This is a genomic window from Streptosporangium sp. NPDC002721 (genome assembly GCF_042888905.1).
Lineage (GTDB): Bacteria > Actinomycetota > Actinomycetes > Streptosporangiales > Streptosporangiaceae > Streptosporangium.
Map to the genome: position 1 here is coordinate 1 of NZ_JBIAQI010000009.1, position 229,837 is coordinate 229,837.

195 protein-coding genes, 2 tRNA genes, 3 pseudogenes and 1 riboswitch (1 of these 201 cut by a window edge) are annotated in these 229,837 nt (G+C 71.3%); of the genes and pseudogenes, 128 read left to right on the forward strand and 72 right to left on the reverse strand.

The window, feature by feature from the left end:
- The 5 genes and pseudogenes from ACFYWM_RS13865 to ACFYWM_RS13885 all read left to right on the forward strand — a co-directional run.
- Positions 1-204: pseudogene (locus tag ACFYWM_RS13865) on the forward strand (hypothetical protein); the annotation flags it as partial.
- Entirely contained in the window at positions 201-986 is a 786-nt protein-coding gene (locus ACFYWM_RS13870) for a hydroxypyruvate isomerase family protein (RefSeq protein ID WP_389913640.1), read from the forward strand. The pseudogene ACFYWM_RS13865 and the gene ACFYWM_RS13870, both read left to right, overlap by 4 nt.
- Positions 987-1,127: 141 nt before the next feature.
- The gene (locus ACFYWM_RS13875; RefSeq protein WP_389913643.1) at positions 1,128-1,997 is read left to right on the forward strand and encodes a 2-hydroxy-3-oxopropionate reductase; all 870 of its coding nucleotides are present in this window, start codon (positions 1,128-1,130) and stop codon (positions 1,995-1,997) included.
- Positions 1,994-3,724, forward strand: a complete 1,731-nt coding sequence (gene gcl, locus ACFYWM_RS13880; RefSeq protein ID WP_389913646.1) for a glyoxylate carboligase — start codon at positions 1,994-1,996, stop codon at positions 3,722-3,724. The genes ACFYWM_RS13875 and gcl overlap by 4 nt, the downstream gene beginning before the upstream one ends.
- An 11-nt stretch (positions 3,725-3,735) precedes the next feature.
- Positions 3,736-5,280, forward strand: a complete 1,545-nt coding sequence (locus ACFYWM_RS13885; RefSeq protein WP_389913649.1) for an aldehyde dehydrogenase family protein — start codon at positions 3,736-3,738, stop codon at positions 5,278-5,280.
- Between the two features lie 18 nt (positions 5,281-5,298).
- On the opposite strand, the gene ACFYWM_RS13890 is transcribed toward ACFYWM_RS13885, so the two are convergent.
- Entirely contained in the window at positions 5,299-5,688 is a 390-nt protein-coding gene (locus ACFYWM_RS13890) for a DUF6703 family protein (protein WP_389913652.1), read from the reverse strand.
- A 113-nt stretch (positions 5,689-5,801) separates the two neighbouring features.
- Between ACFYWM_RS13890 and ACFYWM_RS13895 the strand changes: the two genes are divergently transcribed.
- From ACFYWM_RS13895 to ACFYWM_RS13920, 6 genes are all read left to right on the forward strand, one after another.
- Positions 5,802-6,080: an antibiotic biosynthesis monooxygenase family protein gene (locus tag ACFYWM_RS13895; protein ID WP_362871361.1), complete on the forward strand. Its 279-nt coding sequence runs from the start codon at positions 5,802-5,804 to the stop codon at positions 6,078-6,080.
- A gap of 143 nt (positions 6,081-6,223) precedes the next feature.
- Positions 6,224-7,609 (forward strand): glycine--tRNA ligase, encoded by a 1,386-nt coding sequence (locus tag ACFYWM_RS13900; protein ID WP_389913656.1) that lies wholly within the window; start codon positions 6,224-6,226, stop codon positions 7,607-7,609.
- Between the two features lie 321 nt (positions 7,610-7,930).
- Complete coding sequence (locus ACFYWM_RS13905) at positions 7,931-8,104, forward strand: hypothetical protein (RefSeq protein WP_389913659.1); 174 nt, start codon at positions 7,931-7,933, stop codon at positions 8,102-8,104.
- Positions 8,105-8,145: 41 nt separating this feature from the next.
- On the forward strand, positions 8,146-9,147 hold the full coding sequence (locus ACFYWM_RS13910; RefSeq protein ID WP_389914424.1) for an AAA family ATPase: 1,002 nt from the start codon (positions 8,146-8,148) through the stop codon (positions 9,145-9,147).
- The gene (locus ACFYWM_RS13915) at positions 9,147-10,076 is read left to right on the forward strand and encodes a DUF58 domain-containing protein (RefSeq protein ID WP_389913661.1); all 930 of its coding nucleotides are present in this window, start codon (positions 9,147-9,149) and stop codon (positions 10,074-10,076) included. The genes ACFYWM_RS13910 and ACFYWM_RS13915 overlap by 1 nt, the downstream gene beginning before the upstream one ends.
- Entirely contained in the window at positions 10,073-11,020 is a 948-nt protein-coding gene (locus ACFYWM_RS13920) for a VWA domain-containing protein (RefSeq protein ID WP_389913662.1), read from the forward strand. The genes ACFYWM_RS13915 and ACFYWM_RS13920 overlap by 4 nt, the downstream gene beginning before the upstream one ends.
- 39 nt (positions 11,021-11,059) lie before the next feature.
- Here ACFYWM_RS13920 and ACFYWM_RS13925 read toward each other — a convergent pair whose 3' ends face one another.
- Both ACFYWM_RS13925 and ACFYWM_RS13930 read right to left on the reverse strand, forming a co-directional pair.
- Positions 11,060-11,779, reverse strand: coding sequence for an RNA-guided endonuclease InsQ/TnpB family protein (locus ACFYWM_RS13925; protein ID WP_389913665.1), 720 nt, complete (start codon positions 11,777-11,779; stop codon positions 11,060-11,062).
- Positions 11,676-12,464, reverse strand: a complete 789-nt coding sequence (locus ACFYWM_RS13930; RefSeq protein ID WP_389913668.1) for an RNA-guided endonuclease InsQ/TnpB family protein — start codon at positions 12,462-12,464, stop codon at positions 11,676-11,678. Before ACFYWM_RS13930 ends, ACFYWM_RS13925 begins: the two co-directional genes overlap by 104 nt.
- 16 nt (positions 12,465-12,480) lie before the next feature.
- On the opposite strand from ACFYWM_RS13930, the gene ACFYWM_RS13935 reads away from it, so the two are divergent.
- The 5 genes and pseudogenes from ACFYWM_RS13935 (at position 12,481) to ACFYWM_RS13955 (ending at position 18,622) form a co-directional block, all read left to right on the forward strand.
- On the forward strand, positions 12,481-13,152 hold the full coding sequence (locus tag ACFYWM_RS13935; RefSeq protein ID WP_389913671.1) for a response regulator transcription factor: 672 nt from the start codon (positions 12,481-12,483) through the stop codon (positions 13,150-13,152).
- Positions 13,149-14,150: pseudogene (locus ACFYWM_RS13940) on the forward strand (sensor histidine kinase); the annotation flags it as partial. The gene ACFYWM_RS13935 and the pseudogene ACFYWM_RS13940, both read left to right, overlap by 4 nt.
- Before the next feature lie 61 nt (positions 14,151-14,211).
- Positions 14,212-14,361, forward strand: a complete 150-nt coding sequence (locus ACFYWM_RS13945) for a hypothetical protein (RefSeq protein WP_389914427.1) — start codon at positions 14,212-14,214, stop codon at positions 14,359-14,361.
- A 245-nt stretch (positions 14,362-14,606) separates the two neighbouring features.
- Positions 14,607-17,249: a pyruvate, phosphate dikinase gene (gene ppdK / locus ACFYWM_RS13950; protein WP_389913674.1), complete on the forward strand. Its 2,643-nt coding sequence runs from the start codon at positions 14,607-14,609 to the stop codon at positions 17,247-17,249.
- A gap of 140 nt (positions 17,250-17,389) precedes the next feature.
- Positions 17,390-18,622 carry a deoxyguanosinetriphosphate triphosphohydrolase gene (locus ACFYWM_RS13955; RefSeq protein ID WP_389913677.1) on the forward strand — a complete coding sequence of 411 codons (1,233 nt, stop codon included), beginning with the start codon at positions 17,390-17,392 and terminating at the stop codon, positions 18,620-18,622.
- Positions 18,623-18,811: 189 nt separating this feature from the next.
- On the opposite strand, the gene ACFYWM_RS13960 is transcribed toward ACFYWM_RS13955, so the two are convergent.
- On the reverse strand, positions 18,812-19,690 hold the full coding sequence (locus ACFYWM_RS13960; RefSeq protein ID WP_389913679.1) for a M23 family metallopeptidase: 879 nt from the start codon (positions 19,688-19,690) through the stop codon (positions 18,812-18,814).
- A gap of 228 nt (positions 19,691-19,918) precedes the next feature.
- Here ACFYWM_RS13960 and dnaG point away from each other — a divergent pair, with 228 nt between their 5' ends.
- The 4 genes from dnaG to ACFYWM_RS13980 all read left to right on the forward strand — a co-directional run bounded on the left by dnaG (position 19,919) and on the right by ACFYWM_RS13980 (position 25,120).
- Positions 19,919-21,772, forward strand: a complete 1,854-nt coding sequence (gene dnaG, locus ACFYWM_RS13965) for a DNA primase (RefSeq protein WP_389913682.1) — start codon at positions 19,919-19,921, stop codon at positions 21,770-21,772.
- 206 nt (positions 21,773-21,978) lie between these two features.
- Positions 21,979-23,115, forward strand: coding sequence for an RNA polymerase sigma factor RpoD (gene rpoD, locus ACFYWM_RS13970; RefSeq protein ID WP_362872467.1), 1,137 nt, complete (start codon positions 21,979-21,981; stop codon positions 23,113-23,115).
- Between the two features lie 245 nt (positions 23,116-23,360).
- Positions 23,361-24,662, forward strand: a complete 1,302-nt coding sequence (locus ACFYWM_RS13975; protein WP_389913685.1) for a hypothetical protein — start codon at positions 23,361-23,363, stop codon at positions 24,660-24,662.
- On the forward strand, positions 24,659-25,120 hold the full coding sequence (locus ACFYWM_RS13980) for a hypothetical protein (protein WP_389913687.1): 462 nt from the start codon (positions 24,659-24,661) through the stop codon (positions 25,118-25,120). The genes ACFYWM_RS13975 and ACFYWM_RS13980 overlap by 4 nt, the downstream gene beginning before the upstream one ends.
- Before the next feature lie 321 nt (positions 25,121-25,441).
- Here ACFYWM_RS13980 and ACFYWM_RS13985 read toward each other — a convergent pair whose 3' ends face one another.
- Positions 25,442-25,753: a YtxH domain-containing protein gene (locus tag ACFYWM_RS13985; protein ID WP_389913690.1), complete on the reverse strand. Its 312-nt coding sequence runs from the start codon at positions 25,751-25,753 to the stop codon at positions 25,442-25,444.
- Between the two features lie 170 nt (positions 25,754-25,923).
- Here ACFYWM_RS13985 and ACFYWM_RS13990 point away from each other — a divergent pair.
- From ACFYWM_RS13990 to ACFYWM_RS14000, 3 genes are all read left to right on the forward strand, one after another.
- Positions 25,924-25,999, forward strand: a tRNA-Asn gene (locus tag ACFYWM_RS13990).
- Between the two features lie 270 nt (positions 26,000-26,269).
- Entirely contained in the window at positions 26,270-27,541 is a 1,272-nt protein-coding gene (locus ACFYWM_RS13995) for a nitric oxide synthase oxygenase (RefSeq protein ID WP_389913693.1), read from the forward strand.
- 156 nt (positions 27,542-27,697) lie between these two features.
- Positions 27,698-28,471 carry an enoyl-CoA hydratase-related protein gene (locus tag ACFYWM_RS14000; protein ID WP_389913696.1) on the forward strand — a complete coding sequence of 258 codons (774 nt, stop codon included), beginning with the start codon at positions 27,698-27,700 and terminating at the stop codon, positions 28,469-28,471.
- Positions 28,472-28,608: 137 nt separating this feature from the next.
- Here ACFYWM_RS14000 and ACFYWM_RS14005 read toward each other — a convergent pair whose 3' ends face one another.
- Entirely contained in the window at positions 28,609-29,346 is a 738-nt protein-coding gene (locus ACFYWM_RS14005) for a TetR/AcrR family transcriptional regulator (protein WP_389913699.1), read from the reverse strand.
- A 100-nt stretch (positions 29,347-29,446) separates the two neighbouring features.
- Between ACFYWM_RS14005 and ACFYWM_RS14010 the strand changes: the two genes are divergently transcribed.
- Positions 29,447-30,439: an ATP-binding cassette domain-containing protein gene (locus tag ACFYWM_RS14010; protein WP_389913701.1), complete on the forward strand. Its 993-nt coding sequence runs from the start codon at positions 29,447-29,449 to the stop codon at positions 30,437-30,439.
- A complete protein-coding gene (locus ACFYWM_RS14015; protein ID WP_389913704.1) occupies positions 30,432-31,184 on the forward strand; it encodes an ABC transporter permease in 753 nt (250 codons plus the stop codon). The genes ACFYWM_RS14010 and ACFYWM_RS14015 overlap by 8 nt, the downstream gene beginning before the upstream one ends.
- Before the next feature lie 116 nt (positions 31,185-31,300).
- On the opposite strand, the gene ACFYWM_RS14020 is transcribed toward ACFYWM_RS14015, so the two are convergent.
- Positions 31,301-31,822, reverse strand: coding sequence for a DUF402 domain-containing protein (locus ACFYWM_RS14020; RefSeq protein WP_389913707.1), 522 nt, complete (start codon positions 31,820-31,822; stop codon positions 31,301-31,303).
- A gap of 52 nt (positions 31,823-31,874) precedes the next feature.
- Positions 31,875-31,987, forward strand: a riboswitch (SAM riboswitch).
- 38 nt (positions 31,988-32,025) lie between these two features.
- On the opposite strand from ACFYWM_RS14020, the gene ACFYWM_RS14025 reads away from it, so the two are divergent.
- From ACFYWM_RS14025 to ACFYWM_RS14050, 6 genes are all read left to right on the forward strand, one after another.
- Positions 32,026-32,970 (forward strand): glutathione S-transferase C-terminal domain-containing protein, encoded by a 945-nt coding sequence (locus ACFYWM_RS14025; protein WP_389913710.1) that lies wholly within the window; start codon positions 32,026-32,028, stop codon positions 32,968-32,970.
- Positions 32,967-34,736: an FAD/NAD(P)-binding protein gene (locus ACFYWM_RS14030; RefSeq protein WP_389913713.1), complete on the forward strand. Its 1,770-nt coding sequence runs from the start codon at positions 32,967-32,969 to the stop codon at positions 34,734-34,736. The genes ACFYWM_RS14025 and ACFYWM_RS14030 overlap by 4 nt, the downstream gene beginning before the upstream one ends.
- Before the next feature lie 80 nt (positions 34,737-34,816).
- The gene (locus ACFYWM_RS14035) at positions 34,817-36,457 is read left to right on the forward strand and encodes an ABC transporter substrate-binding protein (RefSeq protein WP_389913715.1); all 1,641 of its coding nucleotides are present in this window, start codon (positions 34,817-34,819) and stop codon (positions 36,455-36,457) included.
- A 4-nt stretch (positions 36,458-36,461) separates the two neighbouring features.
- Positions 36,462-37,433 (forward strand): ABC transporter permease, encoded by a 972-nt coding sequence (locus ACFYWM_RS14040; RefSeq protein WP_389913718.1) that lies wholly within the window; start codon positions 36,462-36,464, stop codon positions 37,431-37,433.
- 10 nt (positions 37,434-37,443) lie between these two features.
- The gene (locus tag ACFYWM_RS14045; RefSeq protein WP_389913721.1) at positions 37,444-38,454 is read left to right on the forward strand and encodes an ABC transporter permease; all 1,011 of its coding nucleotides are present in this window, start codon (positions 37,444-37,446) and stop codon (positions 38,452-38,454) included.
- Positions 38,451-40,295 carry a dipeptide ABC transporter ATP-binding protein gene (locus tag ACFYWM_RS14050; protein ID WP_389913725.1) on the forward strand — a complete coding sequence of 615 codons (1,845 nt, stop codon included), beginning with the start codon at positions 38,451-38,453 and terminating at the stop codon, positions 40,293-40,295. Before ACFYWM_RS14045 ends, ACFYWM_RS14050 begins: the two co-directional genes overlap by 4 nt.
- Here the strand turns inward: ACFYWM_RS14050 and ACFYWM_RS14055 are convergent.
- Positions 40,241-41,497 carry an MFS transporter gene (locus tag ACFYWM_RS14055; RefSeq protein WP_389913728.1) on the reverse strand — a complete coding sequence of 419 codons (1,257 nt, stop codon included), beginning with the start codon at positions 41,495-41,497 and terminating at the stop codon, positions 40,241-40,243. The two genes, ACFYWM_RS14050 and ACFYWM_RS14055, sit on opposite strands and share 55 nt — an antisense overlap.
- A gap of 81 nt (positions 41,498-41,578) precedes the next feature.
- Here ACFYWM_RS14055 and ACFYWM_RS14060 point away from each other — a divergent pair, with 81 nt between their 5' ends.
- Positions 41,579-42,139: a MarR family winged helix-turn-helix transcriptional regulator gene (locus tag ACFYWM_RS14060; protein WP_389913731.1), complete on the forward strand. Its 561-nt coding sequence runs from the start codon at positions 41,579-41,581 to the stop codon at positions 42,137-42,139.
- 78 nt (positions 42,140-42,217) lie between these two features.
- On the opposite strand, the gene galK is transcribed toward ACFYWM_RS14060, so the two are convergent.
- A complete protein-coding gene (galK, locus tag ACFYWM_RS14065) occupies positions 42,218-43,336 on the reverse strand; it encodes a galactokinase (protein ID WP_389913734.1) in 1,119 nt (372 codons plus the stop codon).
- 162 nt (positions 43,337-43,498) lie between these two features.
- On the opposite strand from galK, the gene ACFYWM_RS14070 reads away from it, so the two are divergent.
- Positions 43,499-43,572, forward strand: a tRNA-Ile gene (locus tag ACFYWM_RS14070).
- A 180-nt stretch (positions 43,573-43,752) separates the two neighbouring features.
- The gene (locus ACFYWM_RS14075) at positions 43,753-44,394 is read left to right on the forward strand and encodes a dihydrofolate reductase family protein (RefSeq protein ID WP_389913738.1); all 642 of its coding nucleotides are present in this window, start codon (positions 43,753-43,755) and stop codon (positions 44,392-44,394) included.
- Positions 44,395-44,517: 123 nt separating this feature from the next.
- Here ACFYWM_RS14075 and ACFYWM_RS14080 read toward each other — a convergent pair whose 3' ends face one another.
- Positions 44,518-45,060 (reverse strand): DUF308 domain-containing protein, encoded by a 543-nt coding sequence (locus ACFYWM_RS14080; RefSeq protein WP_389913741.1) that lies wholly within the window; start codon positions 45,058-45,060, stop codon positions 44,518-44,520.
- Between the two features lie 241 nt (positions 45,061-45,301).
- Here ACFYWM_RS14080 and ACFYWM_RS14085 point away from each other — a divergent pair, with 241 nt between their 5' ends.
- From ACFYWM_RS14085 to ACFYWM_RS14095, 3 genes are all read left to right on the forward strand, one after another.
- Positions 45,302-46,834, forward strand: coding sequence for a dihydrolipoyl dehydrogenase family protein (locus ACFYWM_RS14085; protein ID WP_389913744.1), 1,533 nt, complete (start codon positions 45,302-45,304; stop codon positions 46,832-46,834).
- A 154-nt stretch (positions 46,835-46,988) separates the two neighbouring features.
- Positions 46,989-49,721, forward strand: coding sequence for a helix-turn-helix transcriptional regulator (locus ACFYWM_RS14090; RefSeq protein ID WP_389913747.1), 2,733 nt, complete (start codon positions 46,989-46,991; stop codon positions 49,719-49,721).
- Between the two features lie 217 nt (positions 49,722-49,938).
- The gene (locus ACFYWM_RS14095) at positions 49,939-50,385 is read left to right on the forward strand and encodes a VOC family protein (protein ID WP_389913750.1); all 447 of its coding nucleotides are present in this window, start codon (positions 49,939-49,941) and stop codon (positions 50,383-50,385) included.
- A 265-nt stretch (positions 50,386-50,650) separates the two neighbouring features.
- Here ACFYWM_RS14095 and ACFYWM_RS14100 read toward each other — a convergent pair whose 3' ends face one another.
- A complete protein-coding gene (locus ACFYWM_RS14100) occupies positions 50,651-52,264 on the reverse strand; it encodes a tannase/feruloyl esterase family alpha/beta hydrolase (RefSeq protein WP_389913753.1) in 1,614 nt (537 codons plus the stop codon).
- 181 nt (positions 52,265-52,445) lie between these two features.
- A complete protein-coding gene (locus ACFYWM_RS14105) occupies positions 52,446-53,018 on the reverse strand; it encodes an NADAR family protein (protein WP_389913756.1) in 573 nt (190 codons plus the stop codon).
- 169 nt (positions 53,019-53,187) lie between these two features.
- Between ACFYWM_RS14105 and ACFYWM_RS14110 the strand changes: the two genes are divergently transcribed.
- From ACFYWM_RS14110 to ACFYWM_RS14120, 3 genes are all read left to right on the forward strand, one after another.
- On the forward strand, positions 53,188-53,961 hold the full coding sequence (locus ACFYWM_RS14110) for a DUF4184 family protein (RefSeq protein WP_389913759.1): 774 nt from the start codon (positions 53,188-53,190) through the stop codon (positions 53,959-53,961).
- Between the two features lie 52 nt (positions 53,962-54,013).
- Entirely contained in the window at positions 54,014-55,444 is a 1,431-nt protein-coding gene (locus ACFYWM_RS14115) for a glutamate decarboxylase (protein ID WP_389913762.1), read from the forward strand.
- Positions 55,445-55,528: 84 nt separating this feature from the next.
- Complete coding sequence (locus tag ACFYWM_RS14120) at positions 55,529-56,398, forward strand: class II glutamine amidotransferase (protein WP_389913764.1); 870 nt, start codon at positions 55,529-55,531, stop codon at positions 56,396-56,398.
- Positions 56,399-56,788: 390 nt separating this feature from the next.
- Here ACFYWM_RS14120 and ACFYWM_RS14125 read toward each other — a convergent pair whose 3' ends face one another.
- Positions 56,789-57,052 (reverse strand): SAV_915 family protein, encoded by a 264-nt coding sequence (locus ACFYWM_RS14125; RefSeq protein ID WP_389913767.1) that lies wholly within the window; start codon positions 57,050-57,052, stop codon positions 56,789-56,791.
- Between the two features lie 979 nt (positions 57,053-58,031).
- Here ACFYWM_RS14125 and ACFYWM_RS14130 point away from each other — a divergent pair.
- The 4 genes from ACFYWM_RS14130 (at position 58,032) to ACFYWM_RS14145 (ending at position 64,190) form a co-directional block, all read left to right on the forward strand.
- Positions 58,032-58,907, forward strand: a complete 876-nt coding sequence (locus ACFYWM_RS14130) for an SAM-dependent methyltransferase (RefSeq protein WP_389913770.1) — start codon at positions 58,032-58,034, stop codon at positions 58,905-58,907.
- Between the two features lies 1 nt (position 58,908).
- The gene (locus ACFYWM_RS14135; RefSeq protein ID WP_389913773.1) at positions 58,909-59,793 is read left to right on the forward strand and encodes an NAD(P)-dependent oxidoreductase; all 885 of its coding nucleotides are present in this window, start codon (positions 58,909-58,911) and stop codon (positions 59,791-59,793) included.
- 747 nt (positions 59,794-60,540) lie between these two features.
- Positions 60,541-63,270, forward strand: coding sequence for an SDR family NAD(P)-dependent oxidoreductase (locus ACFYWM_RS14140; protein WP_389914430.1), 2,730 nt, complete (start codon positions 60,541-60,543; stop codon positions 63,268-63,270).
- A 161-nt stretch (positions 63,271-63,431) separates the two neighbouring features.
- Positions 63,432-64,190, forward strand: coding sequence for a restriction endonuclease (locus ACFYWM_RS14145; protein ID WP_389913775.1), 759 nt, complete (start codon positions 63,432-63,434; stop codon positions 64,188-64,190).
- Between the two features lie 185 nt (positions 64,191-64,375).
- Here the strand turns inward: ACFYWM_RS14145 and ACFYWM_RS14150 are convergent, their stop codons facing one another.
- The 5 genes from ACFYWM_RS14150 to ACFYWM_RS14170 form a co-directional block, all read right to left on the reverse strand.
- Entirely contained in the window at positions 64,376-64,894 is a 519-nt protein-coding gene (locus tag ACFYWM_RS14150) for an O-acetyl-ADP-ribose deacetylase (RefSeq protein ID WP_389913778.1), read from the reverse strand.
- 263 nt (positions 64,895-65,157) lie between these two features.
- Positions 65,158-65,940, reverse strand: a complete 783-nt coding sequence (locus ACFYWM_RS14155; RefSeq protein WP_389913781.1) for an SAM-dependent methyltransferase — start codon at positions 65,938-65,940, stop codon at positions 65,158-65,160.
- Between the two features lie 447 nt (positions 65,941-66,387).
- The gene (locus tag ACFYWM_RS14160; protein ID WP_389913784.1) at positions 66,388-68,916 is read right to left on the reverse strand and encodes a PEP/pyruvate-binding domain-containing protein; all 2,529 of its coding nucleotides are present in this window, start codon (positions 68,914-68,916) and stop codon (positions 66,388-66,390) included.
- 53 nt (positions 68,917-68,969) lie between these two features.
- On the reverse strand, positions 68,970-69,734 hold the full coding sequence (locus ACFYWM_RS14165) for a TetR/AcrR family transcriptional regulator (RefSeq protein ID WP_389913787.1): 765 nt from the start codon (positions 69,732-69,734) through the stop codon (positions 68,970-68,972).
- A 107-nt stretch (positions 69,735-69,841) separates the two neighbouring features.
- Positions 69,842-70,342 (reverse strand): ATP-binding protein, encoded by a 501-nt coding sequence (locus ACFYWM_RS14170; protein ID WP_389913790.1) that lies wholly within the window; start codon positions 70,340-70,342, stop codon positions 69,842-69,844.
- Positions 70,343-70,652: 310 nt separating this feature from the next.
- Between ACFYWM_RS14170 and ACFYWM_RS14175 the strand changes: the two genes are divergently transcribed.
- The 4 genes from ACFYWM_RS14175 to ACFYWM_RS14190 all read left to right on the forward strand — a co-directional run bounded on the left by ACFYWM_RS14175 (position 70,653) and on the right by ACFYWM_RS14190 (position 74,271).
- Positions 70,653-72,023 carry a helix-turn-helix domain-containing protein gene (locus tag ACFYWM_RS14175; RefSeq protein ID WP_389913793.1) on the forward strand — a complete coding sequence of 457 codons (1,371 nt, stop codon included), beginning with the start codon at positions 70,653-70,655 and terminating at the stop codon, positions 72,021-72,023.
- Entirely contained in the window at positions 72,020-72,928 is a 909-nt protein-coding gene (locus tag ACFYWM_RS14180; RefSeq protein WP_389913796.1) for a phosphotransferase enzyme family protein, read from the forward strand. The genes ACFYWM_RS14175 and ACFYWM_RS14180 overlap by 4 nt, the downstream gene beginning before the upstream one ends.
- A gap of 222 nt (positions 72,929-73,150) precedes the next feature.
- Positions 73,151-73,600 (forward strand): GNAT family N-acetyltransferase, encoded by a 450-nt coding sequence (locus tag ACFYWM_RS14185; RefSeq protein WP_389913799.1) that lies wholly within the window; start codon positions 73,151-73,153, stop codon positions 73,598-73,600.
- 182 nt (positions 73,601-73,782) lie between these two features.
- A complete protein-coding gene (locus ACFYWM_RS14190) occupies positions 73,783-74,271 on the forward strand; it encodes a GNAT family N-acetyltransferase (protein ID WP_389913802.1) in 489 nt (162 codons plus the stop codon).
- A 60-nt stretch (positions 74,272-74,331) separates the two neighbouring features.
- Here ACFYWM_RS14190 and ACFYWM_RS14195 read toward each other — a convergent pair whose 3' ends face one another.
- Positions 74,332-74,643, reverse strand: coding sequence for a hypothetical protein (locus ACFYWM_RS14195; RefSeq protein WP_389913804.1), 312 nt, complete (start codon positions 74,641-74,643; stop codon positions 74,332-74,334).
- 200 nt (positions 74,644-74,843) lie between these two features.
- Positions 74,844-75,638, reverse strand: coding sequence for a neutral zinc metallopeptidase (locus ACFYWM_RS14200; protein ID WP_389913808.1), 795 nt, complete (start codon positions 75,636-75,638; stop codon positions 74,844-74,846).
- 254 nt (positions 75,639-75,892) lie between these two features.
- Here ACFYWM_RS14200 and ACFYWM_RS14205 point away from each other — a divergent pair, with 254 nt between their 5' ends.
- On the forward strand, positions 75,893-76,369 hold the full coding sequence (locus ACFYWM_RS14205) for a GNAT family N-acetyltransferase (protein WP_389913811.1): 477 nt from the start codon (positions 75,893-75,895) through the stop codon (positions 76,367-76,369).
- 217 nt (positions 76,370-76,586) lie between these two features.
- On the opposite strand, the gene ACFYWM_RS14210 is transcribed toward ACFYWM_RS14205, so the two are convergent.
- Positions 76,587-77,513 (reverse strand): AraC family transcriptional regulator, encoded by a 927-nt coding sequence (locus ACFYWM_RS14210; RefSeq protein ID WP_389913814.1) that lies wholly within the window; start codon positions 77,511-77,513, stop codon positions 76,587-76,589.
- Positions 77,514-77,613: 100 nt separating this feature from the next.
- On the opposite strand from ACFYWM_RS14210, the gene ACFYWM_RS14215 reads away from it, so the two are divergent.
- Complete coding sequence (locus ACFYWM_RS14215; RefSeq protein WP_389914433.1) at positions 77,614-78,519, forward strand: NADP-dependent oxidoreductase; 906 nt, start codon at positions 77,614-77,616, stop codon at positions 78,517-78,519.
- Positions 78,520-78,603: 84 nt separating this feature from the next.
- Here ACFYWM_RS14215 and ACFYWM_RS14220 read toward each other — a convergent pair whose 3' ends face one another.
- Complete coding sequence (locus ACFYWM_RS14220; RefSeq protein ID WP_389913817.1) at positions 78,604-78,858, reverse strand: hypothetical protein; 255 nt, start codon at positions 78,856-78,858, stop codon at positions 78,604-78,606.
- Between the two features lie 52 nt (positions 78,859-78,910).
- On the opposite strand from ACFYWM_RS14220, the gene ACFYWM_RS14225 reads away from it, so the two are divergent.
- Together ACFYWM_RS14225 and ACFYWM_RS14230 are read left to right on the forward strand one after the other, a co-directional pair.
- Positions 78,911-81,364, forward strand: a complete 2,454-nt coding sequence (locus ACFYWM_RS14225; protein ID WP_389913820.1) for a lamin tail domain-containing protein — start codon at positions 78,911-78,913, stop codon at positions 81,362-81,364.
- 99 nt (positions 81,365-81,463) lie between these two features.
- On the forward strand, positions 81,464-81,748 hold the full coding sequence (locus ACFYWM_RS14230) for a putative quinol monooxygenase (RefSeq protein ID WP_389913823.1): 285 nt from the start codon (positions 81,464-81,466) through the stop codon (positions 81,746-81,748).
- Between the two features lie 40 nt (positions 81,749-81,788).
- Here ACFYWM_RS14230 and ACFYWM_RS14235 read toward each other — a convergent pair whose 3' ends face one another.
- On the reverse strand, positions 81,789-82,304 hold the full coding sequence (locus ACFYWM_RS14235) for a DUF4240 domain-containing protein (protein ID WP_389913826.1): 516 nt from the start codon (positions 82,302-82,304) through the stop codon (positions 81,789-81,791).
- 176 nt (positions 82,305-82,480) lie between these two features.
- On the opposite strand from ACFYWM_RS14235, the gene ACFYWM_RS14240 reads away from it, so the two are divergent.
- Positions 82,481-83,632: an HNH endonuclease gene (locus ACFYWM_RS14240; RefSeq protein WP_389913829.1), complete on the forward strand. Its 1,152-nt coding sequence runs from the start codon at positions 82,481-82,483 to the stop codon at positions 83,630-83,632.
- Between the two features lie 133 nt (positions 83,633-83,765).
- Here the strand turns inward: ACFYWM_RS14240 and ACFYWM_RS14245 are convergent, their stop codons facing one another.
- Together ACFYWM_RS14245 and ACFYWM_RS14250 are read right to left on the reverse strand one after the other, a co-directional pair.
- Positions 83,766-84,353, reverse strand: coding sequence for a hypothetical protein (locus tag ACFYWM_RS14245; protein ID WP_389913831.1), 588 nt, complete (start codon positions 84,351-84,353; stop codon positions 83,766-83,768).
- A gap of 317 nt (positions 84,354-84,670) precedes the next feature.
- Positions 84,671-85,207, reverse strand: a complete 537-nt coding sequence (locus ACFYWM_RS14250) for an ATP-binding protein (RefSeq protein WP_389913833.1) — start codon at positions 85,205-85,207, stop codon at positions 84,671-84,673.
- Between the two features lie 207 nt (positions 85,208-85,414).
- On the opposite strand from ACFYWM_RS14250, the gene ACFYWM_RS14255 reads away from it, so the two are divergent.
- The gene (locus ACFYWM_RS14255; protein WP_389913836.1) at positions 85,415-86,794 is read left to right on the forward strand and encodes a hypothetical protein; all 1,380 of its coding nucleotides are present in this window, start codon (positions 85,415-85,417) and stop codon (positions 86,792-86,794) included.
- Here the strand turns inward: ACFYWM_RS14255 and ACFYWM_RS14260 are convergent.
- A complete protein-coding gene (locus ACFYWM_RS14260) occupies positions 86,788-87,717 on the reverse strand; it encodes a phosphotransferase enzyme family protein (protein ID WP_389913839.1) in 930 nt (309 codons plus the stop codon). The two genes, ACFYWM_RS14255 and ACFYWM_RS14260, sit on opposite strands and share 7 nt — an antisense overlap.
- A gap of 48 nt (positions 87,718-87,765) precedes the next feature.
- Here ACFYWM_RS14260 and ACFYWM_RS14265 point away from each other — a divergent pair, with 48 nt between their 5' ends.
- From ACFYWM_RS14265 to ACFYWM_RS14280, 4 genes are all read left to right on the forward strand, one after another.
- Complete coding sequence (locus ACFYWM_RS14265) at positions 87,766-87,939, forward strand: hypothetical protein (protein ID WP_389913841.1); 174 nt, start codon at positions 87,766-87,768, stop codon at positions 87,937-87,939.
- A 13-nt stretch (positions 87,940-87,952) separates the two neighbouring features.
- Positions 87,953-88,435, forward strand: coding sequence for a DUF6879 family protein (locus ACFYWM_RS14270; RefSeq protein ID WP_389913844.1), 483 nt, complete (start codon positions 87,953-87,955; stop codon positions 88,433-88,435).
- A 13-nt stretch (positions 88,436-88,448) separates the two neighbouring features.
- Positions 88,449-89,300, forward strand: coding sequence for a helix-turn-helix domain-containing protein (locus ACFYWM_RS14275; RefSeq protein ID WP_389913846.1), 852 nt, complete (start codon positions 88,449-88,451; stop codon positions 89,298-89,300).
- Positions 89,301-89,370: 70 nt separating this feature from the next.
- Positions 89,371-89,673, forward strand: coding sequence for a nucleoside triphosphate pyrophosphohydrolase (locus ACFYWM_RS14280; protein WP_389913849.1), 303 nt, complete (start codon positions 89,371-89,373; stop codon positions 89,671-89,673).
- 55 nt (positions 89,674-89,728) lie between these two features.
- Here ACFYWM_RS14280 and ACFYWM_RS14285 read toward each other — a convergent pair whose 3' ends face one another.
- The 4 genes and pseudogenes from ACFYWM_RS14285 to ACFYWM_RS14300 form a co-directional block, all read right to left on the reverse strand.
- Positions 89,729-90,277: a hypothetical protein gene (locus ACFYWM_RS14285; RefSeq protein WP_389914456.1), complete on the reverse strand. Its 549-nt coding sequence runs from the start codon at positions 90,275-90,277 to the stop codon at positions 89,729-89,731.
- A 56-nt stretch (positions 90,278-90,333) separates the two neighbouring features.
- A pseudogene (locus ACFYWM_RS14290) lies at positions 90,334-90,693 on the reverse strand (SMI1/KNR4 family protein); the annotation flags it as partial.
- A gap of 127 nt (positions 90,694-90,820) precedes the next feature.
- On the reverse strand, positions 90,821-91,909 hold the full coding sequence (locus ACFYWM_RS14295) for a winged helix DNA-binding domain-containing protein (RefSeq protein WP_389913852.1): 1,089 nt from the start codon (positions 91,907-91,909) through the stop codon (positions 90,821-90,823).
- Complete coding sequence (locus tag ACFYWM_RS14300) at positions 91,906-92,082, reverse strand: hypothetical protein (protein WP_389913855.1); 177 nt, start codon at positions 92,080-92,082, stop codon at positions 91,906-91,908. Before ACFYWM_RS14300 ends, ACFYWM_RS14295 begins: the two co-directional genes overlap by 4 nt.
- A 188-nt stretch (positions 92,083-92,270) precedes the next feature.
- Between ACFYWM_RS14300 and ACFYWM_RS14305 the strand changes: the two genes are divergently transcribed.
- The 3 genes from ACFYWM_RS14305 to ACFYWM_RS14315 all read left to right on the forward strand — a co-directional run bounded on the left by ACFYWM_RS14305 (position 92,271) and on the right by ACFYWM_RS14315 (position 94,795).
- Positions 92,271-93,107: an alpha/beta fold hydrolase gene (locus tag ACFYWM_RS14305; protein WP_389913858.1), complete on the forward strand. Its 837-nt coding sequence runs from the start codon at positions 92,271-92,273 to the stop codon at positions 93,105-93,107.
- The gene (locus ACFYWM_RS14310; protein WP_389913861.1) at positions 93,100-93,663 is read left to right on the forward strand and encodes a TetR/AcrR family transcriptional regulator; all 564 of its coding nucleotides are present in this window, start codon (positions 93,100-93,102) and stop codon (positions 93,661-93,663) included. The genes ACFYWM_RS14305 and ACFYWM_RS14310 overlap by 8 nt, the downstream gene beginning before the upstream one ends.
- Before the next feature lie 157 nt (positions 93,664-93,820).
- The gene (locus ACFYWM_RS14315) at positions 93,821-94,795 is read left to right on the forward strand and encodes a GNAT family N-acetyltransferase (protein WP_389913865.1); all 975 of its coding nucleotides are present in this window, start codon (positions 93,821-93,823) and stop codon (positions 94,793-94,795) included.
- 51 nt (positions 94,796-94,846) lie between these two features.
- On the opposite strand, the gene ACFYWM_RS14320 is transcribed toward ACFYWM_RS14315, so the two are convergent.
- The gene (locus ACFYWM_RS14320) at positions 94,847-97,153 is read right to left on the reverse strand and encodes a M64 family metallopeptidase (RefSeq protein WP_389913868.1); all 2,307 of its coding nucleotides are present in this window, start codon (positions 97,151-97,153) and stop codon (positions 94,847-94,849) included.
- Positions 97,154-97,322: 169 nt separating this feature from the next.
- Between ACFYWM_RS14320 and ACFYWM_RS14325 the strand changes: the two genes are divergently transcribed.
- The 6 genes from ACFYWM_RS14325 to ACFYWM_RS14350 all read left to right on the forward strand — a co-directional run bounded on the left by ACFYWM_RS14325 (position 97,323) and on the right by ACFYWM_RS14350 (position 105,562).
- Positions 97,323-97,811 carry a cupin domain-containing protein gene (locus ACFYWM_RS14325; RefSeq protein WP_389913871.1) on the forward strand — a complete coding sequence of 163 codons (489 nt, stop codon included), beginning with the start codon at positions 97,323-97,325 and terminating at the stop codon, positions 97,809-97,811.
- Between the two features lie 5 nt (positions 97,812-97,816).
- Positions 97,817-98,500 carry an ArsR/SmtB family transcription factor gene (locus ACFYWM_RS14330; protein WP_389913873.1) on the forward strand — a complete coding sequence of 228 codons (684 nt, stop codon included), beginning with the start codon at positions 97,817-97,819 and terminating at the stop codon, positions 98,498-98,500.
- Positions 98,501-98,891: 391 nt separating this feature from the next.
- The gene (locus tag ACFYWM_RS14335) at positions 98,892-100,370 is read left to right on the forward strand and encodes an ice-binding family protein (RefSeq protein ID WP_389913876.1); all 1,479 of its coding nucleotides are present in this window, start codon (positions 98,892-98,894) and stop codon (positions 100,368-100,370) included.
- 127 nt (positions 100,371-100,497) lie between these two features.
- Positions 100,498-103,203: a DUF6493 family protein gene (locus tag ACFYWM_RS14340; RefSeq protein ID WP_389913879.1), complete on the forward strand. Its 2,706-nt coding sequence runs from the start codon at positions 100,498-100,500 to the stop codon at positions 103,201-103,203.
- The gene (locus tag ACFYWM_RS14345; protein WP_389913882.1) at positions 103,200-104,087 is read left to right on the forward strand and encodes a hypothetical protein; all 888 of its coding nucleotides are present in this window, start codon (positions 103,200-103,202) and stop codon (positions 104,085-104,087) included. The genes ACFYWM_RS14340 and ACFYWM_RS14345 overlap by 4 nt, the downstream gene beginning before the upstream one ends.
- A gap of 275 nt (positions 104,088-104,362) precedes the next feature.
- Complete coding sequence (locus ACFYWM_RS14350) at positions 104,363-105,562, forward strand: MFS transporter (protein WP_389913885.1); 1,200 nt, start codon at positions 104,363-104,365, stop codon at positions 105,560-105,562.
- On the opposite strand, the gene ACFYWM_RS14355 is transcribed toward ACFYWM_RS14350, so the two are convergent.
- From ACFYWM_RS14355 to ACFYWM_RS14365, 3 genes are read right to left on the reverse strand one after another with little or no spacing between them, the layout of a single operon-like run.
- Positions 105,557-107,788 carry an SDR family NAD(P)-dependent oxidoreductase gene (locus tag ACFYWM_RS14355; RefSeq protein WP_389913888.1) on the reverse strand — a complete coding sequence of 744 codons (2,232 nt, stop codon included), beginning with the start codon at positions 107,786-107,788 and terminating at the stop codon, positions 105,557-105,559. The two genes, ACFYWM_RS14350 and ACFYWM_RS14355, sit on opposite strands and share 6 nt — an antisense overlap.
- A gap of 34 nt (positions 107,789-107,822) precedes the next feature.
- Positions 107,823-108,554, reverse strand: a complete 732-nt coding sequence (locus ACFYWM_RS14360; protein WP_389913892.1) for a TetR/AcrR family transcriptional regulator — start codon at positions 108,552-108,554, stop codon at positions 107,823-107,825.
- Between the two features lie 39 nt (positions 108,555-108,593).
- Positions 108,594-112,145, reverse strand: a complete 3,552-nt coding sequence (locus tag ACFYWM_RS14365) for a BTAD domain-containing putative transcriptional regulator (RefSeq protein ID WP_389913895.1) — start codon at positions 112,143-112,145, stop codon at positions 108,594-108,596.
- Between the two features lie 150 nt (positions 112,146-112,295).
- Between ACFYWM_RS14365 and ACFYWM_RS14370 the strand changes: the two genes are divergently transcribed.
- Together ACFYWM_RS14370 and ACFYWM_RS14375 are read left to right on the forward strand one after the other, a co-directional pair.
- Positions 112,296-112,883 (forward strand): NADPH-dependent FMN reductase, encoded by a 588-nt coding sequence (locus ACFYWM_RS14370; RefSeq protein WP_389913898.1) that lies wholly within the window; start codon positions 112,296-112,298, stop codon positions 112,881-112,883.
- A gap of 47 nt (positions 112,884-112,930) precedes the next feature.
- Positions 112,931-113,500 carry a dihydrofolate reductase family protein gene (locus tag ACFYWM_RS14375; protein ID WP_389913901.1) on the forward strand — a complete coding sequence of 190 codons (570 nt, stop codon included), beginning with the start codon at positions 112,931-112,933 and terminating at the stop codon, positions 113,498-113,500.
- A gap of 159 nt (positions 113,501-113,659) precedes the next feature.
- On the opposite strand, the gene ACFYWM_RS14380 is transcribed toward ACFYWM_RS14375, so the two are convergent.
- On the reverse strand, positions 113,660-114,268 hold the full coding sequence (locus ACFYWM_RS14380) for a flavin reductase family protein (RefSeq protein WP_389913903.1): 609 nt from the start codon (positions 114,266-114,268) through the stop codon (positions 113,660-113,662).
- A 251-nt stretch (positions 114,269-114,519) separates the two neighbouring features.
- Between ACFYWM_RS14380 and ACFYWM_RS14385 the strand changes: the two genes are divergently transcribed.
- Entirely contained in the window at positions 114,520-116,064 is a 1,545-nt protein-coding gene (locus tag ACFYWM_RS14385; protein ID WP_389913906.1) for a protein kinase, read from the forward strand.
- A 232-nt stretch (positions 116,065-116,296) separates the two neighbouring features.
- A complete protein-coding gene (locus ACFYWM_RS14390) occupies positions 116,297-117,013 on the forward strand; it encodes a maleylpyruvate isomerase family mycothiol-dependent enzyme (protein WP_389913909.1) in 717 nt (238 codons plus the stop codon).
- 103 nt (positions 117,014-117,116) lie between these two features.
- Here the strand turns inward: ACFYWM_RS14390 and ACFYWM_RS14395 are convergent, their stop codons facing one another.
- The 4 genes from ACFYWM_RS14395 to chvE form a co-directional block, all read right to left on the reverse strand.
- The gene (locus ACFYWM_RS14395) at positions 117,117-118,214 is read right to left on the reverse strand and encodes a TerC family protein (protein ID WP_389913912.1); all 1,098 of its coding nucleotides are present in this window, start codon (positions 118,212-118,214) and stop codon (positions 117,117-117,119) included.
- A gap of 194 nt (positions 118,215-118,408) precedes the next feature.
- Positions 118,409-119,695, reverse strand: coding sequence for a multiple monosaccharide ABC transporter permease (gene mmsB, locus ACFYWM_RS14400; RefSeq protein WP_389913915.1), 1,287 nt, complete (start codon positions 119,693-119,695; stop codon positions 118,409-118,411).
- A gap of 8 nt (positions 119,696-119,703) precedes the next feature.
- A complete protein-coding gene (gene mmsA / locus ACFYWM_RS14405; protein ID WP_389913918.1) occupies positions 119,704-121,233 on the reverse strand; it encodes a multiple monosaccharide ABC transporter ATP-binding protein in 1,530 nt (509 codons plus the stop codon).
- A 104-nt stretch (positions 121,234-121,337) separates the two neighbouring features.
- Positions 121,338-122,474, reverse strand: coding sequence for a multiple monosaccharide ABC transporter substrate-binding protein (gene chvE, locus ACFYWM_RS14410; RefSeq protein ID WP_389913921.1), 1,137 nt, complete (start codon positions 122,472-122,474; stop codon positions 121,338-121,340).
- Positions 122,475-123,085: 611 nt separating this feature from the next.
- Between chvE and ACFYWM_RS14415 the strand changes: the two genes are divergently transcribed.
- From ACFYWM_RS14415 to araA, 4 genes are all read left to right on the forward strand, one after another.
- A complete protein-coding gene (locus tag ACFYWM_RS14415; protein WP_389914435.1) occupies positions 123,086-124,075 on the forward strand; it encodes a LacI family DNA-binding transcriptional regulator in 990 nt (329 codons plus the stop codon).
- A 301-nt stretch (positions 124,076-124,376) separates the two neighbouring features.
- Positions 124,377-126,080 carry a ribulokinase gene (gene araB / locus ACFYWM_RS14420; protein ID WP_389913925.1) on the forward strand — a complete coding sequence of 568 codons (1,704 nt, stop codon included), beginning with the start codon at positions 124,377-124,379 and terminating at the stop codon, positions 126,078-126,080.
- A gap of 91 nt (positions 126,081-126,171) precedes the next feature.
- The gene (locus ACFYWM_RS14425; RefSeq protein WP_389913927.1) at positions 126,172-126,840 is read left to right on the forward strand and encodes an L-ribulose-5-phosphate 4-epimerase; all 669 of its coding nucleotides are present in this window, start codon (positions 126,172-126,174) and stop codon (positions 126,838-126,840) included.
- Positions 126,837-128,333, forward strand: a complete 1,497-nt coding sequence (gene araA, locus ACFYWM_RS14430) for an L-arabinose isomerase (RefSeq protein WP_389913930.1) — start codon at positions 126,837-126,839, stop codon at positions 128,331-128,333. The genes ACFYWM_RS14425 and araA overlap by 4 nt, the downstream gene beginning before the upstream one ends.
- A gap of 138 nt (positions 128,334-128,471) precedes the next feature.
- On the opposite strand, the gene ACFYWM_RS14435 is transcribed toward araA, so the two are convergent.
- Entirely contained in the window at positions 128,472-128,657 is a 186-nt protein-coding gene (locus ACFYWM_RS14435; RefSeq protein ID WP_389913933.1) for a hypothetical protein, read from the reverse strand.
- Positions 128,658-129,121: 464 nt separating this feature from the next.
- On the opposite strand from ACFYWM_RS14435, the gene ACFYWM_RS14440 reads away from it, so the two are divergent.
- From ACFYWM_RS14440 to ACFYWM_RS14505, 14 genes are all read left to right on the forward strand, one after another.
- Entirely contained in the window at positions 129,122-130,801 is a 1,680-nt protein-coding gene (locus ACFYWM_RS14440; RefSeq protein WP_389913936.1) for an ABC transporter substrate-binding protein, read from the forward strand.
- Positions 130,802-130,804: 3 nt separating this feature from the next.
- Positions 130,805-131,815, forward strand: coding sequence for an ABC transporter permease (locus ACFYWM_RS14445; RefSeq protein ID WP_389913939.1), 1,011 nt, complete (start codon positions 130,805-130,807; stop codon positions 131,813-131,815).
- Positions 131,815-132,864, forward strand: a complete 1,050-nt coding sequence (locus ACFYWM_RS14450; protein ID WP_389913942.1) for an ABC transporter permease — start codon at positions 131,815-131,817, stop codon at positions 132,862-132,864. Before ACFYWM_RS14445 ends, ACFYWM_RS14450 begins: the two co-directional genes overlap by 1 nt.
- Positions 132,865-132,870: 6 nt before the next feature.
- The gene (locus tag ACFYWM_RS14455) at positions 132,871-135,012 is read left to right on the forward strand and encodes a dipeptide ABC transporter ATP-binding protein (RefSeq protein WP_389913945.1); all 2,142 of its coding nucleotides are present in this window, start codon (positions 132,871-132,873) and stop codon (positions 135,010-135,012) included.
- A gap of 8 nt (positions 135,013-135,020) precedes the next feature.
- Positions 135,021-137,078: a hydantoinase/oxoprolinase family protein gene (locus ACFYWM_RS14460; RefSeq protein ID WP_389913948.1), complete on the forward strand. Its 2,058-nt coding sequence runs from the start codon at positions 135,021-135,023 to the stop codon at positions 137,076-137,078.
- Complete coding sequence (locus ACFYWM_RS14465) at positions 137,075-138,784, forward strand: hydantoinase B/oxoprolinase family protein (RefSeq protein WP_389913951.1); 1,710 nt, start codon at positions 137,075-137,077, stop codon at positions 138,782-138,784. The genes ACFYWM_RS14460 and ACFYWM_RS14465 overlap by 4 nt, the downstream gene beginning before the upstream one ends.
- The gene (locus ACFYWM_RS14470) at positions 138,777-140,456 is read left to right on the forward strand and encodes a hydantoinase B/oxoprolinase family protein (RefSeq protein WP_389913954.1); all 1,680 of its coding nucleotides are present in this window, start codon (positions 138,777-138,779) and stop codon (positions 140,454-140,456) included. The genes ACFYWM_RS14465 and ACFYWM_RS14470 overlap by 8 nt, the downstream gene beginning before the upstream one ends.
- Before the next feature lie 5 nt (positions 140,457-140,461).
- Positions 140,462-141,739, forward strand: coding sequence for an amidohydrolase family protein (locus ACFYWM_RS14475; RefSeq protein WP_389913957.1), 1,278 nt, complete (start codon positions 140,462-140,464; stop codon positions 141,737-141,739).
- The gene (locus ACFYWM_RS14480) at positions 141,736-142,299 is read left to right on the forward strand and encodes a DUF4440 domain-containing protein (protein WP_389913960.1); all 564 of its coding nucleotides are present in this window, start codon (positions 141,736-141,738) and stop codon (positions 142,297-142,299) included. Before ACFYWM_RS14475 ends, ACFYWM_RS14480 begins: the two co-directional genes overlap by 4 nt.
- Positions 142,296-143,285 (forward strand): zinc-binding dehydrogenase, encoded by a 990-nt coding sequence (locus ACFYWM_RS14485; protein ID WP_389913962.1) that lies wholly within the window; start codon positions 142,296-142,298, stop codon positions 143,283-143,285. The genes ACFYWM_RS14480 and ACFYWM_RS14485 overlap by 4 nt, the downstream gene beginning before the upstream one ends.
- A 30-nt stretch (positions 143,286-143,315) precedes the next feature.
- Entirely contained in the window at positions 143,316-143,663 is a 348-nt protein-coding gene (locus tag ACFYWM_RS14490; RefSeq protein WP_389913965.1) for a TIGR04076 family protein, read from the forward strand.
- Positions 143,664-143,756: 93 nt separating this feature from the next.
- Positions 143,757-144,785: an LLM class flavin-dependent oxidoreductase gene (locus ACFYWM_RS14495; RefSeq protein ID WP_389913967.1), complete on the forward strand. Its 1,029-nt coding sequence runs from the start codon at positions 143,757-143,759 to the stop codon at positions 144,783-144,785.
- A gap of 199 nt (positions 144,786-144,984) precedes the next feature.
- The gene (kynU, locus tag ACFYWM_RS14500; RefSeq protein WP_389913970.1) at positions 144,985-146,493 is read left to right on the forward strand and encodes a kynureninase; all 1,509 of its coding nucleotides are present in this window, start codon (positions 144,985-144,987) and stop codon (positions 146,491-146,493) included.
- A complete protein-coding gene (locus ACFYWM_RS14505; protein ID WP_389914438.1) occupies positions 146,448-147,821 on the forward strand; it encodes an FAD-dependent oxidoreductase in 1,374 nt (457 codons plus the stop codon). Before kynU ends, ACFYWM_RS14505 begins: the two co-directional genes overlap by 46 nt.
- Positions 147,822-147,836: 15 nt before the next feature.
- Here the strand turns inward: ACFYWM_RS14505 and ACFYWM_RS14510 are convergent, their stop codons facing one another.
- Positions 147,837-148,466, reverse strand: coding sequence for a helix-turn-helix domain-containing protein (locus tag ACFYWM_RS14510; RefSeq protein WP_389913973.1), 630 nt, complete (start codon positions 148,464-148,466; stop codon positions 147,837-147,839).
- 96 nt (positions 148,467-148,562) lie between these two features.
- On the opposite strand from ACFYWM_RS14510, the gene ACFYWM_RS14515 reads away from it, so the two are divergent.
- A complete protein-coding gene (locus ACFYWM_RS14515) occupies positions 148,563-149,873 on the forward strand; it encodes a damage-control phosphatase ARMT1 family protein (protein WP_389913976.1) in 1,311 nt (436 codons plus the stop codon).
- 9 nt (positions 149,874-149,882) lie between these two features.
- Here the strand turns inward: ACFYWM_RS14515 and ACFYWM_RS14520 are convergent, their stop codons facing one another.
- The 3 genes from ACFYWM_RS14520 to ACFYWM_RS14530 all read right to left on the reverse strand — a co-directional run bounded on the left by ACFYWM_RS14520 (position 149,883) and on the right by ACFYWM_RS14530 (position 152,337).
- Positions 149,883-150,551, reverse strand: a complete 669-nt coding sequence (locus tag ACFYWM_RS14520) for an AIM24 family protein (RefSeq protein WP_389913979.1) — start codon at positions 150,549-150,551, stop codon at positions 149,883-149,885.
- Between the two features lie 149 nt (positions 150,552-150,700).
- Positions 150,701-151,360: a DUF47 domain-containing protein gene (locus ACFYWM_RS14525; protein ID WP_389913982.1), complete on the reverse strand. Its 660-nt coding sequence runs from the start codon at positions 151,358-151,360 to the stop codon at positions 150,701-150,703.
- Positions 151,357-152,337: an anion permease gene (locus ACFYWM_RS14530; RefSeq protein WP_389913984.1), complete on the reverse strand. Its 981-nt coding sequence runs from the start codon at positions 152,335-152,337 to the stop codon at positions 151,357-151,359. Before ACFYWM_RS14530 ends, ACFYWM_RS14525 begins: the two co-directional genes overlap by 4 nt.
- A 266-nt stretch (positions 152,338-152,603) precedes the next feature.
- Here ACFYWM_RS14530 and ACFYWM_RS14535 point away from each other — a divergent pair, with 266 nt between their 5' ends.
- From ACFYWM_RS14535 to ACFYWM_RS14555, 5 genes are all read left to right on the forward strand, one after another.
- Positions 152,604-153,293, forward strand: a complete 690-nt coding sequence (locus ACFYWM_RS14535) for a RibD family protein (protein ID WP_389913987.1) — start codon at positions 152,604-152,606, stop codon at positions 153,291-153,293.
- Between the two features lie 10 nt (positions 153,294-153,303).
- Positions 153,304-153,747 (forward strand): dCMP deaminase, encoded by a 444-nt coding sequence (locus ACFYWM_RS14540; RefSeq protein WP_389913990.1) that lies wholly within the window; start codon positions 153,304-153,306, stop codon positions 153,745-153,747.
- 359 nt (positions 153,748-154,106) lie between these two features.
- Positions 154,107-155,345 (forward strand): glycosyltransferase family 9 protein, encoded by a 1,239-nt coding sequence (locus ACFYWM_RS14545; RefSeq protein ID WP_389913993.1) that lies wholly within the window; start codon positions 154,107-154,109, stop codon positions 155,343-155,345.
- Positions 155,346-155,388: 43 nt separating this feature from the next.
- Positions 155,389-156,393, forward strand: a complete 1,005-nt coding sequence (locus ACFYWM_RS14550) for a glycosyltransferase family 9 protein (protein ID WP_389913996.1) — start codon at positions 155,389-155,391, stop codon at positions 156,391-156,393.
- Positions 156,390-157,355 (forward strand): UDP-glucuronic acid decarboxylase family protein, encoded by a 966-nt coding sequence (locus tag ACFYWM_RS14555; RefSeq protein WP_389913999.1) that lies wholly within the window; start codon positions 156,390-156,392, stop codon positions 157,353-157,355. The genes ACFYWM_RS14550 and ACFYWM_RS14555 overlap by 4 nt, the downstream gene beginning before the upstream one ends.
- 109 nt (positions 157,356-157,464) lie before the next feature.
- Here the strand turns inward: ACFYWM_RS14555 and ACFYWM_RS14560 are convergent, their stop codons facing one another.
- From ACFYWM_RS14560 to ACFYWM_RS14570, 3 genes are all read right to left on the reverse strand, one after another.
- On the reverse strand, positions 157,465-158,214 hold the full coding sequence (locus tag ACFYWM_RS14560) for a hypothetical protein (protein ID WP_389914002.1): 750 nt from the start codon (positions 158,212-158,214) through the stop codon (positions 157,465-157,467).
- Positions 158,215-158,329: 115 nt separating this feature from the next.
- The gene (locus tag ACFYWM_RS14565; protein ID WP_389914005.1) at positions 158,330-158,869 is read right to left on the reverse strand and encodes a GNAT family N-acetyltransferase; all 540 of its coding nucleotides are present in this window, start codon (positions 158,867-158,869) and stop codon (positions 158,330-158,332) included.
- Between the two features lie 70 nt (positions 158,870-158,939).
- A complete protein-coding gene (locus ACFYWM_RS14570; RefSeq protein ID WP_389914008.1) occupies positions 158,940-160,127 on the reverse strand; it encodes an ROK family protein in 1,188 nt (395 codons plus the stop codon).
- Positions 160,128-160,524: 397 nt separating this feature from the next.
- On the opposite strand from ACFYWM_RS14570, the gene ACFYWM_RS14575 reads away from it, so the two are divergent.
- The 5 genes from ACFYWM_RS14575 to ACFYWM_RS14595 all read left to right on the forward strand — a co-directional run bounded on the left by ACFYWM_RS14575 (position 160,525) and on the right by ACFYWM_RS14595 (position 166,214).
- Positions 160,525-161,985, forward strand: a complete 1,461-nt coding sequence (locus ACFYWM_RS14575) for a sugar ABC transporter ATP-binding protein (RefSeq protein WP_389914011.1) — start codon at positions 160,525-160,527, stop codon at positions 161,983-161,985.
- Positions 161,982-163,025 carry an ABC transporter permease gene (locus tag ACFYWM_RS14580; protein ID WP_389914014.1) on the forward strand — a complete coding sequence of 348 codons (1,044 nt, stop codon included), beginning with the start codon at positions 161,982-161,984 and terminating at the stop codon, positions 163,023-163,025. Before ACFYWM_RS14575 ends, ACFYWM_RS14580 begins: the two co-directional genes overlap by 4 nt.
- A gap of 37 nt (positions 163,026-163,062) precedes the next feature.
- On the forward strand, positions 163,063-164,001 hold the full coding sequence (locus tag ACFYWM_RS14585; RefSeq protein WP_389914016.1) for an ABC transporter permease: 939 nt from the start codon (positions 163,063-163,065) through the stop codon (positions 163,999-164,001).
- Between the two features lie 31 nt (positions 164,002-164,032).
- Positions 164,033-165,238, forward strand: coding sequence for a substrate-binding domain-containing protein (locus ACFYWM_RS14590; protein ID WP_389914019.1), 1,206 nt, complete (start codon positions 164,033-164,035; stop codon positions 165,236-165,238).
- 136 nt (positions 165,239-165,374) lie between these two features.
- Complete coding sequence (locus ACFYWM_RS14595) at positions 165,375-166,214, forward strand: sugar phosphate isomerase/epimerase family protein (RefSeq protein WP_389914022.1); 840 nt, start codon at positions 165,375-165,377, stop codon at positions 166,212-166,214.
- Positions 166,215-166,313: 99 nt separating this feature from the next.
- Here ACFYWM_RS14595 and ACFYWM_RS14600 read toward each other — a convergent pair whose 3' ends face one another.
- The 3 genes from ACFYWM_RS14600 to ACFYWM_RS14610 all read right to left on the reverse strand — a co-directional run bounded on the left by ACFYWM_RS14600 (position 166,314) and on the right by ACFYWM_RS14610 (position 170,782).
- Positions 166,314-167,810 (reverse strand): hypothetical protein, encoded by a 1,497-nt coding sequence (locus tag ACFYWM_RS14600; protein ID WP_389914025.1) that lies wholly within the window; start codon positions 167,808-167,810, stop codon positions 166,314-166,316.
- A 421-nt stretch (positions 167,811-168,231) separates the two neighbouring features.
- Positions 168,232-169,737 carry a S1 family peptidase gene (locus ACFYWM_RS14605; protein WP_389914028.1) on the reverse strand — a complete coding sequence of 502 codons (1,506 nt, stop codon included), beginning with the start codon at positions 169,735-169,737 and terminating at the stop codon, positions 168,232-168,234.
- An 85-nt stretch (positions 169,738-169,822) separates the two neighbouring features.
- On the reverse strand, positions 169,823-170,782 hold the full coding sequence (locus tag ACFYWM_RS14610) for a LysR substrate-binding domain-containing protein (protein ID WP_389914030.1): 960 nt from the start codon (positions 170,780-170,782) through the stop codon (positions 169,823-169,825).
- 327 nt (positions 170,783-171,109) lie between these two features.
- On the opposite strand from ACFYWM_RS14610, the gene ACFYWM_RS14615 reads away from it, so the two are divergent.
- Entirely contained in the window at positions 171,110-171,889 is a 780-nt protein-coding gene (locus ACFYWM_RS14615; RefSeq protein WP_389914032.1) for a putative hydro-lyase, read from the forward strand.
- A gap of 58 nt (positions 171,890-171,947) precedes the next feature.
- Here the strand turns inward: ACFYWM_RS14615 and ACFYWM_RS14620 are convergent, their stop codons facing one another.
- The 3 genes from ACFYWM_RS14620 to ACFYWM_RS14630 form a co-directional block, all read right to left on the reverse strand.
- The gene (locus tag ACFYWM_RS14620; RefSeq protein WP_389914034.1) at positions 171,948-172,571 is read right to left on the reverse strand and encodes an AAA family ATPase; all 624 of its coding nucleotides are present in this window, start codon (positions 172,569-172,571) and stop codon (positions 171,948-171,950) included.
- 6 nt (positions 172,572-172,577) lie between these two features.
- The gene (locus ACFYWM_RS14625; RefSeq protein ID WP_389914036.1) at positions 172,578-173,399 is read right to left on the reverse strand and encodes a patatin-like phospholipase family protein; all 822 of its coding nucleotides are present in this window, start codon (positions 173,397-173,399) and stop codon (positions 172,578-172,580) included.
- A gap of 62 nt (positions 173,400-173,461) precedes the next feature.
- Positions 173,462-173,860 carry a PPOX class F420-dependent oxidoreductase gene (locus ACFYWM_RS14630; protein ID WP_389914038.1) on the reverse strand — a complete coding sequence of 133 codons (399 nt, stop codon included), beginning with the start codon at positions 173,858-173,860 and terminating at the stop codon, positions 173,462-173,464.
- A gap of 82 nt (positions 173,861-173,942) precedes the next feature.
- Between ACFYWM_RS14630 and soxR the strand changes: the two genes are divergently transcribed.
- The 4 genes from soxR (at position 173,943) to ACFYWM_RS14650 (ending at position 179,200) form a co-directional block, all read left to right on the forward strand.
- Positions 173,943-174,416, forward strand: coding sequence for a redox-sensitive transcriptional activator SoxR (soxR, locus tag ACFYWM_RS14635; RefSeq protein WP_389914039.1), 474 nt, complete (start codon positions 173,943-173,945; stop codon positions 174,414-174,416).
- A gap of 301 nt (positions 174,417-174,717) precedes the next feature.
- Positions 174,718-177,717 (forward strand): cellulose binding domain-containing protein, encoded by a 3,000-nt coding sequence (locus ACFYWM_RS14640; RefSeq protein WP_389914041.1) that lies wholly within the window; start codon positions 174,718-174,720, stop codon positions 177,715-177,717.
- A gap of 226 nt (positions 177,718-177,943) precedes the next feature.
- On the forward strand, positions 177,944-178,582 hold the full coding sequence (locus tag ACFYWM_RS14645; protein WP_389914042.1) for a TIGR02611 family protein: 639 nt from the start codon (positions 177,944-177,946) through the stop codon (positions 178,580-178,582).
- 243 nt (positions 178,583-178,825) lie between these two features.
- Positions 178,826-179,200 carry a hypothetical protein gene (locus ACFYWM_RS14650; RefSeq protein WP_389914044.1) on the forward strand — a complete coding sequence of 125 codons (375 nt, stop codon included), beginning with the start codon at positions 178,826-178,828 and terminating at the stop codon, positions 179,198-179,200.
- 101 nt (positions 179,201-179,301) lie between these two features.
- On the opposite strand, the gene ACFYWM_RS14655 is transcribed toward ACFYWM_RS14650, so the two are convergent.
- From ACFYWM_RS14655 to ACFYWM_RS14685, 7 genes are all read right to left on the reverse strand, one after another.
- Positions 179,302-180,009 carry a M48 family metallopeptidase gene (locus ACFYWM_RS14655; protein WP_389914046.1) on the reverse strand — a complete coding sequence of 236 codons (708 nt, stop codon included), beginning with the start codon at positions 180,007-180,009 and terminating at the stop codon, positions 179,302-179,304.
- A 13-nt stretch (positions 180,010-180,022) separates the two neighbouring features.
- Positions 180,023-183,286: a type I restriction endonuclease subunit R gene (locus tag ACFYWM_RS14660; RefSeq protein WP_389914048.1), complete on the reverse strand. Its 3,264-nt coding sequence runs from the start codon at positions 183,284-183,286 to the stop codon at positions 180,023-180,025.
- Between the two features lie 72 nt (positions 183,287-183,358).
- Positions 183,359-183,763, reverse strand: a complete 405-nt coding sequence (locus ACFYWM_RS14665; RefSeq protein ID WP_389914050.1) for a hypothetical protein — start codon at positions 183,761-183,763, stop codon at positions 183,359-183,361.
- A 111-nt stretch (positions 183,764-183,874) separates the two neighbouring features.
- Positions 183,875-186,118 (reverse strand): tetratricopeptide repeat protein, encoded by a 2,244-nt coding sequence (locus ACFYWM_RS14670; protein ID WP_389914051.1) that lies wholly within the window; start codon positions 186,116-186,118, stop codon positions 183,875-183,877.
- Positions 186,119-186,129: 11 nt separating this feature from the next.
- Entirely contained in the window at positions 186,130-186,558 is a 429-nt protein-coding gene (locus tag ACFYWM_RS14675; RefSeq protein ID WP_389914053.1) for a hypothetical protein, read from the reverse strand.
- 93 nt (positions 186,559-186,651) lie between these two features.
- Entirely contained in the window at positions 186,652-187,245 is a 594-nt protein-coding gene (locus tag ACFYWM_RS14680) for a DUF6879 family protein (protein WP_389914055.1), read from the reverse strand.
- A 112-nt stretch (positions 187,246-187,357) separates the two neighbouring features.
- Entirely contained in the window at positions 187,358-187,603 is a 246-nt protein-coding gene (locus ACFYWM_RS14685) for a hypothetical protein (RefSeq protein ID WP_389914057.1), read from the reverse strand.
- 430 nt (positions 187,604-188,033) lie between these two features.
- On the opposite strand from ACFYWM_RS14685, the gene ACFYWM_RS14690 reads away from it, so the two are divergent.
- Together ACFYWM_RS14690 and ACFYWM_RS14695 are read left to right on the forward strand one after the other, a co-directional pair.
- Positions 188,034-188,849 (forward strand): Scr1 family TA system antitoxin-like transcriptional regulator, encoded by an 816-nt coding sequence (locus ACFYWM_RS14690; protein ID WP_389914059.1) that lies wholly within the window; start codon positions 188,034-188,036, stop codon positions 188,847-188,849.
- Positions 188,846-189,046, forward strand: coding sequence for a DUF397 domain-containing protein (locus ACFYWM_RS14695; RefSeq protein WP_389914061.1), 201 nt, complete (start codon positions 188,846-188,848; stop codon positions 189,044-189,046). Before ACFYWM_RS14690 ends, ACFYWM_RS14695 begins: the two co-directional genes overlap by 4 nt.
- Positions 189,047-189,048: 2 nt before the next feature.
- Here ACFYWM_RS14695 and ACFYWM_RS14700 read toward each other — a convergent pair whose 3' ends face one another.
- Positions 189,049-190,311 (reverse strand): restriction endonuclease subunit S, encoded by a 1,263-nt coding sequence (locus ACFYWM_RS14700; RefSeq protein WP_389914063.1) that lies wholly within the window; start codon positions 190,309-190,311, stop codon positions 189,049-189,051.
- Positions 190,304-192,745, reverse strand: a complete 2,442-nt coding sequence (locus ACFYWM_RS14705) for an N-6 DNA methylase (protein ID WP_389914065.1) — start codon at positions 192,743-192,745, stop codon at positions 190,304-190,306. The genes ACFYWM_RS14700 and ACFYWM_RS14705 overlap by 8 nt, the downstream gene beginning before the upstream one ends.
- A gap of 256 nt (positions 192,746-193,001) precedes the next feature.
- Between ACFYWM_RS14705 and ACFYWM_RS14710 the strand changes: the two genes are divergently transcribed.
- The 4 genes from ACFYWM_RS14710 (at position 193,002) to ACFYWM_RS14725 (ending at position 200,744) form a co-directional block, all read left to right on the forward strand.
- Positions 193,002-194,297: an ATP/GTP-binding protein gene (locus tag ACFYWM_RS14710; RefSeq protein WP_389914067.1), complete on the forward strand. Its 1,296-nt coding sequence runs from the start codon at positions 193,002-193,004 to the stop codon at positions 194,295-194,297.
- Between the two features lie 83 nt (positions 194,298-194,380).
- Entirely contained in the window at positions 194,381-195,010 is a 630-nt protein-coding gene (locus tag ACFYWM_RS14715) for an RloB family protein (RefSeq protein ID WP_389914069.1), read from the forward strand.
- A gap of 19 nt (positions 195,011-195,029) precedes the next feature.
- The gene (locus tag ACFYWM_RS14720) at positions 195,030-197,435 is read left to right on the forward strand and encodes an N-6 DNA methylase (protein WP_389914072.1); all 2,406 of its coding nucleotides are present in this window, start codon (positions 195,030-195,032) and stop codon (positions 197,433-197,435) included.
- Positions 197,436-197,489: 54 nt separating this feature from the next.
- On the forward strand, positions 197,490-200,744 hold the full coding sequence (locus ACFYWM_RS14725; protein ID WP_389914075.1) for a type I restriction endonuclease subunit R: 3,255 nt from the start codon (positions 197,490-197,492) through the stop codon (positions 200,742-200,744).
- Positions 200,745-200,828: 84 nt separating this feature from the next.
- On the opposite strand, the gene ACFYWM_RS14730 is transcribed toward ACFYWM_RS14725, so the two are convergent.
- Complete coding sequence (locus ACFYWM_RS14730) at positions 200,829-201,599, reverse strand: TetR/AcrR family transcriptional regulator (RefSeq protein ID WP_389914078.1); 771 nt, start codon at positions 201,597-201,599, stop codon at positions 200,829-200,831.
- A 155-nt stretch (positions 201,600-201,754) separates the two neighbouring features.
- Between ACFYWM_RS14730 and ACFYWM_RS14735 the strand changes: the two genes are divergently transcribed.
- The 3 genes from ACFYWM_RS14735 (at position 201,755) to ACFYWM_RS14745 (ending at position 203,967) form a co-directional block, all read left to right on the forward strand.
- Positions 201,755-202,762, forward strand: a complete 1,008-nt coding sequence (locus tag ACFYWM_RS14735) for an ATP-binding cassette domain-containing protein (protein WP_389914441.1) — start codon at positions 201,755-201,757, stop codon at positions 202,760-202,762.
- Positions 202,759-203,577, forward strand: coding sequence for an ABC transporter permease (locus tag ACFYWM_RS14740; RefSeq protein WP_389914081.1), 819 nt, complete (start codon positions 202,759-202,761; stop codon positions 203,575-203,577). Before ACFYWM_RS14735 ends, ACFYWM_RS14740 begins: the two co-directional genes overlap by 4 nt.
- 117 nt (positions 203,578-203,694) lie before the next feature.
- Positions 203,695-203,967, forward strand: a complete 273-nt coding sequence (locus tag ACFYWM_RS14745) for a hypothetical protein (RefSeq protein ID WP_389914084.1) — start codon at positions 203,695-203,697, stop codon at positions 203,965-203,967.
- Here ACFYWM_RS14745 and ACFYWM_RS14750 read toward each other — a convergent pair.
- A complete protein-coding gene (locus ACFYWM_RS14750; RefSeq protein ID WP_389914087.1) occupies positions 203,921-205,804 on the reverse strand; it encodes a phosphatidylglycerol lysyltransferase domain-containing protein in 1,884 nt (627 codons plus the stop codon). The two genes, ACFYWM_RS14745 and ACFYWM_RS14750, sit on opposite strands and share 47 nt — an antisense overlap.
- Before the next feature lie 489 nt (positions 205,805-206,293).
- Here ACFYWM_RS14750 and ACFYWM_RS14755 point away from each other — a divergent pair, with 489 nt between their 5' ends.
- Complete coding sequence (locus tag ACFYWM_RS14755; RefSeq protein ID WP_389914090.1) at positions 206,294-207,274, forward strand: hypothetical protein; 981 nt, start codon at positions 206,294-206,296, stop codon at positions 207,272-207,274.
- A 36-nt stretch (positions 207,275-207,310) separates the two neighbouring features.
- Here the strand turns inward: ACFYWM_RS14755 and ACFYWM_RS14760 are convergent, their stop codons facing one another.
- The gene (locus tag ACFYWM_RS14760; protein ID WP_344748144.1) at positions 207,311-207,631 is read right to left on the reverse strand and encodes a co-chaperone GroES; all 321 of its coding nucleotides are present in this window, start codon (positions 207,629-207,631) and stop codon (positions 207,311-207,313) included.
- 182 nt (positions 207,632-207,813) lie between these two features.
- On the opposite strand from ACFYWM_RS14760, the gene ACFYWM_RS14765 reads away from it, so the two are divergent.
- The gene (locus ACFYWM_RS14765; protein WP_389914094.1) at positions 207,814-209,457 is read left to right on the forward strand and encodes a DUF885 domain-containing protein; all 1,644 of its coding nucleotides are present in this window, start codon (positions 207,814-207,816) and stop codon (positions 209,455-209,457) included.
- 182 nt (positions 209,458-209,639) lie between these two features.
- On the opposite strand, the gene ACFYWM_RS14770 is transcribed toward ACFYWM_RS14765, so the two are convergent.
- From ACFYWM_RS14770 to ACFYWM_RS14780, 3 genes are all read right to left on the reverse strand, one after another.
- The gene (locus ACFYWM_RS14770) at positions 209,640-210,434 is read right to left on the reverse strand and encodes an ABC transporter ATP-binding protein (protein WP_389914097.1); all 795 of its coding nucleotides are present in this window, start codon (positions 210,432-210,434) and stop codon (positions 209,640-209,642) included.
- Positions 210,431-211,525, reverse strand: coding sequence for a FecCD family ABC transporter permease (locus tag ACFYWM_RS14775; RefSeq protein ID WP_389914100.1), 1,095 nt, complete (start codon positions 211,523-211,525; stop codon positions 210,431-210,433). Before ACFYWM_RS14775 ends, ACFYWM_RS14770 begins: the two co-directional genes overlap by 4 nt.
- A 76-nt stretch (positions 211,526-211,601) precedes the next feature.
- The gene (locus ACFYWM_RS14780) at positions 211,602-212,687 is read right to left on the reverse strand and encodes a FecCD family ABC transporter permease (protein WP_389914103.1); all 1,086 of its coding nucleotides are present in this window, start codon (positions 212,685-212,687) and stop codon (positions 211,602-211,604) included.
- Positions 212,688-212,773: 86 nt separating this feature from the next.
- Here ACFYWM_RS14780 and ACFYWM_RS14785 point away from each other — a divergent pair, with 86 nt between their 5' ends.
- A complete protein-coding gene (locus tag ACFYWM_RS14785; protein ID WP_389914106.1) occupies positions 212,774-213,799 on the forward strand; it encodes an ABC transporter substrate-binding protein in 1,026 nt (341 codons plus the stop codon).
- Between the two features lie 102 nt (positions 213,800-213,901).
- On the opposite strand, the gene ACFYWM_RS14790 is transcribed toward ACFYWM_RS14785, so the two are convergent.
- Positions 213,902-216,298 carry a helicase-associated domain-containing protein gene (locus ACFYWM_RS14790; RefSeq protein ID WP_389914109.1) on the reverse strand — a complete coding sequence of 799 codons (2,397 nt, stop codon included), beginning with the start codon at positions 216,296-216,298 and terminating at the stop codon, positions 213,902-213,904.
- Between the two features lie 445 nt (positions 216,299-216,743).
- Positions 216,744-217,175, reverse strand: coding sequence for an ATP-binding protein (locus ACFYWM_RS14795; protein ID WP_389914112.1), 432 nt, complete (start codon positions 217,173-217,175; stop codon positions 216,744-216,746).
- Positions 217,176-217,485: 310 nt separating this feature from the next.
- Here ACFYWM_RS14795 and ACFYWM_RS14800 point away from each other — a divergent pair, with 310 nt between their 5' ends.
- The 3 genes from ACFYWM_RS14800 to ACFYWM_RS14810 all read left to right on the forward strand — a co-directional run bounded on the left by ACFYWM_RS14800 (position 217,486) and on the right by ACFYWM_RS14810 (position 218,967).
- Positions 217,486-218,352, forward strand: coding sequence for a helix-turn-helix domain-containing protein (locus tag ACFYWM_RS14800; protein ID WP_389914115.1), 867 nt, complete (start codon positions 217,486-217,488; stop codon positions 218,350-218,352).
- Positions 218,353-218,589, forward strand: a complete 237-nt coding sequence (locus tag ACFYWM_RS14805; RefSeq protein ID WP_344749145.1) for a DUF397 domain-containing protein — start codon at positions 218,353-218,355, stop codon at positions 218,587-218,589. It abuts the gene before it with no gap.
- A gap of 177 nt (positions 218,590-218,766) precedes the next feature.
- Positions 218,767-218,967 carry a hypothetical protein gene (locus tag ACFYWM_RS14810; RefSeq protein WP_389914119.1) on the forward strand — a complete coding sequence of 67 codons (201 nt, stop codon included), beginning with the start codon at positions 218,767-218,769 and terminating at the stop codon, positions 218,965-218,967.
- 96 nt (positions 218,968-219,063) lie between these two features.
- On the opposite strand, the gene ACFYWM_RS14815 is transcribed toward ACFYWM_RS14810, so the two are convergent.
- Positions 219,064-219,645, reverse strand: coding sequence for a histidine phosphatase family protein (locus tag ACFYWM_RS14815; protein WP_389914122.1), 582 nt, complete (start codon positions 219,643-219,645; stop codon positions 219,064-219,066).
- A 218-nt stretch (positions 219,646-219,863) separates the two neighbouring features.
- Between ACFYWM_RS14815 and ACFYWM_RS14820 the strand changes: the two genes are divergently transcribed.
- The 8 genes from ACFYWM_RS14820 to ACFYWM_RS14855 all read left to right on the forward strand — a co-directional run bounded on the left by ACFYWM_RS14820 (position 219,864) and on the right by ACFYWM_RS14855 (position 229,374).
- Complete coding sequence (locus tag ACFYWM_RS14820) at positions 219,864-220,718, forward strand: Gfo/Idh/MocA family protein (RefSeq protein WP_389914125.1); 855 nt, start codon at positions 219,864-219,866, stop codon at positions 220,716-220,718.
- 376 nt (positions 220,719-221,094) lie between these two features.
- Positions 221,095-222,054 carry an ABC transporter substrate-binding protein gene (locus ACFYWM_RS14825; protein WP_389914128.1) on the forward strand — a complete coding sequence of 320 codons (960 nt, stop codon included), beginning with the start codon at positions 221,095-221,097 and terminating at the stop codon, positions 222,052-222,054.
- A 323-nt stretch (positions 222,055-222,377) separates the two neighbouring features.
- Positions 222,378-223,364, forward strand: a complete 987-nt coding sequence (locus ACFYWM_RS14830) for a FecCD family ABC transporter permease (protein ID WP_389914131.1) — start codon at positions 222,378-222,380, stop codon at positions 223,362-223,364.
- 67 nt (positions 223,365-223,431) lie between these two features.
- Positions 223,432-224,205, forward strand: a complete 774-nt coding sequence (locus ACFYWM_RS14835) for an ABC transporter ATP-binding protein (RefSeq protein ID WP_389914133.1) — start codon at positions 223,432-223,434, stop codon at positions 224,203-224,205.
- A 115-nt stretch (positions 224,206-224,320) separates the two neighbouring features.
- Positions 224,321-224,977: an adenosylcobinamide amidohydrolase gene (locus ACFYWM_RS14840; protein WP_389914444.1), complete on the forward strand. Its 657-nt coding sequence runs from the start codon at positions 224,321-224,323 to the stop codon at positions 224,975-224,977.
- Positions 224,978-225,278: 301 nt separating this feature from the next.
- Positions 225,279-226,940 carry a hypothetical protein gene (locus tag ACFYWM_RS14845; protein ID WP_389914135.1) on the forward strand — a complete coding sequence of 554 codons (1,662 nt, stop codon included), beginning with the start codon at positions 225,279-225,281 and terminating at the stop codon, positions 226,938-226,940.
- Positions 226,940-228,523 carry a serine/threonine-protein kinase gene (locus tag ACFYWM_RS14850; protein ID WP_389914138.1) on the forward strand — a complete coding sequence of 528 codons (1,584 nt, stop codon included), beginning with the start codon at positions 226,940-226,942 and terminating at the stop codon, positions 228,521-228,523. Before ACFYWM_RS14845 ends, ACFYWM_RS14850 begins: the two co-directional genes overlap by 1 nt.
- A gap of 188 nt (positions 228,524-228,711) precedes the next feature.
- A complete protein-coding gene (locus ACFYWM_RS14855; RefSeq protein ID WP_389914140.1) occupies positions 228,712-229,374 on the forward strand; it encodes a response regulator in 663 nt (220 codons plus the stop codon).
- On the opposite strand, the gene ACFYWM_RS14860 is transcribed toward ACFYWM_RS14855, so the two are convergent.
- A protein-coding gene (locus ACFYWM_RS14860) for a hypothetical protein (RefSeq protein WP_389914143.1) crosses the window boundary here: on the reverse strand, positions 229,314-229,837 show its 3' portion. The gene runs 181 nt beyond the window's last position; 524 of the gene's 705 nt are visible here — the last part of the coding sequence; the start codon falls outside the window, past its right edge — the gene reads right to left on this strand; the stop codon is at positions 229,314-229,316. The two genes, ACFYWM_RS14855 and ACFYWM_RS14860, sit on opposite strands and share 61 nt — an antisense overlap.

Genomic DNA, 229,837 nt, shown 5'->3' on the forward strand with positions numbered 1-229,837 from the left:
GGACACGCGGGCGCGATCGTCTCCGGTTCCGCGGGCACCGCCCAGGCCAAGAAGGACGCCCTGGAGAAGGTCGGCGTCCGCGTCGGCCGGACCCCTAGCGAGACCGCCCGCCTGATGCGGTCGGTGCTCGCCGAGCTGGGCACGCCGGCGGTGTCGTCGGCGCCGCCCCCGAAGGTCTCCCTGGGCGTGGGGGAGGCGCCGTGAGGTTCGACGTCAACCTCTCCATCCTCTTCACCGAACTGCCGCTGCCGGAGCGTTTCGAGGCGGCGGCCAGGGCGGGCTTCGACGCGGTCGAGCTCTGGTGGCCCTTCGCCGCCCCCTGCCCGGCCGACCGCGAGATCGACGCCCTGCGGCGATCGATCGAGGAGGCCGGGGTGCGCCTGGTCGGCCTCAACTTCGACGCCGGAGACATGGCGGCGGGGGAGCGGGGCCTGCTGTCGCGGCCCGACGGCTCGGCGAGGTTCCAGGCCAACGTCGAGGTCGCGGCGGGCCTGGCCGGAGCGCTCGGCTGCCGGGTGCTCAACGCCCTCTACGGCAACACCGTGGCGGGGCTGCCCCCGGAGGCCCAGCGCGAGCTGGCATTGTCCAACCTCTCCCTCGCGGCGAAGGCGGCGGCCGGGGTCGGCGCCACGGTCGTGGTCGAGGCGCTCAACTCCTACGAGAGCCCCGACTACCCGATCACCTCCTCCGCCGCGGCCTTCGAGGTGATCGACCAGGTGGGCGCGGACAACGTGGCCTTCCTCGCCGACCTGTACCACCTGCACCGGATGGGCGAGGACGTGCTCGCCCTCATCGACACGAGCGCCCACCGGTTCGGCCACGTCCAGATCGCCGACGCCCCCGGCCGGGGGCAGCCGGGCTCCGGCGCCATGCCGTACGACCAGATCTTCGAGCGCCTGGAGACCTCGGGATACCGGGGCCACGTCGGGCTCGAGTACCGCCCCGTCGGTCCCAGCGCCGAGAGCTTCGGCTGGAGGAGCGCTTGACCTCCCGCACAGGCCGCCCGGGGCACACCACCGGATCGCGCGCGGTGACCGGCCGCGCCCCCCGACCCCGGGCCGGAGCCCGGGGTCCCCACCTCGGAGGTATCGATGAACGCTGAGCGAGGGAGGAGCGGTGAGCCGCTCATGAACATCGGATTCATCGGCCTGGGGATCATGGGCAGCCCGATGGCCGCCAACCTGGTCAGGGCCGGGCACACCGTCGTCGGCTACGACACGAGCGCCGAGCGGATGGACGCCCTCGCCGTGGCCGGCGGCAAGTCCGCGGGCAGCGTGGCCGAGGCCGTCGCGCAGGCGGAGGTCGTGATCACCATGCTGCCCGACTCGCCCCAGGTGGAGGAGGTGACCTTCGGCGACGACGGGCTGCTCCAGCAGGGCAGGCGCGGGCTGATCCACATCGACATGAGCACCGTGCGGCCCGAGACCTCCCGCCGGGTCGCGCAGGCCGCGGCCGTCAAGGGCATCAGGGCGCTGGACGCCCCGGTGAGCGGCGGGGAGCGCGGCGCGGTCGACGGCACCCTCTCGATCATGGTCGGCGGGGCCGCCGCCGACTTCGCGGCCGTACGCCCGCTGCTCGCGGTCGTCGGCACGACGATCGTGCACGTGGGGCCCGCCGGGGCCGGGCAGACGGTGAAGGCCGCCAACCAGCTCGTCGTCGGGGGCATCTACGGCCTGGTCGCCGAGGCGATCGTGCTGCTCGAAGCCTCGGGGGTCGACCCCGCGGGCGGGCTCGACGTCCTGGCCGGCGGGCTGGCGGGCTCCCGCATCCTCGACCTCAAGCGGCACTCCATGGTCAGACGCGAGTTCGCGCCCGGCTTCCGGATCGACCTGCACCACAAGGACATGGGCATCGCCGTCGCCGCGGCGCGGGAGGCGGGCGTCTCGCTCCCGCTCACCGGGCTGGTCGCCCAGCTCGTCGCCGCGGCCCGCGCCCAGGGGCACGGCTCCCTCGACCACTCCGCCCTGCTCAAGGTGATCGAAAGGATCAACCAGTGAAGCGGATCCCCTGTATGGAGGCCGTGGTGGCCGTCCTGGAGTCCGAAGGCGTCGACACCGTCTTCGGCATCCCGGGCGCGGCGATCCTCCCGCTCTACGCGGCGCTCCAGCACAGCGACATACGCAACGTCACCGTCCGCCACGAGGAGGGCGGCACGCACGCCGCCGACGGCTGGGCCCGGGTCACGGGCAACGTCGGCGTCTGCATCGGCACCTCGGGACCGGCCGGCACCAACATGATCACCGGCCTCTACACCGCCCTCGCCGACTCCATCCCCATGATCTGCATCACCGGGCAGGCGGCGCGCGACAAGCTCCACCAGGAGGCGTTCCAGGCGGTCGACATCGTGGAGATCGCCAAGCCCGTCACCAAGTGGGCGGTCCAGCTCAAGGAGCCGGCCCAGGCCCCCTGGGTGTTCAGGGAGGCCTTCAGGATCGCCAGGTCCGGCCGGCCGGGCCCCGTCCTGATCGACCTGCCGATCGACGTGCAGCGCGGCACCTGCCTGTACGACCCGGAGATCGACGTCCCGCTCCCCGTCGACGTCCCGCGGCCCACGGCTCCGGCGGTCCGGGCGGCGATCGACATGCTCCTCGCCGCCCGGCGGCCCCTCATCCTGGCCGGCGGCGGGGTGGTCATCGCCGACGCCGACGCCGAGCTGCGCGCGCTCGCCGAGCACCTGCAGGTTCCCGTCCAGGTGACGCTGATGGGCAAGGGGGCCTTCCCCGAGGACCACCCCCTGTTCGCCGGGATGGCGGGCATCCAGACCCAGACGCGCTGGGGCAACGCGGCGCTGCTGGAGAGCGACCTGGTGCTCGCGGTGGGCGCCAGGTTCGGCGACCGGCACACCGGCGACCTCGACACCTACCGCCGGGGGCGCAAGTTCATCCACGTCGACATCGAGCCCACCCAGATCGGCAAGGTCTTCGAGCCCGACCTGGGCGTGGTCGGCCACGCCCGGCCCACGCTGGCGGCCCTGGCCCAGGAGGCGGGCGACCGTACCGAGGCCCGCCGTCCCGGGAAGTGGCCCGCGCGGGTCGCCGAGCTGCGCGAAACGCTGCTGCGGCGCGACGACTTCGACGACGTGCCGATCAAGCCGCCGAGGGTCTTCAAGGAGCTGAACGACTTCTACGGCCCCGACACGACGTTCGTCACCGCGATCGGCCTCTACCAGATCTGGTCGGGGCAGTTCCAGAAGACCTACCTCCCGCGCCGCTACCTCGTCTGCGGGCAGGCCGGGCCGCTGGGCTGGGAGGTGCCGGCCGCGATGGGCGTCAAGTGCGCCTACCCGGAGCGGCAGGTGGTCGCCGTGGCGGGCGACTACTCCTTCCAGTTCCTGATGGAGGAGATCGCCGTCGCCGCCCAGTACCACATCCCGTTCGTCATCGTGATGATCAACAACGAGTATCTCGGGCTGATCCGCCAGGCCGAGATCCCCTACGACATGAACTACGCCGTCGACCTCCACTACGGCGAGGGCGGTGTCGACCACGTGAAGCTCATGGAGGCGTTCGGCTGTCCTGCCCGGCGCGTCGAGCTGCCCGGCGAGATCGGCGACGCGCTGGCCTGGGCGAGCGCCGAGTCCGACCGGCAGCGGCTCCCGGTGCTGGTCGAGGTCATGGTCGAGAGAGAGGCCAACGCGGCCATGGGCCCCTCGCTCGACGCGATCAAGGAGTTCGAGCCGCTGCCCGAGCAGGAGCTCGCCCTGGCCATCGACTGGTCCGACTGAGGAGACCGCTCATGTCACTCATGCTCAAGCCCGGGACGGCCTGGTCCGACGCCTACGACCGGTGCGTGGCGGCGGCGCCACAGGCCTTCCACGACGACCGGGTGCTCAACCACTGGGGCGGCTTCTGGCAGCGCGACGGCCGCCCGGAGCCCGCGGCCTCGCCGGTGGACGGCACCGCCATCGCCGGCCCGCCCCGCCTCGACAGGGCCACCGCCCTGCGCGCGGTGCGGGCCGGGCTCGACGAGCACCGCCTCTGGCGCCACGTGCCGCTCGCCGAGCGCAAGGCCCGCGTCACGGCGGCGCTGGACGCGATGACCGCCCACCGCGACCTGCTCACCCTGCTGCTGGTCTGGGAGATCGGCAAGCCGTGGAAGCTCGCCGCGGCCGACGTCGACCGGTGCATCGAGGGGGTGCGCTGGTACGTCGGGGAGATCGACCGGATGGTCGCCGGCCGCGTCCCCCTGGCCGGCCCCGTCAGCAACATCGCCAGCTGGAACTACCCGATGAGCGTGCTGATGCACGCCATGCTCGTGCAGGCCCTCGCGGGCAACGCGGTCATCGCCAAGGCGCCCACCGACGGCGGGCTCGCCTGCCTCACCCTCGCGACCGCGCTCGCCGCCCAGGAGGGGCTGCCGTTCACCCTCGTCAGCGGCGGGGGAGCCGAGCTCTCCCCGGCGCTGGTGCGCGGCAAGGAGCTGGGCTGCGTCTCCTTCGTCGGCGGGCGCGACGCGGGCGGGCAGGTGGCCACCTCGCTCGCCGACCTCGGCCACCGGCACGTCCTGGAGCAGGAGGGGCTCAACTGCTGGGGGGTGTGGGAGTACGGCGACTGGGAGCTGCTCACCGGGCAGATCCGCAAGAGCTTCGACTACGCCAAGCAGCGCTGCACGGCCTACCCGCGCTTCGTGGTGCAGCGCTCGCTGTTCCACGAGTTCCTCACCGCCTACCTGCCCGCGGTCCGGTCGGTGCGGTTCGGCCACCCGCTCGCCGTGGAGGGGGCCGGCGACCCGCCGCCCGAGCTCGACTTCGGCCCGCTGATCACCGGCGCCAAGGTCAAGGAGCTCACCGACCAGGTGGACGAGGCGGTGGCCAAGGGCGGGATCCCCCTCTACCGGGGCTCCCTCGACGACGGGCTGTTCCTGCCCGGCCAGGACACCTCGGGCTACCTGGCGCCCGTCGCCATCCTCGCCCCGCCCCGCTCGTCCCCGCTCTTCCACGCCGAGCCCTTCGGGCCGGTCGACACCGTCGTGCTGGTCGACACCGAGGCCGAGCTGCTGGCCGCGATGAACGCCAGCAACGGCGCGCTGGTCGCCACGATCTCCTGCGACGACGAGGAGACCGTGAGGCGGCTCGCCCCGGAGGTGCGGGCGTTCAAGGTGGGCATCAACGCGCCCCGCTCGCGCGGTGACCGGGAGGAGCTGTTCGGCGGCCTCGGCGCCTCCTGGCGGGGGGCCTTCGTCGGCGGCGAGCTGCTCGTCCGGGCCGTCACCCAGGGGCCCGAGAGCGAGCGCCTGCCGGGAAACTTCCCCGGCTACACCCTCCTGCCCGCGTCCCGCTGACGTCCGGAGAGGGAGGCCTCAGAAGGCGCCGAAGCGGTCGGCGGCGAGCAGGACCAGGAAGGTGAGCAGCGCGACGCGCAGCAGGCGCCCCCCTGTCCCCAGGGACGGCCACGACATGTAGGCGAGCCAGCAGACGAACCCGATCACCGGAAGCACGGCGACGCCGCCCCAGAAGGACGGCACCGCGAATCCGGCCAGGAGGAGGACGACCAGCACCACCGGGGCGATCCACCGGGGAAGCTGGAACAGGAAGACGAGCGGGGCCGCACTGCGCCGCTCGACCTTCCGCCGCAGGCCGGTCGCCCCCGGCGTGAAGAACTGTTCACCCGGGGGCAGCGGGCGCCTGCCCTGCCTGGGGCGGGGCTGTGCCAGCGGGTGCGCGGGGCGTTCTGGACGCTTGTCGGCCACGGGTCGAGCCTAACGCCACCGCGCCCGCCGCGACATGCCCGGAGCCCGCGAAGCCCGGAGGTCGGGGGCATGGCGTCGCGAGGCCCGGAGGCCGGCTCTGGCATGCTGGGCGGATGCTTGCTCTCATCCGCTATTCGGTGCCGCCGGGCCAGACCGAGGAGTTCACGCTCCGGGCCCACGAGATCGTCGACACCCTGGCCGGGCAGCCGGGCTACCTGCGCGGCCGGGTGTCCAGGTCGGTCGACGAGCCGGAGCTGTGGGCGCTGGTCAGCGAGTGGGAGGGCGCGGGGTTCTACCGCAGGGCGCTGGGCGCGGCGCGGATGGCGATGTATCCGCTGATGACACTCATGATCAACGAGCCGAGCGCGTTCGAGGACGTCGAGCGCCCCTGACGGCCCGCCCTCCGTACCGGCGAAGCTTTGCCGGGGAGCAGGGGGCGGCATGGTTTAACCGCACGTCCCGAGGGTCGGTCTCCCCTAAGCTGGAGGCTCAATCAATTCCTCGCCGACCTCCAGCCGGATGGAGATTTTCCCTTATGGCACGCCGTACGGACATCATGGACACCATCGTCAGCCTCGCCAAGCGGCGTGGTCTTGTGTACCCCTCCAGCGAGATCTACGGCGGCCTGCGCGCGTCGTGGGACTACGGTCCGCTGGGCGTGGAGCTCAAGAACAACGTGAAGCGGCAGTGGTGGAAGACCGTGGTGCAGGGGCGTGACGACGTGGTCGGCCTCGACTCCTCGGTGATCCTGGCCCGCGAGGTGTGGCAGGCCAGCGGCCACGTGGAGACCTTCACGGACCCGTTGACCGAGTGCCAGTCGTGCCACAAGCGCTACCGGGCCGACCACCTCGAAGAGGCTTACCAGGAAAAGCACGGCAAGCCCGCGGCGGGCGGCCTAGCCGACATCACCTGCCCCAACTGCGGCACCAAGGGCGCCTTCACCTCGCCGAAGCAGTTCAGCGGTCTGCTGAAGACCTACCTCGGCGCGGTCGAGGACGAGTCGGGCCTCGCCTACCTGCGTCCCGAGACCGCCCAGGGCATCTTCATCAACTACCTCAACGTGCAGCAGTCGGCGCGCAGGAAGGTCCCGTTCGGCATCGGCCAGATCGGCAAGTCGTTCCGCAACGAGATCACCCCGGGCAACTTCATCTTCCGCACCCGCGAGTTCGAGCAGATGGAGATGGAGTTCTTCGTCAAGCCGGGCAGCGACGAGGAGTGGCACCAGTACTGGATCGACGAGCGCTTCCGCTGGTACACCGACCTGGGCATCAACAAGGACAATCTGCGCATCTACGAGCACCCGCAGGAGAAGCTCTCCCACTACTCCAAGCGGACCGTCGACATCGAGTACCGCTTCAACTTCACCGGCACCGAGTGGGGTGAGCTGGAGGGCATCGCCAACCGCACCGACTTCGACCTGACCGCGCACGGCAAGGCCTCCGGCACCGACCTGAGCTTCTTCGAGCAGGACACCGGCGAGCGCTACGTCCCGTATGTCATCGAGCCGGCCGCCGGTGTCGACCGGGCCACGCTCACCTTCCTGATCGACGCCTACACCGAGGACGAGGCGCCCAACGCCAAGGGCGTCATGGAGAAGCGCACGGTCATGCGCCTCGACCACCGGCTCGCGCCGGTCAAGGTCGCGGTGCTCCCGCTGTCGCGCAACGCCGACCTGTCGCCCAAGGCCAAGGACCTGGCCGCCGAGCTCCGCCGCCGCTGGAACGTGGAGTTCGACGACGCGGGCGCGATCGGCCGCCGCTACCGCCGCCAGGACGAGATCGGCACGCCGTTCTGCATCACCGTCGACTTCGACACGCTCGACGACCAGGCGGTGACCATCCGCGAGCGCGACTCGATGGCCCAGGAGCGCGTGGCTCTCGACCAGGTCGACTCCTACCTCCGTCAGCACCTCAACGACTGAGGTCGGCTTCGCTCCACCTGCCACGGCCGGCGACCCCCACACCAGGGGGCCGCCGGCCGTCGCCTTTCCCGGCCCCGACTCCCGGCCCTGGCCCCGACTCCCGGCCCCGGCCCCGGCCCGACTCCCGGCCCCGGCCCCGGCCCCGGCCTTCCCCCGGCCCCCCGCCATGGGCCCGGCTCTTAAGCGCGCCCCCGAACCCCTCCCGCCCTCTCCCCACCTGGTGGACCGGGGCGAAAGACGAGATAAAAAGCAGGCTTACAGCGGTTTTCGGAGGCATTTGATGACATCAGGGTGATCGTTCGTTCGACGAAAGGAAGAACGATGGCGCGCGTATCACCTTGGAAGGCCGTTCCGGGGGTGGTCGCCCTCGGCGGGGTCGTCTTCCTGCTCACCGGGAGTGCCGCTCACGCCGACCCGCGACCCGCCCACGGCGCGATCGAGCTGCGGCTGCTCGCCGACGACTGCCCGGCCCCGACCTCCGCGACCGCCCCGTGAACGAGCACGCCGAGCGCACCGACCACATGAAAACCGGCCACATGAAAGAGGTCATGGGCGACGCGCCGGAGAGCGCCGTGCTCGGGCGGGCGCTGTTCGAGGTCAAGCGGGTGATCGTCGGTCAGGACCGCATGGTCGAGCGCCTGCTCGTCGCCGTCCTCGCCCGGGGACACTGCCTCCTGGAGGGGGTTCCGGGCATCGCCAAGACGCTGGCGGCCGAGACGCTCGCCGGTGTCGTGGGCGGCTCGTTCGCCCGGATCCAGTTCACCCCCGACCTGGTGCCCGCCGACATCGTCGGCACCCGCATCTACCGGCCGTCCACGGAGAGCTTCGACATCGAGCTGGGCCCGGTGATGGCCAACTTCGTGCTCGCCGACGAGATCAACAGGGCTCCGGCGAAGGTCCAGTCGGCGCTGCTGGAGGTGATGGCCGAGCGCCAGGTGAGCATCGGCGGGCGTACCCACCCGGTGCCCGCCCCGTTCCTCGTCCTGGCGACCCAGAACCCGATCGAGTCGGAGGGCGTCTACCACCTGCCCGAGGCCCAGCGGGACCGCTTCCTGATGAAGATCGACGTGGGGTACCCGAGCGAGTCGGAGGAGCTCGCGATCCTCTACCGGATGAGCGTCGGCCGCCCGGTCACCCGGCGGGTGCTCGACCCGCGGCGGCTGCTGGCCCTCCAGGCGGCCGTGGACGACGTCTTCGTCCACCACGCCGTCGCCGAGTACGCGGTCCGGCTGGTGTACGCGACCCGGGAGCCCGCGCGGTTCGGGCTGGCGGACGTCGCCCCGCTGCTCGCCTTCGGCGCGAGCCCGCGGGCGACGCTCGGCCTGGTCGCCGCGGCCCGCGCGCTGGCGCTGCTGCGCGGGCGCGACTACGTGCTGCCCGAGGACGTCGCGGACCTGGCCGGCGACGTCATCGCGCACCGGCTGGTGCCGTCGTTCGACGCGCTCGCCGACGACGTCTCCCCCCGGCACATCGTGGACCGGGTGGCCGCGGCGATCCCGATGCCCAGGATCGCCCCCGGTCAGGGAGAGGCGGCCTGATGCGGCACCTGCTGTCCGAGCGGGTGCTCCGGCGGCTGGAGCTGACGGTCGTCAGGCGCCTCGACGGGCTGCTCCAGGGCGACCACCGGGGCCTGACCCCGGGACCCGGCGGCGAGCCCGCCGAGGCGAGGCCGTACGCGCCGGGTGACGACGTGCGCCGGATGGACTGGAACGTCACCGCGCGCACGACGGAGCCGCACGTGCGGGACATGATCGCCGACCGGGAGCTGGAGACCTGGGTGCTGCTCGACGCCAGCGCCAGCATGGACTTCGGCACCGCGCTGATGGAGAAGCGGGAACTCGCGCTCGCCGCCGTCGCGGCGGTCGGGTTCCTCACCGAGCGGACGGGCAACCGGGTCGGGGCGCACCTGCTGCACGGCGGCGAGGTCCGGCGCTTCCCCGCCAGGAGCGGGCGCCCGCACCTCATGGCGCTGCTGAACGCGGTGTTCTCGCTGCCGCGCACCGAGCCGGGCGTCCCGACGCCACGGATCGGCCCGGCCGCCGACGACCTGCGCCGGGCCGTGCGCCGCCGCGGGCTCGTGGTCGTCGTCTCGGACTTCCTCGACCCCCCGGAGACCTGGGAGAGGCCGCTGCGCCACCTCGCGCTACGCCACCAGCTCCTCGCGGTGGAGGTCGTCGACCCCAGGGAGCTGACCCTGCCCGACGTGGGCGTGCTCACCCTCGTCGACCCGGAGACCGGCCGCCGCAGGGAGGTCTCCACGGCCGGTGCCCGCCTCCGCGAGCGCTACGCCGAGGCGGCGGCGGGCCAGCGGGCGGCCATCGCGAACGCCCTGCGCCGGTGCGGGGCCGCCCACCTGCGCCTGGACACCGACCGCGACTGGGTCCGCGACCTGGTCCGTCACGTCGTGCTGCAGCGCCGCCTGGCACGGGCCCGTGGTGCGCAGGGTGCGAGAGGGGGAGTGGCATGACGTTCCTGTCTCCCGTCTGGTTGTGGCTGCTGGTTCCCGCCCTGATGATCGCGGTTCTGTACGTCGTCATGTACCTGCGGCGCAGCCGGTACGCCCTGCGGTTCACCAACCTGGACCTGCTGGACAAGCTCGCGCCCAGGGGGCCCGGGTGGCGCAGGCACGTGCCCGCCGCGGCGTTCATGGGGATGCTGGTGCCCCTCGTCGTCGGGTTCGCGCGGCCGACGGCCGAGGTGCGGGTCCCGAGGGAGCGGGCGACGATCGTCGTGGCGTTCGACGTCTCGGCGTCGATGCAGGCCACGGACGTGGCGCCGAACCGGTTCGCGGCGGCGCGGGAGGCCGCGCGGCGCTTCGCCGGGGAGCTGCCCGGCCGGTTCAACCTGGGCCTGGTCACGTTCTCGTCCTCGGCCTCGGTGAGCGTGCCGCCCACCGCCGACAGGGCGGCGGTGCTGTCCGCGATCGACCGGCTCACCACGGACTCCGGTACGGCCATCGGCGAGGCGGTGTTCTCCTCCCTCGACGCGATCGACGCCCTGGAGAGCGGCGAGGGCGGGGAGAGGCCGCCCGCCCACATCGTGCTGATGTCCGACGGGTCCAGCACCATGGGCCGGACGCCGGAGCTGGCCGCGCGGGAGGCGGCCTCCCGGCGCGTGCCGGTCTCGACCATCGCGTACGGCACCTCCGACGGCACGATCCAGATGGGTGGCCGGGAGACGCGGGTACCGGTGGACGGCCCGGCGCTGCGCGAGCTGGCGGAGAGCACCGGCGGAGGGTTCTACGAGGCGGCCTCCGGCGGCGAGCTGCGGGCGGTCTACGACGACATCGGCAGCTCGGTGGGCTACCGGACCGAGCGGCAGGAGGTCTGGCCGTGGTTCGTGGGGGTGGCTCTGCTCGGCGCGGTCGTGGCGGCCGGGACCTCCCTGTTCTGGTTCTCGAAGATCCTTTGACATCCTCCCCCGCCTGAAGGCGGGGGATTCCAACGGCACCTACCCCACGAAGAGGAGGTCGCGTTGAGGTTCGCGGTTCACCGGCCTGCCCAACGGCAAGCCTCCCCGCGCGGCCACCGCGTGCCCCGCGGCGGTATCTCGGATGTTTCTCGCCGCGTTGACGTCGGCGTTGACCTGATGCCCGCAGGCCACGCACCGGAAGAGCGCTTGGCTCTCGCGACTCTCCCCGGCACGGTGCCCACAGGCGTTGCAGGTCTGCGACGTGAAACACGGATCGATCTTCTGAACCCGGCCCGGAGCCTTGTGCTCCAGCCGGGTCACGAGCCGACCCCATCCGGCGGCGAGGATGCCCCGGTTCAGGCCCGCCTTCTGCCGGACGTTACGACCCGGCACCTCGATCGTGCCGCGAGCGGAACGGGTCATCGCGGAGACCTTCAACTCCTCGACCGCGATCACCTCGAAACGGCGCGCCAGATCGGTGCTGATCTTCTCCACCCAGTCCTTACGCCGATCGGCCTCACGAGCCCTCAGGCGAGCGACGGCGAGCTTCACCTTCGTGCGCCGGTTCGACCCGCGCCTGGCCCTGGCGAGCTTTCGCCGCAGCCTGAGCAGCCGTTTCCTCTCGGTGTCGCGCAGGGCGGGCACGCTCAGCAGCTCACCCGTGGACAGTGCCGCCGACACGACCACGCCTCGGTCCACCCCGACGATCCCACCCGCATCCGGTGCGGGAATCGGCTCGGGAATCGCGGCGAACGCCACATGCCAACGCCCCGCCGCATCTCGGGTGACCCGGTAGGACCTCGCCGTCGGTGACGGGGCGCGACCAGCGAAACCGCACCCACCCCACCTTCTGGATCTTCACCTCGCCCACGTTACGCGACACCCGCCGCACATCACCGGGTGTGACCGCGACGATCCGAAAGCCCTCGCCGCGTCCCCGGCTGCGCCATGTCGGCTTGCGGTGAGTTCTACCGAAAAAGTTCGCCATCGCCTGCGCGAAGTCCTTGAGCGCCTGCTGCTGAACGATCACCGATCCGGCGCCCAACCACGCGAACGCGGCCCGCGCCTCGGTGAGCTGACGGCACTGCTCGGCGAACCCCGGCGCAGACCCCCTGCCCGGCCTCCAATGAGCGTGCTGCTCTACCGCGAGATTCCATACAAACCGGGCATGCCCGCAGTGCTCCAGCAACGCCCGCTCCTGAGCGGGCGAGGGCTGAAGCCGAAACCGCGACACGCCGACCAACCTACCGACACCTCCCGACAAAACCGGGAGACCACCATGCCCGCTCCTGAAGGACAGGGCATCCACGCTGCAAGGTTTCGGTGAACGGAGGCGCACGGGCCATCCGGGAGTGATTGGAGAAATGAACGGAAGCGGAGGGAAGGGAATGCGAGGGAAGAGAAGCGCGGCATGGCGGTGGCATCCGCGTTTCCGGCCGCGCACGACCTAGGTTCGTACCATGCGACTGCTCGTTGTCGAAGATGAGGAAGACCTGGTCGACGCCCTGCGCGTGGGGCTCGTCCGGGCCGGATACGCGGTCGACGTCGCCCACGACGTGGCCCAGGCGCGGGAGAAGCTGCGGGTCAACTCGTACGACCTGGTCCTTCTCGACCTCAACCTGCCCGGAGGGGACGGTTTCGAGGTGTGCCGGGCGCTGCGCGGGACCGACCAGGGCCAGGCCGTGCGGATCATCATGGTGACCGCGCGGGACCGGCTGGACGACCGGGTCAGGGGGCTGGACGAGGGCGCCGACGACTACCTGGTCAAACCGTTCGCCTTCCCCGAGCTCCTGGCCCGCGTCCGCGCGCTGCTCCGCAGGGAGCCGGGCGGCGGTACCGCGATCCTGCAGGTGGGGGCGCTGCGGCTGGACACCTCCCGGGTGGAGGCCCACTCGACCGGGCGCGAGCTGGGCCTCACCCCGAAGGAGTTCGGGGTCCTGCACTACCTGATGACCCGCCCCGGGCACGTCGTCTCCGCCGAGGAGCTCCTGGAGCACGTCTGGGACGAGCACACCGACCCGTTCACCAACACCGTGCGGGTGACGGTCGGGAACCTGCGGCGCAAGCTCGGCGCCGACGCCGTGATCGAGACCGTGGTCAGCAAGGGCTACCGGTTACGGGAGGACACATGAGGCTCTCCTTCGTGCAGACGATCCGCTTCCGGCTGACCGTCCTGTACTCCAGCCTGCTGTTCCTGCTCACCGCGCTGGTCATCGGCCTGCTGTACGTCGCCGTGGCCAGGAGCGCCGAGGAGCGGCCCTACACCGTCCAGCAGGCCAAGCTCTACAGCGTCGACACCGAGCGCTACGTCGGCAAGGCCCCCGTCGTCGAGCTCGCCGAGGTCGAGAACGCGGTCAACCTGCTCACCCTGCGGACCCTGCGCGACTACTCGTTCCTCACCCTGGGCGGGCTCTTCCTGGCGAGCTTCGGCATCGGGTGGGTCCTGTCGGGCCGGGTGCTGCGCCCGGTGCGCTCGATCACCAGGGCGGCCGCCGAGATCCAGGGCAGCGACCTGTCGCGGCGGATCCTGCTCACCGGCCCGAAGGACGAGCTCCGCGACCTCGCCGACACCGTCGACACCATGCTCGGCCGCCTTGAGGGCGCCTTCCTGGCGCAGCGGCAGCTGATCGGCGACGCCTCGCACGAGCTGCGCAGCCCGCTGGCCATCATCCGGGCCAACGTGGACGCCGTCCTCGCCTCGCCCGACAGCACCGAGGAGGAGCGGATGCGCGCGGTGGCCATCGTGGACCGGGCCACCACCCGGATGACCCGCCTGGTCGAGGACCTGCTGGCGACCGCGCGCCGGTCCGCGCCCGCGCTGGCCGACGCCGAGGCGGACGTGGGGACGCTGGCCGCCGAGGCGGCCGAGGAGTTCACCACGCTCGCGGCCGGGCGCGGCCTGTCGATCCGCAGGACGCTGCCCGCCGGGCTGCGCGGGGTGGGGGACCACGACGCCCTGCGCCGGGCCGTGGGCAACCTGCTCTCCAACGCGGTACGGCTCGCGCCCGGCGGGAGCGAGGTCGTCGTGGCGGCCGGACGTGCCGGGGGCTGGATCTGGGTGGCGGTGCGCGACGCCGGGCCCGGGGTGCCCGAGGACGACCACGCGCGGGTGTTCGACCGGTTCTGGCGCGGCCAGACCAGCCGCCGCGACCGGCACAGCGGGCCTGGGCCTGGCGATCGTCCGCCAGATCGTGGAGTCGCACGGCGGGCATGTGCGCCTGTTCTCCCGGCTGGGCGAGGGGAGCGTGTTCGTGCTGTGGCTGCCGCCCGGCGAGGGCCCCGCCGAGGGGGAGGTTCCCGACCTGAACCCCCTCGCCGAGGCGGGCCCGGCGGGCCGCTGAACCGGCCGTGAACGGGTTTGAATGCGCACGGAATTGGTTTATACCAATTGGTGTAAACCAATTTTCCGGACGATCGATATCGTCCGATATTCGGGCTTGATTTGAATTGGATTAGACCGGTTTACCTGTCCTGACCTGCGAAGATGTCCCTTCAAGAGGTGGGTGCCGTTTCATCGCCTTGTTGGTCGGTAGAGTCCGGAGAGAGGCGGAACCAGACGGCGTTTGAAGTCGCAGAAGGAGCAACCGTGCCGAAGTACGTTTACGACTTCACCGAGGGCAACAAAGATCTCAGGGACCTGCTCGGCGGCAAGGGCGCGAACCTCGCCGAGATGACCAACCTCGGGCTGCCGGTGCCGCCCGGTTTCACCATCACCACCGAGGCGTGCCGGAGCTTCCTCGCGGACGGGGTCGTTCCCGAGGGGATGCAGGAGGAGGTCTCCGGGCACCTGGCCGCCCTGGAGGCCACGATGGGCCGCCGGCTGGGCCAGGCCGACGACCCGCTCCTGGTGAGCGTGCGCTCCGGGGCCGCGTTCTCCATGCCCGGCATGATGGAGACCGTCCTCAACATCGGGCTCAACGACGACTCGGTGCACGGGCTGGCCAAGCAGGCCGGCGGCAACGAGCGCTTCGCCTGGGACTCCTACCGGCGCCTCATCCAGATGTTCGGCAAGACCGTCCAGGACATCGACGGTGAGCTCTTCGACCACGCCCTGGAGGAGCTCAAGGGCGGCCGCGACGACCTGGAGCTGGAGGCGGACGACTTCAAACGCCTGGTCGCGACGTACAAGGAGATCGTGCGCGACAGGACCGGCGAGGACTTCCCCGCCGACCCGCACCTGCAGATGCGCATGGCGGTGGAGGCGGTGTTCGCGTCGTGGAACGCCCCGCGCGCGGTCCTGTACCGCCGCCAGGAGCGCATCCCGGCCGACCTGGGCACCGCGGTCAGCGTCTGCTCGATGGTCTTCGGCAACTGCGGCATGGACTCCGGCACCGGGGTGGCCTTCACCCGCGACCCCGGCAGCGGCCAGCAGGGCGTGTACGGCGACTACCTGCAGAACGCCCAGGGCGAGGACGTGGTCGCGGGCATCCGCAACACCATGCGGCTGCAGGAGCTGGAGAGCATCGACAAGACCGTCTACGACGAGCTCATGCGGACGATGAAGACGCTGGAGGACCACTACCGCGACCTGTGCGACATCGAGTTCACGGTCGAGCGCGGCAAGCTCTGGATGCTCCAGACCCGGGTGGGCAAGCGGACCCCGGGCGCCGCGTTCCGTATCGCCGTGCAGCTCGTCGACCAGGGGATGATCGACCTCGACGAGGCCGTGACCCGGGTGAACGGCGACCAGCTCGCCCAGCTCATGTTCCCCAGGTTCGCCGACGACGCCGGCAGCAAGGTGATCGCCAAGGGGATGAACGCCTCGCCGGGCGCGGCCGTCGGCAAGGCCGTCTTCTCCACGGACCGGGCCGTCGAGCTCGCCGGGCGGGGGGAGGCCGTCATCCTGGTCCGCCGGGAGACCAACCCCGACGACCTGGCCGGGATGATCGCCGCCCAGGGCGTGCTGACGAGCCGCGGGGGCAAGACCTCGCACGCCGCCGTGGTCGCCAGGGGCATGGGCAAGACCTGCGTCTGCGGCGCCGAGGAGCTGGACGTCTCCGCCGCGGACCGCACGTTCACCACGGCCTCCGGCCTCGTGGTCTCCGAGGGTGACGTCATCTCCATCGACGGCACCAGCGGGGCCGTCTACCTCGGCGAGGTGCCGGTGGTCCCCTCCCCGGTCGTGGAGTACTTCGAGGGCTCGGGCGACCGGGACGACGAGCTCGTCCGCGCCGTGCACCGGATCATGTCCCACGCCGACGAGGTACGCCGGATGGACGTGCGCGCCAACGCCGACACCGGCGAGGACTCCGCCAGGGCGCGCCGGTTCGGCGCCCAGGGCATCGGGCTCTGCCGCACCGAGCACATGTTCCTCGGCGAACGCCGGGCCCTGGTCGAGGACCTGGTGCTGGCCACCTCCACGGAGGAGCGCGAGCGGGCGCTGGCCGCGCTGGAGCCGCTGCAGCGGGCGGACTTCACGAAGATCTTCCAGGCGATGGAGGGCCTGCCCGTCACGATCCGCCTGATCGACCCGCCGCTGCACGAGTTCCTGCCCGACTACACCGAGCTGTCGGTGAAGGTCGCCCTCGCCGGTGACGCGGCGCAGGAGAAGGACCGCAAACTCCTGGTCGCGCTCAAGCGGCTCCGGGAGGAGAACCCGATGCTGGGCCTGCGCGGCGTCCGGCTCGGCCTGGTCATCCCCGGCGTGTTCGCCATGCAGGTCCGGGCGATCGCGGAGGCGGCCAGGGCCGTGCCCGGCAGCCGCCCGGAGATCATGATTCCGCTGGTGGCCGCCGTACAGGAGCTGGAGCACGTCAAGGACGAGGCGCGGCGGATCCTGGAGGAGGCCGGCGTCGACGCGCTGATCGGCACGATGATCGAGGTGCCCCGCGCGGCGCTGACCGCCGGCCAGATCGCCGAGGCCGCCCAGTTCTTCTCCTTCGGCACCAACGACCTGACCCAGATGACCTGGGGCTTCTCCCGGGACGACGTCGAGGCCGCCTTCTTCGCCAAGTATCTGGAGCTGGGCGTCTTCGGTGTCTCCCCGTTCGAGACCCTGGACCGCGACGGTGTCGGCGGGCTCGTCGAGATCGCCGTCGAGCGGGGCCGCGCGACCCGTCCCGACCTGAAGCTGGGCATCTGCGGCGAGCACGGCGGCGATCCGGACTCGATCCACTTCTGCCACCAGGCCGGTCTCGACTACGTGTCCTGCTCGCCGTTCCGCATCCCGGTCGCCCGCCTGGAGGCCGCCCGCGCCACCCTGACGTGCGGCGGCTCCGACACCCGCTGACCCCCGGCCCCTTCGCGGAGCGCACCGCCTCCTTCGGTGCGCTCCGCGGAGGCGGGGAACGGCGGCGCATGCCCGGTAACCAGGTGTTTTCTCGCCGTTCGGCATAGGAGGGCCCTTTCGCGGATAAAATCAGGGCACTTATGCATGGCTACGACGAACACGATCAGGCCAGGTGGGTGCCGGAACCTCCCGGCAACCCCGAACGAAGCTCGTTCGAGCGAGACCGGGCGCGGGTGCTGCACAGCGCCGGGCTCCGCAGGCTCGCCGCCAAGACCCAGGTCGTCGGCCCCGGAGAGACCTTCGGCAGTGGCCAGCACATCCCCCGCACCCGCCTGACCCACTCCCTGGAGTGCGCGCAGATCGGCCGCGAGATGGGGGAGACCCTCGGCCGCGACCCCGATCTGGTGGAGACCGCCTGCCTGGCCCACGACCTCGGCCACCCGCCGTTCGGGCACAACGGCGAGACTGCGCTCAACGAGGTCGCCGCCGGGTGCGGGGGCTTCGAGGGCAACGCGCAGAGCCTGCGCCTGCTGACCCGGCTGGAGGCCAAGGTCGTCACCGAGGACGGCCGCAGCGCCGGGCTCAACCTCACCCGCGCCTCCCTGGACGCCGCCGTCAAATACCCGTGGACCCGCGAGACGAGTGCCAAGTACTGCGTCTACGACGACGACATGCCGGTCTTCGCGTGGATCAGGGAGGGCGCGCCCGAGGGGCAGGTCAGCTTCGAGGCCCAGATCATGGACTGGGCCGACGACGTCGCCTACTCCGTACACGACCTGGAGGACGCCCTGCACTCCGGCGGCGTGGTGCTGGAGGCGATGCGCGACCCGTCGGAGCGCCGCGAGGTCTGCGCGACCACCCGCGAGTGGTACGCCCCCGACGCCGAGCCCGGCGAGCTGGAGGACCTCTTCGGACGCCTGATCACCCAGCCGCTCTGGCCGCGCCACTTCGACCGCTCACTCGCCGACCTCGCCGCGATCAAGGGGCTGACCAGCTCGCTCATCGGCCACTTCTGCAGGTCCGCGGAGGTCGCCACCCGCGAGGCGTACGGACCGGCGGCCGGGCGCTACAGCGCGGACCTGATCGTGCCCAGGGCCACCCGGCTGCAGTGCGCGCTGCTCAAGGGGGTCACGGCCCACTACGTGATGACCAGCGACGCGCACAACGCCAACCAGGCCAGGCAGCGCGAGCTGATCCACGACCTGGCCCACCACATCATGCTGGGCGCCCCCGGCACCCTGGAGCCCGCGTTCAAGCCCGCCTTCACCAGGGCCGGCGGTGACGCCGGACGGCTCCGCGTGGTCATCGACCAGATCGCCTCGCTCACCGACACCTCCGCGGTCGCCTGGCACCGCGCCCTGGCGGGCCGCTGACCGGGCCGTGCTGGCCGGGGCGTGTCACGTTCCCGGCGCCCGGCCCGGGGTTCAGCGTCTCCCGCGGTCTACCACGGTCTCCCGCGGTCTTCCACGTCCCCGGAGGGCGGCGTGAAGGTCCAGGTCGAGACGCGGCGGCCCCGGCGGTGACGCGGACGAGCCCGCCGGAGGCCGGCGGAGATTACCGTGTCACGTTCCGTACATCAGGGTGCCGGTACCGGTGCCGCCCAGCGGGATCTGCTCCGGCTCCTGGGGCTTCGGCTTCCTGGTGGGCTTCTTCGTCGGCTGCGGCTTCGACGCGCACAGGGTGAAGCACCGGGGGGCCACGCCCGTCTGGTTCATCACGGCCTGCATCTCCTCGCGGGGGGAGAGCGTGGGATTGCCCTTCAGCCAGGCGTCCAGGTAGTCCCAGGGCTTGACCATGCCCCGGCGCACCCACCACATCGAGGACGGGGTCTTCCAGGAGATCGCGAAGTAGAGGTTGCTGGCGGTCGAGCGGGCGTTGCCCGAGTTGCCGACCTGGCCCAGGACCTGACCGGCGCTGACGCGCACTCCCGGCCTGATCCCCAGGGCGATCTTGTCCAGGTGGCCGCCGAGGTAGCGCACGCCGTCGTCGCCGACGACCGTGACGAACCGGCCCTCACGGTCGGCGCCGCGGTCGGTGGAGGGCGTCCACCGGTTCTTGGCGTTGACCTCGTCGACCACGCCGTTCACCGGCGAGACGAACGCGCAGCCCTTGCCCGCCCAGATCGTGGTCTTGGGCAGCACCAGGAGCCTGCTCTCGTAGGTGACCGAGCAGCCCTTCACCGGGAAGGCGTAGGTGTGCTTGGAAACCTTCGGCGGCGGGACGCGCACCGGGGGGTCGGCCTTGGGACGGTCGACCGCCGTCTGCCGGGGCGGGGTCGGGGTCGCCGCGGGCATGGTCGCGGTGACCGACGAGGCCGGTGACCCGGCCGCGGACTCCGTTCCGGGGGTCGGGGCCACCGTGCCGATGCCCGCGACCCCGCCCTGCGACGCGCAGGCCCCGGTGACGAGCACCGCGCCGGTCACGGCGGCCAATCGTGCCATATGCCCCGATCGCATGATCTCCACCCGCGTACATTATCGAGAATCCGCCTTTACCTTTGTAACCGACGTCCTGGTTGGTCACGACCACTTCGGGAAAGTCGTCGTTCCTCCTGTCCCTCCCCGTCCCTCCCGTCCCGGTGGTGGTGTCCCGGCCTGCCGGAAGATCGGAGCGGGGGGCGGGGCGGCTCGCCGCCCCGACCTGTCGGAGGGCCGGACTAGACTCGCGGCGTGGCAGGCCGGATCAGTGATGAGGACATCGCGCTCGTACGGGAGCGCTCACCGATCGCCGACATCGTGGGCGAGCACATCCAGCTCCGCAACGCGGGCGGCGGCAACCTGAAAGGGCTCTGCCCCTTCCACGAGGAGAAGAGCCCGTCCTTCAACGTGACCCCCACCCGGGGATACTGGTACTGCTTCGGTTGCGCCGAGGGCGGTGACGTCATCACCTTCGTCCGGCGCCTGGAGCACCTGTCGTTCGGCGAGGCGGTCGAGCGGCTGGCCAACCGGGCGGGCGTCCAGCTCCGCTACGAGCAGGGCGGCTACGTCCCCGGGCGCGAGCAGGGCGAGCGCATCCGCCTGATCGAGGCACACAAGGCGGCGGCGGAGTTCTACGTCTCGAAACTGTCCGCCCCCGACGCCGCGATCGGGCGCAGGTTCCTGTCGGAGCGCGGGTTCGAGCGGGTCGACGCCGAGCGCTTCGGCGTCGGATACGCCCCCGCCGAGTGGGAGGCCCTCTCACGGCACCTGATGGCCCGGGGCTTCACCACCGCGGAGCTGATCAAGGGCGGGCTGGCCAAGGAGGGGCGGCGCGGCCCGATCGACCGTTTCAGGGGACGGCTGGTCTGGCCGATCCGCGATATAACCGGCGATGTCATCGGTTTCGGCGCACGGAAATTGAACGACGCCGAAGACGGGCCGAAATACCTGAACACCCCGGAAAGCCCGCTCTACAAGAAGAGCGAGGTTCTCTACGGCGTCGACCTCGCCAAGCGCGAGATCTCCAAGCGTTCCCAGGCCGTGATCGTCGAGGGCTACACCGACGTGATGGCCTGCCACCTGTCGGGCGTGCCGACGGCGGTGGCCACCTGCGGCACCGCGTTCGGCGAGGAGCACATCAAGGTGCTCCGGCGGCTGCTGCTCGACCAGTCGGGGTCGCACGGCGAGGTGGTCTTCACCTTCGACGGCGACGCGGCGGGCCAGAAGGCGGCCCTGCGCGCCTTCGCCGACGAGCAGAAGTTCGTCACCCAGACCTTCGTCGCCGTGCAGGCCGACGGCCTCGACCCGTGCGACCTGCGCGTCAGGCACGGCGAGGCGGCCGTGCGCGACCTGATCGCCGGGCGCGAGCCGCTGTTCGCGTTCGCCATCCGCAGCGTGATCTCCCGCTACGACGTGAGCACCAACGAGGGACGGCTCTCCGCCCTCGACGCCGCCGCCCCGATCGTGGCGGGCATCAAGGACAGGTCCCTGCGCCAGCTGTACGCCGTCGACCTCGACCGGTGGCTGGGCTTCAACAACGAGCGCTTCGTCCTCGACCGGATCACCGAGGTCTCCTCGGCGGCGGCCCAGCCGCGCGCCCAGCGCCCCGCGGGGCCCCGCAAGGTCGCCGACCTCACCGATCCCAGTGTCCGGACCGAGGCGGAGGTGCTGCGATTGGCCGTGCAGCGTCCCGCGCTGCTCGGGCCGGGCTTCGAGGCGCTGGGCGCGGAGGCGTTCACGCTCGCCGAGCACGCGGCCCTCTACCGGCTGATCGTCGACTCCGGCGGCACCGCCACGGCGGGGCAGGGCGGGCGCGAGTGGGTCGACCTGCTGCTCGGCGGGGCCGAGGACTCCCTGCGCGGGGTCGTCACCCGGTTCGCCGTGGAGGAGCTGCGGGCCGACCTGGCGAGCGAGGAGCGCTACGCCTCGGCCATGCTGGCGGCCTTGGAGCTCGTCTCGGTGGCGCGGGCCATCGAGCAGCTCAAGTCGAGGATGCAGCGGACGAACCCGGTCGACGAGCAGCAGGAGTACAACCGGTTGTTCGGGGAGCTGGTCGCGCTGGAACAGCAGCGGCGGGTGCTCAAGGACCGCGCCGCCGGGAGCTGACGGCGCGCCGGAACGGTGGCGGCGGTTCGCGTGGATCGCGCCGCCGGGAGCTGACGGCGTAATTGGCATTAATATCCGCGGGCTGATTACACCAAACCCGAATAAGGTCTCGATCCGATAATGATCGCGGCCTTACCTCCGGTGACAAAAATAGGTCTGCCATTTAGGGGACCCAATACAGCAGACTGTCTCCCGTGGGTGCATCGGTGCTGCCAAGTGGGCCGCCATCGGTAGACCAGGTGGCCGACCTCGTCACGAAGGGAAGGGAGCGCGGAAGCGTCACGGTCGATGACGTGGCCGCCGCTCTCGACAAGTCCGAGCTGCCGTCCGACGCGCTCGAACGCGTCGTCCGCATGCTCGCCGAGCACGGAGTGGAGGTCCTCGAGCCCCAGGGCGACGAGGAGCCCGTCCGGGCCGATGAGGAGGATGTCGGAAAGAGGGCCCCGACCAGCGATCTTGTCCGCATCTACCTGCGGGAGATCGGTCGCGTGCCCCTGCTCACGGCCGAGGAGGAGGTGGAGCTCGCCAAGTCCATCGAGGCGGGCCTGTTCGCCGAGGACAAGCTGACCAGCGTCGTCTCGCGCCTGGTCTTCCCGGAGTTCAAGGAGCTCGCCTGGCAGGGCACGCGCGCCAAGCAGCGGCTGATCGAGGCCAATCTGCGGCTGGTCGTGTCAATCGCCAAAAGATATGTGGGACGCGGGATGCTGTTCCTGGATCTCATCCAGGAGGGCAACCTCGGGCTCATCCGGGCGGTCGAGAAATTCGACTACACCAAGGGCTACAAGTTCTCCACATATGCCACCTGGTGGATTCGCCAGGCGATCACCCGGGCCATCGCGGACCAGGCGCGCACCATTCGGATTCCGGTGCACATGGTCGAGACGATCAACAAGCTGGTACGGGTCCAGCGCCAGCTCCACCAGGATCTCGGCCGCGAGCCCGCGCCCGAGGAGATCGCCATGGAGATGGACCTGCCGATCGACCGGGTGATCGAGATTCAGCGGATCGCCCAGGAGCCGGTGTCGCTGCAGTCGCCGATCGGCGAGGAGGACTCCGACCTCGGAGACTTCATCGAGGACGCGGACGCGGTGGTGCCGATGGAGGCGGCGGCCTTCATCATGCTGCAGGACCAGCTCGACGACATCCTCGCGACCCTCTCCGACCGTGAGCAGCGCATCATCCAGCTGCGCTTCGGGCTCGCGGACGGACATCCCCGGACCCTGGAGGAGGTCGGCAGGGAGTTCGGCGTGACGCGCGAGCGCATCCGGCAGATCGAGTCGAAGACCCTGGCCAAGCTCAGGCACCCGACGCGGGCGCAGATGCTTCGCGACTACCTCGACTGAGGAGCCACACGGCGCGGGCCCCGGGAACAGAAGTTCCCGGGGCCCGCGCCGTTGCGCGGGGCCTGTTGGTGGTCGTGGAACAGAAGTTCCCGGGGCCCGCGCCGTTGTGCGGGGTCTGTTGTGGTGGTCGTGGAACAGAAGTTCCCGGGGCCCGCGCCGTTGCGCGGGGCCCGCGTCATCTCTCTTCGGCGCATTCGGGGCGGGCCGGGCTGTTCTCCCGGCCGATACAGGCGCAGACTGGGCGGATGGAGTCGCGAGCGGCGGTTGACGACGCCGCGCTCGGGCGCGAGGCGTGGTCCGTGCTCGACGCGAACTGGACGGGGTCCGCGACCGTCCCCGCGCCCGGCCTCTACCCGCACCAGTGGAACTGGGACTCCACCTTCGTCGCGATCGGCCTGGCCCGCTGGGACACCCGCAGGGCCGGAACCGAGCTGATCAGCCTGCTGGCGGGACAGTGGGGCACCGGGATGGTGCCGCACATCGTCTTCCACCCCGTCGACGCGGAGGGCTACTTCCCCGGCCCCTCGGTCTGGCGCTCCCCTGAGCACCCGGCCTCTCCCAACGCCGTGTGCACCTCCGGGCTGACGCAGCCGCCGCTGCACGCGCTGGCCCTGTGGTGGATATGGCGGCACGCGGCCGACCGCGACACGGCCGTGGCACTCGTACGGCGGATCTATCCGATGCTGGCCGCCCAGCACGACTACCTCGCCACCTCCAGGGACCTCGGCGGGGGAGGGCTGGCCGCGATCGTGCACCCGTGGGAGTCCGGGATGGACGACAGCCCCGCCTGGGACGCGCCGCTGGAGGCGCTGCCCTCGGTGCGCCACGCCTACCACCGGCGCGAGGAGCCCTCCGAACGGCGTCCCGACAGCCGCCACGACCGCTACATGGCCCTCGCCCTGGGCTACCGGGACTCCGGCTACGACCCGGCCTACCTGCGGGACGAGCATCCGTTCGCGGTCGAGGACCCGATGTTCAACGGGATCTGGCTCGCCTCCTGCCAGGCGCTCGCCGAGCTGGCCCCGGTGGCGGGCGTGGACGCGGGCCCGTACCGGGAGGCGGCGGAGCGGATCCGCGCGGCGCTGCTGGACCGTCTCTGGGACGACGGCGTCTTCCGTGCCCGCGACCTGCGCGGCGGGCGGCTCAGCCCCGTCTGCACGGTCGGCTGCTTCGGGCCGATGCTCGACCAGGAGATGCCCGCCGACCGGGTCGCGGAGCTGGTGAGGGTGCTGGAGTCGGCCCGTTTCATGGGGGCCGCCGGATACCCGGTGCCGAGCTGCGAGATCCGCGCCCAGCAGTTCGACCGGTCCTGCTACTGGCGGGGGCCGTCCTGGGTGAACACCAACTGGCTGCTGCGGCGGGCGGCGGGCACGCACGACCTGCCGGGACTGGCGCGGCTGCTCGGCTCGGGCACCCTGCGTCTCGTACGGCAGGCGGGTTTCCGCGAGTGCTTCGACCCCTTCGACGGCAGCGGGCGGGGCAGCCGGGACTTCTCCTGGTCGGCCGCGCTCACCCTCGACCTGCTGGCGGATACCGTGGAGCGGTGAAGCTCTTCAATCGCATGCCCTCAGCGGTCCGCGCGGCCGTCGTTCCCGGCGACCGGGTGCTCGCCTACGCCGAGGGGCCCGACGGCTACGTGATCGCCGCGGACAAGGCCCTCTATCTGGGCGGTGAACGCCTGCCCTGGTTCCGGGTGGACCGCGGGGTGTGGGACGAGGAGGGGCTGACGGTCGGCACCACCGACGGGCGCTCGCACCGGGCGCTGCTGCCCGAACCCGGCCGGATCCCCGAGGCCGTGCGGGAGCGGGTGACCGCCTCCATCGTGGTCAACCAGTACGTCCCGCTGGACGCGCGAGGGGGAGTACGGCTGGTGGCGAGGAGAGCCGACGCCGACCAGTTGATCTGGGAGTTCGTCTTCGACTCCGGCCTCGATCCGGAGGACCCCGGCCTGCGCGCCCTCGCGGAGCAGGCGCTTGAGGAGACACGCCGGAGCTTCGGCGTCTGAGAGTCGCCCGGGTGACACGCGCCGGAGCCTTGGCGTCAGAGAAGGCGCCTGGGGGGTGACACGCCGGAGTTTCGGCGTCCGAGAGGCGCCTTGAGATGGAACGCCGGAGCCTCGGTGTCCGAGAGGCGCCTTGGGGCGACATATCGGAGTTTCGGTGTCCGAGAAGGCGCCTGGGGGTGGCACGCCGGAGCCTCGGTGTCCGAGAGGCGCCTGAGAAGGTGCCTGGGAATCGGGCCCGGACACGCGAAAGGCCCCTGGCGGGGCCTTTCGCATCCGGCGGGCCGTTCCCGGCCCGTGAGCGCCGAGGGGGCGGCGGTGAGATCAGTAGGGCGCGTTGGTCCTCTGGTTCTCCGGCCAGCCGGTGCCCGTGTCGTCGTGCTCCTCACCGTGCCAGCCGTTGGCCGAACGCAGGAACGGCAGCCGGTTCCTCGCCACGTCGCTGACCTTGGTCCTGGCCACGCCCGTCGCCTTGGAGACCTTGGCGCCCATCAGGCCGGCCGTCTCCTGCACGGTGGGATTGTCGGAAAACCGCTGGGCCAGCTGCTTGATCTGCTCGTAACGTTCCCGGCCGGCGCGGCTCCCCAGGATGTAGCCGACCGCGAACCCCACCCCGAGCATCAATCGATAACGCATGTCCACCTCCACAAGCATGTTCCGCGGACCCTGTCCTGTGATCACTCGCGGATCGCCTCGTCTCGCACCTACCCCGGAGTATCGATGCGACACACACCCATGGAGTGCGCTAATCTATTCCTGCGCCGCAAGGAACGGGGAACACCCGGTCCGACCAGCGCAAAGCGCAATCCCGTGTAGCTCAATCGGCAGAGCAGCCGGCTGTTAACCGGCAGGTTATAGGTTCGAGTCCTATCGCGGGAGCCAGTGAAAGGCCCCGGAAGCCCCGCTTCCGGGGCCTTCGTCGTATCCCGTTTCGATTCGGCGGGCTCCTCACCTCGCGATTCGCCGGACAAACCACGGTGAATCACAGAAAATGAGGAACGCTGCGCCCGGTGCCGCCCTGATCGCGGTGAGTGATCCGTGCGCGGCTGCCGCGGACAACAGCGATCGCAGCGGGGAAGGGCCGCCGCGTTCAGGGCACCGCACCGCCCGGAACGGTCGTCGTGCCCGTGAGCCACAATTGGCGGTCTTTCTGTGCTGACCTGGCGAAGGTCCCGGCGGCGTGCGCCGGATCCGGTCCGCGACGTCCCCGGTGTCCCGGACGTCTCCGGTGTCCCCGGCGTCCCCGGCGTCCCGGACGTCTCCGGTGTCCCCGGCGTCCCCGGTTTTCTCCGTGCCCCCGAGGTGCCCCCGGTCGACGTGGCGGCGGCCGAGGACTATCTCCGGCTCTTCCACGCGGAGAATCCCGGGGCGGGAGTCCTGCGGGAACGCCTGCGCGAGGTCCGTCAGGAGATCGCCAGGAGCGGGACGTACACCCACACTCCCGGTGAGCTGATCTTCGGCGCCCGGGTGGCCTGGCGCAACAGCGGCAGGTGCATCGGGCGCCTGTACTGGCGCTCGCTGCGGGTACGCGACCGGCGGCACGTCACCACGGCCGAGGGGGTCGCCGTCGAGTGCGTGAACCACCTGCGGGACGCGGCGCCGAGCCGCCGGATCCGCCCGACGATCACCGTGTTCCCCCAGGACCGTCCGGGGGCCCCGGGGCCGCGGATCTGGAACGAGCAGCTCATCCGGTACGCGGGGTACGCGATGGAGGACGGCTCGGTCGTCGGCGACCCCCGCTACACCGGTTTCACCTCGATGCTGCGCGAGCTGGGCTGGCCCGGTGGTCCGGGCAGCCCCTTCGACGTCCTCCCGCTGGCGGTCTCGATGGGGGACGGGCGGCCGCTGCTGTCCACGATCCCCGGCGACGCCGTGCTGGAGGTCCCGCTCTCACACCCCACCCACCCGTGGTTCGAGCAGCTGGGGCTGCGCTGGCACGCGGTGCCGGTCATCTCGAACATGTGCCTGGAGATCGGCGGGATCTGCTACCGGGCGGCCCCGTTCAACGGCTGGTACATGGGCACCGAGATCGGCGCCCGCAACCTGGCCGACACCGACCGCTACGACCTGATGCCGCTCATCGCCCGGCGCATGGGACTGGACACCGAGAGTGACCGGTCGCTCTGGCGGGACTACGCGCTGGTGGAGCTGAACAGGGCGGTGCTGCACTCCTTCGAGCGGGCGGGGGTGACGATGACCGACCACCACACCGAGTCCAGGCACTTCCTGATGCACCTGGAACGCGAGGAGAAGGAGGGGCGGGTCTGCCCGGCCGACTGGACCTGGATCGTGCCCCCCATGTCGGCCTCGGCCACGCCGGTCTTCCACCGCTACTACGAGGACCGGCTGCTGTCGCCGAACTTCGTCCACCATCCGGACTCGCTGGGGCGCGCGCTCGGCCGCTGGGCCGCTACGGAAAGCTGATCAAGGGCTTCCGGCTCTCCTGCCCTCCCCGGTCCGCGCCACGGGTGAGGATCCGGTCCACCCGCACATGCTGACGCCGGGGAGGGAAAAGGTGTAGAACGATATTCTGTGGCTCTCCGGGTGAGAGCCCCGGTGGGCTTCCGGAGGGGATGCGGGATGGTCGATCTGGTGCTGTCGTCGATCGAGCGGGGCGTGCTGACGCTGACGTTCAACCGCCCGGACCGGCTCAACGCCTGGACCGACGAGATGGGCCGCCGCTACTTCGACCAGCTGGCCGAGGCCGAGAAGGACCCCGAGGTCCGGGTGATCGTGGTGACCGGCGCGGGACGGGGCTTCTGCGCCGGGGCGGACTTCCAGACGCTCACCTCCCTGCAGGACGGCTCCTACGCGGGGCAGCCCGACCCGCGTCCCACCACCTTCCCGACCACGGTCCGCAAGCCGATCATCGCCGCCGTCAACGGCGCCTGCGCCGGGCTCGGCATGGTCCACGCCCTACTCTGCGACCTGGTCTTCACCGCCGCCGAGGCCAAGTGGACCACCGCCTTCGCCCGGCGCGGCCTGATCGCCGAGTACGGCATGTCGTGGGTCCTGCCCCGCCTGGCCGGTCAGGCCAGGGCCATGGACCTGCTGCTGTCGGGACGCACCTTCACCGGTGCCGAGGCGTACGAGCTGGGCCTGGCCGGCCGGTCGGTGCCCGGGGAGAGGCTGATGGAGGAGACGCTGGCCTACGCCCACGAGCTGGCGACGCACAGCTCCCCGGCCTCGATGGCGGTGATCAAGCGCCAGGTCTGGGGTGACTGGCAGCAGAGCCTGGAGGTGTCGGAGAAGACCGCGACGCGCCTGATGGCCGAGTCCTTCACCCGGCCGGACTTCGTCGAGGGCGTCGCCAGCTTCGTCGAGCGCCGCGCCCCGGGGTTCCCGCCCCTGTAGGTCCCCGCAGGTCCCCTCGCGGGCGGGAGCGGCGGCCTTTCCCGCGAGGCGGCCGGGGTTCCCGTCCCCGTAGCCCCGGCCGGTTCCTTCCCCGGCGGTGGTGAACGCGGGCCCGGGTGGCGCGAAGGTGTTCCGGGTCAGGGAGGTGGTTCTCCGGTCACGAGCGCCGCGAGGCCGTCGAGGATGCGGTCCATGCCGAAGGCGAACTCGTCGTCGGGGCCGCTGGACATGTCGAAGACCCGGGCCCGGAGAAGCTCGTGGATCTCGGGGAAGCGCTCGGCGTCGGTCAGTTTGGCGAGTGTCCGGCCGTAGCCGGACAGCGCCTCCTCGTCGGTGACCCGGGAGGCGTCGAAGGAGTCCTGGAGATCGGCCAGGAGCCCGACCTCGGTCCTAACGAAGCCGTTGACCAGCAGCAGCGACGCCATCTTCGTGCCTGAGTCCAGGCCGGTGCCGCGCAGGCAGCGCAGCCCGGCCTCCAGCCAGGCGACGTGGTTGGGCATGATCCCCGGGCCCGTGATGGGGATGCGCAGCGACCAGGGGTGCCGCTGCAGGGCGGCGCGCATGGCGGCGGCCCACCGGTGGACGCCGTGCCGCCAGTCGTCGCCGGGCTCCGGGAGCGGGGGAGGCGGGCCGAGCACCGCGTCCGTGATGAGCATGAGCAGGTCGCCCTTGGAGGAGACGTAGCGGTAGAGCGCCATCGTCGAGACGTCGAGCTCGGTGGCGATCTTGCTCATCGAGACCGCGGCGAGTCCCTCCGCCGAGCCCACCCGCAGGGCGGCCTCCACGATGTGCTCCAGGCTCAGGGTGCGCTTGGGCCCCTTGCCCGGCCGCTCGCGCAGGCCCCAGGCGATCTCCACGCTCTCCGGCACTTCCATCGCGCTCCCGGGCTTGACCGTCCTTTCCTGCGAGTGTATACCTTACGCAATACCGCGTATGCCATAAACAGTAGAGCGTACGCCATACACAGGAGGGGTAGTGGAGCCAGCGATAGAGGTGAGCGGCCTCACCAAGTCCTACGGCCGGGTCGCCGTCCTGACCGGCGTCGACCTGCGCGTCGCGAGCGGCAGCGTGTACGCGCTGCTCGGTTCCAACGGCGCGGGCAAGACGACGACCGTGCGTACCCTGGCGACGCTGGTCACGCCGGACGCGGGCCGGGCCACGGTCGCCGGGTTCGACGTCGTGCGCGACCGCCGCCGCGTCCGCCGCGCCATCAGCCTGACCGGCCAGCACGCGGCGGTCGACGAGTTGCTCACCGGGGAGGAGAACCTGCGGATGATGGGCCGCCTGTCCGGCCTGTCACGCGGAGGGGCCCGCCGCAGGGCGGCCGAGCTGCTGGAGCGGTTCGACCTGGTCGAGGCGGGGAGGCGGCGGGTCGGCACGTACTCGGGGGGAATGTGGCGGCGCCTGGACCTGGCCGCGGGGCTGGTCGGCGCGCCGTCGGTGATCTTTCTCGACGAGCCGACCACGGGACTCGACGTGCGGAGCAGGCAGGCGATGTGGGAGGTGATCACCCGCCTCACCGGCTCGGGCACCACGGTCTTCCTGACCACCCAGTACCTGGAGGAGGCCGACAGCCTGGCCGACAGGATCGCGCTGCTCGACGGCGGGCGGGTGGTGGCGGAGGGCACCGCCGACGAGCTCAAGGCGAGGGTCGCCGCCTGGCGGCTGGACCTCGTCCTGGCCGACACCCGGTCGTTCGCCGAGGTGACGCGCCTGCTCGGGGCGCGTGCCGTCCACGCCGATCCCGGCAGGCTGACGGTCGGGGCGGCCACCGACGGGAGCGCCGCGGGGATCCGCGCGCTGCTGGACGAGGTGGACCCGGGGCGTTCGGCGGTCGAGAGGTTCACCGTGCGGGGCGCCACGCTCGACGACGCGTTCCTCGCGCTGACGAGCAAGGAGCACAGGGAGTCGGCGGACGGGGAAGCGGCGGGCAGGAAGACGATGAACGGGGAGCGGGCCGGTGTCTGATCTCGTCGCCTGGCCGGTCATGACCGGCCGCGCCGTCCGCCTGTCGCTGCGCAACCTCGACGCGCTGCTCACCTCGTTCCTGATGCCCGTCCTGGTCATGCTGCTGTTCGTCTACCTGTTCGGCGGCGCGATCCAGACCGGCGTCGACTACGTCACCTACGCCGTCCCCGGCATCCTCGTCATGTGCGCCTCCTACGGCGCCTCCCTGACCGCGGTCGCCGTCAGCCATGACATGAGCCGGGGGATCGTCGACAGGTTCAGGTCGATGGACGTCGGCGGCGGGGCGTTCCTGGGCGGGCACGTGGCCGCCAGCACCGTGCGCAACCTCGCCTCGCTCGTCATCGTGTTCGCGGTCGCGTTCCTGCTCGGCTTCCGGGCGGAGGCGGGCCTGTCCGGCTGGGCCGCGGCGGTGGGCGTACTGGTGGTGTTCGTCCTGGCCGTCTCCGCGGTCTCGGCCGTGGTCGGCCTGCTGTCCAGGACGCCGGAGGCGGCGGGCGGCTTCACCTTCGTGGTGATGTTCCTGCCCTATCCGAGCAGCGCCTTCGTCCCGGTGCACACCATGCCCGAGTGGCTGCACGGGTTCGCGGAGAACCAGCCGGCCACGCCGATCATCGAGTCCGTGCGCGGGCTGCTGCTCGGTCAGCCGGTGGGGAGCGACCCGTGGAAGGCACTGGCCTGGTGCGGCGGCTTCCTGCTGGTCTCGGCGATCCTCTCCGGCAGGCTGTTCCGCAACCGCACCCGTTAAGACCGCCGGGAGCCGTGCTGGGGGCCGTTCCGGAGGGCGCCGCCCCCGGCACGGCCGTCCGTGCGGGACGCGTCACGCCGGACGATCGGACAGGCGGGGAGCCGGAGGGCCGGGGCTCAGGTGACCAGGGCGAGCCAGCGCGGCGCGTCGCCGAAGGGGGCGGTGCCGGAGGTGACGGCCTCCATCAGCCAGGCGGCCGAGGCGCGGGCGTTCTCCACCACGCCGGACGGGTAGTCGTACTTCACCCGGTGCTCCTCGAACTCGTCCTCGTCGTCCAGGAAGACCCTGCTCGGACGGCCCTTCAGCAGGTTGCGGCGGGTCCGGATCACGTCGAGGTCCAGGTCGACCATGGTGACCTCACCGTCTCTCCACTCCGGCACCGTGGAGATGTCGCAGTAGATCTCGTGTTTGTGCGGGGCGGCGTTGAAGGCGGCCGTCCACCAGGCGTCGCGGGGGAAGAGCATCACGAACGGATGCGGCCAGGCGACCGCGGGACCGTCGCCCTTGTGGCCGCTGGAGCCGGCCACGCAGCCCGTCCACACCCCGTGCTCGTCCTCGCCGAGCAACAGGCCGCGGTGGTGCCAGTGCAGTGACCCGTCGTACTTGCGATAGACCACATTCACGCTCTCATAGGACATTCCCCGACACTAAGGCTTGACAGAGATCTATGTATTTCCTACCTTCTAAATAGGTTAAGAGTGTCAGTGAGAAGCCCCGGCTGGCTGACCGGCAACCCTCGCACCGCGGCGGGGTGCCCCCGGGGGAGACCTGGCGGCACGGTGGGCGTGCCGCAAGCGCGGACCCCTCACCAGGGTCACCGAGACATGCCCGGGAGTGCCACATGTCGAAGACCAGCACACTGAACCACGCGAGCCCCGTCGACCTCGACACCCACGGCCACTACCGGCCCGGTGCCAGGCCCGGCCCGCGCTACCCCTTCCAGGGGCGCATCGGCACACCCGCCTTCCCCGCCGAGCCGGGCCGCTACCACCTCTACGTCGCGGCCGTCTGTCCGTACGCGCAGCGCGCGGCCATCGTGCGCTCCCTCAAGGGGCTCCAGGACGTGGTCTCGCTGTCCTACGTCGACGACGAGCGCGACGGTCGCGGATGGGCGTTCCGCGAGCGGCGCGGGGCCGACCCGGTGAACGGGTTCACCGTCCTGCGGCAGGCGTACGAGGCGACCGAGCCGGGATTCGACGGGCACGTCTCGGTGCCGGTGCTGTGGGACAGGACGACCGGCCGCATCGTCAGCAACGACTTCCCCGACATCACGATCGACCTCGCCACCCGGTTCGGCGGCGACCCCGAGGCCGACCTCTACCCCGAGGAGCTCAGGCCGGAGATCGACGAGCTCAACGCGAGGATCTACGAGTACGTCAACACGGCGGCGGGCCGCGTGGCGGCGGCCACTACCGAGACCGCGTACACCGAGGCGCGCGCGGCCGTGGTCGCCTTCCTCGACGAGCTGGACGACCGCCTGGCCGACCGCAGGTTCCTGTTCGGCTCGGGGATCACCGAGGCGGACGTGCGGCTCTGGCCGTCCCTGCTCCGCTTCGACCTGAGCGACAACCCGGCGGCCAGGATCAGCGAGCGCCCGCTCACCGCCTTCCCCAACCTGTGGGACTACGCCAGGGACCTGTACGCCCACCCCGCCTTCCGTGAGAACACCGACCTCACCGCGATCTCCTCCGGTTTCTCCGGGAAGGGCGAGACCGACGCCTGGCGGGTCCCGGTCGAGCCACTGCACGCCGACTGGGACCAGCCGCACCGCAGAGCCGCCGTATGAGTGCCTCGATCGCCGTCGTCGGCGCGGGGCCGACGGGCACCTGCCTGGTGGAGCGCATCTGCGCCAACGCCGCCGACCTGCTCGGCTGGCCGTCGCTGGACGTCCACGTGATCGACCCCCACCCGCCGGGCGGCGGGCGCGTCTGGCGCCGCGACCAGCCGGACCTGCTCTGGATGAACTCCGCCGCGGGCGACGTGACGCTCTTCACCGACGAGTCGGTGCGCTGCGAGGGGCCGATCCACCCCGGGCCCACGCTGGCCGAGTGGCTCGGCGGCGACCCGGGCCGGTTCGCCTCCCGCCCGGCGCAGAACGGCTACCTCTCCCACGTCTTCCGGCAGGCGGTGGCGAACGCCCCGCGCGGCGTCCGGGTGCACGTGCACGACGCCCGAGCCGTCGACCTCGCCAACGTTCCCGGCGGCCAGGTGGTGCGGCTGGAGGACGGCCGGACGGTCGAGGCCGACGCGGTGATCCTGGCCCAGGGGCACGGCGACGTTACCCCGACCAGGGAGGAGGGCGCGCTCGCCGGCCTGGCCTCGCGCTCGGGGCTGCGCTACCTGCCCACCGGCTACGCGGCGGACCTCGACCTGGACGGCATCCCCGCCGGGGAACCGGTGGTCATGCGGGGGATGGGGCTCGCCTTCGTCGACCTGATGGTGCTGCTCACCTCGGGCCGGGGCGGCCGGTTCGTCCGCGAGTACGACGGGGAGCTGGTCTACCTGCCCAGCGGGCGCGAGCCGCTCCTGCACGTGGGGTCGCGGCGCGGGGTGCCGTACCACTCCAAGACCGGCTACCCCTTCACGGGCGTCCGGCCGCCGGTGCCGCGCTTCCTCACCCGCGAGACACTGGGCGAGGCGCTGGGCGAGGGGCCGTGGAACTTCCGCCGGGACGTGTGGCCGCTGGTCGCCAAGGAGCTGGCCTTCGCGTACTACCACGAGCTCGTCACCGCCCACCCCAAGCGCGTCAAGCGGGGATGGGCGGAGTTCGAGGAGGTCTTCGCGGCCGAGGAGTGGCGCAGCCTCGGGATGCGCAAGCTGATCCGCGAGACCGTGCCCCGGCACCCGGACCGGCTCGACTTCGACCGGCTCGACCGGCCGCTGACCGGCATCCGGTTCGGCGACCAGGCGGGCCTGCGGAAGTGGATGCACGGCTATCTCGCCGTCGACCTGGAGCGGCGCTCGGACCCCGCGCACAGCGCCGACCACGCGATGATCCTCGGGTTGCTCTCCGTCTACGGAGTCCTCGCCGAGGCGGGCGTCTTCGACCCGTGGTTCGGCGGGTTCTTCAGCTACGTCGCCAGCGGCCCGCCGGGACCCCGGCTGGAGGAGCTGCGCGCCCTGGCCAGGGCCGGGGTGGTCACCTTCCTCGGCGCGGACCTCAAGGTCGACCACCACGACGGGCGCTGGCGGGCGCAGAGCCCCACCGTGCCCGGCGGCGTGGCCGCCACGACCCTCGTCGAGGCCAGGCTGCCCGCGCCCAGCGTGAGCCGGGCCGTCGACCCGCTCGTCACCGCGCTCCGCGACCGGGGCGAGCTCGACGAGGAGTCGGGCCTGGTGAACGTACGGCCCGCCGACCGGCGCCTGCTCGACAGGTCGGGCACCCCGCACCCCCGCAGGTTCGCCTTCGGCCCCTGGGTCGTCGGCGGCCGGGCCACCGCCGGCTTCGCCAGGCCCCGCCTCGACGCCCCGCTCTTCCGCCACGCCGACGCCCTCGCCCGGATCGTGCTGTCCGAGGCCGCCGGAACCCAGATCAGACGGCACGTCGCATGAAGCGCCCCGAGTCGACCAGACACGTCGTAACAGAGCACGTCGTACGGAACCAGGCAGTGAGAAAGCGCGAGGAGAAGAACGTGAAGTTGCGATGGGGCGCCCTGGCGCTCGCCGGGGTGCTGGCGCTCGCGGCGTGCGGGACCGAGAGCGGGGCCCCGAGCGCGGCGGCCGGCGGCGAGGGCGGCGGTGGCGACGGCGGGTCGCTCGTGTGGGCGGTGGAGACGCAGCCCATCACCTTCAACCCGCACCAGTGGGGCCAGAACAAGGCCCGCCTGCTGGTCCACAACCAGTTCGACGCCCTGATCGCCCGGGGGAGGAACGGAGAGTTCCTGCCGTGGCTGGCCAAGTCCTGGAAGGTCTCCGAGGACGGGCTGACCTACACCTTCGAGCTCCGCGACGACGTCACCTTCCACGACGGCGAGAAGTTCGACGCCGCCTCGGTGAAGGCGAACCTCGACCAGCTCGTCTCGCCCGGCTACAACGCCGCGGTCAGCGCCATCCAGCTGCGCAACTTCGGCAAGGCCGAGGTGACCGCGCCGCACACCCTGAAGGTCACGCTGAAGGCCCCCGACGGACTGTTCCTCGACTTCCTCTCCGCCCCGTACGCCGGCCAGGTCTCCCCGAAGTCGCTGAAGAACGCGAAGGACCTCAAGGCGGGCGGCGTCGACGTGGTCGGCACCGGTCCGTTCATCCTCGACCGGTTCACCCCCGGCCAGGAGGTCCACTACAGGCGCAACCCGAACTACAACTGGCCCCCCACCGGCTCCGCCCACCAGGGCCCCGCGCACCTGGCCGAGATCACCTACCGCTTCCTGCCCGAGGCCGCGGTACGGGTCGGCGCGCTCACCTCCGGGCAGGTGCAGGTGATCGAGGGCGTGCCCGCCACCGAGATCGGCCTCATCAGGAGCGACCCGCGGCTGAAGCTGGAGACCAGCCTCAACTCGGGCAGCGCGTTCTCGTACTACTTCAACACCTCCCGCCCCCCGTTCGACGACAAGCGGGTCCGCGAGGCCTTCCGCGACGCCGTCGACGTGGACGCGGTGCTCAACTCCGTCTACCAGGGCACCGCCAAGCGGGCCTGGAGCGTCATCGGCCAGGGCAGCCCGCAGTTCTACGACCCCTCGCTGGAGAAGACCTTCGGCAACAATCCCACGCGGGCCAACCAGCTGCTCGACGAGGCGGGCTGGAGGGAGCGCGACGCCGAGGGCTTCCGGGTGAAGGACGGCAAGAGGCTCACCGTGCGTACCGTCAACGCCGCGCCGTTCGTCCGCGACCGCCGAGACATCCTCGCCCAGGCCGTCCAGGCGGCCGTCAAGCAGAGCGCCGGGATCGACTTCCAGGTCAAGATCGTGGACCAGGGCACCGCGCAGAAGGCCATCGACGACAACGAGTACGAGATCTTCGAGAACTCGCGCGGCGACACCGACGCCGGGGCGGCGCTCAACCTGATCCTGGCGAAGGGCGCCGCGATCAACCGTACGAAGTTCGAGAGCGCCGAGCTGGACAAGCTGCTCGCCGACGCGTCGGCCGCCGCCGACCTCGCCGAGCGCAAGGAGCTCTACGCGAAGGTGCAGAAGATCGTCGTCACCGACGAGGCGATCCTGCTCCCGGTCTACGTGCCCGCCGACCAGATCGCCTATGGCGCCGGGGTCACCGGGATCACCTTCGAGCCGGTCTCCGGCACTCCCAACAGTGCTTACGACGTCCGGACAGGGACGTGAACACGTGAGCACCCTCACACTCACCCGGCGGCGGGGGCTGGCCGCCGCCGGGTGGCTCGGCCCGGTGGTCCGGCGGCTCGGAGCGGGCGTCGCCGTGCTCTGGGCCGCCGCCACCGCGGCCTACCTCGCGCTGATGCTCGTGCCCGGCGAGACGGTCGACGTGCTCATCGGCGACGGCCTCGACACCCCCGAGCGGCGGGCGCAGATCATCGCCGAGTGGGGGCTGGACCGCTCCCCGATCCAGCAGTACGGCGACTATCTGCTCCGGCTGCTCCAGGGGGACCTGGGCCACTCCTACATCCTGCAGCGCGGCGTCGGCGAGATCCTGTCCTCCCAGATCCTGCCGACGGTCCAGCTCGCGCTCGCCGCCGCGCTCTTCGGGGTCGTCCTGGCCCTGGCGCTCGCCCTGAGCACCGCCGGGCGCCGCTCCTGGCTCGGCGGCCTGGTCGGGCTGTCGGAGCTGGTCGTCGTCTCGGTCCCGCCGTTCCTCGTCGGCATCCTGCTGCTCGCCGTCTTCTCCTTCACGCTCGGCTGGTTCCCCGTCTCCGGGGACAGGGGGCTCGTCTCCCTCGTACTGCCGGGGCTCGCGCTCGGGCTGCAGGTCGCCGGGGTGCTCGGCCAGGTGCTGCGCGAGGGCCTGGAACGGGCGCTGGAGGAGCCGTTCGCGGTGACCGCCCGCTCGCGCGGCATCACCGAGTGGCGGCTCGTCGCCCGGCACGCCCTGCGCCACGCGCTGCTCCCGGCCGTCACCCTCACCGGCTGGTTCACCGGCTACCTGCTCGGCGGCGCGATCATCGTGGAGGCCGTGTTCGGCCGCCCCGGGCTCGGCCAGGTCACCGTCAACGCGGTGACCGGCAAGGACATGCCCCTGGTGATGGCGGTCGTGCTGATCTCCGCCCTCGCCTACGTGACGGTCAGCACGATCGTCGACCTCGCCTACCTCGCGATCGACCCCCGCCTGAGGAGGAGCCGATGACGGTCCCGTCGTGCTCATCGCGTTCGTCGAGCTCATCGTGTTCGTTGCGCTCGTCGTGCTTATCGCGTTCGTCGTGCTCGTTGCGTTCGTCGTGCTCGTCGTGGGAGGAGCCGGTGGTGTCACGGTCGCCGTACCGCCAGGGGAGGAGCCGATGACGACGATCACGGAGGTTCCCGGTGTCGCGGCCGTCGCCCCCGCTCGGGCCGGGCGCCGGTACGGTTTCAGGGCGCCGCTGGTCGTGCCGCTGTTGTTCCTGGCGGTCGCCGCGGTCGCCGCCGTGGCGCCCGGCCTGCTGACCGGGGTCGACCCGCTGGCCGCCGACCCGCTGCACGCGCTCGCCGGGCCGAGCGCCCAGCACTGGTTCGGCACCGACCACCTCGGCCGCGACGTGCTGTCGCGCGTCGTCCACGGCGCCGGGCACTCGCTGAGCATCGGCGCCGCCGCCGTCCTGCTCGCCGCCGGGGCCGGCACCCTGCTGGGCATCCTGGCCGGACTGTCCCCCCGCTACGTCGACGAGCTGCTCAGCCGTCTGTTCGACGTCGTGGCGACCTTCCCCGAACTGCTGCTCGCCCTGCTGGTCATCGCCGTCACCGGTCCCGGCACCGGCAACGTCATCCTCGCGATCGGCATCGCGCAGATCCCCAACTACGCCCGGGTGATCCGAGCCCAGACGTTCGTGGTGCGCCGCTCGGGCTACGTCGAGCAGGCGGTCACCTTCGGCCTGGCCAGGCCGGTGCTGGTCGCCCGGCACGTGCTGCCCAACGTGCTGGGCCCGCTGCCGGTGCTCGCCACGATCGGCATGGGCACCGCCATCATCGCCACCTCCGGGCTCAGCTTCCTCGGCATGGGCCCGCAGCCGCCCAGCCCGGAGTGGGGCTCGATGCTGTCGGAGGCCCGCAACTACCTGCGCGTCGCCTGGTGGACCGTGCTCTTCCCCGGGCTCTCCGTCACCCTGACCGTCATCAGCCTGACGCTCGTCGGGCGCCGCCTGCAGCGCCGCTTCGAGGGGAGAAACCGATGAGCCTCATCGACGTCGAGGACCTGCGGGTCGGCTTTCCCAAGGCGGGGGTGCTGGCCGTACGGGGAGTGAGCCTGTCGATCGAGGCGGGCGAGTGCGTGGCGATCGTCGGGGAGTCCGGTTCCGGCAAGAGCGTCACGGCCAGGACGCTGGTCGGGCTGGCCGGTCCCGGCGCCGAGGTCACGGCCTCCCGGTTCGAGGTGAACGGCCGGGACGCGCTCGGGTTCGGCGCCCGCGACTGGAGGCGGCTGCGCGGCCGGTTCGCCGGGCTGGTGCTCCAGGACGCGCTGACCTCGCTCGACCCGCTCCGTACCGTCGGCGACGAGATCGCCGAGGTGCTCACCACCCACGACGTCGTACCCCGCGCCGCCCGGAGGGAGCGGGTGATCGAGCTGCTGGAGGCGGTCGGGGTGCCGGAACCGGAGGTGCGGGCCCGGCAGTACGCCCACCAGCTGTCCGGCGGGCTGCGCCAGCGCGCCCTGATCGCCTCCGCCATCGCCGCGGCCCCGCCCCTGATCATCGCGGACGAGCCGACGACCGCCCTCGACGTCACCGTGCAGGCCCAGATCCTGCGCCTGCTCGCCGCCCGCAAGGCCGAGGGCACCGCGCTTCTCATGATCAGCCACGACCTGGCCGTGGTCTCCGCTGTCGCCGACCGCGTACTGGTCATGAAGGACGGGGTGGTCGTCGAGGAGGGGCCGACGGGGCGCGTGCTGTCCGAGCCCCGGCACGACTACACCAAGCTGCTGCTCGCGGCCGTCCCCTCCGCGGCCTCGCGCGGCACCCGTCTGTCGGCCATCGCCTCCGGGGGGATCGCGCTGCGCACCCCGCTGCCGGAGCGGGCCGTCGACCACAGCGCGCCGGTCCTGGAGGTCTCGGGGCTGTCGGCCGCGTACGGCGCGCGCACGGTGGTCGACGACGTGTCCTTCGAGCTCTACCCGGGGGAGACGCTCGGCATCGTGGGGGAGTCGGGGTCGGGCAAGACCACGGTCGCCCGGCTCGTCCTCGGGCTTCTCGAACCCGCCGCGGGGGAGGTCCGGCTGGGCGGCGAGCCCTGGTCGGGGATCCGCGAGCGCAGGCGGCGGTCCCGCAGGTCCCGCATCCAGGTGATCTCCCAGAATCCGCTCGACTCCTTCGACCCCCGCTACACGGTGGGCCGCCTGGTCGCCGAACCCCTCCGCGGCAGGTCCCCCGAGGGCGGCTCCTCGCGCGGCCTCCCGTCCGGAAGCGGCGTCTCGTCCGGAAGTGGCGTCTCGTCCGGAAGTGGCGTCCCGTCCGGAACCTCCGGGAGCGGCCTCTCACGAGGGCCTTCCGCCGAGAACGGCTTCTCACGAGGGCCTTCCGCCGAGAACGGCTTCTCACGCGGGCTTTCCGCCGAGAACGGCTTCTCACGCGGCGTCCCCTTCGGGCGCGGCTCCTCGCGGGGGGCCCTCTCCGGACGGGTGGCCGAGCTGCTGGAGCGGGTCGGTCTCCCCGCGGACGTCGCCGGCCGGCACCCCCGGCGCCTGTCCGGCGGCCAGCGCCAGCGGGTGGCCATCGCCAGGGCCCTCGCCACCCGTCCCGACGTGCTCGTCTGCGACGAGCCGGTCTCCGCGCTGGACGTGTCGATCCAGGCCCAGGTGCTCGACCTGCTCGCGGAGATCCAGGCCGCCTACGGGACCGCGCTGATCTTCATCTCCCACGACCTCGGGGTGGTCCACCACGTGGCCGACCGGGTGCTGGTCATGCGCGGGGGACAGGTCGTGGAGGAGGGGCACGTGGACGAGGTGTTCTTCCTGCCCCGGCACGACTACACCCGCGAGCTGCTCGGCGCGGTGCCCAAACTGGTGTCGGCCGGCCCCTGACGGAGGCCGCGGATGTCGGGCAGGAGCAGCACCCCCAGGCAGGAGACCGCGAGCAGCGCCGCCGCCCCGTACAAGGTGGGGGCCGTGCCCACCGCGCCGGCCAGCGGCCCGGCCAGGGCCATGCCGAGGGGGTTGAGCCCGAGGGAGAGCAGCCAGTCGTACGCGGACACCCGGGAGATCGCCTCGGCCGGGATGTGCTCCTGCACGGCGGTCTCCCACAGCGGGGCCATGAACGCCAGGCCGCCGGTCATCAGCCCGTAGGCCGCCGCGACGGTCAGCGCGGGCGCCCCGGCGGCGAGCAGGACCAGGGGCAGGGCGCCGAGCGAGAGCGCGAGGTTGGCCACCACCAGGGGCTTTCGCGGTCTCACCCGCAGCGCCAGCAGCGCGCCGCACAGGGCGCCGACCGTGCCGCCCTGCACGATCGTGCCCCAGGCGAGCTCGCCGCCGAGGCTCGTGACGGCGATCACGGGCCCGATCGTGATCAGGGCGCAGCGGCTGAGGTTCCACATGGAGTGGCCGACGAGGTTCGTCCAGTACCACCGGTGGCGGCGCAGCTGCGCCCAGCCCTCGGCCAGCTGCCTGACGAACCGCTCGCGCGGCGCGGGCGGGATCGGCGCGAGCCGGAGCCGTCCCAGCAGCACCGCGCTGGCCGCGAACGTCAGGGCGTCCAGGAGCAGCGCCCACCCGGGGCCGGCGGTCAGGGCGAGGGCGGTGGCGATCCCCGGGCCGAGCAGCATCGACCCGCGCTGGGCGATCGCCATGAGCGCGTTGGCCCCGGGGAGGTGCTCCGCCGCCACGGTGGCGGGCACCAGACCGGTCGTGGCGGGCAGGAAGAACGCGGACCCGGCCCCCGAGACCGCGGCCAGCACGGCCAGGTGGACGATGTCGACCGTGCCGGTGACCAGCTCGAAGCCCATGGCGGCGTGGGCGAGCCCGCGCACCACGTCCGCGCCCATCATCACGCGACGGCGCGGGAGGCGGTCGGCCCAGACACCGCCGGGCAGCATCAGCGCCACCATGGCGATCGACTGGGCGGCCAGGACCACGCCGAGGTCGGTGGCCGAACCCGTCGCGGTGACGATCGCCAGCGCGAGGGCCACGACGGTGATGGAGTCGCCGACGTGCGAGAGGGTCTGGCCGGTCCACAGAAGGCGGAAGCGAGGGTCTCGCAGGGGGGCCCAGAGGCCGGATGAAGGGGGCATGGATGAGAAAGTACTACGAAATCATAATATATGCATCCGTATTAAATGGGGCTGGGTGGAGGGCGGCGCTACCCTTTGGGCATGCCAGAGCCTGACTCCATCGACCGGCACATCGCGCACTGGTCCCGGGAGCTGTCCGACCTCGACCCGCAGCTCGAGGGGATCGTCACGCGCATGCAGGGGCTCGTGCGGCTGCTCAAACGCAACAGGGACGCCTGGCTGACCGCCGGAGGGCTCAAGGCCTGGGAGTTCGACGTCCTCCACTACCTGGTCGCGGCCGGGCCGCCCTACCGGGTGACCCCCTCGCTGCTGGCCGGGTGGCTCGACACCCACCCGGCCACGCTGACCAACCGGCTCGACCGGCTGGAGCAGGCCGGATACGTCGACCGGATGCACGACCCCGGCGACCGCCGCCGCCTGCTCGTCGCGCTGACCCCCGCCGGGCGCGCCGTCTGGCAGGAGCGCATGGACCAGGGCGACCTCTCGGAGCGGGCACTGCTCGGCCCGCTCGACCCCGGGGAGCGCGAGGTCCTCGACAACCTCCTGCGCCGGATGGTCGGCGCCGTGGAACGGGACGGACCACCACTGATGCCGGACTGGCCGTCGGCCTCCGGTTCGGGTTCGGGTGCCGGGGAGGGGTGATCGGATTAGCAGGTGGGCTCATGTGTGGGGGAGGGCCGGTCGAAGTGGCCGGTGGGCCCGTTTGTCAGGTAGGGCCGGTCAGAGCAGCCGGCGGGCTCCCGCGGCCGGGGTCGCCGGGTAGATCTCCGGTTCGGCCCAGCCGCGCTCGGCGTAGGCCCCGGTCACCGACTCCCGTACGGAGTCCACCCGCTCGTCGGCGACCAGCGCGATCGCCGACCCGCCGAACCCGCCGCCGGTCATCCGCGCCCCTCGCGCCCCGCCCCTGACCGCCGACTCCACGGCCACGTCCAGCTCGGCGCAGGACACCTCGAACTGGTCGCGCAGCGACAGGTGCGAGGCGTTCAGCAGCGGCCCGATCTCCCGTACCGCCCCGGCCCGCAGCAGCCCGATCACCGCCTCGACCCGGTGGTTCTCCGTCACCACGTGCTGGGTGCGCCTGCGCTCGTCGCCGCTCAGCTTCGCGAGGGCGCCCGCCAGGTCCGTGACGTCGCGCAGCGCGTCGACGCCCAGGCGCTCGGCTGCGTTCTCGCAGTCCTGGCGGCGGCGGGCGTACTGCCCGTCGGCGAGCTCGTGGTGCACCCCGGTGTTGATGATCAGCAGCTGCAGGCCGTGACTCGCCAGGTCGAAGGGTATGTTCCTGGTCCCGAGACTCCGGCAGTCCATGAACAGGGCCTTGCCCTCCTCGCCGAGGGCGGAGGCGGCCTGGTCCATGATCCCGCACGGCATGCCCACGAAGTCGTTCTCGGCCTTCTGCGCGGCGAGGGCGATCTCCATTTTGGTCAGGCCGAGCCCGTACAGCTCGTTCAGCGCCGTGCCGACGGCCACCTCCAGTGCCGCGCTCGACGACAGCCCCGCCCCTCGGGGCACGTCCCCGTCGATCACCACGTCCGCGCCGCCGATCCGCCGTCCTCCCTGGCGGAGGGCCCAGAACACCCCGACCACGTACCGGGCCCAGCCCTCGGCCTCGTCCGGGGTCTCCATCGTGACCGGCTCGCCCGCCTGCAGCGACCGGAGCCTGATCACCCCGTCCTCGCGCGGCGACACCGCCGCGGTCACCCCCCAGGGCAGCGCGAACGGCAGAACGAACCCGTCGTTGTAGTCGGTGTGCTCCCCGATCAGGTTGACCCGCCCCGGCGCGTGCCACACCCCGGCGGGCTCCATGCCGTACGAGTCCCTGAAAGCTCCAACAACGCGCATGATCCAACACTCCTCAACAAGGTTCACCAGTAGGGTAGCGAGTCCGCCGAGGCCCAGGTCCCGCGCTTGATCACACCGAAGGTCACATCTTGAACCCGGCCCGCCCGGCAGGTGTGCGAACAGCGTCTACGTTTGGTTGAATGCCGCGTACGGCGTGCGCGAGGGGCGGTAGCTCAGCCGGTTAGAGCAGGGGACTCATAATCCCTGGGTCGCGGGTTCGAGTCCCGCCCGCCCTACCCCTTCCGACCACACGAAAAGCGCCCCTGACATGCGTGTTCGCGGTCACGGGCGCTTTCGTCGCATCGTCCTTTCGCCATTTCGCGGTCCTCGCGACCGATGAGTTCGCGGCCGGGCGCCGGTCTGTGTTCGTACCGGCACGTCAGCCGGGACACAAGCCGGAACGCGAGGAGAACACCATGGGCATGATCCACATCGACCTGTTCGCGACGCTCGATCTCGTCGGCCAGGCGCCGGGTGATTCCGAGGAGGACCCCGAGGGCTTTCCGTTCGGGGGGTGGCAGGCGCCGCTGTTCGACGAGACGGTCGGCCGGCACGTCGGTGCCGGGATGGAGGGCATGGACGCCCTGCTTCTCGGCCGCAGGACCTACGACATCTTCGCCGCGTTCTGGCCGAACCAGGTCGACGGCGTCGACGGCGGGATCGCCACGCTGTTCAACGGCATCCCGAAGTACGTCGCCTCGCGGGGCAACCCGGACCTGGGCTGGGCGGGCTCGACGCGGCTGGGGCCCGACCTGGTGGGCGCCGTACGCGAGCTGCGGGACAAGCACGAGCACGTCCACGTGATCGGAAGCCTGAACCTGGTGCAGACGCTCCTGCGCGAGCGCCTCTTCGACCGGCTCGACCTGTGGCTCTTCCCCATCGTGCTCGGCGTCGGCAAGAAGGTGTTCGACGGCGGCGCGGTGCCCGCCAACCTGGAGCTCCTGGAGCCGCCCGTCGCCTCGTCCAAGGGCGCCGTGCTCCTGCGTTACGGCCTCGGCGCGGGGATCCCCGGCACCGGGGACATGCGGCACGAGGACCGGGGCACCGGTTCGAGCTGAACGGTGGCCCGTTTCCCGCCCAGGTTTCCTGCCCCGGCCGGACGGGCCGTGAACGAGGGCTGTGAACGAAGACGCGGTGGTGGCCGGGTGAACCGGCCGCCACCGCGTCGGGGGGACGCCACGTCAGAGGGCGACCCGCGCCAGGCGGCGCCGTTTCCACGCCAGGGTCGCGGCCTGGATGACGAAGAAGGCGCCACCGGCCGCCGTGTACATGATCAGCGCGGTCAGGCTGGGGGCGTCGCCGACGGCGGCGGGCAGGTAGGTGAGACCGGCGATGACCGAGAGGGCGCCGGCGACGAGCATCGGCCACTGGCGGCCGAGTTCGGGGCTCCGGCGGCGGACGGCCACGGTCAGCTGGGCGACACCGGAGACGATGGCCCAGAGGCCGAACACGAACAGCACCGCGCCGATACCGCCGATGGCGGCCAGGCCGAGACCGACGGCGGCCAGGGCGCTGAGCGCCGTGTTGAACACCTGCAGCCCGCGGGCCGGGGTCCCGGGGTCCTCGCGGACGTCGAACAGCGAGGCGACGACGTCGATGATCGGGTACGCGATGAGCAGGATCACCGAGACGGCCGTCAACGAGGTGTGGACGGCGGCGAAACCGGCTGACCAGGCGATCGCGACGAGGCCACGGACGAGGTAGACGCGAAGGAGGGACGACATCAGGAAATTTCAGCTTTCTTTCCGGGTTTTCCGGCTTACGGGCTCTCTGGAACGCGGAAGCCGGAAGCCGCTCCGACCACCGCTTTCCGGGGTACGGAACCCACCCTGACCGCCCGTGCCGGCCGGCCGCCCCCGGGAGAGGCCCTGGGCGGGACACTGGCGCTCGCCGGGCACTCCCCAGGGAGAGGGCCAGGGACTCGCCCGGGGGCGATCGGGCCCCCGCCGGAACGAGCATTCGGGCATGCGGAGTTTCGACGTGGTGGTGATCGGCGCCGGTCCGGGTGGCGAGGTGGCGGCCGGGAGGCTCGCCGAGGCCGGCCTGGACGTGGCGATCGTGGAGGGCGACAAGGTCGGCGGGGAGTGTTCCTACTACGCGTGCATGCCGTCGAAGGCGCTGCTGCGCCCCGGTGAGCTGCTCGCCGAGGCGCGCCGGGTGCCGGGGGTCGCAGAGGCGGTGACCGGCCCGCTCGACGTAGCGGCGGTGCTGCGCCGCAGGGACGAGCTGGTCGGCGGCCTGGACGACAGCGGCCAGGTGCCGTGGCTCGAGGAGCGCGGGATCACGCTGGTCCGGGGCTGGGGCAGGCTGGCGGGGGAGAGGCTGGTCGCGGTGGGCGACGAGATCCTCCGGGCGCGCCGCGCGGTGATCCTGGCCGGGGGTACCCGCGCCGCGCTGCCCGACATCGACGGGCTGGCCGACGCGAAGCCGTGGACCAACCGGGAGGTGACGACGTCCCGGGAGATCCCCGGGTCGTTGATCGTGATCGGCGGCGGGGTGGTCGGCGTCGAGATGAGCCAGGCGTACGCGTCGCTCGGGTCCCACGTCACCCTGGTCGAGGGCGACCGGGGACTGCTGCCGCGCGAGGAGGACTTCGTCCGCGCCGAGGTCGGCGCGTCGCTCGCCGAGCAGGGCGTGGACATCCGCACCGGGCAGCGGGCGACGGCCGTACGGCGTGACGGCGGCGACAGAGAGAGCGGCGACAGCGGCGTCGGTGGGGGCGGAGGCGGAGACAAAGGTGGCGGCGGCAAGGTGACGGTGACCCTCGGCGACGGCGACACGGTGATCGGCGACGAGGTGCTGGTCGCCGCGGGCCGGGCGCCGCAGATCACCGGCCTGGGCCTGGAGACCGTCGGCGCCGTGACGGTCGGTGCCGTAACGGCCGGTGCCGGGACCGTCACTGCCGGGACCGTCGGTGCTGGGACCGGTGGCGTCGGGAGGATCGGCGTCGGGACCGTCGGTGCCGGGAACGGCGGCTTCGTCGCGGTCGACGAGCACATGCGGGTGCCCGGCCTGGACTGGCTCTACGTGGTCGGCGACCTCAACGGGCGGGCGCTGTTCACGCACATGGCGAAGTACCAGGCGGCCATCGCGGCCGGGGGGATCCTGGGCCGGGACATGACGGCCGAGCACGTCGCCGACGGCGCCAACTCGCCCAGGGTGATCTTCACCGAGCCCCAGGTCGCGGCCGTCGGGCACACCACGGCCAGTGCCGCCGCGGCGGGCCTGAGGGTCCGGGTGGTCGACGTGCCCACCGACGGCAACGCCGGTGGCGCCTTCTCCGGCGGTGCCCGCGGTACCAGCCGGTTCCTGGTCGACGAGGACAGGGACGTGCTGGTCGGCGTGACCATCACCGGAACCGCCGTCGCCGACTTCCTGCAGGCGGCCACCATCGCGATCGTCGGCGAGGTGCCGGTCCGCCGGCTGCGGCACGCCGTCCCGGCGTTCCCCACCCGCAGCGAGATCTGGCTCCATCTGTTCGACGCGCTCGGCATCTGAGGCGCCGCTACCTCACCCGTCCGGCCGTCGCCGGAGAGCGCCGATCACCCCCTTCCCCGGCACGCCGGCACGAGGTTCCGGCACGTCACGACGGTCGGCCCGTGTGCCCGCCGGGAGGCGGGAGTGTTGTAACCTCCCCGGCGAGAGGGGTGACGTGCCGATCAACACCAAGATCTCCGTGTTGCAGGGGCGGCGACGCGAGCAGGAGGCGCTCGACCGGCTGCTGCGTGACGTCCGCGCCGGGCAGAGCCGGGTGCTGGTGTTGCGCGGCGAGGCCGGGGTGGGCAAGACCGCCCTGCTCGACCACCTGGCCGAGGCGGCGTCGTCCGGCCGGGTGGCCCGCGCGGCCGGGGTGGAGCCGGAGAGCGAGATCGCCTACTCCACGCTCCAGCAACTCTGCGCGCCGCTGATGGGCCACCTCGACCGGCTGCCCGAACCGCAACGGGACGCGCTCGCCACCGGGTTCGGCCTCAGCGCCGGCAACCCGCCGGACGCGCTGCTCGTCGGGCTCGCCGTGCTCGGGTTGTTCGCCGAGGCCGCGTCGGAGCGGCCACTGGTCTGCACGGTGGACGACGTGCAGTGGATGGACCGGATGTCGGAGGTGGTCCTGACCTTCGTCGCCCGGCGGCTGGACTCCGAGTCGGTCGCCCTGGTCTTCGCGGCGCGCAGCCCCGGAGACGAACGCATCCTCGAAAGGCTGCCGGACCTGCGCGTCGAGGGGCTGCCGGACGCGGACGCGCGGGCGCTGCTGGACTCCGTGCTGCCGGGGCCGGTGGACGCTCGCGTACGCGACCGGATCGTCGCCGAGACGCGCGGCAACCCGCTCGCCCTGCTCGAACTGCCGCGCGACCTCACCCCGGCGGAGCTGGCGTTCGGGTTCGGCGGGCACAGCGCGGCGCCGCCGGCGAGCCGGGTCGAGGAGGGCTTCCAGCGGCGCATCGCCGCGTTGCCGGTGGACACCCGCACGTTGCTGCTCACCGCCGCCGTCGAGCCGGTCGGCGACGTGCCGCTGCTGTGGCGCGCGCTGGAGCGGCTGGGGGTCGGGACGGACGCCGCGGCCCCCGCGGCGGTCGCGGGCCTGATCGAGTTCGGCACCCGGGCCCGGTTCCGCCATCCGCTGGTCCGCTCGGCCAGCCGGCGCTCCGCCGAGCCCACCGAGCTGCGCGCGGTGCACCGGGCGCTCGCCGAGGTGACCGACCCCGAGCGGGAGCCCGACCGTCGCGCCTGGCACCGGGCGCACGCCGCCCTGGGACCGGACGAGGAGGTCGCCGCCGAGCTGGAGTGCTCGGCCGACCGGGCGATGGCCCGTGGCGGCCGGGCGGCGGCCGCGGCCTTCCTGGAACGCGCGGCGGAGCTCACCCCCGATCCGGCGAGGCGCGCCGGGCGCACCCTGGCCGCCGCGGTGGCCCGATTCGCCTCCGGAGCCCTCGCCGAGGTGCCGGACCTGCTGGCCGCCGCCGAACTCGGCCCGCTCGACCCGGTGCAGCGGGCCGGGGTGGAACGGCTGCGCGCCCAGGTCGCCTTCGCGCTCAACGCGGGACGGGCCGCCGGGCCGCCGCTGCTCGCGGCCGCGCGCCGCCTGGAGGCGCTGGATCCCGCCGCGGCCCGGAGGACCTACCTGGCGGCGATCGGCGCGGCCGTGAACGCGGGGTGGTTCGGCGGCGACGACCTGCGCCGGGCGGCCGAGGCCGCGCGCGGCGTTCCCGAGGGCGAGGACCCGGCCGGTCTGCTCCTCTCAGGTCTGACGGCGTGGATCCTGGAGGGGCACGCGGCGGCGGTGCCGCTGTTCACCCGCGCCCTGGTCGCGGTCGCCCCGGACAACGACCTGGAGCTGATCTGGCTGGGCGGGATGGTCGTCAACGAGGTCTGGGACGACGTGGCGTTCCTCACCATGACCGGACGGGCCGTCGGCCACGCCCGCGAGACCGGCGCGCTGTCCCTCCTGCCGAGCGCCCTGACCTTCCGCGCCACCGCGTTGATCTACGCCGGCCGCTTCGCCGACGCGTCGGACCTGCTCGACGAGGCCGAGGCCATCGGGAACGCCACCGGCTCGTCCCCGCATCCGGCCACCGCCGTCATCCTGGCCGCGTACCGAGGGGACAAGGAGCCGGCGCTGGAGCTCAACAGGGCTCTGGCCGGGAACGCCGAGGCGGACGGCCTGGGGTGGCTGCTCGCCGTCGCCGGGTACAGCAGGGCGGTGCTGTTCAACGGGCTCGGCCAGTACCGGTCCGCGCTGGAGGCGGCCCTCGAGGCGGCCGGGCACGAGGATCTCGCCGTCCTGCAGTGGACGCTCGGGGAGCTGGTCGAGGCCGCCGCGCGCAGCGGGGAGGACTCCGTCGCGGCCGAGGCGCGTGACCGCCTCGCCGCCCGGACGAGCGCCGTCGACACGAACTGGGCGCGCGGGGCCCAGGCGCTCGCGGACGCGCTCACGAGCCCGGCCGGGTCGGCCGCGTCGGTCGAGGAGCACTACCGGGAGGCGATCGACCGGCTCGCCGCGACCCGGCTCGGCCTGCAGACCGCCCGGGCCCGCCTGCTCTACGGCGAGTGGCTGCGGCGCGAGAACCGCCGGGTCGACGCCCGGACGCAGCTGCGGATCGCGCACGAGGCGTTCACCACGATCGGCGCGGACGGCTTCGCCGAGCGGGCCGGCCGGGAACTGGCCGCCACCGGCGAGACGGTGCGCAAGCGGACTCTCGGCGTACGGGAGGAGCTCACCCCGCAGGAGGCGCAGATCGTGCGCCTGGCCGTGGCGGGACGCACCAATCCGGAGATCGGCGCCGTGCTGTTCCTCAGCCCGCGTACGGTCGAGTGGCACCTGCGCAAGGTCTTCACCAAGCTCGGCGTCAGCTCCCGCCGCGAGCTGGCCTCCGCCCTGCGCGACCGGTGACACCGGGGCGCTCTGTCCCGGGGCGCTCTGTCACGGGGCGCTCTGTCCTGGGGCGCTCGTCCCAGGGCGCGACCCCGGAGGTCACCCAGGGGGCACTCCAGGGGGTCACCCAGGGCCTCCTCCAGGGGGTCACCCTGGGGCGGCCGTCCCCTTCCACGCGCGATCGTGAATGCCGGATGCCGGACGGCATCACCGAGATCGTGGAGGAGTGGGGACAATGGTGGACTACCAGCTTGAGGTGATCGTGCTGCCGGTGGCCGACGTCGACCGGGCCAAGGAGTTCTACAAGCGGATCGGTTTCCGCGAGGACCTCGACTACGTCGGCGGTCCGGACTTCCGGGTCGTGCACTTCACCCCGCCGGGCTCCCACTGCTCGATCGTCGTGGGTACGGGCATCGGCACCGCCGCGCCCGGATCGACGGAGAACGTTCACCTGATCGTGCGTGACATCGAGGAGGCCCGCGCCGACCTGGTCGGCCGTGGCGTCGAGGTCAGCGAGATCTTCCACGACGAGGACGGTGTCTTCCACCACGCGGGCAACGAGAAGCGGGTTCCCGGTTTCTATCCCGGCCGCCCCTCGTACGGCTCGTTCGCCTCGTTCAGCGACCCCGACGGCAACGGCTTCCTGCTGCAGGAGGTCACCGAGCGCTTCCCCGGCCGCTGAGAGCAGGCCGGCCGAAGCCAGGCCAGCCGCAACCGGGTCGAACGAGACCGGGGCGGCTGGAGCCGGGCCGTGGGCGCGCCGACCGGATGACGGCGGCGACGACAGGCGATGCGCCGGGCCCCCGACAGGGCCCGGCGCGTCGTCGTCGCCGGAGGCGGCGGTCCGGATGACCGGAGGCGGCCCCGGTGGGAGTCCGGGGCCGCCGTGCCGTGCGGACAGCGTCAGAGGTCAGAGGCCGGGCGTCGGGCCGGACACCGCATGGGGGTCAGACGGTGACGCAGCGGTAGTTCGCGGCCGAGTTCGTGTCTCCGTGGCCGGTGTAGCGGGCCACCATCGGGTAGCGGCAGACGTCGCGCGTGACGGTCCTGCCGTCGGCGCCGGGGGCCGAGGCGGCGAGGGTGGCCGGGGCCCTGCCCTTCTCCACCCAGTCGACCAGCGCGCCCAGGTCGTCGGTCGGGTACGGGCCGGTGCCGCCGGCGCAGTGGTTCACGCCGGGCAGCAGGAACAGGCGGTAGAAGTCGTCGACCCGCCTGTCGCCGCCGAGGACCTGGTTGACCCGCTCGCGGTAGGCGATCGTGCCCTCGGTGGGCACCAGCTCGTCGTTCTGGCCGTGCCAGCTCAGCAGCTTGCCCCCGGCCTTCGCGAACGCGGACAGGTCCGGGTCGTCGCTGCCGATGACGTCGTTGAACCGCAGCTGCGAGGCGCGGAAGATCTGCGCGAACGACGTGTAGGTGAGCTTCGTGGTGTCGAACGCGGGGTCCCGCTTCACGAAGTACCTGACCCAGCTGTCGGCGACGAAGAACGGCGTGCCGGGGGTGGCCAGGGCGTCGAGGCTCGCGCCCTTGTTCGGTCCGTACCAGAGCCTCCGGCCGGAGGAGGAGACCGGTCCGGCCCAGATCTTGCGCACCGCTTCGGCGGTGGCGCGGGAGATCGTGATCTCGCGGCCCTCACAGACGATCTTCGTGCCGACCAGCCGCCGGGCGTCCCAGTGACACTTGCGCGGGTTGTCGATGATGCCGTCCTCGACCCCGTCGAGGGAGTCACAGGCCTTGACCGCGGCGGTGTTGAACGCCGCCAGCTCGCACGAGGTGGGCGCGACCCTCTCCTCGTTGAAGACGGCCTGCGACCAGAGCGTGGCGACCGCGAACCGGTCCCAGCCGACCGCCGGGGCCTTGGCCAGGATCCCGTCGAAGTCCGTCGGGTGGTCCTGGGCCTCCGCGTACCCCTGGCGGCCGCCGGTCGAGCAGCCGTTCCAGTACGAGTAACTCACGGGCCGGTCGTAGAACCTCTTCGCCACGTCCTTGCCGATGACGGCCATGTCGTGCAGCGAGCGGGAGGCGAAGTTCTTCAGCAGCGGGGTGTCGACCTTGCCGGCCGGGGTGAGCGCCCAGCCGCTGACGTCGAGCGGGTTCGTGCCGACACCGGCGTCGGTGGCCGCGGCGACGTAACCGGCCTTCACCGCGCCGGCCAGCGGAGCGCCGCTGAGGTCACCGGCGAGGTAGGCGCTGCCGCCGGTGGCCTGGAACCGCCCGGTCCACTTCTTCCTGTCCTGGGGCAGCGAGATCCTGATGTTGACATGGTCCCTCGCGCCCGGATGGCTCACCGTGACGGTGATGTCACACCAGGCGGGCACGTCGGTGAGCGTCTCCTCCTGAGGGTGCAGCGGGGGAGCGGCGGGGAACGTGACGGTTCCGCCGGCATTGGCGACCGCCTTCACCGACTCCACCTTGGTGCCGGAGGGCGGGGAGACGGGAACCGCGGCACAGGTCGTGGCGGCCACGGGGCCACTGTCGCGGGCGACGGCGCCGGCGGCCGTCGGCACCAGCACCGCCAGCGCCGGTACTGCCGCCGCCATCAGGGCGATCAAGCGTCGTTTCATGCCCGACATGCTCACCTGGGACCCGCGGGTCTCACCCCAGGGCACCACCCTGGGGTGCACCCTGGCCGGGGGCCCGCGGGGAGGGCCTGCCGGCGCCCCCGCGGGTGAGGGGTGTGGGGTTCAAGGTGTCTTCACGGTGTGGTGTCAGGGGGCAGGGCACCCGGTACGGCGTCCAGGGTGTTCAGGGTGCGGTGTCCAGGGCGTCGCGGGCGTCCATGAGGGCGAAGCCGAGCAGGTTCAGGCCCCGCCACGTGGCGGGGGAGGCGGCGCGCTCGTCGTCGGCGGTGAGCCCGATGCCCCAGATCCGGTCGACGGGGCTGGCCTCGACCAGGACGCGGGAGCGGGTGCCGAGCAGGAAATCCCTCAGCTCGGGGTGCTCGCCGAACTTGGCGACGTTGCCGCGCACCACGATCTCGTAGCGGTGCTCGTCCCACACGGCCCCGTCGAAGCCGAGGACCTCGCGGCCGAGCCTCTTGGCCTCGCCGGGGTGCTCGGCGGCGAGGATCCGCCCGGCGGTCTCGTCGTCGCCGAACAGCCACGCCTTGTGCGCCATCATGTAGTGCTCGGCCGACCGGAAGGCGTGCCCCTCCGTGGTGAAGGCGGCCTCCCACCACTGGCTGAGGCATCCGGCGCCGACCCCGCCGTCGCGCGGCGGCCGGTGGCCCCAGAAGAACAGGTAACGCGGCCGCTCGCCGTCGCGCTCGGCGGCGACGGCCTCGGCGACCGAACGTGGGGCTCTGATGGGATCGGACACCCGTACACCGTGCCATGGGCGACCACCGGACGGCCACCGGGTTACCGGTTCGACGAGGACGGTGCTCCCCCCTCTTCCCGTCGCGCGCCGGCACGCGGCCGTCGTCGCGTGTGGGTGACCGGAGGTCCGGCGTGATCATCGCTCGCGTCGATCATGCCGATAATGGGGCGTGCCCTTCACCCTGAGCCACACCGTCGCGATCCTGCCGCTGGGGCGGTGGCTGCCCCCTTCGGCGCTGGCGGTCGGCGCGATGGTGCCCGACCTGCCGTACTACCTGCCGCTGCCCTTCTCCTCGAGGATCACCCACGGCTGGCTGGGAGCGCTGCTGGTGGACCTGCCCCTGGGGGTGGCGGTGCTCGTCGTCTTCCACCTGGTGCTGCGCGCGCCGCTGACGGCGCTCGCCCCGGACGGGTTGCGCGCGAGACTGCCCGACCGGGCGCGGCCCGTGCGCGGGGTCGCGGCGGTGGCCGCGCTGCTGGCCGGTGTCGCCACGCACCTGGTGTGGGACGGGTTCACCCAGGTGGGGGGCTTCGCCGTGGCGCACTGGCCGGCGATGCGCGTCTCGGTCGTCGGGGCGCACCGGGTGTTCAACGTGGCGATGTACGTCAGCTCGCTGGGCGGGCTCGTGGTCCTGGCCTGCTGGTTCGCCCTGTGGTACCGGCGCGCCGCCGTACGGCCGGAGCGCCGGCCCGGTGTGACGGGGCGGTGGCGCGGCCTGGTCCTCGCCGCCGGGGCGTGCGCCGCGGCTGCCGGCGCGGCCGTGCTGGGGACGAGCGACCGTGCCGCGGTGAGCCTGTACGACCTGGTGCGCTGCGTGATCCTGGGCGGGATCACCGGGGCCGGCGCCGTCCTGTTCTGCCACGTGGTCGCGTGGCACGTGTGGTCGGTGACGCGCTCCCGGCGGGAGGTGGTGTCGCGGGGCGGTGGCGGGGTACCCCGTTGAAGGGGAAAACCCCAGCTCAGGGTGCTTGATCGGCCCGGGAAGGACATGGACGATGCCGCTGAGGCGGCCCGGTCGCACCGGGCACGGAAGCCGGGACCTGGAGATCAACCCGATCTTCAGCCGGGAGCCCCTCCGGGTCCCGCGCCACGCCATGCCGGACGGGGAGATGGAGCCGGACACGGCGTACCAGCTGGTGCACGACGAGCTGATGCTCGACGGCAACGCGCGGCTGAACCTCGCGACGTTCGTCAGCACCTGGGCGGAGCCGCAGGCGCTGAGGCTGATGGCCGAGTGCGTCGAGAAGAACATGATCGACAAGGACGAGTACCCGCAGACCGCGGAGCTGGAGACGCGGTGCGTGGACATCCTCGCCCGGCTCTGGCACGCCGGTGACCCCCACCGCGCGACAGGCTGCTCGACGACCGGGTCGAGCGAGGCGGCGATGCTGGGCGGTCTGGCGCTCAAGCGGCGCTGGCGGCGGCGACGCGGCTCGGAGGGCCGCCCCGCCGACCGGCCCAACCTGGTGATGGGCGTCAACGTGCAGATCTGCTGGGAGAAGTTCGCCGACTACTTCGACGTCGAACCCCGCTACGTGCCCATGGAGGGCGATCGATACCACCTGACCCCAGAGACGGCGGCCGAGGCGTGCGACGAGAACACCATCGGCGTCGTCGCCGTCCTGGGTTCCACGTTCGACGGGAGCTACGAGCCCGTCGCCGACATCGCCGCGGCCCTGGACGACCTGCGGGACCGCACCGGCCTCGACGTGCCGATCCACGTGGACGGCGCCTCCGGTGCCATGATCGCCCCCTTCCTCGACCCCGGCCTGCGCTGGGACTTCCGGGTGCCGAGGGTGGCGTCGATCAACACCTCCGGGCACAAGTACGGCCTGGTGATGCCCGGGGTGGGCTGGGTGCTGTGGCGTGACTCCCAGGCCCTCCCCGAGGACCTGGTCTTCCACGTCAACTACCTCGGCGGGGACATGCCGACCTTCGCGCTGAACTTCTCCCGGCCGGGCGCCCAGGTGGTCGCGCAGTACTACAACTTCCTGAGGCTGGGCTTCGACGGCTACCGCCGGGTGCAGCGGACGTGCCGGGAGGTGGCGACCCGCCTGGCCGGGGAGATCGCCGGCCTGGGCCCGTTCGAGCTGATCACCGACGGCGGCCAGACCCCGGTGTTCGCCTTCCGGGTGCGGGAGGACGTCGGCGCCTTCACGGTCTTCGACGTCTCCGCCGCGCTGCGTGAGCGCGGCTGGCTGGTGCCCGCCTACACCTTCCCCGCGAACCGTACGGACCTGGCGGTGCTGCGCGTCGTCGTCCGCAACGGTTTCAGCCACGACCTGGCCGACCTGCTGCTGGAGGACCTGCGCAGGGTCCTGCCCCGGCTGGAGGCCCAGGGCGGACCGCGCCGCACCGCCGGCGACGCCGGGGGCTTCGCGCACGGCACCGAGAGCAAGGGTCCCCGGCGCCACGGTCACGACTGAGGGCGTACGGCGGAGTTCGAGGACGTCCGCGCCGGTCGGGGGAGCACCGGCGCGGCCGGAGGAGAAGGAAGAAGGAGACTCGGGATGTGCCGTTTGTTTGGCATGAGCAACGCGCCTCGGCGTACGTGCGCCACCTTCTGGCTCCTGGAGGCGCCGGACAGCCTCAGCGAGCAGAGCCGCCGCTATCCCGACGGCATCGGTCTGGGGTACTTCGACGCCGACGGCACCCCGAAGGTGCACAAGGCACCCGTCGCCGCCTTCGAGGACCGGTGCTTCGCGGAGGAGGCCAAGGAGACCGAATCCACCACCTTCCTGGCCCACGTCCGCTTCGCCTCCACCGGCGGCCTGGACGAACGCAACACGCATCCCTTCCTGCAGGACGGGCGGCTCTTCGCCCACAACGGGGTGGTCGAGGGCCTGGACGAGCTAGACGCGGAGCTGGGCGAGTACCGCAGGCTGGTCGAGGGAGAGACCGACTCCGAGCGCTTCTTCGCGCTGATCACCCGTGAGACCAGGGCGCGCGGCGGCGACGTCGCCGCCGGTATCGAGGCCGCCGCCCGCTGGATCGCGGAGAACCTGCCCGTCTACGCCCTCAACATCGTCCTCACCACCCCGCAGGAGCTGTGGGCGCTGCGCTACCCCGACACCCACGAGCTGTACATGCTCCAGCGTGCCGCCGGAGGGTGCCACGGCGGCCGGCACCTCGACCAGAGCGGTAGCGACGGCCGCATGCGCGTCCGCTCCCGCGACCTGACCGAGATCCCCGCGTTCGTGGTCGCCAGCGAACGCATGGACGACCATCCCGAGTGGTGCCCGATGGAGCCCGGCGAGCTGCTCCACGTCGGGCCGGGTCTCGTCCCCACCCGCCGGATCGTGCTGCCCGACGAGCCCGCGCACCGGCTGAGCCTCGCCGACCTGCGCCCCGAGGCCGCCGCCTCGCAGCAGGTCACCTGACACCGCGTCTCGCGCTGTGTGGGGGGCGGGTGCGGGGGCGGGGCGGGGTCGCGCGGTGTCAGGTTCGGGACCGCGAGGCGTCAGGCTCAGGGCCGCGAGGCGTCAGGCCCGGGACCGCGCGATGTCAGGCCCGGGGGTGCCGTGGATGACCGGACGGACGTGCCAGAAGGAACCCGCGCCAGGCCGACGGGCTCGCCGCGCGGGCGGATCGTTCTCCCGATGCCGATGCCGATGCCGATGCCGATACCGATCCCGGTGTCGGCGCCGAGGCCGGTGCCGGTGCCGGGTAGCGGGCGGGGGTGTCGGCGGTCTCGGTCGCCGGTCGGTGTTCGCGCGCCTCTCCCGTCGCGGAGGAGGTCTGGTATTCCAGGTCCTGGGTGAGAAGGCACATCACGCGGCCTGCGAGGATGTCCGGCGGGTGGCCGTCCCGGTGGGGTCGATCACGATGCCGGTGACGTCCAGGTCTTCGATCATGCGTCGGAGCGCGGGCTCGGTGAGCCGGATCCAGCGCTGGCCGGCGCCGAGCACCTTGGTCAGGCGCATCGGCGAGGAGAAGGCGGCTGCCGTCCTCCTGCCCGAATCGGTCCTGAACAGGCGCAGCGACATGCTGAAGGCGCCTTCACGGACCGGTACGTATAACGGGACTTCCGACATTGCTTCCTCCTGGTGAGAATTCGTACAAAAAAGACGTTATCTCCCTTCTGGTGGGCTTTGGGGTGATCTCTACGGGATCCAGACGGGGAGGGCGAAGGCGTTGACGCCACGTTGACGCGTGCCGCGCCGCCGCCCGAGGGCGGTTCGGGAAGGCGTCGCCTCCGGCCGGGACCCCGCAGGGGAGGCGGCCTGTCGTCCCGCTCGCTCTTCTCCCGCGGTTTTGTCGCCCTGTTCGAGGGGGCCCGGGGTGGGGCGCATCGCGTACCGGTTCGTGGCGGGGCGGGGGAGGTGGCCTGTTGTTCAAATACGGATAAATGCGATTTTTCATGAACGATCTGGCGATGCCCATTGCCGGGTCGTCGGCATTTTCCCGTTGCCGTGCCATGGATGCTCCTGCTGTCGGAGCCAGACGTAATGCGAATGGAGCAAAGTATGGACATCGCCGCCGAGTGTTTTCGTCCTGCCTCGCGCATTCCGAGGGTGAGGATGGCCTTGGCCGACCGGCTCGCGAGTGAAGGGAGCCGCGTCGGGTTTCCGGCAGGGATGCCCGGACGCTCAGCGTGTCCTGGCAGGTCGCCGTGCTCAGGATGCGCGTGGGACGGGAAAGGGGAAACGGAAGAAAGAGGGATTTGTTTTAAGTGACCTTTGCTCAAGAAGGGCTTTGTGGTGAAAGGGTGGGACGTCGACGATGATATCGGAGGAAACGTCGACCTTGTCTGGCGAGAAACCAATATTCGGGGTCATCGACTGAGGTGGCGCCCGCTGCTAGTGTTTTGCTCGGCTGGCGGATTCGTTCAACCGGCGATTTACCCCTAATAGGGTAGCTCGCGTTTCTCTGGTCATGTTTGGTTGAAGGGGGTCTCTCATTTCTGGTCTGAATGGTGATGCTCCCGGGGTCCGGACGGACGCGGGAAACGTCAGGACCGGCCCCCCGCCGTCCTCGAAGATCGAGTCGACCTACAACGAGCTCGCGGCACTGATGGGTGAGATCGCGAGATCCGACCGGCACCACGGCTTCTGGGCGGGTTCTCCCGATCTCGCGCCTCTCCTGGAGGCCACGGAGCGGATGACCGACTTCGTGCTCGCCAGGTTGGGGGTGGGCCACGGCTCCCGGGTGCTGGACGTGGGCTGCGGCGACGGCCGTCCGGCGGTGCGCCTGGCCCGGACCCTGGGCGCGCGGGTCGTGGCGATCGACATCGACCGGCAGGCACTGCGCGAGGGAGCCGAGCACGCCGCGGCGCACGGCGTGGAGGAGATGGTGCGGTTCCGGCGCGTCGACGCGACGGACCTGCCGTTCGCCGACGCCTCGTTCGACGCGGTGCTGGCCTTCGAGGTCACCCCGCACCTCGACATCGCGACCCTGTACGGGCGCCTCGCCAGGGTCCTGCGCCCGGAGGGCCGCCTGGTGGTCGAGACACCTTACCCGCGGGTTCCGATGACCGAGGAGATCCGCGAGCGCGTCGGCTCCCGCCTGGCCATGCCGAACGCCGCGTCGCTCGAAACGCCGGAAGATCACCTGTCGGCCGCGCGGCGGGCCGGGATGGCCGTCACGGAGCTCGTCGACGTCACCGAGGACGTACGCGACTCCTTCTCCCCGCTCACGCGCGGGCCACGGGAGCACGGGACGCGGCCGGACACCGGGCGCGGGACGTCCGGCACCGTACGGGCGCCCGGCACCGCGCAGATACCCGGCACCGTACAGACACCCGGCACCGCGCAGATACCCGGCACCGCGCAGATACCCGGCACCGCGCAGATACCCGGCACCGCGCGGACGCTCGGCGCCTTCGCCGCGTGGGCGGACATCGCCGAGGTCGGCGGGGTGGTCATGACCTTCACCAGGATGGAGCACTGACATGACGGATGTGACGGTCATCGGGGCCGGGGTGGTCGGTTCCGCGATCGTACGGGCCTGCGTCGACTCGGGCCTGGAGGTCTCGGTCTGGAACCGTACGCCGGAACGCTCGGAGAGGCTCGCGGGACGGGACGTCTACCTCCACGCGACGGCCGCCGAGGCGATCGAGTCCTCCCCGATCGTGCTGCTGTGCCTCCTCAACTACGAGATCACCCACGCGGTCCTCGACGAGACCGGGGCCGGTCTCTCCGGCAGGCTCGTCGTCCAGCACGCCAGCGGCATTCCCGACGACGTCGTCCCCCTGCGGAAACGGGTGGAGGGCGCGGGAGGCAGATACCTGGAGGCCGCGATCCTCAACTACCCGGACGCCATCGGCACCGAAGACTGCTTCACCGTCTACGGCGGGGCGGTCGAGGACTTCAAGGAGCTGGCGGGCGTGACCGAGGCGCTCTCCGGCAAGCAGGTGCGCCTGGGGCCCGACCCCTGCTACGCCAAGGCCTACCACATCGTCTCCAGCGCCTTCTACTACGCCTTCGTCAACGGCTTCCTCGAATGCTCGGCCATCGCCGAGAGCATGGGCGTCCCCCTCAACGACTTCGCGGAGTCCGTCCCCCTCTACGCCCCCGGTTTCCAGAACACGATCGGCGTCGGGCTCGGCCTCATCGCGCGTCGTGACTACACCTTCGAGCAGGCCCCGCTCACCTCGCACCTGGACGTCCTCAACAACCTGGCGGGCATCGCGGAACGGGCGGGGATCGACCAGTCCTACCTCGGCGTGATGCGCGAGCGCGTGCTGAGGGCGATGGAGCAGGGCTACCGGCGTGAGCACGTGGCGGTGCTCACCGAACAGTTCCGCAGCCGCCGAGCGGCCCTCCACGACCGCTGAGGGGAAGCGCGAGAGGCCGGGGTCGGCCGCCGTGAGCGGGAGGCGTCCGCTCGGCGGTGGCCGGTCGCCGGAGGAACGTCGCTGGAAAGGACGACAGAGGTGAACGCGACGCACACGGACGGCCTCGACGGGTTCGACGGCCCTGCTGGTTTCGACGGTCCTGGTGGCTTGGACGTTTTCGGCGGTCCTGAGGGACTGCACGGTCTTGACGGCCCTGGTGGTCTTGATGGTCCCGGCGGTTTCGACGGCCTGGACGTTTTCGACGGTCCCGGTGTCCTGGACGGTCCTGAGGAACTTCACGGCCTCGACGGCCTCGACGGCACGGGTGGCCTGGGCGGCATCGGCGAGCATGGCGGCACCGGTGGTGTCGCGAGGCCCGGGGGCCCGAGGCCGGGCAGCCCCGGTCCCGGCCTTCCCGACCCGGCCGTCCCCGGCCCCGGGATCCCCGGTCCCGGCAGCCCCGGCAGCCCCGGCCCCGGTATCCCCGGCCCAGGAACTCCCGTTCCCGGCACCCCTTGCCCCGGCACTCCCAACCCTCCTGGCTCCGGGGGCCCTGATCTCGACACTCGGAGGCCCGGCACACCCGGACCGGGTGCTCCCGATCCCGGCGCCCCCGGCCTCGGTATCCCGGGTGCCGACGTTTCGGGTGCCGAGGTCACAGGTGCGGACATCGCGGCCGTGGGTATCACCTGCCGCTTTCCCGGCGCACCCGTCCCCGCGGCTCGTACGGGTGGTGACGTGGTGTTCATGTTCCCCGGCGGGGGGACGCGGTATCCCGGGATGGGTCGCGGGCTCTACCGGGACGAGCCGGTCTTCCGTGCGGCCGTGGACGAATGCCTGGACCTGCTGCCCGACTCCTCCGTCGCCGAGCGACTGCACACCCTGTGGGCGGACGCCGCACCGGCCCTTTCGGACGAACCCGCCCGGCCTGGCGAACCCGGCGGGCCCGGTGTGCTCCTGAAGCGCGCGACGGAGGAGGAACCTGGGAAGGCCGATCCCTCGCACGCGCCACCGGCCGTGTTCGTGATGGAGATCGCGCTCGCCCGGCTCCTGATGGCGCGGCGGGTGAGCCCTTCCCTGCTGATGGGGAACGGCCTCGGCGAGTACGCCGCGGCCTGTGTCGCGGGCGTCATGTCGCTGCGCGACGCCCTCGCCGTCGTGACCAGGCGCGGGGAACTCCTGGCCACCCTGCGCGACGGGGCGATGCTGGCGGTTCCCGCCTCCGAGCGGGAGGTCGAGCCCTTCCTCGGGGAGGGGGTGTGCCTGTCGGCGGTCAACGGCCCGGCGTCCTGCGTGCTCACCGGTCCGGCCGCCCACGTCGCCGAGGTCAGGGAACTCCTGGACCGGCGCGGGATCGCCTGCCGCCTCCTGCCGCTCGGCACCGCCGCGCACTCGGCCCTGGTCGACCCCGTGATCGGCGAGTTCCGCGAGTTCCTCGCCGGTGTCCCGCTGCGTCGTCCCTCGGTGCGCCTCGTCTCCTGCGTGACGGGGACCGGCGACGCCGACTTCGCCGACCCCGAGTACTGGGTCACCCAGCTGCGGGCGACGGTCCGCTTCGACGCCGGGCTCGGCCGGGTCCTGGCCGGAGGTCCGAAGATCCTCGTCGAGGTGGGACCGGGCACGACCCTGACCACGCTGGCCCGGACACGAGCGGGTACGGGCTCCGTCGTCGTCAACGTCACCCGCCATCCGGCGGAGGAGCGAGCCGAGGGGGAGGTCCTGCTCGGCGCGCTGGCCCGGCTGCGGGAGGCGGGTGTCGAGGCCGATCTGCCCTCCCCGCGGCCGGAGTGGCGCCTCAAGTCGCCCGGGGTGCCCCATCCCTCCGTACCGACAGTGCCGACAGTGCCGACAGTGCCGACAGCGTCGACCGCCGTTCACCCGCCTGACCGGCCGCGCGTCACGGAGCCCGCCACCACGGTACGGGAACTTCCGGCCGGCGGTCTGTACGGGATCACCTGGAAACGGGCCGTGGAGGTGCCCCCGGCCGATCTCGGCCCCGTCGTGCGGGAACACAGCTGGATCCTGCTCTCCGACTCGTCGCCCCTCGCCGAGGCGATCGTCGCGAGGCTGGAGGGCTACGGGGCCACGACCGTCGTCGTCACCCCGGGCCGCGCGTTCCACCACGTGACCCGGGACCGGATCACGATCGACCCCCGGCGCGGGGAGGACTACGAGCGGCTCCTGAAGACGGTGGAGAACGACGCGGACGGGCCGTCGCGGATCGTCTGCCTCTGGGGAGCGTCGCTGCCCGCCCAGGTCTGCCCGCCGCTGGGCCACGTCGTCGGTCTGGCCCGTGCCCTGAGCGGCCGTCCGGAGACCGATCTCTGCCTGGTCACCAGGGGAGCGCTGGAGATCACCGGAGGTGAGCGGCTCGACCCGAGGGCGGCCCTTACGGTCGGAGCCGCCGGGCCGCTCCGCCGCGAGCTGGCCGGTGCGCGTGTCCGGCTCGTGGACCTGGACCCCGGCGACGACGGAGACCACGGGATCCGAGCCGCGGAACTCCTGGCCGAGCTCTGCCGCCCGCCGTACGAGGACCCGGTCGGCCTGAGGGCGGGGCATCGCTGGCTGCGCGGGTTCGAACCGCTGGACGTGGCGCCCGGCACGTACGGGAGCCCCTCGGTGCGCCGGGGCGGGACCTACGTGATCACCGGGGGGACGAGCGGGGTCGGGCTGCGACTGGCCGGGCACCTCGTGGCCGCGCACTCGGCGCGGCTCGTCCTGATCGGGCGCGAGGTGCCCGGCACGTTCCCGCCGTACGGCCCCGGCAGGCAAGGGGATCCAGCGGGCCCGGGCGGTTCCGGGGGGTTCGGCGGTCCCGAGGTCCGGGAGGGCACGGCGCTGACGGCTCCTCTCGCGGAGCGGGGAGGCGACGTGCTGGTGCGCGGCGCCGATGTCGCCGACGCCCGGCGTCTCAGGGAGGTCCTCGAAGAGGCGCGGTCGCGATTCGGCGAGATCCACGGGGTGATCCACGCCGCGGGCGTGCCGGGGGGCGGGGCGGCGGAGTTCCTGACCGAGGACGACATCGCCGCGGCCCTGCGGGCCAAGACCGAGGGGACCGCCACCCTGGTCTCGGTGCTGCGGGAGGTGGGCGCGCTCCCCGATTTCGTGGTGCTGTTCTCCTCGCTGGCGGCGTTCTCCGGGGCTCCCGGGCTCACCTGCTACGGGGCCGCCAACGCCTTCCTCGACACGTTCGCCCTCGGCGCCCGGCGCGACGGCGGAGGCGTACCGGTGCTGTCGATCAACTGGGACCGCTGGAACGGCGTGGGGATGGCCCGCGACACGGAACGCCGCCACCGCGAGCTCACCGGAAAGAGCCTGACCGGAGGGCTGAGTCCCGAGGAGGGGGTGGCGGCCTTCGAAAGGTGCCTCGCGGCCCTTCCGCTGGGACAGGTCGTCGTCTCCTCCCACCCGCCGGGGGCCACGACCCCCGACCGGCGGCGGTTCTCGCGCGATCTGGAGGCGACCGTGTCGGGCTGAGGCCGGACTGGGGGTCAAGGTAGGGCGGATCGGATGCGGCCGGTACGAATCCGCGTTCGCCGGTCGTCCCAAAGCACGTCGCCCTGGAAATTGTCGGTACCCGTCGTCACAGTCGACAGGGTCAGCGGCAACGTTCCAACCTCGTCCCCCGGAGGTGCGCGATGGCACGGCGACGGACACCCGCCAGGACGGTGCGACGGAGGGCGTCCGGTGGGCGAAGACCACGCCGGCGCAAGGGCGACGACAGCTGGTTTCTGTACGCGGTCGCGGCCGTGGCCTTCGTCGTGGTCGCCATGTGGCTCGTCGACGTCGTCGTCGCCAACTGGCCGCTGGTGATCGGCGGCACGATCGCGCTGATCGCGGCCCTGGCCGGAGTGCTCCTGCTCCGCCATCGGGTGATCGAGACCCGGGAGCGGGAATGGCTGCGCGACAACGCGCGCCTCGAACGCGTCGACCACATGACCGGCGACCGGTTCGAGACCCTCGTCGAGGCCCTGCTGCGGCGCGAGGGCTTCCACGGGGTGCGCAGGATCGGCGGCAGCGGTGACGGCGGCGTCGACGTCGTCGCGACCGCGCCCGGCGGCGACCGCTTCGTCATCCAGTGCAAGCGCTGGGGCACCTCGGTGGGCTCCCCCCAGATCCGCGACCTTCTCGGCGCGCTCCACGCCTACCCCGGCCACCGTGGCGTGCTCGTCACCTCGGCGACCTTCACGGCTCCGGCCAGGGAGTACGCGGCGGGCACCGGCCTGACACTGATCGACCGCGCGCTGCTCGCCGCCTGGTTCACCGGGGCCTTCACCCTCGCCCCGCGGGCACGTCGCGGAGCCGGTCGGCGCTTCCTGCCGGGACGCCGTCCCGCGCCGCCCTACCCGGACGGAGAGCTGGGGCTGGAGGGAGCGCTCGGCGACGAGCCCGCTTGACGAGCGTGTCGTCCATCGGTGCCTGCCGGTGCACGACGGTGACGGTTACCGGAGAGGCTCCCGAGTGAGCCGGTTCCGGGGTTCGGGCCGCTCGCCAGAGGGTGGAAGGATGCCCGGACGGTGGTGACCGAGGAGCCTCCCGGGTGAACAAGCGTCGGTTGTGGGGCCGCCCAGCCGGGGCCGGTTCACGACGCGGTGGCGTCGAGGGCCTTCTCGAAGGCGGCGTAGGCCTCCGGGGTGAACAGGACGAACCGCAGGTCCGTCACCTGTGTCGGGGTGGCCCGCACGGTGTCGACGGCGGTACGGGCGGCGTCGTCCATCGGCCAGCCGTAGACGCCCGCGGACACGGCGGGAAAGGCGACGCTGGTGGCGCCGAGCTCGTCGGCGACGCGGAGGGACTCGCGGTAGCAGGAGGCCAGGAGGTGCGTGCGGTCCTCGGTGAGGGAGTGGACGGGACCGACGGTGTGGATGACCCAGCGAGCCGGGAGCTCTCCGGCGGTGGTGGCCACGGCCTGGCCGGTGGGGAGCCCCTTGCCGTAGTGGGAGGCGCGCAGGTCCCGGCACGCGGCGAGGATGGCGGGGCCACCGCGCCGGTGGATGGCTCCGTCGACCCCGCCGCCGCCCATGAGCGAGGAGTTGGCGGCGTTGACGACGGCGTCGACGTCCTGCGTGGTGATGTCCCCCTGGACCAGCGTGATCCTCATGAGCCGTGGCCTTCCTCGATGGTTCGTCTTCTCCTACGGGGTCCTTCCCCGGTTTCCCGCGTCGTGACGTGTTCCCGTAGGTCCCCTGTGCTTCCCGTACTCCACGTGACAAGCCGCCACGCCGGACGGGGCCGTAGGCCGGGAGCACATCAGCGGGGCCTGAAACGTGATCACCGCACCGCCCGCCCCCGAGAACCGGTTCTTCCGGTCTTCCGGAGGCGGGCGGTGAGGCGTCGGCTCAGGCTCGGGTCAGGGCGCGGTGCTCACGTTCCCGCCGGGGGCGGGTCTTCCGCCCGGCGTGCGGTGAGCAGCAACCGTCCGGAACCGATCTCGAAGGGCGAGCCGTCGGGCCCGCCGAACCGTTCGACGCCGGTGAACCCGCCCTCGGTGAGGATCTGGCCCAGGTGGGCGCTGGTGTAGACGTGGTGGATCGCGGTGACCTCAAGCTCCTCCGCGCCCCGGGTGAAGCGATACCCGCTGATCAGGCGGCTGCGAGCGACGTCGTACCCCGTCGTCGCCGTGACGGTGATGTCGCCCGTCCGCATCTCGCGTGGTTCGCCCAGGTAGCCGGGCAGGACCGACTCGGCCGTCGCGTTGAAGTCGACCACCAGCCCTCCGCCCGGCCGGACCGCGTCCGCCAGCGCGGCGACGAACTCGCGGGTCTCCCCGGGTTCGAGGTAGCCGAAGCTGTTGCCCATGCAGACGGCGGCGTCGAACGAGCCGTCACGCGGGATGTCCCGCATGTCGGCGACGCCGAGCTCGACGTCGAGCCCGGCGTCGGCCGCGGCCCGCCGGGCGTGCCCGATGGCCTCGGCCGAGATGTCCACGCCGGTCAGGCGGTGACCACGTGCGGCGAGCGCGAGGGTGTGCCTGCCGCTGCCGCAGGGCGCGTCGAGGACACGGGCGCCGGGGCGCAGGCCGAGACGGCGTTCGATGAAGTCGACGTCCGCCTCGGTGGATTCCGGCGTCGCCGCGCGCCGCCAGAACTCGTTGGGAAGTTCGGTGAAGAAGTTCGCGTACCAGGTGGATGGGATGTCGTGTGACAAGGGAAAGCTCCAATGGTGTCGTGCGTGAAAATGATCGCGACATCACCGGGGCACACGGGAAAGGCCGATCAACCCTCGAACGCCTCTCGGGCGTCTCGGACGTGGCGTCTCAGACGTCCTTGAACGCCTAAGGCCAACGTCCCAGGCCTGAACGTCCCAGGCCTGAACGTCCCAGGCCTGAACGTCTCAAGCCCTGAACGTCTCAAGCCCTGAACGTCTCAGGCGTCGACCTCGATCGTCACCGCGCCGGAACGGCCGGTGCGATGCGGTGGCCCGGTGTCAGATTCCGGGCAGCCATGGCTTCCTCCACACTCGTCGCCGGACCTCGCCCGGCGGAACCCCATCGACGCTAACAGAACGGGCCCGTCCCGCACCGCTTGTTTTTCCGCCACGCCCGGCTGGCACCGCGCGGGCCGGGGGAGTACGGCTCCGGCGGCGGGCCGGGGATCACGGCTCCAGCAGCTCGACCGTGCCGCGCTCGCCGTCCACCCTGATCCGGTCGCCGTCGCGCAGGCGCATGGTCGCGTTGCCGGTACCGACCACGGCCGGGATGCCGAGCTCGCGGGCGACGATCGAGGCGTGGGACAGCGGGGCGCCCATGTCGGTCACCACGGCGGCGGCGCGGGGGAACATCGGGGTCCAGCCGATGTTGGTCAGCGTCGTCACGAGGATCTCGCCTGGGGCGAGCCTGTCGCCGTCCTCGGGTCCGGCGATGACGCGGACCACGCCCTCGACGACGCCCGGCGCCCCGGGGAAGCCCGTCACGGTGTCGCTCACCGGGGCACCGCCGCCCCTGGCGTCGAAGATGTCCCCGCGCCGGTCGGGGTCGGCGGCCCAGCGCTCCGGGTCGAAGCGGCCGACGATCAGCGTGGGATAGGCGGGCAGGGCCGCGTACCGCTCGTACGTCGCCCGCCGGACCGCCACCCGCCCCGTCGGGGCGTCGTCGCCGCGCAGGACGGTGAGGATCTCCTGGATCGACAGGAAGAACAGGTCGTCGCCGTGGCCGGTGAGCTCCCCGGCCCGCAGGACGAAGGCGCGCAACGCCCAGAAGGCGCGGACCACCTCGGAGCGGGCGTTCTCCCGGTCCCGGACGATCGCGTTCCACCGCGCCACCCGCAGGCGCGTCTCCGCCACCTTGCGCGGGTGACGCTCCGCGAAGCGCTTCCAGGCCGCCTCGCGCGCCTCCCGCTGGTGGCCGAGCAGCGCCCCGGCGTGCCCGCTGCTCGCGGGAACGGCCGCGAGCTGTGAGTCGATCCACCGCGGGTCCTCGCCGGGCCGGGGGACGGAGACCTCGAACTCGTGCGCGCCCCGGTGCCCGTAGAGGCGGGCGAACGTCTCCCTGTCGATCTCCCTTGCGGCGAGCCTCTCCAGGCCGACGATCGTCCCGAGGCTGGCCAGCTCCCCGTCGGCGTTGGCGCCGGTGAGCATCGCCTCGGCGTCCTGCTCGCCGGCCAGCTCGCGCAGCCTGGCACGGGTCATGACCAGGATGTTGCCGCCCTGCCGCCCGGCGGCCTCCAGGGTCCGGCAGGCCTCGACGAAGTACGGGAGCAGCTCGGCCTCCCACAGCCCGGCCAGCTCGCCCGTGGTCGCGGTGACGGCGATCCGCTCGCGCAGGTCCTCGCATCGCTGCCGTGCCGTGGCGAGGAAGCCGGGCATCCTCGTGGTGTTGGCCGCGATCCGTTTGCGCAGGGTGAAGGCGAGCGGCAGCACGCTCTTGACGATCTGCCAGCGCGAGGCGGGCAGCAGCGGCACGTCCAGGCCCTGCGGCAGCCTGCCGAAGACCTGCTCGACCGCGCCGAGCCGCTTCCGCATGCCCAGGGCGTGCCCCACCGAGAACACGACGCTCAGGTTCATGTAGAAGCGGCCGCCGATGTTGCCGACCATGGTGAAGCCCGGCAACGCCGACGTCGACATCGCCTCCCCGATGAAGATCTGGACGAGTGACCACGTGCACGGCGTCATCACGTCGGGGATGGCCTCGCCGAGGTTGGCGCCGGTCCACAGGTAGTCGCCGGTCAGGCTGTCGTTCCACTCCTCGACCCGCTGTCTGAGCCGGGTGATCGGGCGGGCCTGCACGACGAGGAACGTCTCACCGCGCCTGACCCACTCCACGTCCATGGGCGTCCCGTACAGGACCTCGATCTCCGTCGCGAGCCGCGCGAGCCGGGTGACCTGGGCCGGGTCGAGCACGGGCCGGTGGCGCAGGTCCTCGGGCACGGGTTCCTCGCGGGTGCCGCCGGGGACGCGGACCGTCATGACGGTCTTGTCGCCGACGCGCTCCTCGACGATCTCGCCGCTCTCCTCGCCACCAATCCTGGAGACGACGACGGTGTCGGGCGTCACCTGCCCGCCGACGACGGCCTCGCCCAGGCCCCACGAGGCGTTGATCACGATCTGGTCGCGCGCGCCGGTGACCGGGTTCGCGGTGAACAGCACGCCCGCCGCGTCGGCGGGCACCAGCTCCTGGACCACCACGGCCAGCGCCACGTCCTCCTGCGGTACGCCGTTGGTGGCCCGGTAGGCGATGGCGCGCGCGGTCCACAGCGAGGCCCAGCAGCGCCGGACCGCGTCCAGCAGGCCGTCGCCCCGGACGTTGAGGTAGGTGTCCTGCTGCCCGGCGAACGACATGTCGGGAAGGTCCTCGGCGGTGGCCGACGAGCGTACGGCGACCGGCACGTCCTCGCCGAGCCTCGCGTGGGCCGCGCGGATCTCGGCGGCGGTCTCCGCCGGTACCTCCCGCTCGGCGAACAGCGCCGCGATCCGCCGCGACGCCTCCTCCGGGGGCATGCCGGAGACGGCCTCCATGATCTGGTCGTTCAGGCCGTCGCGCGAGACGAAGTCGCGGTAGGCGTCCGTGGTGACGTGGAAGCCGCCGGGCACCGGCAGGCCCGCGCGGGCCAGCCGGGCCAGCGAGGACCCCTTGCCGCCCGCCAGCGCGAGGTCGGCCGCTTCGTCGTCCAGGGGGAGGGTCTTCACCGCGTGTTCTCCTCGAACCTCTCGAACCTCTTGAGCTTCTTGAGCTTCTTGAACTACCCGGACGCCTCGGGCGCCTCGATGCCGAGGGAGGCGCGCAGTTTCCGCCGCGCGGCCTCCGTGGCGGCGTCGACGTACTCCAGGGTCGCCGCCGTCACCGCCCGGGTGACGTCGGCCGGGACCGGGGCCGCGGCCTCCGTCGCGCTGCCGCCGGCGTCGGCGATCAGCTCCGCCAGCCGCTCGTCGGCGGGCCGGTACCCGGACGGCATCATCGGCGAGACGAGCAGGAACCCGTACAGGACGGAGACGAGCACCGTCACGTGCTCGGCGGGCGACAGGTCGCTCCGCAGCGCGCCGTGTCCCCGCAGCGTGCCGAGGTAGGTCTGGAAGTCGCCGCCCAGCTCGGCACCGGCCGCGCCGTCCCGCTTCTGGCGCGTGAGCCTGCCCAGCACCTCCGAGTCGCCCAGGATGCTCGCCCGCATCAGGGGCCTGCCGAGCACCTCCGAGGCGAGTGCCCCGAGCAGGTCGCGGAGGGTGGCCCGGCCGTCCCCGAGCCGCCGCCGCACCTCGGTGAGCATCTCGACCCGCTCGCGGCGCAGCAGCGCGGCGAACAGCTCCTCGCGCGTCTTCCAGTGCAGGTAGATGGTGCCCTTGGCGACCCCGGCCCGCCGGGCGATGTCCTCGACGGTGGTCTTGTCGTATCCCCAGCGCAGGACGAGGTCGGCGGCGGTGTCCAGGATGCGGTGCGCCCGCGCGAGCCGGTGCGAGGCGTCCTGCGGCGGTCGTCCCGCCTTCCTGCTCTCCCTGCTCTCCGGCTTCACGGCCCCACCGTTTCCCGTAAATTTGACCAAATGTCCTTATCTGGTCATTCAATTGATACCACATCGCCGGTGGGGGTGGCGGTGCGGGGACGGGCAGGCGTGCGGGGCTACGTCCGGGGGCGGTGGGCGGGCAGGTCGAACCAGACGCCGGTCCCGATCTGCCCGGTGCCGCACAGCCGCGTCCAGCGGGCCCCGCAGCGCCCCGCGGTGAACTCGTGGACGATCCGCAGGCCCCGCCCGCCGAGCTCCAGCTCGTCCACCTGGCCGGGGGTGGTGAACGGGCGGTGCAGCAGGCGTTCGATCAGCGGGACCCCGCTGCCCGCGTCGGCCACCTCGGCCCTGATCGGCAGGTCGTGGTCGTGCAGGACGCGCAGCTCGTACGGGCCCGGGGCGTAGCTGCCGGCGTTGGTGGCCAGCTCGGTGACCACGACCTCCAGCTCGGCCACCTCGTGGGCGGCGAAGGGCGGCCGGGACAGCAGGTCGCGGAGCAGCCTGCGGGCGCGGCGGGCGGCATTGTCCCGGGAGAGGCACCAGGCGGTCATCCGGAAGCGGCTCTGGATCCCGCCGTGCACGCCGACGTCCAGAGCCTGAGCGTGCTCGGTGAGCATCGTCGCTCCTAACACGTAGGACACCAGGGGTACGGCGTCGCCGGGGCGGCCGCTCGCTGGTCTGAATTACCCAGGGTGCGGGACAAGACCGATATACGGAGAGTCGCTGGACCAATACTCCCCGCAGATCGGTTCGGTGATAGGCGGGGCCGATCAGCTTGCATGATCGGTCGCACCGATACGGCTCCGGCGGTGCCGGGTCGCCGGTTACCTTGGCGTCAAGCGAAACGTCAAGGCGAAGCATCAAGGTGAATCAGCAACGCAACACGTCAAGGCGACGCGTCAAGGGGACTCGGCCGGGAAGGTCGGCATGAACGTCAACAGTGGAAACGCGCAGGAGATCGATCCGGCGCTCTGGGAGCGCCCGCAGATGCGCCAGGCGCTGGCCGCCCGCGACATGGCCACCGTGTACCGGTTACTCCAGCGGATCGGGGTCTCCCAGCGCCACATCGCCGCCCTCACGGCCCAGTCGCAGTCGGAGATCTCCGAGATCCTCAAGGGCCGCCAGGTGATGGCGTACGAGGTGCTCGGCCGGATCGCCGACGGGCTGGGGATCCCGCGCGGCTACATGGGGCTGGCCTACGACGCCTCCTGCGCGGCGGCGGCCGGGACGGCGGCGGCCGACCACCGCGACGACCAGTGCGAGGACGAGCAGGTGCGCCGCCTCCTCGCGCACGCCGCGCAGGTGACCATCGGCGCGACCGTCGGGGACACCGAGGACTGGGCCGAGCCGCTGGCGCCCACGGAGACCCCCGTCCCGTACCGCATCGGCATGGCCGACGTCGAGCAGATCGAGGCGGTGACCCGCACGCTGCGCGCCCTGGACTACCGGCACGGGGGCGGCGTCTGCCGCGACGCGGTGGTGGCGCAGCTGAACTGGTCGCAGCGGCTGCTGCGGGCCACGTGCCCGGAGTCGGTCACCCTGCGGCTGCACCAGGCGCTGGCCGACCAGCACAACCTCGCGGGCTGGACCTCCTTCGACGTCGGCCTGTACGGGGCGGCCAGAAATCACCTGGCCCGCGCGCTGGAGCAGGCCAAGCACGCGAGGAACCCCTCGCTCGCGGCCAACGTCCTGTACCGGATGGGACGCGTCCACCTGCACTGCGACCGCATCCTGGACGCGCTGCGCTTCTTCCAGCTCGGGCAGATCTGCGCGCAGGACGCCAGCTGCGAGCGGACCGTGGCGATGCTCTTCGCCAACGAGGCGTGGGCGTACGCGCTGCTGGGCGACAGCGACCTCGCCCTCAAGTCGGTCAACAGGGCGAGCGACGAGCTGGCCCGCGCCCGCGACCACGAGCCGCCCGCCTGGGTGAGCTTCTTCGGCACCGCCGACCTCGACGCCACGAGCGGCATGGTCCACGCCGACCTCGCCGAGGCCCACCTCGACAGCCACCTCGGCATCGCCGAGCGGTTCCTCACCGACGCGCTCGGGCAACGCGACCCGAGCATGGCCAGGAGCAGGGCCTTCGAGCTGACGGCCCTCGCGACGGTGCAGCTCAGGGCCGGTGACATGACCTCGGGACTCGCCAACGGCGACGAGGCCGTCACCCTGGCGACCGAGATCCGGTCGATGAGGATCATCGACCGGCTCGCGCCTTTGCAGGCCGTCGCCATGATGCGGGCGCACAGCGGCGACGCGCAGGACCTCGCCCGGCGGATCTCGGTGGTGCGCGCCGCATGACGATGACCACCGATCACGCCGGCGGGCTCACCCGCGACCGGCTCCGCTCGCTGCTGGCGTCGGTCTGCGCCCGGGCGGGGCTCGCGTCCGACGACGCCGAGCTGATCAAGTTCACCAACAACGCCGTCTTCCGCCTGCGGAGGGCGCCCGTCGTGGTGCGGGTCGCCGGATCCTCGGCCGCCCGCTCCCGTGTGCCGACGGTGGTACGGGTCGCCCGCTGGCTGGCCGAGCACGACTTCCCCGCGGTGCGGCTGCTGCCCGGCTGCGAGCAGCCGCTCCGGGTGGAGGGCCACCTGGTCACCCTCTGGGAGGAGACCCCCGAGGTGGGGCCGCGTCCCGGCGGCGGCGACCTGGCCGCCATGCTCAGGCGGCTCCACACGCTCGCGGACCCGCCGGCGGACCTGCCGGGGTGGACCCCGATGACCGAGGTCCGCCAGCGGCTCGACGAGCCGGAGGACCTGCCCCCGGGCGACCACGCCTTCCTGCTGGAGGAGTGCGACGAGATCGAGGAGCGGCTCGCCGCGCTCGAGTACGTGCTCCCCAGGGGGGTCATCCACGGCGACGTGTTCATGGGCAACGTCATCGCCGGTCCCGGCGGGCCGGTGCTGTGCGACTTCGACAGCGCGGCGATCGGCCCGCGCGAGTGGGACCTGGCCCCCGTCGCGGTCGGGCGCCTGCGGATGGACTACGCCTGGGACGAGCACACGCCGCTCGCCGAGGGCTACGGCTTCGACGTCACCCGCTGGCCGGGCTTCCCCGTGCTGCGCCGCCTCCGCGAGTTGAAGCTGGTCACCAGCGTGGTGCCCGTCCTGCGCAGCAACCCGGGCATCCGGCCGCAGTGGGAGCACCGCATGCGCAGCTTCAGGTCCCGCGACCAGACGGTCAGGTGGCAGCCGTACCGGTGACCGGTTCTCGAAAAGGTCTGGCAGGTCTGGCAGGTCCGGGAGGCGGGGTCGTCGCCGGGGAGCCCCGACCGGCTGTCGGAAAGCGACAGCCGGTCGGCGTTCGGGACGGTTCCCACGGGGGACATAGGGGCTGAACCTCCGGCTCCCGCTCGAAGAACCTCGAACGACCTCGAAGGACCTCAAGGACAGCGAAGAACCTCGAAGAACCTCGAAGGACATCGCATGCTCAGCATCGGCAAGCTCAGGTCCGCGGACCGCGCCCACTGGGAAGCCCTGTTCCACGGCTACAACGACTTCTACGAGCGCGAGCTCACCCCCCAGCTGTACGACAGGGCCTGGAACGAGTTCCGGGAGGGCGTACGGATGCACGCCCTCGGCGCGCGGCTCGGCGGCGAGCTGGTCGGCATCGCGCACTTCCTCATCCACTCCAGCACCACGGCGCCGGACGTGTGCTACCTGCAGGACCTGTTCACCGCGCCGCACGCCAGGGGCAAGGGCGTGGGGCGGGCGCTGATCGAGGAGGTGACCAGGTGGGCCCGCGCCCGTGACTGCAGCCGGGTCTACTGGTCCACCCAGGAGACCAACACCGCCGCCCGGCGGCTCTACGACGGGGTGGCCGTGAACCGGGGGTTCATCCTCTACCAGATCGACCTCTCGACGAAGAAGCCCTGACCGGGGGGCGTCCTCCACCGGATCGACCTCTCGACGGGGAGGCCCTGACCGGGACCGACTGTCACGGGCGACCGTTCGCCGTGTCCGCGTACTCGCCAGGTGAACGTCGCCGGTCTCCCTCAGTCCTCCTCTCCCGCTGAAACGGTTTGCGGTCCCTCGTTCCGATCAGCATGCTGGACGTCATGCTGATCAGGGACGCGACCTCCGACGACTGGCCGATGATCTGGGCCTTCCTCCGCCCGATCGTGGCCGCCGGTGAGACCTTCACCTGGGATCGCGACGTCAGCGAGGAGCGGGCCAGGGAGATGTGGCTGCTGGAGCCTCCGGGGCGCACGGTCGTCGCCGTCGGCGACGGCGGGACCGTCCTCGGCACCGCCAAGATGAACCCCAACCACATGGGGCCCGCCTCGCACATCTCCAGCGCGAGCTTCATGGTCCATCCCGATCACGCCGGGCGCGGCGTCGGGCGGGCCCTGGGCGAGCACACCCTGGACTGGGCGCGTGCCGAGGGCTACCGGGCGATGCAGTTCAACGCCGTGGTGGAGAGCAACGTCCGGGCGGTGGGCCTGTGGCGCTCGCTCGGTTTCGAGGTGCTGGCGACCCTGCCGGAGGGCTTCGAACACCCGGTCAAGGGCTACGTCGGGCTGCACATCATGTACAGACCCCTCTGATCGTTCGGGGCGTCATCCCCCGGGCCTCCATGTACAGGCCCTCCGATCGTCCGCGGCCGGTCAGCCGTCCCCCGCGCCCGGGGTCCCCTCGGGCGCGGCGGCTCGACCGCGCCGCCGGTCACCCGGGACGACGCCGAGGCGCGGCGCCTCGACGTCCTCGATCGTCTCGGCGCGCCTGCCCGCTCCGGGAGGGAGCGGCCGCTCGGACGCCAGCTGGGCGAGCGCGAACAGCAGGAGCTCGCCGCTGGACCAGTCGGCGCGGTCGCCGCGCCCCAGCTCCACGAAGCGCCGCATGACCTCGTCGGGGGTGAGGCCCAGCGCGATGGCGACGCGTTTAGCGGCCTGCAGCAGCTCGTGGTCCCGGGCCCCCATCAGACACCACCGAGAGGGCCGCCCGGAGGCGGCGGGATCGGGAGCGGTGGGGCCGCCGGGGCCCGGTCGTACGGTGACCCGCGCATCTCGCTGTCTCCTCGGCTTCGCGTTCGGGGCTGACGACATGTTCTCCGATTCCGCGGTTCCACGGCCGGAGGCGGCGGAGGTCGCGAGCCCGCGATCGTATCTCCCCTCGCGGGTCAGGACACCCGGGACGCGGGAGCGGTCCACGTGTCGCAGGCGGCGGGGGAGACCGCCCGGAGGCCGCGTTCGAACCAGCGGAGCCGGTTGGCGCCGGTGCCGTGGGTGCGGTGGTCACCCTCGTCGCCGCCGGCGCGGAGCGCGCCGGACAGCGCCTCCCAGTCCTGTCCGGTACGGGGCAGCGAGGCCCGTACGCTCCCCAGGAACACGCCCGCCAGGCAGTCGGCCTGGAGCTCGTAGCGGCGGCCGAGCTCGGCCCGGTGGGCGCGGTCGGAGCGGGCGCGGGCCTCGTAGCCGGCCCTGACGCCGGTGAGGCTCTGCAGGTGGTGGCCGTACTCGTGGGCCGCCACCTTCAGGGGATACAGGTCGGTCCGGCCCTCGATCCAGTAGCCGGTGAGCGGGAAGACCAGCGTGGCCCGTTCGGTGCAGTAGAAGGCGTCCGCGTTGGCGGGCCAGCGGACCCCGCACACGCGCCGGTCCGGTTCCTCGTAGAAGCGGACCGTGGGCTTGCGGAACTTCAGCTTCGCGCGGGCGAAGTGGGCGGACCACGACGTGTTCAGGCATCCCAGGGCGGCCGTCAGATACTCGCGCATCAGCGGCACGCCCCTGTCGACGATCGGTGGTTCGTGGCAGGAGGTGACCGCCAGCCTCCCGCTGCTCAGCAGCGGGTTCTTCGGCGCGGCGGCCCGCGCGACCCCGGACGGCAGGACGGTGAGGCACACGGTCACCAGGAGGACCCACCGGGTGAGGGCGGCGGAGCGCCGGGAGGCGACGCCGGACGGGAGGAGGCGCATGGTCGGACAGCATAGGACTCCCGGCGCGCCGGGCCGAGACGGCACCGGAAACGGGCCGGGGCGGCGCTGGGAAACGGGCCGAGACGGCACCGGAAACGGGCCGGGGCGGCGCTGGGAAACGGGTCGGGGCGGTGCCGGAAAACAAGCCGGGGCGGCGCTGGGAAACGGGTCGGGGCTTTACCCGGAAAACGGGCCGGGGCGGCGCCGGAAAATGGGCAGGCGGGCGGGAAGGGCGGATCTGTAGGGTGTCCGGCATGTCCTCATCGCCGCGCCTGGAGAAGGTCACGCCGGACAACGTCGAAGCCGCCTGCCGGCTCCAGGTGCGCCCCGACCAGGAAGGGCTGGTGGCCCCGGTCGCGTGGTCACTGGCCGAGGCGTACGCGCAACCCGAGACCGCCTGGCCACGGCTGGTCTACGACGGCGAGCGGCTCGTGGGCTTCGTGATGGCCTTCTTCGACGTCCGCTTCAACCCGGACGACCCGGACGACAGGCTCCGCTCGGGGCTCTGGCGGCTGAACATCGCCGCCGACGAGCAGGGCCGGGGATACGGCCGCTTCGCCGTGGAGTCGGTGTGCGCGGAGATCGCGAGGCGCGGGCAGTCACGCGTGACGGTGACGTGGGTCCCGGGAGAGCACGGGCCCGAGCGCTTCTACCTGCGGCTCGGGTTCCGCCTGACCGGGGAGACGAGCGGCGAGGAGATCGTCGGCGAGCTGGACCTGCCCGGGGCCTGAGAGGGCCGCGGGGCGTCACCGGGCGGACCTTCCCGGCCGTCGTGCACGACCGCGCGCGGGGCCGTCGAGCCGCCGGGCCGCCGGGCCGTCGAGCCGCCGGGCCGCCGGGCCGCCGGGTCATCGAGCCGCCGGGCCGTCGAGCCGCCGGGCCGCCGAGTCATCGGGCCGCCGAGCCACCAGGCCACGCGATGCTTCCGGACACCGCGGCGGACCGGCGTCATCCGGCGCGGCGGTATCTGCCCGGGGCGATGCCGTACCGGCGTTTGAACGCGCCCGCGAAGGCGAACTCCGAGGTGTAGCCGACCCTGGCCGCGACGGCGTGCAGCGGGGCGTCGGACTCCTGGAGGAGCCGGGCGGCGGTGGCCATCCGCCACCAGGTGAGGTAGGTCAGCGGCGGCCGGCCCAGCAGGGCGGTGAAGCGGCGGGCGAACGGCGCCCGCGACAGCCCCGCCTCGGCGGCGAGCGCCGCGACGGTCCACGGCCGCGCCGGGTCGCGGTGCATGGCCTGCAACGCGGCGGTGGTGGCCGGGTCGTTGAGCGCCGCCGCCCAGCCCGTGGCCCCGGGGAGCGGACGCCGGTCGAGCCAGGCGCGCAGGATGTGCAGCAGCAGCGTGTCGAGCAACGCCGGGACGATGGCGTCCGTGCCGAGACGGGGACGTTCGAGCTCGGTGGCGAGCAGGTCCACGGTCGAGCGCAGCTCGGGGTGCCGCCCGAGGTGCGCGGGGAGGTGGACGAGCTCGGGCAGGTCTTCCAGCAGCGGATGGGAGAGGGCCCGGTCGAGCTCGTACCCGCCGCAGAGCGTCACGGTGGCCGGAGGGCCGGCGTCCTCGGGGACGCTGGCGTGAAACCGCGGGACGTCTGGCAACTCGTCCGGGGCGCAGGCGGGCGCGACCGCCGGGGGCGAGGGGCTGTCGGCCAGTGTGTGCCCGTCCCCGTGGGGCCGGAACACCACGTCCCCGGCGGCGAGCGGCACCGGGGCCTCGCCCGGCCGGATGAGCCAGCACGATCCCCGCAGGATTATCTGCAGACCGGCGGCCCCGGGCACGGCCCCGAACTCCTGCGCCCACGGGGCGTGCCAGGCCACCAGCGCCGAGCGCGGCCGCCCGGTCCGCATGAACGCGACCACGTCGCTGAGTACGTCCATCCGGTCAGAGTATCCGTAGAGAGACGATCGAATATGAATCAAGGCTCTTGAAGCATGGTTCATCTTCCGGCGTCGCCCATAGGTTCGATCTGTGAAATCCATGCGAATCCACCGGTACGGTGACGCGTCCGTCATCCGCCACGACGACATCCCCCGGCCGGCGCCCGGTCCGGAGGAGGTGCTGATCGACGTCGCCGCGACCTCGTTCAACCCGTCCGACATCGGCCTGCGCCGGGGGCTGCTGCGTTCCGTCCTCCCGATCGACCTGCCGTACACGCTCGGCTGGGACGTCGCCGGCACGGTCGCCGAGGTCGGTGACGGCGTGCGCACCCTCGCCCCCGGCGACCGGGTCGTCGGCCTGCTCGACGGCGGGGGAGCCGCGGCCGAGTACGTCGTCGCCCCGGCAGAAACCCTCGTCGCGGCACCCGCCGCCGTCCCGCTCGCCCACGCCGCCGCCATCCCCATCGCCGGCCTCACCGCCTGGCAGGCGGTGTTCGAGCACGCGAACGTCACGTCCGGGCAGCGGGTGCTCGTCAACGGCGCGGGCGGCGGCGTCGGCGGGTTCGCCGTCCAGCTCGCCAAGCACGCCGGGGCGCACGTCATCGCCACGGCCGGCGCGCGCAGTGCCGAGACGATCCGCCGGCTCGGCGCCGACCGGATCGTCGACTACACGACCACGCCCGTCGCCGACGCGCTGGACGAACCGGTCGACGCGATCCTCAACATCGTCGCGGTCAGCGCCGACACGCTGGTACCGCTGGTCCGGCCGGGCGGCGTCGTCGTGTCCATCACCTTCCCGGTCGAGGCACCGGCCGGCTCCCCGGTGACCGCGACGCACTTCGTGGCCCGCAACGACACGAGCCACCTCGCCGCCCTGGTCGAGCTCGTCGACACCGGCGCCGTCCGCCTCGACATCTCCGCGTCCCGCCCGCTCACCGACCTGGCCGAGGTCCACCGCGACGCCGAGGCCGGCCGCAACCGCGGCAAGATCATCCTCGTTCCATAAGGGAGTTTTCGCCGGAGACGCACGCCGGTCCTGTACGCCTGGCACGTGACCTGTCACCGTGCTCCATGGCCTCTGCTTCAGCCGTCACGGGTACAGGTTGACCTGTGTCGCATGACGCGTGTCGGTGACTCCGGAGAGCTGCCATTCCGTCATCGACATCAACCGGACAGGAGAGCCGAAGTCGGGCTCTTCGGTGGCGGCCAACCCGCGCCCGAGCGCTACCGGCAGGTCGGCAAGGTGCTCCTCCGGGGCCGGGTGGCGCTGGCGTCTCACGGAAGACTCAATGAACATTTTCGTCGAATAGGTAAATAGACGATAAAGACTCTTTTGGCTGATCATACGTAGCATCATGCTCCTGGGTAGAACTCAATCGATCTAGGAGTAACCTCCTGTGGCACCTCCCCGAGTGCGTCGGCTGATCACGGCCGCGAGTCTGTCGCTGGTGGTCGCGGCGACCATGACAGCACTGCCCCCCAGCACCGCGAACGCCCTCTCGTCCGACGTTGTCATCTCCGCCGTGTACGGCGGCGGCGGCAACTCCGGAGCGGTCTTCAAGAACGACTACATCGAGCTGGCCAACCTCACCGGCAGCCCCGTCGACGTCTCGGGCTGGAGCGTCCAGTACGCCTCCGCCGCGGGCACCGTCTTCCAGGTCACCGGGCTGACCGGCAGCATCCCCGCGAACGGCAGGTACCTCGTCCAGGAGGCCGCGGGCGCGGGCGGCTCCGTCTCGCTGCCCACCCCCGACGCCACCGGCTCGATCCCCATGTCGGGCACCTCCGGCGTCGTCGCCCTGGTCACCAACCAGACGCCGCTGGTGGGCTGCGGCATCTCGTGTTGGACCGCTCCGAACGTCAAGGACCTGGTCGGTTACGGCGCGACCGCGAACGTCGAGACCCTCGCCGCCCCCGCGCTCACCAACACCACGGCCGACGCCCGCACCGGGGCGATGACCGACACCGACAACAACGCCGTCGACTTCGTCTCCGGCGTGCCGAAGGCCACCAACTCCGCGGGCACCACGGTCACCGCGGGCGACCCGGGCGGTCCCGAGGACCCGACCCCCGGCAACACTCGCATCCACGACATCCAGGGCTCGGGCCGGATCTCCCCGATCGTCGGGCAGAACGTCACGAACGTCCCGGGCATCGTCACCGCCGTCCGGGTGACGGGCAACTCGCGCGGCTTCTGGTTCCAGGACCCGTCCGCCGACGCCGACCCCCTGACCAGCGAGGGCCTCTTCGTCTTCACCGGCTCCACGTCGCCGACGGTCGTCATCGGGGACTCGGTCCTGGTCTCCGGCCGCGTCACCGAGTACCGCCCGGCCACCGGCGCGCAGACCCTCACCGAGCTCGGTGGCGCGATCAGCACCGTCAGGCTCGGCGGCGGCAACGCGCTGCCCGCGCCCGTCCCCGTCGCCTTCCCCGACGCGTACACCAAGAGCGGCAGCCTGGAGGCCCAGCCCCTGGAGCCGTCCTCGTACGTGCTGGACTGGCTGGAGATCCACGAGGGCATGCGGATCACCGTCGCCCAGGAGACCCGCCTGGTCAGCCCGGTCAACACGGCGTTCTCCGAGCTCTGGGTGACGCTCAAGCCGGGCCAGAACCCGACCCCGCGCGGCGGTGTCGTCTACAAGGGGTACGACGACCCGAACAGCGGGCGGCTGCTGATCCTCTCGCTGAACGGCGGCGTGCCCGCCGCCAACGTCGGCTCCACGCTGGCGGCCGGGACCACCGGCCCGCTCGACTACCAGTCGTTCGGCGGCTACGTCCTGCTCGCCACCCAGCTCGGCACGATCACCGAGGGCGGGCTCAAGCGCCAGAAGGTGCTCCCGCCGAAGAAGCAGGGCGACCTGTCCGTCGCGACGTACAACGTCGAGAACCTCGCCGCCACCAACCCGGCCGCCAAGTTCGCACGGCTCGCCGAGGCGGTCGTCGACAACCTCGGCAAGCCCGACATCCTCGCCCTGGAGGAGATCCAGGACAACAACGGCGCCGTCAACAACGGCGTCGTCGCGGCCGACGAGACCGTCGCCAAGTTCATCGCGGCGATCCAGGCCGCGGGCGGACCCACGTACGACTGGCGCTCCGTCGACCCGAACAACGGGACCGACGGCGGCGAGCCGGGCGGCAACATCCGCCAGGTGTTCCTGTTCAACCCCGCGCGCGTGACGTTCGTCGACCGCCCCGGCGGCGACGCCGACACGGCCGTCTCCGTCGTCCGCGAGCGGCCGACCAGCAACCAGGTCTCCCTGTCGGTCTCACCCGGCCGCATCGACCCGGCCAGCGACGCCTGGACCTCCAGCCGCAAGCCGCTCGTCGGCGAGTTCCTCTACGACGGCGACAAGCAGCTGTTCGTCGTCGCCAACCACTTCAACTCCAAGGGCGGCGACGCCCCGCTGAGCGCGGCCGTGCAGCCTCCCGTCCGGAGCACCGAGGTCCAGCGGATCAAGCAGGCCGCCGAGGTCCGCGACTTCGTCAAGGACCTCTCCGTCAAGAGCGCCGGGCGCGCCGCCGTCGTCGTGCTGGGCGACATCAACGACTACCAGTTCAGCCCCGTCCTCGACACCCTCACCGAGAACGGCACCCTCCTCAAGACGCTGATCGACACCCTCCCCGCCGACCAGCGCTACAGCTACATCTTCGACGGAAACTCCCAGGTCCTCGACCACATCCTCATCAGCCCGGCCATCAAGGGCTACTCCTACGGCGTCGTCCACATCAACGCCGAGTTCTCCGACCAGGCCAGCGACCACGACCCCCAGATCGTCCGCATCCTCACCGGCTGCAACGTCGACCCCCTCCCCACCCGCTGCCGCCCCGGCAGCCCGGTGGTGGACGAGTAGTGACCCCCTGAAAGCGCCCGCCCCTCCGGGAGCGGGCGCTTTCCCCATTCCATTTCGTACGACGGTGATTCTGTCGGTGACGGACCGTACAGTGACGGCGTGATCATCATCTCCGGTTGGATCAGTGTCGACCCGGACGCCCGTGACGCCTACCTGCGAGGCTGTGTCAGCGTGGTCGAGCAGGCCCGCGCCTCGTCCGGCTGCCTCGACTTCGCACTCGGCGCAGACCTCGTCGAAGCCGGCCGGATCAACGTCCACGAGCGCTGGGAGTCGGAGGAGAGCCTCGACGCCTTCCGATCCTCCGGACCGAGCGACGACCAGACGTCGATGGTCCGCGACGCCGAGGTGCTCCGCTACCAGATCTCCGGCGTCGGTCCCGCCTGATCAGGCGGGCGACGGCGGTGGCCAGGGCAGGCGGCGGGTCTCAGCCAGGCCAGCCGGCCGGGTTCGAGCACGACTCGCGGGAGATCTTCGATCCGGTGTCCGGGAACGTTCCGTAGCGCTCGTGGTGCAGGTGGGCGAAGAAGTAACACATCTCCTCGCACTCGGCATCCGGCACGGCCTTCTTCGGGTCTTCGGCCACCGCGGCGTAGAAGTCGCGGCCCAGCGCGACGACGAAGCCACGTGCGTAGAGGAAGCCGTCGTCGGAACCGTCGGTGACCGCCTGGATGTCCGCGCGGTCGATGTCATAGAGCTTACGCTCGACCACCCGGTCAAGATCTGTCAGCTCGTCCCCGGACAACCCCTCGGCGAGGGAGCCGAGGTTACCCAGGAACTCCTCCAGAGCGGCTTCGACCACGGCGAGCGGTGGCTCGCCGTGAAGGTCCTCGTCAAGGCCGGGCGTCCGATGTGTCAGCGCCTGCCGGGCCTGGTCGACGTCCACCCCGAGCGGTGCCCAGGCCGCCTCCACCAGGCCCCAGAAACCTTCTTCGTCCTTCATCGGCTTCATGCTCGCCGCCACCTCTCATGACCAATCCCGCAATCTGTACGGCCTACAGAACCAGGAGCCACTGACAGTTAGCGTGAAGGTCTCTCTGCCGGCCGCTATGAGACAGGGACGTACGAGCCTTCTGAAATCGCATCGGTTCGCGCTAAGTCGACATATAGGCTCGCGGGGTGGCGCTTTCCGATCTTCGGCGTGAGATGGTGCTCGCCGCCATCGACGAATTCGACCGGCTGGGCCGTGACGCCTTTCTCGAGCTGTACGGCTACCGCCCCGCCATCGGCTATTTCCTCGTCCACGACGGCAAACGGTACGACTCCAAGGCGATCGCCGGGGTCGCCCACCGGGAAGTCGACGGCAGGCCCCTGCGTCCCGACGAGTTCTCCGGGGGGAACGCCACCGTAGCCCGGGTGCTAGGAGATCTGGGCTTTGAGATGACGAAACCGGGGCAAATTGTCGAGGTGTCCTCCATCGAAGACCTCATGCGGAAGGTCGAGTCGCTCAAGCCCGCCGTGTCTCCCGCGACCGGTGCGCAGAAACGGCACCAGCCGTTGACCCTGCTCTGGGCGATCGGCCGCGCGGCCCAGGGTAAGCCACGCCTGCGGCGGTGGGAGAGCACCTACCGCGAGCTCGGGCGGCTCATCGAGGAGTTCGGTCTCGAAGAGGACCGGCCCAACCCGGAGTTCCCCGTGCTGTGGCTCCACCACCACGGCCTCTGGGACCTGCCCGGCCACGCCGACGTACCGGCTGCCAGTGGTCGGCACGCGCAGAAGTGGATGAAAGAGCGTGAGCCGGACAGTGGCCTGCGGCCGTGGGCGTATGAGATCGTCACCGACCACGAGGACATCCGGGCCCGGATCGTCGTGAGGCTGCTCAGCGCGTACTTTCACGGCGTCGACCACAACAGGCTTCTCACCAGGGTCGGGCTGGACGCGATGTCCCCTCCGACCAGCCGTCGCGAGGCCGTCGTGGAGCGCGTCGTCCGCGACTCCCTGCTCGCCGACCAGATCAAGCGCGCGCACGACTTCCACTGCCAGATCTGCGGCGACCGTCTCGCCCTCCACCGGGGCTTCTACGCCGAGGGAGCCCACATCCGCCCGCTCGGAAAGCCGCACAACGGCCCCGACGAGCCCGGCAACCTGCTCTGCCTCTGCCCCAACCATCACGTCCTGTTCGACCGGGGGATGATCGCCATCCAGGCGGACCTCACGATGACGGACACGGGATCCGGCGTCTCGCTCGGCCGGCTCCGGGTCACCGAGAACCACGAGATCGGCCAAGAGCATCTGGACTACCACCGGAAGATCATCGCCGAGCGGAACTGAACCGGGATCCTTCCTCTCCACACCGAGCCGGAGGTGACGAACACCTGCGACTCGCCGGTCCGCGTCGCCGAGGAAGCCGACAAGGCTCTGTCATGCGCGAACGACTGACCGAGGGCCGGCCGCTCAGCCGTCGCTAGTCGCACGAGTCGCAAGTACCGGTCGAAGGAAGCTGTACGGAGCAGCGGGGACAGATGCGGGGAGGACTCTCCGCGCGTACGCGTCGGCGCTCGATGGCCGCCTGATACAGCGGGGCGAGCGCGGGAACGCCGCCATCGGCGGGCAGAGCGGCACCGAAGCGCCGGTAGCACTCCAGCCGGGCGCGGGCGGCGTGCTGCTCGCGATCTGGAACGCTGTCCGCCGGTGGCTCCCCGGCAACCTCAAGAACTTCCTTGTAGCCCTCGCCCACCATGCCGTCATCGGTGTGCACCACCAGAGCGGTGAGTTGCGGGTCGCCGCGGCGATGAGCCTCCCGGACCACCTTGCTCAGAACGGTTCCGATCCAGTTGTGGAGCAGAGTCCTGGTCCGGATACCCGTGCTCTCCTGGATTCTCTCGGCGAGTTCCTTGTAGGTGATGACCGCGTGATAGGTGCGCGCCACATCGACGAGCAAGGGGTAGGCCTCACGGGCCCAGATCTCCCGGGCCTCCGCCGCCGCCACGGGAGTGCCGTCAGATACGCGCCAATAGCCGTGTTGCGACATGCGTGGCTCTCCGAAGTTCACCGTGCGTACAGTCGTCCGGCGTCATCCTTCCGCGCGCTGCGCGAGTGCGTCATGAACTTGCTCGAGCTGTCATCGGCCGGTTACGTGACGCAGGCCGTCGAAGCCCTGACCTCGTTTTCCAGGTGCGGGTCAGGTGCCGCCGCTTCGTCGTGAGCGCTGGACTTCGTGGTCGTCGGTCGGAGTCAGCAGGTCTCGGACGTATCCGGTGTGGAGGAGGCCGGCGTCCCGGACGAGGGGGAACCAGGTCCGCGGACGCCGGCCTTCTGCACGGTCCACGCTCGGCACGGGGGAGCCGTCGGCGTGGACCGGCTCCGGGCTCAGCGGGGATCGGGGGACGATCCCGGCTGCCCGGAGGTTGGAAAGTCTTGCCCGGCCGGCAGGTCGAACCAGACCCCGGTGCCGAGCTGACCGGTCCCGCACAGGCGGGTCCATTGGGTGCCGCAGTGGCCGTGGGTGAGCTCGGCGACGATGCGCAGGCCCCGGCCGCCGAGTTCGAGGTCGTCGACGCGCTCGGGAATGTCCGGGGGGCGGTTCAGCAGGTGCTCGATGAGAGTGGTCCCGGCTCCGGCGTCGACAACCTCGGTGCGAACAGGTAGGCCGTGGTCGTACAGGAAACGAAGTTCGTAGGGGCCGGGGGCGTAGCGGGCGGCGTTGGTGACCAGCTCGGAGACCACGATCTCCAGCTCGTCGAGTACGTCCAGGTCCAGGGACGGTTTGGACAACTGCTCGCGGAACACTTCCCGCGCCCGCCGGGCCGGACTACCGGGAGGCAGGCACCAGGCGGTCATCCGGAAGCGTCCCAACGGTTTGCCGCGTTCATCGAAGGGCTGGGCGAGATTGTCGCCGTGTCTCATCGAGGTAAGAGGATCTTTGTTTGGAGATCCATCCATGGACGGCCGGGAATTAGAGAAATTCACTGGTTCATGCCATCCCTTCTTTTCGCGTTGCCGTAGACCGGGCCGGTAATCCCCGCTTGACTGGACGACACAAGGGTGCGTCCTTCTGAGGGCTTTCCCCAGTGCGCGCAAGGGGGCGCAGATGTGCACTCGGAAGGAGAGGGAGTGGCGGAGCAAGTGTCAAATGACCGATTGGCCCGACTTATTAAAGAAGCCGGGTTTTCTCGTAAATCGTTTGCTCGAACGATCCGAGACTCCTCGGAGAGCGCCGGGACTCCCATCAACTGCGATCACACGTCGGTGAGTCGATGGCTGAACGGTATGCAGCCTCGCGCTGACACCGCCGGGCTGATCATCGCGACGTTGAGCCGAACTTTGGGACGTACGATCGCCCTCTCCGACGCCGGTCTGACATCCTCGGCCAAGCTACCTGTGGATCTGGGGTTGTCCTATCCCGAAGCGTCGGCCGAAGGGATGGAGACGGTCATGCAATTGTGGCAGGCCGACCTCGACGAGGCATCGGTTGCACTCAACGGACAGATTCACGCACGAGCATGGAGTGACGCTTCCCTGGCCTGGCTCCTTGCGATGCCGCTGTCCGTCGATGAGAAAGGAAATCGAATAGGTGAGGCCGAAATCGCGCGATTCCGTGTCACGGTTGACCTGTTCGCACAGATGGACAACCGGTTCGGGGGTGAGCATGCGCGACGCTCTTTCGTTCACTACCTGAATACGGACGCCACCCGTCTCCTGGGTAGCCGGACCTCGGAGAGGAAAAGCCCTCACCTCATCTCCGCAGTGGCCGAAGCCACCCTCCTGGCGGCCTGGATGTCATATGACAGTGGCTTGCACGCTCTGGCCCAGCGCTACTTCATTCAAGCTCTCGGACTGGCCCAGGCAGCAGGCGACCGACTGCTGGCCGCCGGCGTTCTCGATGCCATGAGCCACCAGGCCACCTTCGTCGGCCGATACCGCGAAGCCGTCAACCTGGCCCGAGCAGCACGCCAGGGAACAGCAGGAGTGGCCACCCCGACGATGACCGCGCACTTCCACACGATGGAGGCCCGAGCGCTGGCAGGTCTGGGCGACGCCCCTGCCTGTGATCGCGCTCTGACCCAGGCCACACGGGAATTCGAGCGGCGGAATCCCGACGATGACCCGGCCTGGATCGGCTACTTCGACGAGACCGAACTCGCCGCCGAGTTCGGCCACTGCTTTCGTGACCTGGGACGCTCGGCAGCGGCCAACCAATACGTGACCCCGTGCGTCAGGAACGGCCGGGACGGCGAATATCTGCGTAGCGACTTCTTCGCAACGATGGTTCTCGCGGACGCGCACCTTGGCGCGGGGGAGGCAGAGCAGGCATGCACGATCGCGCTGGACGCGCTGAGATGCGGCGAGCAGCTACGCTCGGCCCGCTGTACGAGCTATCTTCGCAACTTCTCGGTACGGCTCGCCCCAGCGGTCACCTCCGCGCAGCTCGGAGACTTCTACGAACAAGCTGCGAATTTCTCCCTGTGGCAGCAGATGACGATGGCTCAGTAAGGCTCCCAATCGTCTCGTCCGGCGCCGGTCCTCAACGCTCGAATCCGCTTGCCTACCTCCAAAGCGGCTCGCTCGTCCTGACCGGCCTTCTGGCCGAGCCAGGTGACCATGAGAAACTCCCGGACATCGCCCAGGACCCGGTATCCGGGCCAGCGCATCACGTCGAAGCCGTAAGCCCGCGTGTAGGCGTCGTACTCCTGAGCGGTGTGCCAGCCGAAGCGGTCGTAGTAGATCGCGGTGAGGGTGAGATCCCACTCGCGAGGGCCCAACGCGAAACCGTCCAGGTCAAGTAACACCGGGCGGCCCGCACGGTCGCGGATGACGTTGCCCACGCTCGCGTCCCCATGGATCACACCATGGGGAAGCTCGAAGCTCAGGGCCGCGTAGTCATCGCGCAGTTGCGCGAGCCGCCCGCGCAGGAACGAGGCGTCCTCGGGGCTGAACCAGTCGTTGCCCGCGATCCGGTGCTCCACTCGCGAGAAAGGATCCAGCCGGGGAAGCCGTAATTTTGCCGGTGCTCCCATCTTGTGGAGCATGGCGAGCAGGGTGCCCAACTCGGCGGGCGAGGCGTAGTCCTCTACCTCGGAGACGGACTCCCAGAATGTGACGACGCGTCCATCCACGACGAGAGGCTGATCGGAAGGGAGTACACGAACGGCAGGGAAGCTCTCGACGGCCAGCCAGCGGGCTACCGCGACTTCCTTTCGAGCATCATCCATGTACGCCGCCGTCCGGCCGATGCGCGCGACCACGGGTGAAACCAGGCGATAGACCGCGTTCTCCCCGATCCGGATCAACCGGGCGTTCGACGGATCAAGTCCAACTCGTGCGCATGCTCGTAGGAGTGTGGTCTTGGTGCTCTCAGGAGTGAAGGGAGATCCGGGGTGATCAGCGGGCGATACGGCCGTTTGACTCTCGGTCATGAACCGAACGCTATCTCCTGCGTCGGGGACTGACTCCAGTACCCACAGATGGAATGGAAGGACACCGAGACCAGCGAGTATGTCCTTCAGGGGTATGTGGTGGCCGATCCGGCCGCTCTCGGTGTCGGTCCCATCCCCGACGGGGAGACGCTGATCCGGTTCCCCAAGCGCATGATGCGGTTCTTCCCGGAGGTGAACGGTGGCGGTCGGGCGGACGCTTGAGCAGTGGCTACGCGTGTGCGCACATTCCGCCCTGCATCTGGAGATGCGTGACGGCTACATGCTCGACGATCCCGACTACCGTGCCTGGCAGGCCGGTCACCGGATCGACCCGGACGATCGGGCTTCCTGGTGGCGGCCGTGGCTGCGGAACGTCGTCGACGCGACCGCTCGCGGTGTGGAGATGCGGCGCGCCCGGATCGTGTCCGAACCTCTCAGCCAGTACATCCGGTACGAATACGATGTCACCTTTCCCAACGTGCGTGCGGGGGAGCAGGTGCGCTGGTTGCCCCGGCACAGCACCACCGGTCTGGCGTTGCCCGGTAACGACTTCTGGCTGTTCGACGAGGAGACGTTGCTGGTCAGCCACTTCAGTGGCGACGGTGACAAGGTGGGGGCGGAGACCTTCACCGATCCGGATCTCGTGAGGTTCTGCGTCAAGGCGTTCGAGGCGGTGTGGGAGCGGGCCGTTCCCCATGGCGACTACCGGCCCGTCTGACCAGTAACGGATCATGCGTTCCTCGTCCTCCAGCGCGCACAAAGCGCTCGAAGCCCTCGGTGTGAAGTTGCGAGGCATCCGTCTTGATGCGGGACTTTCGGGGCGCGCTCTTGGGCATCTGACCGGTTGGCATTCCTCCAAGGTCAGCAAGATAGAACACGGCAGGCAGGCTCCCACGGCCGGTGACATCCGCGCGTGGTGCGAGCAGTGCGACGCCGGCGACCAGATCGCTGACCTGGTCGCCTCGCTACGGGCCGTCGAGGGCATGTTCGTGGAGTGGCGGCAGATGGAACGCACCGGTCTGCGACTCGCCCAGGAGGCCGTGTTACCCCTGTGGGAACGAACGCAGCGTTTCCGCATCTACTCTCCCCGGGTGGTCCCGGGGCCCTTGCAGACTCGCTCCTACATCGCGGCCGTGTTGACCGCGATCATGCGACGGCGATCTCTTCCGGATGACGTGGAAGCGGCCGTGCAGGTCCGCGTGGACAAGCAGAACGTCGTCCGTGAAGGAGCCCGTCGCTTCGCCGTTCTTCTGGAGGAGAACGTCCTGCGCCATCCCATCGGCGGGTCGGAGGTCATGGCGGGCCAGCTGGGACACCTGCTCACGGTGGGTGCGCTTCCCACGGTCTCGCTGGGCATCATTCCGCTCGGCGCTGACCGTTCGAACATCTGGCCTGTGGAGGGGTTCTGGATGTTCGACGACGCGGAGGTGACGGTCGAGCTCGTGTCCGGGCACTTGACGATCACCCAGCCGCGAGAGATCGCCATGTACGGTGACGTGTTCGCCGCGCTCGCCGAACTGGCGGTCTACGGTTCCGGCGCTCGCGCGCTGATCACATCGGCTATCGCGGCGTTGGATGAATGAGTGACACTTCTGGGTGCGGTCCATTTACGGGGATGTCAGTTGCGATGTATGCGCGAAGGAGTGGTCTGACGTGGGAAAACTCGTGCGGGACAGGATTCCGGAGATCATTCGTGCCGGTGGCGGGGAGCCGGTGGTGACCGTTCTCGGGGAGGCGGACTATCGCGAGGCGTTGCTGGAGAAGTTGTTCGAGGAGGCGGCGGAGCTTCGCGAGGCCCCGGCGGCCGGGGTGGCGGAGGAGATCGCCGACGTGCTCGAAGTGCTGCGGGCCGTCGCCACGGTGCACGGGTACGAGTGGGCGGACATCGAGAAGGTCGCGGAGGCCAAGCGGGCCGAGCGGGGGGCGTTCTCCGGGCGGATCCACCTCAAAGGGTGACCTGCTGAGGACGACACCGCGGAGCGTACGGCCAGGGACTGTCGTCGCAGCCAGGTCAGCCTGTGGTGATCGCGTCGAAGCGGGGCGCGTCGGTGGGGTGTCCCCAGTGGCGGCACTCCCAGGCCAGGCGCCCGGCGCGGAGTCGTAGCGCGACGGGGGTGCGGTCGGCCGGGCGTGGGTGGCCCGCCGATCGGAGTCCTCTTCCGAGCGGGGCGTCGGCGATCAGGCCCTCCTCGCGCAGGAACACGGCCTCCGCGAGCGCGAGGCGTACGGCCTCGTGGTCCCCGCCGGCGCCGACCGCGTGGGCCCGGGAGAGGAGGTCGCGGGCGTCGCCGTCGCGGCGTTCGTAGAGGGCGAGGTGGATCCGGCGGGCCAGCCGCAGGACCTTCACGGTTGGCTGCTCGTCACCGTCGGCGAGCGGAGGCGGAAGGAGGCCGAGCAGCCGCCGGTCGACGCTCCAGCCGGTCTCGTCGCGCACGGTGGCCTCGATCCGCTCGCCCAGCACCTCGCGCAGCGAGACCTCCAGCCAGTCGTGGTACCACGCGCCGAACGACTCGGCCTGCGGGGCGAGCGCCTCGCCGACGCATGTCCAGTCGCCCCACACCTGGCCCGAGGCCGGGGGCCGTTGACGACCAGGTGGGAGCGGTAGCCGCAGCCGTGCTCGGAGACCGGCAGCAGCCCCTCGAAGGCGGCTTCCATCGCGTTGTCGTAACCCTCGTCGTCCGCGGGCGGCTCCCACTCCTCCGTGAAGGGGAACGGGCCGAACCGCGTCCAGGAGCCGTCCGGCCGCACCCCGTGCACCCCGTAGTACGGGCCGGCGCCGCCGTTGCCGAGCCGGGTCAGGAACGTGCGGTAGTCGGCGGGAAGGCGCACCCCGATCCGCGTCTCGACGTCCTCCAGCGTGGCCTCGTCGAGCGGGGGCCGGAACCGGTAGCGGTGCTCGCGGGCGCCGAAGAGGCCGAGGTCCGTGTCGTATTCGCGGAGCGCGTCGATACCGCGCCGGATGACGTCAAGATCCACAGCGGCACCCTAACCCGGAGGCGGCCTGAACGCGGCGGGGCCCCGGTGACGGCCGTTCTTGGGCGCGGTTCTCGAAGGCGGGTCACGGCGGGCGCCCGTGCGGCGGTCGACGCCGGAGAAGGGAGGCTCAGGACGTCGGGTCGCCGCAGGACACCTTCTCGCCTCCCACGAACGGCAGCAGGCGCTCCGCCTCCTCCTCCAGGGCCGCCCGGTCGGTCGCGGACAGCGGGCGGAACGGGGTGAGGCGCAGGGTGCCGCCTTCGAGGGACCAGCTTCCGTGCACGAGGCCGTTCACGAGGAAGGTGGGCAGTACCCGTGCGTGGCCGGGCATCACGCGCTTTCGGTCCTCGTGGCCGATGACGCGGGTCCGGTCGGCGTGGCCGAGCAGGGCGTTGTCGAAGGCGGGCAGCAGGCGTACGGGCGCGGGCGTGTCGGGGTCGGGGAGTTCCGCGTCGGCCAGGTCGAACAGTTCCCTGCCGTCGGGGTCGCGGTAGTGGCGCAGTTCGGCGCGCATGCCGGAGACGATCTCGCCGAGGCGGGTCAGGCCGGACCAGGCCTGTACGTCCATGGTCGAGGCCGGGCCGAACGCCGCCAGGTAGCGGCGGATCAGGTCCTTGACGGTCGCCGGGGCCATGGGCCGGCCGAGCCAGGTCTCGGCGGGCGTGACGGAGACGGCCGGCCGGGTGCCCCAGGAGCCCCACGCGCCGGTGGCCGGGTTGTGGACGAGGGGGGCTCTGAGCTCGACCTCTCCGGCGAGTACGCGCCCGTCGCGGCCCGGATGGCGTTCGGCCAGCCCTCGGGCCAGCTCCTTTCGCGGGGTCGTACCGCCCGCCAGCAGTCCAAGGCCGGTGGCGACCAGCGAGGCGGTGTCCAGGCCCGCGCTGTTGCGGGCGAAGTACGCCGAGCGGGCGGCGCGGTCGAGCACGGGCTGCAGCGGCGGCCGCAGCCGGAGGTAGTCGTCGGCCGTGGCGAGGTGCTGGGTGCTACGGAGCAGGCCGGAGCGGACCACCTTGCGCTCCTGCAGCGGTGTGGTGAGCCGGGAGTGGGTGAAGTCGTGGATCCTGCTCCACAGCCCGACGTAGGGCCAGTTGGGCTCCTGCGCCTGCAGCGCGACCAGGCGCCCGATCACCTCCAGCGGGGTGCGGCCGGTGCGGGCCAGCAGGAACTGGCGATCCAGCAGGGCCCGGTTCAGGGTCCTGCGCGAGAGGGCCGTCATGACAGCCCCGCCGAGGACATCTGGAACAGGGACAGGGACGCCCGCGGCACGTCCTCGATCCCGCCCTTGACGACCGTCGGCGGGTGGACGAGGCGGCCGTCGCCCGGCCGGGTGCCGAGGTGTTCCCGCCGGGCGGCGACCCGCGCGGCCGGCCGGATCTCACGAGTGATCATTCCTGGGTCCTTAGGTCGTGTACGGCCTTCGAGATCGACCCTAAGGAGAATTCCGGTCACTTTCCGGCCGGAATTCCGGCTGAGGATGTTTGTTGGTTCCTCTGGCTGCGCCGGGGTCCCGTTGTTGACAGGGTTGGCTAATTGCTTTAGCTTTTGGCTAACAGCGTTAGCCAAACTTGGAGGATGTCATGACCGAGTACCTCGCCGTCGACGGCGGCACGATCGCCTACGAGGTGACGGGTTCCGGCCCGCTGGTGGTTCTCGCGCACGGGATGGGCGACAGCCGCGCCGCGTACCGTTTCACGGTCCCGTCGCTGGTGGCGGCGGGGTACCGGGTCGCGGCGGTCGATCTGCGCGGCTGCGGGGAGTCCAGCGTCGACTGGCCGGAGTGGAGTCGCACCGCCATCGCCGGCGACCTGCTCGCCGTGATCCGCCACCTGGGCGGCCCGGCCGTGATCGTCGGTCACTCGATCTCCGGCGGCGCCGCCACCATCGCCGCGGCGCGGGAGCCCTCGCTGGTCACCGCGGTCGTCGAGCTGGGGCCGTTCACCCGCAAGCAGTCGATCCGCCTCGGCGACCTGCGGGTGAGGCGCTTCCGGCGGGGCATCCTGCGGCTGCTCGGCGCGGGCGTGCTCGGCAGCGTGCCGCTCTGGCGCTCCTACCTCGACGTGGCCTACCCGGGCGTGAAGCCGGCCGACTGGACCGAGCGGCTCGGCCGCGTCGACTCCCTGATGCGCGAGCCGGGCCGGATGAAGGCCATGCAGGCCATGGGCCGCAGCGCCCCGGTCGACGCCGGCGCGCAGCTCGGCAACGTCCGCTGCCCGGTGCTGGTCGTGATGGGCACGCTCGACCCCGACTGGGCCGACCCGCACGCCGAGGGTTCGGCGATCGTCGACGCCCTGCCGTCCGGCCTCGGCCGCCTGGAGATGATCGAGGGCGCCGGGCACTACCCGCACGACCAGTACCCTGACCAGGTGGTCTCGCTCATTCTCGGCTTCCTCCGATCGGACGCCGCCCGTGCCTAGGGTCGGCCTCGACCCGGCGGCCGTGGTCGCGGCCGGTGCCGCCCTCGCCGACGAGGTGGGCCTCGCCAACCTGACGATGGGGTCGCTGGCCGAGCGGCTGGGCGTGCGCACCCCGTCCCTGTACAAGCACGTGGACGGACAGGAGGACCTCAACCGGCGCATCGCGGTCCTGGCGCTGAACGAGGCAGCCGACGCCGTCGGCGGCGCGGTCCAGGGGTACGCGGGCCGCGACGCCCTGGCGGCCGCGGCGCGAGCCTTCCGCGCCTTCGTCCTGGAGCACCCCGGCCGGTACGCCGCGACGATCGGCATGGAACCGTCCGGCCCCGACGATCCGGTGGCCGTGGCGAGCGGGCGGCTGCTCGGCGCGTTCACGGCGGTCCTGCGCGGCTACGAGATCAGGGAGCCCGACGTGACCCCCGCCCTGCGCACGCTCCGCAGCCTCTGCCACGGTTTCGCCACGTTGCAGTCGGCCAACGGCTTCCAGTGGAGCGCCGACGTCGACGAGAGCTTCGAGTGGCTGATCGCCTTCGCCGACCGGGGCCTGCGCGCCCTCTGAGGACGCCGCCGAGGAGGTCGTCCGAACTGCCTTCGCCGACCGTGCCTGCGCGCTCTTTGAGGACGCCGCCCCGACCGGCCGGGCACGTCCCGGCGGGCGGGGAGCGCGCCGGAAAACCGGTCGCCGCGTGGAGAGGCCCGCTTCTACGCTCGACACCATGACGTTCGAGTGGGCTCCGCTGACCGAGGACGACGTCGGGGCGTGGGCGGAGTTGCTGGCGGCGATCGACGAGGTGGACCAGGTCGGGGGGAGACAGACTCCCGACGACCTCGCCGAGGATCTCGCCAACCCGCTGCTCGACCCCGTCGAGGGCACGCTGGGGGCGTGGGAGTCCGGCCGGCTGGTCGCGTACGGGATGACCATGAGCCGGGCCGCGGCCGAGCCGGTCCACCGGATGAGCCTGTGGGGCGGGGTGCGTCCCGGCCACCGGCGCAGGGGACTGGGAGGCCACCTGCTGGAGTGGGCGATCGCCAACACCCCGGTGCTGCACGAGCGCCGCTTTTCCGGGCATCCGCTCGAACTCCACGTCGAGGTGGACAGCCGCAACGAGGGGTTGCTCGCGCTGGTCACCGGGGCGGGGATGAAGCCGGTCAGGTGGTTCTACGGGATGACCCTCGATCTGGGTGGCGAGCTGCCGGAGGTCTCGCCCCCTGAGGGGGTGGAGATCGTCACCTATCGCGACGACCTGGAGGACGCCGCCCGGGAGGTGCGCAACCGCTCGTTCGCCGACCACTGGGGGAGTGTCCAGCACACCCCGGAGTCCTGGCGGAGCAACATCGTCGGGGTGCGGGTGTTCCGGCCGGAGGGCTCCTTCGTCGCGCTGGACGCGTCGGGGGAGAGCGTGGGCGTCCTGCTCACCCACTACTTCGAGGCCGACACCGAGGCGACCGGGGTCCGCGAGGCGTGGATCCAGATCATCGGCACCTCGCGCGAGTGGCGCGGGCGCGGGGTGGCGAGCGCGCTGCTCGCGCACGCGCTGGGCGAGTTCCGCGCGCAGGGGTACGACACGGCGGGGCTGGGGGTGGACGCGGACAACCCGACCGGAGCCCTCGGCATCTACACCCGCGCGGGGTTCGAGATCGCGCGCCGTACGGCCGACCACGGGCTCACGCTGGTTCCCGCGGTGGGGTGACGGCCGCCGTCGCGGGACGCCCCCTGAGGAGGCGTCCCGTCGTCACGTGCGTCAGTGGTGGTGCTGGTCCCGGCCCTTCTCGGGGACGTCACTGGAGACCACGGCCTCGTAGGGCTCGACCCGGGTCCTGGAGCGCGGGTCGTCGACGAGACCGGCGCACTGGCCGCTGCCGGTGACGTGGTTGGACACCCCGGCGTCGGACGGCGCGGGCGTGTTGCCGGAGCAGGAGAGCGCGCCGCGGATCCTGCTGCCCGTCACCACGAGGGCGTCGGCGGTGGTGTTGCCGGTGAGCACCGCCGCGCCCCTGAACTCGGAGCCCGCGACGACCAGCCGGCCGGTGGTGCCGGAGACGACGACCGCGCCGTTGACCTGGGTCTTGAGCAGGTGCACCTCGGCGGCGGCGGACGAGGCGATCGCCCCGTTGACGCTGCCGCCGTTCACCACCAGGGACGCGCCGGGGCCGACGGTCACCCCGCCGTTGATCCGGGCGCCGTTCAGGCAGGTGACGCCGGAGCGGACCGCGAGCGTCCCGTTTCTCGTACCGGTGACCGTGGTGGTGCAGGCGGGTGGCGGCGCGAGGGTGGTGACCGTGAAGCTTTTGGCCGCGCCGTGGTTGCCGCTGGGGTCGATCGAACGGTACTCGACGGTGTGCCTGCCTCGGGGCAGCCTGCCGAAGGTGAGGCTGTCGATGACGGTGCCGCTCTCGCTGAACGTCCACGGCAGGTCGGCGGAGGTCGGCCAGCCGAAGTAGTTGAACCAGCCGTCGCCGTCCACCCGGGACTCGTGCACGACGTACCCGTCCTGGTCGTCGCCGCCGGTGAGCCTCATGGTGAAGGGGCCGTTGTAGACGTGGGCGTCGGCGGAGGCGACCAGCGGCGCGGAGAGCTCGTAGCCGGTCGTGGGCAGGGTGTTGTCGACGGTCCAGGACCGGGTGTCGTCGCCGTGGGAGGCGGTGAGGGTGTGGTTGCCGAGGGTGAGGGTGAGTCCTCCCAGGTCCAGGTCACCGTCGGTGTCGCCGAGCCGCGTGCCGTCCAGCGTCCAGGTGACGGCGGGGACGCCGTCGTCGGGGTGGGTGGTCTCGACGTGGACGACCTCGTCGTGGCCGACGGCCTGGTTGGTGGGCGTGGAGGAGAGCAGGCCCGCCTCGACCGGGGCGGGGACGGTGGTCACGGTCGTGTCCACCGTCCAGGTACGGGTCGCGGTGAGGGCGCCGGAACGGATGGCGGGGTCCCGTACGAAGTCGCCCGGGTCGACGACGGTCGCCTTCACCGTGTGCGTACCGGGAGGCAGGTCCAGCGTGCGCAGGTCGAGCGCGGTGCGGTCGCCCGGCAGGTCGGCGCCGTCGACGCTCCAGGTGGTGGTGAGCGAGTGGCTGTTGGGGTGCAGCGGCTCGACCCAGAGCACCCGGTCGGCGCCGACGGGAGAGGTGGCAGGGGTGCCGTCCTGGATGAGGCCGACCTTGGCGGAGATCTTCTGGGTCATCACCTCGCGGCTGACCTGGTCGTAGTAGTAGCCCAGCGTCCTCATGATGGAGTGCTCGCTGGGCCGCCAGACTCCCTTGCCGAAGTACAGGCCGCCCTCGTGGCGGCCGATGACGCCGCCGGCCTCGCTCGGCTCGCCCAGCCAGCGCCACCACTTCTTGCGCTGGTCCTTCATCTCCTGCTCGGTCAGCAGGGTGTGGTGTACGGAGCCGGGCTCGCCTCCGGTGTAGGTGCCGCCCTCCACGCCGCGCGTGTAGTAGGTGTACTCGTCCTGCAGCCCGCCCAGCGAGTGGCCGATCTCGTGCGGCGCGATGAGGGCCGACATCGAGTTGTGGCCCGAGGAGGTGGCGTAGGCGCCGCCCGCCCCGCCGTAGGTCCCGCTGTTGGCCAGGGCGAGGACCTGCCGGTTCGCGCCGCTGGTCCCGGGCACCAGGTTGGCGTACGAGTTGGCCGCCGAGTTGCTCATCGTGATGAGCCGCTGGACGCTGGCGGGGTTGCAGCCGCCCCAGAACCCCATGCTCAGCGGGGTGTTCTTCCTCCCCGAGGCCAGGCCGGGGTCGCAGCTGATGCCGGACTCGCCGGAGACGATGTCCACCCGGTAGACGTTGAAGTAGTTGCGGTAGGACCTGTACGGCTCGATGGACCACATCACGTTGAGCTGCCGGTCGGTGTCGGCGGCGAACGCGGCCTGCTCGCCCGCGGTGTAGCCGTCGCCCATGATGATCAGGTTGAACCGCTTGTCCGGGGTTCCGGTGACCTGGAGCGGCACCACGGTGGCGCCGCCGACATCGGCGGTGGCGGGTGCCGTGGGAACGGTTGTCGTCAGAACGGCTATCGAGACGGCCGCCAGGGCGGTGAGCGGCCTGGTGATACGCATGGCGGGGGGAACCTCCGTGGGCCAGTCGAGACTCCCTGCACTATCGTGCGTCGGCACTCCGGACGTCCATCACAAATGGCAACAAATGCGGCACGAGTCGGATCTTCCCTTTTTTGTCCCCATATTCTATGGTTCTTTGGAATATTGGATCACAGGGATGGAGAGCGCGATGTCGTACCCCAAGGCTCGTTACCTGGGTGAGTCGGGCGAGAGCAGCGGGACCTTCCGGCCGGCGAGCGCGGGGCCGGACCTGATGGTCGGCGGGACGGCGGTGCACTACCTGGGCACCGGCGCCTCGACGGACGGGCAGTTCGGCCTGTACCGCTGGGAGATGGGGCCGAAGCCGTCCGGCCCGGAGCCCCACTTCCACCGGACCATCTCCGAGTCCTTCTTCGTCCTGTCCGGGGCGGTGCGGCTGTTCGACGGGAAGGGCTGGATCGACGCGACGGAGGGGGACTTCCTGCACGTCCCGGCGGGCGGGATTCACAGTTTCCGCAACGAGTCCGGCGAACCGGCGTCGATGCTCCTGCTCTTCACCCCCGGGGCGCCGCGCGAGGCGTACTTCGAGGAACTCGGCGCGATCGTGGCGGAGGGACGTCAGCTCGGTGACGCGGAGTGGACCGACCTGTACCTCCGCCACGACCAGTACATGGTCTGACGGCCATGGCGGAGTTTCGCGAGGAACCGATCTACCGGCAGCTGGCGCGGATCGGCAAGACGCTGGCCAGTCCCGTGAGGCTCAGGCTGCTCGACGTGCTCGACCAGCGGGAACGCACCGTAGAGGAGCTGTCGGAGGCGGCCGACGTCCCGCTGAAGAACACCTCGGCCCAGCTGCAGCAGCTCCGCGCCGCCCACCTGGTGACGAGCCGCAGGGAGGGTACGCGGGTCTACTACCGGCTGGCCGACGAGCGGGTCTCCCGGTTCCTGGGCGAGCTGCAGGACTTCGCCGGGGAGAGGCTCGCCGACCTGCGGGAGGCGGTGTCCGAGCACCTTGGCGACCCCGCGGTGCTGGAGCCGGTGACCGCCGGTGAGCTCGCCGCGCGCCTCGCCGACCCCGGGTCCGGCGTCGTGATCGTCGACGTGCGCTCCGCGGCCGACCACGCCCGCGGCCACGTGCCGGGGGCGTTGTCGGTGCCCCTGGCCGAACTGAACGACCGTCTCGGCGAGCTTCCCCGGGACGCCGAGATCGTGGCCTACTGCGGCGGACCCTACTGTGCGGTCTCCCCGGAGGCCGTGCGGTTGCTGCGCGAGCGGGGTTTCCACGCGCGCCCGCTGGACGGCGGGCTCGCCCGCTGGCGGCGCACGGGCAACCGGCTGCAGGCCGGTTCCACCCCCACGGTCCCGTGACGGGTCGTCCCGCCAGGTGACACGAGAACGGGCGCCGGTTCCGATGGATCGGGACCGGCGCCCGTTCTCGCGGCAGTCGCCATGTTTCCCTGGAAGCGGCAGTCGACACGTTCCCCTGGAAGGCGAACGTGGTCACTATCCTCTCTGACCTGCGCCGAGACGGCCGTACGGCTTTTTCGAAAGCATAAAAAATAACTTTATTTTCTTTATGTCTGGAAATGGTCGTGCAATAAAATATCCCGCATGTCGCATAACGAATACGACTTCGCCGATCAGTAGGATCGGATGAAATGGCGCATCATCGGCAATGCGTCTGAACGGAGTAATACCAAAAGAAAAGGTCGTTATTATGATAGGCATTGGTCATTCGCGAAGTGTCGAGCGAAGTGTCGTGCGCCGGTGGCTCACCGGGGGCCTGGCGGCCGTCCTCGCGTTGGGGTGCGTCACCGCGACCCCGCACACGGCGAGGGCGGCGACGCCGGTGCCGCTCGGCACGGCCGGCAGTTTCGCGGTCCTGGGCGGTTCCGCCGTCACCAACACCGGTCCCACCATCCTCACCGGAGACCTCGGTGTGAGCCCGGGGTCGGCCATCACCGGTTTCCCGCCCGGCCTCGTGGTCGGCGCCGTCAACGCGGCCAACGCCGTCGCCGCCCAGGCCCAGGCCGACCTGACCACCGCCTACAACAACGCGGCCGGTCAGGTCGCCGACGCCACCCTCGCCACCGAGCTCGGCGGGGCGACCCTGACGCCGGGAACCTACACCTCCGCCCTGGGCCCCTTCCAGATCACCGGAGAACTGACCCTGGACGGGCGGGGAGACCCCAACGCCGTCTTCATCTTCCAGGCGGCCTCCACCCTCATCACCGCGTCCGCGAGCACGGTGAACCTCATCAACGGCGCCCAGGCCTGCAACGTCTTCTGGCAGGTCGGCAGCTCGGCCACGCTGGGGACCGGCTCCAGCTTCGTCGGCAACATCCTGGCGCTGACCTCGATCACCGCGACCACCGGCGCGGTGGTCGACGGCCGCCTCCTGGCCCGCAACGCCGCCGTCACCCTGGACACCAACACCGTCACGCGCTCGCTCTGCGCCGCGCCGGTGTCACGGGAGACCTCGACCACACTGGCCGTGGCGCCCACCCCCGGGGTGGCGGGCGGGTACACCCTCACCGCGACCGTCACCTCTCCCGGGCCGAACGCGCCGACGGGGCCGGTCAGGTTCTTCGACGACGGGGTGAGCCTGGGGACCGCCGTGCTCGACGCGAACGGCCGCGCCGTCCTGGCCGTGGTCCTCGCACCGGGGACTCACCGGCTCACGGCCGCCTTCCCCGGCACCGCCCTGCTGGACGCCAGCGTCTCACCGGTGGTGCCCCTGGTCGTCCCGCCGGTGTCGCGGCAGAGCGCGACCACACTGGCCGTGGCGCCCACCCCCGGGGTGGCGGGCGGGTACACCCTCACCGCGACCGTCACCTCTCCCGGGCCGAACGCGCCGACGGGGCCGGTCAGGTTCTTCGACGACGGGGTGAGCCTGGGGACCGCCGTGCTCGACGCGAACGGCCGCGCCGTCCTGGCCGTGGTCCTCGCACCGGGGACTCACCGGCTCACGGCCGCCTTCCCCGGCACCGCCCTGCTGGACGCCAGCGTCTCACAGGTGGTGCCCCTGGTCGTCGCGCCCGATGACCTCCCGGTGACACCCGCCGGCACGTCATCCACCGGCCGTGAACCCGGCACGAGCATCAGGAACCACCAGCGCAACGACAACGTGATCAGGATCAAGGACCGTGAGCGCCACCGCCGCCACTGCTGCCGCTCGGGGGCCAGGTGCTGCCGCGCGCACGCCAGGGTGGACGAGAAGCCCGTTCTCCGTCGCTGACCACGCGCTCAAGGGGTGAGCGAAGGACGTGGTCGCCGGTCGCACGTCCGTTGGATCCGTCGCGGGACCGTGGTCTCGTGACGGATCCGCGGCCGAATTGTCGGAGTGGATCACTACTGTTCGCGGCATGTCCACCCCCCATCAACACGTTGCCCCGCCGACCGGGACGAAGCTCCCGGCCTCCGGCGAACCCTCCCGGACCTCCCGCCGCGAGGAGGTCGTCGCACCGGTGAGCGCCTGGGAGGAGATCCGCGGGCTCATCGACCGCAAGGACGCCTATGCCGTCGCGATCCGGGTCACCGGGCTGGACGAGGAGGCGCGCGGGGAGGTCGCCGCCAACCTTCCCGGATACCTGAAGACACTGCGCGGCAGGCAGGAGTCCTGGGAGAGGCTCGACGAGCACGCCGAGGTGCTCCGCGCCGCCGGGGCGGGGGTCCTTCCCGGGGCGGCCGCCGTGGCGACCTGGCTGAACCGCCGGGATTTCAGCTCCCGCTGGAGCCCGCCGTACGGGGACACCAGGCGGATCATGACGATTCTCGCGGCCCGGCCGGCGGAGTGGCGGGCCGACCTGGCGAGGCGGCTCGTGCTGAGGCTCCGGACGGCGGAGGACCGCGGCATGGAACTGGCGCTCGCCCTGCTCCGCGAGACCGGGACCGAGGTTCCGGCGCACGATCCGGTGGTCGTCGGATGGGCGGGCGCGGTCGCCGGTCTGCCCGCCCCGCACAGGGATCCGCTCTTCGACGTCATGCTTCCCCGCCTCTTCGAGGCCCAGGGGGTCGGGCGGGCCCTGCAGTGGGAGAGCGACCCGGACAGGTCGTTGCTGCGCGCGCTGCGCACCCTGGCCGCGACGGACGGGGCGAGACGGTCGGAGCTGCTCCAGGGATGCGTCAGGCGGTTCCTGCTGGGGGGCTCGGTGACGGAGCTGCGGTTCTTCGTCCGCCTGCACGAGGCGCTCGATCCCACGCCGCACGAGATCGAGCCGCTGGCCCGTGACTACCTGCGGCTGCTGCCCGCGGCCCCCGGGCCGGTCGCCGAGCTGGCGCTGCGGCACCTGCGCGGGCTCGACGCGCTTGACGTGCTCGACCCCCTCGACCTGCTGGAGGGATGGGAGGCGGTGCTCTTCCGGCCCGAGCGCAAGCTCGTCCGCGCCGGGCTCACCTGGCTGGACCAGCGGGTACGGCTCTCGCCCGGCCTGGCGGCCTCGGTCGCGGGACCGCTGGCGACGGTGCTCGCCGCCGACTCCGTCGAACTGCAGGAGAGGGCGCTGACACTCGCGATCAAGTACGCGGGCCTGATGGACGACGAGGGCCGCGGCGTCGTCCGCGACGCCCTCGGCGCGCTCCCGCCCGACCTCGGGCGGCGTGCCTTCGAGGTCTTCGGCGGCGAGGAGCCGGTCGAGGCCGGGCCGCGGGACGGGTTCGACCCGCCCGCGCTCCCGCGGCCCGAGGCCCCTCGGCGGATGCCGGAACCGATCGACTCAGTGGCGGACATGGTGTCCCTGCTGAACGACTCCGACGACTGGCAGGCGTGGGAGCGGCTGCTGGCCGGTTTCGTCTCCCTCGTGCACCGGGACCGGGCGGGCGCGGCCGCCGCGTTCGAGCCCCTCCTGGCCGGCAGGTACGAATACCTGTACGGAGAGGCCGATCACTGGGACCGGGCCCAGCGCTGGCAGCGGGTCGACCACTGGCTGATCGGCGCCGTGTACTCCCTCGTCGGCATCGCGCCGGAACGCGGCATCTGGAGAAGCAGGCTTTCCAACCCCCGGTATGTCAGCCCGCCGCACCTGCTCCTGCTGCACCGGGCGGCCGAGATCCAGATGGCCGTGGAGCAGGACGTCGTCCCGCCCCTGCTGCTGGCCACCCCCACCCTCACGACCGGGCACGTGGAGGCGGCCGAGCTGGTGACGAGGCTGGAGGTCATCGAGGCCGCCGGGGCGAAGCCGCTCGCCGCGGACCTGCAACAGGCGCTCATCCGGCTGCCGAGAGAGCCGGACGGGGAGGCGGCCGAACGCGCCGGCCGGCTCTCCTCGGCGGCCGGTCGCCTGGTCGCCCGGTGGCTGTCCGGAACCCGGATCGCCGATCCGGTGGTGGAGATGGGCTGGTCCCACCCGGCGCCCGGACACGACAACAGCGGCCGGAACCACTCCGGCGAGCTGAGGCCCGTCCCGTCGGTGCGCGCACAGGCCACCGGGCAGCTCCTCGTCGACCGGACGTTCGCCACCTCCTCGGGGCGTGGCGACGGGCTCCACCTGGCCTGGTGGCCGTCGATGTTCCCGTCCCACCGCGAGGTGGCCGCCGCCCACCTGTCACGTCATCTCCTGAACCATCCCTGGTACCACCCGACGGTGCAGACGAGCCATCTGCGCGAGCTCGCCCGGCTCGACGGGCCGCCGGGAGCCGCCGTGGCGCTCCTCCTCGCCCGCATGCTGGGAGACCCGGACACGCCGGAAGCCGTCGACGTCCTGCTGACGATGGCGGGTCGCGGTGACCTGCCTGCCGCCGAGCTCGGCAGGCGGGCGGCGGAGCTGGTCGAGTACGACCAGACGAAGCTCGTCCACCTGACGGCGGCCCTGGAGTCGGCGGCCCGCCAGGGCGCCCACGAGGAGGTGTGGACGGCGGTCGCCGCGGCGTTGCCGTCGCTCCTGCCCCGGGCCGGCCGCCGGCCGCGCCACGGGCTGGCGGGGTTCGTGGAACTGGCCGCCACCACGGCGGCCTGGTGCGGCGCCCGCGGGGTGATCCCCGAGATCGAGGCCATGGCGGCACGCAAGGGATCGAGCGGCCTGCTCCGTGAGGCGCGTCGCCTGCACGGCCTGTTGACTGCGAAGGAAGGATGACCATGCGCTCGAAGTACGACGAGGAGCGCCGCCTGCGGCTCGCGATCGGTGACCTGGTGCGTGCCGCCGCGCCTTCGGGCTGGAGCGGCGCCACGGTCCGGTGCGGCCAGGTCGGAGGATTCACCCGCGTCACCGTGGACTGCGACGGGGTGGAGATCGGCGTTCAGGGGCTGGAGGAGTCGGTCCGGCGGCTTCGCGAACTGTCCTACCGCGAAGGCGAGGGCACGTGGTTCTCCTGCAGCCTGAGCTTCACGCCGAAGGACAGGTCGTACCGGGGAGAGGTGGACGCCGACGGGTTCCCCTTTCCCGACGGTACGGACATCCCTGACCTCGCGCCGCTGGAGGAGCTGATGGTGTTCCCTCGCGGCACCGTTCCCGGCTGGCTGCTGGACGCCCTTCCGACGGCGGTCCCGATGGGGCTCCGCGAGCCCGAGGACTCCTGGCGTCGTCGCTTCCACGAGTCGCCGGACCCCGAGCCGGTCGTCTCCGGAGAGGTGGCCTACACGCCGACCGAGCACATGGTCGTCCGTGACTTCGGATTCAGCGGGAGGGGCGAAGGGCCCGCCGTCTTCCTGCACGAGGAGGCGGACGGCGGTGGTGACCACCTCCTCTTCCTCGGCAGAGGAGACGGGGAGGAGCGGTCCTACTGGGTGGCCCGCGAGGGCATGCGGGGCACCGGGAGCGGCATCACCGCCTGCGCGCTCGACGATCGCCGCCTCGTCCTGCACCTCACCCCCGAGGCGGCGGACAACATGGAGACCGGGACCGTTCTCACCGTCGAGCTGGACCTGACGCCCGTCGACACGGAGCGGCTGCGGACCGTTCTCGGCAGGGTCTTCCGCGGTGGATCGTCCGATCGGATGCCCTCGCTCACCGGGTTCTGACGCACCCGAACGCACTGGGTTCTGGCCAACCTGGACGTACTCGGTTCTGACGCGTCCGGACGCACCCGGTTCCGGCACACCCGGACGCACCGGGTTCCGACGCGCCCGGTTCCGACGCGCCGGCCGGGCGGAGGCCGATCGTGGCCGGCGGGCCTCGTCCCCTCCGCCCGCTCCGCCTTCGGGGCGGATCGGCCGATCCGTCCGGCGCCGGTCTCCAGTCGGGACTGTCGGTCCCACATGTCGGGACTGTCGGTTCCACATGCGAGCATTTCCGGGTGACAGTGCACCCCGCGCCGCAGCCTCCCCGGATCATGACCGGTGGCCTGACCTTCCTCTTCGCCGTCGCCGGTGGCGCGGCGGTCGGCAACCTCTACTGGGCCCAGCCCCTTCTCGGCTTCATCGCCGGCGACCTGCACGCCTCCACCGCCGTCACCGGGTGGCTCGTCACGGCCTCCCAGATCGGGTACGCGATCGGCATCCTGCTCTTCGTCCCGCTGGGCGACGTCCTGGACCGGCGGCGGCTCATCCCGCTGATGCTGCTCGCGTCGGCCGTGACGCTGGTGCTGTGCGCCCTGGCGCCGTCCTTCTGGACGCTGCTGGCGGCGATCTCGCTGCTGGGCGTCACGACCGTGACCGGGCAGCTGCTGACCCCGCTGGCCGGGGACCTGGCCGTGGAGGCCGAGCGTGGCCACGTGGTCGGGACCGTGACGTCCGGCATCCTGACGGGCATCCTGGTCTCCCGCACGATCAGCGGCCTGGTCGCCGAGTTCGCGGGCTGGCGGGCCATCTTCGCGGCCGCCGCCGTCGTGGCCGTCTCGCTGGCGGTCCTGCTGCACCGGAGGATTCCCGCGCTGGAGCCGAAGACGCGGCTGCCCTACCTCCGGTTGATGGCGTCGGTGTTCTCGGTGGTACGGCGGGAGCGGGTGGTGCGGTGGACGCTGCTGCTGGGCGGGACGGGCTTCGCGATCTTCACCATGTTCTGGACGTCGCTGACCTTCCTGCTGAGCTCGCCGCCCTTCGAGTACCCCGTCTCGGTGATCGGTCTCTTCGGCCTGGCCGGGCTGGCGGGGGCGCTGGCGGCGCGGCGGGCCGGGCGGCTGCACGACCGCGGCTGGTCCCTTCCCGCCACGGGCGCCGCGTGGGCGCTGGTGCTCGCGTCGTTCGCCGTGGCGCTGTTCGCGGGGCGGTCGGTGGTGCTCGTCCTCGTCGTGGTGGTGCTGGTCGACGTGGCGATCCAGGCGTTGAACATCCTCAACCAGGCACGGATCTTCGCGGTGTCCGACGAGGCGCGGAGCCGGTTGAACACGGCCTTCGTGACGGGGAACTTCATCGGCGGGGCGATCGGGTCGGCCGCCGCCGTGGTGTTGTGGTCGGTGGGGGAGTGGCAGGCGGTGAGCGTCGCGGGCATGGTCCTGTCGGGACTCGCCCTGACGATCTGGGCGATCGGACGGCGAGGGGCGCTGGTCCCGTCATGAGACGTGCCCACGCGGGCCCTGTCCCCGGTGCCTGCGCACCATCCCCGCCGCGAGGGGGGCGTTCGCGAAGTCACCGGCCGCCACGCGGGCCGCGACGGTGCGGCGTACGAGGCGGTCGGCCAGGGAGGGGGCGTGCCTGCCGACCATCATCTCGACGCGCCCCCGGACGGTGGTCGCCACGTCGCGCGGGGCGCGCCGGGCGGTGACGGCGCGGACGATCGCGTCGACCACGCCCTCGACGGGTTCCGGCCTGGACACCGCGTCCAGCGACAGCCCGGCCTGCCGCGTGCTGTCGTGGATCGGGCTGCGGACCATGCTCGGGTAGACCGTCGTCACGCCGACGTGCGTGCCGACCTCCAGCCGGAGCGCGTCGGCGTAGGCCGCGAGCGCGCGCTTGGAGACGCCGTACGCCGCCGCCAGCGGCAGGGGCAGGAGCGCCATCCGCGAGGCGACGAAGACCACCCGCCCGCGCGTGCGCACCAGGTGGGGCATGACCGCCGCCGTCACACGCCAGGCGCCGAGGAGGTTCAGCCGCAGCTGCGCCTCGACCTCCTCGCCGGGGGCGAGCTCGGCCGGGGCGGGCCCGCCGCGCCCCGCGTTGTTGACCAGCAGGTCGACGCCGCCGAGCAGGGCCACGGCCTCGGCCACCGCGGCGTCGACGGACTCCTGGGAGGTGATGTCGCACGCGATGATCGGGACGCCGGAGTCGCCGGGGCGGGTTGTGTCCACGATGTCCAGGCCGACCACGTGCGCGCCCCGGGCGGTGAACCGCGCGCTCATCGCCCTGCCGAAGGTGCCCGCCGCGCCGGTGACCAGGATCCGGCGCCCGGCCAGCGAGCGGGAGAGGGAGGCGCGCAGCTCGCGGTCCATGACGCGCAGATACTGGTCGACGTCGATCCGCATGTGCGGCCTGCGCTGTCCCCAGCGGTCGCGGGCGGCGTCGAGCTCGGCGGAGGCGATCCGCCGCGCCGTCCCGGGGTCGGGCAACCGGTGGGTCCCCGCGCGTACGGCGGCCACGAGGCGGCTCTGCGCCTCGACGACGGGCAGCGCCGAGCCGGTCGACTGCATCAGCCCGACGTAGCTGATCGAGTCGTCGCCGATGGGGAAGACGTGCCGGTGGAGCAGCGCGCTCGCCGGGTCGGGCATCGTCGCGGCGTCCAGGAAGGGGGTCACGGCCCGGTAGCCGGTGCACCAGACGATGTGGTCGACCTCGTCCACCCGGCCGTCGGCGAAGTGGACCCGCGTGCCGTCCAGGCGCGCGATGCCCGGGCGCGCGAGCACCTGTCCCTCCGCGATCAGCCGGGGGACGGAGTCGCTCAGGGTGGGGTGGTCCTGGAGCACGCCCCGGCGGGGTGCGGGCAGGCGCGGCCCGGCGGGTTTCCGGTCGGCGAACCTGAGCACCGCCTGGGAGACCACCTGCCGCACCCGCCAGGGCAGCAGGGCCGCGAGGGCGCCGTTGAGCTGGTCGGAGGGACGGCCCAGCAGCCGCTTGGGCAGCACCCAGACCCCGCGCCTGGCCGACAGCAGCACGGCGGACGCGTGGCCTGCCAGCTCGGCGGCGATGTCCATCGCGGAGTTGCCGGTGCCCACCACGAGCACGCGCCTCCCGGCCAGCTCGGCGGGGGTGACGTAGTCGTGCGCGTGCGACTCGGTGCCGGTGAACGTCCCCGGGTAGGGCGGTTCGGGCAGGCGGGGCTCGTGGTTGTGGCCGTTGGCCACCACCAGGTGCTCCACCGTCTCGCGGTACGGACCTTCGGGGCCGGTCAGTTCCAGCTCCCAGCCGTCCTCGGCGCGCCGGGCCGATTCGAGCGTCGTGCCGAACCGGAACCGCTCGCCGACCCCGAAGCGGTCGGCGTACGAGCGCAGGTAGTCGAGCATCTGGGCGCGGGTCGGGTAGTCGGGCCACTCGGCGGGCATCGGGTAGTCGGAGAACTGCGTGCGCGGCCCGCTCGTGTTGAGGCACAGGCCCTCGTAGGAGGCGGTGTCGGCGTCCAGCCGCCACAGGCCGCCGAGGGAGGCGGCGCGCTCGACCCCGAAGACGGGCAGTCCGGCCTCGACGAGAGCCTTGACGGCGGCTATGCCCGCCGGGCCGCCACCGACGACGGCGGTCACGCCCCGGCCCGGTTCCTTAACGTCCCGGTCCGGCGTACCGCCGGCGGCCACCGCTGGGCCCGCCACGCTGTCGCCGTCGACGGCCGTCTCCCGGCCCGGTTCCCTCGCGCCCATCCGTCGCCTCCATATTCCATCGCTTGATGGAATATTAGCCGTCGGAGGCGCCCGCGCCAGGGGGTGCGTAGAGCCGGTCGACGAAGCGGTGGGCGTAGGCGCGGAACTCGCGCCTCTCGCGGTCGGCGGCCACCGCGTCCCCGCCACGGGACCTCAGGGCGCTCAGGGCGGTCACGTGGCCGTGGGCCGCCCAGACCAGGCCGCGCACGGTGACGTGCGGCGTCGGCTCGACGACGAGGCCGCGGGTGGCGGCCTCCAGCAGGGCGCGCTCGATCTCGCCGTAGATCGGCAGCGAGTACGCCTCGTCCAGGGACGGGTGCAGGGTGGGGTCCAGCCACCGCCGCAGCCACAGGAACGTCGTCCGGGGGTGCTCGTCGAGGAAGTCGACGAACGCGTCCACCAGGGCGTGCATGGCGCCCACGACGTCGCCCGGGGTCTCGGAGCGCACGGCGGCGAGGAGGGCGCGCACCGGCGGGGTGAGCGTGGCCCGCTCCAGCTCGAAGACGCGCGCGAAGCAGGCGTCGTACAGGGACGCCTTCGACGGGAAGTGGTGGTGCACGCTGGAGACGTCGATCCCGACCCGGGCGGCGATGTCGCGCATGGAGACGCCGTCGGCCCCGTGCCGGGCGAAGAGGTCCGTCGCCTCGGCGAGGATGCGGTCGGGCGTCGACGGCGCCGGCGGCGCCGAGCGGTCCCTGGGCGGGCGTCCCCTGCGGCGCGTCCCGGGGGCGGGGGCGTCTCTCCCGCTCTCCTCGCTCTTCCTCATGCCGGACAGTCTGCCAGGATCACCGGCTCTGGTAATCCATCACCGGATCGATTCGCTCGTCCCGAAGGCCGGCTGCCCTCCCCGGTCCGGCGGGGGCGCGTGTTCCCGGCCGGGAACCGGGGAGGTCACGGAGGCGTCCGGAAGGACGGCCGTGGACCTGATCTGCTCGGGCGTGAGCGCGGTGCCGCGTTCGTGTTCGGCGGCGAAGCGCTCCTCGCCCAGCGCGTCACGGGCCCGCGCGGTGATCCGGTCGACGTCACCGCGCTCCATCGGGGCGAGGGGCACGGAGTTCGACGCGCGGGCCGCGGCGCTCGCGCCCAGGAGCCGGGCGGCGCGGTCGTGGTGCCCGGCGGCGGCGAGGGCCCCGGCCAGGCCGTACACGACGACCGGCATGTCCCTGATCCCGTCGAACCTGGCCATGAGGTCGAGGGCCGACAGGTGCAGGGTGAGGGCCGTCGCCGCGTCACCGCGCTGCTCGGCGACGAAGCCGAGCTCGGTCACGATCATCGGGAGGTACGGAGGCGGCTCCCCGGTGCCGGGCGGGGTGCGGTCCAGCACGTCGCGCAGGTGGGTCTCCGCGACGTCGAGGCGGCCGTCCCTGCGCGCGGCGAAGGCCAGTCCCATCCGGGCGAAGGTCTGCCCCGCCTGGTGTCCCTGCTCCATGGTGATCCGCAGCGACCTCTCGCTCGACTCCATCGCCCGCGCGTGGTCGCCGCGCTGCAGCGCGATCCAGCCCAGCCAGCCCAGCCGCCCGGCGAACTCCGTCCACAGCCCGAGCTCCTCGGCCAGGCGCATGCCGTCGCGCTGCAGCCGCTCGGCCCGGTCGAGGTCACCGGTCATCTCGGCCAGGGCGCCGAGCCAGCCGCTCGCCTCCAGCTGTCCCCAGCGCTCCCCGAGCTCGCCGAAGATCCGCGCGCTGCGCCCGCCGTCGCGTTCGAGCCCGCCGAGGTCGCCGCGCACGTGCGCGAGCTTGGCCCGGAGCGCGAGGGCCGCGGCCGTCCCCCACCGGTCGCCGAGCGCCTCGAAGGCGGGGAGCGCCCGCTCCAGCAGGTCTCCGGCGACGGACAGGTCGCCGAGGTCGAGCCCCGCGTAGGCGAGGATCCACCACGCCCTGGCACGCCCGCCGGGGTCGCCCGCGTCCTCGTACGCCTCCAGGGCCGCCCGGCGGAGCCTCTCCCGGTCGGCGGCGGCCACCTCGCCCCGGAGGAACTCGACCGCGGCCTTCCAGGTGAGGGCCCTGGCCCGGAGCGCGGCGAACGAGACGCCCTCTGGGACTCCGGGGCCGCCGCCCGTGTCCGGTTCGTGGTCCCGGGGGACGGCGGCCGAGGGGGCGCCGGGGACGGCGAGTGCCGCCGCCAGGGACCGGTGCGCCTCGGTCAGCCGGCCTCGCAGGAACCAGTACCAGGCCATCGCGCCGACGAGACGCAGCGCGCCGTCCGCGTCGCCGTTCCTGACGGCCGCGTTCAGCGCGGCGCGCAGGTTGGCGGCGTCGGCGTCGAGGCGCCGCAGCCAGAGCCGCTGGTCCGCCTCCTGGAGACGGGGCGCGGCCCGCTCGGCGAGGCCGATGTAGTGGCGCAGGTGCAGCCGCCGCACCCGCTCGTACTCCCCGGCCCGCTGGAGGCGTTCGACGCAGTACGCCGCCACCGATTCCAGCAACCGGTACCTCGGCCCGTCGGCACCGTCCACCATGACCACCAGCGACCGGTTCACCAGCCGTGCCACCAGGTCGAGCACGTCCTCGGCCGGGATGTCGTCCCCCGCGCAGACGGCCTCGGCGGCGTCCATGGCGCAGCCGTCGGCGTGCACGGCGAGGCGGCGCAGGACGGCGCGCTCGGCGTCGGTCAGCAGCTCCCAGCTCCAGTCGATCATCGCCGTCAGGGTCTGCTGGCGTGGCGGTACGCCACGGTGCCCGGTGGCCAGCAGCCGGAACCGGTCGTCCAGGCGGGCGACGAGACCGTGCACCCCGAGTGCGGGCACCCTCGTCGCGGCCAGTTCCAGCGCCAGCGGGATGCCGTCCAGCCTGCGGCACAGCGCCGCGACCGCCGGAGCGGTGTCCGCGTCCAGGACGAACCCCCGGGCCGCCGCGGACGCGCGCGCCACGAACAGCCGTACGGAACCCGTCCGCTCCAGCGCGGGGAGGTCGTCGGCGGCCCGGCCGGGGACCTCCAGCGGCGGGACGCTCCAGACCACCTCGCCGGGCAGGGCGAGCGGCTCCTGGCTGGTCGCGAGGATCCGCAGCCCCGGGGCGGCGCGCAGCAGCAGCCCGGCCAGCTCGGCGACCGGCTCGACGACGTGCTCGCAGTTGTCCAGCACCAGCAGCAGCCGCCGGGAGCGCAGCGCCCCGGTGAGCCGGTCGGCGGCGGTCACCGGCCCGGTGCCGCCCGCGGCGTCCTGGACGTCCAGCACCGTCATGATCGTCTCGGCCAGCCGGTGGACCGCGTCCTCGTCGCCGGGACGGTCGAGCGCGGCCAGCTCGACCAGCCATACGCCGTCATGCGCGCTGCCGGAGGAGAGGCCGGTGAAGGAGACCTCGCCGGAGGGGACCGAGTGGGCCGGGGAAAGCGTCTCCGGGCCGGTCAGGTGCCCGGCGACCTCGATCGCCAGGCGGGTCTTGCCCACGCCGCCGGGCCCGGTGAGCGTCACCAGCCGCTCGGTCTCCAGCAGGGCGCGGACGCCGGTGACGGCCTCCTCCCTGCCGATCAGGCCGGTGAGGGGCACCGGGAGATTCCCGCCGGGCCTGCCGTTGCCGGGTCCGCCGGGTCCGCCGGGTCCGCCGGGTCCGCCGGGTCCGCCGGGTCCGCCGGGCCTGTCCGGGAGGGCGCCGGGCCTGTCCGGGAGGGCGCCGGGCGCGGCCAGAGCCGGGTCCTGGGTGAGGACGGCCCGGTGCAGGGCGGCCAGGTCGGTGCCCGGATCCAGGCCCAGCTCGTCGGCGAGCAGGGCGCGCAGTTCCTCGTAGCTGTCCAGCGCCTCGCTCTGCCGCCCGGACCGGTACAGGGCACGCATGTGCGCGGCGCGCAGCCGTTCCCTGAGGGGGTGCGCCGCGAGCAGGTCGCCGAGTTCCCCCGCGAGCCGGACGTGCTCGCCCAGCTCCAGCCGTACCTCCGCGCGGTCCTCCTGCGCGGTCAGCCGCCGCTCCTCCAGCCGCGCGATCGCGGGGCGCGCGAACGGCTCGTCGCCGAAGTCGGCGAACGCGGGACCGCGCCACAACGCCAGCGCGTCCTCCAGCAGCGCCGCCCTGGCCGGCGGGTCCCCGGCGAGGGCCGCCTCGCCGAGCAGGCGCAGGAAGACGGCCGCGTCGGTGTCGGCCCTCACCACGTAGCCCGCGGGATGGCGGACGACCAGGTCCCGGCAGCCGGGTTCGGCGTCCTCCAGCACCCTGCGCAGCTGCGAGACCTTGGCCGACAGGGCGGCGGCGGGGTTGCCCGGCGGGTCGTCGCCCCACAGGTCGTCGATCAGCCGGTCGGCGGGCACCGGGCGTCCCTCGTGGACCAGGAGATCGGCGAGCAGGGCGCGGACCTTCAGCCCGGGGACCGTCACCGGCTCGCCGGAGGTCGTCCACACGGCCAGTGGCCCAAGCACCCCGAAACGCATGAAGGCCACGATAACGCCGCGCGCTCACCGCCTTACGACGGATTCCCGCGCTCCCCGGCCCGGCCGTAAGACGACGGGAGCTTTTCCGTAAAAGGGGTGCGGCATGGTGGAACACGTCGGACCGGGGACGGGCACGAGGGAGGTACGGAGATGCGGGAGGACGAGCGGCTGCGGCTGGCGGTCATCATCGGGAGCACCCGCGACGGCCGGTTCGGGCCCACCGTGGCGGGCTGGTTCGCCGCCAGGGCCCGCAGGCGCGGCGACCTGGAGATCGACCTGATCGACCTGGCCGAGACCGGCCTGCCGCATACCCTCGGCGACCAGGACGACCCCGCCCCCGCCGAGGTGGCCGCGCTGGCCCCGAGGCTGGCGGCCGCCGACGCCTTCGTCGTGGTCACCCCCGAGTACAACCGGAGCTTTCCGGCCCCGCTGAAGACCGCCATCGACTGGTACTACGAGGAGTGGCAGGCCAAGCCCGTCGCCTTCGTCGCCTACGGCAGGGACTCCGGCGGCCTGCACGCGGTCGACCAGCTCCGGCAGGTCTTCACCGAACTGCACGCCGTGGCCATCCGCGACGCCGTCACCCTTCCCCGCTACTGGGAGCTCTTCGCCCCCGACGGGAGCTGGCCCAAGGCCACCGCGGAGTGCAACACCGCGGTGCGGGACACGCTCGACCGGCTGACCTGGTGGGCCCGCGCCCTGCGCGACGCCCGGACCAGGAGCCCGTACGTCACCTGAGTGCTTTCTCTCACCTGATACCTGACGCGAACGACACGGAGGAAACCATGCGCAAGATCATCGCCATGACCCACACCACGCTCGACGGCTTCATCGACAACCCCCACCTGTGGTCCATGCAGTACTCGAACGGGGAGTCGCAGGCGTACGCCATGGACCTCACGCTCGGCTGCGACGCGCTGCTGCTGGGACGGGTCACCTACGAGGGCATGGCCCAGGCCTGGCCCGGCATGAGCAACCCCTACGCCGACCACGTGAACCGCATCGAGAAGTACGTGGTCTCCTCGACCCTGGAGAAGGCCGGGTGGGAGAACTCGACCATCGTCCACGGTGACGACCTGGTCGCCACGGTGACCGAGCTGAAGGGGCGGCCCGGCGGGAACATCATGATCTGGGGCTGCGGCCGGCTGACGGACACGCTCATGGAGCACGGCCTGCTGGACGAGTACCGGCTCATGGTCTCCCCGGTCATCCTCGGCGAGGGGCAGCGGCTCTTCCGCGGGGAGAACGTCAAGGCGACCCTGGAGCTCGTGGACAACACGACGTTCGACACCGGCCTCATCGCCCTCGGCTACCGCCCGGTGAACGCGGAGGGAGACCGGGCGAACGCCGGCTGAGCACCACGGCCGGGGTCCCGGGGTCCCAGGGGCCTGAGGTCCAGGGGTCTCGGGGCCCGAAGTCCCGGAGTCCCGGAGTCCCGGAGGCGCACGCCGCTTTCGGGGCTTCCGGCGTTCTCCCGGTCACCGGAGAACGCCGGGAGGGCCGGGCTCGGGAGGTCATCCGGGGGGCGGCTCCTCGTAGGGGATGCGCCTCAGGTGCAGGACGTCGCCCAGCGTTCCCCACTCGTCGCCGCCGAGCTTGGTCAGCGGGCGCAGCCGCCCGGCGTCGGGCCGGCCGTCGACGAGGTACTCCTCGTGCACCGCCGCGAGGAAGACCCTGCCGAAGACCAGGGTGGAGTTGCCCATGCGCAGGGTGGTGTGCGAACGGCACTCCAGGACGACGGGGGAGGCGGCCACCCGGGGCGGCCGTACGTGGCGGCTGGCCTCGCGCTCGATCCCCGCGAACCCGAACTCGCTGACGCTCCGGGGGAAGTCGGTGGCGGTGTCGCGGATCGGATACAGCAGCGGTTCGGAGGCGAAGTTGACGACGAACTCCCCGGTGTCCTCGACGTTGCGCAGCGAGTCCTTGCGGCCGATCGAAGTGAACTGCACGATCGGCGGATCGGTGCTGGCGATGCTGAAGAAGGAGTGCGGGGCGAGGTTCTCCACCGCTCCGTCGGGGGTGACGGTCGAGACCCACGCGATCGGACGCGGGACGACGACCGAGGTCATGAACCGGAAGAAAGTCGCTCCCCCCATGGCCTCGGGATCGAAGTCGACGCGCATGACCGTCAGTATCCATCACGCTCACGTTCCGTACCGGCCGCCACGCGGCAGGTGGGTCACGCCGGTGCCGCGTTCCCCGGACCCCGGGTCCGTCCTGCCGGCCGGCCGGTCGGCGTGGCGGTACGCGGGAACCCGGACGCGACCGGCGTGAGCGATCTCGTCGTCGACCCGGGCGAACGCGCGTCCGGCGGAGAGCCCCCCTTCTATAGTTGGGTGCCGATTGTCGGGCTCGAAATCGTTTGCGGGGGAACGTGGAGGATCGGGAGGGGGCGGCGGCCGTGCTCGCCGGTCGGTACCGGCTGGACGAGCTGATCGGCCGTGGCGGTACGGGCGAGGTCTGGCGCGGTTACGACCTGCGGCCGGGCTGGGCGGTGGCGGTCAAGATCCTGTCACCGGCGGTGGCCGACGCCGCGACGCGCGAGAGGTTCGCCAGGGAGGCCAGGACCGTCGCGCGCGTCGTCCATCCCAACGTGGTGACGGTGCTCGACATGGGCGAGCACGAGGGGCGGCCGTACCTGGTGATGGAGTTGCTGACCGGCCGGGACCTCGCCGCCGAGCTGGCCGCGCGAGGGCCGCTGGGCGTGTCCGAGACGTGCCACCTGGCCGGGCAGGCGGCGTTCGGGCTGGACGCCGCGCACCGGGCCGGGGTCGTGCACCGCGACGTCAAGCCCGCGAACCTGCACCTGGGCGCGGGCGGCGCGCTCAAGGTCCTCGACTTCGGCACCGCCAGGGTCGCGACCGAGGCCGCGATGCGGCTCACCTCGGCGGGGAGCGTCATCGGCACGGCCGCCTATCTGTCTCCCGAGCAGATCCTCGGCGAGCCGGGAGAGGCGGCCTCCGACCTGTACGCGCTCGGCTGCGTCTGCTACGAGCTGCTGTGCGGGCGGCCCCCCTTCGTCGGCCCGGCCACCGAGGTGATCTCCCGGCACGTCCACGACCGGCCGGACCCGCTCAGGCGGTACCGGCCCGACGTCCCGGCGGAGCTGGAGCGGCTCGTCCTGGCCATGCTGGAGAAGGATCCCGCCGCGCGGCCGGCCGGGGGAGAGGTGGTCCGCCGGCTCGCCGACGCGGCCCGCCAAGACATAGCACCGCCGACGCCGACGTCCACGTACGACACCGTGTCATCGGGGATCACGCCGGGACCGGTGCCCGCGCCCGCGACGCCTGAGTCCGGTGTCCTTTCCGCGCTCGCGCGGGGGCGGTCGTCCGGACGGTCCGTCGCGATCGCACTGGGTGCGGTGGCCGTGCTGGTGGCGACCGCCGTCTGGGCGCTGGTGCCGTCGGACCCGGCGGGGCGGGTCACCACGGCGGTGCCGTCCGCGATCGCGGCGGCACCGTCCGGGACGCGTTCCCCGGAACGGCCGGTGTCGCCGTCACCCGCACCGGCCGTCTCGCGGAGCGCGTCCGTGACGCCGTCCCCGGCACCGGTGCGGTCGACGGCGGCACGGGGATGGCAGGAGCTCCTGCCCGCCTTCCACCGGGCGGTCACCGACCAGGAGCGCCAGGGGAAGATCGACCGCCGGGTGGCCCGTGAGATCCGCAAGAGGATCGTCAAGGCGGCCCGCGCCCTTCAGCGGGGCGAGAGCGAGAAGGCGCACGACGAGCTGAGCAGGCTCGTCCGGGACCTGTCCGAGGCGCGGCGGAAGGGCAGGCTCGCCTCCGACGGGCCGCTCATCGCCTTCCTGCGCGAGTCGGGGTTCGTCTTCCAGCCGGACGGCCGGGACCAGGGGCCTCGCCGCCAGCACTCCCGGGACCACGAAGACGACGAGGATGACGACGACGAGGACGAGGACTGATCGGTGGCCCCTCCCCGGACGACCGGCGCAGGTGGGCGGGGGCCGGTGGTCATCGTAAGGGCCGGCGCCGGTCGGTCCCGCCGTGGCGGTCCCGGATGCGCGCCTGCGCGCCGGGGGCGGTGCTGACGCCGCAGACGTCCAGGCAGCGGTCCGACCGCGGGCCGGACAGCGGGACGGCACCCGGAACCGCCGGTCAGGGAGATGTTCGCCGTTCTTCGGGTACGGCTGGGGCATGACCGACGAATCGAAGGATCCACTGGCGGGCCTCGACCCGTTCGACCTGTTCGACGCCGAGGCGGAACGTCTCGACCGTTTCTTCCGGGGACTCGACGCGGAGGGCTGGGGCCGTCCCTCGCGGGCGTCCGGCTGGTCGGTCCGGGACGTGCTCGGGCACCTGGCGGGGGAGGAGCTGTACAACCACGCCTGCCTGGACGACGACATCGACGGTTTCACCGCGATGCTCCGGCGCGAGGGGGTGGACGGCGGCTTCGACGGTTTCAACGAGTGGTGCGTGGAGAGGCGCCGGGGCGTTCCGGTCGGGACGGTGCTCCAGGAGTGGCGGCGGGAGAACGGGGACACGCGCGAGCGGATGCGCGCCCTCGGCCACGAGGCGCTGCTGCCGACCTTCGCCGGGCCGTACCCGGTGGGGTCGCAGACCTTCCACTACGCCTCCGAGTACGCCACCCACGCCGACGACGTCGGCGCGCCGGTCGCGGAGGGCGAGGCGGAGGAGCGGGCCCGGTGGCGGGCCCGGGTGGGGGTGTTCGTGCTCGCCGAGCAGGAGTCGAAGGTCCGGGCCGAGCCGACCGCCGACGGGGTCCGGGTGCACGCGGACGGGACGAGCGAGCTGCTGCCGGTCCCGGTGTTCGTGGAGGCGACGGTCGGGCGCCTGCCCGACGACCACCCCCTCGACCGCGGGCTCAGGTCCGCCCTGCGCTGCCTGGCCTGAGCGGCGGCCCGCCCGCTCACAGGTCTGTCCGCCGCCCTGCCCGGCCGCTCGTCCGCCGGGCGGGGCGGCCCGCCCCCGTACGCCCGTCCGGCCCGCCCGCGTCTCAGTCGTCGGTGGATCCCCGCCCGCCGGAACGGCCCTCCTGAGCCTGTCCCTGACTCCGGCCCTGTCCCTGGCCCTGCTGTCGGCCCTGCTCCCGGCCCTGCTTGCCGTCCTTGCGGCGCATCCGGTGCAGGGTGCCCGCGTGGGCGCGCTCCTCCGGGTGGTTGCGCACCCGCCGCAGGCTGGTGACGACCGTGACCAGCAGGACCAGGAAGATCACTCCGAGGGAGACCGGGGTGGGGACCTCGGGGAAGGACTTCGAGACGTCCTCGTGCAGGAACGTCAGGATGAGCTTGAGACCGATGAAGCCGAGGATGACCGCCAGGCCGATCGACAGGTAGACCAGGCGTTCGAGCAGGCCCTCGATCAGGAAGTACAGGGCGCGCAGCCCCAGCAGCGCGAAGGCGTTGGCGGCGAAGACGATGAGCGGGTGCTGGGTGACGCCGAAGACGGCGGGGATGGAGTCGAGGGCGAACAGCAGGTCGGTGCTCCCGATGGCGAGGAAGACCAGGAACAGCGGCGTGACCACCCGCCTGCCGTTCTCGCGGGCGACCAGCTTGCCGCCGTGCATGTCGTCGCTGACCGGCAGCACCTTGCCCGCGCGCCGGATCAGCGGGTTGCTCTCGACGTCGGGGTCCTGGTTCCGGTGCCGGACGAGCTGGATCGCCGTCCAGATCAGCAGCAGGCCGAAGATCAGGAACGTGAAGGAGAAGAGGGCGATCGCCGCGGCGCCGACCGCGATGAGGACGGCTCGCAGCACCAGGGCGGTGGCGATGCCGAAGAGCAGCACCTTCTGCTGGTGCTCCTCGGGCACCGAGAACCGCGCCATGATGATGACGAAGACGAAGAGGTTGTCGACGGAGAGGCTCTTCTCCACCATCCACCCGGCGAAGTACTCCGTCGCCAGGCCCGACCCGGCCAGCCACCACAGGACCAGGCCGAAGGCGATGGCCACGCCGATGTAGAAGACCGTCCAGGCGGTGGCCTCGCGCATGCCCACCGTGTGCGGCCGGCGCGCCGCCACCACGAAGTCGAGGGTGAGCAGCACCACCACCAGCGCGATGACCGCGATCCACATGCCCACCGAGTCGATCGCCATCCGTGTCCCCTCTTACCGGCCGAGACCACTCGCTTACCCCGGGCGGGGACCCCCACACCCGACGGTCGCCGAAGGGGCCTCGGTGCCCGCCGAAGGGGATCACCGTGGTCACAGACGGGTCCGCCCCCTGCCCGCCGGGGTGTCCGGCGGGCAGGGGGCGGAAGGAGCGGAGGGGGTGAGGCCGATGTGGAAGGTCAGCGTGTCGCGCCCGCGCGGCGCTTGGTCCACACGTCGAGGGCCACGGCGGCGAGCAGGACCAGGCCCTTGAAGAGCAGGACCTGCTCGCTGGGCGCGCCGATCAGGGACATGCCGTTGTTGATCACGGCCATGATGAGACCGCCGGTGAGCGCGCCGACCACCTTGCCCACGCCGCCCTGGACGGCGGCGCCGCCGATGAACGCGGCCGCGATGGCGTCCAGCTCGAAGCTGTTGCCCGCCGTCGGCCCCGCCTGGTTCAGCCGCCCGGCGAAGATGATCCCGGCGACCGCGGCGAGCACGCCCATGTTGACGAAGAGCCAGAACGTGACGGACTTGACCTTGATGCCCGACAGGCTCGCCGCGTTCAGGTTGCCGCCGATGGCGTAGATGTGGCGGCCGAAGACGGCGCGGTTGGTCATGAGGGTGTAGCCCAGGACGAGGGCCGCGAGGAGCACCAGCACCCAGGGCAGGTTCTTGAACCTGGCCAGCTGCACGATGATGACCATCACCACCGCGGCGGCGGCACCGATCTTCAGGAAGAACAGCGGCAGCGCGTCGACCTTCTGCCGGTAGCCCAGCCGCGCCTGGCGGGCCCGCCACTGCGTGCCGGCGATCCCGGCCACCGCGGCCAGGCCGATGAGCAGCGTCAGCACGTCGGCGCCGCCGAGCGGGCCGAGGCCGATGTTGCCGAAGAGGCCGGGCACGAAGCCGTTGGCGAGGGTGCGCACCTCGTCGGGGAAGGGGCCGATGCCCTGGTTGCCGAGCACGGTCAGGGTGAGCGCCCTGAAGATCAGCATTCCGGCCAGCGTCACGATGAACGCCGGGATGCCGAAGTAGGCGATCCAGTAGCCCTGCCAGGCTCCGATCAGCGCGCCGACGACCAGCGTGACGAGGAGGGCCAGAGGCCAGGCCACGTCCATGTCGACCATCAGCACGGCCGCGACCGCGCCCGTGACCGCGACCACCGAGCCCACCGACAGGTCGATGTGCCCGGCGATGATGATCAGGATCATGCCGATCGCGAGAATCAGGATGTAGGAGTTCTGCACCATGATGTTCGAGATGTTCTGCGGGCTGAGCAGCCTGCCGTCGGTCAGGACGGAGAACAGCACGATGACCAGCGCGAAGGCGATGTAGATGCCGCTCTGCCGCAGGTTGAAGGAGAAACGGCCTCCCGGTGCCTTCGCGGGCACCGCCAGAAGGTCGCCGCCGCCCGGTGGCGGTGCTCCGGTCTTTCCTGCGGGTTCGGCGACTCCACCTGCCGGGACCTGACCGCTGCTCATCGTGCTCCCTACTCCTTTTCCTTGGTCATGAACTGCATGAGCCGCTCCGGGGTGGCCTCCGCCCGGGAGACCTCACCGGTGATGCGACCGGCCGACATGGCGTAGACGCGGTCGCAGACGCCGAGCAGCTCGGGAAGCTCCGAGGAGATGACCAAGATGGCCTTGCCCTGGTCGGCGAGCTGGTTGATGATCGAGTAGATCTCGTACTTGGCACCCACGTCGATGCCCCGGGTGGGCTCGTCGAGGATGAGCACGTCCGCGTCGGTGAAGATCCACTTCGACAGCACCACCTTCTGCTGGTTGCCGCCGCTGAGCTTCCCGGTGACCGACAGCACGCTGGGAGCCTTGATGTTCATGCTCTCGCGGAAGTCGTCGGCGACCTGGTACTCCTTGTTGTCGTCGACCCAGCCGCGCTTCGCCAGCTTCCTCAGCGCCGCGGCCGAGACGTTCCGCTTGATGTCCTCGATCAGGTTGAGCCCGTAGCGCTTGCGGTCCTCGGTGGCGTACGCGAGCCCGTGGCCGATCGCCTCGCCGACCGTGCGGAGCTGGATCTCCCGGCCGTCCTTGTAGACGCGGCCGGAGATGCCGACCCCGTAGCTGCGGCCGAACACGCTCATCGCCAGCTCGGTGCGCCCGGCGCCCATCAGACCGGCCAGGCCGACGATCTCGCCGCGGCGCAACGTCAGGTTGGCGCCGGAGACGACGACGCGGCCGTGCTGGCTGGGGCTGTGCACGGTCCAGTCCTCGATCCGCAGCGCCTCCTCGCCGATCTTCGGCTCGTGCGGCGGGAAGCGGTTCTCCAGGTCGCGGCCGACCATGCCCGAGATGATGCGGTCCTCGCTGACCCGGTCGTCGCTCATGTCCAGGGTCTCGATCGTCCGGCCGTCGCGCAGGATCGTGGTCGAGTCGGCGATGGCCCGGATCTCGTTCAGCTTGTGGGAGATGATCACCGAGGTGATGCCCTCCTCGCGCAGCCCGCGCAGCAGGTCGAGCAGGTGCGCGGAGTCCTCGTCGTTGAGCGAGGCGGTCGGCTCGTCGAGGATGAGCAGCCTGACCTTCTTGGAGAGCGCCTTGGCGATCTCCACCAGCTGCTGCTTGCCCACCCCGATGTCCATCGAGGCCGTCACCGGGTTCTCCCGCAGCCCGACCCGCTCCAGCAGCTCGGCGGCCTCGGCGTTCGTCCGGTTCCAGTCGATCAGGCCGCGGCTGGTCCGCTCGTTGCCGAGGAAGATGTTCTCGGCGATCGACAGGTACGGGCTGAGCGCCAGCTCCTGGTGAATGATCACGATGCCGCGCTTCTCGCTGTCCCTGATGTCGGAGAAGCGGCACGGCTCGCCGTCGAAGACGATCTCGCCGTCGTACGAGCCGTGGGGGTACACGCCGGACAGGACCTTCATCAGCGTCGACTTGCCGGCGCCGTTCTCCCCGCAGATCGCGTGTATCTCGCCTCGCTTCACCACCAGGTTGACGTCCTGCAGGGCTTTGACACCCGGGAACGTCTTGGTGATGCCGCGCATCCGAAGTATGTCGTCGGTCATGCCGTCCGCCTCCGCACTGCCTTCCCGCTCCGTGGCACCCGGCCGGCGGCGGGTGGGGAGCGCCGCTGGCCGGGTGTCGTCCGTCATGACACCGATACAGCCACTTACTTGAGCTGGTCCTCGGTGTAGTAGCCGGAGTCGACGAGGACCTTCTTGTAGTTGTCCTTGTAGACGATCACGGGGTCGAGCAGGTTGGACGGGACGACCTTGTTGCCGTTGTCGTAGTCCTCGGTGTTGTTCACCTCGGGCTTGCCGCCCTTGAGCACGGCGTCGGCCATCTCGACGGTGACCGCGGCCAGCTGGCGGGTGTCCTTGTAGATCGTCGCGTACTGCTCACCGGCGATGATCGACTTCACCGAGGCGACCTCGCCGTCCTGGCCGGTGACGACCGGGTAGGGCTGGTCGGAGGTGCCGTAGCCGCTGCTCTTCAGCGCCGACAGGATGCCGATGGACAGGCCGTCGTACGGGGAGAGCACGCCCTGGACCTTGGTGTCGCCGGAGTAGGCCTTGGTGATCAGGTCCTCCATGCGCTTCTGCGCGGTGGCGGGGTCCCAGCGCAGGATCGCGACGGTCTTGAAGTCGGTCTCGCCGCTCTTGACGACCAGGGTCTTGTTGTCGATGTACGGCTTCAGGGTCTCCATCGCGCCGTTGTAGAAGAAGGTGGCGTTGTTGTCGTCCGGGGAGCCGGCGAAGATCTCGATGTTGAACGGGCCCTTGGCGTCGCCGTCGGAGCCGTCCTCCTTCTTCAGCCCCAGGCCGACCAGCAGCGAGGTCGCCTGCTGCACGCCCACCTTGAAGTTGTCGAAGGTGGCGTAGTAGTCGACGTTCGGCGAGTTGCGGATGAGCCGGTCGTAGGCGATGACCGGGATCTTCTTGTCCGCCGCCTCCTGGAGCTGCGTGGTGATGGCGGTGCCGTCGATCGAGGCGATGATCAGCAGCTTGGCGCCGCTGGTGATCTGGTTCTCGATCTGGTTGACCTGGGTGGGGATGTCGTTCTCCGCGTACTGCAGGTCGACCTTGTAGCCCAGCTTCTCCAGGGCGCCCTTGACGTTGTTGCCGTCGTGGATCCAGCGCTCGGAGGACTTGGTGGGCATGGTGACGCCGACGAGGGTGTCGGCGGGTGCCGCGGAGGCCGTCCCCGACGCGCCCTGGTCGACGGTCTTGACGCTGGAGCCACAGGCCGTCACTCCCATGGCGAGAGCCAGGCCCACCGCGGCGGTGGCCAGCTTCGCGAACTTCATCGAATACCTCCAGTGTGGGAGCCCGTCCCGGCCCAGGGGCGGGCCGGGACAGCGGTGGGACGCGGTGCGTCCCGGGAGTAGCGGGTGCCGTGGCGGCGCGTCCGGGCCTGCGGCGTGCCACTGCCGGGGCGCGCCCTGTCCGATCCGCGCCCACGGCGGCACCGGAGGGGGCCGGGGCACGGCCCGCTCCGGTGTGCGTGAGCGTTGTGGTGAACGGGTCCGTGAGCGTCTTCGCGGACCTCGTCGCGAGCGTCGTCGTGATCATCACTGCGAGCGCTCACATCAGCGGCGTCAGACCACGTGGTGGTTCGTCCGGCTGTGTGACGAGCTATCAAATGCCCGGGTCGGCCGACTGTCAACCCCCGGGCGGCCAGGAGCTCTGGCACCATGGAGACCTTCTCGCAGGAGATGTGAGCGCTAACAAGAGAGTACGCGCCAGTTAAGGGCGTGATGACGGCAACGTCAAGTAGGCGTTAACAGATGATCTCTGAGTAATCAGAACGTAATCTCGGGGGTGCTTGACGCGAGGCATTGTTAGCGCTCACAGTCTGTCCCAAGCCGTCCTGAAGGAGCCGACCGTGAGCCCGAGCCTCGAACGACGTCCGCCGGTCATGGCGGACGTCGCCACGAAGGCCGGCGTGTCGCACCAGACGGTCTCGCGCGTGCTCAACGACCACCCCAACGTCCGCGCCGAGACCCGCGCCCGGGTGCTGGAGGCGATCAACGAGCTGGGCTACCGGCGCAACATGGTCGCCCGCGCCCTGGTCACGAGACACACGCGCACCCTCGGGGTGGTCAGCTTCGACACGACCCTGTACGGGCCCGCGAGCACGGTCTACGGGATCGAGCAGGCGGCCAGGGCGGCAGGATACTTCGTCAGCATGGTCAGCCTCAAGACCATCGACACCGCGGGCGTGCGCGACGCGCTCGGCTACCTGGCCGAGCAGGCCGTCGACGGGATAGTGGTGGTCGCGCCGCAGCGCTCCGCCGCCCCCGCGCTGGCCGACGTGCCCACCGACATCCCCGTGGTGGCCGTCGAGGGCAGCCACTCCGGCGACGTGTCGGTGGTCAGCGTCGACCAGATCGAGGGCGCCCGCCTGGCCACCCGCCACCTGCTCGACCTCGGCCACGAGACCGTGTGGCACGTCGCCGGCCCGTCCGACTGGCTGGAGGCCGACGGGCGGATCGAGGGCTGGCGCGAGGTGCTGACCGCCGCGGGCCGCCCGGTCCCCGAGCTGCTGTCCGGCGACTGGAGCCCGCGCTCCGGCTACGAGGCCGGGCTGCGCCTGGCGGCGACGCCGGGGGTCACCGCGGTGTTCGTCGCCAACGACCAGATGGCGCTCGGGGCGCTGCGGGCCTTCGCCGAGCTGGGCGTGCGGGTGCCCGAGCAGCTCAGCATCGTGGGGTTCGACGACATCCCCGAGTCCGAGTTCTTCACCCCGCCGCTCACCACGATCAGGCAGGACTTCGGGGCGGTCGGGAAATACAGCATCGAGGTCCTGCTCAGGCAGATGGAGGCGGGAGCGGAATGGTCCCACGAGCGACACGTCGTCCCGCCGCGGTTCGTGGCCAGGGCCAGCACCGCGCCGTTCCGCGCCTAGGCCCGCGTGCAGTGGTCCCGCCCGCCGTGGTCCCGCGTGCTGTGGCATCGCGTGGCGCGGCTTCACGCTTGAGCCCGCGTGGCGCGGCTTCGCGCTCGGGTCCGCCTGCCGTGGTCCCGCGTGCCGTGGCTTCGCGTGTCGCGGCTTCACTCCCGAGCCCGCGTGGGGTGGCTTCGCCCCCGGGCGCGCGTACCGTGGTGCCGTACCGCGCCTGAACCCCGCGGATCCCGTGCGGTCGCCCGTGCCGGACTCCCCCTGCCCGAGGTCCCAACGTCCCGATGTCCGATGTCCTGGAGATGATGTGAACGCTAACAACGATCGTTACGTGGTCGGTGTCGACTTCGGTACGCTGTCGGGCCGCGCCGTGGTGGTCCGGGTGAGCGACGGTGCCGAGGTGGGCGCCGCCGTGCACGAGTACGCCCACCGGGTGATCGAGGACCGGCTGCCGGGCACCGGCGCGCGGCTGGGTCCCGACTGGGCGCTGCAGTCGCCGGAGGACTGGCGCGAGGTGCTGCGCCAGGCGGTGCCCAAGGCGGTGGCGGCGGCCGGTATCTCCCCGTCGAAGGTCATCGGCCTGGGGACCGACTTCACCGCCTGCACCGTGCTGCCCGCCACCGCCGACGGCGTCCCGCTGTGCGAGGTCGACGGGCTCGCCGGCCGCCCGCACGCGTGGCCGAAGCTGTGGAAGCACCACGCGGCGCAGCCGCACGCCGACCGGATCAACGCCGTCGCCGCCCGCAGGGGAGAGGCGTGGCTGCCCCGCTACGGCGGGAAGATCTCCTCGGAGTGGGCGTTCGCCAAGGGCCTCCAGGTGCTGGAGGAGGACCGGGAGGTCTACGACCGCGCGGAGCGCTGGATCGAGGCCGCCGACTGGATCGTCTGGCAGCTCACCGGCGTGGAGACGCGCAACGTGTGCACGGCCGGGTACAAGGCCATCCGCCAGGACGGCCACTACCCCTCCGAGGAGTTCCTCGCCGAGCTCAACCCCGCCTTCACCGGTTTCACCGCCAAGCTCGGCGGGGAGCCGTCCCCCCTGGGCGGCCTCGCCGGACGGCTGGACGCCCGCGCCGCCGAGTGGACGAAGCTGCCCGAGGGCATCGCGATCTCGATCGGCAACGTCGACGCCCACGTCACGGCCGCCGCCGCCGACGCCGTGCGGCCCGGCCAGATGGTCGCCATCATGGGCACCTCCACCTGCCACGTCATGTCCTCCGACGCCCTGGCCGAGGTGCCCGGCATGTGCGGCGTGGTGCGCGACGGCATCGTGCCCGGCCTGTGGGGGTACGAGGCGGGCCAGTCGGGCGTCGGCGACATCTTCGGGTGGTTCGTCGAGACCTCGGTGCCCGGCTCCTACGAGCGCGAGGCGGAGGAGCGCGGGCTCACGGTGCACGAGCTCCTCACCGAGCGCGCCGCGGAGCAGCGGGTCGGGCAGCACGGCCTGGTGGCGCTCGACTGGCACAACGGCAACCGCTCGGTGCTGGTCGACCACAACCTCTCGGCCGTGGTCGTCGGCCAGACGCTCGCGACGCGCCCCGAGGACACCTACCGGGCGCTGATCGAGGCCACCGCGTTCGGCGCCCGCACGATCGTGGAGACCTTCGAGGGCTCCGGGGTGCCGGTGACCGAGTTCGTCGCCGCCGGGGGCCTCATCAAGAACCGCTTCCTGATGCAGGTCTACGCCGACGTGCTGCGCCGCCCGATCTCGGTGATCGGCTCCGAGCAGGGGTGCGCCCTGGGATCGGCCATCCACGCCGCGGTCGCCGCCGGGGCCTACCCCGACATCACCTCGGCCTCGGCCGCGATGGGCGGGCGCGGCGAGGCCGCCTACGTCCCCCACGCCGGGCGCGCGGACGCCTACGACCGGCTGTACGCCGAGTACCGCCGCCTGCACGACCACTTCGCCGGCGGGGAGATGCTGCACGGCCTGCGCGCCCTGCGCAACGAGGCCGGCACCCCGGCCGGGGAGAACGACAAGAGCACGTCGACGAACGAGGAGGACGCGTGACCGGGCGCGAGGAACACCTGATCGGGCGAGGTCTGCCCCCGGCCCCGCGTGCGGCCGGGCGTCCGGGCCCGTACGGGACGGGGGCGGCCCGATGAGCGCCGTCGTCAGGAAGCTGCGGGAGACGGTCTCCGCGCTCCACCAGGAACTGGTCCGCTACAACCTCGTCGCCTGGACCGCCGGGAACGTCTCCGGCCGGGTCCCCGGCGAGGACCTCTTCGTCATCAAGCCGTCCGGGGTGATGTACGAGGACCTCACCCCCGAGTCGATCGTGGTGTGCGACCTGGACGGCGAGCTGGTCGAGGGCGAGCTCGCCCCCTCCAGCGACACCGCCGCGCACGCGTACGTCTACCGGATGATGCCGCACGTGGGCGGCGTGGTGCACACCCACTCCACGTACGCCTCCGCCTGGGCGGCGCGCGACGAGGCCATCCCGTGCGTGCTGACGGCGATGGCCGACGAGTTCGGCGGCGAGATCCCGGTGGGGCCGTTCGCGCTGATCGGCGGGGACGACATCGGCAAGGGGATCGTCGCCACCCTGGAGGGCCACCGCTCCCCGGCGGTCCTGATGCGCAACCACGGCGTCTTCACCATCGGCGCGGACGCCCGCGCGGCCGTCAAGGCCGCGGTGATGTGCGAGGACGTCGCGCGCACCGTGCACGTGGCCCGCCAGCTCGGCGAGCCGGTGCCCATCGCGCAGTCCGACATCGACAGCTTGTACAACCGCTACCAGAACGTCTACGGGCAAAGGAGTCCGCGGTGACCCTCCACGAGCGTGAGATCTGGTTTCTCACCGGAAGTCAGGGCCTGTACGGCGAGGACACGCTCGCCCAGGTGGCGGAGCAGTCCAGGAGGATCGCCGAGCAGCTCGACGAGTCGCTGGCGTTCCGGGTGGTGTGGAAGCCCGTGCTCACCGACGCCGGCGCGATCCGCCGGGTCTGCCTGGAGGCCAACGCCTCGGACGCCTGCGTCGGGGTGATCGCCTGGATGCACACCTTCTCCCCGGCCAAGATGTGGATCGCCGGGCTGGACGCGCTGCGCACGCCGCTGCTGCACCTGCACACCCAGGCCAACGTGGAGCTGCCGTGGAGCTCCATCGACATGGACTTCATGAACCTCAACCAGGCCGCGCACGGCGACCGCGAGTTCGGCTACATCCAGTCCCGGCTGGGCGTCGCGCGCAAGACCGTCGCCGGGCACGTGAGCGACCCGGCGGTCGCGGCGCGGGTCGGCGCGTGGGCGCGGGCCGCGGCCGGGCGCGCGGAGGTGGGCTCGCTGCGGCTGGCCCGCTTCGGCGACAACATGCGGGACGTGGCGGTCACCGAGGGCGACAAGGTGGAGGCGCAGCTGCGCTTCGGTGTCTCGGTCAACACCTACGGCGTCAACGACCTGGTCGCCGCCGTCGACGCGGCCTCGGACGCCGACGTGGACGTGCTGACCTCCGAGTACGAGGACGTCTACAAGCTCGCCCCCGAGCTGCGCGCCGGAGGCGAGCGCCACGACTCGCTGCGGTACGCCGCCCGCATCGAGCTGGGGCTGCGCCACTTCCTCACCGAGGGGGACTTCGGCGCGTTCACCACCAACTTCGAGGACCTGGGCGGGCTGCGGCAGCTGCCGGGCCTGGCGGTGCAGCGCCTGATGGCCGACGGCTACGGCTTCGGCGGCGAGGGCGACTGGAAGACCTCGGTGATGGTCCGCACCCTGAAGGTGATGGCGGCCGGTCTTCCCGGAGGCACCTCCTTCATGGAGGACTACACCTACCACCTGGCCCCCGGCCAGGAGGTCATCCTGGGCGCGCACATGCTGGAGGTCTGCCCGACGATCGCCGCAGGGGTGCCCTCGTGCGAGATCCACCCGCTGAGCATCGGCGGGCGCGAGGACCCGGTCCGGCTGGTCTTCGACGCGGAGCCGGGACCGGCCGTGGTGGTCGGGTTGTCCGACATGGGGGACCGGTTCAGGCTGGTGGCCAACGAGATCGACGTGGTCACCCCCGCCGAGCCGCTGCCCAGCCTGCCCGTCGCCCGCGCGGTGTGGAGGCCCCGCCCGAACCTGAGCACCTCCGCCGAGGCGTGGCTCACCGCCGGAGGCCCGCACCACACCGTCCTGTCGTCGGCCCTCACCACCGAGGAGCTCACCGACCTCTCCGAGATGCTCGGGGTCGAGCTCCTGGTCATCGACGCGGACACCACCCCCCGCCAGTTCGCCAAGGAGATCCGCTGGAACCAGGCCTACTACCACCTGGCGCGCGGCTTCTGATCCGAGAGGTTCCCGTCCCCACCGGCTTCCGGTGCCCCGCCGCTCGGAGGGGTGCCGGAAGCCGTTGTCGTACACGGGGTGCCGGCGGGTTGCCAGGGGGTTACGGGCGTACATGGACGGACATGGGGGCCGGGAGGGCTACGGGCGGAGCCGGTGGCCGTCGTCCAGCAGGCGGGAGAGCACGCTGAGGGTGGCCGCGCCCGCCGCGACGCCGCTGAGCAGGGAGAGCGGCCAGGCGGTCCCGGCCACCAGGGCGAGCGCGCAGGCCAGCGTCGCGATCACGGCCGCGGCGGTCACGACGAGCAGGACAGGTACGGAGAACATCGGCTCACTCCCGCGGGGAATGCCGCCGGGGTCCCGGCGGCACTGTGGTGCTGTGGCGTTCTGGTCGAGGACCGGCTCCGGTCGGACCCGTACCCGCCCCGGCATGTCCTGCCCATCCTGGGCGCGATAATCATGAACTCGGCGTGCCGTGCCGGTGCCGGAAAGGGGAACGGGCGGGGGTTCCGGTGTGCCCGGCTTCGCCGGGAAGATAGCCGGGAAGATAGGAAGCGCCGGTCACAGCCGGGCGTCATTCGTGTGAAATTCAGTGAACATGGCCCCTCGACGTGATCTTTCTCGCCTGCCATTTCCGTCCTGAGCACGGCTTTTGTGCGTGAACAAGCCTCGATCCCTTGTTCACCAAACTCAGGTCTGATAGAACAAACGGCACATGTAGGTCGGGTGGGCGTCAGTGCGGCGATCCGCCCGCCTCGCGGCCTATCCCTCATGGCCCCTGGAGGACTGCGATGCCCGGTTTCCCTCACCCCCACGGTCCGGTGTCCCCCGAGCTGTCCCGTCGCTCGATCCTGCAACTCGGGGGTGGGGTGGCCCTCCTCTTCGCGACCGGGTGCGCCGCGGGCACCAAGGCGGGCGACTCCGGCACCCCGGCGGCGAGCACGGCCCCCGGCGGGAGCGGCGCCCCGGCCGCCTCGGCGCTGCGGATCGCGGTGGGCAGCTACCTGAGCAGCTGGGACCAGGACTTCGTCGGGTTCGACCTGACCGCGCTGATGCTCTACAAGAACGTCTTCCCCTACATGGTCGACTACGGGGTCACCTCGGTCGGCGGCGGCCAGATCCTCGACACCGAGGCCGTCGCCCCGACCTTCGCCGAGTCCTTCGAGCCCGACGCCGACAACAAGGTCTGGACCCTCAAGCTGCGCAAGGGCGTGAAGTTCGCCAGCGGCAACGAGATGACCGCCAGGGACGTCAAGTGGTCCAAGGACCGGGCCTTCGCCGCGAAGGCCAACGTCGCCGGGATCTACCGGCTCATCGGGCTCACCGAGGCCGACCAGGTCAAGGTGGTCGACGACCACACCGTGACGTTCACCCAGGCCTTCCCCAGCGCCCTCACCCGGCAGATCCAGGCCATCTCGCTGTACGTCTTCGACTCCGAGGAGGCGAAGAAGCACGCCACCCCCGACGACCCCTGGGCCAAGGAGTGGTTCGCCAAGAACCCCCCGAGCGGCGGCTACTTCAACGTGGGCAAGGCGGTCCAGGGCCAGGAGATCGTGCTCACCGCCAACACCGGCTACCCCGGTCCCGACGGTGCCAAGACCCCCGAGATCAGGCTCACCGTGGTGCCCGCCGCCGCCAACCAGCGCCTCCAGCTGCAGAACGGCGACATCGACATCGCCCTGGGGATCGGCCAGCGCGACATCAAGGACCTCAAGACCACCGAGGGCATCAAGGTCATCTCCGCGCCGAGCAACAGCCAGGTCGCCATCCAGATGTCGGTGACCACCGCCCCCTTCGACGACCCCGCGGTGCGCAAGGCGCTCGCCCAGGCCGTCCCGTACGAGCAGATCATCGCCAACGTCTACGGCGGCGACGCGCGGCCCGCCAAGAGCGTCGTCCCGCTGGACATGCCCGGCTACTCCGAGACCGGCTACCCCTACACCTACGACGTCGCCAAGGCCAAGGAGACGCTGACCGCGGCGGGCAAGACCTCGATCACCTCCGAGCTGGTCTTCCAGACCGACAGCGAGGAGCAGCAGCAGATCGCCGTCATCGTGCAGAGCGAGGCGAGGAAGGCGGGCATCGAGCTGAAGCTCACCCCGCTCGACCCGGCCACGCTCGCCGAGCGCAGGGAGAAGAAGAACATCCCGCTGCAGATCACCGTGGGCCAGCTCTGGGTCAACGACGTGGAGTACATGCTCGGGACCAGCTTCACCAAGGGCGCCAGCCTCAACTACTCCAACTACGTCAACGACGAGATCGAGAAGATCTTCGAGGACTCCCACACCGTCGTCGACGAGGCCGGGCGCGCCGAGCTCTGGCTGCGCGTGCAGGAGATCCTGGCCGGGGACGTGCCGTGGGTCGTCGTCTGCCAGCCCAACTTCAACCTCCCGGTCAGGGAGGAGGTGGCGGGCTGGGTCCAGCCGATGGACGGTCTGGCCCGGCTGCGCTACCTGAGCGTCGCGAAGTAACCCGTGCGCGTCCTCCGGTTCCTCCTCGGACGGCTGCTCCAGCTCGTCCCGGTGCTGCTCGGGGTGGTCGTCCTGACCTTCCTCCTCGTCAGGGTCCTGCCGGGCGACCCGATCCGTACCATCCTCGGCCCCAACGCCACGGAGGCCGACGCCGCCGCGGCGCGGGCCAGGTTCGGGCTGGACCAGCCGCTGTGGCGGCAGTTCCTCGACTACGCCGGGGGGCTGTTCACCGGTGACTTCGGCACCTCCATCCAGAGCGGCGCCCCGGTGGGCTCGGAGATGGCCGTGCGGGTCGGGCCGACCATGGAGCTCGTGGTGATCGCGCTGACCGTGGCGCTGGTGCTGGCCACGGTGCTCGGCATCTGGTCGGCGCGGAACGCGGGCAGGTTCGGTGACCACACCGTCCGCGTCGCGGCGCTCGTCGGCAACTCGGTGCCGGAGTTCTGGCTCGGCCTGGTGCTGGTCCTCGTCGGCTACAGCGTCCTGGGCTGGTTCCCCGCGCCCAGCGGCCGGGTGGACCCCGACACCGACCTCAGCCTGATCACCGGCGCCGACCTGCTCGACGCGGCGCTGACGGCCAACGGCCCCGCGTTCGTCTCCGCGCTGGAACACCTCGTGCTGCCGGTGGCCACGCTCGTCATCGTCATCGTCGCGCCGCTGCTGCGCAGCGTCCGGGCCTCCGCGCTGGAGGTGCTCGCCTCCGAGGCGTACACGGCCGCCGCCGCGCACGGGCTCAAGGCCCGGCTGCTGCTGCGCGGTTACCTGGTACGGGCCACGCTGGTGCGGCTCCCCGCGCTCGCGGCCCTGGTGTTCGGCTTCTCCATCGGCTCGACCGTCCTCGTGGAGTACGTCTTCTCCTGGCAGGGCTTCGGGCAGTGGGCGCTGCGCGGCCTGCTCTACCGGGACTACCCGGTGGTGCAGGCGTCGGTGCTCGTGATCGCGCTGTTCTACGTGGTGGTGTTCCTCATCGCCGACGTCGTCCACGCGATCCTCGACCCGAGAGTGAGGATCTGATGCCGGACGCCGAACACGCCCCCGACGCCGGACGCGGTTCCGACGCCGGACGCGCCCCGGAGGCGGGACAGGCCCTCGACGCCGGACGCGTTTCGAAGGCCGGACAGGCCCCCGACGCCGGACGCGTCCCGAAGGCTGGACGCGCCCCCGAGACCGGACACGACCCCGGGACCGGGACCGGGACCGGGACCGGGCGCCCTCCGAGGACGAAGCGCGTCCGGGAGGCCGGTGGGGACCGGCGTTTCGCGTCGTCCCTGATCACGGCCGGTTCGGTGATCCTGGCGCTGGTCGCCGTGGCGGTCGCGTTCGCGCCGCTGCTGACCGCGTGGGGCCCCGAGGAGATCGACCCCCTCGCGTCCCTCGCCCCGCCGGGCGGCGCCCACCTGCTGGGCACCGACCTCAACGGCATGGACGTATGGAGCCGGGTCCTGCACGCCGCCAGGCTCGACGTCGGCATCGCGGTCGTCGCGGTCGCCCTGGCCGTGGTCGCGGGGAGTCTCGTCGGCCTGGTCGCCGGGTACCGGGGCGGCTGGCCGGACGACGTGCTGATGCGGGTGCTCGACGTCTTCCAGGCGTTCCCCACCTTCATCCTGGCCCTCGCGGTGGCCGCGCTGCTCGGCGGCGGGACCGCCAACCTGGTCGCGGTGATCGCGCTGGTGAACGCGCCCGCGTACGCCCGGCTGGTGCGGGCCGAGGTGCGCTCCATCAGGGAACTGCCCTTCGTGGAGGCCTCCCGCACCTCCGGCGCCTCCTTCTGGGGGGTGCTCTGGCGGCACGTACTGCCCAACAGCCTGACCCCGGTGCGCGTCATCGCCCCGCTGAACTGCGGCTGGGCGATGCTCACGCTGGCCGGGCTGTCCTTCCTCGGGCTCGGCGTGCCGGTGCCCACCGCCGAGTGGGGCGCGATGATCAGCCTCGGCACCGGGGACGTCGTCGCCGGCCGGTGGTGGACCTCGGTGCCTCCCGGCCTCTTCCTGCTCATCTGTGTCCTGGGCTTCAGCCTCCTCGGCGAGGGCCTGCAGGAACGCGCCGACTCCACGAGGAGGTGACGGACGATGACCCTCCTGTCGATCGAGGACCTCTCCGTCGTGATCGACCGTCCCGGACGCCGGGTGGCCGCGCTGAGCGGGGTGAACCTGAGCGTCGAGCCCGGCGAGGTGGTCGGCCTGGTCGGCGAGAGCGGCGGCGGCAAGAGCATGGTGGCCCGCTCGATCGTGGGCCTGCTGCCCGGCGGCTCCCGTACGACCGGGAAGGTCCTGTTCGACGGCGCCGACGTGCTGACGATGGGCGCGGCCGAGCTGGAGTCCTTCCGGGGGCACGGCGCCGCGATCTGCTTCCAGAACCCGCGCGGCGCGCTCAGCCCCACCAGGACCGTCGGCCGCCAGCTCGTCGACCGGCTGGTCACCCACCGGGGCCTGGCCGCCGCCCCCGCCAGGGAGGTCGCCGCCGAGCTGTTCGAGTCGGTCGGTATCCGCAGCCCGAGGCGACGGCTGGACGCCTACCCGCACGAGCTCTCCGGCGGCATGGCGCAGCGCGTCATGATCTCGCTGGCCACCGGGTGCGCCCCCGGCCTGCTGATCGCCGACGAGCCCACCACCGGGCTGGACGTGACCCTCACCAGGGAGATCCTCAACCGCTTCCGGCTCGCCGCGAACGCCGAGCGGCGCGGGGTCCTGCTCATCTCCCACGACCTCGCCTCCATCGCGGAGGTCTGCGACCGCGTCGTGGTGCTCTACGCGGGGACGGTGGTGGAGAGCGGTCCCGGGCCGCAGGTCCTCGACGAGCCCGCCCACCCCTACACGCGGGCGCTGCTGCGCTCGGTGCCCGACATCGACGGGCGCCCGGTGGTCGCCACCCCCGGTGCGATGCCGCTGCCGGTGGAGGCGCCGTCCTCCTGCCCGTTCGCGCCGCGCTGCGCGCACGCGACGGAGCTGTGCACGACGGAGCTGCCGCGCCCCGAGGACCTGGCCTCCGACTGGAGCGCCGCCTGCTTCCATCCCCGCTCCGGGCCCCTCACCGACCCCGTCGCCTTCACCGATCCCGTCATCTTCACCGAGACCGAGACCGAGACCCGGACCTCACCCGCGCCTACGACCGCCCCCTCCGTGGCCGTCCCGTCCGGCGCGTGGACGCTCCCAGAGGTGGAGGCGGTCTCCGGCAGAGGGACGGTCTCCGGGAGAGGGGCGGTCTCCGGGAGAGGGGCGGTCTCCAGGGACCCCGCGGGGAGGACCGGTGGGGAGGTGCTGCGCGTCGAGGACGCGCACGTCCTCTACCGGGCCCGCTTCGGCGGCGGGGGCCACCACGCCCTGCGCGGGGTGAGCCTCGGCGTCGCCGCGGGCGAGACCCTGGGCATCGTCGGGGAGAGCGGCTGCGGCAAGAGCACGCTCGCCAGGCTGATGCTCGGGCTGGTGGCGCCCTCCTCGGGAAGGGTCGAGGTGGCCGGGCGGGTCCTGTCCGAGGTGCGCGGCCGGGAGCTGCGCCGCCTGCGTACCCGCGCCCAGCTGGTCTTCCAGGACCCCGTGGGGTCGCTCAGTCCCCGGCGGACCGTGGCGGACGCGATCGGCGAGCCGCTGCGCGCCGCCGGGGTGCCCGCCGCCGAGCGAGCGTCGCGCGTCGCCCGCGTCCTGGAGCGCATGGAGCTGGACCCGTCGATCCTGGGGCGGCGCCCGCACGAGCTGTCCGGCGGGCAGGCGCAGCGCGTCGGCATCGCCCGCGCGCTCGTCGGCGACCCCGACCTGATCGTCTTCGACGAGCCGACCTCGGCGCTCGACGTCACCGTGCAGGCGCAGATCCTGAAGGTGATCGCCGAGGTGAGCGGCGACCGCTCGCGCGGCACGGTCTTCATCTCCCACGACCTCGCCACCGTCCGGGGGTTCTGCGACCGCGTCGCGGTCCTCTACCTGGGAAGGATCGTCGAGGAGGGGCCGGTGGAGGAGGTCTTCGGCAACCCCCTGCACCCCTACACCCGGGCGCTGCTGGCCGCGGCCCCCAGCCTCGGCGCCGGGTACGGCGGCCCGCGGGTCGAGCTGACCAAGGACCTGGAGGAGGCGGACGCCGCCACGGGTTGCGCCCTCGCGCCACGCTGCCCCTTCGCGACCGGCGAGTGCCGGGAGCGGGAACAGGAACTCCGCCCGTACGACGCGAGCCTGGTCGCCTGCCACCGCGCCGCCGAGATCCCCGCGCTGATCGAAAGGTGACATCCGCGATGCCCGACCCCAAGCACCTCCGGCTCGCCGTCGACATCGGCGGCACCTTCGTCGACGCGATGGAGCTGGACACGCGCACCCACGAGGTGCGCTTCAGGAAGGCCTCGACCACCCCGGCCCGGCCCTGGGAGGGCGTGCTCGACGCGGTCGCCGCGCTCGGCACCGACCTGTCGAAGGTGGAGCTGTTCATCCACGGCACCACCCTCGGCCTCAACGCCGTCCTGGAGCGGCGCGGCGAGCCCACCGGGATCGTCACCAACGACGGCTTCCGCGACATCTTCCTCATCGGCAGGGGCAACGTGCCCGCCGACCACATGTACGACTTCCAGTACGAGCGGCCCGAGAGCCTCGTGAAACGCCGCCACACCGCGGGGGTGCGGGGACGCCTCGACCACCGGGGCCGGGTGGTCGAGGAGCTCGACGCCGCCGGGGTGCGGGAGGCCGCCCGCGTCCTCGTCGAGGAGCGGGGAGTGGTGTCGATCGCCGTCTGCTTCCTGTACTCCTTCCTCGACCCCTCCCACGAGCGGGAGGCCGCCCGGATCATCCGGGAGGCCTACCCGGACGTGACGGTCTCGGTCTCCACCGACATCGTCAGGGAGTACCGCGAGTACGAGCGCACCAGCACCACCGTCCTCGACGCCTACATCCGGCCGATCTTCGAGAGGTACGTGGACCGGCTGGAGCGCGGGCTGGCCGAGCGCGGCTTCGACGGGCGATTCCTGATCATGCGGTCCGGCGGCGGTTCCATGACGTCGTCCGTGGCCAAGACCTCCCCGACGCACACCGTGCTGTCGGGCCCGGCGGGCGGCATCGTGGGCGCGGCGCACATCGCCGCCGCCCTCGGTCGCCGGGACCTTCTCACCTTCGACATCGGCGGTACCTCCCTGGACGCGTGCGTGATCGAGCACGGGTCCCCGGTGGCCGCCTACGAGGCGCAGCTGGAGCACTTCCCGCTGCTGATCCCCACGTACGACATTCGCACGATCGGTGCCGGAGGGGGCTCGATCGCGTGGCTGGAGCGGGGATTGCTGAAGGTGGGGCCGCAGAGCGCGGGTGCCGACCCCGGCCCGGTGTGTTACGGCCGGGGCGGCACCCGCCCCACTGTCACGGACGCGGCGGTCGTCCTCGGCTACGTGGACCCCGGCCGCTTTCTGGCCGGGACCATGGAGCTGCGCGCCGACGCCGCCCGCGCGGCGCTCGACGAGCAGGTGGCCGGGCCCCTCGGGCTCAGCCCGGAGGCCGCGGCGGCGGGCGTCTTCGACGTGCTGCTCGCCAGGACCGTCGGCGCGGTCCGGCAGATCACGGTCGAGCGGGGACACGACCCCCGGGGCTTCTCGCTGCTCGCGTTCGGCGGGGCCGGGCCGCTGCTCGCCCCGCTGCTCGCGGCGGAGATGGGCATCGGCGAGGTCGTCGTACCGTTCGCGCCGTCGGGCTTCTCCGCCTGGGGCATGCTCAGCGCTGACATCGTCGACGACTTCTCCCGTACGGTGATGGCCACCCTGGACGACGCCGACCTCGACGCGCTGGAGACGGTGTTCAAGGGCGTCGAGGCCGAGGCGGTCGCCTCGCTGGAGGCGCAGCGGGTCCCGGCCGGCCGGATGGTCCTTGAGCGCCAGTTCGAGCTGCGCTACCTGGGCCAGGAACACTCGCTCATCGTCACCGCGGGCCGCGACCTCGACCGGGACGCGATCAGGCGGGCGTTCGAGGAGACCCACACGGCGCGGTACGGGCACGCCATGGACAACCGGGTGCAGATCCTCAACCTGCGGGTACGCGGGATCGGCCGCACCGACAGGCCCGAGCTGGTGACGCGCCCGCCGGGCGACGGCGACGCGGGCCGGGCGCTGCTCGCCCGCAGGGACGCCTACGACTTCGGCACCCGCGCCACGGCGTCGTTCGCCGTCTACGACCGCGCCCTGCTGGAGCCGGGCGACACGTTCGACGGGCCCGCCCTGGTCGACGAGGGCACCTCGACCACCGTGGTCCCCTCGGGCCAGCGGGTCGAGGTCGAGGAGCACGGCTATCTGCTGGTACGGCTTGTGGAGGCGGCGTCATGACGGAGCGGCGGGACGGCGCGGGACGGGATGGCGCCCAGCACGACGGCGCCCGGTTGGACGGCGCGACCGCCGAGGTGGTGCGCAGTTACCTGCTCGCGGCGGCGGAGGAGATGCGGGCCACGCTGATCCGCACATCGTTCAACCCGGTCATCTACGAGGTCCACGACTTCGGCATGTCGATGTACGACGCGGACCTGCGGCTGATCGCCGAGGCCACCGGGCTCACCTTCTTCCTCGGCGCCAACGACTTCTCGCTCCGCAAGGGTGTGGAGTATGTGGGGCGGGAGAATCTGCGGCCGGGTGATGTGGTGTTGCTGAATTACCCGTATTGGAACGCGGCGCATTCGTATGACGCGACGTTGTTCTGTCCGGTGTTCGTGGGTGTGGATCTGGTGGGTTTCTTGTGTGTGCGGGCTCATTGGATGGATCTGGGGGCGAAGGATCCGGGGTATGTGCTGGATTCCACGGACATGCATCAGGAGGGGATCATCTTTCCGGGGACGAAGGTGTTCTCGGAGGGTGTTCCCAATCGGGAGATCATCGAGTTGATCCGGTTCAATTCGCGGATGCCTGATCTGGTGATCGGTGATCTGAACGCTCAGGTGGCCGCGCTGCGCACCGGCGAGCGCCGGTTCCTGGAGATCCTGGAGAAGTTCGGCCGCCCGACCGTGGACGCCGCGGTCCGGCGGATGGTCGAGGACGGCGAGGCGCGCACCCGCGCCGCCCTCGCCGAGCTGCCGCAGGGTTCGTGGACGGCGGTCGACTGGCTGGACGACGACGGCATCAGCGAGGACCCGGTGCGGATGGAGGTCACCGTCACGATCGCCGACGGAACCTTCACCGTCGACTTCGCCGGTTCCTCGCCCGCCACGCCCGGTCCCATCAACATGCCGTTCGGCGCGACGATCGCGATCTGCAAGGTAGTCCTCAAGGCGCTCACCTCGCCCGACGAGCCGTCCAACTTCGGCACGACCGTCCCCCTGGAGGTGCGGGCCGAGCCCGGCACGCTCTTCCACGCCGTCTACCCGCAGCCGACGTTCACCCTCTGGACCGGCATCGTCGCGGTCGAGCTCATCCTGAAGGCGCTGGCACAGGGCATGCCGGAGCGGCTTCCGGCCTCCTCGGGGGGTGACGTGCCGGGGTTCATGATGGTCGGGATCCATCCGGAGACCGGGCGGATGTTCGCGGTCAGCAACAACGACCCGGTCGGCTGGGGCGCCACCCCCTCCCACGACGGCATGAACGCCGCCACCCACGTCTCGGGCAGTACGGGACGCATCACCCCGATCGAGGTCCTGGAGGCCAGGACGGGGATGTTCTTCGAGCGGGTGGAGATGCGTGAGGACTCCGGGGGCGCGGGGAAGTTCCGGGGCGGGGTCGGTCTGCGGCGTGACATCCGGTTCGTGGTGCCGGGGGAGTTCCTGTCGGTGATCAAGAAGACGCGGTCACGGCCCTGGGCTTTGGAAGGCGGGCTGGAGCCGGAGCCCAACCAGGTGGTGGTCTTCCCCGGCACCGAGCGCGAGCACCGGGTGAGCACGAAGCGGACCAGGGTGGAGATCGGCGACCGGGTCACGTTGCTGACGGCCGGGGGTGGCGGGCACGGCGATCCGCGCGAGCGCGACCCCGGCCTCGTCCGGCGCGACGTCGCCGAGGGATACGTCTCTCCCGAAGCCGCCCGCGAAACCTACGGGATCGACGATGTCTGAGCCCTCGGGAAGCCGGGTGGACGGCGCGACGGTCGAGGTGGTGCGCAGCCATCTCGCCTCGGCCGCCGAGGAGATGCGGGCCACGCTCGTCCGTACCGCCTTCAATCCCGTCATCTACGAGGTCTTCGACTTCGGCATCTCCGTCTACGACGCGAGCCTGCGCCTGGTCGCCGAGTCGACCGGGCTGAGCCGTTTCCTCGGCGCCAACGACTATTCCATCCGCAAGGGTGTGGAGTATGTGGGGCGGGAGAATCTGCGGCCGGGTGATGTGGTGTTGCTGAATTACCCGTATTGGAACGCGGCGCATTCGTATGACGCGACGTTGTTCTGTCCGGTGTTCGTGGGTGTGGATCTGGTGGGTTTCTTGTGTGTGCGGGCTCATTGGATGGATCTGGGGGCGAAGGATCCGGGGTATGTGCTGGATTCCACGGACATGCATCAGGAGGGGATCATCTTTCCGGGGACGAAGGTGTTCTCGGAGGGTGTTCCCAATCGGGAGATCATCGAATTGATCCGGTTCAATTCGCGGATGCCTGATCTGGTGATCGGTGATCTGAACGCACAGGTGGCCGCGCTGCGCACCGGCGAGCGCCGGATCCGCGAGCTCCACGCCCGCTACGGCGCGGCGGTCGTCGAGTCCGTCGTCGAGACCGTGATCGCCACCGCCGCCGAGTCCGCCGCCGAGGCCGTCGCCCGCCTCCCGCAGGGGTCGTGGACGGCGGTCGACTGGCTGGACGACGACGGAATCACCGGCGACCCGATCCGCATGGAGGTCACCGTCACCATCGCCGACGGAACCTTCACCGTCGACTTCGCCGGTTCCTCGCCCGCCGTGCCCGGCCCCGTCAACCTCCCGTTCGGCGCGACGATCGCGACCTGCCGGGTCGCGTTCAAGGCGATCACCGCGCCGGGGGAGCAGACCAACGCCGGGCACTTCGCCCCGCTGGAGGTGCGGGCCGAGCCCGGCACGCTCTTCCACGCCGTCTACCCGGCGGCGACCTTCACCCAGTGGACGGGGACGGTCGCCCTGGAGCTGATCTACAAGGCGCTGGCGCAGGGGATGCCGGAGCGGCTTCCGGCCTCCTCGGGGGGTGACGTGCCGGGATTCATGATGGTCGGGACCCATCCGGAGACCGGGCGGATGTTCGCGGTCAGCAACAACGACCCGGTCGGCTGGGGCGCCACCCCCTCCCACGACGGCATGAACGCCGCGAACCACCTGTGCCAGACCCAGGCCCGCAACACCCCCGTCGAGGTCCTGGAGGCGAAGACCGGGATGTTCTTCGAGCGGGTGGAGATGCGTGAGGACTCCGGGGGCGCGGGGAAGTTCCGGGGTGGGGTCGGTCTGCGGCGTGACATCCGGTTCGTGGTGCCGGGGGAGTTCCTGTCGGTGATCAAGAAGACGCGATCACGGCCCTGGGCTTTGGAAGGCGGGCTGGAGCCGGAGCCCAACCAGGTGGTGGTCTTCCCCGGCACCGAGCGCGAGCACCGGGTGAGCACGAAGCGGACCAGGGTGCAGATCGGCGATCGGGTCACGTTGCTGACGGCCGGGGGCGGCGGGCACGGCGATCCGCGCGAGCGCGACCCCGACCTCGTCCGCCGCGACGTCGCCGAGGGCCACGTCTCCCCCGAGGCCGCCCACCGGATCTACGGGATCGGGGCCCTCCGATGAACGACATGCCCAACGACACGGCCAATGACATGGTCCTCGTCAACTGCACCGTCACCGACGCCCGCGCCACCGGTGCCCCCGGGAACCGTACGGCGGAAGCGGGCGAGGGGCGGATCGCCGACGCGGCGGTGTGGATCCGGGGCGACCGGATCGCGGCCGTGGGCTCCCGCGAGCGGATCCTGGAGCGGACGGGCGACGCCCACCCGGTTGACCTCGACGGCGCGTACGTCACCCCCGGCCTGGTCAACATGCACACCCATCTGTCCCTGTCGCTCCCGGGCAAGGGAGGCGACAACGTCAAGAACATGACGGCGCACGAACTCGCCCTCTACATGGCCGACGGGGCCCGGCGCACCCTGCACTGCGGGGTCACCACGGTGCGGTGCGTGGCCGAGAAGGACCACGCCGACTTCGCGCTGCGCCGGGCGATCGAGTCGGGCCGGGCGGCCGGCCCGCGCATCTTCACCGCCGGTCAGGCCCTGGTCTGCACCGGCGGCCACGGGCACGAGGGGAGCGACACCCTGGAGTGCGACGGCGCCGACGGGTTCCGGCGCGGGGTGCGCAGCCAGGTCAAGGCGGGCGCCGACCTCATCAAGATCATGATCTCGGGCGGGATCGCCGGGGAGCACGAGAGGATCGACACCCCGCAGCTGTTCTCCGACGAGATGGCGGCGGCGCTGCAGACCGCGCACGCCTGGGGCCGCAAGGTTACCGCGCACGCGGGCCCGGCGGCGGTGATCGCCGAGGCCGTCGAGCTCGGCCTCGACTGCGTGGAGCACGGCTACCAGCTCACCCCCGAGGTCGCGAAGAGGATGGCCGAACGCGGCACCTCCCTGGTGCCGACGCTGCTCGTCACCCGCTGCAAGGAGTTCTTCGACGAGCTCGGGGTGCCGGAGTGGATGCAGTGCCGCTCGCTCGGCGCCGGACCCCGGCACCTGGAGAGCTACGCCATGGCCCTCGACGCGGGGGTGGACGTCCTGCTGGGCAGCGACATGCCGCCGTTCTGGGACTTCGAGGGGACCAACGCCTCGGTACGCGAGCTGGAGTGCATGTCCGAGGGCGGTCTCGGCCCGGCCGGGGCGCTGTACGCGGGCACGCTCGGCCCGGTGCGCTGGCTCGGCGCCGACGCCGACCTCGGCACCGTCGAGGTCGGCAAGTACGCGGACCTCGTCGCGATGGACGCGGACCCGCTCGCGGACACCTCGGCCTTCCGGGGGGTCCGCTGGGTGATGAAGGGCGGCCGGGTCGTCCGCGACGACCGGTCGGGATGGGAGAAGTCATGAGCACCGCCTCCGGCATGAGCACCGCCTCCGGCATGAGCACCGCCTCCGGCATGAGCACCGCCTCCGGCATGAGCACCGCCTCCGGCATGAGCACCGCCTCCGGCACGGACACCGCCTCCGGCATGGGCACCACCGGCCCCGGCATGAACACCGCTTTCGGCATGAATACCGCCTCCGGCACGGACGCCGACCTGATCTCGGCGGGTATCGACGACATGTACGACGCGTTCCTCGCGGCCGACCGCCGCCGGTTCGACGGGCACCTGCACGACGAGGTGACCACCTGGGAGACGCACCTGCCGGGACCGCTGCGGACCCGGCGGGAACTCGACGCCTACCGCGACGACAGGGACGGCTCGGGTGCCCGTCCCCGCCTCGACAGGCTGGCGGCCGAGGACAAGCGGATCGACGTGTGGGACGACACCGGCGTCGCCCGCTACGTGCTGGTCGCAGAACCGCCCGGCGAGCCCGCGCAGCGCAGCCGGGTGACCGACGTGCTGCGCCGCGTCGGCGGCGACTGGCTCATCGTGCACCACCACTCCGAACTGCTCGCGCCGTGAACCGGCGGCTGGTCGCCCACGAGCACGGCGAGCCCGAGGAGGTCCTCTCCCTCGCCGAGGTGCCCGAGGAGCGCGCCCCCGGCGACGGGGAGGTCAGGATCGCGGTACGGGCCGTCGGGCTGAACTACCTCGACGTCATGCTGTGCAGGGGCACCTACCCCGTGCGCCCCGACCCGCCGATGACGCCGGGCGTCGAGGCCACCGGGACGGTCGTCGCCGCCGGGCCGGGCGCCGAGCATCTGGAGGGCAGGGCGGTCCTCGCCTGCCCGACCCTGCCGCACGGCGCCCTCGGCGACGTCGTCACCGTCGACGCGGCCCTCGTCGTGCCGTACCCGGACGGGCTCGATCCCGTCACGGTCGCGGCCCTGCCCGTCACGTACCAGACCGCGTGGTTCGCGCTGCGCCGGGCCGGGCTGGCGGCGGGGGAGACGGTGCTCGTGCACGCGGGCGCGGGCGGTGTCGGCATCGCCGCCACCCAGCTCGCGCGGGCCTTCGGGGCGCGCGTGATCTGCACGGCGGGCGGCCCGGCCAAGACCGCGCTGTGCCGGGAGAACGGGGCGGACGAGGCGATCGACTACCTGGACGCCGACTTCGCCGCCGCGGTCACGGACCTGACGGGCGGGCACGGCGCGGACGTGGTGGTCGATCCCGTCGGCGGCGACGTCCTCGCGCGCTCGATGGGCTGCCTGGCCTTCGAAGGACGACTGGTGGCCGTCGGGGCGGCCGGAGGCACCCCGCCGCCGGTCGACCCGATGGCGCTGGTCGCGGCGAACGCCTCCCTGGTCGGGGTGTCGTGGGGGTCGGCGTACCCGTGGCGGAGGCCCGGCGCGGTGCGGGACGCCTACGAGGAGCTGTTCGCGCTGCTCGCCTCGGGCGCCGTCCGGCCGCTCGTGTCGCGCGTGGTGGACCTGGCGGGCACCCCCGCCGCCCTCGCCGACCTGGCCGCGCGCCGCACGACAGGCAAGATCATGGTCCGGACGGGCTGAGTCCGGACAGGCTGAGGGAGGGGAACCGGTATGGAGGACACCGTCGGGAACGACGACGGCGACGACGGCGACATGGAGCTGTACGACCTGCGGGTGGTGGTCGACCGCATCGAGGGCAGATCCGTCTGCGGGATGAAGGTGGGCGACCGCTTCACGCTGGAGAACAGCGCCCACCTGCGGCTCCCCGACGGCGAGCACTTCTGCGTCTACGCGCTCGCCTCGGTCCTGCCGTTCCTCGCCGCCAAGCAGCGCGACCTCGCCGAGGGCGACTGGCTGGCGCGCGACACCCTGTTCGCCTGCCCCGACCCGGAGGAACGGCTGGTGATGCGGGTCGAACGGACCCACCGCCGCCGGATGAACTCCGCCGACCTGACCTGAGAGGGTTCGTGCCTGACCTGAGAGGGTTCGTGATGACAGCCGCCGGCCTGAGGGGTCCGCGATGACGGCCGCCGTCGATCCGGGGAGTTCGCGATGACGGCCGCCGAGATCGGGCTCGGCCTGCAGAGCGACAAGCGGGCCGGTGACTACGCGCGGCTCGCGCGCCGCGCCGAGGAGCACGGCTTCGACGTGCTGAGCGTGTTCGGCGACCTGATGTACCAGCCGCCGATCTTCCCCCTGCTGGAGATGGCCGCCGCCACCGGGCGGGTGCGGCTCGGCGCGGCCTGCCTCAACCCGTACTCGACGGCACCGTACGAGATCGCCGGGCAGCTCGCCGCCCTCGACCTGGCCTCGCACGGCCGCGCCTACCTGGGCCTGGCGCGCGGCACCTGGCTCGGCGCGGTGGGCATCGCCCAGCCCAGGCCGCTCACCGCGCTGGCGGAGGCCGTCGAGGTGGTCCACCGGCTGCTGGCCGGTGACGACGCGGGCTACGAGGGGGAGATGTTCCGTCTCGCGCCCGGCACCCGGCTGCGCTACCCCGTACACCGGGCCCGGCCGCCGCTGCTGCTCGGCGCGTGGGGCCCGCGGGGGGCGGCGCTGGCCGGGCGGATCGCCGACGAGATCAAGGTGGGCGGCAGCGCGAATCCGGCGATGGTCGGGGTGATCCGCGAGCGGGTCGCGGCCGGGGCGACGGCCGCCGGGCGCGATCCCCGCGAGGTCGGCGTCGTCCTGGGCGCGGTGACCGTCGTCGACACCGACGGCGCCGCCGCCCGCGCCAGGGCGCGCGCCGAGGTCGCCATGTACCTCGCGGTGGTCGCCGACCTCGACCCGACCGTGGAGATCCCCGCCGACCTGCTCGGCCGGGTCAAGGAGCTGGTAGGGGAGGGGAGGGACGAGGAGGCGGGGCGGCTGATCCCCGGCGACCTGCTCGACCTGTTCGCCTTCTCCGGCACCCCGGAGCAGGTCGCCGCGCAGGCGCAGGCCCTCATCGACGCGGGGGCGCACCGGGTGGAGTTCGGTACGCCGCACGGTCTCACCGACGACGGCGGCGTGGAGCTGCTGGGCACCGGGGTGCTGCCGCTGCTGGACCGCTCCCCGAAGGAGGTGGCGTCGCCGGGGTGACCGGCGGTGACGCTCCGTCATCTCGAAACCGGATGCCCGCAGAACCTTCCATCCGCAAAGCGCGCGGCCGGAATCGTCTAACGCTCCTAATTTCACCCCAGTTCAGTATGGGTGAACATAAGAATGGAGAAGGAGATGACGTGACGATCGAGCGTGCCGGGGACCCGGCGATCAGGGTGTCGGCGATCAGGATGTCGGCGTGACGGCCGCGAGGGCCGGAGGCTTCGGCGACCTCCGCGACCTGGGCGGACACGGCGCTCCCGGCGGCCCTGGAGGCCCCGGTGCCTTCGAGGAGTCCGGAGGTCTCGGCGACCTCCGCGACCAGGGAGGCCCTGACGGCCCTGACGGCCCTGACGGCCCTGGCGGTTCCGAGGGAGCCGGTGGCTTCGGCGGCCCCGGAGGTCTCGGCGAGCGGGAGGCGCTCGCCGCCGACGCCGGGTGCGCCGAGCAGGCGAGGAACACCGGGAAGCCGGTGTGCCGCCGCGCGGAGTTCCTCGTCCCGCCCGCCCCCGCCGGCTCCCGCCACCCCGAGGTCGCCTACTTCGCGGGCAACTCGCTCGGCCTCCAGCCCCGCGCCGCCCGCGCCGCGATCTCCGCCGAGCTGGACGACTGGGCCCTGCACGCGGTCGAGGGACACCACCGGGCGGCGCACCCCTGGCTGCCCTACCACGAGGAACTGCGCGAGGACGCCGCCGCGCTCGTCGGCGCGTACCCCGACGAGACCGTGGTGATGAACTCCCTCACCGTCAACCTGCACCTGATGATGGCGACCTTCTACCGCCCTGCGGGCGAGCGCACCCGCATCGTCATCGAAGACCACGCCTTCTCCTCCGACAGCTACGCGGTGCGCAGCCAGGCCGCGCACCACGGCCTCGACCCCGACGAGACGGTCGTCCGCCTGCGCCCCCGCGAGGGCGAGGACTGCCTGCGCACCGAGGACATCGTGGACTACCTGGCCCGCGAGGGGCACCGGGTGGCGCTCGTGCTCCTCGGCGGGGTCAACTACCTGACCGGCGAGTTCCTCGACATCCCCGCCGTCACCGCCGCCGGGCACGCGGCCGGGTGCCGCGTCGGCTGGGACCTCGCGCACGCCGCCGGGAACGTGCCGCTCGCGCTGCACGACTGGGACGTGGACTTCGCGGCCTGGTGCTCGTACAAGTACCTCAACGCCGGTCCCGGCGCGGTCGCCGGGTGCTTCGTGCACCGGCGCCACGTGACCGACCCGGGGCTGCCCCGGCTGGCCGGGTGGTGGAGCACCGAGCAGGCGACCCGCTTCGAGATGTGGCCGGAGCTCGTCCCCGTCCCCACCGCCGACGCCTGGCAGATCTCCAACCCGCCGATCCTCGCGATGGCCCCGGTCCGGGTCTCGCTGCGGATGTTCGCCGAGACCGGGATGGCGGCGCTGCGGGAGCGGAGCCTGGCGCTCACCGGCCACCTGGAACGGCTGCTGACCGAGGTGGCCCGCGACCGCCCGCTGGAGATCGTCACCCCCGCCGACCCGGCCAGGCGCGGGGCCCAGCTCTCCCTCAGGGTGACCGGGGGCATCGACGCCTCCGAACTGGCCGCCCGGCTGCACGAGGTCCACGGCGTCCTCGCCGACGTGCGGCGCCCGGACGTCATCCGGTTCGCCCCCGTGCCCATGTACTCCACGTTCCACGACTGCTGGCGCGCGGCCGACGCGCTCGCCAGGGAGGTGAGACCGGCATGAGTTCGCGCGGAGAGGTCGCCGTGGTCGGTGCCGGGCTGGTCGGCTGCCTCACGGCCTGCTACCTGGCCCGCAGAGGCTACGAGGTCACCCTGTACGAGCGCAGGCCCGACCCGCGCGAGGCAGCCCCCGAGCGAGGGCGCTCGATCAACCTGGCGATCTCCGAGCGGGGGATCGACGCGCTGCGCGGGATCGGGCTGGACGAGACCGTGCTGAAGGCCGCGCTGCCGATGCCCGGCCGGATGATGCACGCCCCCGACGGCACGCTCGGCTTCCAGCCCTACAGCGCCGGAGGGCGGCGGGCGATCAACTCCATCAGCCGCTCGGAGCTCAACCGGACCCTGCTGGACGCCGCCCTCGGCATGCCCGGGGTCCGCGCCCTCTTCGAGCACCGGCTGACCGGGCTCGACGTCGACTCGGGCCGGATGGACTTCGACACGCCCGGCGGTCCCGTCACCCACACCGCCCCGGTCGTGCTCGCCGCCGACGGCGCCTACAGCGCGGTACGGGGACGGCTGCAGTTCCTGCCCGGCTTCGACTTCAGCCAGGAGTACCTCGACTACGGCTACAAGGAACTGACGATCCCGGCGCGCGACGGCGGGTTCGCCCTCGACCCGGGCGCGCTGCACATCTGGCCGCGCGGCAAGGCGATGATGATCGCCCTGCCCAACCCGGACAGGTCCTTCACCTGCACGCTGTTCTGGCCCAAGTCGGGGCCGGGCAGCTTCGCGGAGCTGGACACCGAGGAGCGGTTCGAGAAGTTCTTCGCCGCCAACTACCCCGACGCCCACGCCCTCATGCCCGACCTCGCCGGGGACTACGCCCACAACCCGATCGGGCACCTGGTCACCGTGCGGGCCCACCCCTGGCACGTACGCGGCACCGCCGGGGCGGTGGTCGGCCTGCTCGGCGACGCGGCCCACGCGATCGTCCCCTTCTACGGCCAGGGCGCCAACTGCGGCTTCGAGGACTGCGTGGAGCTCGACCGCTGCCTGGAGGAGACCGGCGACGACTTCCCCCGGGCCCTCGCCATGTACGGGGCCCGCCGCAAGGAGAACGCCGACACCATCGCCGAACTCGCGCTGGAGAACTTCGTCGAGATGCGCGACAAGGTCGCCTCCCGCTCGTTCCTGCTGCGCAAGCGCGTCGAGCACGGCCTGGAACGGCTGCTGCCCGGCCTCTACGTCTCCCGCTACGAGCTCGTGTCGTTCAGCACGGTGCCGTACGCCGAGATCCGGCGGCGCATCTCCCGCCAGCGCGGGGCGGTCGCAGCCGGGGCGCTCGGCGCGCTGGCCGCGGTCGCGCTGGCGGCCCGGGCCCTGCGCCGTTGACGATCGCGGGGAAGGTCAGAACAGCCGGGGGGTCACCACGGACACGACCGTGGTGACCCGGTCGGTGTCGTTGAACATGCTGTGCGGGACGGTCGACCTCAGGTGGACGCTGTCGCCCGGGTGCAGCCGGTGCTCGACGCCGTCGACCTCGTACAGGAGCTCGCCCTCCAGCACGAAGGCGAACTCCTCCCCGGCGTGACCGTAGGAGTTCTCGCGCTTGCCGCCGGGCGCGATGTGCACCAGCAGCGGTTCGAGCACCAGGTTCGGGCCCCTGGCCGAGAGCATGCGGTAGGTCTGCTGGCCCGAGATGTACTCGGTGGCGGCCGTCGCCGAGCGGGTGAGCGTGAAGTGGCTCGGCAGGTGGGAGACCGGGGCGCTCTCCTCCTCGGTCTCCTCCTCCGGCGGCACGTCGTTGAAGAACTCCGCCACGCTGCGGTCGAGGGCGGTCGCCACGCTGTTGAGCGCGGTCAGGCCGATGGAGGAGATACCCCGCTCGACCTGCGACAGAAAGCCGATCGAGAGCCCGGAGTGGGTGGCGAGACCGCGTAGTGTCAGACCGCGCTCCTTACGGAACTGCCGCATCCGGGCTCCGACGGCGTCGTGGCGGTCCAGCTCCTCACCGCTGCGACGCTCCGATGTGCCCACCTACGGCTCCCTCCGTCAAGCGGCGCGGCCGCCTGTTCGCTCTAGCTAAACATATTTCATAACAAGAGTCGTCTTGCGTCAAAAAGGGAGTGGGAAATGGCAGACCGTGATGCCCCGCGGCGGTCCGGAGGGCCTTCCGGGCCGTACGATCCGCCGGAGTTCCTGAGCGACGTGCCCGGCTCCTATCCGTGGCGGGTCCTTCATGAACGGCACCCCGCGCTGATCGAGAAGGTCCGTGCCGCCACGCCGTACGACATCCGGGTGAACCGGGCGCTCGACCTGCTCCTCGAGGAGATCGAGGGGGTCATGAAGCCGCTGGAGGACCGCGCGCACGACCGTGACCTGTGGGAGAGCTGGGACCGGGGGCACATCGGGCGTCGGTGGGACGACGCGCCGTTCCTGTGGGCGGAGAGTTACTTCTACCGCAAGCTCCTGTCCGCGGTCGGCTACTTCGGGCCCGGCGCGTGGCAGGGCGTGGACCCGTTCGAGCCCTTCAAGGAGGCCGAGCTGTCCGGCGAGGCCGTCGAGGAGGAGCTGCGCGAGCTCGACGCCCTGGCCGCCCTGCCCTCCGCCGAACGGGCCCGGACGCTGACCCTGAGGGCGCTGTGGGGGAACCGGGCCGATCTCGTGTTCCGGGTCGCGGCCGGTCCCGAGCTCGCGAGGCGCGAGTCCGGGCTGCTGGCCGACGACGGCGAGCTCCTGTGGTCGCTGATCGGCGGCGAGGGGGCGGCCGGTGCTTCCGGTGCCTCCGGTGCTTCCGGCGTCTCCGGCGTTCCCGGCGTCACCGGCCTCTTCGGGGGCGCGAGCGGCCGCGCGGCGGCCGACAGCCGGGGTGTCGCGAGGATCTGCCTCGTCGCGGACAACGCCGGGAGCGAGCTGCTGCCCGACCTCGTCCTCATCGACCACCTCCTGCACGCCCGGGGAACGGGAGAGGTCGTCCTGCACGTCAAGCCGCTGCCGTACTACGTGTCCGACGCCACCCCGGCCGACGTCCTGGCCTGCCTGCGGCGCATGTCGGCCGCGGGCGGCGAGGCGGGGGAGGTCGCGGGCCGGCTGCGGGCGGCGCTCGGGTCGGGACGGCTGCTCGTACGGGCGCACGCCTTCTCCTGCGCGCCCCTGCCCTACCGCGAGATGCCGGTCGGCATGCGCGAGGACTTCGCGTCCGCGTCACTGACGATCATGAAGGGCGACCTGAACTACCGCCGCCTGGTCGGCGACAGGGCCTGGCCGCACACCACCCCGTTCGCCGAGGCCACCGCGTACTTCCCCGGTCCGGTCGCGGCGCTGCGCACCCTGAAGTCCGAGGTCGCGGTCGGCCTGGACGGCGACGTGGTCGCGGGCCTGGAGGCCACCGGCAACCCCTGGCTGACCACCGGCGCCCACGGGCTCATCCAGGCCAGGGCGTGACGACCGGCGTCAGCCGCCGGCCTGGGGGACGATCGGGCCCTCGCTCGCCTGGACGAGGACGAAGCCCTCTCCCTCGAACGCGAGCTGCAGGGCCTCGCCGCTGCCCCGCCCGATCAGCGCGCCCGCCTTCATCGTGCGGTTGACGCCCACGCGCAACCCCGCGCTCCAGCACACCGCGGACTGGCCGTCGGCGAAGGTCGGTGCCTGGGAGGTGTCGAGGAGCACGGGGGAGCCGTGCGCGGTGACCGCCACCCAGCCGGTGCCCCTGAGCGTGGTGTTGAACAGGCCGCCGGCGGCGACGCCCGCGCCCTGGACGCGCTGGATGTCCCAGGTGAGCTGGGGGTCGAAGGCGAGCAGGTTGGAGCCGTTGACGGTGAGCGCCTCGTCCTCCAGGTAGAACAGGTGCACGTCGGTGGCGTTGTCGGCGAAGAAGATCACGCCCTGCCCGCGGACCCGCATCAGCGGCGCGCCCTCCCCGCTGACCATCTTCTTCAGGAAGCGGCCCACGCTTCCCGCGCCCTCGTAGTCGAAGTCCATCTTGCCTTGGAAGGCGACCATCGCCCCCTGCCGGGCGAGCACCTCCCCGCCCAGCCGCACCCGCAGCATCTTGGCGTTCTGCAGGGCGAAGTGGTCGGGGAGCCGGTCCTGGTCAAGGTTTCCGAAGAACGAGCTAAGCACGGGAGATGCCTCTCAGCGCCGGGGACGTCACGCGGTGGATGGTCGCATGCTGAATGACGAACCCGGCCGCGAAGGAGTTCCCGGACGTGGCGATCCGGGCGTCATCAGTGGCCTTGCTGTCAGTGGCCTCGTTGTCGGTGATTTCGTTGTCAGTGGCTCCGCTTGAGCATCGCGTCCGCGAGCGCGTCGGCCGCCTCGCCGAGACGGCGGCCCACCGCGTCGAGCCGCGACAGCAGCTCGCGCCTGCGCAGGGTGTCCATGTCCAGCGGCTCGGCGAACAGCTCGGCGAGCCGGGCCTGGTAGAGCTGGCGGACCCGGCTGCACGCCTTGCGCGTGGCCAGCACGGCCACGGTGACCGAGGCCGGGGCGTCGATCATCTTCAGCACGGCGCCCTCCAGCTCGTCGAGGCCGTCGATCACCGCCCGCAGCGGTTCGGCCGCGAACCGCAGGTCCTCCGGCCCGAACAGGTCGATCTCGCGTACGTGGTCGCGCAGCTGGTCCAGCACGTCGTCGATCGAGCGGGAGAGCCTGAACAGGTCCTCCCTGTCGATGGGGGTCGCCAGCACCCGCCGCAGGAGCCGTACCAGCTCGGCCCTGGCCTCGTCCCCCTCGTGCTCCACGTCGGCCATCCGGGCACGGGCCGCAGACCGCTCGATCTCGCCGGACGCGACGGAGCGGGCCAGCTCGGCCCCGGCCCGCGCGATGGCCACCTGGTCGCGTACCAGCCCGACGATCCGCCGCCCGGACCGGCCGCGCAGGTCGTCCCAGGCGCGCGCGAACCTCCTGGGCCGGCTCCCGGCGCGCTTCACATCAGCCTCAGGGCCAGACCGCCGAGGCAGCCCAGCGCCATCGACGACGGCAGCGTGACCAGCCATGCCGTACCCACGTTCGCGACTCCTTGCCATCGAACCCTCCTCGTTCCCTCGCTCGTCGCCGCGCCGACCACTCCCGCGGTGATCGACTGCGTCATGCTCACCGGGCTTCCCAGGGCCGAGCTGCCGAGGACGGCGCCGGTGGCCGCGGTCTCGGCGGAGACGATGTGCAGCGGCCGGGTGATGACCACCCCGCGCCCCAGCCGTCCCCCGACGCGGACCAGGCTCGTCAGGGCGCCGGCGAGGAAGACCGCCACCAGGGCGGCCATCCACACCGGCGGTACCTCGACGGGCCCCACCCCGCCGAGCCCGTCGCGGCTCACCCCGATCGCCACGCTCACCACCGCGATCATCTTCTGGCCGTCGTTCACCGCGTACGCCACACACTGGGCCGAGTAGGCGAGCAGGTGCGTGGTGAACACCAGCCGTGGCATGCGGCGGTGGGACGGCACGCGGCGCGACACGGCCCCCAGCAGGTAGCCCAGCGCCAGCCCGGCCACGGGTGCCCCGGCCCCGATCGCCAGGACGGTGCCCAGGTCCCGCCACGACACGGGGAGCCCGGCGCCGAGGCCCGCGCCGCTGATGCCGCCGATCACCGCGAGGGTGAGGCTGGTCGGCAGGCCCCTGCGCGTCAGCACCGCGACCACCGCCACCGCGATCACCACCCCCACCAGGAACGCCGCTGCGCCGCCGCTCGTCCCGAGCCCGGCCAGCCGCTCGGTGAACGTGCGCGCGACCGCGACCCCCAGCAGGTACGGGACCGCGAAGAGCACGGACACCAGGAGCACGGTGATCGCCCATCCGGGGGAGCGGGGGAACCTGAGCCCGAGGCCGATGATGGTGGCGCCGTCGTTGGCCCCGCTGGCCAGCACGAAGAGGATCGCCACGGCGGCGAACGCCAGGGTCCATCCCATCAGCGGGGGGACCTCCGCAGGCCGGGGAGGTGCCCGTGACCACGGCTCGGCGAGCTCACACGCATTTATCGCCCTTCAATTGGAAAGCTTCAGTTTTAGGTTAACAGAGGGTAAACAATCGAGGAATTAGTGTTGACGTACGGATGACGTAAAAATGGCGTCCCGTACCCGCGTCCCGGGCGTGCGGCGGCGGGGACGGGACGTCGCCGCGAGCGGGCCGGGGGAGGTTGTTACGATCGGCCGGTGCCGGATCGGGGAGGTGAGGGGTGGGCGAGCGCCCGTACGTGCTGCTGAGCTGCGCGATGTCCGTCGACGGATACATCGACGACAACACCCCGCACCGGCTCCTGCTCTCCAACGACGAGGACTTCGACCGGGTCGACGCGGTCCGCGCCACCTGTGACGCGATCCTGGTCGGGGCGGGCACCGTCCGCCGCGACGATCCCCGGCTCCTGGTCAGGTCGGCGGAGCGCGGGCGGGAGCGGGCCGCGCGCGGCCTGCCGCCGTCCCCGGTGAAGGTGACGCTGACCGCCTCCGGGGACCTCGACCCGGACGCCGCCTTCTTCACCGCCGGTGACGCGGAGAAGCTCGTGTACGCCGCGCCGGCGGCCGTGGCGAAGCTCGCCGGCCGTCTCGGCGGGGCCGCCGAGGTGGTCGACGCGGGCGGCCCGGGTGGGGATGACACGGTCGATCTGGGCCGCGTCCTCCGAGACCTGCGCGGGCGGGGGGTGCGCCGCCTGATGGTCGAGGGCGGCAGCTCCGTCCACACCCGCTTCCTGGGGGAGGACCTCGTGGACGAGCTCCACCTCGTCGTCGCCCCGTTCTTCGTCGGCGACCCCGCCGCCCCGCGCTTCGTCCTGGGCGGCGACTTCCCCCGCGACCGCCACCGCAGGATGGAGCTGGCGGAGGCCCGCGCGATGGGCGACGTCACCCTCCTGCGCTACCTGCTGAGCTGAGGAGGGCCGGATGGACGACCACGACTGGCTGGGACTGGCGTGCGACCTGGCGAGGTCGTGCCCGCCCTCGGAGACGGCCTTCTCGGTCGGTGCCGTGGTCGTCTCCGCCGACGGCGAGGAGATCTCCCGGGGATACTCGCGGGAGGGCGACCCTCACGTCCACGCGGAGGAGTCGGCGCTGGCCAAGATCTCCCCGGACGACCCCCGGCTGGCCGGGGCCACGGTCTACAGCAGCCTGGAGCCGTGCAGCGCGCGCAGGTCGCGTCCCAGGACCTGCACCCGCCTGATCCTGGACAGCGGCGTCCGGCGCGTGGTGATGGCCTGGCGCGAGCCGCTGGTCTTCGTCGACTGCCACGGCGCCGAGGAGCTCGCGGCGGCCGGGGTGACCGTGCTGGAGATCCCCGAGCTGGCCGGCCGCGCCCGCGAGCCCAACGTCCACCTCGTCTCCGGCTGAATCCCCGGCCGTCCGGTCCGGTCCGGTTCTGTCCGGTTCGGTTCGGTCCGGTTCGGTCCGGTTCGGGATCGCTGAGCCTCGCGCGGGAGATCCACCGTCGCGGTGACCCGCCTCGCTACCCTGCGGGGGAACCGGATAATCCTGGGAACGATTACTTGTAGTCATAAAAGTAATCGCATAATCCTCTCAACTGCGCTTATATACGATTTTTCGGTTTGTGTGGCCGCTCCTCTCGGTAGTCATTAGATATCGAACGAGAGGCCGAGCACCATGAGATTTCCCGGGGAAAACGCGATATTTCATGATCCGTCGGCCTGTCCCGTGGTCGGCGGGAAGATTTCCGGCGCCGGGGAGCGGTGGTGACCGGCACCGTCCTCGTCGCCCGCGTGGACAACGCGGGCGACGTCCTGCTGGCCGGACCGGCGATCCGCGCGGTGGCCGCGGGCGCGCGGCAGGTCGTGCTGCTCACCGGGCCCCACGGCCGGGCCGCCGCCGAGCTGCTGCCCGGGGTGTCGCGGGTGGTGGAGTGGCGCACCCCGTGGATCGACCCCGCCGCGCCGCCCGTGACCAGCCCGCACGTCCTCAGGCTGCTGCGGATCGTCCGGGACGTGGCCCCCGAGCGGGCGGTGATCCTCACCTCGTCCCACCAGTCGCCGCTTCCGCTGGCCCTGCTGTTCAGGCTCGCGGGCACGCAGAGGATCGCCGCGATCTCCGCCGACTACCCCGGCTCGCTGCTCGACGTCCGGCACGTCGTCGACGAGGACGTGGACGTACCGGAGCCCGAACGCATGCTCGGGCTCGCCCGTGCGGCGGGATTCGAGCTTCCCGAGGGAGACCCGGGCACCCTCGCCGTACGACGCCCGCTGCCCGACGTCGGCCACCTCGCCGGGACGCCGGGCTACGTGGTCCTGCACCCCGGGGTGTCGGCCCCGGCCAGGGCGTGGCCGGAGGAGAGCTGGGCCCGCGCGGTCCACGACCTGGTCCGCTCGGGCCGCAGGGTCGTCGTGACCGGCGGCCAGGACGAGCGGGGACTCACCGCGCGGATCGCCTCCGGGATCGGACAGCACGGCCTGTCGCCCGGCCCCCTCTTCGCGGGCGGCTGGATGGGCGGCGGTCCCGTCCGCCTGCGCGGCTGGGAGGAGACGGACGAGTCCACCTTCACCGACGGCTGGGTCGACGGGCAGTCCGCCGCGACGGGCGGCCGGGGCCCGGACGGCGCCTCGGCCACACGTGGAGAGCGGGCGGGCGCGAACCCGGGAAGGTCCGTCGTCGACCTGGGCGGCAGGACGACCTTTCCCGAGCTCGCCGCGGTGCTCGAAGGAGCGTGCGCGGTGGTCGTCGCCGACGCCGGTCCCGCCCACCTCGCGGCCGCGGTCGGCACGCCGGTCGTCAGCCTGTTCGCCCCCGTGGTCCCCGCCGGGCGCTGGGCGCCGTACGGGGTGCCGGCCGTGGTCCTCGGCGACCAGCGGGCCCCCTGCGCGGCGTCGCGGGCACACACCTGCCCGGTCGCCGGTCACCCGTGCCTGTCGTCGGTGCCGGTCACGCGGGTCGTCGAGGCGGTCGACCACCTGACGTTCGTGAGAGAGGCCGTCACATGAGGATCGCCCCGACGTTCACGACGTTCACGGAAGAGGCGCTCACATGAGCATCCCTCCGGTGCCGGAGCACGCGAGCTCCCCGAAGGGCGCCGGTCTCGCGGGACCTCGGGACGACCGGCCGCTCATGGTGGTTCTGCGCGGGCTGGGGCTGGGGGACCTGCTCACCGCGGTCCCGGCCCTGCGCGCCCTGCGGCGCTCCCACCCCGGCCACCGGATCGTGCTGGCCGCGCCCTCCGTACTGACGCCCCTGGTGCCGCTGATCGGCGGGGTGGACGAGGTGTGCGACGTGTCGGGTCCCGGCCACGTGCCGCCGCTCGGCCGTCGCGCCGACGTCGCCGTCAACCTGCACGGGGGCGGCCCGCACAGCGTCGCCGCGCTCCACCGCACCGGCCCGGCGCGGCTGCTGACCCACGCGCACCCCGCCTTCCCCGACGCGTACGGACCGGACTGGCCGGACGACGTGCACGAGGTGCGGCGCTGGTGCGACCTGCTCGGCTGGTACGGCATCGAGGCCGACCCCGCCGACCTGGAGCTGGAACGCCCCCGCCCCGGTGGCGAGGGGGCGCGTCCGGTCGTCGTCCACCCGGGGGCCGCGTACCCGGCCCGGCGCTGGCCCCCGGAGCGGTTCGCGCTCGTGGCCGCCGAACTGCGGGACAGCGGGCACGAGGTCGTGATCACCGGCAGCGAGAGGGAGCGGGACCTCGCCGAGCGGGTGGCCCTGCTCGCCGGGCTGCCGTCCACGTCCGTGCTCGCCGGGCGCACCGGGCCGCTCGAACTGGCCGGGCTGGTGGCGAGGGCCAGGCTGCTGATCTGCGGTGACACCGGTGTGGCCCATCTGGCGGCGGCCTTCGTCACCCCCTCCGTGGTGCTGTTCGGCCCTGTCTCGCCCGCCCGGTGGGGACCTCCCGAGTCGGGGCCGCACACCGTCCTGTGGGCCGGAGGTCTCGGCGACCCCTACGGGTACCGGCCCGATCCGGGACTGCTGGAGATCGGCGTCCGGGACGTCCTGGACGCCGTGGCACGGTTGACGGAGGTGGGTGTGCGGTGAACGGGCGACGGGTGGTGGTGACCGGCGGGGCCGGGTTCGTGGGGTCGCATCTGTGCGAGCGCCTGGTGGCCGAGGGGGCGCAGGTGATCTGCCTGGACAACTTCCTGACCGGTTCGCCGCGCAACGTCGGGCACCTGGTGGGGCTTCCGGCCTTCCGGCTGGTGGAGTCCGACGTGACCGGTTTCGTGCACGTGCCGGGAGCGGTGGACCTGGTGCTGCACCTCGCCTCGCCGGCCTCGCCGGTCGACTACCTGCGCCATCCGGTCGAGACGTTGAAGGCTGGCAGCCTGGGCACGCTGCACGCCCTGGGACTGGCCAGGGAGAAGGGGGCCCGGCTGGTGCTGGCCTCCACCAGCGAGATCTACGGGGACCCGCTGGAGCATCCGCAGCGCGAGACCTACTGGGGCAACGTCAACCCGGTCGGGCCGCGCAGCGTCTACGACGAGGCCAAGCGGTTCGCCGAGGCCCTGACCACCGCGTACCGCACCTGCCACGGCACCGACACCGCGATCGTGCGGATCTTCAACACCTACGGGCCGAGGATGCGGCCCTACGACGGCCGGGCCATCCCCACCTTCGTACGCCAGGCGCTGCGCGGCGAGCCGATCACGGTGGCCGGGGACGGCGGGCAGACCCGGTCGGTGTGCTACGTCGACGACACCGTGGAGGGGATCGTGGCCCTGGCCCGGAGCGAGGCCACCGGCCCGGTCAACATCGGCAATCCCACCGAACTGACCGTGCTGGCCCTGGCCGAGACGGTCCGCCACCTGACCGGCTCGGAGTCGCCGATCCGCTTCGTCGACCGCCCCGACGACGACCCCGAGATCCGCCGCCCCGACATCTCCCTCGCCGTCTCCGCGCTGGACTGGCAGCCGAGGATCGACCTCATCGAGGGACTGCGCCGCACCATCACCTGGTTCGCGCGGGAGCTCAGCGAGTCACCGGAACTGATCCCCCGCTGAGCGTCCTCCTTCCCGCCGTAAGCGGAGCTTCGCGGTGTACGCGGAGCTTCCCGGTGTACGCGGAGCTTCCCGGCGTGAGCGGGGCTTTCCGGCGTGAGCGGGGTGAGGGTCAGCCGTGGCTGTGGCTGTGGCCGCCGTGGCCGCCGGCGTCGGCGCGGACGAGGCGCAGGAAGGCCTTGAGCCCGGTGATGACCTCGTGGTTGTCGGTGAGACCGTCGACCGTGTCCTCGAAACGCCGGGCGAGGCCGGTGATCCGGCGGTCCAGGGCCTCGTCGCCGTTCCGCAGGTCGGCGCCGAGCGTCTCGGTGACGCCCCGGAGCCGTTCGGCCGACTCGGTCAGCGCGGCCACCTCGGCGGCCAGGCCGTCCACCCGGGCGACGAGGGAGACGACGTCCTCGCGAGGGTGACGAGCCTCGCTCATCAGCGTGGTGACCCGCTCGCGAAGGTGGGACAGGTAGGCGCCCGCCGGGCGGAAACAGGTGCTCAGCAGGTAGAACCCGGCGAAGTAGTAGCCCACCGAGGCGCCGGAGAAGTAGGTGATGACCGCCAGGAGCGCCGCCGAGACGACGTGGCCGCCGATGGCGAAGCCGCGCATCCGCCGGGCGATCTCCAGAGCCTCCGCCTCGTGCCCCTCGGGCACCTCGATGCCACGTTCCCTGGACACGTGGATCTCGTGGACCACCTGGCGTGCCCCGAAGTAGAGGTTCCACGGCAGGGTGAGGAGCACGATCAGCCAGATGAGGCTGATCGCGCCGAGGCCGAGCGACAGGAACGTGGAGAGCGGGACGTGGGCGTACACGAGCAACCACGCCGCGACCACCGTGGCGACGAGCCCGACCAGGAAGATCCACCATTTCATGGTCCGAGCATTTCGAAGATCGCGAAACTCGGGGAGGGCTCGCGCACTCAGTCCCCTTGAGCGTTCCTACTCAGACGCGGGCCGGTTCCGCGTGAGGGAAAGCCCGGCACCGGACCTAGCCGGATCTCCAGACGACCTCGCCGTCCACCCTGCCGCCGGTCGGTACCAGGCCCGCGCGGCGGGCCACCGCCGAGGAGGCGGAGTGGTCGGGATGGATGGTGGCGACGACGGTGGTCGTGCCGTGCTCCCTGAGCCAGGCGACGAGTGCGACCGCCGCCTCTCCGGCGATGCCCCGGCCCTGCCAGGGGGTCCCCACGACCCAGGCCACGGTCGCGTGGTCACGGGTGACGGTCGCCTGGACGTAGCCGACCAGTCGGTCCGAGCCGTCGTTCGAGGCGCCGTCCGGGCCGCCGTCCGAACCGCCGGCCGGGGCGTGGAGGCGGATCACCCAGTTGAGCCACGACTCCTCCCGGCCGGGCGGCGGGGGAGCGACCAGGCGGGCGTAGCGGTCGCGGAGCCGCTCGAGGGTCTCGGGCGAGCCGCCGATGAAGGCGTGCAGGGCCGGGTCACCGAGCACCTCGGCCATCTCCGCGGCGTGGTGCACCGCCAGCGGCTCCAACGTGAGCCGAGCGGTCCTCACGGGTTCGGCGTTCATGGTCGAACGAGTATGCCACGAGCGCCGTTCACCGGCCGGCGCGGTCGAAGGGGGTGACGGACGGGACCGGTCAGGTGGCGGGGAGGGACACGGAGCGGTCGACGCTGCCGGGGGCGAGCACGTGCTCGATGACCATGACGGCGGCGCCGATCACGCCCGCGCGGTCGCCCAGCTCGCTGGCGGTGATCGTCAGGTGCTGGGTGGCCAGGGGCAGCGACCGGCTGTAGATGACCTCGCGGAGCCCGGCGAGCACCTGTTCCCCGGCCTCGGAGATGTCGCCGCCGACGACTATCACCGAGGGGTTGAAGAAGTTGACGATCGAGGCGAGCACGTCGCCGACCTCGCGGCCCGCCTGCCGGATGAGCTGGACGGCGTGGGTGTTGCCGCCGCGTACGAGGCGGACCACGTCGCGGCTGTCCTCGGCCCCCACCCCGTCGGCGGACAGCTTGGCGGCCATGGCCGCGCCGCTGGCGACGGCCTCCAGGCAGCCGACGTTGCCGCAGCGGCAGACGGTGTCCAGGGCCGACGCCACCCGGATGTGCCCGATGTCGCCGGCCGCGCCCTGGGCGCCCCGGTGCAGGCGGCGGTCGCTGATGATGCCGCAGCCGATGCCGGTGCCGATCTTGACGAAGATGAGGTGGTCGGCCTCGGGGCGGGCGGCCCAGTGCTCGCCCAGCGCCATGATGTTCACGTCGTTGTCGACGAGAACGGGGGCGCCGAGGCGCGAGCCGAGCCATTCGGGGACGGGGAAACCGTCCCAGCCCGGCATTATCGGCGGATTGACCGGTCGCCCGGAGCTGTGCTCGACGGGGCCGGGCAGGCCGACGCCGATGCCGCAGATCTCGTCGGGGCGGTGGCCGGTCTCGGCCAGCATCTCCTCGAAGGTGCGCTGGAGCCAGCCGAGCGTCTCCTCGGGGCCCCGATCTATCGACACCTCGGCCGCGCGCTCGGCGAGGACCGTGGTGCCGAGGTCGGTGACCGCCACCCGCGCGTGGGTGGCGCCGAGGTCGGCGGAGAGGACGACGCGGGCGGTGCGGTTGAACGTGAAGGCGATGGCCGGACGGCCCCCCGAGGAGATGGCCTCCTCCGTCGGGATGATCCACTGCTGGCTCAGCAGCGCGTCGAGACGCTGGGCCAGGGTGGATCTGGCCAGTCCGGTGAGCTGGACCAACTCGGCCCTCGTTCTGGCCTGACCGTCTCGCAGGATGTTCAGAAGCGCCCCCGCGCCGGCGATCGAACCGTTCGCTTCGCTAAGCATGCGCACAGTCAACACCCCTTGTTTCCACCGAGTCAAAGCAACTTAGGTCCTCCATCTGCTCCATTATGCCAAATGGTGACACGCTTTTGCTTGACCATCGACATAAGAGCGCTTTAGCATCCGGAAATATGGAGGAAATCGGGCCGTTACCGATGAATCGATTACCGTCCGGTGTCGTCGGAACCGGCTTTTCGGATCTGTTCACCCTGCCCTTGACGCCCTTGACGCCCTTGACGCCCCTGGCGCCCTTGACACTTCCCACGCCCCCGAGGCTCTCGACGCCCTCGGTGCTTCCAACCCTCTCGGTGCTCGCAACGCCCTCGACGTCCCCGGCACCCCTGACGAGTTCTCCCGCCACCGGACCGCGCGCCGGGACGGTCACCTCATGATCCTGAGGATGCGCGGTATCGCCAAGAGCTTTCTCGGGGTTCGTGTACTGAGCGGGGTCGATCTGGACGTCGCCGCCGGAGAGGTGCACGCGGTCGTCGGGGAGAACGGCGCCGGGAAGTCCACGCTGATGAAGGTTCTCGCCGGGGTGCACGCCCCGGACGAGGGAACCGTCGAGATCGACGGCGACCGGGTCGCCTTCGCCCACCCGGTCGAGGCCCAGCGCGCCGGGGTCGCGATCATCTACCAGGAGTTCAACCTGCTGCCCGAGCGCAGCGTCGCCGAGAACGTCTTCCTGGGCCGCGAGCCCGCCCGGCGGGGGCTGGTCGACAGGGAGGCGATGGAGACCGCCACCACCCGGCTGCTCCAGGAACTCGGCGAGACCTCCTTCACCTCCCGCGACCTGGTCCGCCACCTCTCCATCGCCCAGCAGCAGGTCGTGGAGATCGTCAAGGCGCTCTCCCAGGACGCCCGCATCATCGTGATGGACGAGCCCACGGCGGCGCTGGCCGAGCACGAGGTGGAACTGCTCTACCGGCTGGTCGCCCGCCTGCGCGAGCGGAAGATCGCCGTTCTCTACATCTCCCACCGGCTGAGGGAGGTCTTCGACCTGTCCACCCGGGTGACGGTGCTGAAGGACGGCGCGCTGGTCAGGACCACCGACACCGCCGGGATCACCTCTGACGAGCTGGTCAGGCTGATGGTCGGCCGCGACCTCGGCACCTACTTCCCCGCGAGGAACGCCGAACCGGGGGAGGTACGCCTCAGCGTGCGCGGCGGCGGCAACGCCGTGCTCGACGGGATCGACCTCGACCTGCGCGAACGCGAGATCCTCGGGGTGGCCGGCCTGCAGGGCTCGGGCCGCACCGAGCTGGCCAAGGCCCTCTTCGGCGCCGAGCCGTTCACGCGCGGCACGATGACCCCGCTGCGGCCGGTGTCGGTACGGCAGGCCGTGGCCGCCGGGATCGGCCTGGTGAACGAGGACCGCAAGGCCGAGGGGCTCGCGCTGCGCCAGTCCGTACGGGACAACGCCCTGCTGGTCTCCCGCTCGGTGCGCAGGATCGGGGGCGGCGGCCGGATCGGCGGGACCGGCGGGACCGGCGTCCTCGAACTCCTGGAGGCGGTACGGCTCCAGCCGCCGCGCCCCGAGCAGGAGGTCCGCTACCTGTCCGGCGGCAACCAGCAGAAGGTCGTGCTGGCCAAGTGGATGACCGTGGCGCCGAAGGTCCTGATCTTCGACGAGCCCACGCGCGGGGTCGACGTGGGGGCCAAGGCCGCCATCCACGACCTGATGCGCGGCCTGGCGGAGGACGGCATGGCGATCATGATGATCTCGTCCGAGCTTCCCGAGCTGATCGGCATGAGCGACCGCGTCGTCGTGATGCGCGACGGGCGCGTCGCCGGGGCGCTCCCGGCGGGCTCCTCCGAGGAGGCCGTGATGCGCCTGGCCGCCGGTGAGGTGTCGCCATGACCGGCGGAACCCGGCCCGCGGCGGCGACCGGCACCGCGGGACCCGCCGCCCCCCTCCCCCCGGAAGGCGGCGGGCGGCGCGCCCTGGCGGGACGCATCGGCTCGACCCAGGTCATCTACCTGGCCCTGGTCGGGGTCATGCTCGTCGGATGGGTGCTGGTGGCCTTCGACGGCGGGAACTTCCTCACGCTGGAGACCGTCGTCGGCATCCAGCAGCGTTCGGCCGCGCTGGGCATCGTCGCGGTGGGGCAGACGCTGGCGATCCTGGTCGGGTCGCTGGACCTGTCGGTCGCGTACCTGATCAGCCTCACCTCGCTCGTCGCGGCCGAGATCATGGCCGGGCAGGACGGCGGGATCGTCCCCGGGGTCGCGGCGGTGCTCGCGGTGAGCGCGCTGATCGGGCTGGTGAACGGCCTGGTCATCACCCGGCTGCACGTCCACGCCTTCATCGCCACCCTCGGCACGGCGCTGATCGTCAAGGGGGTCGTGGACCACCTCTACGACGGGCCCGCGGGCAGCGTGCCCGAGTCCTTCCAGCGGCTCGGCTACGACAGGATCGGGCCGGTCCCGGTCTCCGCGCTGCTCTGGGCCGCCGTCGCGGCCGCCGTGTGGTTCCTGCTGCGCCGCACGAGGCTCGGGTATCGGATCTACGCGGTCGGCGGGGACGAGGAGGTGGCCCGGCTGTCCGGGGTGCGCACCGGCAGGATCGTCGTCGCCGCGCACGTCCTGTGCTCGGTCTGCGCGGGCGTCGCCGGGCTGCTGCTGGCGAGCAGGCTCGGCGCGGGCGCGCCCACGGTCGGCACCGACGGCGGCTACGACCTGGAGTCGATCGCCGCGGTGGTCCTCGGCGGCACGGCCCTGGCCGGAGGCAGGGGCGGCGTCGTGGGGACGGTCGGCGGGGTACTGCTGCTCGCCGTGCTCGACAGCGTCTTCAACCAGCTGGAGGTCAACGCGTTCTTCAAGGACGTGGTCCGGGGCGTGGTCATCGTCGCCGCCGTGGCCGTCTACGCCCGCCGTACCGCCCGGAGGCGATCGCGATGACCGTCCACGTTCGCCGTACCGCCCGGAGGCGATCCCGATGAGAGCCCTCAGGTCCATGGGGCCGATCCTGGCCGTGCTCGCGGTGCTGCTGGTGCTGATCGCGGTGGCCAACCCGTTCTTCCTGGAGCCCGCCGGGTTCCTCGCCTTCCTTAAGCGGGCCGCGCCGCTGGTCATCCTGGCGGCCGGGCAGTACTTCGTGATCGTCTCCGGGGAGTTCGACCTGTCGGTCGGGTCGCTGGTCACCGTGCAGGTCGTGGTGGCCGCCCGGCTGATCGACGGGCAGGAGCAGGCGACCTGGCCGGTGCTCGCCCTGCTGATCGCGATCGGGCTGCTCGTCGGGCTCGCCAACGGGGTCATCACCACCGGCCTGCGGGTGCCGTCGTTCATCACCACGCTCGGCATGATGCTCGTGCTGTCCGGCGCGGTGTTCCTGTGGACCGGCGGCGCCCCGCGCGGCGCGCTGTCGGAGACGTTCAGGATGTTCGGCCGGAAGGACCTCGGACCGGTGCCCTGGTCGGTGCTCATCCTCCTCGCCGCGGGCGCCGCGGCGATCCTCCTCATGCGCTCCGACTTCGGCAAGCGGCTCATCGCCACCGGCGACAACGAGCGCGCGGCCGGACTGTCGGGGGTACGGGTCGACCGGACCCGGATCGCCGCCTTCGTCCTGTCCGGCCTGGCCGCGGCCGTCGCGGGCATCCTGCTCGGCGGCTTCGCGGGGGTCTCCGCCCAGGTCGGGCAGGGGCTGGAGTTCTCCGCCATCACGGCCGTCGTCCTCGGCGGCGTGGCGCTCGGCGGCGGGCGCGGCTCCGTGGTCGCCGCGATGGCCGGAGCCTTCACCCTCGAAGCGCTGTTCACCCTGCTCAACCTGTACGGGATCTCGGGGGCCCTGGAGTTCGCGGTCCAGGGCGTGATCATCATCGCCGCGGTCGCGGCGAGCGCCGTACGGCTTCCGTTCAGGCGCGCGTTACGCGTCTGAGCGCACCCCCCAGAAAAGAAGGAGACCTTCATTGAACAGGCCGATAACGGTGCTCGTCGCGGGTGTCTCCGCGATGTTGCTCGCCGCGGGATGTGCCAGTGACAAGCCGGTGACCTCCAGCGCCGCCCCCGAGACGTCCGCAGCGGCCTCGACGGCGGCGTCCCCCGACACCGGCGAGCAGTCGAAGTTCTTCGTCCAGGCCGACTACGACGCCCAGCTGGCCATGCGGACCCAGAGCGCGGAGGGGCCCGCGGACAAGCCGTGGGAGCAGGCCATCGCCCCGGAGATGGTGGACACGGCCAAGTACAAGAAGGACGGTCCCTACGACCTGTGCTTCTCCAACGCCGCCGTGAACAACCCGTGGCGGCAGGTGGGCTGGAAGACCATGCAGGCCGAGGTGGCGCTGCACAAGGAGATCAAGAATTTCACCGCCCTCGACGCGGAGGGCAAGGACGACAAGCAGATCTCCGACATCGCCGAGCTGGTCGGCAAGGGCTGTGACGCGCTGATCGTCTCGCCCAACACCACGGCGACGCTCACCCCCGCGGTGACGGGCGCCTGCCCCGAGGTCCCGGTGATCGTCTTCGACCGCGGCGTGGAGACCGACTGCCCGGTGACGTTCATCAACCCCATCGGCGGCTACGCCTTCGGCGCCGACGGCGCGGAGTTCCTGGTGGAGAAGGTGCCCGCCGGGGGCAAGGTCCTCGCGCTGCGGATCCTGCCGGGCGTCGACGTGCTGGAGACCCGCTGGTCGGCGGCGAAGGTCACCTTCGACAAGAGCCAGCTGGACGTGGTCGGGGTGGAGTTCACCGACGGCGACGCCGCCAAGACCAAGAGCATCGTGAGCGACTACATCCAGCGGCACGGCAAGATCGACGGGGTGTGGATGGACGCGGGCGCGACCGCCGTGGCGGCCGTGGAGGCGTTCGAGGACGCCGGGGTCCCGGTGCCGGCGATCGTCGGCGAGGACCAGCAGGACTTCCTGCAGAAGTGGAAGAGCGGCGGCCTCACCGCCATCGCGCCGACCTACCCCACCTACCAGTGGCGCACCCCGATCATCGCCGCCCTGAAGATTCTCAAGGGCGAGGAGGTACCCAAGACCTGGAAGCTGCCGCAGCCCAAGATCACCGCTGAGAACCTGGACAGCTACCTGCAGCCCAACATGCCGCCGCTGCACTACGCGCTCTGCGGCTGCGAGAAACTGCCGGACTTCCCCGCCAACTGGGGCGGCAAGTAAGGCGAGCAAGGCAAGTAAGGCCGGTCTACCAGGGCTCCGGGCATCGCCGGGTGGTGGTGCCCGGAGCCCACCGGCACGTCCACGGGTTCACGACGGGCCCGTACCGAACGCACCGAACGCAGGGAAGGGATTGCCGATGTTCCCCATCGGGGTCAACACGTGGGTGTGGGTCTCGCCACTGACGGACGAGGATCTCGCCCGGCTGGCGCCGAAGGTGGCCGCCTGGGGGTTCGACACGATCGAGCTGCCGGTGGAGCAGGCCGGTGACTGGGACCCCGCGTGGGCGGCCGAGCTGCTGGGGAACCTCGGGCTGAGGGCCTCGGTGGTCCTCGTCATGCCACCGGGCAGGGAACTGGTCGGCGCGGACGCGGGGACGGTCGCCGCCACCCAGCAGTACCTGCGCGACTGTGTGGACGCCGCGGTGGCGGTGGGCAGCCCGGTGATCGGCGGGCCCGCCTACGCCTCGGTGGGGCGGACCTGGCGGATGTCGGACGAGGAGCGCAAGACCTGCTACGCCGAGTTGCGAGAGAACCTGGCCCCGGTCGGCGAGTACGCGGCCGAGCGCGGGGTGACGGTCGCCGTCGAGCCGCTCAACCGCTACGAGACCAGTCTGATCAACACCGTCGAGCAGGCCGTCGAGGCGGTCGGCGGGATCCCGGGCGTCGGCCTCGCGCTGGACGTCTACCACATGAACATCGAGGAGCGGGACCCGGCGGGGGCCGTACGGCGGGCCGGGGACCTGGTCGCGCACGTGCAGGTCTGCGCCAACGACCGGGGCGCGCCCGGCGCCGACCACCTGGACTGGCCCGCCCTCGCCGCCGCCCTGCGCGCCGTGGACTACCGGGGGCCGCTCTGCATCGAGTCGTTCACCGCGCACAACCGGACGATCGCCACGGCCGCCTCGATCTGGCGCCCCCTGGCCGACACCCAGGACGCCCTCGCCACGGCGGGCCTCGCCTTCCTGCGCACCCTCTGACTCCTACCTTTTGACCGCGCACCCTCTGACGAGCCTCCTCGCCCTCGCCGCCGGAGACCCGCCCGCCGCGCGGGTCTCCTCCGGCTCGCGCGAAGTCGCTCAGCGGCCGGCGTCTCCGTCCGTCCCGTCCGCCGTGTCCGCCGTGCCCGCCGCGCCGGGGACGCCGGGTGCCCGCCGGGGGCGCCTGAAGAAGGCGGCCACCGCGTAGGGGTCGACCGGGTCGGTGAGCAGTGCGAGCATCTCCTCCCTCCGCTCCGGGTCGACCTTGAACGGGTGGCCGAACACGTGCGGCCCCGTCCCGTCGTCCAGCACCCTGGTCAGCATCAGGTCGCCGGGCAGCGCCTGCCCGGCGAGCAGCTCGTCGTCCAGCGTCACCCGCTCCCCGGCCTCGCCTCCGGAGGCGGCGGCGACCGTGATCTCGTCCCCGGACACGCCGAGGACCTCCCACAGGCGCAGCGGCGTCCGCCGCCAGGACCCCAGCAGCTCCACCTCGTCGTCGCGCAGCCACTCGGCCCGCGCGTCCAGGAACTCGCCGACGACGTCGTTCTCGAACAGCGCCAGGTCGGCCAGGGCGGGCTCGGCCACCCGGACGCTCAGCGCGACCAGGTCCTCGATCAGCCGCCGGCGGGCCGGGCGGTAGGCGTACGCGAGCAGCTGCCGGAACAGGTGCGCGGCCCGCTCGGGCAGCGGGGCGCCGGGGTCGGTGCGGCACGCGGCGTACTCGGCGGCGTCACGCACGGCCGGTGCCATGCCGGGGGAGAGGGAGAGCACCTCGGAGATCAGCCCGGACGCCTCGAACGAGCGGCCCTCGCCCTCGGCCGACCTCGCGACCAGCAGCAGCGCGGCCGGCTCGGTGCGGGGCAGGGCCTCGACCAGCGCCGGGCCGAGCGGCTCGCGCTCCACCTCGTCGGCGATCCTCGCGAGCACCACCTCCGAGCGCGACAGGTAGGTGACGGCCTTGGAGAGGTCGGCGCCCTCGCCGTACGTCCGCAGCGCGCTGCGCACCAGGGCGAGCCTGATGATGTCCAGCGGCGCCAGGTCGGCGACCGACGCGGTGTCCCACGGCGCGCCCACGATGCCCACCCGGCCCTCGCGCAGCTCCAGCGAGGCGTTGCGCAGCAGCGGCGACAGCGGCGGCAGCGGGTCGGCAAAGGTCTCGGGGGCCTTCATCAGCAGCTCCAGGACCACGACGTCGACCGGCACGCCGGGGCTGGGCTCCAGCCCCTCCGCGAAGGCGCGCAGCGCGTCGAGCGCCTGCTCCCCGAACTCCTGGACGACCCGCACCGCCCGCTCGGCGGGGACGTCGTCCAGCTCGGTGACCGACAGCTCCAGGGTGCCGCCGCGCAGGCGCAGCGCGATCACCTGCTCGGGCTCCACCCCGTCGAGCCAGCCGTCGGGTCCGGTCAGGACGGGTTCGCCGGTGTCGAGCGAGGTGCGCACCCGGCCGCCGCCCGCCAGCGGCACCCCCTCGCCGTCGGCCAGCCGGGCCCACAGCCGCAGGTCGTCGGAGGCGGGCAGCACCCCGCTCGCCAGCTCGGCCCGGGTGGCGAGGTGCGTCAGCACCGCGCCCTCGCTCAGCGTCAGAAGGTCGCTCATCGTGTTCCTTTCAGCGTGGAGATCCCTCGCCTTAGGTGTAGTGAGAAAACGCGGCAAGGCGTCATGCGGATCGTTAGCATGTTCGCACGGTGGCGATGACCAAGCCGCCGCACGCGTGACCTGCACCAACCTCGCCGCCGGGCTGGCGGAGAGAAAAAACGCCTGTGGAGCTGATGTAAGACCTCAAAGGGGGTTTTCCTCCTGGCGGGCAACCGGCGGTGAAGCAGGAAACCCGACCCGTGAGGGTTGGAGCCCCGTGGCTTCAGTCGTGGGGAGGAAGTCAACCCCCCATTGTTCTCGACGCCCGGGCATGGCGATGCCGCCCTCCCCCCCCCCGCGAGGTCGCACGGGCTCGCGGGGGGAGGGCGGCGGGGTGGCCGGTCCGCGGGGGCGGCGGACCGGCCAGGGCGGGGGAGAGCCCCTACGGCCTGGTCAGGCCGAGGGTGTAGGAGCCGGAGCCGCTGTAGGCGTGCACCCGTACGCGGTAGGTGCCCGCGGTCCCGGTGTAGGTGAAGGCCTCGTCCGGGTTGGGGGTGGTCCCGCTGGCCACGGTCGTCCAGGTGGAGCCGCTCAGCTTCTGCAGGTAGGCGTCGTAGTCGGTGCCGTTGGGGCCGTCCAGGCAGACGCGGTGGACGCCCGCGCCGGCGCTGTAGCCGGAGGTGCCGGGCTGGTAGGCGTTGGCGTTGGACGTCAGCGAGCCGGTGTAGGAGTTCTGGTAGCCGCTGCAGCCGGTGGGCGGCGGCGGGGTCCCGTTGGTCACCAGGGTGAGCCCGTACACCGAGAGGATCTCGTTGATCGGCTGGTGGTAGGTCGTGCCGCCGGAGGTGCAGTTGCCCGAGCCGCCGGAGGTGACGCCCTGGGCCTGGCTGCCGGAGATGTAGGAGCCGCCGGAGTCGCCGGGCTCGGCGCACACGGTGGTGCGGGTCAGGCCGGTGATGGTGCCCTCGGGGTAGGTGACGCTCGTGTTGTGCTGGCTGATGGTGCCGCAGCGGTACTGGGTGGTGGAGCCGGAGCGGCAGATGGAGCTGCCCACGACCTGCTGGGTGGAGCCGGTCACCGGCAGGATGCCCGCGCTGTAGCCGTTCACCACGCCGGTCGGGGTCCAGTTGGCGTTGACCGCGACCCACGCGTAGTCGTTGCCGGGGAAGGACGAGCCCTGGAAGGTGCCCTGGGCGACCCGGTTGTAGCCCTGGGTGGCGGTGCCGGGCGTGCCGCAGTGGCCGGCGGTGGCGAAGCCGCCCTGGGTGCCGCGGGTGACCGAGAAGCCGACCGAGCAGCGGCCGCCCATGTAGTAGGCGTCGCCGCCGCGGACGTCGTACAGGGGCCTGGGCCTCTCCTGCGAGGCCTCGACGCGGACCAGCGCCCCGTCCACGCCGCTGCCGTCCACGAACGCCCGCGCCTCGGCGACGTCACCGGCGAGCACGACGACGCTGTTGCTCGGCACGTCGACGTACCAGGACGGGATCGACTTCGGCGCGGATGACACGAGCCGGTCGAGCTGTTCCTTGGCCGCGTCGAGCGTGGCCAGGGAGTTCTTGAAGAGCTTGACCTCCGCGCCCGACCTCGCGAGCGAGGCGACCTTGGTGGAGTCGCTGGTGGCGATCACCAGGTCGGAGGTGGGGCCGGTCACCCACGATCCGGCGAAGGAGGCGCCGAGCTGCCCGCGGAGGGCGGGCTCGACCTTGGCGGCGGCGGCCTCGTTGATCAGCCGGGCCGTGGCCTGCTCGCCGGTGCCGCCGAGGTCTCGCCGGATGGCGTCGACCAGACCCGGCGACGGCTTGGCGGTGGCCTGCACCAGCGTGCGGGCCTCGGCGAGGGTGGGAGGGGCGGCGGGTTCGCCGGGTCCCTGCTGGGCGGCGGTGGCCGGGGCGGCCACCATCGCGACAGCGAGCGCGAAGCCCGCTGTCACGGCACTTCTGCGGAGCATGGGTTCTCTCCTCATGTGGGGGGTGCCGTCAAAGTAACGGCGTGCACATGAGACGCGCCTCTACCAGTTGTCTCCTATCGTCACGTTATGGAGAGGTGCCCAATCCGGGATTCCCGGTCAGCCACGCGGCGTACCGTCTGCTCCGCCCGATCGCGTCGGAATGCGCGGCCTTCGCGTGTTCGAGGATCGACGTCGCGACCGCGGCGCTGGCCGCCTCCGGGTGCCAGCCGAGCAGCTGCCGCCAGCGCAGCGGAGCCCCCGCGAGCGGTACCAGCTTCAGCCCCTCGGCGGGCTGGAAGGTCGCCTGGCACAGCGCGGCGGCGCGGCCGACCTTGGCCAGGTGCATGCAGGTGGCCACGTCGGTCTCGTAGATGGTCTTGGGGGTGAAGCCGGCGCGGGCGCAGGCCGTGGCGAAGCAGTCGCCGAAGCAGCTGTCGCCGGGGGTGACCGTCCACTGCTCGTCGGCCAGCTCCGCGAGTTCCACCTCCTCCCTGTCCACCAGCGGATGGTCCTCGTTGAGCAGTACGAAGACCGGGTCGGTCCCCACGGTCGACCACACCACCGGCCCCTCCACCGGCGGCGAGCTCTCCCCGCAGGCGCCGATGAACGCGAAGTCGATCCGGCCGAGCATCACCATGGCGGTGAGCTCCCTCGCGGACCAGGAGGTGTGGGTGCTCACCGGGGTGGACGGCCAGGCGGTGGCGAGGCGGTCCATCAGGCCGCCGAGTATCGGCCCGTTGGTGGCGCCCAGCCGGTAGCTGGGGATGTCGGCGTTCGCGTTCGCGAATCGAAGGGCTTCCTCCTGGAGTTCGCGGGCCGCGGGCAGCAGTACCATCGCGCGTGACAGGACCAGCTGCCCCAGGGGCGTGGGCCTGGCGCCGTTGTGGTCGCGTTCGAAAAGAGCTCCCCCGAGAACCCGCTCTATCCGTTTGAGCTGCGCCGTCAGTGCGGGTTGGGCCAATCCGAGGTGGGTGGCGGCCTTGGTGACGCTGCCGGCCTGCGCCACCGCGCGCACGATCTTGAGGTGTCGGAGCTCGAGATCCATACCGGGAACGTAAGGCCGAGACGTTATGCCCGCAATGCCAACATGTCATGAAATATGACTGAATTTTGTCGAATCGTTCCAAAAAGGCTTCATGTCCTTTAAATGTGACATTTATGGACATCCATTAACGCTTTCCCGGGTGTCTCGTCCGGAGGGCTCCTCCCCTACCAGGCTGAAGTCCGATAGTGGTGTCCGATATCCGAGATTCCTGCGATTCGGGTTTCACTGACATTTCGGGCGCTGTGGCCGCCGTTATCCGGCACCCGCATTCCCCGGCCCGGCCGGGGAGCGCTGGCCGGGGGACGGCGCCGAGGTTATGATCCGCCGATGGACGTAGCGGCGCTCACCCCCGAGCAGGCCCGGAAGCACTTCAGGGACGGGCTGCGGGCACCCACCGCGGGCTGGTGCCGGGGCTGGACCCAGGCCAACCTGCTCGCCGTGCCCCGCGAGCTCGCCTACGACCTGCTCCTGTTCGCCCAGCGCAACCCCGTCGCCTGCCCCGTCCTGGACGTCGGTGACCCCGGCGCGGTGAGCAGCGGCCTGTTCGGCGGCGACCTGCGCACCGACCTGCCCGCCTACCGCGTCTACGAGGACGGCAGGGCCGTGGCCGACGTCGGCGACGTCCGCGACGTCTGGCGGGACGACCTGGTCGCCTTCCTGCTGGGCTGCAGCTTCACCTTCGAGGACGCGCTGCTGAGGGCCGGGGTCCCGGTGCGGCACATCGAGGCGGGGACGAACGTGCCTATGTATCTCACCTCGATCCCCTGCCGCCCCGCCGGATCGCTGAGCGGCCCTCTGGTCGTCTCGATGCGCCCGGTCCCGGCCTCCCTGGTCCCGGCCGCCGTACGGGTGAGCGCGAGGTATCCGGCCGTGCACGGTGCGCCGATCCACGTCGGCGACCCCGGCGAGATCGGGATCGCCGACCTGGGCGTGCCCGAGTTCGGCGACCCCGTCGAGGTGCGGGCGGGGGAGATCCCGGTCTTCTGGGCCTGCGGGGTCACGCCGCAGGCGGCCGTCATGGCGAGCGGGGTGTCCTTCGCCATCGGCCACCTCCCCGGTCACATGGCGATCACCGACGCCAGGGACGACCGCTTCCAGGTTCCCTGACCCCCGCCCCGCCGCGGCGCCACCCCTGACGCCACACGCAAGGGACCGGACACGGAGGCTAGGGACGGGCGGTGCCCCAGGAGGTGACGAGCCTTTCCAGCTGTGACGCGAGCGCGGGGGCGCCGGGCCGGTTGTCGACCTCGTCGTACGGCACGGCGGGCGGTTCGTCGACCCTGATGGCCCGCAGGTAGTCCTCGAAGCGGCCGAGCTTGCCCGCGTCCCTGGCGAGACCCCTCGCCTCCAGCCGGGAACGCAGCGTCGGGCCGTCCGAGCGGATCCAGAGGAGACGGATGGGCGGCCCGCCCAGCCGCCCGGCCCAGCGTTCCCACACCGCCGCGTCGTGCACCTGGGTGGTGAAGGGGCCCTCCAGCATCACCGGGCAGCCGTGCGAACGGATCTGCCGGGCGACCTCGGTCAGCCCCTCGTACTCGTGGCACTTGATGTTCTCGTCGTACCAGCGCCCCTCGCGCTCCCCGGAGTCACGGCCGTGGGCGCGGAGGGTGGCCGCGACGAAGCCGCCGTAGACGGTGTCCTTGTCGAGCAGCGCGGGGACCGGGTCGAGCAGCGCGAGCAGCGCCGCCGCGACGGTCGACTTCCCCCCGCCCGGCGGCCCGCTCACCACCCACAGCGGCGCCGTCCCACCCGTACCGCCACCTTCGCCGGGGGATCGCCGCCCGCCCACGTGGTCTCAGTCCTTCCAGGCCCTGGAGACGCTCTCCTCGACGGCGGGCGCCTGGGCGAGACCGGCGAGGAAGGCGGGACGCCACAGGGCCGGGTCGAGGACGTTGGCGCCGAACACGGCGATCGACGCCTCGTCGGGGACGACGTGGGCGATCGCGGCGTCACCCAGTTCGGCGAGCTCGGCGTCGAGGCGCGACCTCGGCGAGGTGCGCGCCAGCGGTTCCAGCAGGACCACGGCGGAACTGCCCGCCGCCAGGTCGGCGTTCGTCGGGGAGCGCACCCCGCCGTCCATGTAGCGACGCCCGTCGATCTCCACCGGCGGGAACACGCACGGGACCGCGCAACTGGAGGCGACCGCCGACACCAGCGGCGCCCCCGAGCCGCGCTCCCAGACCACGAACTCGCCGGTCCCCGCGTCGACGGCGGTGATCAGCAGGCGGCGCTCCGGCCACTCCTTGACGGGCAGCCGGTTGCCGATCGTCTCGATCCTGGCGCCGGTGTCCTTCACCGCCAGGGCCATCTCGCCGACCCGGCGCCGGGCCTCCCGGGGTTCCAGCGACGGGTCGTAGAGCAGGCTGAAGGCGGCTATGACCGCCTCCATGTCGACGGCGGAGACGGTCGCGACCTCCGTGTCGGCCTGGACGCCGACCGAGCTCTCCAGATCGGCCTCGGTGGCGACGAGCGTCCCGACCACCGACCCGGCGGAGGTGCCGATGACCAGGTCCGCCTCTCCCAGCTCTATGCCCGCCCGGCGCAGGCCGGTGATGATCCCGGCCTCCCAGGCGATGCCCGCCACTCCTCCGCCACCCAGCACCAGTGCTCTCGTCATGCGCCATTCTTACCCGATCGGCCTTCCCCGTAGGGAAAAAGCCGCTGGTGCCCGGTACGGGATCAGATGTCGCGGCCCTTCATGCCCTCCTGGGCGGGGTCGACGCCCCAGGAGATGATCCGCCGGGGATGGATGCGGATGATCTCCCGGCTGAAGTACGGGGAGGGCGGCTCGTGATCCTCGACGGCCTCGGCCTCGCCGCGGATCTCCACGCCCCTGACCCGCCAGGGATCGGTGGAGGCGACGTCGTCCACCACGAAGGCCACCTGCGGGTTCGTCCGGACGTTGTGAAACTTCCTGGTGGTGCCCATCGCGCGGCCGTAGATGTCGACGACGCCGGTCTCGGTGTCGACGCGGAACCCGGTCGGGCTGTTCTGCAGGGAACCGCCGGGGCCCGTCGTGGCCAGGCGGCCCAGGCGCTGTCCTTCGAGATAGGCGAGCTCCGCCTCCGTGAATGTCATGGTCCCCCTCTTTCCTCCTTTGTGGATGTCATGCCCTCACCCTGCAACCTCAATATTGATTGAGGTCAAGTTAGACTGGCGCATGCCCAACAATCCGGAGATGACCGTCGGCCAGCTGTCCTCGCGCAGCGGGGTCGCGGTCTCCGCCCTCCACTTCTACGAGGCCAAGGGCCTGATCCGCAGCCGCCGCACCGCGGGCAACCAGCGGCGTTTCCCCCGTGACACGCTCCGCAGGATCGCCTTCATCAGGGTCTCCCAGCGGGTCGGGATCCCCCTCAAGACGATCCAGGAGGCGCTGTCCGCCCTCCCCGACGAGCGCACCCCCACCAGGGACGACTGGGCGCGGCTCTCGACGATGTGGCAGTACGAGCTCGACGACCGCATCAAGCAGCTCGAACGTCTCCGGCACGGCCTGACCGACTGCATCGCCTGCGGCTGCCTCTCGCTGGACCGCTGCGCGCTGGCCAACCCCGACGACGTGGCCGCCGCGAGGGGGCCGGGCTCGCGGCTGATGCTCCCGCCCCGGGAGAGCTGCGCTCCCTGCGAGGCGAAGTAGGCCGGAACGAAGGCGAAGTAGGCCGGGTCCGGTTCCGTGCTCCCGGTACTCCCGGCGGGGCCCGTGTTCCGGCCGGCGGTGCGCAGGGCGGCACTCCCGGGGCGTCGACGCCACCACCGGGGGCTCCAACGCGACCCGCCCCCGGTTTGTTAGTTGTCTATTCAAACTATTGACGACCCGGGGTCCGGCATGTGACCCTCTGGGCGTTCATGCACGCGCATCGTGGGCGGTCGGAGGTCAGGGTCCCGTCACCTGATCGTGCATGGCGGTTTGTCTGCTGCATTGCGAAGGGAAGCCGTACATGCGAAGAAGGCTGTTCAGCATGCTCGCCGCCGTGGCGGTGGCGTGCGCGTCGGTCGGCGCGGCCGTCGGGGGCGGGAGCGCCCAGGCGTCCGCGTCCGGTGCCGGGACCGGCGCGGGGACCATGGCGACCGGGGCCGGAACCGAGGGCGGAGCCGGTTCGGCGTCCGCCGCCGAGACGTACGACTGGAAGAACGTCAGGATCGACGGCGGCGGGTTCGTGCCGGGGATCGTCTTCAACCAGACCGAGAGAAACCTGATCTACGCCCGCACCGACATCGGCGGCGCGTACCGATGGGAGCAGTCGAGCAAGAGCTGGACCCCGCTGCTCGACTGGGTGGGCTGGGACAAGTGGGGATACAACGGCGTGGTCAGCCTGGCCACCGACCCGGTGGAGACCGGCCGCGTCTACGTCGCCGCCGGGATGTACACCAACAGCTGGGACCCCAACAACGGGGCCATCCTGCGCTCCGCGGACAAGGGCGCGACCTGGCAGGCCACGGCGTTGCCCTTCAAGCTCGGCGGCAACATGCCGGGCCGGGGGATGGGCGAGCGGCTGGCCGTCGACCCGAACAGGAACAGCGTCGTCTACTTCGGCGCGCCCGAGGGCAACGGCCTGTGGCGCAGCACCGACAAGGGCGTGACCTGGGCCAAGGTCGCGAGCTTCCCCAACCCGGGGAACTACGCCGACAACCCCTCCGACCCCAACGGCTACACCAGCCACCGTCCGGGCGTGGTCTGGGTGACCTTCGACCCGACCTCGGCGACCGCGGGCAACACGACGCAGAAGATCTACGTCGGCGTCGCCGACAAGGAGAACACCGTCTACAGCTCCTCGAACGGCGGGACCACCTGGACCAGGGTCGCCGGGCAGCCCACCGGCTACATCGCGCACAAGGGCGTGCTCGACCACGTCAACCACACGCTCTACATCGCCACCAGCGACACCGCGGGCCCGTACGACGGCGCCAAGGGCGACGTGTGGAAGCTCGACACCACCACCGGCGCCTGGACCCAGATCAGCCCGGTCCCCTCCAGCTCGGCCGACGACTACTTCGGCTACAGCGGCCTCACGATCGACCGGCAGAACCCCGGCACGATCATGGTCGCCACCCAGATCTCCTGGTGGCCGGACGTGATCTTCTTCAGGTCCACCGACTCCGGCGCGACCTGGACCCGCATCTGGGACTTCACCTCCTACCCGAACCGCAGCTTCCGCTACACGATGGACATCTCCTCCTCGCCGTGGCTGACCTTCGGGGCCAACCCGCAACCGCCCGAGACGACGCCCAAGCTCGGCTGGATGACGGAGTCGCTGGAGATCGACCCCTTCGACGGCAACCGCATGATGTACGGCACCGGCGCCACCCTCTACGGCACCGAGGACCTCAAGAAGTGGGACACCGGCGGCCAGCTCACCATCAAGCCCATGGTCAAGGGGCTGGAGGAGACCGCCGTCCTCGACCTGATCAGCCCGCCGTCCGGCGCGCCGCTGGTCAGCGCGCTGGGCGACATCGGCGGCTTCCGGCACACCAACCTCGACGCCGTACCGCCCATGATGTTCACCTCGCCGGTCTTCACCTCGACGACCAGCCTCGACTACGCCGAGACCAACCCCTCCGTCATGGTTCGCGCGGGCAACTTCACCGACGCCGACCGGCCGAACGACAGTCACGCCGCGTTCTCCACCGACGGCGGCGCCAACTGGTTCCAGGGCGGCGAGCCGGGCGGGATCAACGAGGGCGGCACGATCGCCGCGGCGGCCGACGGCTCCCGGTTCGTCTGGGCGCCCAAGGGTGTGGGCGTGCACTACACGGTCGGCTACGGCAACTCCTGGACCGCCTCCACCGGGCTCCCGACTGGCGCCGTGGTCGAGTCCGACCGGGTGAACCCCAGCAGGTTCTACGGTTTCAGCGGCGGGAGGTTCTACGCCAACACCAACGGCGGCGTCTCCTTCACGGCCACCGCCGCGACCGGGCTGCCCGCCGAGGGCAACGTCAAGTTCAAGGCCGTACCCGGCCGCGAGGGCGACATCTGGCTCGCCGGGCCGCCCAGTACCACCGGCGCGGCGTCGGGCCTGTGGCGCTCCACCAACGGCGGCGCGTCTTTCACCAAGCTGTCCGGCGTCACCAGCGCCGTCAACATCGGCTTCGGCAAGTCCGCCTCCGCCGGGGGCTACCAGGCGCTGTACACCCTGGCCACGATCGGCGGCGTGACCGGCGTCTTCCGCTCCGACAACACGGGAGCGAGCTGGGTCAGGATCAACGACGACAGACACCAGTACGGTAACGCGGGCGAGGCCCTCACCGGCGACCCGCGCGTCTACGGCCGCGTCTACCTCGGAACCAACGGCCGCGGAATCCTGTACGCCGACAACGGCGGGACCGTCCCGCCCCCCGACACCGTGCCGCCGACCACGCCGGGCACCCCGGCCGCCTCGTCGATCACCTCCTCGGGGGCGACGCTGACCTGGACCGCCTCGACGGACGCCGTCGGGGTGAGCGGCTACGACGTCTACCGCGAGGCGGGGGCGACGGACGTCAAGGTCGGCTCGCCCACCTCGGCGTCGTTCGCGCTGACCGGGCTCACCCCCGACACCTCGTACACCTTCTACGTGATCGCCCGCGACGGCGCCGGGAACAGCTCCGCCGCCTCCGGCCCGGTGACCTTCAGGACCCTCACCGGACCCGTCGGCGGCGGCTGCACCGCGGCCTACCGGGTGTCCAACTCCTGGCCGGGCGGCTTCCAGGGCGAGGTGACGGTACGCAACGCCGGAACCTCGGCGATCACCGGCTGGACGGTCAGGTGGTCGTTCCCGAACGGCCAGACGATCACCCAGCTCTGGAGCGGCACCCACACCCAGAGCGGTGCCGACGTCACCGTGCGGAACGCGGGCTGGAACGGCAACCTGGCCGCCGGAGCCTCCACGACGTTCGGCTTCGGCGCCTCCTGGACCGGCACCAACGGCGTCCCGTCCACCGTCACCTGCACCACTCCCTGACCGTTCTCCGACAGCTCGGGGTGTCCCGCGAGAACCGTGGGACCCCTGGACCCGCACGGTCCCGCCCCGCCCCGAACGGGCGGGGCGGGACCGTCCTGGCGATCTCGTGGCCTCTCCACCCCGAGGACCCCCCGCCCTCCCTCTTGAGGATGAACTGAGAGCTTCAGCGGGGCCGGTCCGCTCAGCAGAGCCTATTGTGGAAGAAACCGACTGTCCTGGAGAGAACATGACGATCTCAGATGGGGTGCACGAGCCCCACGGCCCGGCCGGGCGGCTGTCTGAGACCGGCACCGCCGACGCGCGGGACGAGGACGGCATCGGAGGCGAGACCGGTGCCCGAGGTGAGACCGGTGCCCGAGGTGAGACCGGTGCCCGCGCTGAGGCCGGCGTCCAGGGTGACGGTCATATCAAGACCGGCCACATAGGGGCCGGCCACATCGAGACGGGCGACGCCGACGCGCTGAAGGGCGCGGCGGCCGAGCGGTCCGGCATCCACGGCTGGCTCGACGGGGTCAGGTCCACCCGCGCGGGCCACCTCACGCTGAAGATCGCCATCGGTGCCGTCGGAGCCGTGCTGGTCATCGGCGGCCTGATCATGGTGCCCTTCCCCGGCCCCGGCTGGCTGGTCGTCTTCGCGGGACTCGCGGTGCTGGCCACCGAGTTCCACTGGGCCCACCGGGTGCTGGAGTTCGGCAAGCGGAACCTGTCGGCCTGGACGGCCTGGCTGGGCCGCCGGGGCTGGACGATCAAGATCCTGGTCGTCCTCGCCGCCGCGGCGACCGCCACCGTCATCGTCTACTACGGCCTCAAGCTCAGCTTCGACCTCGACCTGGTCGTCGAGGCCCAGAAGCTCCTCACCCGATAGCCCGGCCCTGACCCGGGATGATCCCCCCGGCGACGGCGATGACGGCACTCCGGCCGCGATGCCGCCGGATGCCGCCGATGTCGCCGATGGTGTCGCGTGTCCGGGCAAGGGTGCCGCGTCCCCGGAGCTTTACCCAGGTCCGCCCACCTCGTTATCTTCCCGAGATGTGACTCTCCGTAGTGTCTCCACGTCCGGCCCGCACGGACGGGTCGGTAGAGAGACGAATAAGGAGAGTGACGTTCCATGCGCGCCCTGTCCTCGCTGCTGGCCCTGGCGGCGGCCGGAGCCCTCGCCCTGACCGGCACCCCCGCCAACGCCGACGACGTCAACCTGGCCGCGCGGGTCCAGCCCGGCGAGGAGGTGTTCCTCACGCCCGAACTCGTCCCCGCGGCCCAGTACAACGGAAACGTGCTGGTCCAGCTCGACACCAACAGCGTGCCCGTCAAGGTCAAGATCGCCAACTGTCGCGGCAGGAACATCGGGACGGTGCCGATCGCCGCCAACGACCACGCCGCGTACGTCGCCGCCAGCGCCTCCCCGCCCACCCCGTGCATCCGCTACCGGGTGAAGAACATGGGCAACCAGACCGCGGCCATCACGGGCACCGGTTACTACTAGACCGGCCCGCCGGGGTGCGCGGGACGGGAACGGCTGACCGAGGGCGTTCCCGTCCCGCGCACCCCGAGCTTTCCGGCATCGTCCCCGCCCAGGACCGATACTCAAGGCAGCCAGAGGCCGGGGCCGAGGCGCCTCAGTCTCTCCCGGTTCTCCCGGTGGCCGGGTAGCGCCCGCTCGACGATTCGCCAGAACTCGGGGGAGTGGTCCGGTCGCCTGAGGTGGGCCAGCTCGTGCACCAGCACGTAGTCGATCAGGTCTGGGGGGAGTTGCATGGCGGCCCAGTGGATGTTGACATGCCCGCTGAGGGAGCAGGAGCCCCAGCGGTAGCCGAGAGGAAGCACCCGGAGCCCGGCGACCGTCACCCCCAGCACCTCCGCCCACGGTGCCACGCGCTTGAGCAGCCAGGGCTCACCCACCTGGCGATACCAGCGGACGATGTGCCCGGCCGGATCATCCAGGCAGTCACGCCGGAGCTCAAGCCTGCCCCGAAGCAGCCGTACGGCCACCGGTGCGTCGTCGACGAGCAGAAGCCGGTGACTGCGTCCCAGGTAGAGAAATCCCTCACCGCTCAGATACGCGTGAGGTGGACGCGCCGGGCCGAGCGTGGCGTGTTCGGCAAGTTTGGCGTAGAGCCAGCGCCGACGTGATCTTACGATCCGGGCGAGCTCCTCCGGCCCGACAAGGGGCGGAACCGTCGCGGTCACCGAGGCGTCGCGTTCCACGGTGAGCCGTACGCTCTCGCGCCGGGGGCTGATCTCGACGGTGACGTCGAGATCGTCGACGCGGAGCGTCCCTGGGAATTGACTCACGTCGACAAGCCTGTCATGGCCGGCCGATGCGGTCGCGGTTGGCACGGACGACCTCGAAGATCCTTGAAGCGAGTTCGGCGGCGTCGTCGGGCGGGCAGATGTCCGTGACCACCAGCACGACCGCGATCCGCTTGGTGAGGGCGGCCTGGTCGACCGTCTTGCGCCAGAAGTCGCGATGACTCGTCTCCTCGGCCGCCAGACGGCGCAGGTCACGGGCGACACCCGCCACCCGCTCGCCGAGCTCCGGATCGACGAGGCCGTCGTTCGCCCTCTCGGCGAGCAGCACGCCGTACAGCGCGCTCTCCACCGGGCTGAGGTCGTGCGGGCGGGGGGTCCGGTCGTCGCGCAGCCCGGAGACCATCTCACCCAGCGCCAGCACCTGCTGCTCCCAGTTCTCCCGGTGCTCCGCGAGGATCGCCTCCAGCCGCTCGCTGAGCCGCTGGTAGCGGGCGGGGTCCTCGTCGAAGTGGACGGTGACGTGGTGGCGGACGGCGTGTTCCATCTCCGAGGCCTTGGCCCGAGGTCCGGCCAGGGCATCGACCTTCTCGCCGAAGTCGGGGGCGGTCAGGGAGACGGGTGGAAGCATCTGTTCGACACCGAGAGACTCCAGATGCCGGTCGATCAGCTCGCGGACCTTGGCGCCGTACAGACTCGGGTCGAACTCGTCGTCGATCCGGTAGCGGCGCCGGGCGCGCACCTTGATCTCGGCGAACAGCCGGGCGTCCTCGATGTACGGCTTGGCCTCCGGGGCGGGCATCACGCTGTTGAGTGTCTTCAAGAACCGGCCGAGCTCCACCTCGAACCGGTCGCGCAGCCGTGGATCCCGCAGCGCCGCCACACACTCCTCGATCACCGCGTCCCCGCCGCCGGGGCGCACGCCGCGTTCGGTGAACAGCAGTCGCAGCCGCCGGGCCTGCGGACTGAGCTTGGCGATCTCGTCGCGGATGTCCTTCAGCACGGCCTCGACGTCGACCTTGTCGTACGCGTCTAGGGCGTCCTTCAGGTGGGCGCCGACGCCGTGGTAGTCGACCACGTATCCGCAGCCCTTGCCCGGTGCCGTCCGGTTGACCCGGGCGACCGCCTGCAGCAGTCCGGCGTTCCTGAGCGACCGGTCCAGATACATGACCTGCTCGACGGGGGCGTCGAAGCCGGTCAGCAGCATCGCGTTCACGATGATGAACGCCACCGGCGGCAGTTCCCCGCCGAAGGGCGCGGTGAAGGCCGCGATCGCCGCCTTGTGTCCAGCAGGGTCGGTCCAGGGGCTGAGCTCGGCCTCGTTCTCCGCCGTCCCGGGGGAGATGACGGGAACGAACTCCATCTCCCTGATCAGCTTCAGGTGCTCGCGGGCCCGGAGCAGGAACGCGGTCCGCCGGTCGCGGACGCTCTCCGGATCGGCGTCCGCGAGGTGGGGCGGCAGCCCCTCGATCTGGGCGACCAGCTCCTGTCGAGCCGTCTCCAGAGCCTCGCGGTAGCGCACGGTCGCGGTCCGGTCATGGGCCACCAGCTGGGCCTTGAACCTGTCGGGCAGCACCGTGCCGACATAGTGCCGCAGCATGCTCCGCGCCTTGTCGGCGACCAGCCGGTCGGCACCCATGACGTCGGCCCCGGTGGCGTGGCGCCGCTGCACCTCCTCGCGCTGCTCGTCGGTGAGGTCGAACATGTCCTCGAAGACCTCGTCGAGGTCACGCCCGTCGCGGACGGCGCCCTTGACCGTGTGCCCCTCGTAGAAGATCGGCACGATCACGCCGTCCTCCTCGGCGTCCCGCAGGAGATAGTGGTCGATGAACCGGACGAAGGTGTTCATGGTGCTCTGGCGGGCCTTGGTCCCCTTCACGATCGGCGTGCCGGTGAAGCCGATCCGCGCGCAGTTGGGCAGCGCGCTCATGAGGTTGGTGTGCAGCGCCGACCCGTGCGAGCGGTGCGCCTCGTCGACCAGGACCACGATCGACTCGTCGGAGTTGAGCAGGCCGAGCGAAGGAGGTCTTCTCTCGGTGAGCACGCCCCGCTCGCGGGCCGCCCTGCGCGCCTGCAGGTCGTGCTGCTTCTGGATCATCACGAAGACGATCCCCGGTCCTCGCGCGCCCAGCAGCCGCTTGGCCGCCTTGACGGTCTTCGCGGCCTTGATCTCCTCGCCGGTCAGCTCCATCGTCCGGGCGAGCTGGGTCTGGAGCTGCTCCCGGTCGGTGATTACGACGACCTTGGTGTCCTCAAGACCGGGCGTGGAGCGCAGCTTGCGGACCAGGAAAGTCATGGTCAGGCTCTTGCCGGACCCTTGGGTATGCCAGATGATGCCGCCGCGCTCGTCGCGCTCGCCGTTCTGCGCCTTGGTCTGCCCGGTCAGCAGGCCCGTGACGGTCTTGCCCACCGCGCGGAACTGCTGGTAGCGCGGTGCGACCTTGACCGTCTTTCCCGCCTCGTCCGTCTTGAAGGTGACGTAGTTGCGTACGACGTCGAGCAGCCGGTGCGGGTGGAGCAGGGCGGCGGCGAGGATCTCCTGCGGCCGGACCGGCCTCCCACCCAGGTCGGTTTTCAGGGCTTCTCGCGTCACCGGGTAGGGGTCGCGCCAGGGCACGTAGTGCTCGGGTTCGGCGGTGAAGGTGCCGAGCCTGGCGTCCTCGCCGGAGGCCGCCACCGTGAGCTGCACGGTGTGGAACAGGCCGGGGTGTCCCTTGCCCGCGCTGCCGGGGCCGCGTTCGGCGTAGCGCCTGAGCTGGCCCACCGCCGTGAGCGTGGCGTCGCCGCCGGGTTTCTTGCACTCGACGACCACGAGCGGGATGCCGTTCACGAACAGGACGAGGTCGGGGACGATCCACCGCCTCGCCTGGGTTCCAGGAACGTCGAGCCGGAATTGTGAGACCACGGTGAAGTCGTTGCGCTCAGGCGCGGCCCAGTCGACGTAGCGCACCGGCCGCTCACGCTCGCTCCTCCACTCCGGCAGGCCGTCTGACGTCGTCCCCCCGGCCAGTAGCCCGGTCGCCCGCATGTTGGCCTCCAGCAGGCTCGGGGCCGCGATCCGGGTCAGCTCCCCGGCGGCGGCGGACACCCTCCGGCCGTCGAGCCAAGGTTCGCCGTCGGGACCGGGGTTGAGCTCGCGGAGCGCCCGGCGGAGCCGGTCGAGGAGGAAGATCTCCGCGAAGGACGACCTGTCGCTCACCGTGGGGTCGCGGGCGACGGCCAGGCCCGCCGCGCCGTCCAGATGTGTCCAGCCCATGGAGACCAGCTGCTCGACGAGAGGACCCTCCGACTGCGTGAACTCCGGCCCCGCCACCTGGCCCACACCCCTTCCCGGATCGCCGGTCCACATTAGTCAGGTCCGCGGCTGTCGTGGGGTGTGTACGGCTTCGCGAGGTCAGACCGGCTCGGCGGACGGCTCCGCAACGGTGGAGGTCCCGGCGCGTTCCGGCCGCCGGGCACGCAGGATCTCCCGTACCCGGGCCACGTCGTGGGCGGCGGTGGCGGGGGTCTCGGCTGGGCAGTAGGAGTAGGTCCGGTGACCGATCCGGTCCGTCTCACCGGTCCACCAGCGGTAGCAGCGCCCGTCGGTCAGCACGAGCAGGTCGGTCCAGACGCTGACCAGCGCCACCCCGAATCCCGCGTGCACGTCGGCGGGCACCCACAGGTCCGCCAGAGCGGCCCGTAGCCGCTCGGCGGCCCTCACAGCCGGTGTGTCCCAGGGAGTCCGGGACGGCTCGATCTCCTGCGGGCCGGGAGAGTAGGGGCGGAGGCGGCCCATGTCATGCGGTGTTGGGTTCACCCCTCTCACGGTGGTGGTGGCTTGCCCCGGTGAACAGCGAACCGGTCAACACGGCCGGGCAGTGGGAACGGAGGCCGCCTGCCGTGCGACCCTGTGGAATCCGCCGGGAGGTCAGTGCCGCCTGAGCTCCTCAAGCGCCGCTTCGCTCTCCTTCGTCAGAGGATGGTCCGCTCCGAGTCTCGCCCGCTGCCCTCGTACGATCGTCAGGATCTCCCGCTCCGCGGCCTCCAGCTCACCGTTGCCCGTCAGCGCCGCGGCCAGACCGCGACGGATGGTGAGCGAGTTGGGATGGTCCTCGCCATAGACGCGGGTGTTCGCGGTGAGGATGCCGGTGTACGCCGCTATGGCGGCGCCGAACATCCCGCGTTCACGCAGGGTCTCGGCGATCTCGTAACGGATGTCGAGGGCGTTCAGGTCGTCCTCGCCGAAGTTCCTCTGCCACGCGCGGAGAACCTCCCGGTAGCCCGCCTCCGCCTGCTCGTACCGCCCCTGGTCGCGAAGGGTCCGGGCGAGGTTGAGCGCGGACACGATGGTGTCCGGATGATCCTCTCCCAGGACACGCTGTGCGGTCGCCACGATGGAGCGGAACGCCGTCTCGGCCTCGGCGTGGCGTCCGCCCTCCCGGATGGTGCGGGCGAGGTTGATGCGGACGCTCAACGTGTCGGGGTGCTCCTCGCCCAGAACACGGGAGGCGACCGCGAGAACGGCGAGGAGCTGTCGCTCGGCCTCGGAGTTGTGGCCGTTCTCCCGGACAGCGCGGGCCATCCTGTTACGGATGTCGAGGACGTCCGGGTGCTCGTCGCCCAGCAGCGGGCGTACCACGTCCAGGATGGACCGGAAATCCGTGACCGCCTGGTCGTAGAGACCCGCCATGTAGCGATACCAGGCGACCCTGCGAGCGGGCAGCGTCGCGCTCAGGGCGGTATCGGGGCGGATGGTCTCATCGTCACGGATGAGATCCAGCAGACCGAGGCAGTGCCCGGCGAGCGCGGCCCAGACGTTCCAGTCGTCGGCGTCGTCGGTGTCCAGCTCGCCCGTCGCGGCATCCAGGAGGTCGGCGAGCAGGGCCCGGAACCTTTCGAGCTCTCCGGAACCCCTGAGGTTTCCCCGGGTCACCGTGCGTACCAACGGGTGCATGTCGAGTGTCGCGATCCGGCGTGACACCGGGACACCTGACGCGCCCGGATCGCCGATGCCGGGATCGAGCGAGATGACACCGAGCCCGGAGAGGGCCTTGAGGGAGCCGCTCAGCCGCCTGGCGACAGCCCCGGCGAAGAGCGGGCTGCGTTCCAGCGCCTCGGGCCGGAGCACGAGCCGGTACGGCAGCGGCGACGACGCGCAGCAGGCCAGCAGCCGCATGAGCGGCCCCGCGAGATCGTGTCCCTGCTGGGCGAGCAGTTCGACGGACATCTCCCACGTCGTCGTGAGCGCGCGGCGCCCGTCATGGAATTCCTCGGAACCGGGTTCGTCCATGGTCAGATCCTGGAGACGTCGTTCGTAGGTGCTTCGGTAGCCGGAGAAAGATCCGGTCGAGTCCGGGGCGGGAAATGGGTCGGCGTTGGCACAGCTCAGATAGCGGCCCACCAGTTCCAACGCCAGCGGGAGCCCGCCCATGGCGGCGGCCAGCTCACGCGCCGCCTGGGGAGGCCCCGCGTCGGGCGCGAGGTCCATGAGCACGGCCGCCCCGACCTCCGGCGCCAGGGAGGTGACCTTGTGCATGCTCATCCAGGAGGCCCACCGCTCCACTCGCCCGTCCCGGCTCGTGATCAGCACGGTTCCGTACGGGGTGGCCGGCGGTCGTACCCAATCAGTGCCGTCCTCCAGGGTGCGGTCCTCTCCAGAGAGCACGCGCGGGTCGTCGGCGTTGTCGATGACGAGGAGCCAGGGCGTCGAGCGGGAGTTCAGGGCGCGCCAGAGCACGTCCGACGGGTGGGCGTGATCGAAGTCCGAGTCCAGCGCGCCCGCGTCGAAGGCGACCGCGTGGAGCGCGGCCCGGGTGCCGTCCGGGCTACCGGCGCGCACCCACCACGTCGTGGTTCCTCTCTCCGCGGCGCTGTGGGCGAGGGTCTGGACGATCGCGGTCTTTCCCACCCCGCCCATTCCGTGAACGAGAACCACTCTCGGGCGCCGCGCGGGGGTCCAGATGAGCCCGTCGATCTCCGACAGCAGGTCGTCGCGACCTCGGAGCCCGGCCGCGAAGGCCCGCCGCTGCGGCACGGCGAGGGGCGGTGCGGAGGAGGCCACTGAGCGCGCCTGCGCGGCCCCGACGAACGTGTTGTACTGCACCCCGCTCCGTTGGACCGCCTGCTGTGCGCTTCCCGCCGCCTCGGCGTGCTGGCTGTCGCCGGGCCGCATCGTCGTCCTTGTCAGTCGCGTTTGAAGGTGTTGGTCTGGACGCCGGTGTACTGGACCGCCTGCTGGGCCTCTCCCTCGGCGTGGGCGTGCTGGTCGCCGCTGACACTCTCGATGTCGACGGTGGGGGCGAACTCCGCGATGAGCGAACGTGTTTCCTCGGCGGCGACCGGGTCACCGGCCATCGCCTCCACGAGCAGCGCGGAGACGCGCTCCCGCTGGGCCGCCACGATCGCGGGACGGTCGCTGCCCGAGGCCTGAAGGATCGCCGCCCGCACCTCGTCCATCACCTCGCCCTGGATGACTTCCCTCTGATCGTCACCGCGGCCGAGGATGCGCGCGACACGGTCACGGAGGGCCTGCCACGCGTCGCTCGTGACACTGGAGACGATCGCCGTCGCACCCGCCGAGGCGAGGGCGACCAGCAGTTCAGTGGAGGCCACGGCGACACTCCCACCTCGAAGGGTTGCGTGCTCGCATCGCGGAGGTGATCGGAGGAAAGATGGGGCATGTCCCGAGGGATGAAACGCCTGTCCTCATATGACGGATCGGTAGATCGGGCTTTCCAGCATCGGCACGGACCTCTCAATCAGTTCGTCGGACAGCTCCGCGTATTTGGCGACCAGGGCTGGACTGTCCACGAGCCTGGCCTCCCTGACGCGTGCGGTGGCCTCGTCGTAGATCAGCGCGACCACCCGGGTGTCGTCGTACAACACGTAATCCGATATTCCCGAGTCTGACAAGAGTCGCCGGATGTCGCGGGAGTCGACGAACCGTATGTCCTCCCCGCACTCGATGTCCGCCAGGTAGGCGGGGATCTCGTAGTTGACGAGATAGGAGCTCAGCGGGAGGTCGCATATCCGGATGCGGACCATGGATATGCCTCGCCGTCTCGCCAGGGTGTATATCTCCTCCTGGCCCCTGACCATCTCCTGGACCAGCTTCCTGGCGGTGGCGAAATCGCCGTTCCTGAAAGCTCGATAGCCCTCGAAGTCGGACTCGTCGTATTCCTGGAGTCGTTCCACCTTCACCCATCGTGATCGGAGCTCGCTGAAAAACCTCCCGAAATCATCCACATGGCCGTCCGTGGTGGAGAGCTCGGTGGATTCAGCCGGGGGATAGATCTTCAATGCCCATGCTCCTTCTGGTCGGTCGTGCCTGCCGTGCTACGGGCAGCCGAGGCGGCGGGAAGGGGCAGGCCGCGTGCCGGCGCTCCTGGGCGGGCCGCCTGCCGGAGAGCGGTCATTCCAGGGGGATGTTCTCGCGGGCCTTGACCAGCACGTGTCGTGGCAGGACCACGATGGCCTCACCGGGGTCCAGGAAGGCGTCCGGGGGAAGCAGCGGTTGGAGCTCGGCCGTCCGCTCCAGTCCGATGACCGCGAAGTCGCCGCTTTCCAGCTCCCAGATGTCAGGGCAGTTGTTCGCCCCCGCGCTTCCGTTACCGCCGCCGTCTCCGTGAGGATGAGGGCCGATGCGACGCACGAACATGCTTTCCCTCCGATTATCTGTCCGATGTGCGGGGTAGGAATGGCTCCGTATTTTGTCATCGGGAAATGCTTGGGTCAACATTTGGATGAATAGAGCAAGCCGTTATATGCATGCTCTTGTGACTCATTCGCGCATTATCAGGTGATCGAAGGTGAATCTCGCCCATCCTGGCGCAGTAGGCGTCACCTTTACCGTCACATACTTCATCGAGTAGCCGGTCGATTACGGCATTCCGGTCACAAATGCCGGATCCCATCGGGTGTGCCATCTGGCGCCGATGGCCAGACGGTTTCCTCTTCACAGTCCGCCCCTGTGGCGCTACGGTGTGTAGCGATACGAACACGGAGTCGTATGTGGTCACTTCGATCGTTCTGCAGTTTGGATCACTCCGGGACGGTGATGTGGCCGGGCACGGTCGAAGGAGAGCGCGATGCCCCCAGCGCGTGAGCTTGATCCGGGCGCGAGCCCAGTGGCGTTCTTCGGAGCCGAGCTCCGGCGCTACCGGACCGAGCGGGCCTGGTCCCAGGAGAAACTGGCCGAGCAGATCAACTATTCGCTCGCCCTGGTCGGAATGATCGAAAACGCCAGACGCGTCCCGTCGCGCGACTTCACCGCCCGGTGTGACGACGTCCTGGAGACGGGGGGTGCCCTGTCACGGCTGTGGCCCCTGCTGAGCAGGGAGGCGTATCCGACGTGGTTCCGGCCATTCGTGGAGCTCGAACGCGAGGCGACAAGCCTGAAGGGCTATGAGCCTTTGGTGCTTCCGGGGCTATTTCAGATCGAGGATTACGCCAGGGCCATGCTTGTAGGAGGGCGTCCTGGAGACACTCCTGAACAGATCGACGAGATGGTGGCTGCGAGGCTGGAGCGACAGGCGATTCTTGAGCGGAGTGATCCTCCGGTTTTCTGGGTTGTTCTCGATGAAGGAGTGCTGCATCGGGCAATTGGTGGACCTGAGATCATGCAGAGGCAGCTCGAACACCTTGTGAAGCTCGGCAGACATCCCAGGATCACGATTCAGATCGTGCCGAAGGAGGTGGCTGCTCATCCAGGGCTCGCGGGTGCCTTCGTCATCGCGGGTTTCCGAAACGGGCCGGATGTCGTTTACTTGGAGACGGCGGCACATGGCCACCTCGTCCAGCGTCGCGAAGACATTGAGACGGTCGCATACGTATTCGACGCCCTCCGTGCGGAGGCACTCCCGCAGAGGGCGTCGCTGGAGCTTATAGCGAGGATGATCGCATGATAGATCTGACCGGAGCTGAATGGCGGAAGTCCAGTCGTAGCAGCACCAACGGTGGGAACTGTGTGGAGGTTGCCAGTAATCTAGAGGGCCTTGTAATTATTCGTGATAGCAAGGACCCAGGCGGGCCGGTACTTCTTTTTGCACCTTCTGCATGGAGAAATTTTTTGAATGAAATAAAAGAAAAAGGTGTTAAATAAATTTACGTGGTCAATGATACGCGAACATATCCCGTTAGAAGATCGTCTATAAGCCCTTGTTTTAGTAAGTCGAGATGAGAGCTTTCCTGATCAAGCAAGGCGATTTTGGTGCGAAATTCACCGTCGACCTTAACTATTTTCTCCATCTCTTCGCGCCGGGGAACCGGAATCAATATATTTTTGATGGATTCTTGACTGATGTTCTTCATGCTGCCACTAGTTCCCGTAGCAGCTACCGTTATTTGTCGGCGCACTTCGGTGATTCCAAGCATTAGATTAACATAATCTGTCGATGCGAGCCGATTTTCGACGTGCAGTCGCAAGGTCTTGTCGCAAAGCATGATTTTTTGCGGAGTCTTTTCAACAATACAGGCGAGTCCAACCAGTTCGACGGTGTTTGCGCGGCTCATCAAAAGATCTCCTGGCTGCACACATAGCGCCTTGTTGAATAGGGTCGGATCGCGAACAACTTTGTTCTCCTCGGGGGAAAAGTGATCCTGGCGGATTGAGCTCACTTTTAATACTCCCCATTGCCCTGGCCCTGCGGGAGTGTCTTCAAGTTCAGGGCTCTTTCCGGCATCAATCTTGTAGACATAATCACTTAACCTGTTTATCGTCCAATCTCCTATCCGCTTACTATGGATGGAAGAAAGCTGGGAGGCCTCTAGTTTGGACAAAGGGGCAAGTCCTGGATTAATTGCTTGACGTAGAACAGCTTGGCGGGCGGCTTTCAGCTTAGTGATTATTTTTTTAGTTGCTTGTTGACGTGCGCTGACAGTGTCAAGTATTTCAGCTATCTGCTCTTGCTCGCCTATTGGGGGGAGTGCGAGGTGAAATTGATCAAGCTCGTCGCGGTTTATTTTTGGAATGCCACTACGACCGGATGAAGCGTGCGCAAAACGGGAAAATCTCTCGCCAAGAATTACGGAAAGTAGGTATTGTGAATTGATTTCAGGAGATGGCCTTAAGGGGTACATGTCTGCGGAGCACAAGCCGTCAAATGTTACCAGGGTGGCTTTCCGGAGTGCTGGACGAATTTTGCTATAGACAACATCGCCTGGCTGAATCACATACTTTCCGCTAATGGCTCCTTGTTCTTCGGCGGTTTTGACCTCAAGGAGTCGTCCCGTCCCGGACTCAATGTGATCAGGAGCGATAAGAGGCTGTTTCAAGTATGGAAGTTGAAGAGGGCTGACCTGGCCGCTCGGTAGTGTGACGACATCTGTAAGCTTTCGCCAGGTCCAGCCCTCGGGAAGCTCACACATAGTTGAGCTCCTTGAGGTGAGCGTCCAGGCGGGCAGCGGCGGTTTTGCGGGAGGCTTCGATATCGCGGAGGGTGATCGCGTACTTGTCGGCCCAGGTACGGTAAGCGCTGGCGCTTACCCGGCGGCGGGAGGAGACCTTTTCCTCCAGACGTCGTCTCAGGCCATTCTCGAAGATCTGGAGAACCAGGCCCCGTTCCGCGTCAGGGTTGAGCAGGTGGACAGCCGCCGTGAGTTGCTCAACGAAGACGTTCTCCAACCGGCGAATCCTGCCCCGTACTGCGGACAGCTCCGTTTTCAGCTTCTTCAACTCGGTGGCACTGATCGTCTCCTCGGGCTCTTCGACGTCGTCATCGGCCGGCGTCGCGGTGGCAGCCTTGATCTGAGAGTCCAGCTCCGCCCGGCGCGACTCCTCGGCCTCCAGGGCGTTCAGATAGTCGGGGATGACCAGCTCGACCATGGGGTGCTGCCTGGCCTTGCGGCGCTCGGCGGCCATGCGCTGCTTGTCCCCGGGGCTGTTGTCGCTATCGCTATCGCTGGCGAAAGCGCTTGCGATAGTCGACAGCCAACTTTCCACCACGCCGCCGAAGTTGTTTTGCGCCAGCGTTCGCATGTCGAACTGGACACCGCCCCACCAGGAGGCGGTCACCCCCGCCAGCTCGAACCGGTCGAGCACGCCCAGCGGTCCCAGCTCGGACACGAACAGGTCCAGCAGCTCGGTCCGGGCCTTCATCGGGTGGCCGCTCTCGGGCAACCCGACCACGATCTCGGAGTGCTTTCCCCACCATGCGTCGAACGCCTCGGCGAACCGTCTCTCCGTCGGGGAGGCCAGCTCCGGGATCCGGGCCGCGGCCGCCTCCCAGCCCTCGGGGGGGAAGTCGTAGTAGTCGGCGTCCCGCTCCACGAACAGCTCCGCCACGTCCACGCCGAGCGCGTCGAACAGTGGGCGCCGGTCGCGGACCTCCGACTTGGGCACCCCGCCGTGCAGGTGGGCCCGGACGTCCTGCGGCTCCGGCGGGGGAGTGTTGTCGACGTAGCGCCGGATGTTGAGGTTGAAATCGTTCTCCCGCAACTCCTCGACGTCCACCACGCGGGCGAAGCCGGGGATGTCGCGGTAGTCGCCAAACACGGAGACGATCTTCTCGGCGTGCTCGGGGTCGAGGTAGTTCTGCGCGCGGCCGGAGGTGTACTCGCGGTCGGCGTTGATGAACAGGACCTTGCCGCGCCGGTCGGGGTCACGCTGGGCGCTGCCGCGCAGGATCAGCACGCAGGCCGGGATGCCGGTGCCGTAGAAGAGGTTGGGGGCCAGGCCGATCACGGCCTCCAGCCGGTCGTCCTCGACGATCCCCTGGCGGATTCTCCCCTCCTCGCCGCCCCGGAACAGCACGCCGTGCGGCATGACCACCGCGCCGACGCCGTTCGGGGCGAGCACCGCCAGCACGTGCTGGGCGAACATCAGGTCGGCCTTCTTGCCGCTCTCCGGTGCCCAGCCGTACTTCTCGAAGCGCTCCTTGTGCTCCATGCCGGTCTTCTCGTAGTTCTGGGAGAAGGGCGGATTGGTGAGGACGCGGTCGAACTGGAGGAGATGGCCGTCGTCGGTGACGTGCAGCGGGCGGGCCAGGGTGTCGTCGTTTCGCAGGTCGGCGTTGAGGATGCCGTGCAGGATCATGTTCATCTTGGCGACGGCCCAGGTGTTGCCGTTGTACTCCTGCCCGAACAGCGACAGGTCGCGATGGTCACCCCCGTGCTCCTCAACGTACTCCAGCGCGTGGATCAGCATGCCCCCCGATCCCGCGCACGGATCGTAGATCCGCATCCCCTGCCGGGGCCTGACGAGCTGGGTCAGCATCCGGACCACGCCGCGCGGGGTGTAGAACTCCCCGCCCTTCTTGCCGGCCGAGTCGGCGAACTCGCCGATCAGGAACTCGTACGCCGCGCCGAGGAGGTCGGGGAACTCGAAGTCGGCGTTGCGCAGCCGGTAGCGGTTGAAGTGGTCGACCAGCTGGTGGAGCTTGCGGTCACTGAGGGCCGCCGCGCCGCTGCGGCGGTTGAAGTCGATGTGCCCGAGCACGCCGCCCAGGGCGGCGGCGTTCTCCTCCTCAAGCCTCCCCAGGGCGACGTTGAGCGTCTCGCCGAGATGGGGGGCACGGGACTTGCCTCTGATCCACTTCCAGCGGGACTCCGGTGGCACGTAGAAGTCGCGGGGGTAGAAGAACGGCTTGTCGGAGATCTCCAACGCCTGCTCCCGGGACGCCCCCTCGGCCATCCGCTCCTCGATCACCTTCTCGCGGACCGCGTCGAACTGGTCGGAACACCGTTTCAGGAACAACATCCCGAAGATGTAGTCCTTGAACTCCGAGGCGTCCATCTTGCCCCTGAGGATGTCAGCCGCCCCGTACAGATGGCGCTCCAGTTGCGGGAGCGTCAGCTTGGCCACGTGGTGAGTCCTTCCTTGCTGGTAGTACGCGATGTGAGGGTAGTCCTTTCGGCGGACATTTCATGCCATAAAGATCCAATCCGCGCCAGCCCTCGTTCGCGTGCCCCCAGTGTGCCCGGTGGACACGGATCGTGACGGCTCATTCTCTCAACGTGATCGCAGCTGATAGGCTGGACCGAGTTTTATGGCTTTCTATGTAGGTTTTCTACGCGAAAGCATCTAAGATGGATTCAAGACCCGTGCTAGGGGGCTTTCCATGCTCTTGAGATTCAGAGCGGCCAACCACAGGTCGTTCCGCGACGAGTTCGAGTTCCACCTGACCGCCAGCAAGTTCAACCAAGGCTCGGCCCGTTCCGCGGGCCTGCCGGAAGATTCTGATCTGTCGTACGTCCCGTCGGGCGTGATCTACGGGGCGAACGGCTCGGGCAAATCCAACGTCATCGGGGCGATGCGGTGGATGCAGCAAGCCGTGCTCCACTCCGTCGACCAGTGGTCGGTGAGTTCGATCGACGACGACTGGCGGCGCCGCAGTCCGGTGCCGCGCGAGGCGTTCATGCTCGATCTTGAAGGGCGCCTGCGCACCTCGTACTACGAGGTCGACTTCGTCGTCGGCGGCGACCGCTTCGTCTACGGATTCGAGGTCTCCGACGAACGGGTGGAGGCCGAGTGGCTGCACGCCTATCCAAAGGGCCAGGCACGCAGGCAGGTCTGGTTCGAGCGGGAGGCCGACGCGACCGAGCCGTTCCGCTTCCCCGGCGAAGGGCTGAAAGGTGCCAAGGAGAGTCTCGTGCCCCGGACGAAGGCCACGGCACTCTTCCTCACCGTCGCCGCCGACTACGACCACCCGCAGCTTTCTCCGCTGCGTGACTGGTTCCGGGGAAACTTCTGGTGGGTCAGCATGGGCCATGACCAGCAGGCCCGGCGCGACTTCACCGGCTCGATGCTCCGCGACCCGGTTCGCAGGCGGCAGATCGCGGCATTGCTGAAAGTCGCCGACCTCGGGATCTCCGGTGCGGAGGTCGACTACGAGCTGGGCGAACCGCGCATCCGGCTCATCCATGAGGGGGTTTCGGGGCCGACCCCGATGGACTTCCACGACGAGTCCGCCGGCACCCAGTCGTGGTTCGCCTTCATCGGCCCCATGCTGGAGGCGCTCGACACCGGCGCGCTCCTGCTCGTCGACGAGCTGGACGCGTGCCTGCACCCCCTGCTCGCCGCCGAGGTGATGCGGACCTTCCGGAGCGAGAAGGCGAATCCCCACCACGCCCAGTTCGTGGCCACCCTGCACGACACGACACTGATCAGTGGGCTGCATCCGCAGCAACCGCTCGACCGCGACCAGGTATGGATCACGGAGAAGGCCGCCGGAGGCCGCTCCGAGCTCTACCCGCTGACCGACGCCCGCCCCCGCAAGGGCGAGCCGCTGGCCCGGCGCTACCTGTCCGGTGCGTACGGGGGTATTCCTCGTGTGCACAGCGGGGACGTCGCGGACACGATCGCGTACGTACCGGACGACGATGTACGCGCCGAGCCGCAGGGGTGCCGCGCGTGAGCCGCCGAAGTGCCATTCCCGGGGGAGATACACGGCCGGGTCGCAAACTGGGGATCGACCGGTCGCAGCGGACCCTGTACGTCGTGTGCGAGGGGGAGACCGAAGGCGACTATCTCGGTCTCCTGGAAGAGAAGTTCGGCAAGGAGATGCGGTTTCATATCAACCCCTACACCAGAGCAGAGGGCTTCAAGCCTCTTGACGCGGTCGAACGCGCGATAGAGGAGCGAAAGAGGCTCTACCGGACCGATCGTGAGAACGTCTGGGTCATGATCGACCGCGACGAGCACGTCGACATCGAGCGGGCCGTCGTCCTCGCCAGGAAAAACAAGATCAAGGTTGCTTTTTCCCACCCCTCCTTCGACCTGTGGCTCTGGCTGCATTTCGCTCCCGGCCGTCCTACCGGTCAAGGAGGGAACAGCTCCTATCTGGTCTCCAAACTTCAGGGGGTCACCGGATTCGAGGGCTATGCCCCGAAAAGGGACAAACGACTTCTCGCTCCCGTCCGCCGGGACGCGCTCTCGGCCGGCATCAGCCAGGCGATCAAGCTGGCCAGAAAGCTGGATGCTGATTGCGAGAACGGTCTGTGCGGCCCGGACCGCGTCGCCGCCGACGGCAGGCACGAGCCGCATCACGAGAGCTGCCCGATCCTGAAGCGGGATCCCTCCACCGGGGTCTACGTCATGCTGGAAAGTCTCGGATTCACCACCGCCTAAACCCGGAGAGCTCCCCCTCGTGTCCAGGGTCACCCTCGTCCAGCTCGAAAACCTGCTTCTCGAAGCCGCGAACGGCCTCGGCAAGCTCGACATCTCCGCCAAGCGCAACTACGTCTTCGCGTTGCTGCTGATCAAAAGATGTTCCGACGTGTTCGAGCGGTCCTGGCAGGACCAGTACGACGCCGAACTCGCCCGCAGTAACGATCCGGGGGAGGCGACGGAGGCCGCCGACGACCCCGAGGCCTACGGCACAGAGGTCTTCGTCCCCCCCGATTCACGCTGGGCCAAGCTCGTCGCGCGGAGCACGAAGATGGGCGGCCACCTCAACGCAGCCCTGCACGGCCTGGAGCGGCACAACGAGGATCTCGACGGGGTGCTCAGGCACGTCGACTTCAACCAGGCACCCGACGGGACCCAGCTCAAGGACTCGACCCTGGTTGAGCTCGTCCGGCTGTTCGCCCGGCTCCGGCTGGCGGACGAGGACCTTGAGTTCCCCGACCTGATCGGGCTCGCCTACGAGAAGGTGCTGCGGGCCTTCGCCGAGAGCGTCGACTCCAAGGGCGGCGACTTCTACACGGCCCGCTCGGTGGTGCGGCTGATGGTCCGTCTCGCCGCCCCCCGCCCCCGCGACTCCGTCTACGACCCCTGCGCGGGCTCGTGCGGCATGCTCGTCTACGCCCGTGAGCACGTCGCCGACCACCACCCCGGCCAGGCACACACGATCTCGCTCGCCGGGCAGGAGCTGTCGACGTCACACTGGGCGGCCGGCCGGATGAACCTGCTGCTGCACGGCATCCGCGACGCCGACGTCAAGCTGGGTGACACCCTGACCGAGCCTCGACACCTCGACGGCGGATCGCCCCGGCGCTTCAACCGGATTCTCAGCAACCCGGAGTTCTCCTGGAAGGACTACGACCCGGCAGCCGCGAGCTCGCACGACTACCGGCGGTTCGACCACGGCACCTCCCCGAGCGCCGACCTGATGTTCGTCCAGCACATGGTGGCCTCGCTCGCCGACGACGGTGTGGCCGTCACCGTCATGCCGCACGGCGTGCTGTTCCGTGACCGCGTCGAGAAGGAGATCAGGGAGAGCCTGCTCCGCGCCGACGCCATCGAGGCGGTGATCGGACTGGGGGCCAACATCCTGCACGGCACCGGCATCCCCATCTGCCTGCTGATCCTACGCGCCCCCGGTCACAAACCCGCGCACTCCCGGGGCAAGGTCCTGTTCGTCAACGCCGACCGCGAATACCGGCGCGGGCGCAAGCAGAACATCCTCGGGGAGGAGCACGCCGAGAAGATCGTGCGGATCTATGAGGAATGGCGGGAGGTCGGCGGCTTCTCCCGGGCGGTGCCGGTGGACGAACTGCTTGACGACGGAGCCAACCTGAACATCCGCAGGTGGGTCGACAACACGCCGGAGCCGGAGCCGCAGGACGTCTCCGCCCATCTCTACGGCGGCATTCCCCGCGCCGAGGTCGAGGCGCTCACTCCCGTCTTCGCCGCCTACGGCCTTGACCCAGGCGCCTTCTTCGCCGATCCGGGTGACGGCTACCTCGACTTCCTGCCGGAAGGTCACCAAGCCACCGCGGCCCGCGTGGACAGCCTGGCGGGCGACCGGGAAGAGGTCTTCCGGGCCGCCGTGGACACCTGGTGGCGCGAGCACGCCGTACTGCTGAAGGAACTACCGAACGGTGGTGCTTCGATGGCCGCCAGGGCGTCGCTCATCTCCTCCTTCTGCAAGACGGTCGACTCCGTCCCACTGCTGGACGAGTTCACCGCCGCGGGCATCGTCGCCGAATGGTGGGCCGACAACCTGGCCGATGTGAAGGTGCTCGCGGCTCAGGGGTCGGCACATCTGGCCGAAGCCTGGGGGGCGAGCGCGGTGGCGGCCCTCCCTGTCCGGCGGGTGCGGGGCAAGTCCAAGCCGACGACCGGGGCCGAGTGGCGAGCGGTCCGTGAGCGTCCCTTCGTCCAGCGGCTGCTTCCTTGGTACGCCGAGCAGGCCACGGCGGCGGAGGTGGCCCACGCCACCCTCGATGCCGATGTGAGGATCGCTGAGGAGGAGGGCGTTACCGCGGCCGACCTGAAGAAACTGAAGAACGATCGTGACGCCGCGGGCAAGGCGGTCGACGCTGTCGCGATGCTCCTTCGGAGCCTCATCATCACCGAGATCGATGGGATAACTCCCGAGCGGGCCGGGCAACTGGTCGTCGACGTGTTCGGGCAGGACGTGGCCGCCCGGATCGAGGTGTGCCTGGAGGGCGCCAGGCGCGAACTGACCGCCGGTTTCCAGAGGCTCGCGGACAAGTACGAGACCTCGCTTGAGGACCTGGAACGCGAGCGCGACGAGGCTGCGGCCCGTCTCGCCGCGCATCTGCATGCTCTGGGATATCCGCGCAGAAAACACCAGCGAACACCGTGAACCAAGCGATAGATTCGTAAGTCACAATTTACTCAGAAGGGGCGGGCGGCCACTGTGAACCATGCGGCACAGGCGAGGGTCGCCAGGCTCCTGCACCGACTGGGCTGGCATGAGACCGCCGACTGGTCGCTGAAGGCCGCCCATGAGGTCGGCGACCACCATGAAGGCCTGCTCAAGGAGCGCTTCCTGGCCGCCGTCCGGAACGTCAACCGGCGCAACGACGAGCCGTGGCTCGACCCCGAACGACTGGAGCGGGTCTGGGAGGAGCTGACCCGCCGCGTCCCCGCCGGCCTGGTCGAGGGTAACCGCAAGGTGCTGGAGATCCTGCAGTCCGGTGTGGCGGTCAAGGGGCTGACCGACTGGGACGGCGGGCGGCACCAGGTCGTCCGGTTGATCGACTGGGAGAACCCGGACGCCAACGACTTCCTCCTCGTGACCGGGCAGCCGGTCGAACGCCCGCGTGACGGAGGCGTGTCCGACATCCGGCTCCACTTCGTCGGATACATCAACGGCATCCCGTTCGTCGTGGGGGCCGCATCCTCTCCGGTGGGCGGGGTGCGCGACGCCGTCGACGCGTTGCGCGCCTGGACCGGGGAGCGCGCGCTGGCCCCCGACCGGAGCGTTCCGGCACTCTTCCGCTACGTGCAGATCCTGGTCGCCACGGACGGTGTTCAGGCCAAACTCGGCACCGTCACCTCCGGCCCCGAGGATTTCGCCGTCTGGCGCACCACTCTGCCCGTCGGTGAGAACGACGTCCGTGCCGAGCTGAAAGTGACCGGCTCGCTCAGCGAGTTGGAGACGCTGCTCGCCGGGGCCCTCCGTCCGGCCCACCTCCTCGATCTGGTGCGAAACTTCTCCGTCTTCACCCACAGAAGCGGCACCGACCGCCGGATCGTCGCCCGCTACCAGCAGTTCCGGGCCGTTCACGCAATGGTGTTCCGGCTTCTGCACGGAGGATCCCCCGAGGACAGGGGCGGCCTGCTCTGGCACACCCAGGGCGCGGGCAAGACCCTGACCATGACCTTCCTGGTGCGGAAGATCCGTACGACCGAGAATCTGGAGGGCTTCCTGGTCGTGGTGGTCTCCGACCGGCGGGACCTGCGGCGTCAGCTCACCCCGGTCCTGAGGCTCAGCGGGGAGAAGCCTCTGGTCGCCAAGAGCAGTGCGGAGGCGCGTGAACACCTCGGCAGGCCGGTGCCCGGTGTCGTCCAGATGATGATCCAGCAGGCGCGCCGGGACGACGACGCCCCCCGGCAGGTGACCGGACTCGTCGGCGACCCGGAGGGCGTCGAGTTCACCGCTCCGGTGCTCAGCGACAGCGACCGCATCCTGCTGCTGGTCGACGAGGCTCACCGGACGCAGTCGGGGAGCTTTCACCAGCGTCTGCGCCGGTCGGTGCCGAACGCGGCCATGATCGGTTTCACCGGCACCCCGATCGTTCGCTCCTTCAAGCGGACGACCCGTGACCTTTTCGGCACCACGGTCGACCACTACCGGTTGGTCGAGGCCGAGAGAGACGGCACCATCGTGCCCATCCGCTACGAGGGACGGCATCTGCCCGGTCACCTCATCGACCGTGTCCAGCTCGACCTGGCGATGGAGCAGGAGATGGAGGGGGGCGCGGCCGTCGTCGCCATCCGGGAGCTTCTGGAGTCCACGGACCTGATCGAGGCCAAGGCGCGCGACATGCTCGCGCACTGGGTGCTCACCGGGCTGCCGGACGGTTTCAAGGCCCAGGTGGTCGCGGTCTCCCGGCTGGCGGCCGTGCGGTACGGAGAGGCCCTGGGAAGGGCCAGGGACGCCCTTCTGGCCGCCGTCTCGCAGCACCAGGGCGACGGCGGGGCGTACGACGGGTTCGAGGCCCCGGTGCTCGCCATGGCCTACCGGTTCCGGCGGCTTCTGACCAGGATCGAGTTCGCCGCGGTCATCTCACACCGGGAGGGTGACCCGGAGGAGTGGAAACGGTGGACGGCGCCTGAAGCTCATGAGGATTACAAGGCCCGTTTCACCGCCCCCTTCCCCCTCTCCGGTGAGAGGGAAGGATTTCGCCACACGGACGACACCCCGTGGAGCTCCCACGCGCGTCCTGACGACGCTTTCGCCGATGAGGGTGGGCCTGCGCCGATCGCCTTCCTCGCGGTTCAGAGCATGCTGCTCACCGGGTTCGACGCACCACTGGAGCAGGCCCTCTACATCGACCGCTCCATCAGGGACGCCGAGCTCCTCCAGGCCGTCGCACGGACCAACAGGACCGCCAGGAACAAGCGCTACGGGCTAGTGGTCGACTACGTGGGCATCATCGACAACCTCGGCCGAGCCCTTGCCGAGTATGACCAGGACGATCTGTCCGGTATGCGCGAGGAGCTGATCGACCACGAACTGCCTCTCCTGGTAAGCGCGGCCAAGCGCATGCGCGATCTGCTCGTGGAGCTGAGGGTCGACTCGATCGAGAGCGAGGAGGGCAGGTCGGAGATGCTCCGTCTGCTAGAAGATCCCCGCACGCGCCACCGGTTCGACGCGGCGGTCGATGAGCTTCTGCTCAGCGTCGAGCGGCTCATGCCGCGCGGTCCCGCCCTTGAGCACCTCGATCTGGCGAGGGCGGTCTACGACGTCCAGTGGCGTGCCCGGCGGCTGTTCCGGGACACGCAACTCGGACAGCAGGACACCTATCGCCACGGTGCTCTGCTGCGTGAGCTTCTCGACGAGCACGTCCGGGCCGGGCAGGCGCGGCAGCAGGTGCCTCCGGTGGAGATCACCACTCCAGGCTTCATGGAGGCGGTCGACGCCATCAGGAGCGGTCGCGATCGTGCCCTGGAGCTGCAATACGCCCTTCGGCACCACCTGGAGCGCGTCTCGGCCACCGACCCGATCCGTGCCCAGAGCATCAGTGAGCAGATCGACGACCTCCTGCGGCGGCTGGACGGCTCGTGGGAGGAGCTGTCGAAGGCGTTGCGCGAGCTGGTCGAGCAGACGTTGGCGCCGGACGCCGACATCATCGCACTTGGCCTGGATCCTCGGACGGAGGGGCCTCTCCACAGCATCATGGAGCAGGTGCTGGCCCAGGAGGTGGGCCGAGTGCGCGAACCCGGTCTCGCGGTCACCGTGACGAGGGAACTCGTCCTTCTCATCCGTGACGAAGTGCGTCCTCCACACTTCGCGCAGAACACGTTTCTGCAGAAGGCCCTTCGTAGTAAGGTCCGCCAGCTGCTTATCGATCTGTGCATGCTCGGTCGCGCCGCCGCCACGACGGCGGCCGTGACGATCGTTCAGGCGGTGCTCGCGGACATCGAGCATTTTCGCGACCATTGACGGTCGAAACTCGTTCGCCGGCGGCCGACGTATGTGATCTGTGCCAGAGGTTCGCCCACGGAGAAGTTCGTGGGTGAGCCGGGTTCATTGACGGTCCCGGCTCGCGATCAGGCCCGCGATCCCGTCCAGGATGCGTTCCAGCCCGAAGGTGAGGGCGTGGACGGGGTCGGCGACGGACTGGTGGGCCTCCCCGGCCGCCCGGCCGACACGGGAGGCCAGGGGGAACCGGCCGGCGTCCATGATCTTGTCGAGGAGCGGGGCGTTGGACAGCCACCACTCGACGTCGGTGATCCCGCTCTCCTCCTGGATTCGGGCCTGGTTGGCCCTGGCCCTGGCGGTGCTCTCCACGTGGCTGAGCACCAGGGCGAGCACGGAGTCCATCTCGACGTCCGACAGGCCGGTGCCCTCCAGCGGGCGCAGCTCGGCCTCGTACTTGAGCGAGGCGTTCGGCCCCAGCGTGGAGCGGACGTCGATGATCTGCAGCATCCACGGGTTGCGCTGATAGAGGTCCCAGTTGCGGGCGGCGACGAACTCCAGCGCGCCCCGCCAACCGCCGGGCTGCCGGGACGGGGCGTCCACGTCGTCGTAGAGCTCCCCGTACGCGGTGTCGACCATGAGGTCCACCAGCTCGCCCTTGCCGGGGACGTGGGTGTAGAGGGACATGGTCCCGACCTCCAGCCGCTCGGCGACGTGCCGCATCGAGACCGCGTCGAGCCCCTCGTCGCCGGCCAGCTCGATGGCCGCCAGGACGATCGAACGCACCGTCAGCCCGGAACGGCCCGGCTTGCTGTGCGACCCCCACAGGAGCGCCAGGCTGCGTGCCGGGTCGGCGTCGGAAGCTTTCTTCGCATTCACGGGAACAGGCTCCAGATTCTCGGCGTTGGGACCACCGTAACCGAGCCGTACGGTGTACGGTACGGGCTACGTTGTACGGGCGCGCCGATGTCGGGCGAATCGTCCGCCATGGGCGCCGGGCGGAAAGACGGGTGGGAAGGGTGAGACAGGTGGTTGTGAGAGCGACGGAGTTCGCGATCGACGCGCACGGCCTGCGCAAGAACTACGCGGGCGCCGCGGAGGGGACGGGCCTGAACGGGTTCGACCTGCGGGTGCCGGCCGGAACGGTCTGCGGCCTGCTCGGGCCCAACGGCGCGGGCAAGACGACGGCGATCAGGATCCTGTCCACGCTCCTGCGCCCCGACGCGGGCCGCGCGAGCGTCGCCGGGTTCGACGTACAGGCGCAGGCGCGGCAGGTGCGTGAGCGGATCGGGCTGGTCGGCCAGTACGCCGCGGTCGACGAGATCCTCGGCGGGCGGCAGAACCTGGTGATGTTCGGCAGGCTGAACCACCTCTCCGCCGCCGGGGCGCGGCGGCGGGCCGACGAGCTGCTGGAGCGCTTCTCGCTGGACGGGACCGGGGGCAGGCCGGTCGGCAGGTACTCCGGCGGCATGCGCAGGCGGCTCGACCTGGCGGCGAGCCTCATCGTGGCGCCCCCGGTGCTCTTCGTGGACGAGCCCACGACCGGCCTCGACCCGGCCGCCCGCCAGGAGGTGTGGGCGGCCGTCCGCGACCTGGTCGGCTCCGGCACCACCGTGCTGCTCACCACCCAGTACCTGGAGGAGGCGGACCGGCTGGCCGACCGGATCACGATGCTGGGAGCGGGCCGGGTCGTCACCGAGGGCACCCCCGAGGAGCTGAAGTCCGCCATCGGCGGCGACTGGCTCGACCTCGTCCTCGCCGATCAGGCGGACGTGACCGCGACCGGGGCCCTCGCGGCGCGGGTCGCGTCCGGGGAGGTCCACGTGGACGCCGGGGCGCGCCGGGTCAGCGTCCCGGTCGCCGAGCGCACCCGGGCGCTCGTCACGATGGCCACCGCGCTCGGCGACGCCGGGATCGAACCGCTCGACGTCACGCTGCGCCGCCCCACGCTCGACGAGGTGTTCCTGCACCTGACCGCGACGCTCTCATCTCCGGGCGCGGGCGCGACGACCCCGGTTTCCGGTACGGAGGTGTCCCTGTGAGCACGACGACCCCGGCCCCGCCCGCCGGGTCCCCGATGTCCCGGTTCGGCTGGGCACTGGCCGACTCGTGGACCATCACCCTGCGCGACCTGAACCACTGGGTCCGCCGGCCGGGCCCGGTCGTCCTCGGGTGGTTCTTCCCGATCATGATGGTGCTGATGTTCGGCGGCGCCATCGGCGTCCCCGGCGGGGGAGACTACTTCGACTTCCTGATCCCCGGCATGTTCGCCATGACGATGCTCTTCGGGCTGGAGAGCACGATGATGGCGGTCACCACCGACGCGGCCAAGGGGGTGACCGACCGGTTCCGCTCGATGCCGATGAGCGCCTCCGCGGTCGTCATGGGCCGGGGGGCCGCCGACATGCTCAACTCGGTCGTCGGGCTCGCCGTCATGATCGTGACCGGCCTGCTGCTCGGGTGGCGGGCCGGGGGCGGCCTGTCCCCGGCGCTGGCCGCGGTGGGCCTGCTCCTGCTGCTGCGCTTCGCCCTGCTCTGGGTGGGCATCTTCGCCGGCCTCGTCGCGGGAGGGCCGGAGGCGGTGACGTCCGTGCAGATCCTGGTCTGGCCCGTCGGGTTCCTGTCCAGCGTGTTCGTCGACCCCGCCACCATGCCCGGCTGGCTCGGGGCGATCGCCGAGTGGAACCCGCTCTCGGCCACCGCCACGGCCGCCAGGCGGCTCTTCGAGAATCCCGGCTGGGGAGGTGACTCCTGGGCCGCGCAGAACGCCACGCTCATGGCGCTGGTCTGGCCGCTGCTGCTGATCGCGGTCTTCCTGCCCCTGTCGACGCGTACGTTCCGCAGGCTCGGAGGCTGAGCGGGACGCCCCCGCCGAGAGGTTCACACGTCCGCCGGAGCGGGTGGCCGCTCGTGTTTTACATCATGGTGACGGGATCCGTCGGGGACTGTAACCGGCTGTAGTGAGCCTGGACGCATGAGTGAGACGGAACGGGAACGATCCGCCTCGGGGTGGACGCTCAACAGGGAACTGCTCAACGTCGGCGCGATCATCGTCGCCGCTGGTACGGCCCATCTCGCCATGGGCCTGATAGGACACGAGAGGTACGGGCCGTTCATGCTCCTGCTGCTCGGCGGGGTGCTCGTCGTGACAGCGCTCGGTCACCGGTTCTACGAGCACCGGCGGCACCCCGCCCCCGCGGTCATCGAATGCGGGAGGTGCGGAGGCACGCCGGGCGCAGGGCCCTGACGCGGCGGGAGACGATCTCGGGAAGGCGCAGGGAGATGAAGGCCTCCGCCTGGAGCGCCGACACGCCGATCCGCGGGAGGTCCCGCGCGGTGGGATAGACCAGGAAGCGGGGTTTCCACAACGGCCGGAACTTCGCGTTGAACCTGTACAGCGACTCGATCTGGAACCACCTGGACAGGAAGACCAGGACGCCGTACCAGGCGCGCAGGATCGGGCCCGCGCCCAGCCGCTCGCCCCTGGCGAGCGCGGCGCGAAACATGGCGAAGTTGAGCGAGACCACGCTCACCCCGAGGGCCGGGGCCGCCTGCAGGGCCTTGACGATCAGCAGGTCGTTGAGGCCCGGGTCGGCCGCGTGGTCGCGGCGCATCAGGTCGAGGGACATGCCGTCCGTCCCCCACGGGACGAAGTGCAGGACGGCGCGGATCTCCTCACCCGTCCCGGCCCGGTGGCCCGCGCCGCTTTCGCCGCCTGCGCCGCTTTCGCCGTCCGTGGTCTCCGCGACCCCCGTGGCCGTGGCGGTCGTCGCGGTCTTCATGGTCTTCGCGGCCTTCGCGGTACCGGGAGCGCCGCGGGCGGGCCCGTGCGCCGTGACGACGACGCATCCGGCGTCGGCCGGGTCACCGAAACGGCCGAGGGCCATGGAGAAGCCCCGCTCGGTGTCCGTGCCGCGCCAGGAGTCGGCGGCGTGCCGGATCCGGTCCTTCTCCGCCTCGTCGAGGTCCCCGACACGCCGTACGAGACAGGTGTAGCCCGCGCGCTCCACCCGGTTCACCATCTGCCGGACGTTGCGCATCGTCCTGCCCTCGAGGGTGAAGGCGGCGACGTCGATGACGGCCTCGTCGCCGATCTCCAGGGCGGACAGGCGGCCCTCCCTGGTCCACACCTCGCCGCCCGTCTCGCTGCAGCCGATCACGGCGGGTACCCAGGCGTGCCGCTCCGCCTCCTCCATGAACCGCCTGATCGCGCCCGGCCACGCCTCGACGTCCCCGATCGGGTCGCCGCTGGCGAGCATGACCCCCGAGACCACGCGGTAGGCGATCACCGCCTTGCCCGTCGGGGAGAACACGACGCTCTTGTCGCGGCGCAGCGCGAAGTAGCCGAGCGAGTCACGGGCGCCGTGCCGGGCGAGCAGCTCGCGGACCGTCTCCTCCTGCTCGGGGTCCAGCTCGGCGACGGGCCGCTCCGGCCGCAGGACGAGGTAGAGGGTCGTCACCGCGGTGAGCGCGCCGAGACCGAGGAGGGAGTAGTAGACCAGGTCGGCGGTTCGCTCCAACGAGTAGTCGACCGGGCCCTCCATCCCGACGAGGCCGAGCAGCACGTGCTGGAGCCGGTCCCCGGCACCGGGATCGCCGACGATCATCAGGGGGTGGGCGTTCACCACGGCCCAGCCGATGCCGACGTCCAGGACGCCCAGGACGAGAAGGTTCCACAGCGCCCGCCGACGCGTCCGGGGATCGGAGAGGGCGTCGAACTCGTGCCGGTTGATCACGAGCAGGACGAAGACCAGCGTGCTGAGGACGGCGGTGAGGGGACGGTGCGAGTGCAGGAGCTCCACCAGGACGCTCAGCGGCAGGAGCACCACCACCGCCCGCCAGGCCCGTCTCTTCCTGCGCCGGAGGCCGTGGGCGAGCATGACGGTCAGGATGCCCAGCACGAGCGAGACCGCCTGGGCGAGCGAGGTGAACGTCCCGGGCAGGAACCCGGCGATCTCGCCGACCCGGCTCCTCCTGAACGCGGGCAGCACGGCCCGCACGATGTCCAGGACGCCGATCGCCATCGCCGCGTAACCGGCCGCGGTGGACACCCGGGAACGGGACGCGCGTGACCGATCCCTCATGGCAGGACATTAATCGGTGATACAGGCATTAACAGTGCCACACGGCTCGTCGGGGCTGGATCCACCTCGCCGGGCCCAGGTGATTTTGCATTGCGCGTCGCGGACCCTCCGCGAAAACGGCGGGGGACGGGACGGAGCCGGCCGCCGTAAAATCACCGTTCGTTTTCGGTCTGCCCGCCGCGCCGCCCACGGTACGGTCACGTCCGGTCGCGCCTGGCGTCGTCGCGTCGTCCTCGGTCCGGTCGTCTTCGGCCGCGTCGCGCCTGGCCCCGACCTTCGCTCCGTCCTTGCCCCTCGGCCCTGTCGTCGCCCCGGCCCCGGCCCCTGCCCTGGCCCCAGCTCCGGCTCCGTCTTCGGTTCCCGGTGTCGCCGGACTTCTGTCACGCTCGCCTTCCGGTGTCCCCTCACCCCGGTCGGCCTCTCTCACACCTCTTCTACCGATTCGTTCTAGATCAAGATCTTGAGAGCTTTCCGGCTTAGGATTCCGCCGTGCCCGTGACTCCTGGGATCTACCGGTTGTTCGGTTGCCTCGCCCTCCTGGCCTCGGTGACGATCGTGCCGCTTCCGGCGGCCGCGCACGCCGCCGAGCCGGCGGCCGTCGCGTCCGCCGCCGCGCCCGTCGACATCGTGCTGCCCGGCACCCGGGTCACCGTCCGGGAGGATTCCAAGGACGCGCTCAAGGTGACCTCCTACTCCTTCGGCAAGATGACCTACCTGCGCAGGGGAGCCGGGTTCACCCGGCAGACCGCCTACCAGGAGATCACGGTCGCGCCGAAGGGGACGAAGGCCCTCGCGGTGCCCACCTCCTACCAGGGCGGCTACGACTCCGTCGTCCTGCTCGACCTGACGACCTCCAAGAGCACCAGGGTCCGTACGGTGAGGAAGCCGCTCGTCGCGCACTACGCCCACTGGAGCCGCAACGGCGGCAAGGCGGTGCTGACCGTCGAGAGGAAGAGCGGCTCCGCGTGGGTGACCTCCGGGTTCGTGATCGTCGACGCGGTCGCCAAGACAGCCAGGACGGTGACCGTGGCCGGCGTCGACAAGGCCGCGAGGTTCCGCTGGAGCTCCGACGGCGCCGACGTCGTGGCCGAACACGCGGGCGGCACCCGCTTCTACGGGCAGGACGGCGCGATCCGCCGCACCCTGGCCAAGACCGGCAGGCCCGCCGGCGGGGAGGACGCCTTCACCCCCTCGGGGCGGGGCCTGATGACCTGGTGCCCGTCCAGCTACACCGAGCACGTCTGCGTCTGGGACCGCGCCTCGGGCAAGCTCGCGGCCAAGGTGCCCGGCATCAAGCCGAAGGCGCTGTGGGGGTGGTGGGACGAGAAGCACTTCATCGCGGTCGTCCCCTCCTCCGGCCACTACCAGGTGGTCCTGTCCACCCTCAAGGGCAAGACCACGAGGGTCCTGGCCGCCTTCTCCCCGGCCGACTGGTCCAACAAGCTCTATCTCGGCTACACCCGGAGGTGACGGCCCGCGCGGTTCGCGGGGCTCACGGGTCGGGGCTCACAGATACAGGCCGGTGCCGTTGTCGGTCTGCGGGGTGGCGATGGCGTGCAGGTCGCGCTCGCGCATGACCAGATAGAGCTGGCCGTGGACCTCGACCTCGTACTGATCCTCGGGGTTGAACAGGACCTTGTCGCCGACCTTGACCGCGCGGGCGTTCTGGCCCGCGCCGCAGACCTCACCCCAGACGAGGCGGTTGGCCATCTTCACCGTCGCCGGGATGACGATGCCCGCCGTGCTGCGCCGTTCCTCGGACTCCTGCTCGATCTTGACCATGACACGGTCGTGGAGCATCTGGATCTCGAACTTCGGGTCACCCACAGCACGAGTTTATGGGAACCCTGGAGCCGACCCCGCTCGAAGGCGCGGAGCGGGTCCGCGCGGGGTGCGCGAAGGGGTGTCCGGGCGCTCCAGGGGGCGCCCGTACGGTGCCGGGGACCGGCGGATCGGCGGGCGGCGACATCCGGCGGGGAGGGATCGTCCGCCGAGTAGGATCCGGCGTTATGACGTCTCCTGAGCTCGTGAGCGGCTTCCTCGACTGGTATCTGGCGGCGAATCCCACCTACGCCGCCCTCGCGGGCGCGCAGGGGTACGACAGGACGCTGGGCGACTTCACCGAGTCCGGCATCCTCGCCAGGGAGCGGGAGGCGCGCCGCTGGCTGGAGCGGCTCCAGCGGGTCCGGGCACCCGGGAGCCCCGGAGAGCCCAGCGAGCCCGAGGAGCCCGAGAGCTTCGAGGACGAGATCGACCGGGAGCTGGTCATGTCCACGCTGCGCGGCGGGCTCGCGTACGAGGCGTGGCCCGTCTGGCGGCGCGACCCGGCCGCCTATGTGGGGCCGATCTTCTCCTCGATGTTCGGGCCCTTCCTGCAGCGGCTCTCCACCGAGGACGAGCTGGTCGACGCGGCCGTCGCGCGGCTGGCCGAGGTGCCGGACGTCATCGCCGCCTGCCGGGCCAACCTCGATCCCGCCCTGGCGGCCCCGCTGCTGATCGCACGGGGGCTGGGCCAGTCGCGGACCGCCCGGCGCTTCCTCACCGAGACGGTCCCCGGCCAGGTCGCCGACGAGGCCCTGCGCGCCAGGCTGGCCGCGGCGGCCGAGCCCGCGGCGGCGGCCTTCGACGAGCTGGTGAGGTTCCTGGAGGACTTCCGGGCGACCGGCACCTGGCGGATGGGGGAGGAGCTCTACTCCACCCTGCTGCGCGAGCGGGAGATGCTCGGCTACGGCGCCGACGAGCTGCTCAGGCGGGGACAGGCCGCCTACGACGAGCTGGACGCGCGGATGCGCGAGGTCGCCGCCCGGCTGGACGGCGGCTCCGGCGACTGGCACGCGGCCGTCACCGAGCTGCAGGGCGACCACGCGCCGACGCTGGAGGACATGCGGGCCGAGTACGAGGCCGAGACGGAGCGGGCCAGGACGTTCGTCCGCGAGCGCGGCCTGGTGACCTTCGCGGCGGGCGAGGAGTGCAGGGTCGTCCCGTCGCCGGAGTTCCAGCGGCCCATCGTCGCGGTCGCCTCCTACATGTCGCCCCCGCCGCTGTCGACCTCCAGGATCGGGCACTTCTTCGTCCCGTTCACCCCGTCCTCGTTCACCGAGGAGCAGGTCCGCCAGCGGCTGCGTACCAACGCCAGGGCGCAGATGCCCTCCATCGCCGTCCACGAGGCCTATCCCGGCCACCACTGGCACCTGTCGTGGATGGCGGACAACCCCCGGCGGGCCCGCAAGCTGTTCCGCACCCCGTACTTCGCCGAGGGCTGGGGGCTGTACGTCGAGAAGCTCATGCACGAGCAGGGCTACTTCACCACCCCGGCCCAGGAGCTCGCCCACCTCGACTTCCGGCTCTTCCGGGCGGCCCGCATCGTCGTCGACACCTCACTGCACTGCGGTGACATGACGATCGAGCAGGCCGAGGAGTACATGACCACGAAGTCGTCGCTCACCCCAGGCACGGCCAGGGGCGAGGTCGACCGCTACTGCGCGTGGCCCACCCAGGCGCCCTCCTACCTGACCGGCGCGCTGGAGATCGACCGCATCCGCGACGACTACCTGGCCGCGGGCCGCGGCGACCTGCGCGCCTTCCACGACACGCTCGCCGGTTCCGGCGGGCTCCCCCTGGGCCTCGCCCGCCGGGTCGCGTTGGAGGGCTGACCCGCGACCGTCGCCCGCGCGCGAGCGTGGTGCGGTCGCGTCCACGCGCGGGCGGAACCCACGCGCGGGCGGAACCCACGCGCGGGCGGAACCCACGCGCGGGCGGAACCCACGCACGGCCGGGAACGCGGTCGCGCCTACGTGCAGGCGCCTGTGTGCGGACGCCTGCACCTGTCAGGTGCCTACGCGCGGGCGGGGGCGCGGCGGCGGGTCTCGGGGACGATCAGCGGGGTGCCGCTCTGCGGGTCCTCGATGATCTCGCAGCGCAGCTCGAAGACCTCCTCCACCAGCGTGGCCGTGATGATCGAGGAGGGGTCGCCCTCGGCGACGATCCGGCCGTCGCGCATCACGATCAGGTGGGTGGCGTAGCGGCAGGCCTGGTTCAGGTCGTGCAGCACGGCCACCAGGGTCCTGCCCTGCTCGTGCAGGTCGGCGCAGAGGTCGAGCACCTCGATCTGGTGGGCGATGTCCAGGAAGGTCGTCGGCTCGTCGAGCAGCAGGATCGGGGTCTCCTGGGCCAGCGCCATGGCCAGCCAGACACGCTGGCGCTGGCCGCCGGAGAGCTCGTCCACGCAGCGGTCCGCCAGGTCGGTCACGTCGGTCGACTCCATGGCCGCGCTCACCGCCACCTCGTCCTCACGGGACCACTGCCGCATCAGCCGCTGGTGCGGGTAGCGGCCCCGGCCCACCAGGTCGGCGACCGTGATGCCGTCGGGCACGATCGAGCTCTGCGGCAGCAGGCCCAGCCTGCGCGCCACCTCCTTGGACGGCAGCGAGGTGATCACGTTCCCGTCCAGGTGGACGGCCCCGGCGCGGGGCTTGAGCATGCGGGCCAGGGCGCGCAGCATGGTGGACTTGCCGCACGCGTTGGGGCCGATGATCACGGTGAACGATCCGTCGGGGATCGTGACGTCCAGATCCCGGGCCACCACGCGCTTGTCGTAGGAGAGAGTCAGTCCGGTGCCGTGCAGTCTCAACGTCGTTCCCTCCGGAGTAGAAACACCAGGTATATACCGCCGATCGCGGCGGTCATGATTCCCACCGGCAGCTGCACCGGTGCGAAGACGCGCTGGGCGGCCAGGTCGGCGCCCACCAGCAGTGTGGCGCCCGTCAGCGCCGAGACGACCAGGGTGACGCCGGGGGAGCGGCTGATCCGGCGGGCCAGCTGGGGCGCGGCCATCGCCACGAAGAGCACGGGTCCGGCGGCGGCGGTGGCGACCCCGCACAGCAGCACGCCGACGGCGATGGCCGTCGCGCGCACCGGCTCGACGCGGATGCCCGCCGCCTTGGCCGCGTCGTCGCCCATCTCCATCATCCGCAGCGGGCGCGACAGCCAGGCGCAGACGGGCAGGAGCACGACCAGCGCGTACGCGACCGGGAGCGCGTGCTCCCAGCCGCGCCCGCTGAGGCTGCCGGTGATCCAGGCTCCGGCGGTGGCGGCGTCGCTGAGGTTGGCGCGGGTCAGCATGTACCAGTCGGCGGAGACCAGCAGGGCGCTGATCCCGATGCCCACCAGGATGAGCCGGTAGCCCTGCACCCCGCGCCGGAAGGCCAGGGCGTACACCAGCAGCGCGGAGATGACGCACCCGGCGAGCGATGCCCCGGCGATCTGCCAGGCGGTGCCGCCCAGCACGACGGCGGCGATGCCCCCGGTGGAGGCCCCGGCGGTGAAACCGATGAAGTCGGGGCTGCCGAGCGGGTTGCGGGTGAGGCTCTGGAAGATGGCCCCGCTCAGCCCGAACGCGGCGCCGACCAGCAGGCCGGTCACGACACGCGGCGCGCGCAGGCGGCCCACGATGAGCTCGGCCGCCGGAGGCCCCTGGCCGAACAGCGCGGCCACGATGTCGGGGATGGGGACGGTGAACTCGCCGACGGAGAGCGCCACCAGGCTGACGACCACTCCCAGGGCGGTGACGGCGGTCCCGGCGGCGAGGCCGCGCGGCGAGAGCCGCAGCGACCAGGAACGCAGGCGCAGCGCGGAGGTAAGGGCCTTCGAGGCGGGCACCCGTCGCGAGGGGTCCGCGCCGTGAGCCTTCGGGGCGGTCGCCGGTGGTGAGGTGAGTTTCATGAGAGGTCCGCGCGGTGGGCGTTCGGGAAGCGGTGGGTGTCCGGGAAGCGGTGGGCGTCCGCGGAGGAGGTGGTTCTCATAGGGCGGCGAGCCTCCGGCGGCGGGCGAGCAGGATGAACACCGGGGCGCCGACGACGGCGCACATGATGCCCACCTGTACCTCGGAGGGGGCGGCGACGACCCGGCCGAGGATGTCCGAGCCGAGCAGCAGCACGGGGGCGAGCACGACGGTGTAGGGCAGCACCCAGCGCTGGTCGGGCCCCGTGAAGGCGCGCACCGCGTGCGGCACGGCCAGCCCCACGAACCACAGGGGGCCGGCGGCGGCGGTGGCGGCCCCGCACAGCAGGGTGACGGCGATCGCGGTCAGCCCGCGCGTACGGGCCACGCTCACGCCGAGCGCGCGTCCCGCCTCGTCGCCGAGCGCGAGGGCGTTGAGCGGCTTGGCGAGCAGCAGCCCGAGCAGCAGCCCGGCCACGAGGAACGGGGCGAGCCGCACCGCGAGCTCGCCGCTGATCCCGGCCAGCGAGCCGGTGAGCCAGAACCGCATCCGGTCGAAGGTCGCGGTGTCGGTCCGCAGGATCGCCGAGGCCACGGCGTTGAAGACCATGCCCAGCGCGACACCGGCGAGCGTGAGCCGTACCGGCCCGCCGCCCGACCGCCCGGCGGAACCGAGCGCGTAGGCCAGCGCGGCGGCGGCGGCCGCACCGGCGAACGCGAACCAGACGTAGAGGGAGGGATCGCTCACCCCGAGCAGCCCGATGGCGACCGTGACCCCGAACGCGGCGCCCTGGTTGACGCCGAGCAGCCCGGGGTCGGCGAGCGGGTTGCGGGTGAGGCTCTGCATCAGCGCGCCGGCCAGTCCGAGTGCGGCGCCCACGCCGATGCCGATCAGGGTTCTCGGTACGCGCAGGTCCCTGATGACCGTGTGGTCCGTGGACCCGTCGGGCGCGAGCAGCGCGTCCAGCACCGTGGACAGCGGGACCGAGCGCGAGCCCACCGCGACGCTGACCATCGCCAGCAGCACCAGCACCGCCAGCCCGGCCAGCAGCCCGGCCACCAGCACCACCGAGCGGCGTCGGGGCCCTCCCGCTCGTTCCGGACGTGTCACGTCCGGTCTCGCGGCCGTCTCGGACGCGGCCGTGGCCGTACCGGCCCTGCTCACCGGGTACCCCTCTTCGTCGGTAATGGTTAGGTAAGGCTAATCTAATGCATGAGTCATTTAGGTAAGCCTATCCATTGGAGTCGGAAATGTCCCTACCTGTCCTGCCCCGGCGGGGATTCATGGCCGCGGGCCTCGGCCTCGTGTTCGCCCTGGCCGCGTGTGGCGGCGGCGGAGCGGAGACGCCCGCGGCGACGGGCGGCTCCCCGGCCGCCGCCGCCTCCCCGGCGGCGGGTCCGTGGACGTTCACCGACGACCGTGGGAAGAAGATCGAGCTGCCCAAGCGCCCCGCCCGGGTCGTCGCCCAGGTCGGTGCCGCCGCGGCGCTCTGGGACTTCGGGGTCCGCCCCGTCGCCGTCTTCGGGCCGCACAAGCTCAAGGACGGTGCGAAGGACCCCCAGGTCGGCGACGTCGACATCACCAAGGTCGAGTCCATCGGCAACGTGTGGGACGAGTTCAACGTCGAGAAGTACATCTCGCTTCAGCCGGACCTGCTGGTCAGCAGCATGTTCGACAAGGACGCCCTCTGGTACGTGCCGGAGAAGTCCGCCGCCACCATCGAGGAGGTCGCGCCCACCCTCGGCGTCAGCCTGCTCGACGTGACGATGCCCAAGCTCGTCGAGAGGTACGGGCAGGTCGCCGAGGCCCTCGGCGCCGACCTCAAAGCCCCGGAGGTGACCGCGGCCAAGGCCAGGTTCGACGCCGCCGTCGCCGCGCTCCCCACCCCCGAGGCCAAGGGCCTGAAGATTCTGGTCATCGCGGGCGCGCCGGACGCGATGTGGGTGGCCAACCCCGACGCCTTCCCGGACACGCGCTACTTCAAGGAAGCCGGCCTGGACCTCGTGGTACCGGAGAAGGTCGACGACGGCGGCTTCTGGCAGTCCCTGAGCTGGGAGAACGCCGACACCTACGACGTGGACGTGATCCTGGCGGACTCCCGGACCCAGTCGCTGCGGCCCGAGGAGATGATGAAGAAGCCGACCTTCGCCGCGCTGCCCGCGGTCAAGGGGGGACAGGTCTACGAGTGGCACGCCGAGGAGCGCTACAGCTACCAGGGCTACGCCGCCGTGCTGGAGCAGCTCGCCACCAACCTCGCCAAGGCCAAGAAGCTCTAGCAGCACATACCGGCACGTACCGTACATGAGGCACGTACGTGGACCGGGACGGTCGCGGGGTCCGGGTCCGGGTCCGGGTCCGGGTCCGGGGTCAGGGCAGGGTCAGGCGTAGGTGCCGCGGACCTCGACGATGTCGGCCAGCGGGAACTCCAGGTAGTCGCCCGCCTCCTCGCACCACGCGTCGAGCACGCCGCTGCGCAGCTCGCCGTGGCTGATGGTGGCGGTCAGGCCGTCGGCCAGCGTGATCGCCGCCCGTACGCCGCGGTCGACGACGAAGCCGAGCAGCGACTGCTGGGCGGTGGGCAGGCGGGAGGCCATCCGGCCGATGACCGCCCACGTCCTGCCGGCGGACCGGGAGGCCTCGCCCTCGGCGACCAGCAGGCGCTGGGCGTGCTCGCGCGGGTCGGGAGGCGGCTCCACCAGCGGGTACGCGGGCTGCTCGAACTCGGCCACCCGGCCCCCGGGAAGCAGGATCAGCCGCCCGTTCTGCGGCTCCTCGACCCGGGCCCTGCGGATGGTGATCTCGCCGGTGTCCTCGATGGGCACCGGCGCGTAGCCGTTCTCCCGCAGCGCCGCCAGGGTCTTGTCGGCGGGCACCGAGCTGGCCAGCACGGTCGGGGCGAGCAGCCGCAGGCCCAGCCTGCCCAGCCGCCGGTGCCCGGCGATCTCGGCCAGCAGCGCCGGGTCGGAGGCCTGCACGATGCAGGCGACCGTGGTCACCGTGACCTCGCCGTGCCGCCTGGCCACGTCGTGCACCAGGTAGTCGAGCGGCTGCGGCACCGTGCCGACCTCCGCGAGGTCGGCCAGCAGGCCCTCGGCGGTGTAACCGGAGTCCATGGCCCGGCGCACGCTGGCCGGGGTGAACCGCCACACCGAGGCCGCGCCCCGCGACTCGCGTTCGGCGGCCCGGTCGAGCAGTTCGGCGAGCTCGCCGGCGGGCGGGCCGGTCACCACGGCGGTGAGGTCGGCACCGAAGAGCGCGCTGCGCCGCACGCTGGCCAGCGCCCTGGTGGAGCACTCGACCAGCACCGGGTCGTTCTCCACGATGGGCGCCGAGTCGTCGATCTCGTCGCCGGGGAAGGCGTCCAGCCCGGCCATCGCCCGGCCGAGGTCGGTGATCGTGTCGAGGGCGACCAGCCCGAGCATGCGGGCCTCCTCCAGCACGGCGGGGGCGCACTCGGCCAGCAGCGACCGGTCGAGCAGCGGGGCGTGCCAGTGCGCGGACCTGACCAGGCCCGCCCGGTCGGTGCACGCCGTGCTGGCGGGCAGCCGGGCCAGCACGCCGAGCAGCGCCCGCCGGGCGCGGGCGACCATGGCTCCGGCCGGGTCGTCGCCGAGCACCGTGCCGTACTTGCCGTCGATCCTGCGCAGCGACGAGCGCTCCATCCGCCACCACGCCGACAGCAGCACCCTGAGCCTGGCGGCGGCGTCGTCGAGCCGCCAGCGGTCGAACTTCTCGGTGGGCACCAGCCCGCCGGCCGAGTCGTCCCAGGCCAGTAGCCGGGCCACCGCGCAGACCTCCAGCAGCAGCCTGGTCTCGTCCTCGTCGCAGCCGGTGTCCTTGGCCACCCGCCGGACCTCGCGCACCCCGACCCCGCCCGCCTTGAGCAGCGGCAGCGGGAACTTCGCGGTGTTCTCCAGCATGGCGGCGCAGCGCTCCACCACGTGCGGGGCGGCCAGCGTCATCAGGTGGTCGACGGCCTCGGGGTCTACGGGGACGGTGGCGAGGTCGGGCGGGACGGGGGTGAAGGGCGGGTGGTAGTCGGGGCCGCGCAGCGCGAGCGCCACCTCGCGGGGCATCTCGGCCACGTTCCAGCTGGGCCGGAAGAGCAGTCCGTGGTCGGCCGCCCACTTCTCGGGGGCGCCGGGCACCACGAACCTGCCGCCGTCGACGTCGCGGACCGGGCCGTCCCAGGCGAACTCCTCCAGCAGCCGCCTCGCGCCCTCGGGGGCCCTCTCCAGCAGCGCGGTCACCCGCGCGGGGTCCTCAAGGATCTCGGTGACCCTGGTGACCGTACGCCGCTTGGGGCCGTGCGGCAGGCCGAGGGTCCTGGCCAGCGCGCGCAACGCGTCGGCGCTGAGCGTCCAGGAGTTCAGGTAGTGGGGGAGCGGCTCGCCGAGCCCGCAGGGCGCCGTCCACCACCGGGCGAGCCCCTCGGCCATCCGGATGCGGCCCTCGCCGTCCGGCCACGCCAGCGCGTGGTCGAACAACAGGTCGAGCCAGGGCGACACCTCGTCTTCGGACACGCCCATGAAGCGGGCGACCGTCTCCGGTCCGGCCCGCTCGCCGAGCGCCAGTGACGCCTGCGCCACCTCCAGCGAGGGCAGCGGCAGCCCGCGCATGACCTCCATCACCGCGAACCCGTTGCCCAGCCGCTGCGCCAGGGTGTCGAGGCGGCGCGGCCACGGTGGGGCGATGGCGTCCAGCCGGTTGGCCAGGACTCGGGCGAGCCGTTCTTCGTCGAGGGTTTTCAACCAGCCGAGCAGGTGATCGTCCATCTCGCAGCTCTCTCAGGAATCTCGCGCGGGGACTCTCCGTGAGCCATAAACATCCACGGTAATGCAGAGGGCATCTCTGACGGCATCTACCGCGCAGAATGCGATGCGTTATAAAGCTCTCCGTCCGGTTCTGACCGGCCCCGGGGCCGCGAGGCGGGAGGGATGGCGGCCCCGGGACCGGTCGGCGCCTTGATAGGGGAAGAGGCGGCGCCGTCCGGAAGAGGTTCGGTAGAGGTCCTGGGAGAGCGGAGAAGGTCGTCGGGCCGTGAGCCGGGCCCGCCGGTCGGGACCGTGAGCCGGACCTGTGAACCGGGCCCGTGAGGTGGAAGTCGTGAGTCGGGGTTGTGAGGGCCGTTCAGGGTCCCGGACCCGAGGGGCGCGGCGACCGGGGGGTTCCGGGGTCACCCGGGAGCGGGGACGTTCCGGGGTCACTTGGGAGCAGGGACTACGGGTGGCCGAGGGGATCCGGCTCCTCGGGGAAGCCCGTCCTGAGGACGGCCCACACGATCTTGCCGTACGGGGCGAGCGGTGCCCAGCCCCAGCGGAGGCTCAGCGACTCGACGATGTGCAGCCCGAGACCGCCGATGTCGAGGGGAGAGGGGTCGCGGAGCGCGGGGAAGCCCGCTCCCGGGTCGTTGAGCGTGCAGGCGACCAGCTCTCCGCGCCGTAGCAGGGAGAGCCGGATCGGCTCCCTGGCGCGCGACTCGGCCAGTCTCAGGCCGTGTCTGAAGGCGTTGGTGGCCAGTTCCGAGACCACCACCTCCATGTTCTCGCTCAGCTCGCCGAGGCTCCACCCGGTGAGGGTGCCCGTCGCGAAGCTGCGGGCGGAGTGGACGGACTCGGGGTGTGGCGGGAGCACGAAGGTGGCGCTGGCCATGGCTGCCGGGGATCCGGGAAGGAGATCGCGCGCGGAATCGGGCCACCAGCCGGCGGGGGGCCACCAGTCGAGCGCCGTCCATGACGTTGACGCTCGGGGGGGCGCGGTTTGGGCGGACTGCACAGCCGTCATCATGGTGCAAACTCCCGTGCAGGTGCAAGAGCGAATGCACGTGCATTAGGTCTGTGCAACCGCTACCGTTACCCATGATTGGGTGATTACGGACGAAAGGGGATCTTGGTCGTGGCCAAGGATTCTTAGGTCACGAAGTGACAGACTGTCGATCAGGAAAGCGAGCGAGGAGCACCACGTGTCCATGGATCCGCCCGGTACCGGTTCCACTGTTCGGCGAATCATGCTCGGAGCGAGCCTGCGCCGGCTGCGTGAGGAGAAGGGACTCGCCCGAGAGGCCGCGGGATTTCACATCCGCGCCTCGGAGTCCAAGATCAGCCGCATGGAGCTCGGCCGCGTCGGTTTCAAGACGCGTGACGTGGAAGACCTGCTCACCCTGTACGGCGTGCTCGACGACGCAGAACGGCGCGGCCTGCTGGAGATGGTCCGCGAGGCGAACACCCCTGGCTGGTGGCACAAGTACGGCGACCTGTTGCCGAACTGGTTCACCACCTACGTGGGGCTGGAGGAGGCGACGAACATGATCCGCACCTACGAGGTGCAGTTCATTCCCGGCCTGCTGCAGACGTCCGCCTACGCGCACACCGTGATCCGGCTGGGCTACCCGGACGTGCCGGAGGCGGAGATCGAGCGTCGTGTGCATATGCGCATGCAGCGGCAGGATCGCCTGACGAAGAAGGACGGCCCCCGGTTGTGGGCGGTTATCGACGAGGCGGCCCTGAGGCGTCCCATCGGAGGCAAGGAGATCATGCGTGAACAGCTCCAGCACCTGCTGGAGGTGTCCTCGCTTCCCAACATCACCCTTCAGGTGATGCCCTTCCGATTCGGCATGCACGCGGCCGAGGGTGGTGCGTTCAGCATCTTGCGGTTTCCCGAGTCCGACCTGTCGGACGTCGTCTATGTCGAGCAGCTCTGGGGTGCCCTCTACCTGGACAAACGTGAGGATATCGATCCATATCTCACGGCCATGGAGCAGTTGTGCGTGGAAAGCACCACGCCCGGGGGCACCGCCGAGATCCTCGGCGATCTTCTCAGAGAGACGTAAATGAAGCAGACCTACAACGGCATGCCCGCCACTGACCTTGCCGGGGCCAGCTGGCGCAAGAGCCGCTACAGCAACTCGACGGGTAACTGCGTCGAACTGGCCGAACTGTCAGACGGCAGCATCGCGGTCCGTAACTCGCGTTTCCCCGAGGGACCCGCCCTGATCTACACGCGGGATGAGATCCGCGCCCTGGTGCTCGGGGTGAAGGATGGGGAGTTCGACGGTTTAACGGTGTAACACCGTTTTTACATCAGGGCCACCGGGTTAACCACGGCGCGCCTGTGATGTAACCGGGGGAGTGGATCGGCACGGAAGAGTTTGAGATCACAGTGATTGGGGGCTCAAACCGTGCTCGACCAGATGACCTTGTATCCGGTTGCCGACGACGTGTTGTTCGCACCAGGCGGACGCGTCGTGATCCGCACTTACGGCGTCGCCTCGGCGACCGGAGAGGGTACGCCCACTCCGGTGTCCTACCGCACATGGGTCACCGGAGTGCGCGACCAGCCGCGCTACTGGCGTTGGGGTCACTTCGAGGACGCCTGCCACGGCCATCGCAAGGTCCTCGAATGGCTGACCGGCCGGGGCCCCCAGCCCGCCGCGGCCGCCGCCTGAACGGGCCCACCACGCCGTACGGCGTGATCGTGCGAGGCCGTACGGCGTGATCGTGCGAGGTCGGCCGGGCGCGTCCCGGGCAAGGGGCGTACCGGGTCAGACGGGGGCGTTCCAGGTGAGGATCACCGGCTCGCCGTGCTCGAAGCCGAGCCGGGAGTAGGTCCCCGTGTCCAGACGGAAGAGACGCCCGTCCTGCGGGGGCAGCCCGAGCCATCGGGCGCACAGCACCCGCAGGTAGTGCCCGTGGGCGACCACGACCACGTCGCCCTCCGCCTCCCTGGCACGGGCGATCACCCGGTCGGCGCGCGCGCCGACCTGCTCCGCGTTCTCGCCGGGATGGCCGGCGTCACCGGGGACGACGCCGTCGCGCCACAGGTACCAGCCGGGGCGGCCCTCGCGGATCGCAGGGGTGGTGATGCCCTCGTAGCCGCCGTAGTCCCACTCCCACAGGTCGGGCTCGGTCTCGGGGTTCTCGATCCCGGCCAGCGCGGCGGTGTCCCTCGCGCGCCTGGCCGGGCTCACCAGGGCCAGGTCGAACGTCCGGCCCGCGATCAGCGGGGCCAGCGCCCGCGCCTGGTCCTCGCCCTTGGCGGTCAGCGGCAGGTCGGTGAGCCCGGTGTGCCGGCCGTCCCGGCTCCACTCGGTCTCGCCGTGCCGCAGCAGAGTCATCTGGTTCATGGTGGTCCCCATCATGCCGGTACGGACGGTGCCGCCGTCCGTCACCCTCCCGCCTATGAGGGCCGGGGCTCGTCAGCGGTTCGCCGGTGACCCGCGGGTGGCCCGTCGATGGCTCACCGGTGGCCCGCGGGTGGCCCGTCGGTGGCGCGCCGGAGGCGGGGCACGGAACACCGTCCGGGGCACGCGATCACGGTGGGAGGGCGTGCGAAACTGGATCGGTGACGTTATCTGTGGGTCTGGTGGGCGCCGGACCATGGGCCGAGATGGTGCACGCGCCGATGCTGGCGGCTGGTCCGAACACGCGTCTGGCGGGCGTGTGGGCTCGTCGTCCCGAGGCGGCGGCCAGGTTCGGCGCCCCGGTCTTCGAGCGGATCGAGGAGCTCTTCGACAACTGCGAGGCGGTCGCGTTCTCGGTGCCGCCCGCCGTCCAGGCGGAGCTGGGGGTGCGTGCCGCCAAGGCGGGCAAGGCGCTGCTGCTGGAGAAACCGCTCGCCGCCGACCTGGACGGGGCCCGGCGGCTGGCCGAGGCGGTGGCCGAGGCGGGCGTGGCCTCGCAGATGGTCCTCACCTGGCGTTACTCACCCGCCACCCGTGCTTTCCTGGCCAGGGTCTCGGCCATCGAGCCGTTCGGCGGGAGGGCGGCCAACGTCTCCGGGGCGATGCTCGGCGGGGCCTTCGCCACCTCCTGGCGGCTGGAGCGCGGCGCGGTCCTCGACGTCGGCCCGCACATGATCGACATGTTGGACGCGGCGCTCGGCAGGGTCGTCGGGGTCCGGGCGCACGGCAACCCGCTGGGCTGGGTCGGCCTGCTGCTGGAGCACGAGACCGGCGCGGTCAGCGAGGCGTCGCTGTGCATGAGCGTGCCGGGTGAGAACCCGCCCTCCGACGTCGAGATCTACGGGCGTCTCGGCCGGGAGTCCCTGGACGGCACCCGGCTGGGCTCCGACGTCTTCTCCCTCATGCTCGCCGAGTTCGCGTCGACCGTACGGCGCGGTGGCGGCCACCCGCTGGACGCCGCGCACGGCCTGCGCCTGCAGGAGATCATCGCCGCCGCCGAGAAGCAGCTCGGCTGAGGGGGACCCGGCAGAAGCGGTCCGGCAGGAGCGGCCAGGCAGAAGCGGTCCGGCAGAGGGAGGCCTGGCAGGGGTGGCCCGGCAGGAGCGGTCCGGGAGGAACGGCCAGGCAGGAGCGGCTCGACAGGGGCCCGGCGGGAGCGGTCCGGCGGCCCCGTACACCGGGGACCCTGGGGAGACGTCCGGGGGGATTGATACCGTTCGTCTGACGCGCAGCGTGAGCGAAGTCCGGTGTGAGCCCGGCGCTGTCCCGCAACTGTCATGGCCCCCGAGGGGTCGAGCCAGGTCGCCTCCGCCGCGTCGACGACGACCCTCGTGGAAAAGGGTGACCCGTCTCTCCTGGGTCTCTCGGTTCCGGCAACTGAAAGGACCTCGTGTGAGGCCCGTACGCAGCGTCCCCGCCGCCCTCGCCGGTGCCCTGCTCGCCGCGCTCACCCTCGCCGGATGCGGCCAGAGCACCACCGCCTCGTCCCCCACCACCTCCGCGAGCGCGGAAGCCACCCCCTCGGCGGCGGGATTCCCCGTCACCGTCGAGGCGGGCAACGGCCCCGTCGCCATCGCCAAGCGGCCGGAGCGGATCGTCTCGCTGTCGCCCACCGCCACCGAGAGCCTGTTCGCGGTCGGCGCCGGGCCGCAGGTCGTGGCGGTGGACGACCAGTCCAACCATCCCGCCGACGCGCCGAAGAGCGACCTGTCCGGCTTCAAGCCGAACGTGGAGGCGATCATCGCGAGGAAGCCCGATCTGGTCGTGGTCGCCAACGACGCCGACGGCGTCGTGGCCGCGCTGGGCAAGGTCGGCGTTCCCGTGCTGCTGGAGCCCACCGCCACCAAGCTCGACGAGGCGTACGACCAGATCACCGATCTCGGCGCCGCCACCGGCAACGGCGACAAGGCCGCCGAGCTCGTCGCCGGGATGAAGAAGCAGCTCGACGAGATCGCCGCCGCCGCGCCGAAGGACGCGAAGCTCACCTACTACCACGAGCTGGACACCACTCCCTACGCGGCCACCTCCACCACCTTCATCGGGCAGATCTACGGGCTGTTCGGCCTGACGAACATCGCCGACGAGGCCCCCGACGCGGCCGGGGGCTATCCCAAGCTCTCCGCCGAGTTCGTCGCCAAGGCCGACCCCGACCTCGTCTTCCTGGCCGACACCAAGTGCTGCGGCCAGTCCAAGGACACCCTCGCCAAGCGTCCCGGCTGGTCCAAGCTCTCCGCCATCAAGAACGACCAGGTCATCCTGCTCGACGACGACGTCGCCTCCCGCTGGGGGCCGCGTGTCGCCGACCTCGCCAAGCAGGTCGGCGACGCAGTCCAGAAGGTGGCGGCAGGCTGACCGGCGTCAAGAAGAAGAACCGGGAAATGTTCCCGCCCCGCCCCGAAGGACGAGGCATCCGCCCCGGACATCCGGGGATCCCGGGTGACGCGGCCTCGGGGCCGCCGTCCCCGGGTACCGGTACGGACATCAGCGTCGGTACAGGCACCGGCACCGGCACGAACGCCGAAACCGACACAGACGCGAGCACCGGTACCGGCACGAACACAGGCACAAGCACGGGCACCGACACCGGTATCAGCGCGGGCGCCGGTGTGGACCGGAAGGACGGGGCTCAGGATAGGCAGGCGGCACGGCTGAACCCGCTGGTGACGGTCTCGGCCGTGGGCCTGCTCCTGGCGAGCATGCTGGCCGGGCTGCTGGTCGGCGCCGCGGGCATCGCGCCGCGCGGCGTGCTGCTCCAGCTGCTCGACTGGCTGCCGTTCGTCTCGGCCGACTCGGGGCTGGCCCCGGTCGAGCTGGGCCTGCTGACCGAGCTGCGGCTGCCCCGGGTGCTGCTCGCCGCGATCGTCGGCGGCCTGCTGGCCATCGCCGGAGCCGGGTACCAGGGGGTCTTCCGCAACCCGCTCGCGGACCCCTACCTGCTGGGAGCCGCCGCGGGCGCCGGTCTGACGACCACGGCGGCGATCGTCTTCACCGGCGGCGACGTCGAGGCGATCGGCATTCCCGCCGCGGCCTTCGCCGGGGCCGTCGGCGGCGTGCTGCTCGCCTACGCGCTGGGCAGCGTGGCGGGCCGGGGCGGCGGCACCGCGACGCTGGTCCTCGCGGGCGTCGCGGTCACGTCCTTCCTCACCGCGATCCAGACGTTCCTGCAGCAGCTCAGGGTGGAGGAGCTCCAGCGCATCTACGCGTGGATCCTCGGCGACGTCGGCGGCGGCTGGGGCCAGGTCACGCTCGTCGCCCCGTACGCCGCCGTCTCGGTGGTGGTCATGCTGCTGCACGGCAGGCTCCTCGACGTACTCTCGGTCGGCGACGACGAGGCGGTCACCCTCGGCCTGAACGCCGCCCGCGTCCGCCTCGTCGTGCTGCTCGCGGCCTCCCTGGCCACCGCGGCGGCCGTCGCGGTCAGCGGGCTGATCGGCTTCGTCGGCATCGTCGTGCCGCACGTGGTCCGCCGCCTGGCCGGGGCGTCGTACCGGATCGTGCTGCCGATCTCGCTGATCGGCGGGGCCGCCTTCCTGGTCCTCGCCGACCTGATCGCCAGGACCGTGCTCGCCCCCGCCGAACTGCCCATCGGAGTGGTGACCGCCTTCGTCGGCGCGCCGTTCTTCGTGGCCGTGCTGCGCGTGACCCGCCGGGTGGAGACATGACGCCGTACGGTGAGCGCGCGGCCGCCACCCGCGTGCCGCGTGAAAGGGAGAGGCGGAGGGGAGGCCGGTGAGCCATCTCGTGGTGAGAGACCTGTCGGTCGTGCTGGACCGGCGCGCGGTGCTGTCCGGCGTCGGCCTGGACGTACGGGACGGCGACTGGCTGGCCGTCATCGGCGCCAACGGCGCGGGCAAGTCCACGCTGCTGCGCGCCCTGGCGGGAGTGCTGCCCTTCGGGGGCGAGGTGCTCGTCGACGACGTGCCGCTCGGGCGGCTCAAGCCGAGGGAGCGGGCCCGGCTGCTGGCCTGCGCCCCGCAGTCCCCGGCGCTGCCGGTCGACATGACCGTGTTCGACTACGCCCTGCTCGGCCGTACCCCGTACATCCCCTACCTGGGCAGGGAGAGCCGCCACGACCGGGAGGTGACCGCCTCGGTGCTGGAACGGCTGGACCTCTCCTCCCTCGCCGCCCGCCCGCTCGCCCACCTGTCCGGCGGCGAGCGCCAGCGCGTCGTGCTCGCCAGGGCACTGGCCCAGCAGGCGCCGGTGCTCCTGCTCGACGAGCCCACCACGGCCCTCGACCTGGGACACCAGCAGCAGGTCCTGGAACTCGTGGACCGGCTGCGGCTGGCCGACGGGCTCACCGTCGTCACGACCCTCCACGACCTGAGCCTCGCGGGCCAGTACGCCGACTCGATGATGCTGCTCTCGGGCGGCCGGGTCGCCGCCTCGGGCTCCCCGGCCGAGGTGCTGACCGGGGAGCTGATCGGTGAGCACTTCGACGCCCGCGTCCGCGTCGCGGCCGGTCCCGGCGGCAGGCCCGAGGTCCATCTGGAACGTCCTTGAACGGGACCGGGATCGGAACCGGAATCGAGACCGGCCGGAGGTGTTCGTGAACGGGCCTGACGAGGTCCGTCCGGACGTCGTCGCCCAGCGGGCCCGGGGTTCGCACGGGGCGTCCCTGAGGCTGAGCCACCGCGTCGAGGACGGCGCCCGGCTGGCCGCGCTGCTGTGGGAGTTCGGGCCCGGCTGGCGGGCGATCTCCTCGGCCATGCTCGGCGGCGGCATCGGCCCGGCCGCCTGGATGCTCAACGCGCAGGTGGTCGCCGGATACTCGCGGATGGACCCGGTGGACCACCTCCTGGAGCTGGCCCCGGCCGGCCCCGGGGTCGGCATGCTCACCGCGGCGTCGGTCGACCGCTTCACCCGGGCCCGCGACGGGGGAGCGGAGGTCGTGGCGACCGTCGGCCTGCGCGTCCCCACCTGGGCCGCCGCCCCGGAGGGCGCCGCCGACCCCGAGCTGGCCCCCGTGTACCTGCCGGGAACGATCAACATCGCGGTCGCCGTACCGGTCGCCATGAGCGACGCCGCCCTCGTCAACGCGGTCATGACGGTGACCGAGGCCAAGACCCAGGCGCTGCTGGAGGCCGGTTTCCCCTGCACCGGCACCGCCTCCGACGCCGTCTGCGTGGCCGCCCCCGAGCGTGTCCCCGGCGGTCCCGAGGAACTCTTCGGCGGCCCCCGCTCCACCTGGGGCGCCCGCATCGCCCGCGCCGTCCACACCGCCGTCCACCAGGGCGCCCACCTGTGGGCGAACCGTGACGGGACGACCACCTGACCTCTCAGCTGAGGGCGGGCCTCTCTCGCGGGCCGATCGCGGGCCGATCGCGGACGGATCTTCGTACGGTATACCTTGTCGCGCCGGGAGCCGGTCAGGATTAGACTTTGCGTAACTGTCCGCGACGGGGCGTGGGCGTGACGATGGGCCGTGAAACGGGATGGTCAGGACGGGGTGGCGATGCCCTGCTCATGACCTTTCGCGGGTGATGGCGGGAAAGAAAGTCAAGCCCTCGGGCCTGGACGGTTCACTTATTCACCCCTGTTTGCGACCCTGGTCCTATCCCCTGTAGGGAGTGGCGATGCGGCGGTTCGGTTCTGCGCTGGTGGCGTTCGGAGGGCTCTCTTTGGCGATCGCCGGGGTGGCCCCCGCCCTGGCGCACGAGCACCCCAGCGGGATCACCGACCTGGTGACCCCCGCGGTGGTCAGGATCGAGGCGACGGCGAAGGTCGACATCACGCTGCTCGACCACATCGGCGAGCTGGTGCACGTGGAGCGTTCCTACGAGGTGCCGATCGGCAGCGGCACCGGCACCGTGATCAACCCCGACGGCGGCATGGTCACCCTCACCCGGGTGGTCAAGACCGACCGCGACGTCCGGATCCACGCCGCCAACAAGATCTTCGCCGCGCACCACAAGGTCAAGATCCCAGACGACTTCGAGCGGCACAAGCTCAAGGACGACCGGCTCGACCACCACCTGCAGGAGTGCTACCCGCCCAAGCAGCCCACCGCCACCTGCATCATCGACGTCACCACCGAGATCACGGTCTTCCCCAACATCTCCCCGGCCGACAAGGAGGGGTTCAAGGCCGAGATCGTCCGCACCGGTGACAGGCCCGACAGCCCCGCGGTGCTGAGGCCCGTCGGCCGAGCCGACGGGAGCGCGGGCCTGCCCACCGCCCCGCTCGCCACCACGGTCCCCGCCAAGGAGGGCTCGCCGGTGGCGGTCGCGGGGTTCACCGGGCGGCCCGCCGCGAACCTGCCGGAGACCGTTGACATCGCCCACCTGCGGGCGGGCGGCGCCGGAGAGGGCGGCCGGCAGTTCAAGGACCCGGAGGGCAAGGTCAACGAGCCGGAGAAGCTGGGCGCCCTGATCGACAGGGGCCTGCTCGGCGGCCCGGTGATCGAGGACAAGAAGGGCGAGGTCGTCGGCCTGCTGATCGGCGGCGGCAAGGACGCCCGGATGATCGGCGTCCGCGAGGTCACCAAGGCCCTGGCCGAGGCGGACGTCGCGCCCGCCAGAGGCCCGATCGACGCCGCCTTCGAGCAGGCGCTGACCCGCTTCCACACCCACTACTACGGCGACGCCGTCCCCGCCTTCCAGCGCGTGCTGGAGCTCTACCCGGGCCACACCGTGGCGGCCGCGCACCTGAAGACGTCGCAGGCCAAGCGCGGCACCGCCGAGGACGAGGCCACCAAGAGGGCGGCCGCCTCCACCGACCTGCCCGGGGGCACGCCCCTGTGGCCGTTCCTCGCCGGCGGCGGCCTGCTGGTGCTGGCCGTGCTGACCGTCGCGATCCTGCTCTGGCGCCGCAGGTCGCAGGAGCTCGACCCCGAGCCCGACCCGGAGCCGGGTCAGGGGCCGGGTCCGGGCGCGGACACCAGGCCCCCGGTCCCGACCTCGCCGCCGATACCGATACCGATTCCACCGCGACCGGCCTTCGACGAGCAGGCCGACTCCACGGTCGTGGTCGGCCGCTCCTTCCCGGCGCTGCCCAAGATCTCCACCACGCCCGGCCAGCCGGTGCTCGTGGCACGCGACCCCGGTCACAACACGGGCCCCGGCCACAACACGGGTCCGGGCGCGGGCCCCGGCCACAACACCGGTCCGGGTTCCGTCACGGGATCGGGGACGAAGCCCGGTGACACGCTGTCGCAGAAGTACTGCACGGGTTGCGGGATGCGGCTGGGACCCGCCCACAGCTTCTGCGGCTACTGCGGCCAGCCGGCCAAGACGTGATGTCCGTGAACGACAGGGCGCTGATCGGCCGGGAAGTGGCCGGCTACCAGGTCGAGGACATCATCGGCAAGGGCGGCATGGCCGTCGTCTACCTCGCGGTCGACTCCAGGCTCAACCGCCGGGTGGCGCTGAAGATCCTCAACCCGCTCCTCGGCGAGGACGACCGGTTCCGCCAGCGCTTCGTGCTGGAGTCGCGCACGGTCGCGAGCATCGACCACCCCAACATCATCCCGATCTACGAGGCCGACAGCGCCGACGACGGCACCCTCTACATCGCGATGCGTTACGTCGCGGGCCCCGACCTGCGCAAGCTCTTCTACGACCGGGGGCCGATGCCGGTCAGCCAGGTCAGCCGGATCTTCGCCCAGGTGGCCGCCGCGCTCGACACCGCGCACGCCCACGACCTGGTCCACCGTGACGTCAAGCCCGCCAACATCCTGATCGCCGCCCACACCGAGGGCGACCACGCCTATCTCACCGACTTCGGCATCACCAAGCATCGCACCTCGATCTCCGGGCTGACCCAGACCAACCAGTTCATCGGCACCCCCCGATACATGTCGCCCGAGCAGATCAACAAGGAGCACATCGACGGCCGCTGTGACCAGTACGGCCTGGCCTGCGTGGTCTACGAGGCGCTGTCCGGGCGGCTGCCCTTCCAGCGCGACAACGAGATCGCCCTGCTCTGGGCGCACCTCGCCGAGACCCCCACGCCGCTCACCACGCTCCGTCCCGAGCTGCCGCTGGAGGTCGACGGCGTGATGATGCGGGCGCTGGCCAAGTCGCCCGAGCAGCGCTACGACACCTGCGGCCAGTTCATCGCCGAGCTGCGCGACGCGATCAGCGGCGCCGGCCAGCCGTACCAGCTCGTGCAACAGGCTCCCTACACCCCGACGGCGCAGACGGCGTCCAGGGCGGCCGAGACGACCGAGGCGTCCGGCACACGGAAGGCGCCGAAGCGGAAGCCCGCGTCCGGGAAGGGCATCCTCATCGGCGCGGCCGTGGCGATCACGGCGATCGTCGCGCTGGTGGCGGTGCTCGCGACGTTCCTGCGCGGCGACGACACCTGGGCGGCGTACGGCGGCTCGCCCGCGGTGCCGGTCGCCTTCCAGTACCCCGGGGCCTGGACCCTCCAGCCGCACGCCGACGTGTTCGTGGCGGCCTCGCCGAAGGTGGAGCAGTTCCGCACGCTGTTCGCCACCCCCGTCACCGCCGACTGGGCCGCGGCGAACGAGATCATCAAGGACGCCCCGCAGGACGCCACCGGCTTCTACGCGCAGACGCTCGACACCCTCGACCCGCTCAGCGGCGCCAAGCAGCTGCAGGAGACCCTGCAGTCCTCCCTTCCCGGGACGGTGAGCGTCTTCTCCCAGGTCGTCCAGGTGAGCGTGGGCGGACGGAACGCCTCGCGCCTGCAGGGGACGATCGCCGACCCGCAGCGCGGCGGCCAGCTGGAGTTCACCGGCTGGGTCGTCGAACGGCCGGACGAGCCCGCCCTCCTGATCTACTTCTGCGCCTCCGGCAAGTGTGACGACACGGTCGCCAACCGGTTCGTGAGGAGCGTCTCGTTCCCGGCTTCCTGACGCGTTGACTTGTGCCCCACTTGTGAGCGGCTTGTCCGGGCGTTTTGTCCTATGGGCAAGACGGTCGGCAGGCTTTAGTCTCCCCGAATGGCGGTTCTCCTTCCCCTTCTTCGGCACCCGCGCGTGCGGGCCGTCGAGCGCTCGCCCCCGGAACGAGGTGTCCAGCCGCCTGACAAGGAGGAGAAGAAGTGAGCATCCGCGTCGTGATCGCCGACGACCAGGCGATGGTCCGTGCCGGGCTGAAGCTCGTGGTGGAGAGCGAGCCCGGCCTGGAGGTGGTCGGTGAGGCCCCCGACGGGATCGAGGCCCTCGCCGTGACCCGCCGCACCAAGCCCGACATCGTGCTGATGGACATCTCGATGCCGCGCCTGGACGGTCTCACCGCCGCCAGGCAGCTGCTGGCTCAGCCCGACCCGCCGAAGGTCGTGATGCTCACGACCTTCGACACCGACGAGAACCTCTACGCCGCGCTCCGCGCCGGGACCAGCGGGTTCCTGCTCAAGGTCTCGCCGCCCGAGCAGCTCGTGGAGGCGATCCGGGTCGTCGTCGCCGGGGACGCCCTGCTCGACCCGGCCGTCACCACCCGCGTCATCGCCTCCTTCGCCGGGCGCCACGACCCCGCGCCCCCGCCGCAGCTGGCCGAGCTCACCCCGCGCGAGCTGGAGGTGCTGCGCTCCCTGGCGCGCGGCCTGACCAACGCCGAGATCGCGGGCAAGCTCTTCGTCGGCGAGGCCACGGTCAAGACCCACGTGGCGCGGGTGCTGATGAAGCTCCACCTGCGCGACCGGGCTCAGGCGGTGGTGTTCGCGTACGAGTCGGGCGTGGTCCGGCCGGGAGCGACCGTCGGATAGTAGGAGATCCACTCCTCGCGGCTCATCCGGAGCATCCTCACCCCAAGCCGGCCCAGCGCGACCGCGGGGGCGACCCACAGCGGGATGGTCGCCGGGCCGTACGGGACCACCAGCGAGGCGCCGTACCCGATGAGGACGACGAGTGGCACCCACCAGTGCGTGAATCCCGCCCGCCAGACGCCGACCAGCAGGATGGGCAGGCCGAAGAGGGCGAAGAACAGCCAGGGCATCTGGAATCCGAAGACGATGCCGGGCAGGTTCAGCATCTCGTCGAGGATCCGCTGCGTCTGCTCGGGGGTGTTCCGCTGCCCGAGCCACCACTCCACCGGGTCGGAGATGAGCAGGCCCGACAGGTTGATGTAGCCGAGGACGGTGAGCGGGCCGACGATGTGGCCGAAGACCACCGCGCGGCGGCGCATCACGTGCAGCAGGCTGAGGGCCACCAGGGCCATCAGCAGGTAGG

Bases quoted from the DNA above. Each gene is read 5' to 3' on its own strand.
- ACFYWM_RS14150 (WP_389913778.1), bottom strand. From the start codon at position 64,894: ATGAGGATCACGCTGGTCCAGGGGGACATCACCACGCAGGACGTCGAC.
- ACFYWM_RS14625 (WP_389914036.1), bottom strand. From the start codon at position 173,399: ATGACGAGAGCACTGGTGCTGGGTGGCGGAGGAGTGGCGGGCATCGCC.
- ACFYWM_RS14785 (WP_389914106.1), top strand. From the start codon at position 212,774: ATGTCCCTACCTGTCCTGCCCCGGCGGGGATTCATGGCCGCGGGCCTC.
- ACFYWM_RS14490 (WP_389913965.1), top strand. From the start codon at position 143,316: ATGGAGGACACCGTCGGGAACGACGACGGCGACGACGGCGACATGGAG.
- ACFYWM_RS14080 (WP_389913741.1), bottom strand. From the start codon at position 45,060: ATGTCGTCCCTCCTTCGCGTCTACCTCGTCCGTGGCCTCGTCGCGATC.
- ACFYWM_RS13975 (WP_389913685.1), top strand. From the start codon at position 23,361: ATGGAGTCGCGAGCGGCGGTTGACGACGCCGCGCTCGGGCGCGAGGCG.
- ACFYWM_RS14020 (WP_389913707.1), bottom strand. From the start codon at position 31,822: ATGTCCTATGAGAGCGTGAATGTGGTCTATCGCAAGTACGACGGGTCA.
- ACFYWM_RS14120 (WP_389913764.1), top strand. From the start codon at position 55,529: ATGTGCCGTTTGTTTGGCATGAGCAACGCGCCTCGGCGTACGTGCGCC.
- ACFYWM_RS13955 (WP_389913677.1), top strand. From the start codon at position 17,390: ATGCATGGCTACGACGAACACGATCAGGCCAGGTGGGTGCCGGAACCT.
- ACFYWM_RS14195 (WP_389913804.1), bottom strand. From the start codon at position 74,643: ATGGGGGCCCGGGACCACGAGCTGCTGCAGGCCGCTAAACGCGTCGCC.
- ACFYWM_RS14595 (WP_389914022.1), top strand. From the start codon at position 165,375: ATGTTCCCCATCGGGGTCAACACGTGGGTGTGGGTCTCGCCACTGACG.
- ACFYWM_RS14515 (WP_389913976.1), top strand. From the start codon at position 148,563: ATGGCAGACCGTGATGCCCCGCGGCGGTCCGGAGGGCCTTCCGGGCCG.
- ACFYWM_RS14690 (WP_389914059.1), top strand. From the start codon at position 188,034: ATGCCCCCAGCGCGTGAGCTTGATCCGGGCGCGAGCCCAGTGGCGTTC.
- ACFYWM_RS14570 (WP_389914008.1), bottom strand. From the start codon at position 160,127: ATGCTTAGCGAAGCGAACGGTTCGATCGCCGGCGCGGGGGCGCTTCTG.
- mmsA (WP_389913918.1), bottom strand. From the start codon at position 121,233: ATGACCGACGACATACTTCGGATGCGCGGCATCACCAAGACGTTCCCG.
- ACFYWM_RS14540 (WP_389913990.1), top strand. From the start codon at position 153,304: ATGGACGACCACGACTGGCTGGGACTGGCGTGCGACCTGGCGAGGTCG.
- ACFYWM_RS14585 (WP_389914016.1), top strand. From the start codon at position 163,063: ATGAGAGCCCTCAGGTCCATGGGGCCGATCCTGGCCGTGCTCGCGGTG.
- ACFYWM_RS14650 (WP_389914044.1), top strand. From the start codon at position 178,826: ATGCGCGCCCTGTCCTCGCTGCTGGCCCTGGCGGCGGCCGGAGCCCTC.
- ACFYWM_RS14325 (WP_389913871.1), top strand. From the start codon at position 97,323: ATGTCGTACCCCAAGGCTCGTTACCTGGGTGAGTCGGGCGAGAGCAGC.
- ACFYWM_RS14815 (WP_389914122.1), bottom strand. From the start codon at position 219,645: ATGAACCAGATGACTCTGCTGCGGCACGGCGAGACCGAGTGGAGCCGG.
- ACFYWM_RS14450 (WP_389913942.1), top strand. From the start codon at position 131,815: ATGCCGGACGCCGAACACGCCCCCGACGCCGGACGCGGTTCCGACGCC.
- ACFYWM_RS14580 (WP_389914014.1), top strand. From the start codon at position 161,982: ATGACCGGCGGAACCCGGCCCGCGGCGGCGACCGGCACCGCGGGACCC.
- ACFYWM_RS13985 (WP_389913690.1), bottom strand. From the start codon at position 25,753: ATGCGTTATCGATTGATGCTCGGGGTGGGGTTCGCGGTCGGCTACATC.
- ACFYWM_RS14475 (WP_389913957.1), top strand. From the start codon at position 140,462: ATGCCCAACGACACGGCCAATGACATGGTCCTCGTCAACTGCACCGTC.
- ACFYWM_RS13915 (WP_389913661.1), top strand. From the start codon at position 9,147: ATGCGGCACCTGCTGTCCGAGCGGGTGCTCCGGCGGCTGGAGCTGACG.
- ACFYWM_RS14330 (WP_389913873.1), top strand. From the start codon at position 97,817: ATGGCGGAGTTTCGCGAGGAACCGATCTACCGGCAGCTGGCGCGGATC.
- ACFYWM_RS13935 (WP_389913671.1), top strand. From the start codon at position 12,481: ATGCGACTGCTCGTTGTCGAAGATGAGGAAGACCTGGTCGACGCCCTG.
- ACFYWM_RS14200 (WP_389913808.1), bottom strand. From the start codon at position 75,638: ATGCGCCTCCTCCCGTCCGGCGTCGCCTCCCGGCGCTCCGCCGCCCTC.
- ACFYWM_RS14055 (WP_389913728.1), bottom strand. From the start codon at position 41,497: ATGCCCCCTTCATCCGGCCTCTGGGCCCCCCTGCGAGACCCTCGCTTC.
- ACFYWM_RS14355 (WP_389913888.1), bottom strand. From the start codon at position 107,788: ATGGGCGCGAGGGAACCGGGCCGGGAGACGGCCGTCGACGGCGACAGC.
- ACFYWM_RS14745 (WP_389914084.1), top strand. From the start codon at position 203,695: ATGAGTGAGACGGAACGGGAACGATCCGCCTCGGGGTGGACGCTCAAC.
- ACFYWM_RS14670 (WP_389914051.1), bottom strand. From the start codon at position 186,118: ATGCGGCCCGGCGACAGCCAGCACGCCGAGGCGGCGGGAAGCGCACAG.
- ACFYWM_RS14215 (WP_389914433.1), top strand. From the start codon at position 77,614: ATGCGAATCCACCGGTACGGTGACGCGTCCGTCATCCGCCACGACGAC.
- ACFYWM_RS14085 (WP_389913744.1), top strand. From the start codon at position 45,302: ATGCGGAGTTTCGACGTGGTGGTGATCGGCGCCGGTCCGGGTGGCGAG.
- ACFYWM_RS14130 (WP_389913770.1), top strand. From the start codon at position 58,032: ATGGGTGAGATCGCGAGATCCGACCGGCACCACGGCTTCTGGGCGGGT.
- ACFYWM_RS14125 (WP_389913767.1), bottom strand. From the start codon at position 57,052: ATGTCGGAAGTCCCGTTATACGTACCGGTCCGTGAAGGCGCCTTCAGC.
- ACFYWM_RS14340 (WP_389913879.1), top strand. From the start codon at position 100,498: ATGTCCACCCCCCATCAACACGTTGCCCCGCCGACCGGGACGAAGCTC.
- ACFYWM_RS14060 (WP_389913731.1), top strand. From the start codon at position 41,579: ATGCCAGAGCCTGACTCCATCGACCGGCACATCGCGCACTGGTCCCGG.
- ACFYWM_RS14320 (WP_389913868.1), bottom strand. From the start codon at position 97,153: ATGCGTATCACCAGGCCGCTCACCGCCCTGGCGGCCGTCTCGATAGCC.
- ACFYWM_RS14805 (WP_344749145.1), top strand. From the start codon at position 218,353: ATGAAGCAGACCTACAACGGCATGCCCGCCACTGACCTTGCCGGGGCC.
- ACFYWM_RS14305 (WP_389913858.1), top strand. From the start codon at position 92,271: ATGACCGAGTACCTCGCCGTCGACGGCGGCACGATCGCCTACGAGGTG.
- ACFYWM_RS14395 (WP_389913912.1), bottom strand. From the start codon at position 118,214: ATGGCGATCGACTCGGTGGGCATGTGGATCGCGGTCATCGCGCTGGTG.
- ACFYWM_RS14005 (WP_389913699.1), bottom strand. From the start codon at position 29,346: ATGGAAGTGCCGGAGAGCGTGGAGATCGCCTGGGGCCTGCGCGAGCGG.
- ACFYWM_RS14750 (WP_389914087.1), bottom strand. From the start codon at position 205,804: ATGAGGGATCGGTCACGCGCGTCCCGTTCCCGGGTGTCCACCGCGGCC.
- ACFYWM_RS14685 (WP_389914057.1), bottom strand. From the start codon at position 187,603: ATGTTCGTGCGTCGCATCGGCCCTCATCCTCACGGAGACGGCGGCGGT.
- ACFYWM_RS14250 (WP_389913833.1), bottom strand. From the start codon at position 85,207: ATGAGACACGGCGACAATCTCGCCCAGCCCTTCGATGAACGCGGCAAA.
- ACFYWM_RS14145 (WP_389913775.1), top strand. From the start codon at position 63,432: ATGGCACGGCGACGGACACCCGCCAGGACGGTGCGACGGAGGGCGTCC.
- ACFYWM_RS13900 (WP_389913656.1), top strand. From the start codon at position 6,224: ATGGCACGCCGTACGGACATCATGGACACCATCGTCAGCCTCGCCAAG.
- ACFYWM_RS14415 (WP_389914435.1), top strand. From the start codon at position 123,086: ATGGCGGACGTCGCCACGAAGGCCGGCGTGTCGCACCAGACGGTCTCG.
- ACFYWM_RS13875 (WP_389913643.1), top strand. From the start codon at position 1,128: ATGAACATCGGATTCATCGGCCTGGGGATCATGGGCAGCCCGATGGCC.
- ACFYWM_RS14170 (WP_389913790.1), bottom strand. From the start codon at position 70,342: ATGCTCACCGAGCACGCTCAGGCTCTGGACGTCGGCGTGCACGGCGGG.
- ACFYWM_RS14050 (WP_389913725.1), top strand. From the start codon at position 38,451: ATGAGCCTCATCGACGTCGAGGACCTGCGGGTCGGCTTTCCCAAGGCG.
- ACFYWM_RS14375 (WP_389913901.1), top strand. From the start codon at position 112,931: ATGCGCAAGATCATCGCCATGACCCACACCACGCTCGACGGCTTCATC.
- ACFYWM_RS14465 (WP_389913951.1), top strand. From the start codon at position 137,075: ATGACGGAGCGGCGGGACGGCGCGGGACGGGATGGCGCCCAGCACGAC.
- ACFYWM_RS14370 (WP_389913898.1), top strand. From the start codon at position 112,296: ATGCGGGAGGACGAGCGGCTGCGGCTGGCGGTCATCATCGGGAGCACC.
- ACFYWM_RS14845 (WP_389914135.1), top strand. From the start codon at position 225,279: ATGCGGCGGTTCGGTTCTGCGCTGGTGGCGTTCGGAGGGCTCTCTTTG.
- ACFYWM_RS14205 (WP_389913811.1), top strand. From the start codon at position 75,893: ATGTCCTCATCGCCGCGCCTGGAGAAGGTCACGCCGGACAACGTCGAA.
- ACFYWM_RS14030 (WP_389913713.1), top strand. From the start codon at position 32,967: ATGAGTGCCTCGATCGCCGTCGTCGGCGCGGGGCCGACGGGCACCTGC.
- ACFYWM_RS13920 (WP_389913662.1), top strand. From the start codon at position 10,073: ATGACGTTCCTGTCTCCCGTCTGGTTGTGGCTGCTGGTTCCCGCCCTG.
- ACFYWM_RS14175 (WP_389913793.1), top strand. From the start codon at position 70,653: ATGAACGTCAACAGTGGAAACGCGCAGGAGATCGATCCGGCGCTCTGG.
- ACFYWM_RS14640 (WP_389914041.1), top strand. From the start codon at position 174,718: ATGCGAAGAAGGCTGTTCAGCATGCTCGCCGCCGTGGCGGTGGCGTGC.
- ACFYWM_RS14460 (WP_389913948.1), top strand. From the start codon at position 135,021: ATGCCCGACCCCAAGCACCTCCGGCTCGCCGTCGACATCGGCGGCACC.
- ACFYWM_RS14435 (WP_389913933.1), bottom strand. From the start codon at position 128,657: ATGTTCTCCGTACCTGTCCTGCTCGTCGTGACCGCCGCGGCCGTGATC.
- ACFYWM_RS14025 (WP_389913710.1), top strand. From the start codon at position 32,026: ATGTCGAAGACCAGCACACTGAACCACGCGAGCCCCGTCGACCTCGAC.
- ACFYWM_RS14470 (WP_389913954.1), top strand. From the start codon at position 138,777: ATGTCTGAGCCCTCGGGAAGCCGGGTGGACGGCGCGACGGTCGAGGTG.
- ACFYWM_RS14135 (WP_389913773.1), top strand. From the start codon at position 58,909: ATGACGGATGTGACGGTCATCGGGGCCGGGGTGGTCGGTTCCGCGATC.
- ACFYWM_RS14095 (WP_389913750.1), top strand. From the start codon at position 49,939: ATGGTGGACTACCAGCTTGAGGTGATCGTGCTGCCGGTGGCCGACGTC.
- ACFYWM_RS14795 (WP_389914112.1), bottom strand. From the start codon at position 217,175: ATGGCCAGCGCCACCTTCGTGCTCCCGCCACACCCCGAGTCCGTCCAC.
- ACFYWM_RS13905 (WP_389913659.1), top strand. From the start codon at position 7,931: ATGGCGCGCGTATCACCTTGGAAGGCCGTTCCGGGGGTGGTCGCCCTC.
- ACFYWM_RS14630 (WP_389914038.1), bottom strand. From the start codon at position 173,860: ATGACATTCACGGAGGCGGAGCTCGCCTATCTCGAAGGACAGCGCCTG.
- ACFYWM_RS14440 (WP_389913936.1), top strand. From the start codon at position 129,122: ATGCCCGGTTTCCCTCACCCCCACGGTCCGGTGTCCCCCGAGCTGTCC.
- ACFYWM_RS13885 (WP_389913649.1), top strand. From the start codon at position 3,736: ATGTCACTCATGCTCAAGCCCGGGACGGCCTGGTCCGACGCCTACGAC.
- ACFYWM_RS14560 (WP_389914002.1), bottom strand. From the start codon at position 158,214: ATGAAATGGTGGATCTTCCTGGTCGGGCTCGTCGCCACGGTGGTCGCG.
- ACFYWM_RS14345 (WP_389913882.1), top strand. From the start codon at position 103,200: ATGACCATGCGCTCGAAGTACGACGAGGAGCGCCGCCTGCGGCTCGCG.
- ACFYWM_RS14495 (WP_389913967.1), top strand. From the start codon at position 143,757: ATGACGGCCGCCGAGATCGGGCTCGGCCTGCAGAGCGACAAGCGGGCC.
- ACFYWM_RS14100 (WP_389913753.1), bottom strand. From the start codon at position 52,264: ATGAAACGACGCTTGATCGCCCTGATGGCGGCGGCAGTACCGGCGCTG.
- ACFYWM_RS14645 (WP_389914042.1), top strand. From the start codon at position 177,944: ATGACGATCTCAGATGGGGTGCACGAGCCCCACGGCCCGGCCGGGCGG.
- ACFYWM_RS14530 (WP_389913984.1), bottom strand. From the start codon at position 152,337: ATGGGATGGACCCTGGCGTTCGCCGCCGTGGCGATCCTCTTCGTGCTG.
- ACFYWM_RS14565 (WP_389914005.1), bottom strand. From the start codon at position 158,869: ATGAACGCCGAACCCGTGAGGACCGCTCGGCTCACGTTGGAGCCGCTG.
- ACFYWM_RS14075 (WP_389913738.1), top strand. From the start codon at position 43,753: ATGGGCATGATCCACATCGACCTGTTCGCGACGCTCGATCTCGTCGGC.
- ACFYWM_RS14295 (WP_389913852.1), bottom strand. From the start codon at position 91,909: ATGACGGCCCTCTCGCGCAGGACCCTGAACCGGGCCCTGCTGGATCGC.
- ACFYWM_RS14610 (WP_389914030.1), bottom strand. From the start codon at position 170,782: ATGGATCTCGAGCTCCGACACCTCAAGATCGTGCGCGCGGTGGCGCAG.
- ACFYWM_RS14260 (WP_389913839.1), bottom strand. From the start codon at position 87,717: ATGACCGAGAGTCAAACGGCCGTATCGCCCGCTGATCACCCCGGATCT.
- ACFYWM_RS14765 (WP_389914094.1), top strand. From the start codon at position 207,814: ATGACGTCTCCTGAGCTCGTGAGCGGCTTCCTCGACTGGTATCTGGCG.
- ACFYWM_RS14275 (WP_389913846.1), top strand. From the start codon at position 88,449: ATGCGTTCCTCGTCCTCCAGCGCGCACAAAGCGCTCGAAGCCCTCGGT.
- ACFYWM_RS14360 (WP_389913892.1), bottom strand. From the start codon at position 108,554: ATGAGGAAGAGCGAGGAGAGCGGGAGAGACGCCCCCGCCCCCGGGACG.
- galK (WP_389913734.1), bottom strand. From the start codon at position 43,336: ATGCGCGTTGTTGGAGCTTTCAGGGACTCGTACGGCATGGAGCCCGCC.
- ACFYWM_RS14425 (WP_389913927.1), top strand. From the start codon at position 126,172: ATGAGCGCCGTCGTCAGGAAGCTGCGGGAGACGGTCTCCGCGCTCCAC.
- ACFYWM_RS14380 (WP_389913903.1), bottom strand. From the start codon at position 114,268: ATGCGCGTCGACTTCGATCCCGAGGCCATGGGGGGAGCGACTTTCTTC.
- ACFYWM_RS14700 (WP_389914063.1), bottom strand. From the start codon at position 190,311: ATGTGTGAGCTTCCCGAGGGCTGGACCTGGCGAAAGCTTACAGATGTC.
- ACFYWM_RS14390 (WP_389913909.1), top strand. From the start codon at position 116,297: ATGACCGACGAATCGAAGGATCCACTGGCGGGCCTCGACCCGTTCGAC.
- ACFYWM_RS14695 (WP_389914061.1), top strand. From the start codon at position 188,846: ATGATAGATCTGACCGGAGCTGAATGGCGGAAGTCCAGTCGTAGCAGC.
- ACFYWM_RS14185 (WP_389913799.1), top strand. From the start codon at position 73,151: ATGCTCAGCATCGGCAAGCTCAGGTCCGCGGACCGCGCCCACTGGGAA.
- ACFYWM_RS14265 (WP_389913841.1), top strand. From the start codon at position 87,766: ATGGAATGGAAGGACACCGAGACCAGCGAGTATGTCCTTCAGGGGTAT.
- ACFYWM_RS14480 (WP_389913960.1), top strand. From the start codon at position 141,736: ATGAGCACCGCCTCCGGCATGAGCACCGCCTCCGGCATGAGCACCGCC.
- ACFYWM_RS14605 (WP_389914028.1), bottom strand. From the start codon at position 169,737: ATGCTCCGCAGAAGTGCCGTGACAGCGGGCTTCGCGCTCGCTGTCGCG.
- ACFYWM_RS14000 (WP_389913696.1), top strand. From the start codon at position 27,698: ATGGTCGATCTGGTGCTGTCGTCGATCGAGCGGGGCGTGCTGACGCTG.
- ACFYWM_RS14140 (WP_389914430.1), top strand. From the start codon at position 60,541: ATGTTCCCCGGCGGGGGGACGCGGTATCCCGGGATGGGTCGCGGGCTC.
- ACFYWM_RS14210 (WP_389913814.1), bottom strand. From the start codon at position 77,513: ATGGACGTACTCAGCGACGTGGTCGCGTTCATGCGGACCGGGCGGCCG.
- ACFYWM_RS14575 (WP_389914011.1), top strand. From the start codon at position 160,525: ATGCGCGGTATCGCCAAGAGCTTTCTCGGGGTTCGTGTACTGAGCGGG.
- ACFYWM_RS13960 (WP_389913679.1), bottom strand. From the start codon at position 19,690: ATGGCACGATTGGCCGCCGTGACCGGCGCGGTGCTCGTCACCGGGGCC.
- ACFYWM_RS13910 (WP_389914424.1), top strand. From the start codon at position 8,146: ATGAAAGAGGTCATGGGCGACGCGCCGGAGAGCGCCGTGCTCGGGCGG.
- ACFYWM_RS14600 (WP_389914025.1), bottom strand. From the start codon at position 167,810: ATGAGCGACCTTCTGACGCTGAGCGAGGGCGCGGTGCTGACGCACCTC.
- ACFYWM_RS14615 (WP_389914032.1), top strand. From the start codon at position 171,110: ATGGACGTAGCGGCGCTCACCCCCGAGCAGGCCCGGAAGCACTTCAGG.
- ACFYWM_RS14300 (WP_389913855.1), bottom strand. From the start codon at position 92,082: ATGATCACTCGTGAGATCCGGCCGGCCGCGCGGGTCGCCGCCCGGCGG.
- ACFYWM_RS14455 (WP_389913945.1), top strand. From the start codon at position 132,871: ATGACCCTCCTGTCGATCGAGGACCTCTCCGTCGTGATCGACCGTCCC.
- ACFYWM_RS13895 (WP_362871361.1), top strand. From the start codon at position 5,802: ATGCTTGCTCTCATCCGCTATTCGGTGCCGCCGGGCCAGACCGAGGAG.
- ACFYWM_RS14115 (WP_389913762.1), top strand. From the start codon at position 54,014: ATGCCGCTGAGGCGGCCCGGTCGCACCGGGCACGGAAGCCGGGACCTG.
- ACFYWM_RS14365 (WP_389913895.1), bottom strand. From the start codon at position 112,145: ATGCGTTTCGGGGTGCTTGGGCCACTGGCCGTGTGGACGACCTCCGGC.
- ACFYWM_RS14315 (WP_389913865.1), top strand. From the start codon at position 93,821: ATGACGTTCGAGTGGGCTCCGCTGACCGAGGACGACGTCGGGGCGTGG.
- ACFYWM_RS14710 (WP_389914067.1), top strand. From the start codon at position 193,002: ATGCTCTTGAGATTCAGAGCGGCCAACCACAGGTCGTTCCGCGACGAG.
- ACFYWM_RS14190 (WP_389913802.1), top strand. From the start codon at position 73,783: ATGCTGATCAGGGACGCGACCTCCGACGACTGGCCGATGATCTGGGCC.
- ACFYWM_RS14180 (WP_389913796.1), top strand. From the start codon at position 72,020: ATGACGATGACCACCGATCACGCCGGCGGGCTCACCCGCGACCGGCTC.
- chvE (WP_389913921.1), bottom strand. From the start codon at position 122,474: ATGAAGTTCGCGAAGCTGGCCACCGCCGCGGTGGGCCTGGCTCTCGCC.
- ACFYWM_RS14550 (WP_389913996.1), top strand. From the start codon at position 155,389: ATGAGCATCCCTCCGGTGCCGGAGCACGCGAGCTCCCCGAAGGGCGCC.
- ACFYWM_RS14220 (WP_389913817.1), bottom strand. From the start codon at position 78,858: ATGATCAGCCAAAAGAGTCTTTATCGTCTATTTACCTATTCGACGAAA.
- soxR (WP_389914039.1), top strand. From the start codon at position 173,943: ATGCCCAACAATCCGGAGATGACCGTCGGCCAGCTGTCCTCGCGCAGC.
- mmsB (WP_389913915.1), bottom strand. From the start codon at position 119,695: ATGAGCAGCGGTCAGGTCCCGGCAGGTGGAGTCGCCGAACCCGCAGGA.
- ACFYWM_RS14775 (WP_389914100.1), bottom strand. From the start codon at position 211,525: ATGAAACTCACCTCACCACCGGCGACCGCCCCGAAGGCTCACGGCGCG.
- ACFYWM_RS14850 (WP_389914138.1), top strand. From the start codon at position 226,940: ATGTCCGTGAACGACAGGGCGCTGATCGGCCGGGAAGTGGCCGGCTAC.
- ACFYWM_RS14235 (WP_389913826.1), bottom strand. From the start codon at position 82,304: ATGAAGGACGAAGAAGGTTTCTGGGGCCTGGTGGAGGCGGCCTGGGCA.
- ACFYWM_RS14790 (WP_389914109.1), bottom strand. From the start codon at position 216,298: ATGGACGATCACCTGCTCGGCTGGTTGAAAACCCTCGACGAAGAACGG.